209 protein-coding genes, 4 tRNA genes and 12 pseudogenes are annotated in these 196,640 nt (G+C 49.2%); 81 read left to right on the top strand and 144 right to left on the bottom strand.

Annotated features, from left to right (window positions below):
- Nucleotides 1-63 precede the first annotated feature (63 nt).
- The 3 genes and pseudogenes from purH to Q9O24_12490 all read left to right on the top strand — a co-directional run bounded on the left by purH (nt 64) and on the right by Q9O24_12490 (nt 4,728).
- Nucleotides 64-1,641 carry a bifunctional phosphoribosylaminoimidazolecarboxamide formyltransferase/IMP cyclohydrolase gene (purH, locus tag Q9O24_12500; protein MDQ7075934.1) on the top strand — a complete coding sequence of 526 codons (1,578 nt, stop codon included), beginning with the start codon at nt 64-66 and terminating at the stop codon, nt 1,639-1,641.
- 161 nt (nt 1,642-1,802) lie between these two features.
- A pseudogene (purD, locus tag Q9O24_12495) lies at nt 1,803-3,093 on the top strand (phosphoribosylamine--glycine ligase).
- 321 nt (nt 3,094-3,414) lie between these two features.
- The gene (locus Q9O24_12490; GenBank protein MDQ7075933.1) at nt 3,415-4,728 is read left to right on the top strand and encodes an SMP-30/gluconolactonase/LRE family protein; all 1,314 of its coding nucleotides are present in this window, start codon (nt 3,415-3,417) and stop codon (nt 4,726-4,728) included.
- A gap of 114 nt (nt 4,729-4,842) precedes the next feature.
- Here the strand turns inward: Q9O24_12490 and Q9O24_12485 are convergent, their stop codons facing one another.
- The 4 genes from Q9O24_12485 to trxA form a co-directional block, all read right to left on the bottom strand.
- Nucleotides 4,843-5,811, bottom strand: coding sequence for an IS30 family transposase (locus Q9O24_12485; GenBank protein MDQ7075932.1), 969 nt, complete (start codon nt 5,809-5,811; stop codon nt 4,843-4,845).
- 66 nt (nt 5,812-5,877) lie between these two features.
- Complete coding sequence (locus Q9O24_12480) at nt 5,878-6,342, bottom strand: thiamine pyrophosphate-dependent enzyme (GenBank protein MDQ7075931.1); 465 nt, start codon at nt 6,340-6,342, stop codon at nt 5,878-5,880.
- A gap of 52 nt (nt 6,343-6,394) precedes the next feature.
- The gene (gene rho, locus Q9O24_12475; protein MDQ7075930.1) at nt 6,395-7,651 is read right to left on the bottom strand and encodes a transcription termination factor Rho; all 1,257 of its coding nucleotides are present in this window, start codon (nt 7,649-7,651) and stop codon (nt 6,395-6,397) included.
- A 293-nt stretch (nt 7,652-7,944) separates the two neighbouring features.
- The gene (gene trxA / locus Q9O24_12470; protein ID MDQ7075929.1) at nt 7,945-8,271 is read right to left on the bottom strand and encodes a thioredoxin TrxA; all 327 of its coding nucleotides are present in this window, start codon (nt 8,269-8,271) and stop codon (nt 7,945-7,947) included.
- Nucleotides 8,272-8,569: 298 nt separating this feature from the next.
- Here trxA and Q9O24_12465 point away from each other — a divergent pair, with 298 nt between their 5' ends.
- On the top strand, nt 8,570-9,109 hold the full coding sequence (locus Q9O24_12465) for a DUF2889 domain-containing protein (protein MDQ7075928.1): 540 nt from the start codon (nt 8,570-8,572) through the stop codon (nt 9,107-9,109).
- A gap of 79 nt (nt 9,110-9,188) precedes the next feature.
- Nucleotides 9,189-11,346, top strand: a pseudogene (locus tag Q9O24_12460) (FAD-dependent oxidoreductase).
- Between the two features lie 78 nt (nt 11,347-11,424).
- On the opposite strand, the gene Q9O24_12455 reads toward Q9O24_12460, so the two are convergent.
- Nucleotides 11,425-12,285 carry a hypothetical protein gene (locus Q9O24_12455; GenBank protein MDQ7075927.1) on the bottom strand — a complete coding sequence of 287 codons (861 nt, stop codon included), beginning with the start codon at nt 12,283-12,285 and terminating at the stop codon, nt 11,425-11,427.
- A gap of 366 nt (nt 12,286-12,651) precedes the next feature.
- Here Q9O24_12455 and Q9O24_12450 point away from each other — a divergent pair.
- From Q9O24_12450 to folA, 6 genes and pseudogenes are all read left to right on the top strand, one after another.
- Nucleotides 12,652-13,486: pseudogene (locus tag Q9O24_12450) on the top strand (DUF2797 domain-containing protein).
- 12 nt (nt 13,487-13,498) lie between these two features.
- Entirely contained in the window at nt 13,499-14,293 is a 795-nt protein-coding gene (lgt, locus tag Q9O24_12445; GenBank protein MDQ7075926.1) for a prolipoprotein diacylglyceryl transferase, read from the top strand.
- A 9-nt stretch (nt 14,294-14,302) separates the two neighbouring features.
- The gene (locus tag Q9O24_12440; protein ID MDQ7075925.1) at nt 14,303-15,097 is read left to right on the top strand and encodes a thymidylate synthase; all 795 of its coding nucleotides are present in this window, start codon (nt 14,303-14,305) and stop codon (nt 15,095-15,097) included.
- Complete coding sequence (locus tag Q9O24_12435; protein ID MDQ7075924.1) at nt 15,094-15,309, top strand: BrnT family toxin; 216 nt, start codon at nt 15,094-15,096, stop codon at nt 15,307-15,309. The genes Q9O24_12440 and Q9O24_12435 overlap by 4 nt, the downstream gene beginning before the upstream one ends.
- A 74-nt stretch (nt 15,310-15,383) precedes the next feature.
- Entirely contained in the window at nt 15,384-15,596 is a 213-nt protein-coding gene (locus Q9O24_12430) for a hypothetical protein (protein MDQ7075923.1), read from the top strand.
- A 2-nt stretch (nt 15,597-15,598) separates the two neighbouring features.
- Nucleotides 15,599-16,087, top strand: a complete 489-nt coding sequence (folA, locus tag Q9O24_12425; protein ID MDQ7075922.1) for a type 3 dihydrofolate reductase — start codon at nt 15,599-15,601, stop codon at nt 16,085-16,087.
- Nucleotides 16,088-16,094: 7 nt separating this feature from the next.
- On the opposite strand, the gene Q9O24_12420 is transcribed toward folA, so the two are convergent.
- From Q9O24_12420 to Q9O24_12380, 9 genes are all read right to left on the bottom strand, one after another.
- Nucleotides 16,095-16,541: a DUF2914 domain-containing protein gene (locus tag Q9O24_12420; GenBank protein MDQ7075921.1), complete on the bottom strand. Its 447-nt coding sequence runs from the start codon at nt 16,539-16,541 to the stop codon at nt 16,095-16,097.
- 22 nt (nt 16,542-16,563) lie between these two features.
- Nucleotides 16,564-17,283: a c-type cytochrome gene (locus Q9O24_12415; protein ID MDQ7075920.1), complete on the bottom strand. Its 720-nt coding sequence runs from the start codon at nt 17,281-17,283 to the stop codon at nt 16,564-16,566.
- A 176-nt stretch (nt 17,284-17,459) separates the two neighbouring features.
- The gene (locus Q9O24_12410) at nt 17,460-17,660 is read right to left on the bottom strand and encodes a hypothetical protein (GenBank protein ID MDQ7075919.1); all 201 of its coding nucleotides are present in this window, start codon (nt 17,658-17,660) and stop codon (nt 17,460-17,462) included.
- Between the two features lie 202 nt (nt 17,661-17,862).
- Complete coding sequence (locus Q9O24_12405) at nt 17,863-18,597, bottom strand: c-type cytochrome (GenBank protein ID MDQ7075918.1); 735 nt, start codon at nt 18,595-18,597, stop codon at nt 17,863-17,865.
- Between the two features lie 435 nt (nt 18,598-19,032).
- Nucleotides 19,033-19,668: a response regulator transcription factor gene (locus Q9O24_12400; GenBank protein ID MDQ7075917.1), complete on the bottom strand. Its 636-nt coding sequence runs from the start codon at nt 19,666-19,668 to the stop codon at nt 19,033-19,035.
- Nucleotides 19,669-20,366: 698 nt separating this feature from the next.
- Nucleotides 20,367-20,756, bottom strand: a complete 390-nt coding sequence (locus Q9O24_12395; protein ID MDQ7075916.1) for a hypothetical protein — start codon at nt 20,754-20,756, stop codon at nt 20,367-20,369.
- Nucleotides 20,757-20,885: 129 nt separating this feature from the next.
- A complete protein-coding gene (locus tag Q9O24_12390) occupies nt 20,886-22,661 on the bottom strand; it encodes a GspE/PulE family protein (GenBank protein ID MDQ7075915.1) in 1,776 nt (591 codons plus the stop codon).
- 31 nt (nt 22,662-22,692) lie between these two features.
- Nucleotides 22,693-23,199, bottom strand: a complete 507-nt coding sequence (locus tag Q9O24_12385; protein ID MDQ7075914.1) for a TlpA disulfide reductase family protein — start codon at nt 23,197-23,199, stop codon at nt 22,693-22,695.
- A 141-nt stretch (nt 23,200-23,340) separates the two neighbouring features.
- Nucleotides 23,341-23,598 carry a hypothetical protein gene (locus Q9O24_12380; GenBank protein ID MDQ7075913.1) on the bottom strand — a complete coding sequence of 86 codons (258 nt, stop codon included), beginning with the start codon at nt 23,596-23,598 and terminating at the stop codon, nt 23,341-23,343.
- Nucleotides 23,599-23,725: 127 nt separating this feature from the next.
- On the opposite strand from Q9O24_12380, the gene arsC reads away from it, so the two are divergent.
- Both arsC and wrbA read left to right on the top strand, forming a co-directional pair.
- Nucleotides 23,726-24,085 carry an arsenate reductase (glutaredoxin) gene (arsC, locus tag Q9O24_12375; protein MDQ7075912.1) on the top strand — a complete coding sequence of 120 codons (360 nt, stop codon included), beginning with the start codon at nt 23,726-23,728 and terminating at the stop codon, nt 24,083-24,085.
- Complete coding sequence (wrbA, locus tag Q9O24_12370; protein ID MDQ7075911.1) at nt 24,085-24,678, top strand: NAD(P)H:quinone oxidoreductase; 594 nt, start codon at nt 24,085-24,087, stop codon at nt 24,676-24,678. The genes arsC and wrbA overlap by 1 nt, the downstream gene beginning before the upstream one ends.
- A gap of 68 nt (nt 24,679-24,746) precedes the next feature.
- Here wrbA and Q9O24_12365 read toward each other — a convergent pair whose 3' ends face one another.
- The 5 genes from Q9O24_12365 to Q9O24_12345 form a co-directional block, all read right to left on the bottom strand.
- Nucleotides 24,747-25,640, bottom strand: a complete 894-nt coding sequence (locus Q9O24_12365) for a GIY-YIG nuclease family protein (GenBank protein ID MDQ7075910.1) — start codon at nt 25,638-25,640, stop codon at nt 24,747-24,749.
- 45 nt (nt 25,641-25,685) lie between these two features.
- On the bottom strand, nt 25,686-26,474 hold the full coding sequence (locus tag Q9O24_12360; protein ID MDQ7075909.1) for a hypothetical protein: 789 nt from the start codon (nt 26,472-26,474) through the stop codon (nt 25,686-25,688).
- Nucleotides 26,471-26,992: a hypothetical protein gene (locus Q9O24_12355; GenBank protein MDQ7075908.1), complete on the bottom strand. Its 522-nt coding sequence runs from the start codon at nt 26,990-26,992 to the stop codon at nt 26,471-26,473. The genes Q9O24_12360 and Q9O24_12355 overlap by 4 nt, the downstream gene beginning before the upstream one ends.
- Complete coding sequence (locus Q9O24_12350) at nt 26,989-28,092, bottom strand: AI-2E family transporter (protein MDQ7075907.1); 1,104 nt, start codon at nt 28,090-28,092, stop codon at nt 26,989-26,991. Before Q9O24_12350 ends, Q9O24_12355 begins: the two co-directional genes overlap by 4 nt.
- 98 nt (nt 28,093-28,190) lie before the next feature.
- On the bottom strand, nt 28,191-29,291 hold the full coding sequence (locus tag Q9O24_12345) for a DUF2066 domain-containing protein (protein MDQ7075906.1): 1,101 nt from the start codon (nt 29,289-29,291) through the stop codon (nt 28,191-28,193).
- Nucleotides 29,292-29,409: 118 nt separating this feature from the next.
- On the opposite strand from Q9O24_12345, the gene purM reads away from it, so the two are divergent.
- The 4 genes from purM to yjgA are packed head-to-tail and all read left to right on the top strand — an operon-like array spanning nt 29,410 to nt 32,396.
- The gene (gene purM, locus Q9O24_12340) at nt 29,410-30,462 is read left to right on the top strand and encodes a phosphoribosylformylglycinamidine cyclo-ligase (GenBank protein ID MDQ7075905.1); all 1,053 of its coding nucleotides are present in this window, start codon (nt 29,410-29,412) and stop codon (nt 30,460-30,462) included.
- The gene (gene purN / locus Q9O24_12335) at nt 30,459-31,157 is read left to right on the top strand and encodes a phosphoribosylglycinamide formyltransferase (protein ID MDQ7075904.1); all 699 of its coding nucleotides are present in this window, start codon (nt 30,459-30,461) and stop codon (nt 31,155-31,157) included. The genes purM and purN overlap by 4 nt, the downstream gene beginning before the upstream one ends.
- Nucleotides 31,123-31,872 (top strand): DUF3108 domain-containing protein, encoded by a 750-nt coding sequence (locus Q9O24_12330; GenBank protein MDQ7075903.1) that lies wholly within the window; start codon nt 31,123-31,125, stop codon nt 31,870-31,872. The genes purN and Q9O24_12330 overlap by 35 nt, the downstream gene beginning before the upstream one ends.
- Nucleotides 31,872-32,396: a ribosome biogenesis factor YjgA gene (gene yjgA, locus Q9O24_12325; GenBank protein MDQ7075902.1), complete on the top strand. Its 525-nt coding sequence runs from the start codon at nt 31,872-31,874 to the stop codon at nt 32,394-32,396. The genes Q9O24_12330 and yjgA overlap by 1 nt, the downstream gene beginning before the upstream one ends.
- Nucleotides 32,397-32,547: 151 nt before the next feature.
- Here the strand turns inward: yjgA and Q9O24_12320 are convergent, their stop codons facing one another.
- Complete coding sequence (locus Q9O24_12320; GenBank protein ID MDQ7075901.1) at nt 32,548-33,927, bottom strand: MFS transporter; 1,380 nt, start codon at nt 33,925-33,927, stop codon at nt 32,548-32,550.
- Between the two features lie 110 nt (nt 33,928-34,037).
- On the opposite strand from Q9O24_12320, the pseudogene uvrA reads away from it, so the two are divergent.
- Nucleotides 34,038-36,858: pseudogene (gene uvrA / locus Q9O24_12315) on the top strand (excinuclease ABC subunit UvrA).
- Nucleotides 36,859-36,892: 34 nt separating this feature from the next.
- Nucleotides 36,893-37,237 carry a cupin domain-containing protein gene (locus Q9O24_12310; protein MDQ7075900.1) on the top strand — a complete coding sequence of 115 codons (345 nt, stop codon included), beginning with the start codon at nt 36,893-36,895 and terminating at the stop codon, nt 37,235-37,237.
- Between the two features lie 20 nt (nt 37,238-37,257).
- Here the strand turns inward: Q9O24_12310 and Q9O24_12305 are convergent, their stop codons facing one another.
- The 3 genes from Q9O24_12305 to yrfG form a co-directional block, all read right to left on the bottom strand.
- Nucleotides 37,258-37,710 carry a hypothetical protein gene (locus tag Q9O24_12305; protein MDQ7075899.1) on the bottom strand — a complete coding sequence of 151 codons (453 nt, stop codon included), beginning with the start codon at nt 37,708-37,710 and terminating at the stop codon, nt 37,258-37,260.
- A gap of 187 nt (nt 37,711-37,897) precedes the next feature.
- Complete coding sequence (locus Q9O24_12300) at nt 37,898-38,902, bottom strand: Fic family protein (protein MDQ7075898.1); 1,005 nt, start codon at nt 38,900-38,902, stop codon at nt 37,898-37,900.
- The gene (gene yrfG / locus Q9O24_12295; GenBank protein MDQ7075897.1) at nt 38,902-39,579 is read right to left on the bottom strand and encodes a GMP/IMP nucleotidase; all 678 of its coding nucleotides are present in this window, start codon (nt 39,577-39,579) and stop codon (nt 38,902-38,904) included. The genes Q9O24_12300 and yrfG overlap by 1 nt, the downstream gene beginning before the upstream one ends.
- A gap of 75 nt (nt 39,580-39,654) precedes the next feature.
- Here yrfG and Q9O24_12290 point away from each other — a divergent pair, with 75 nt between their 5' ends.
- Nucleotides 39,655-40,497 (top strand): alpha/beta hydrolase, encoded by an 843-nt coding sequence (locus tag Q9O24_12290; protein MDQ7075896.1) that lies wholly within the window; start codon nt 39,655-39,657, stop codon nt 40,495-40,497.
- Nucleotides 40,498-40,572: 75 nt separating this feature from the next.
- The gene (gene nhaA, locus Q9O24_12285) at nt 40,573-41,739 is read left to right on the top strand and encodes a Na+/H+ antiporter NhaA (protein ID MDQ7075895.1); all 1,167 of its coding nucleotides are present in this window, start codon (nt 40,573-40,575) and stop codon (nt 41,737-41,739) included.
- Between the two features lie 56 nt (nt 41,740-41,795).
- Here nhaA and Q9O24_12280 read toward each other — a convergent pair whose 3' ends face one another.
- The 15 genes from Q9O24_12280 to Q9O24_12210 all read right to left on the bottom strand — a co-directional run bounded on the left by Q9O24_12280 (nt 41,796) and on the right by Q9O24_12210 (nt 55,867).
- Nucleotides 41,796-42,185, bottom strand: a complete 390-nt coding sequence (locus Q9O24_12280; GenBank protein ID MDQ7075894.1) for a DUF302 domain-containing protein — start codon at nt 42,183-42,185, stop codon at nt 41,796-41,798.
- Between the two features lie 31 nt (nt 42,186-42,216).
- Nucleotides 42,217-42,402, bottom strand: coding sequence for an SHOCT domain-containing protein (locus Q9O24_12275; protein MDQ7075893.1), 186 nt, complete (start codon nt 42,400-42,402; stop codon nt 42,217-42,219).
- 18 nt (nt 42,403-42,420) lie between these two features.
- Nucleotides 42,421-42,846, bottom strand: a complete 426-nt coding sequence (locus tag Q9O24_12270) for a DUF4399 domain-containing protein (GenBank protein ID MDQ7075892.1) — start codon at nt 42,844-42,846, stop codon at nt 42,421-42,423.
- A 13-nt stretch (nt 42,847-42,859) separates the two neighbouring features.
- Nucleotides 42,860-43,339 carry a cytochrome c gene (locus Q9O24_12265; GenBank protein ID MDQ7075891.1) on the bottom strand — a complete coding sequence of 160 codons (480 nt, stop codon included), beginning with the start codon at nt 43,337-43,339 and terminating at the stop codon, nt 42,860-42,862.
- A 56-nt stretch (nt 43,340-43,395) separates the two neighbouring features.
- On the bottom strand, nt 43,396-44,097 hold the full coding sequence (locus tag Q9O24_12260) for a copper resistance protein B (protein MDQ7075890.1): 702 nt from the start codon (nt 44,095-44,097) through the stop codon (nt 43,396-43,398).
- A gap of 12 nt (nt 44,098-44,109) precedes the next feature.
- Nucleotides 44,110-45,990, bottom strand: a complete 1,881-nt coding sequence (locus Q9O24_12255; GenBank protein ID MDQ7075889.1) for a copper resistance system multicopper oxidase — start codon at nt 45,988-45,990, stop codon at nt 44,110-44,112.
- Between the two features lie 99 nt (nt 45,991-46,089).
- On the bottom strand, nt 46,090-46,500 hold the full coding sequence (locus Q9O24_12250; protein MDQ7075888.1) for a hypothetical protein: 411 nt from the start codon (nt 46,498-46,500) through the stop codon (nt 46,090-46,092).
- A 43-nt stretch (nt 46,501-46,543) separates the two neighbouring features.
- Nucleotides 46,544-47,833 carry a diguanylate cyclase gene (locus tag Q9O24_12245; protein ID MDQ7075887.1) on the bottom strand — a complete coding sequence of 430 codons (1,290 nt, stop codon included), beginning with the start codon at nt 47,831-47,833 and terminating at the stop codon, nt 46,544-46,546.
- Nucleotides 47,834-47,932: 99 nt separating this feature from the next.
- Nucleotides 47,933-49,618, bottom strand: coding sequence for a BatD family protein (locus Q9O24_12240; GenBank protein ID MDQ7075886.1), 1,686 nt, complete (start codon nt 49,616-49,618; stop codon nt 47,933-47,935).
- A complete protein-coding gene (locus Q9O24_12235; GenBank protein ID MDQ7075885.1) occupies nt 49,612-51,456 on the bottom strand; it encodes a VWA domain-containing protein in 1,845 nt (614 codons plus the stop codon). The genes Q9O24_12240 and Q9O24_12235 overlap by 7 nt, the downstream gene beginning before the upstream one ends.
- A complete protein-coding gene (locus Q9O24_12230) occupies nt 51,456-52,451 on the bottom strand; it encodes a VWA domain-containing protein (protein ID MDQ7075884.1) in 996 nt (331 codons plus the stop codon). The genes Q9O24_12235 and Q9O24_12230 overlap by 1 nt, the downstream gene beginning before the upstream one ends.
- Nucleotides 52,448-52,942, bottom strand: coding sequence for a DUF4381 domain-containing protein (locus Q9O24_12225; protein ID MDQ7075883.1), 495 nt, complete (start codon nt 52,940-52,942; stop codon nt 52,448-52,450). The genes Q9O24_12230 and Q9O24_12225 overlap by 4 nt, the downstream gene beginning before the upstream one ends.
- Nucleotide 52,943: 1 nt before the next feature.
- Entirely contained in the window at nt 52,944-53,870 is a 927-nt protein-coding gene (locus Q9O24_12220; GenBank protein ID MDQ7075882.1) for a DUF58 domain-containing protein, read from the bottom strand.
- 2 nt (nt 53,871-53,872) lie between these two features.
- Nucleotides 53,873-54,838, bottom strand: a complete 966-nt coding sequence (locus tag Q9O24_12215; protein MDQ7075881.1) for a MoxR family ATPase — start codon at nt 54,836-54,838, stop codon at nt 53,873-53,875.
- Nucleotides 54,839-54,997: 159 nt separating this feature from the next.
- Nucleotides 54,998-55,867, bottom strand: a complete 870-nt coding sequence (locus tag Q9O24_12210; GenBank protein MDQ7075880.1) for a delta-class carbonic anhydrase — start codon at nt 55,865-55,867, stop codon at nt 54,998-55,000.
- Nucleotides 55,868-56,149: 282 nt separating this feature from the next.
- On the opposite strand from Q9O24_12210, the gene gnd reads away from it, so the two are divergent.
- From gnd to Q9O24_12190, 4 genes are all read left to right on the top strand, one after another.
- A complete protein-coding gene (gnd, locus tag Q9O24_12205) occupies nt 56,150-57,100 on the top strand; it encodes a decarboxylating 6-phosphogluconate dehydrogenase (GenBank protein ID MDQ7075879.1) in 951 nt (316 codons plus the stop codon).
- A 2-nt stretch (nt 57,101-57,102) separates the two neighbouring features.
- Complete coding sequence (gene zwf, locus Q9O24_12200) at nt 57,103-58,584, top strand: glucose-6-phosphate dehydrogenase (GenBank protein ID MDQ7075878.1); 1,482 nt, start codon at nt 57,103-57,105, stop codon at nt 58,582-58,584.
- A 156-nt stretch (nt 58,585-58,740) separates the two neighbouring features.
- Nucleotides 58,741-59,430, top strand: coding sequence for a 6-phosphogluconolactonase (gene pgl, locus Q9O24_12195; protein MDQ7075877.1), 690 nt, complete (start codon nt 58,741-58,743; stop codon nt 59,428-59,430).
- Between the two features lie 70 nt (nt 59,431-59,500).
- On the top strand, nt 59,501-59,740 hold the full coding sequence (locus Q9O24_12190; GenBank protein MDQ7075876.1) for a hypothetical protein: 240 nt from the start codon (nt 59,501-59,503) through the stop codon (nt 59,738-59,740).
- Between the two features lie 61 nt (nt 59,741-59,801).
- On the opposite strand, the pseudogene Q9O24_12185 reads toward Q9O24_12190, so the two are convergent.
- Nucleotides 59,802-59,933, bottom strand: a pseudogene (locus tag Q9O24_12185) (GlsB/YeaQ/YmgE family stress response membrane protein).
- Between the two features lie 237 nt (nt 59,934-60,170).
- Here Q9O24_12185 and Q9O24_12180 point away from each other — a divergent pair.
- A pseudogene (locus Q9O24_12180) lies at nt 60,171-60,332 on the top strand (ISAs1 family transposase).
- A gap of 62 nt (nt 60,333-60,394) precedes the next feature.
- On the opposite strand, the gene Q9O24_12175 reads toward Q9O24_12180, so the two are convergent.
- The 3 genes and pseudogenes from Q9O24_12175 to Q9O24_12165 form a co-directional block, all read right to left on the bottom strand.
- Nucleotides 60,395-60,676, bottom strand: a complete 282-nt coding sequence (locus Q9O24_12175) for a DUF2442 domain-containing protein (GenBank protein MDQ7075875.1) — start codon at nt 60,674-60,676, stop codon at nt 60,395-60,397.
- On the bottom strand, nt 60,636-60,875 hold the full coding sequence (locus tag Q9O24_12170) for a DUF4160 domain-containing protein (GenBank protein ID MDQ7075874.1): 240 nt from the start codon (nt 60,873-60,875) through the stop codon (nt 60,636-60,638). The genes Q9O24_12175 and Q9O24_12170 overlap by 41 nt, the downstream gene beginning before the upstream one ends.
- Nucleotides 60,876-61,435: 560 nt before the next feature.
- Nucleotides 61,436-61,990 (bottom strand): annotated as a pseudogene (locus tag Q9O24_12165) (delta-class carbonic anhydrase).
- A 251-nt stretch (nt 61,991-62,241) separates the two neighbouring features.
- Here Q9O24_12165 and Q9O24_12160 point away from each other — a divergent pair.
- Nucleotides 62,242-62,757: a hypothetical protein gene (locus Q9O24_12160; GenBank protein ID MDQ7075873.1), complete on the top strand. Its 516-nt coding sequence runs from the start codon at nt 62,242-62,244 to the stop codon at nt 62,755-62,757.
- Nucleotides 62,758-62,945: 188 nt separating this feature from the next.
- Here Q9O24_12160 and Q9O24_12155 read toward each other — a convergent pair whose 3' ends face one another.
- Nucleotides 62,946-63,122 carry a type II toxin-antitoxin system VapB family antitoxin gene (locus tag Q9O24_12155; protein MDQ7075872.1) on the bottom strand — a complete coding sequence of 59 codons (177 nt, stop codon included), beginning with the start codon at nt 63,120-63,122 and terminating at the stop codon, nt 62,946-62,948.
- 279 nt (nt 63,123-63,401) lie between these two features.
- Here Q9O24_12155 and Q9O24_12150 point away from each other — a divergent pair, with 279 nt between their 5' ends.
- From Q9O24_12150 to Q9O24_12100, 11 genes and pseudogenes are all read left to right on the top strand, one after another.
- Nucleotides 63,402-63,569, top strand: coding sequence for a hypothetical protein (locus tag Q9O24_12150; GenBank protein ID MDQ7075871.1), 168 nt, complete (start codon nt 63,402-63,404; stop codon nt 63,567-63,569).
- A 402-nt stretch (nt 63,570-63,971) separates the two neighbouring features.
- The gene (locus tag Q9O24_12145) at nt 63,972-64,475 is read left to right on the top strand and encodes a hypothetical protein (GenBank protein MDQ7075870.1); all 504 of its coding nucleotides are present in this window, start codon (nt 63,972-63,974) and stop codon (nt 64,473-64,475) included.
- 233 nt (nt 64,476-64,708) lie between these two features.
- Nucleotides 64,709-65,752: a tRNA (5-methylaminomethyl-2-thiouridylate)-methyltransferase gene (locus Q9O24_12140; GenBank protein MDQ7075869.1), complete on the top strand. Its 1,044-nt coding sequence runs from the start codon at nt 64,709-64,711 to the stop codon at nt 65,750-65,752.
- A complete protein-coding gene (locus Q9O24_12135) occupies nt 65,749-65,982 on the top strand; it encodes a sulfurtransferase TusA family protein (GenBank protein MDQ7075868.1) in 234 nt (77 codons plus the stop codon). The genes Q9O24_12140 and Q9O24_12135 overlap by 4 nt, the downstream gene beginning before the upstream one ends.
- Nucleotides 65,983-65,998: 16 nt before the next feature.
- Nucleotides 65,999-67,144, top strand: coding sequence for a cation diffusion facilitator family transporter (locus tag Q9O24_12130; GenBank protein ID MDQ7075867.1), 1,146 nt, complete (start codon nt 65,999-66,001; stop codon nt 67,142-67,144).
- 174 nt (nt 67,145-67,318) lie between these two features.
- Nucleotides 67,319-68,728, top strand: a complete 1,410-nt coding sequence (gene glnA, locus Q9O24_12125; protein ID MDQ7075866.1) for a type I glutamate--ammonia ligase — start codon at nt 67,319-67,321, stop codon at nt 68,726-68,728.
- Nucleotides 68,729-68,816: 88 nt separating this feature from the next.
- A complete protein-coding gene (locus Q9O24_12120; GenBank protein ID MDQ7075865.1) occupies nt 68,817-69,338 on the top strand; it encodes a DUF4124 domain-containing protein in 522 nt (173 codons plus the stop codon).
- A 162-nt stretch (nt 69,339-69,500) separates the two neighbouring features.
- Entirely contained in the window at nt 69,501-70,589 is a 1,089-nt protein-coding gene (gene glnL, locus Q9O24_12115; GenBank protein MDQ7075864.1) for a nitrogen regulation protein NR(II), read from the top strand.
- On the top strand, nt 70,582-72,015 hold the full coding sequence (gene ntrC / locus Q9O24_12110) for a nitrogen regulation protein NR(I) (GenBank protein MDQ7075863.1): 1,434 nt from the start codon (nt 70,582-70,584) through the stop codon (nt 72,013-72,015). The genes glnL and ntrC overlap by 8 nt, the downstream gene beginning before the upstream one ends.
- A 9-nt stretch (nt 72,016-72,024) precedes the next feature.
- Nucleotides 72,025-73,255 (top strand): annotated as a pseudogene (locus Q9O24_12105) (multifunctional CCA addition/repair protein).
- A 2-nt stretch (nt 73,256-73,257) separates the two neighbouring features.
- A complete protein-coding gene (locus Q9O24_12100) occupies nt 73,258-73,797 on the top strand; it encodes a L,D-transpeptidase family protein (protein MDQ7075862.1) in 540 nt (179 codons plus the stop codon).
- A gap of 5 nt (nt 73,798-73,802) precedes the next feature.
- Here the strand turns inward: Q9O24_12100 and Q9O24_12095 are convergent, their stop codons facing one another.
- The 5 genes from Q9O24_12095 to Q9O24_12075 all read right to left on the bottom strand — a co-directional run bounded on the left by Q9O24_12095 (nt 73,803) and on the right by Q9O24_12075 (nt 77,487).
- Nucleotides 73,803-74,261, bottom strand: coding sequence for a DUF2914 domain-containing protein (locus Q9O24_12095; GenBank protein MDQ7075861.1), 459 nt, complete (start codon nt 74,259-74,261; stop codon nt 73,803-73,805).
- A gap of 139 nt (nt 74,262-74,400) precedes the next feature.
- Nucleotides 74,401-74,901, bottom strand: a complete 501-nt coding sequence (locus Q9O24_12090) for a DUF2914 domain-containing protein (GenBank protein ID MDQ7075860.1) — start codon at nt 74,899-74,901, stop codon at nt 74,401-74,403.
- Between the two features lie 129 nt (nt 74,902-75,030).
- Nucleotides 75,031-75,420, bottom strand: coding sequence for a VanZ family protein (locus Q9O24_12085; protein ID MDQ7075859.1), 390 nt, complete (start codon nt 75,418-75,420; stop codon nt 75,031-75,033).
- A 95-nt stretch (nt 75,421-75,515) separates the two neighbouring features.
- The gene (locus tag Q9O24_12080; protein ID MDQ7075858.1) at nt 75,516-76,697 is read right to left on the bottom strand and encodes an alanine--glyoxylate aminotransferase family protein; all 1,182 of its coding nucleotides are present in this window, start codon (nt 76,695-76,697) and stop codon (nt 75,516-75,518) included.
- A 109-nt stretch (nt 76,698-76,806) separates the two neighbouring features.
- A complete protein-coding gene (locus Q9O24_12075) occupies nt 76,807-77,487 on the bottom strand; it encodes a sulfite exporter TauE/SafE family protein (GenBank protein MDQ7075857.1) in 681 nt (226 codons plus the stop codon).
- Nucleotides 77,488-77,745: 258 nt separating this feature from the next.
- On the opposite strand from Q9O24_12075, the pseudogene Q9O24_12070 reads away from it, so the two are divergent.
- The 9 genes and pseudogenes from Q9O24_12070 to Q9O24_12030 all read left to right on the top strand — a co-directional run bounded on the left by Q9O24_12070 (nt 77,746) and on the right by Q9O24_12030 (nt 87,097).
- A pseudogene (locus Q9O24_12070) lies at nt 77,746-77,992 on the top strand (HU family DNA-binding protein).
- Between the two features lie 106 nt (nt 77,993-78,098).
- A complete protein-coding gene (gspC, locus tag Q9O24_12065) occupies nt 78,099-78,959 on the top strand; it encodes a type II secretion system protein GspC (protein ID MDQ7075856.1) in 861 nt (286 codons plus the stop codon).
- Between the two features lie 33 nt (nt 78,960-78,992).
- Nucleotides 78,993-80,957: a type II secretion system secretin GspD gene (gene gspD / locus Q9O24_12060; protein ID MDQ7075855.1), complete on the top strand. Its 1,965-nt coding sequence runs from the start codon at nt 78,993-78,995 to the stop codon at nt 80,955-80,957.
- Nucleotides 80,954-82,456, top strand: coding sequence for a type II secretion system ATPase GspE (gene gspE / locus Q9O24_12055; protein MDQ7075854.1), 1,503 nt, complete (start codon nt 80,954-80,956; stop codon nt 82,454-82,456). The genes gspD and gspE overlap by 4 nt, the downstream gene beginning before the upstream one ends.
- Before the next feature lie 6 nt (nt 82,457-82,462).
- Entirely contained in the window at nt 82,463-83,689 is a 1,227-nt protein-coding gene (gspF, locus tag Q9O24_12050; GenBank protein ID MDQ7075853.1) for a type II secretion system inner membrane protein GspF, read from the top strand.
- A gap of 303 nt (nt 83,690-83,992) precedes the next feature.
- Nucleotides 83,993-84,535, top strand: a complete 543-nt coding sequence (locus Q9O24_12045) for a hypothetical protein (GenBank protein MDQ7075852.1) — start codon at nt 83,993-83,995, stop codon at nt 84,533-84,535.
- Nucleotides 84,439-85,194 (top strand): transposase, encoded by a 756-nt coding sequence (locus Q9O24_12040; GenBank protein MDQ7075851.1) that lies wholly within the window; start codon nt 84,439-84,441, stop codon nt 85,192-85,194. The genes Q9O24_12045 and Q9O24_12040 overlap by 97 nt, the downstream gene beginning before the upstream one ends.
- A 27-nt stretch (nt 85,195-85,221) precedes the next feature.
- On the top strand, nt 85,222-86,730 hold the full coding sequence (locus tag Q9O24_12035) for a DUF262 domain-containing protein (protein MDQ7075850.1): 1,509 nt from the start codon (nt 85,222-85,224) through the stop codon (nt 86,728-86,730).
- A gap of 127 nt (nt 86,731-86,857) precedes the next feature.
- The gene (locus Q9O24_12030) at nt 86,858-87,097 is read left to right on the top strand and encodes a hypothetical protein (protein ID MDQ7075849.1); all 240 of its coding nucleotides are present in this window, start codon (nt 86,858-86,860) and stop codon (nt 87,095-87,097) included.
- Nucleotides 87,098-87,213: 116 nt separating this feature from the next.
- Here the strand turns inward: Q9O24_12030 and rplQ are convergent, their stop codons facing one another.
- The 47 genes from rplQ to nhaD form a co-directional block, all read right to left on the bottom strand.
- Nucleotides 87,214-87,597, bottom strand: coding sequence for a 50S ribosomal protein L17 (gene rplQ / locus Q9O24_12025; GenBank protein MDQ7075848.1), 384 nt, complete (start codon nt 87,595-87,597; stop codon nt 87,214-87,216).
- A 70-nt stretch (nt 87,598-87,667) separates the two neighbouring features.
- The gene (gene rpoA / locus Q9O24_12020; GenBank protein ID MDQ7075847.1) at nt 87,668-88,654 is read right to left on the bottom strand and encodes a DNA-directed RNA polymerase subunit alpha; all 987 of its coding nucleotides are present in this window, start codon (nt 88,652-88,654) and stop codon (nt 87,668-87,670) included.
- A gap of 15 nt (nt 88,655-88,669) precedes the next feature.
- A complete protein-coding gene (gene rpsD / locus Q9O24_12015) occupies nt 88,670-89,290 on the bottom strand; it encodes a 30S ribosomal protein S4 (protein MDQ7075846.1) in 621 nt (206 codons plus the stop codon).
- Nucleotides 89,291-89,301: 11 nt separating this feature from the next.
- Nucleotides 89,302-89,685: a 30S ribosomal protein S11 gene (gene rpsK, locus Q9O24_12010; protein ID MDQ7075845.1), complete on the bottom strand. Its 384-nt coding sequence runs from the start codon at nt 89,683-89,685 to the stop codon at nt 89,302-89,304.
- 27 nt (nt 89,686-89,712) lie between these two features.
- The gene (gene rpsM / locus Q9O24_12005) at nt 89,713-90,069 is read right to left on the bottom strand and encodes a 30S ribosomal protein S13 (protein MDQ7075844.1); all 357 of its coding nucleotides are present in this window, start codon (nt 90,067-90,069) and stop codon (nt 89,713-89,715) included.
- A gap of 81 nt (nt 90,070-90,150) precedes the next feature.
- Nucleotides 90,151-90,264 (bottom strand): 50S ribosomal protein L36, encoded by a 114-nt coding sequence (rpmJ, locus tag Q9O24_12000; protein ID MDQ7075843.1) that lies wholly within the window; start codon nt 90,262-90,264, stop codon nt 90,151-90,153.
- Between the two features lie 23 nt (nt 90,265-90,287).
- A complete protein-coding gene (gene secY, locus Q9O24_11995; protein MDQ7075842.1) occupies nt 90,288-91,637 on the bottom strand; it encodes a preprotein translocase subunit SecY in 1,350 nt (449 codons plus the stop codon).
- A gap of 3 nt (nt 91,638-91,640) precedes the next feature.
- Nucleotides 91,641-92,075: a 50S ribosomal protein L15 gene (gene rplO / locus Q9O24_11990; GenBank protein MDQ7075841.1), complete on the bottom strand. Its 435-nt coding sequence runs from the start codon at nt 92,073-92,075 to the stop codon at nt 91,641-91,643.
- 1 nt (nt 92,076) lies between these two features.
- Nucleotides 92,077-92,262, bottom strand: a complete 186-nt coding sequence (rpmD, locus tag Q9O24_11985) for a 50S ribosomal protein L30 (protein MDQ7075840.1) — start codon at nt 92,260-92,262, stop codon at nt 92,077-92,079.
- 4 nt (nt 92,263-92,266) lie between these two features.
- Nucleotides 92,267-92,785: a 30S ribosomal protein S5 gene (gene rpsE, locus Q9O24_11980; GenBank protein MDQ7075839.1), complete on the bottom strand. Its 519-nt coding sequence runs from the start codon at nt 92,783-92,785 to the stop codon at nt 92,267-92,269.
- 11 nt (nt 92,786-92,796) lie between these two features.
- A complete protein-coding gene (rplR, locus tag Q9O24_11975) occupies nt 92,797-93,150 on the bottom strand; it encodes a 50S ribosomal protein L18 (GenBank protein ID MDQ7075838.1) in 354 nt (117 codons plus the stop codon).
- Nucleotides 93,151-93,181: 31 nt separating this feature from the next.
- On the bottom strand, nt 93,182-93,715 hold the full coding sequence (gene rplF, locus Q9O24_11970) for a 50S ribosomal protein L6 (GenBank protein ID MDQ7075837.1): 534 nt from the start codon (nt 93,713-93,715) through the stop codon (nt 93,182-93,184).
- An 11-nt stretch (nt 93,716-93,726) separates the two neighbouring features.
- Entirely contained in the window at nt 93,727-94,122 is a 396-nt protein-coding gene (rpsH, locus tag Q9O24_11965; GenBank protein ID MDQ7075836.1) for a 30S ribosomal protein S8, read from the bottom strand.
- A gap of 33 nt (nt 94,123-94,155) precedes the next feature.
- Complete coding sequence (gene rpsN / locus Q9O24_11960; GenBank protein ID MDQ7075835.1) at nt 94,156-94,461, bottom strand: 30S ribosomal protein S14; 306 nt, start codon at nt 94,459-94,461, stop codon at nt 94,156-94,158.
- A 10-nt stretch (nt 94,462-94,471) separates the two neighbouring features.
- Entirely contained in the window at nt 94,472-95,011 is a 540-nt protein-coding gene (gene rplE / locus Q9O24_11955; GenBank protein ID MDQ7075834.1) for a 50S ribosomal protein L5, read from the bottom strand.
- A 10-nt stretch (nt 95,012-95,021) separates the two neighbouring features.
- On the bottom strand, nt 95,022-95,339 hold the full coding sequence (gene rplX / locus Q9O24_11950; GenBank protein ID MDQ7075833.1) for a 50S ribosomal protein L24: 318 nt from the start codon (nt 95,337-95,339) through the stop codon (nt 95,022-95,024).
- Nucleotides 95,340-95,353: 14 nt separating this feature from the next.
- On the bottom strand, nt 95,354-95,722 hold the full coding sequence (rplN, locus tag Q9O24_11945; protein ID MDQ7075832.1) for a 50S ribosomal protein L14: 369 nt from the start codon (nt 95,720-95,722) through the stop codon (nt 95,354-95,356).
- Nucleotides 95,723-95,761: 39 nt separating this feature from the next.
- On the bottom strand, nt 95,762-96,022 hold the full coding sequence (gene rpsQ, locus Q9O24_11940; protein ID MDQ7075831.1) for a 30S ribosomal protein S17: 261 nt from the start codon (nt 96,020-96,022) through the stop codon (nt 95,762-95,764).
- A complete protein-coding gene (gene rpmC, locus Q9O24_11935) occupies nt 96,019-96,222 on the bottom strand; it encodes a 50S ribosomal protein L29 (protein ID MDQ7075830.1) in 204 nt (67 codons plus the stop codon). The genes rpsQ and rpmC overlap by 4 nt, the downstream gene beginning before the upstream one ends.
- Nucleotides 96,222-96,635, bottom strand: coding sequence for a 50S ribosomal protein L16 (gene rplP / locus Q9O24_11930; GenBank protein MDQ7075829.1), 414 nt, complete (start codon nt 96,633-96,635; stop codon nt 96,222-96,224). Before rplP ends, rpmC begins: the two co-directional genes overlap by 1 nt.
- Nucleotides 96,636-96,649: 14 nt before the next feature.
- Entirely contained in the window at nt 96,650-97,336 is a 687-nt protein-coding gene (gene rpsC / locus Q9O24_11925; protein ID MDQ7075828.1) for a 30S ribosomal protein S3, read from the bottom strand.
- A gap of 17 nt (nt 97,337-97,353) precedes the next feature.
- A complete protein-coding gene (gene rplV, locus Q9O24_11920; GenBank protein MDQ7075827.1) occupies nt 97,354-97,683 on the bottom strand; it encodes a 50S ribosomal protein L22 in 330 nt (109 codons plus the stop codon).
- An 11-nt stretch (nt 97,684-97,694) separates the two neighbouring features.
- The gene (gene rpsS / locus Q9O24_11915; GenBank protein ID MDQ7075826.1) at nt 97,695-97,970 is read right to left on the bottom strand and encodes a 30S ribosomal protein S19; all 276 of its coding nucleotides are present in this window, start codon (nt 97,968-97,970) and stop codon (nt 97,695-97,697) included.
- Nucleotides 97,971-97,982: 12 nt separating this feature from the next.
- Entirely contained in the window at nt 97,983-98,810 is an 828-nt protein-coding gene (rplB, locus tag Q9O24_11910) for a 50S ribosomal protein L2 (protein ID MDQ7075825.1), read from the bottom strand.
- A gap of 6 nt (nt 98,811-98,816) precedes the next feature.
- On the bottom strand, nt 98,817-99,116 hold the full coding sequence (gene rplW / locus Q9O24_11905) for a 50S ribosomal protein L23 (GenBank protein MDQ7075824.1): 300 nt from the start codon (nt 99,114-99,116) through the stop codon (nt 98,817-98,819).
- Nucleotides 99,113-99,715 (bottom strand): 50S ribosomal protein L4, encoded by a 603-nt coding sequence (gene rplD, locus Q9O24_11900; protein ID MDQ7075823.1) that lies wholly within the window; start codon nt 99,713-99,715, stop codon nt 99,113-99,115. Before rplD ends, rplW begins: the two co-directional genes overlap by 4 nt.
- A gap of 9 nt (nt 99,716-99,724) precedes the next feature.
- Nucleotides 99,725-100,369 (bottom strand): 50S ribosomal protein L3, encoded by a 645-nt coding sequence (rplC, locus tag Q9O24_11895; protein MDQ7075822.1) that lies wholly within the window; start codon nt 100,367-100,369, stop codon nt 99,725-99,727.
- A 173-nt stretch (nt 100,370-100,542) separates the two neighbouring features.
- Nucleotides 100,543-100,860 carry a 30S ribosomal protein S10 gene (gene rpsJ, locus Q9O24_11890; GenBank protein MDQ7075821.1) on the bottom strand — a complete coding sequence of 106 codons (318 nt, stop codon included), beginning with the start codon at nt 100,858-100,860 and terminating at the stop codon, nt 100,543-100,545.
- 12 nt (nt 100,861-100,872) lie between these two features.
- The gene (gene tuf, locus Q9O24_11885) at nt 100,873-102,063 is read right to left on the bottom strand and encodes an elongation factor Tu (protein ID MDQ7075820.1); all 1,191 of its coding nucleotides are present in this window, start codon (nt 102,061-102,063) and stop codon (nt 100,873-100,875) included.
- A 36-nt stretch (nt 102,064-102,099) separates the two neighbouring features.
- Nucleotides 102,100-104,199, bottom strand: a complete 2,100-nt coding sequence (gene fusA, locus Q9O24_11880; GenBank protein MDQ7075819.1) for an elongation factor G — start codon at nt 104,197-104,199, stop codon at nt 102,100-102,102.
- A gap of 15 nt (nt 104,200-104,214) precedes the next feature.
- Complete coding sequence (gene rpsG / locus Q9O24_11875; protein MDQ7075818.1) at nt 104,215-104,685, bottom strand: 30S ribosomal protein S7; 471 nt, start codon at nt 104,683-104,685, stop codon at nt 104,215-104,217.
- Between the two features lie 12 nt (nt 104,686-104,697).
- Nucleotides 104,698-105,072, bottom strand: coding sequence for a 30S ribosomal protein S12 (rpsL, locus tag Q9O24_11870; protein MDQ7075817.1), 375 nt, complete (start codon nt 105,070-105,072; stop codon nt 104,698-104,700).
- Between the two features lie 219 nt (nt 105,073-105,291).
- Nucleotides 105,292-109,509: a DNA-directed RNA polymerase subunit beta' gene (gene rpoC / locus Q9O24_11865; protein MDQ7075816.1), complete on the bottom strand. Its 4,218-nt coding sequence runs from the start codon at nt 109,507-109,509 to the stop codon at nt 105,292-105,294.
- Nucleotides 109,510-109,542: 33 nt separating this feature from the next.
- Nucleotides 109,543-113,622: a DNA-directed RNA polymerase subunit beta gene (rpoB, locus tag Q9O24_11860; protein ID MDQ7075815.1), complete on the bottom strand. Its 4,080-nt coding sequence runs from the start codon at nt 113,620-113,622 to the stop codon at nt 109,543-109,545.
- Between the two features lie 140 nt (nt 113,623-113,762).
- Entirely contained in the window at nt 113,763-114,134 is a 372-nt protein-coding gene (rplL, locus tag Q9O24_11855) for a 50S ribosomal protein L7/L12 (protein ID MDQ7075814.1), read from the bottom strand.
- A 64-nt stretch (nt 114,135-114,198) separates the two neighbouring features.
- Nucleotides 114,199-114,723 carry a 50S ribosomal protein L10 gene (gene rplJ, locus Q9O24_11850; protein ID MDQ7075813.1) on the bottom strand — a complete coding sequence of 175 codons (525 nt, stop codon included), beginning with the start codon at nt 114,721-114,723 and terminating at the stop codon, nt 114,199-114,201.
- A gap of 212 nt (nt 114,724-114,935) precedes the next feature.
- Nucleotides 114,936-115,628: a 50S ribosomal protein L1 gene (gene rplA, locus Q9O24_11845; GenBank protein ID MDQ7075812.1), complete on the bottom strand. Its 693-nt coding sequence runs from the start codon at nt 115,626-115,628 to the stop codon at nt 114,936-114,938.
- A gap of 2 nt (nt 115,629-115,630) precedes the next feature.
- Entirely contained in the window at nt 115,631-116,059 is a 429-nt protein-coding gene (rplK, locus tag Q9O24_11840) for a 50S ribosomal protein L11 (GenBank protein MDQ7075811.1), read from the bottom strand.
- 63 nt (nt 116,060-116,122) lie between these two features.
- Nucleotides 116,123-116,659, bottom strand: coding sequence for a transcription termination/antitermination protein NusG (nusG, locus tag Q9O24_11835; protein ID MDQ7075810.1), 537 nt, complete (start codon nt 116,657-116,659; stop codon nt 116,123-116,125).
- Between the two features lies 1 nt (nt 116,660).
- Nucleotides 116,661-117,038 (bottom strand): preprotein translocase subunit SecE, encoded by a 378-nt coding sequence (gene secE, locus Q9O24_11830; protein ID MDQ7075809.1) that lies wholly within the window; start codon nt 117,036-117,038, stop codon nt 116,661-116,663.
- A gap of 46 nt (nt 117,039-117,084) precedes the next feature.
- Nucleotides 117,085-117,160 (bottom strand) — tRNA-Trp (locus Q9O24_11825).
- A gap of 50 nt (nt 117,161-117,210) precedes the next feature.
- Nucleotides 117,211-118,401, bottom strand: coding sequence for an elongation factor Tu (gene tuf / locus Q9O24_11820; protein MDQ7075808.1), 1,191 nt, complete (start codon nt 118,399-118,401; stop codon nt 117,211-117,213).
- Nucleotides 118,402-118,451: 50 nt separating this feature from the next.
- A tRNA-Thr gene (locus Q9O24_11815) sits at nt 118,452-118,527 on the bottom strand.
- Between the two features lie 52 nt (nt 118,528-118,579).
- Nucleotides 118,580-118,654, bottom strand: a tRNA-Gly gene (locus tag Q9O24_11810).
- Between the two features lie 26 nt (nt 118,655-118,680).
- Nucleotides 118,681-118,765, bottom strand: a tRNA-Tyr gene (locus Q9O24_11805).
- Nucleotides 118,766-118,884: 119 nt separating this feature from the next.
- Nucleotides 118,885-120,951 carry a polyphosphate kinase 1 gene (gene ppk1, locus Q9O24_11800; GenBank protein MDQ7075807.1) on the bottom strand — a complete coding sequence of 689 codons (2,067 nt, stop codon included), beginning with the start codon at nt 120,949-120,951 and terminating at the stop codon, nt 118,885-118,887.
- A 145-nt stretch (nt 120,952-121,096) separates the two neighbouring features.
- Complete coding sequence (nhaD, locus tag Q9O24_11795) at nt 121,097-122,506, bottom strand: sodium:proton antiporter NhaD (GenBank protein ID MDQ7075806.1); 1,410 nt, start codon at nt 122,504-122,506, stop codon at nt 121,097-121,099.
- A gap of 340 nt (nt 122,507-122,846) precedes the next feature.
- Here nhaD and Q9O24_11790 point away from each other — a divergent pair, with 340 nt between their 5' ends.
- Complete coding sequence (locus Q9O24_11790; protein MDQ7075805.1) at nt 122,847-123,737, top strand: phosphoribulokinase; 891 nt, start codon at nt 122,847-122,849, stop codon at nt 123,735-123,737.
- Between the two features lie 59 nt (nt 123,738-123,796).
- Here Q9O24_11790 and ggt read toward each other — a convergent pair whose 3' ends face one another.
- The 11 genes from ggt to Q9O24_11735 all read right to left on the bottom strand — a co-directional run bounded on the left by ggt (nt 123,797) and on the right by Q9O24_11735 (nt 134,904).
- Complete coding sequence (gene ggt / locus Q9O24_11785) at nt 123,797-125,503, bottom strand: gamma-glutamyltransferase (protein ID MDQ7075804.1); 1,707 nt, start codon at nt 125,501-125,503, stop codon at nt 123,797-123,799.
- A gap of 5 nt (nt 125,504-125,508) precedes the next feature.
- Nucleotides 125,509-125,757 (bottom strand): YfhL family 4Fe-4S dicluster ferredoxin, encoded by a 249-nt coding sequence (locus tag Q9O24_11780; protein ID MDQ7075803.1) that lies wholly within the window; start codon nt 125,755-125,757, stop codon nt 125,509-125,511.
- 50 nt (nt 125,758-125,807) lie between these two features.
- Nucleotides 125,808-126,290 (bottom strand): pantetheine-phosphate adenylyltransferase, encoded by a 483-nt coding sequence (gene coaD / locus Q9O24_11775; GenBank protein MDQ7075802.1) that lies wholly within the window; start codon nt 126,288-126,290, stop codon nt 125,808-125,810.
- Between the two features lie 66 nt (nt 126,291-126,356).
- Complete coding sequence (locus Q9O24_11770) at nt 126,357-127,163, bottom strand: UbiA family prenyltransferase (protein MDQ7075801.1); 807 nt, start codon at nt 127,161-127,163, stop codon at nt 126,357-126,359.
- 63 nt (nt 127,164-127,226) lie between these two features.
- Nucleotides 127,227-128,252 carry a hypothetical protein gene (locus tag Q9O24_11765; protein ID MDQ7075800.1) on the bottom strand — a complete coding sequence of 342 codons (1,026 nt, stop codon included), beginning with the start codon at nt 128,250-128,252 and terminating at the stop codon, nt 127,227-127,229.
- A gap of 65 nt (nt 128,253-128,317) precedes the next feature.
- On the bottom strand, nt 128,318-128,872 hold the full coding sequence (locus Q9O24_11760) for a c-type cytochrome (protein MDQ7075799.1): 555 nt from the start codon (nt 128,870-128,872) through the stop codon (nt 128,318-128,320).
- On the bottom strand, nt 128,869-129,423 hold the full coding sequence (locus Q9O24_11755; protein MDQ7075798.1) for a DUF3341 domain-containing protein: 555 nt from the start codon (nt 129,421-129,423) through the stop codon (nt 128,869-128,871). The genes Q9O24_11760 and Q9O24_11755 overlap by 4 nt, the downstream gene beginning before the upstream one ends.
- A 25-nt stretch (nt 129,424-129,448) precedes the next feature.
- On the bottom strand, nt 129,449-131,110 hold the full coding sequence (locus Q9O24_11750) for a bacteriohemerythrin (GenBank protein MDQ7075797.1): 1,662 nt from the start codon (nt 131,108-131,110) through the stop codon (nt 129,449-129,451).
- Between the two features lie 109 nt (nt 131,111-131,219).
- Nucleotides 131,220-132,056: a 4Fe-4S dicluster domain-containing protein gene (locus Q9O24_11745; GenBank protein ID MDQ7075796.1), complete on the bottom strand. Its 837-nt coding sequence runs from the start codon at nt 132,054-132,056 to the stop codon at nt 131,220-131,222.
- A gap of 2 nt (nt 132,057-132,058) precedes the next feature.
- On the bottom strand, nt 132,059-134,269 hold the full coding sequence (locus Q9O24_11740; protein MDQ7075795.1) for a molybdopterin-dependent oxidoreductase: 2,211 nt from the start codon (nt 134,267-134,269) through the stop codon (nt 132,059-132,061).
- A 44-nt stretch (nt 134,270-134,313) separates the two neighbouring features.
- The gene (locus tag Q9O24_11735; GenBank protein MDQ7075794.1) at nt 134,314-134,904 is read right to left on the bottom strand and encodes a cytochrome c3 family protein; all 591 of its coding nucleotides are present in this window, start codon (nt 134,902-134,904) and stop codon (nt 134,314-134,316) included.
- A gap of 394 nt (nt 134,905-135,298) precedes the next feature.
- Here Q9O24_11735 and Q9O24_11730 point away from each other — a divergent pair, with 394 nt between their 5' ends.
- The 5 genes from Q9O24_11730 (at nt 135,299) to Q9O24_11710 (ending at nt 139,941) form a co-directional block, all read left to right on the top strand.
- Nucleotides 135,299-135,751, top strand: a complete 453-nt coding sequence (locus tag Q9O24_11730; protein ID MDQ7075793.1) for a DUF4426 domain-containing protein — start codon at nt 135,299-135,301, stop codon at nt 135,749-135,751.
- Between the two features lie 8 nt (nt 135,752-135,759).
- Nucleotides 135,760-137,253: an FAD-linked oxidase C-terminal domain-containing protein gene (locus Q9O24_11725; GenBank protein MDQ7075792.1), complete on the top strand. Its 1,494-nt coding sequence runs from the start codon at nt 135,760-135,762 to the stop codon at nt 137,251-137,253.
- Between the two features lie 25 nt (nt 137,254-137,278).
- Nucleotides 137,279-138,343: a glycolate oxidase subunit GlcE gene (gene glcE / locus Q9O24_11720; protein MDQ7075791.1), complete on the top strand. Its 1,065-nt coding sequence runs from the start codon at nt 137,279-137,281 to the stop codon at nt 138,341-138,343.
- A 3-nt stretch (nt 138,344-138,346) separates the two neighbouring features.
- A complete protein-coding gene (gene glcF, locus Q9O24_11715) occupies nt 138,347-139,564 on the top strand; it encodes a glycolate oxidase subunit GlcF (protein MDQ7075790.1) in 1,218 nt (405 codons plus the stop codon).
- An 86-nt stretch (nt 139,565-139,650) separates the two neighbouring features.
- A complete protein-coding gene (locus Q9O24_11710) occupies nt 139,651-139,941 on the top strand; it encodes a type II toxin-antitoxin system RelB/DinJ family antitoxin (protein ID MDQ7075789.1) in 291 nt (96 codons plus the stop codon).
- Here the strand turns inward: Q9O24_11710 and Q9O24_11705 are convergent.
- Nucleotides 139,927-140,235, bottom strand: a complete 309-nt coding sequence (locus Q9O24_11705) for a hypothetical protein (GenBank protein MDQ7075788.1) — start codon at nt 140,233-140,235, stop codon at nt 139,927-139,929. The two genes, Q9O24_11710 and Q9O24_11705, sit on opposite strands and share 15 nt — an antisense overlap.
- Nucleotides 140,236-140,694: 459 nt before the next feature.
- Here Q9O24_11705 and Q9O24_11700 point away from each other — a divergent pair, with 459 nt between their 5' ends.
- Both Q9O24_11700 and Q9O24_11695 read left to right on the top strand, forming a co-directional pair.
- Nucleotides 140,695-141,858: a methyl-accepting chemotaxis protein gene (locus Q9O24_11700; GenBank protein ID MDQ7075787.1), complete on the top strand. Its 1,164-nt coding sequence runs from the start codon at nt 140,695-140,697 to the stop codon at nt 141,856-141,858.
- A 105-nt stretch (nt 141,859-141,963) separates the two neighbouring features.
- On the top strand, nt 141,964-142,770 hold the full coding sequence (locus Q9O24_11695) for a hypothetical protein (GenBank protein MDQ7075786.1): 807 nt from the start codon (nt 141,964-141,966) through the stop codon (nt 142,768-142,770).
- On the opposite strand, the gene Q9O24_11690 is transcribed toward Q9O24_11695, so the two are convergent.
- The gene (locus tag Q9O24_11690; GenBank protein ID MDQ7075785.1) at nt 142,767-143,492 is read right to left on the bottom strand and encodes an ABC transporter ATP-binding protein; all 726 of its coding nucleotides are present in this window, start codon (nt 143,490-143,492) and stop codon (nt 142,767-142,769) included. The two genes, Q9O24_11695 and Q9O24_11690, sit on opposite strands and share 4 nt — an antisense overlap.
- Before the next feature lie 108 nt (nt 143,493-143,600).
- Nucleotides 143,601-144,011, bottom strand: a complete 411-nt coding sequence (locus Q9O24_11685) for a hypothetical protein (GenBank protein ID MDQ7075784.1) — start codon at nt 144,009-144,011, stop codon at nt 143,601-143,603.
- Nucleotides 144,012-144,362: 351 nt separating this feature from the next.
- Between Q9O24_11685 and Q9O24_11680 the strand changes: the two are divergent.
- The 6 genes and pseudogenes from Q9O24_11680 (at nt 144,363) to Q9O24_11655 (ending at nt 150,176) form a co-directional block, all read left to right on the top strand.
- A pseudogene (locus Q9O24_11680) lies at nt 144,363-145,377 on the top strand (class 1 fructose-bisphosphatase).
- A gap of 98 nt (nt 145,378-145,475) precedes the next feature.
- Complete coding sequence (locus Q9O24_11675) at nt 145,476-145,808, top strand: DUF2288 domain-containing protein (protein ID MDQ7075783.1); 333 nt, start codon at nt 145,476-145,478, stop codon at nt 145,806-145,808.
- Between the two features lie 100 nt (nt 145,809-145,908).
- Entirely contained in the window at nt 145,909-147,108 is a 1,200-nt protein-coding gene (locus Q9O24_11670) for a class I SAM-dependent rRNA methyltransferase (GenBank protein MDQ7075782.1), read from the top strand.
- Between the two features lie 69 nt (nt 147,109-147,177).
- A complete protein-coding gene (locus Q9O24_11665; protein MDQ7075781.1) occupies nt 147,178-147,675 on the top strand; it encodes a DUF3015 family protein in 498 nt (165 codons plus the stop codon).
- A gap of 21 nt (nt 147,676-147,696) precedes the next feature.
- A complete protein-coding gene (locus Q9O24_11660; GenBank protein MDQ7075780.1) occupies nt 147,697-149,646 on the top strand; it encodes a DUF4105 domain-containing protein in 1,950 nt (649 codons plus the stop codon).
- A 101-nt stretch (nt 149,647-149,747) separates the two neighbouring features.
- Nucleotides 149,748-150,176 carry a group II truncated hemoglobin gene (locus Q9O24_11655; protein ID MDQ7075779.1) on the top strand — a complete coding sequence of 143 codons (429 nt, stop codon included), beginning with the start codon at nt 149,748-149,750 and terminating at the stop codon, nt 150,174-150,176.
- A 3-nt stretch (nt 150,177-150,179) separates the two neighbouring features.
- Here Q9O24_11655 and Q9O24_11650 read toward each other — a convergent pair.
- The 6 genes and pseudogenes from Q9O24_11650 to Q9O24_11625 all read right to left on the bottom strand — a co-directional run bounded on the left by Q9O24_11650 (nt 150,180) and on the right by Q9O24_11625 (nt 156,255).
- Nucleotides 150,180-152,071, bottom strand: a pseudogene (locus Q9O24_11650) (ATP-binding cassette domain-containing protein).
- Nucleotides 152,072-152,107: 36 nt separating this feature from the next.
- Complete coding sequence (locus tag Q9O24_11645; protein ID MDQ7075778.1) at nt 152,108-152,683, bottom strand: response regulator; 576 nt, start codon at nt 152,681-152,683, stop codon at nt 152,108-152,110.
- Nucleotides 152,684-152,843: 160 nt separating this feature from the next.
- On the bottom strand, nt 152,844-154,745 hold the full coding sequence (locus Q9O24_11640) for a hypothetical protein (GenBank protein MDQ7075777.1): 1,902 nt from the start codon (nt 154,743-154,745) through the stop codon (nt 152,844-152,846).
- 77 nt (nt 154,746-154,822) lie between these two features.
- Complete coding sequence (locus Q9O24_11635) at nt 154,823-155,413, bottom strand: hypothetical protein (protein ID MDQ7075776.1); 591 nt, start codon at nt 155,411-155,413, stop codon at nt 154,823-154,825.
- 205 nt (nt 155,414-155,618) lie between these two features.
- Nucleotides 155,619-155,843 (bottom strand): RND transporter, encoded by a 225-nt coding sequence (locus Q9O24_11630; GenBank protein MDQ7075775.1) that lies wholly within the window; start codon nt 155,841-155,843, stop codon nt 155,619-155,621.
- Nucleotides 155,844-155,865: 22 nt separating this feature from the next.
- Nucleotides 155,866-156,255: a hypothetical protein gene (locus Q9O24_11625; GenBank protein MDQ7075774.1), complete on the bottom strand. Its 390-nt coding sequence runs from the start codon at nt 156,253-156,255 to the stop codon at nt 155,866-155,868.
- A 140-nt stretch (nt 156,256-156,395) separates the two neighbouring features.
- On the opposite strand from Q9O24_11625, the gene rdgC reads away from it, so the two are divergent.
- Nucleotides 156,396-157,310: a recombination-associated protein RdgC gene (gene rdgC, locus Q9O24_11620; GenBank protein MDQ7075773.1), complete on the top strand. Its 915-nt coding sequence runs from the start codon at nt 156,396-156,398 to the stop codon at nt 157,308-157,310.
- Nucleotides 157,311-157,423: 113 nt separating this feature from the next.
- Here the strand turns inward: rdgC and Q9O24_11615 are convergent, their stop codons facing one another.
- A complete protein-coding gene (locus Q9O24_11615; GenBank protein MDQ7075772.1) occupies nt 157,424-158,293 on the bottom strand; it encodes an MYG1 family protein in 870 nt (289 codons plus the stop codon).
- Nucleotides 158,294-158,681: 388 nt separating this feature from the next.
- On the opposite strand from Q9O24_11615, the gene Q9O24_11610 reads away from it, so the two are divergent.
- The 5 genes from Q9O24_11610 to Q9O24_11590 all read left to right on the top strand — a co-directional run bounded on the left by Q9O24_11610 (nt 158,682) and on the right by Q9O24_11590 (nt 161,421).
- Nucleotides 158,682-158,972: a glutathione S-transferase N-terminal domain-containing protein gene (locus Q9O24_11610; GenBank protein MDQ7075771.1), complete on the top strand. Its 291-nt coding sequence runs from the start codon at nt 158,682-158,684 to the stop codon at nt 158,970-158,972.
- 63 nt (nt 158,973-159,035) lie between these two features.
- Nucleotides 159,036-159,578: a hypothetical protein gene (locus Q9O24_11605; protein MDQ7075770.1), complete on the top strand. Its 543-nt coding sequence runs from the start codon at nt 159,036-159,038 to the stop codon at nt 159,576-159,578.
- The gene (locus Q9O24_11600) at nt 159,482-160,237 is read left to right on the top strand and encodes a transposase (GenBank protein ID MDQ7075769.1); all 756 of its coding nucleotides are present in this window, start codon (nt 159,482-159,484) and stop codon (nt 160,235-160,237) included. Before Q9O24_11605 ends, Q9O24_11600 begins: the two co-directional genes overlap by 97 nt.
- Nucleotides 160,218-160,676, top strand: coding sequence for a glutathione S-transferase domain-containing protein (locus Q9O24_11595; protein MDQ7075768.1), 459 nt, complete (start codon nt 160,218-160,220; stop codon nt 160,674-160,676). The genes Q9O24_11600 and Q9O24_11595 overlap by 20 nt, the downstream gene beginning before the upstream one ends.
- A 340-nt stretch (nt 160,677-161,016) precedes the next feature.
- Nucleotides 161,017-161,421: a hypothetical protein gene (locus tag Q9O24_11590; protein MDQ7075767.1), complete on the top strand. Its 405-nt coding sequence runs from the start codon at nt 161,017-161,019 to the stop codon at nt 161,419-161,421.
- A 143-nt stretch (nt 161,422-161,564) separates the two neighbouring features.
- Here Q9O24_11590 and Q9O24_11585 read toward each other — a convergent pair whose 3' ends face one another.
- From Q9O24_11585 to Q9O24_11555, 7 genes are all read right to left on the bottom strand, one after another.
- Complete coding sequence (locus Q9O24_11585; GenBank protein MDQ7075766.1) at nt 161,565-161,786, bottom strand: hypothetical protein; 222 nt, start codon at nt 161,784-161,786, stop codon at nt 161,565-161,567.
- Nucleotides 161,787-161,811: 25 nt separating this feature from the next.
- Nucleotides 161,812-162,231, bottom strand: a complete 420-nt coding sequence (locus Q9O24_11580; protein MDQ7075765.1) for a transposase — start codon at nt 162,229-162,231, stop codon at nt 161,812-161,814.
- A 238-nt stretch (nt 162,232-162,469) separates the two neighbouring features.
- Nucleotides 162,470-163,012, bottom strand: a complete 543-nt coding sequence (locus Q9O24_11575) for a hypothetical protein (GenBank protein ID MDQ7075764.1) — start codon at nt 163,010-163,012, stop codon at nt 162,470-162,472.
- Nucleotides 163,013-163,089: 77 nt separating this feature from the next.
- Nucleotides 163,090-163,452: a transposase gene (locus Q9O24_11570; protein ID MDQ7075763.1), complete on the bottom strand. Its 363-nt coding sequence runs from the start codon at nt 163,450-163,452 to the stop codon at nt 163,090-163,092.
- A gap of 69 nt (nt 163,453-163,521) precedes the next feature.
- A complete protein-coding gene (locus Q9O24_11565; protein ID MDQ7075762.1) occupies nt 163,522-163,863 on the bottom strand; it encodes a hypothetical protein in 342 nt (113 codons plus the stop codon).
- Between the two features lie 17 nt (nt 163,864-163,880).
- Nucleotides 163,881-164,051, bottom strand: a complete 171-nt coding sequence (locus Q9O24_11560; protein MDQ7075761.1) for a hypothetical protein — start codon at nt 164,049-164,051, stop codon at nt 163,881-163,883.
- Nucleotides 164,048-164,251 carry a hypothetical protein gene (locus tag Q9O24_11555; GenBank protein ID MDQ7075760.1) on the bottom strand — a complete coding sequence of 68 codons (204 nt, stop codon included), beginning with the start codon at nt 164,249-164,251 and terminating at the stop codon, nt 164,048-164,050. The genes Q9O24_11560 and Q9O24_11555 overlap by 4 nt, the downstream gene beginning before the upstream one ends.
- Before the next feature lie 118 nt (nt 164,252-164,369).
- Between Q9O24_11555 and Q9O24_11550 the strand changes: the two are divergent.
- Nucleotides 164,370-165,401: pseudogene (locus Q9O24_11550) on the top strand (FMN-binding glutamate synthase family protein).
- Nucleotides 165,402-165,468: 67 nt separating this feature from the next.
- Here Q9O24_11550 and Q9O24_11545 read toward each other — a convergent pair.
- Both Q9O24_11545 and Q9O24_11540 read right to left on the bottom strand, forming a co-directional pair.
- Nucleotides 165,469-166,173 carry a hypothetical protein gene (locus tag Q9O24_11545; GenBank protein ID MDQ7075759.1) on the bottom strand — a complete coding sequence of 235 codons (705 nt, stop codon included), beginning with the start codon at nt 166,171-166,173 and terminating at the stop codon, nt 165,469-165,471.
- Nucleotides 166,174-166,225: 52 nt separating this feature from the next.
- A complete protein-coding gene (locus Q9O24_11540) occupies nt 166,226-166,498 on the bottom strand; it encodes a hypothetical protein (protein MDQ7075758.1) in 273 nt (90 codons plus the stop codon).
- A 217-nt stretch (nt 166,499-166,715) separates the two neighbouring features.
- Here Q9O24_11540 and Q9O24_11535 point away from each other — a divergent pair, with 217 nt between their 5' ends.
- From Q9O24_11535 to Q9O24_11520, 4 genes are all read left to right on the top strand, one after another.
- Entirely contained in the window at nt 166,716-166,925 is a 210-nt protein-coding gene (locus Q9O24_11535) for a hypothetical protein (GenBank protein ID MDQ7075757.1), read from the top strand.
- Nucleotides 166,926-167,006: 81 nt separating this feature from the next.
- Nucleotides 167,007-167,510: a hypothetical protein gene (locus tag Q9O24_11530; protein ID MDQ7075756.1), complete on the top strand. Its 504-nt coding sequence runs from the start codon at nt 167,007-167,009 to the stop codon at nt 167,508-167,510.
- A 103-nt stretch (nt 167,511-167,613) separates the two neighbouring features.
- Nucleotides 167,614-168,924: a rhodanese-like domain-containing protein gene (locus Q9O24_11525; GenBank protein ID MDQ7075755.1), complete on the top strand. Its 1,311-nt coding sequence runs from the start codon at nt 167,614-167,616 to the stop codon at nt 168,922-168,924.
- Nucleotides 168,925-168,961: 37 nt separating this feature from the next.
- Nucleotides 168,962-170,788 carry a cytochrome C gene (locus tag Q9O24_11520; protein ID MDQ7075754.1) on the top strand — a complete coding sequence of 609 codons (1,827 nt, stop codon included), beginning with the start codon at nt 168,962-168,964 and terminating at the stop codon, nt 170,786-170,788.
- A gap of 249 nt (nt 170,789-171,037) precedes the next feature.
- Here the strand turns inward: Q9O24_11520 and Q9O24_11515 are convergent, their stop codons facing one another.
- The 6 genes from Q9O24_11515 to Q9O24_11490 form a co-directional block, all read right to left on the bottom strand.
- Complete coding sequence (locus Q9O24_11515) at nt 171,038-171,259, bottom strand: FeoC-like transcriptional regulator (GenBank protein ID MDQ7075753.1); 222 nt, start codon at nt 171,257-171,259, stop codon at nt 171,038-171,040.
- Between the two features lie 10 nt (nt 171,260-171,269).
- The gene (gene feoB, locus Q9O24_11510; protein ID MDQ7075752.1) at nt 171,270-173,582 is read right to left on the bottom strand and encodes a Fe(2+) transporter permease subunit FeoB; all 2,313 of its coding nucleotides are present in this window, start codon (nt 173,580-173,582) and stop codon (nt 171,270-171,272) included.
- Complete coding sequence (locus tag Q9O24_11505) at nt 173,579-173,809, bottom strand: FeoA family protein (protein ID MDQ7075751.1); 231 nt, start codon at nt 173,807-173,809, stop codon at nt 173,579-173,581. Before Q9O24_11505 ends, feoB begins: the two co-directional genes overlap by 4 nt.
- Nucleotides 173,810-173,916: 107 nt before the next feature.
- Nucleotides 173,917-175,896: a DUF4091 domain-containing protein gene (locus tag Q9O24_11500; protein ID MDQ7075750.1), complete on the bottom strand. Its 1,980-nt coding sequence runs from the start codon at nt 175,894-175,896 to the stop codon at nt 173,917-173,919.
- 159 nt (nt 175,897-176,055) lie between these two features.
- On the bottom strand, nt 176,056-178,617 hold the full coding sequence (locus Q9O24_11495; GenBank protein MDQ7075749.1) for a response regulator: 2,562 nt from the start codon (nt 178,615-178,617) through the stop codon (nt 176,056-176,058).
- A 93-nt stretch (nt 178,618-178,710) separates the two neighbouring features.
- A complete protein-coding gene (locus Q9O24_11490) occupies nt 178,711-180,309 on the bottom strand; it encodes an ABC-F family ATPase (GenBank protein ID MDQ7075748.1) in 1,599 nt (532 codons plus the stop codon).
- A 128-nt stretch (nt 180,310-180,437) separates the two neighbouring features.
- Between Q9O24_11490 and Q9O24_11485 the strand changes: the two genes are divergently transcribed.
- Nucleotides 180,438-181,070 carry a response regulator transcription factor gene (locus Q9O24_11485; GenBank protein ID MDQ7075747.1) on the top strand — a complete coding sequence of 211 codons (633 nt, stop codon included), beginning with the start codon at nt 180,438-180,440 and terminating at the stop codon, nt 181,068-181,070.
- On the opposite strand, the gene Q9O24_11480 is transcribed toward Q9O24_11485, so the two are convergent.
- The 7 genes from Q9O24_11480 to Q9O24_11450 form a co-directional block, all read right to left on the bottom strand.
- A complete protein-coding gene (locus Q9O24_11480) occupies nt 181,067-182,212 on the bottom strand; it encodes a HAMP domain-containing sensor histidine kinase (GenBank protein ID MDQ7075746.1) in 1,146 nt (381 codons plus the stop codon). The genes Q9O24_11485 and Q9O24_11480 overlap by 4 nt on opposite strands.
- Before the next feature lie 54 nt (nt 182,213-182,266).
- Nucleotides 182,267-182,647 (bottom strand): response regulator, encoded by a 381-nt coding sequence (locus Q9O24_11475; GenBank protein ID MDQ7075745.1) that lies wholly within the window; start codon nt 182,645-182,647, stop codon nt 182,267-182,269.
- Between the two features lie 33 nt (nt 182,648-182,680).
- On the bottom strand, nt 182,681-183,169 hold the full coding sequence (locus tag Q9O24_11470; GenBank protein MDQ7075744.1) for a chemotaxis protein CheX: 489 nt from the start codon (nt 183,167-183,169) through the stop codon (nt 182,681-182,683).
- Between the two features lie 55 nt (nt 183,170-183,224).
- Nucleotides 183,225-185,132 (bottom strand): response regulator, encoded by a 1,908-nt coding sequence (locus Q9O24_11465; protein MDQ7075743.1) that lies wholly within the window; start codon nt 185,130-185,132, stop codon nt 183,225-183,227.
- Complete coding sequence (locus tag Q9O24_11460; protein MDQ7075742.1) at nt 185,133-185,537, bottom strand: response regulator; 405 nt, start codon at nt 185,535-185,537, stop codon at nt 185,133-185,135. It lies immediately after the preceding gene.
- Complete coding sequence (locus Q9O24_11455; protein MDQ7075741.1) at nt 185,537-187,255, bottom strand: ATP-binding protein; 1,719 nt, start codon at nt 187,253-187,255, stop codon at nt 185,537-185,539. Before Q9O24_11455 ends, Q9O24_11460 begins: the two co-directional genes overlap by 1 nt.
- Before the next feature lie 145 nt (nt 187,256-187,400).
- Nucleotides 187,401-187,772: a hypothetical protein gene (locus Q9O24_11450; protein MDQ7075740.1), complete on the bottom strand. Its 372-nt coding sequence runs from the start codon at nt 187,770-187,772 to the stop codon at nt 187,401-187,403.
- Between the two features lie 121 nt (nt 187,773-187,893).
- Between Q9O24_11450 and Q9O24_11445 the strand changes: the two genes are divergently transcribed.
- From Q9O24_11445 to Q9O24_11430, 4 genes are all read left to right on the top strand, one after another.
- Nucleotides 187,894-188,466: an NlpC/P60 family protein gene (locus Q9O24_11445; GenBank protein MDQ7075739.1), complete on the top strand. Its 573-nt coding sequence runs from the start codon at nt 187,894-187,896 to the stop codon at nt 188,464-188,466.
- Nucleotides 188,467-188,469: 3 nt separating this feature from the next.
- A complete protein-coding gene (locus Q9O24_11440; protein MDQ7075738.1) occupies nt 188,470-189,342 on the top strand; it encodes an LEA type 2 family protein in 873 nt (290 codons plus the stop codon).
- A 93-nt stretch (nt 189,343-189,435) separates the two neighbouring features.
- Nucleotides 189,436-189,798: a DUF2750 domain-containing protein gene (locus Q9O24_11435; GenBank protein MDQ7075737.1), complete on the top strand. Its 363-nt coding sequence runs from the start codon at nt 189,436-189,438 to the stop codon at nt 189,796-189,798.
- Nucleotides 189,799-189,842: 44 nt separating this feature from the next.
- Complete coding sequence (locus tag Q9O24_11430) at nt 189,843-190,271, top strand: peptidylprolyl isomerase (GenBank protein ID MDQ7075736.1); 429 nt, start codon at nt 189,843-189,845, stop codon at nt 190,269-190,271.
- Between the two features lie 47 nt (nt 190,272-190,318).
- Here the strand turns inward: Q9O24_11430 and Q9O24_11425 are convergent, their stop codons facing one another.
- Together Q9O24_11425 and Q9O24_11420 are read right to left on the bottom strand one after the other, a co-directional pair.
- The gene (locus Q9O24_11425) at nt 190,319-190,996 is read right to left on the bottom strand and encodes a DUF3047 domain-containing protein (GenBank protein ID MDQ7075735.1); all 678 of its coding nucleotides are present in this window, start codon (nt 190,994-190,996) and stop codon (nt 190,319-190,321) included.
- 24 nt (nt 190,997-191,020) lie between these two features.
- A complete protein-coding gene (locus Q9O24_11420) occupies nt 191,021-191,365 on the bottom strand; it encodes a TfoX/Sxy family protein (protein MDQ7075734.1) in 345 nt (114 codons plus the stop codon).
- Between the two features lie 123 nt (nt 191,366-191,488).
- Between Q9O24_11420 and Q9O24_11415 the strand changes: the two genes are divergently transcribed.
- From Q9O24_11415 to yeiP, 4 genes are read left to right on the top strand one after another with little or no spacing between them, the layout of a single operon-like run.
- Nucleotides 191,489-192,754, top strand: coding sequence for a DEAD/DEAH box helicase (locus tag Q9O24_11415; protein MDQ7075733.1), 1,266 nt, complete (start codon nt 191,489-191,491; stop codon nt 192,752-192,754).
- 43 nt (nt 192,755-192,797) lie between these two features.
- Nucleotides 192,798-193,580, top strand: coding sequence for a hypothetical protein (locus tag Q9O24_11410; protein MDQ7075732.1), 783 nt, complete (start codon nt 192,798-192,800; stop codon nt 193,578-193,580).
- A 9-nt stretch (nt 193,581-193,589) separates the two neighbouring features.
- On the top strand, nt 193,590-194,741 hold the full coding sequence (locus tag Q9O24_11405) for a putative DNA binding domain-containing protein (GenBank protein MDQ7075731.1): 1,152 nt from the start codon (nt 193,590-193,592) through the stop codon (nt 194,739-194,741).
- Between the two features lie 41 nt (nt 194,742-194,782).
- Nucleotides 194,783-195,349 (top strand): elongation factor P-like protein YeiP, encoded by a 567-nt coding sequence (gene yeiP / locus Q9O24_11400; protein ID MDQ7075730.1) that lies wholly within the window; start codon nt 194,783-194,785, stop codon nt 195,347-195,349.
- Between the two features lie 19 nt (nt 195,350-195,368).
- Here the strand turns inward: yeiP and Q9O24_11395 are convergent, their stop codons facing one another.
- From Q9O24_11395 to Q9O24_11380, 4 genes are read right to left on the bottom strand one after another with little or no spacing between them, the layout of a single operon-like run.
- The gene (locus tag Q9O24_11395) at nt 195,369-195,620 is read right to left on the bottom strand and encodes a BrnA antitoxin family protein (GenBank protein MDQ7075729.1); all 252 of its coding nucleotides are present in this window, start codon (nt 195,618-195,620) and stop codon (nt 195,369-195,371) included.
- Entirely contained in the window at nt 195,604-195,738 is a 135-nt protein-coding gene (locus Q9O24_11390; GenBank protein MDQ7075728.1) for a hypothetical protein, read from the bottom strand. The genes Q9O24_11395 and Q9O24_11390 overlap by 17 nt, the downstream gene beginning before the upstream one ends.
- Nucleotides 195,731-196,279: a YaeQ family protein gene (locus tag Q9O24_11385; GenBank protein ID MDQ7075727.1), complete on the bottom strand. Its 549-nt coding sequence runs from the start codon at nt 196,277-196,279 to the stop codon at nt 195,731-195,733. The genes Q9O24_11390 and Q9O24_11385 overlap by 8 nt, the downstream gene beginning before the upstream one ends.
- A gap of 6 nt (nt 196,280-196,285) precedes the next feature.
- Nucleotides 196,286-196,633, bottom strand: a complete 348-nt coding sequence (locus Q9O24_11380; protein ID MDQ7075726.1) for a HopJ type III effector protein — start codon at nt 196,631-196,633, stop codon at nt 196,286-196,288.
- Between the last annotated feature and the right edge of the window lie 7 nt (nt 196,634-196,640).

Genomic DNA, 196,640 nt, shown 5'->3' with positions numbered 1-196,640 from the left:
CACCGCCCCCATTTCCGCTATAATCGCGCCCCTGTTTCCGCCTCTAATTTTGGGATAAATTGCATGAGCAACTCCACAGTGCGTCCGGTTCGCCGGGCCTTGATCAGCGTCTCCGATAAATCCGGCCTACTTGAATTTGCCCAAGGGCTGCACCAGCACGGTGTGGAGCTGCTCTCCACCGGCGGCACCGCCAAACTGCTGGCGGACAACAATCTGCCCGTCACCGAAGTGGCCGACTACACCGGCTTTCCTGAAATGATGGCCGGACGGGTCAAAACCCTGCACCCCAAAGTTCACGGCGGTATTTTAGGACGGCGCGGCATCGACGACGGCATCATGAACAAACACAGCATCAAACCCATCGACATGGTGGTGGTCAACCTCTACCCCTTCCGTGAAACCGTTGCCAAAGCCGACTGCACCTTAGAAGACGCGATTGAAAACATCGACATCGGTGGCCCAGCGATGGTGCGTTCGGCGGCAAAAAACCATAACGATGTGGCCATCGTCACCGATCCTGCTGACTATTCGGTGGTACTGACCGAACTGAGCGACGACGGCCTGAGCCAAACCCGCCGCTTCAAACTGGCGGTAAAAGCCTTTGAACACACCGCCGCCTACGATGGTGCTATTGCCAATTATCTCGGCTTGATCAGCGAAGATGGCAGCAAAACCGACTTCCCGCAGAGTTTGAGCCTGCAATTCAAACAGAGCCAAACCATGCGTTACGGCGAAAACCCACACCAAAAAGCGGCGCTCTATGTGGAAGCCGAGCCAGCGGAAGCCTGTGTCGCTCACGCCACGCAACTGCAAGGCAAAGAGCTCTCCTACAACAACGTCGCCGACACCGATGCCGCACTGGAGTGCGTAAAAAGTTTCAACGAAGGCCCCGCCTGTGTGATCGTCAAACACGCCAACCCCTGCGGTGTGGCGCTGGGCAACAGCCTCTTTGAAGCCTACGACTTGGCCTTCAAAACCGACCCCACCTCCGCTTTTGGTGGCATCATCGCCTTCAATCAGGAGCTTGATGCCAAAACCGCGCAAGCCATTGTGGATCGCCAATTTGTCGAGGTGATCATCGCCCCCAGCGTCAGCGCAGAAGCCGTTGAGATCATCGCCGCGAAGAAAAACCTACGCCTGCTGGCCTGCGGAGAATGGGATCGCTGTCGCACCGACGATCTGGATTTCAAACGCATCAACGGCGGCCTACTGGTTCAAGAACGCGACCACGGCATGGTGAAAGCCCATGAACTAAACGTAGTCAGCGAACGCCAACCGAGCGAAGCCGAAATAACCGACCTGATGTTCGCATGGAAAGTGGCCAAATTTGTCAAATCCAACGCCATTGTCTACTGCAAAAATGAAATGACCATCGGCGTGGGTGCCGGTCAAATGAGCCGCGTCTACTCGGCCAAAATCGCCGGGATCAAAGCCGCCGACGAACATCTGGAAGTAGCTGGCTCTGTGATGGCCTCCGATGCTTTTTTCCCTTTCCGTGACGGCATTGATGCCGCCCATGAAGCGGGCATCACCGCCGTGATCCAACCGGGCGGTTCCATGCGTGACCAAGAGGTGATCGACGCGGCCAACGAACACGGCATGACGATGCTCTTCACCGGCATGCGTCACTTCCGTCACTAAGTTGGCATCAAGCCAGCGTGCCCAGCCACTGATCTGAGAGACGCCGTAAATACATCCCTGTAGGCTCGAATGCGGCATCCCTGCCGCATTCGCTCTCAGCTCAATAACTGGACACCCTGACACTCAGTTTTCTGCCTCTACTATTTTCTCAGGAAAAAAATATGAATGTTTTAGTCATTGGCGGCGGTGGCCGCGAACACGCGCTGGCGTGGAAGCTGGCGCAATCGCCCCAAGTCAAAACGGTGTTTGTCGCCCCAGGCAACGCCGGTACCGCCCACGAAACCAAGCTGAAAAACATCAACATCGGTGCAGAAGATCTGCCCGCTCTACTCAACTTTGCCCAACAAAACAGCATTGGCCTCACCGTCGTCGGCCCCGAAGCGCCACTGGTGGCCGGTATCGTCGATCTGTTTCAGCAACACGACCTAAAAATCTTTGGCCCCACAGCGGCAGCGGCGCAACTGGAAGGCTCCAAAGCCTTCACCAAAGACTTTCTTGCGCGTCACAACATCCCCAGCGCCGCCTATCAGGTCTTCACCGAGATCGAACCGGCCATTACCTACATTGAAAAAAATGGGCGCACCCATCGTCATCAAAGCCGATGGACTGGCCGCCGGTAAAGGGGTCATCTTAGCGCAGAGCGAAACCGAAGCCGCCGAAGCCATCCGCGACATGCTGGCAGGCAACGCCTTTGGGGAAGCCGGTCATCGAGTGGTGGTAGAAGAGTTTCTGCACGGCGAAGAGGCCAGCTTTATCTGCATGGTCAACGGCACCGACGTACTGCCAATGGCTTCCAGCCAAGACCACAAAGCCCGCGACAACGGCGATCTGGGGCCCAATACCGGCGGCATGGGCGCTTACTCACCCGCTCCCGTGGTCACAGAAGAGATGCACCAGCGCATTTTAGACCAGGTGATTCAGCCCACCGTGGAAGGCATGGCTGCTGAGGGCACTCCATACAGCGGTTTTCTCTACGCAGGCGTGATGATCGACTCCGACGGCATCCCCAAAATGCTGGAGTACAACGTCCGCTTTGGCGACCCTGAAACCCAACCGATTATGATGCGCCTACAGAGCGATCTGGCCGAACTGTGTCTGGCTGCCATCAACGGCACTTTAAGCCAGCAGACGACTCAATGGGATAAGCGCAAAGCACTGGGGGTGGTGATGGCCGCTGGCGGTTATCCTGATCACTACGCCAAAGGTGAGGTGATCTCAGGTCTGGCACACGCGGACTCTGAAAACGTCAAAGTGTTTCATGCCGGAACCGCCGAGAAAGAAGGTAACGTCGTTACCAGCGGCGGACGAGTGCTCTGCGTCACTGCGCTGGGTAACAACGTCAAACAAGCCCAAACAGCAGTCTATCAGGCTTTAGATAAAATCAATTGGTCTAAGGTCTATTTCCGTACCGACATCGGCTACCGCGCCGTGCAGCGCGAAGAGAAAAAGTAACAACCCTCATAAAAGGCAGAGTTCTTCTGCCTTTTACATTTTTTCCAAAAAAAACGGCTGAAAACCAGCAAAACAACCTAATGGATACAACTTCAGTATTCTTAAAAAACCATTAATCCTTGCTCTATTTCCTCCAATCTTCCCCGTAAAAATAGACTTATTGACCCCAGATCGCTTTTTTTGCGATCCAGATCGAGTTTTAGCACAATGGGTCTTTACCTCATATTAGATAAGGCTTACATTGATACTTAACTGACTTTTAAATTTGAGCCCTTAACAAAAAGACCAACAGGGGGTTACAGCTGTCCGAGGAGGACGACTATGAGTATATCTCACCACAAGGTAAAAATAGCCATTGGATTCTTATTGAGTTTGATGTTCAGCAACAGCCAAGCTGTGCTCATGATCACCACTTACGCTGGCACCGGTACTGGCGGTTTTTCCGGCGATCAAGCAGCAGCCGCCAACGCACAACTCAACGCCCCAACGGACGTACTGGCAGACGCTTTAGGCAACCTCTATATCAGCGAACAAAACAACAATCGCATTCGTAAAGTCGATGCCAATGGTAATATCACCACCTTTGCCGGTGATGGCACAGCCGCCTTTGGCGGCGACCAATATCAAGCAATACAAGCCAGCTTTGACCAACCTGTAGCTCTGGCACTTAGCCCCAACGGCGACACACTCTATATTGCAGACAAACAGAACAACCGTATCCGCCAAATTAATTTAATGACCAATATCATTACCACCATCGCCGGCAGCGGCGTGCGAGGTTATACAGGAGATGGTGGTTTAGCTGTGGATGCCCGCCTCTCATTGCCACAAGGTTTGGCCGTAGATACCAATGGCAATATCTACATCTCCGACAGCAGCAATCAAGTGATTCGAATGCTAGAAATCAGCAGCGGCTTGATCAGCACCATCGCTGGCAACGGGCAAACGCCACTAACAAATCCCCCTCTCAACGGTGCGGACATCGGTGATGGAGCCCCCGCCATCAGCGCCAGCCTGAACAACCCTCAAGGTTTGGCCATCGACAATGCCAACAATACGCTTTACATCGCTGACAGTTCTCACTCACGGATCCGAAAAGTCGATCTCAGTAGCGGCCTGATCAGCAGTGTTATTGGTGACAACGGCCTCGGTTTTTCCTCTGGTACCCGTTTGTCTGCCGCTACGGTAAAACAGCCCTGGGGGCTGGTATTAGCAAAAAACGGCGACCTCTTTTTCAGTGATCAAAGCGCATCAGACGTGCGAGCAATCCATTTTGAAACCCAAACCGTAACCACCATTATCAGCAATGCCGATCTCAATGGCCCACAAGGCATTAACATCGACGATAACGATGCACTTTACGTTGCCGATCGGCGCAATAACCGCATCCGCACCACCGCCAATAGCAACACACCCTTAAACACCGTCACAACTAATAATGCAGCTGGCAATACCACCAACCCCAACAATCAATCCGATGTTGACAGCGGTACCGGTGGCTCAATGGGGGGGGTGGTTTCTACTCAGTTTGACTCTGCTGCGCCTCTATCGAAACGCCTAACCATACAACCAATCTATTTAACTGTTGTAGGCGGCAAACCACAGGTGCGGTACGCCGCCCGCGTGCCGCTGTAAGCAGAAACACAAAATGGGATAATAAAATTGAGCAAAATACTGCTCCAATGAATATCACTGTCGTGTAAAAACTCATTGCCATGAGGCAGATTCAACCCCGAAGTGTATAACCGCTTAAGCTGCAATTGCAGCTCTGTGTTCCGCCATTAATTTAGCGGGTGTTTTATATCCCAGTTTTTTTCTTGGTCGATCGTTTAGATTAATTATAACGGCACTTACTTCGTTTGCCGACACTTTTTTAAAGTCCGTATTCTTTGGCCAATATTGTCGCAAAAGACCGTTCGTATTTTCGTTCAATCCTCTCTGCCAAGAACAGTAGGGATCAGCAAAATAGACTTTCGCATCTAAGGCTTCGGTCATCTGTTCGTGATAAGCAAACTCTTTTCCATTGTTCGCCGTGATCGTTAAAACAACGTCCTTAAATGGCTCCAATAAATCCAGTGTGGCTGCCGTGACGGTCTTGGCTGATTTATCATCAATTCGTTTTGATACGGTAAAACGTGTCGCTCTCTCTACAATTGTCACCAACGCTCCGCTGTGGCCTTTCCCAATAACCAGATCAATTTCCCAGTCTCCTACACGACTTTTTTCATCGACTACCGCTGGCCGTTCATCAATGCTGACGCGGTTCTTTATGTAGCCACGTCCCGCTAACTTTTTACTACGAGGTTGATAAACCTTGCCTTTACGCCGCAGATGTTTGTACAGCTCGCCCCCCTCTACTTTGTCTTTCCAAACGTGTAAGTAGATGGTTTCGTAACTGAGAGACAGGCCTCGTTCCTCCAGTAACCAACCTGAAATCTGCTCTGGACTCCACTTCTCAGAAAGTTTCTCTTCCAACAACTCGATCATCTCAGGTGTCATCTGAAGGGCTTTTCTGGCCGCTTTACGCCGCTGCTCGCTTATCTCTTGAGCCTTTTTGTAGCGGTAACCACACTGACTTCGGTTGCGCCTCAGTTCTCTGCTGATGGACGGTTGGCTGATACCCACCGCATCTGCTATCCACTGCTGTGTCATTCCGCTTTTCTTTAGCGCGTAAATCTGGCATCGTTGTTCTGTGGTCAGTTGTTTGTAGGTTCTCATCGTTGCATCTCTTGTCCGGAGAAAAAGCGGGAAGCCTACAGGCTGCTGGCCACTTTTTCTATCTCGTCAAGTTATGCACTTATTGGTTGAATCCAAGTGGTTAAGAATGCGATCATTTTCAGAATAATCCACCGGCACCTCAATCAAATGCACGCCTCCCTGAGTAAAACAGGCTTCTAATAACTCACTGAGTTCTGTCGCCGACGTAAGCCGATGGCCGTGCGCTCCGTAACTTTTGGCGTAGAGAGGAAAATCAGGGTTGCCGTAATCAAGACCAAAGTCATTAAACCCCATATTGGCTTGTTTCCACTTAATCATGCCGTAGGCGTTGTCTCGCAGCACCAGCACCAGCAGATCTAATTTAAGCCGCACGGCGGTCTCCAGCCATGTGCGGACAGAGGAGCGCTGTTGAAATTGATCAGCTCCTTTAAGAGCCGCGAGAAGGGTTTCTTGCACTATATCTTCAGCGTGATGCTGATCATGAAAATGGGTGTAAGCGTAAGCGTAGAGGGCGGAGCCGTGTTCCTCCAGCCACTCTTCAGAGATGCTGGAGGCTCCTAGCAGGAGAGGTTAAAAGACGGGTCTAACGTTTCATCGCGGCAAAAAATTCATCGTTGGTTTTGGTGTGCTGCAAACGCCCCAAGAGAAATTCCATCGCTTCGGTCTCACCCATTGGATGAAGAAATTTACGCAAAATCCACGTCTTTTGCAGTGACTCTTGATCCATCATCAGCTCTTCACGACGAGTACCGGAACGGTTCACATTGATCGCAGGAAAGACGCGCTTCTCTGCGATACGGCGATCCAGATGCAGCTCCATATTACCGGTGCCTTTAAACTCTTCGTAGATCACTTCATCCATTTTGGAGCCGGTATCAATCAGTGCGGTAGCGATAATGGTCAAGCTGCCACCCTCTTCGATGTTACGCGCCGCACCAAAAAAGCGTTTCGGACGATGCAGTGCGTTGGCATCCACACCACCGGTCAACACTTTACCCGAGGAGGGAATCACGGTGTTGTACGCCCGTGCCAGACGAGTAATAGAATCGAGCAAAATCACCACATCTTTACGATGCTCCACCAGACGTTTGGCTTTTTCGATCACCATCTCAGCCACTTGAACGTGACGGCTGGCCGGTTCATCAAAGGTACTGGAGACCACTTCACCGCGCACCATGCGCTTCATCTCCGTCACCTCTTCTGGGCGCTCGTCGATCAACAAAACGATCAGATAACTGTCGGGATGATTAGCAGCGATGCTTTGAGCGATGTTCTGCATCATCATCGTCTTACCCGCTTTCGGTGGCGAAACAATCAGGCCACGCTGACCTTTACCGATAGGGGAAGCGATGTCGATCACCCGCGCGGTGATGTCTTCGGTACTGCCGTTGCCACGTTCCATAAGAAAACGATCTGTGGCGTGCAACGGGGTCAAGTTTTCAAACAAGACTTTATTACGCGACTCTTCAGGGCGACCAAAATTGATCTGATCCACCTTCAGTAGAGCAAAATAACGCTCACCGTCTTTGGGCGGACGAATTTTACCGGTAATGCTATCGCCGGTACGCAAATTAAAGCGCCGAATCTGGCTCGGCGAGACATAAATATCATCGGGACCGGCAAGATAAGAGCTGTCCGCCGAACGCAGAAAGCCGAAGCCGTCTTGCAAAATCTCCAAAACACCGCCACCGAAAATATCCTCGCCTTTTTTAGCGCGCGCTTTGAGGATCGAGAAAACAACGTCCTGCTTACGCGAGCGGGCCATATTTTCAATGTTCATGGATTGAGCAATTTCAATCAGTTCAGATGCAGGTTTATTTTTAAGTTCGCTTAGATTCATGGAATTCATCGCACAATAATAGAGAGGAAGATCAAAATAGGAGGGGTGGCAAACGGCATCAGCCGACGCGCTGTCTGTTGTCCAGTGATGATGTTAGGGAAAACCCAATAAAATAGGTCAGGGAGACTAAAATTCGGGGAAACGTTCCGTGGAACGATAACACAGATAAAAAAACAGATCCACCCGTAAATGAAAAACAGTGTTGGAGCATCACTTCGTCCTTGAATCGCTCAATCTTAACAACCCAACAAGGCTATTAAGACAACGTTTTTTAGTAACAAAACGCCAAGCCGTCAGACGTTGCTGTCAATAAAGGCGGTCAACTGAGACTTTGATAAGGCACCCACTTTGGTCGCTTCAACAGCCCCATCTTTGAAAATCATCAAGGTTGGGATACCACGAATACCGTATTTTGGTGGCGTTGCTGGATTTTCGTCGATGTTCAGTTTGGAAATTTTCAACTTGCCTGCGTACTCGCCAACCAACTCTTCCAAGATCGGCGCAATCATCTTGCAAGGTCCACACCAGTCAGCCCAATAATCAACCAACACCGGCAGCTCCGATTTCAACACCTCAGTTTCAAAGCTGTCGTCACTCAAAGCAATGATTTCTCCACTCACAACACAAACCTCCAAAAAAAGTAAAAACCGATCACTGTCTCTGCAAAACAGAGGCAAAGACAAAAATCAAAGTGAGCCGATTATGCCACGCTTTTTCACTTAGGTCGCCCTTCATCCACAGTCAAACGACAAACGCGCCCCGAGCGTTGACGACACCCCACTCACGATTAGGAATTTTAATATAGCACACTTAAAACGATCACGTTAGAAGGCCACCTCACTTTAAGGTATGCTGATCCATCATGAAAACAGATCGCCTCAGTCTCCCCCATCAAGCACAAAGCTTGCCCTACTTCTTATGCCCCTGACTCCCGCCGCCACTCGACAAATAAAACACCAACGTCGCATCACATGCGACGGCTTTTTGCGGGAAGACGGTCTGTGGGATATTGAAGCCCACCTGACTGACTGCAAATCCTATACGTTTGCCAACCGTTATCGCGGCGAAATTCAAGCGGGAGAATTCCTGCATAATATGAGCCTGCGCCTAACCCTTGATGACAACCTCTTGATTCATAAAATAGAAGCGGTTACCGACGACGCTCCCTTTGCCAGCTGCCCTGAAGTGGAGCAGCGTTTTCAGGCTTTACAAGGTAAACGCATTATTCCAGGCTGGCGACGACAAGTACAAAAACACCTCGGCGGGGTCAAAGGCTGCACCCACTTAGTCGATCTGCTTTCGGTCGCCGCCACCATCGCTTATCAAACGGTGCAACCTAAAGCACCACAAAACAACAATCCGCCCGCCCTGCTCAACAGTTGTCACGCCTTTTCTGCCAATAGCGAAGTAGTAAAGGTGCAGTGGCCTGAGCATTACCGCGCCAAAAAGACACCCTAAAAATCCAGCGTGAACCTTCGCACGCAACGTGCATCAAAGCTCGCAATACCCGACCATCACCTTTATAAAAGGCAAAACCATGCCCGAAACATCGAAAAAATCATCCATCAAAAAAACCCTGCTGATGCTGCTGTTACTGACTTTAATCAGCGCCTTTTTCTTTTTCGACCTACAAAACGTGCTTAATTTAGAAAATTTAAAAACCCAACAACAACATTTTTCCGACTACTACCAACAACATCAAATCCTGACCCTAAGCATTTTCTTTCTGACCTACGTTGCCGTCACCGCCCTCTCTCTGCCTGTGGCCACGCCCTTAACCTTAATGGGCGGCGCACTGTTTGGCGTTGCCACCGGCAGCATTTTAATCTCCTTTGCCAGCACCTCTGGGTGCAACCTGCGCATTTTGGGTATCGCGTTTTTTGTTTCAAGACAGCATCGAAAAACGCTTCCCGACACAGGCGAAAAAAATCAATGCAGGTATTGAAAAAGAGGGTGCTTTTTACCTCTTCTCGCTGCGCCTCGTTCCACTGGTGCCCTTTTTTCTGCTCAACTTGGTCATGGGTCTAAGCAAAATGGCCAGCTGGAAATACTACCTCACCAGTCAATTGGGCATGTTACCGGCCACCATCGTCTATGTGAACGCCGGTACCCAGCTGGGGCAGATCAACAACCCTGCTGACATTCTCTCCGCCGAACTGCTGTTATCTTTTATTGCCTTGGCGCTGTTTCCCTTTATCAGCAAAACGTTGCTGAATCGCTGGAAAACCTCACGCCTGTTACGCAGCTATCCAAAACCAAAAAAATTCGACTACAACCTGATTGTCATCGGTGCTGGCGCGGCAGGTCTGGTCAGCACCTACATCGCCCGTGCGGTACGCGCCAAAGTGCTGCTGATCGAAAAAGATAAAATGGGCGGCGACTGCCTCAATACCGGTTGCGTGCCAAGCAAAGCACTGATTCGTTCAGCTAAAATGGTCTCTTACGCCAAACGGGGTGAAGAATTTGGTCTCAAGCCACACGCAACCGATTTTCAATTTAGCGAGGTAATGCAGCGCGTCCACAATATTATAAAAAAAATCGAGCCTCACGACTCCATCGAACGCTACCAAGCCCTTGGCGCTGAGATTAAACAAGGTGAGGCCAAAATCAGCTCCCCCTACACCGTCGAAGTCAACGGCAAGACCTTCAGCGCTCGTAATATTATTATTGCCACGGGCGCACGCCCCTTGGTACCCAATATTGCTGGGCTAAGTAAAGTAGATTATTTAACCTCCGACACGCTGTGGAAAATCACTGAACTGCCCAAACGACTGCTTATTTTAGGTGGCGGCCCCATCAGTTGCGAACTCAGTCAAGCCTTTGCTCGCCTCGGCTCCCAGGTCACTCAAGTGCAACGCAGCGCCCGATTGATGCGCAATGAAGACCCAGAGGTCTCCGAACTGGTGGAGCAGAAATTTAAACAAGAAGGCATTCGAGTATTAACCAACCACCAAATTCACAGCATTAGCCAAGAAAATGGCGAAAAAATCGCCTTCTGTCAACACGAGGGAAAAACGGTAAAAATTGCCTTTGATCAGATTGTAGTCGCCTACGGCAGGAGCGCCAATACCGACGGATTTGGCCTGCACGAGCTGAAGATCGAACTGGCTGACAACGGCACCATTAAGACCAACGGTTTTTTACAGACCAACATCCCGACCATTTACTGCGCGGGCGATTGTACTGGCCCCTATCAGTTCACTCACACCGCCGCTCATCAAGCGTGGTACAGCGCGGTCAACAGCCTCTTCTCGGGCATTAAACGCTTTCAGGTGGATTACCGCGTCATTCCGTGGGCGACCTTTGTTGATCCTGAAGTCGCTCGGGTAGGTCTGAATGAACAGGAGGCAAAACAGCAGAATATCGCTTATGAGGTGACTCGTTATGAACTGGACGATCTGGATCGTGCCATTGCCGACAGCGAAACGTCTGGTTTTGTCAAAGTCCTGACCTCACCCAACAGCGATAAAATCTTGGGCGTGACCATCGTTGGCACCCATGCAGGGGAATTAATCAGTGAATATGTCTTGGCGATGAAACACAATTTAGGTTTGAATAAAATCCTCGGCACCATCCATATTTATCCGACCCTCAGCGAGGCCAACAAATACGCAGCGGGAATTTGGAAAAAAAATCACGCCCCAGAAAACGTGCTAAATTGGTTGGAGAAGTTTCACGCTTGGCGTTTGGGCTAATATTCAAATTCTTCACAAAAAAAGGCGCTGCTTTTTCAAGCAGCGCCTTTTTTACAATCAATCAATATCAAAACGTAATCAATACGCCCAAGGCATAAAGCTGCCGACACCGTTCATCACCGGTGACATATTACGATTCATCTGATTCATATCTCGACTCATGGTTTTGGTGCTGTCAGACATTTCACGAGTATCTTTGCTCATGTTGCCCACTTCGCCGCTCATGGTTTTAACCTCTTGGGTCATCGCAATCACGGAATGGTTCATTTGTGCCATATTTTGGCTCATCGTAGCAACATCACCACTCATTAGCTTCACACTTTCCGCCATCGTCGCCATAGTGCTCATGGTTTTTTCCATTTTGTGCATGTCTTTGGACATGCTCAACATGGCGTTATTCATCACATAAACCGTGTAGCCCAAATAAAACAAGCCAAACACACCAATGACAATCGCTGGAATGCCGTACCATTTTGTCTTTTTCGCCGCTTGCTGATTCTGTCGATCAATTAATTTCGACTGTTGCTGATAATCTTGACGAGTATCTTCACGGGACTGATGCAACGCCTTAGCCAACTCTTCTAAAGATTGACTGCGTTTCTTCTCATGATCATCTGAAATTTTATTCAGCGTGTTAATCGAAGTGGAAACACTCTCAGCAAAATGACGCACACCTTCGTTCTGTACTTTCTGCGTCTCTTGGGACTCTTTTAGCAGCGTTTCCACTGAGCTTTTCAAACCATCAACGGTTTTTTCCAAGCCTTTCTGCTGCGACTCAAAACGAACATCACTTTGCTCTTTCACTTTGCTCAGAGATTCCGTTACGTCACGGAATAACTTCTCATTCTGGCCATCCCGTGCCTGTAGATCTTTTTGGATGACTTGGAATGTTCCTTGAATCGCTCCAAGTGCATCCGCAACCAATGTTTCACCGCCCACGCTGGCGCTGGTTTTTTTTAGACGCGACTTTTTTTAGCCGTCTGTTTTGCAACTGTACGTTTTTCCTGCTTCTTAGGTGCAGGTTTACCTTTATTATTATCACTCATAACTCACCTTATTTTTGTGTAGAACAGGGAAACAATCGCCAAGAAGTATACCAACAAACATAAGAAATTCCTGTTTTTCTAATACATCCAGAAGAGACAAACGTGAAGCGGATCAAAAAAACAGGTTTTCCTCGCACAACAAGACCGACTTCAGCACACCGTCATCATGAAATCATTCAGGCAAAACCATACTCGCTCTTCTCACTGCCCGCTTCTCAAGGTAAGATCCCCTTCCCCAAATGAAAAACAGAAAAATGCGATGAAGCGTGGTCATTTAGCAAAGATGCAGAGCAAACTCAGCTCCCCAGTCCATTACCATCTGCCCCTTGGTGAACAGACGATTGACCTCAAACCATTGATCGGTCAGAGCCTCAAGCTGCAACACAACGAGGGACTGATCAACTGCACCGCCTGTGGGCGTAAAACAAAAAAAAGCTACAGCCAAGGCCACTGCTACCCCTGCATGAAACGTCTGGCACGTTGCGATCTGTGCATCGTCAAACCGGAACGCTGCCACTACGCCCAAGGCAGCTGTCGCGAACCGCAGTGGGGCGAATCCTTCTGCCTGCAAGATCACATCGTCTACTTGGCCAACAGTTCCGGCCTTAAAGTTGGCATCACCCGTCAGACCCAGATCCCCACCCGCTGGATCGACCAAGGTGCCTCGCAAGCACTGCCGATTATGCGCGTCACACAGCGATTGCACTCCGGCCTGGTTGAGGTCATATTTAAAGAGCACATCGCGGATAAAACCGACTGGCGCAAAATGCTCAAAAACGAACGCCCCGAAGTGAATCTGATCCAGCGTCGTGACGAACTGCTCAATATTCTCGCACCCCAGCTGCAACAGTTACGCGATGAACTGCATGACCCAATTACGATCTTAGACGACGCCAAGGTGGTCGATATTAATTACCCCGTACTGGAATACCCCACCAAAGATCAAAGCGCATAACTTTGATAAAACCCCCACCGTTGAAGGCACCTTGATGGGCATCAAAGGCCAATATCTGATTTTTGATACCGGTGTACTCAACATTCGAAAATTCAGCGGTTATCATGTCACTTTGAGCCTATCCCCCACCTTACTTTAGATCGAAAAAACTATGCTAACCTTCCCCAATATCGACCCTGTCGCCCTCTCTCTCGGGCCACTCCAAATTCACTGGTATGGCCTAATGTATCTGCTTGGTTTTCTGGCCGCCTGGTGGCTTATGAAACGCCGCGCCCAAACCCATTCCGTTTGGAATGAAGAGCGCGTCGGCGACTTTATCTTCTACGGCGCACTGGGGGTGGTGCTCGGTGGGCGCATCGGTTATGTATTATTTTATAATTTTGATGCCTTTTTAAACGACCCGCTGATGCTGCTGCGCATCTGGCAAGGCGGCATGGCCTTTCATGGCGGTCTGATCGGCGTGATCATCGCCATGTGGCTCTACGGACGTAAAATCGGCCAGAGCTTTTTTCAGGTGGCCGATTTTGTCGCCCCCGCTGTCCCCATTGGTTTGGGTGCGGGGCGCATCGCCAACTTTATTAACGGCGAGCTGTGGGGACGGGTCAGTGATGTGCCGTGGGCAATGGTTTTCCCCACTGGCGGGCCGCTGCCACGTCACCCCTCACAGCTCTATCAAGCTTTTTTAGAGGGCATCGTCTTTTTCAGCGTGCTCTGGATCTACTCGAAAAAACCACGACCCACGATGGCGGTTTCTGGGCTGTTTATGCTCTTTTACGGCCTTTATCGTTTTGGCATCGAGTTTGTACGCCAACCCGATGCCCACCTTGGCTTTATCGCCTGGGGTTGGCTGACCAAAGGTCAACTGCTCAGTTTCCCGATGATTTTAATCGGCCTCGGTTTAATGCTCTGGGCGTATAAAAAACAACCTAAAACCAGCAACGCATAAGGCAGTCACATGCAGCAATACCACGACCTCATCTCCCATCTGTTCGTCAACGGCACCCAAAAAGGCGACCGCACCGGCACCGGCACCCTCTCCACCTTTGGTTATCAGATGCGTTTTGATCTGGCCGCCGGTTTTCCCCTGCTGACCACCAAAAAACTGCACCTACGCTCCATCATTCACGAACTGCTCTGGTTTCTTAGAGGCGACACCAACATCGCCTACCTAAAAGAGAACGGTGTACGCATTTGGGATGAGTGGGCCGATGAAAACGGCGATCTAGGCCCTGTTTATGGCCATCAATGGCGCAGCTGGCCGACCCCTGAGGGCGGCTGTATTGATCAAATAAGCCAAGTGATCAAACAGATAAAAAACAACCCAAACTCACGCCGTTTGATGGTCACCGCGTGGAATCCCAGCGACGTGGAGAAGATGGCTCTGCCGCCGTGTCATGCGCTGTTTCAGTTTTATGTGGCTGACGGCAGGCTCTCCTGTCAGCTCTACCAGCGCAGCGCCGATGTCTTTTTAGGTGTGCCGTTCAACATCGCCTCTTACGCGCTGCTGACCCAGATGATAGCTCAGGTTACGGGCTTAGAAGTAGGGGAGTTTGTGCATACCTTGGGGGATGCTCACCTCTACCTCAACCATCTGGAGCAGGCCGAGCTACAGATGAACCGCCCACTGCGTCCACTGCCCACCATGAAGCTCAACCCTGAAATCAACACCCTGTTTGATTTTAAATTTGCAGACTTTGAGCTGTGTGATTATGATCCCCACCCCTCCATCAAGGCTCCGATTGCGGTATGAAATTTGAGTGGGATCACAAAAAAGAGCAGGCCAACATTCAAAAACACGCCATCTCATTCGAACAAGCAGCCTATGTATTTTCTGACCCCTATGCGCTAAATCAATACGACAGCCCTCATTCAGACTCAGAGGATCGCTGGCTGCTGCTTGGCAAAGCCATGAATGAAGTTATACTGGTGGTGGTTCATACCCTAAGAGATCAAAACAGCTGAGAGTTTATTCGAATTAGCAGCGCAAGAAAAGCCACAAAGAATGAACAAATCGCATACCAAAAGAGAAGGCCATAATGAAAGACGAATACGATTTTTCAAACGCAGAACAAGGAAAATTCTATCGACCCATCGAAGAGCTAGACCTTCCTATCTACCTCGAACCAGAGGTGAAAGACTTTTTTATCAAAACATTACGCAATCAAAGATCCGCCTTTTCTCTCACTGAAATCGTAAATGCACTGCTTAAAAAAGACATAGAAATTTCCAATAAAATTACAAATTCATAAGTATGAAACTCTCCATTATCGCGGCCATGGATCGCAACCGTCTGATTGGCAATAACAATCAACTGCCTTGGCATCTGCCCGCCGATCTACAGTTTTTCAAAAAAACCACCTTGGGCAAACCGATCATTATGGGGCGTAAAACCTTCGACTCCATTGGCCGTCCTCTGCCCGGACGACGCAATATTATTATCAGCCGTAATTTAGACTACCAAGCCAACGGCTGCGACGTTGTTCACAGCATTGAAGCGGCCTTAGAATTGGTTCACGAATGTGAAGAGGCGATGTTAATTGGCGGTGCGACGCTTTATCGACACATACTGCCACTGACGCAGAAACTCTATTTAACCCAGATTGATGCCGAGCTGAACGGCGACAGTTGGTTTCCTGAATACGAAGCAGAACAGTGGCGTGAAACCAGCCGAGAGGCACATCAAGCCGATGAGAAAAACCGCTTTAATTACGCCTTCGTGATCTTAGAACGAACGCGCTGATCACAACTCAACGCTCATAAAAAAAGTACTTTCTCACTAAAACATTCTGCTGAATATCTGTCAGTTCCACTTTCCAATCGCCAATCCAACTGGGGTGCATCTGTTTATAGGTGAGTACTTGGAAACGCTTTGCATCCACATGAAACTCCTCTTCCTTGATGTGTTTGCCCATAAAATACCAGTCTAGGGTAATGTCCTGCCCCTTGTAGTTGTAAAGCTCCGCCACAAAGGCAATCTCTTTCACATCCTGATGAAAGACCATTTCATGGCTCTTTTTTCCAGTGGTGATTTCACTCTCTGCGATAAAATAGGCCTCTACGCGACGAGTTTTCTCCATAACCGAAGATGAACCTTCATAACGACTGAGGTTATCATCACCATCTTCAGCCGTATAACCGTCTGCCCAAGAGAAACCACTCCACAACAGAGCAAACCCAAAAAATAACACCCTCATACCCACGCCTCAGTGAACTTGACTAACGATTGTTAATGTTGCCCAGCGTCTCTAAAAGATAGTGGCTGGCCGAACGCTGTGCTTGCGGGGGCTTGAGGCGAGAAACATAATCCAACACCGCAAAAACATCCTCATCACTCATCCCTTTAGCAATTTTTTCCATTTTTGGATGACCATTACCTCTCTCTCCTGATCTTACCGCTTTAAACTGCCTCAACATATAACGATAATGCTGGGAACGCAGCAGAGGGTAGCTCTTCTTCGAGTTACCTTCCGCGTACTTTCCATGGCAATCAGCACAGTGTTTTTCATATATTTTACCGCCCCTTTCAGTATCTAAACCTCGCCCTAAGCCGTTATCCGGCGACATCGGTAAGGTTTGCACATAGGCGACCATATCTGCCAAAGCTTGGGGAGACTGCAACGCTTTTTCATCTAAGACCTCTTCCATCTCCGATTTTTTACGCTTACCATTGCGCATATCCAACAGTTGTTTTAATATCACCGAACGATGCTGACCGGCCACCACAGGAAACTCCCCATCAGGAGACCCCCAGCCCTCTAATTCATGACACTCAAAACAGTACTTTTCATACAAACGAAAACCATTATCGACATCAGGCTTCAGCGCCAACAACGTGACCTCATCCGCCGAACTGTTCTCCCAACCCGCGTGTACTGCTCCAACATTCAACAAAACAAAACCCGCTAACCACACTGCAAAAACACCTGCACCACGCATAACAACTCCCTTACCGTTGAATCAGCTAAAAACGGCCTAACGGCTTATTGTTCAAATATACGATCAGATTAACTTATCTTTCCTAAAGATATCTAATCTAAAATCACAAATAAGCAAACAATCAAAAAAAATGCCCCTTTTGGGGCATTCTTAATGCTTATTCATCGACGAACGGCTTAACTGCTGGCAAAGTCATCAATACACCCTTCCACAAACGCTTTCAAATTCTTACCCTGCCAACCTTCTGCACTGCCCTCAGCTTCGCAGCCTTTAATCACATCCGCATCCACTCTGTCCGCTCCTTCATATTCAACCGCCAACACCGCTCCAGAAAACCACAACAACAGCGCCACGAAACCCACCTTGGTTTTGAACATCCTATTTTACTCCATTAAACGCGAAAGTTAGAATATCAACAAGTACTAATAAATAGGCGCACATTATACCGCAACAAATGCTCAAAAAATGACCATAAAATAATCTAAAACCCCAAAAGAGTCGAAATTTTAAGATTTTTAAAAGAAACACCCATAAAAAAGCCCTATATAAAATAGGGCTTTTTTTGCTCATCCGAATGGCTTAATGAGCTTTAAACTGATCCATCACACTGGAGAAATTCCACTCCGCTGCTCGTTTACTCTTAGCTGGCTTAATCCGAGAAATATAATCCAGTACCCCGCGTGCATCTTCATCACTCAAATTTTGAATCACCGCCGTCATAGCAGGATCTGAATTACCCCGATGTCCTGCTTTAATCGCCATAAATTGTGTGAGCATATAACCATAATGCTGAGATTTCAAAAGAGGAACCACTGCCTTAGCATTCCCTTCCGCATGTTTGCCATGACAAGCCATACAGGTTTTTTTATAGATTTCTCCCCCACGCATCACATCCTCATCTTTACCCTTACCATTTTCGGTTGTCATGGGAAGGGCTGAAACGTAAGCCGCTACATCTGCAAAGTCTTGTGGCGACTGAAGCACCTTCTTTGAAAACACCTCCTCCATCATAGGCAGATTGACTCTTTTTCCATCCCTCATATCCAGCAGCTGCTTCACTAATACGGATTGATGCTGACCCGCCAACTGAGGAAAATCACCACCATAGATGGATCCCCACCCCTCCACCTCATGGCACATAACACAATTTTTTTCATACAATTTAAGCCCATTCTCCAGATTAGGCTTTAAAGCCAAAATCCGAGCACTCTCTGTACTGACTCCCTCCCAAACACCCGCTTGTAACACAGCAGATTGAAGTAATAAAACACCTAAAAATACTCTAACCATTTCTCTGAATGTCACCACGCGCATTTGATACACCTTATTATCATGAAAAATATAACACCTAAAATCCGTGGCAAAACATAACAAAAGCCTTCTTAACGTTGCATCTCTTGTCCGGAGAAAAAGCGGGAAGCCTACAGGAAGATGTAGCAACAACTTTAGAATTAGCTCCTAATCTTTGACCAGATTTACTTGACCACCACACTTTTTTTAGTGGTATGGATCACAAAATTCTACGCCGACTAAAAATAAAAAACCTCATGCTAAAGTATGAATTTTTGAACTTTTTTGTGCAGTTAAGCTGGAAAAATGGCATATTAGGATGAATTCTGGAATTTTTATGGCTTTATTGGAGGTTTTTTTTAGGTTTAGGATGTAGGGGCAGAATATTTTCTGCCCTAATATGGAGGTCTGAAAGGAGTGTGAGTACCCCGAACGGGATAAAGGGATCGGGTTTTGGCTTTAAAAGCCCAACCCCATCGTTCTAACATGAGCAATGCAGCTGCTGCGATTAGGTACCCCAACAGTACGATAAATGGCGCTGACATGGGATTTAATCGTGTGTTCACTGACGTTCATTACCGAGGCCACTTGCTGATTGGTGTGGCCTTTCACAATCAGTTTTAGTACTGACAACTGTTTTTTGGTGATGCCTAAGTGCTGGAGGATTTTTTGATCCTCTTCTGTACCTGAGCATTTTTTCAGTTGTTTGATCGGCTCTGATAAATAGCGTTCGCCTTCTAAAATCCGTTTTAGGATTTCGACCAACGTTCTGCAACCGCCGGTTTTGGAGATAAAAGCCGCTGCGCCTTGATCCCAGACCTTACGAATGATCTCGATGTTATCCGTCGCCGAGAGAATGACGACGGGGGTTTCAATATGACGTGCCTGCAAGGCTTGCAACAGGCTTAGGCCGTCCATTTTGGGCATGTTCATATCAATGAGCAGCAGATCGAAACGGCTGCCTTGATCAATGGAGTTGAGGAACACCTCAGGGTCGTAAAAGCTGGATACTTCACTGCCTTCTAAAAGGCAGTGAAAGGTGAGGCTCAATGAGTCGCTGAACATTTCATGGTCATCTGTTACACCAATTTTCATAACTGTTTTCCTTTTCAATTCCTGTGATGAGAAGCAAGCTCATCAAATATCAAAAATAATCCATCCTTTTATTCCTGACAACGGGCAGTTCCAGTCCACTGTTTTATCTCCCTATCCGTTTATCCTCTGCTCCTTGCACTTCATGCGACTCACACCACAATTTTTTTCATATAACTGATGTTACGCAGTGAGTGAGAAACCAAGAGAATCTCAGCCCACGTCATTCCCGCGAAGGCGGGAATGACGTGCGAAAAATAAACCTCCCCTAACCCAGAACCTCTCTTCCATTGAAGAGGGAAAATCAGGTCGTGTTGTTTGAGTTTTGTGGTGGATGGTCTTACCTCACCTGAATAACCTTTAGGGTCGGGACACCGGTTCTTGTTCAGTGCGTAACATCAGTCATATAATTTAAGCCCATTCACCATATTAGGCTTTAAAGCCAAAATCTGAGCACTCTCTGTACTGACTCCCTCCCAAACACCTGCTTGTAAAACAGCAGATGGAAGTAATAAAACATCTAAAGTAACTACTCAGCCATATAACTTATTGATTTTTAATAAAAAAACACACCTGTATTGGTGTGTTTTTGACCAACAAACAACATTTTTCACCATTTTTAAAAAATATTGTTTATTATCAATTTGTTACGTTGTCTAACGTGGGCTGAGTAGTTACTAACATCCTACAGATAACCCCAACTACTGCGCCACACTGGGAAAATGATATTTGGTCACTTCAACCTTTTTATCATAACTCTCCAAAGCAATAACCAAAGTCTGTTCTAAAGCTTCATCTCTATAAAAAACTCTCAAACTGTTATCCACCGCATCATCTATATGGTCATCAGCAACAGGTTGAATCTGACTGAACATCGAATCATTCTTCTGTAGAGTCGCCATCAACTCCACCTCGAAAACATCATGCCCATCAATAGCAACCCACTTTTGACTGACCACTTGATCCATACTGCCATCATAATAGGGCATTGTACTCAAAGAACGCGTTTCAGCACGCCCACTTGCTTCAGCATGCACGACACCTGCCCCCAATATCACACAAAAAAATGGTAACAACATGATTTTAAACAAAATATTTATCCTTAAATACCGTTAATAAGAGGGTGCTAATCTACTCGAACCTTTCTGACAAAAATCTTATAAGCATATATACACATTCAATATAGACTTTAATCACCAAGAATACACTTTCTCATAAAATCAGCCCAAAGCCGGAGGCGTCACCCGCAAAATCTCTTCAATCGTCGTCAAACCCTGAGCCACTTTATGCGCTCCCGCCAAACGCATCGGGTGCATTCCCTGCCGCAACGCCTGACGACGCAGTTCCGTAATGTCCACATCGGCACGCACCAACTGTTTTAGCTCGGCACTCAGTTTGAACAGCTCATAAATCCCAGAACGGCCCAAATAGCCCGTATTGCGGCACTCCAAACAGCCCACTGGCTCATACACCTCTTTCGGTGCTTTCAGCTTCCACGGAGCCACCAGACGCTGCCACTCTTTCTCCTCCAGCGGGCGGGTGGTTTTGCAGTGCGAGCAGAGCACGCGCACCAAACGCTGCGCCACCACCCCCAGCAAAGTCGAGTTAATCAAATAAGGCGGCACACCCAACTCCAACAAACGTGTGATCGCCGCTGGTGCATCGTTGGTGTGCAAGGTGGACAGCACCAGATGCCCCGTCAAAGCCGCTTGCGTGGCCATCTCGGCGGTCTCCAGATCTCGAATTTCACCGATCATAATAATATCGGGATCTTGGCGCAGCAGGGTGCGCACCCCAGCGGCAAAATCCAGCTCAATGTTGTGCTGCACCTGCATCTGGTTAAAACTCGGCTCCACCAACTCAATGGGGTCTTCAATGGTGCAAAGATTCACCTCTTGAGTGGCCAATTGACGCAAACTGGAATAAAGCGTGGTGGTTTTCCCCGAGCCAGTGGGGCCAGTGACCAACACAATGCCATTGGGTTGGTGGATCAACTTTTGCCAAATATCACTCTCTTGCTTGTTAAAGCCCAGTTCCGTGCTGTTTTTTAACAGCACATCGGGATCAAAAATTCGCATCACCAACTTTTCCCCAAAAGCCGATGGCATGGTAGAGAGGCGCAGCTCAATCTCTTTGCCTTCTGGGGTACGAGTTTTAAGCCGACCGTCTTGTGGACGGCGTTTTTCCGCCACATCCATACGCCCCAAAATTTTAATGCGGCTGGTGACCGCTGCCATCACCGCCGAGGGAATTTCATAGACCTGATGCAACATGCCATCAATACGAAAGCGCACATTGGCCTGCTCACGGCGCGGCTCCAGATGAATATCACTGGCGCGCTGTTCAAAGGCGTACTGCAACAACCAATCAACAATGTTAACCACATGTTGATCGTTGGCATCCAGAGCCGATTTCTGCCCCAGATCCATCAACTGCTCTAAATTTTGCACCCCGCCATTGGAGCTGATGTGACTGCGATCTTTGGCCGCCCCAGAAATGGAGCGCGAGAGGGTAAAAAATTCCAGCAGATAACGTTCGATGTCCCGAGGGTTGGCCACCACCAGCACAATCTGCTTGCGTAAAATGTGCTCCATCTCATGCTGCCACTCGTTTACAAACGGCTCAGCAGTGGCAAAGGTCACCTCACTGGACGTCACTTCCACCGGCAAGACATTAAAGCGCTTCGCATACGCATACGAAACCACCGCCGTCACCGCCGCCACATCAATCTTCAATGGATCAATGCGGTAATACGGCAGCGCCACTTTAAGCGCCAACCACTCGATTAAAAACTCCAAAAAGAGGGTTTTTTTTGACTCCTTGTGATTGGGCAAATTACGCTCGGCAATGGTGATTAACACCTGCTGCTTTTGATTGTCCGTCTGCCCCAAAACCGCCAGCAGGCCGACGTTATCCTCACTGAGCAGACCGTCGCTCAACAACTCATCCAAAGCCCACTGCAACGTGAGTTTGCCTTGTTTTGCTAAAGCCACCATGCCAGCACGCTCCTCACCACTTGACCAACGATTACGGTTTTTGAGTTTCGACTTTTGACTCTGTCGTCACCTTGTTTTCTTCTTCCCAGCTTTGCATAAACGAAATCAGCATCTCTTCTGAGACCATGCCCACTTGTCGTGCTACCACTTCGCCCGTCGGCGCAATCATGTAGGTGGTGGGTAAACCGGGCACCGAACCCAAGGGGGTCATGTTGCTCGGCTTCAAGGTAAAAATGGGGTAACTCATCATGTATTCATCGACAAACTCTTCCAGCACCCCCGCTTCCAACTCTTCAAAGTCGATGCCGAGCACCACTGCTTTGCCTTTCTGTTCATCATGAAAGTGAATCAGCTCAGGAATCTCTTCTCGGCAAGGCGGACACCACGTGGCCCAAAAATTAACGATCACCCACTGGCCGTGATAATCGGTTAAATTGGCTGTTTTACCGTCCATCTTGGTCAATTCCCAATCCACTGCCGATGCAGTTCCCACTCCCAACAGCAGCACCAGCGCCACCAATAAACGATTAATCTTCATATTTTTTCTCCATCATTAATGACATAACAGGCTCAACTAAAACCCCAGTCTCAGAAAGCCGTTCCATTTTGAAGTTCAATCGGACATAGAAAAAGCGCCCTACGGCGCTTAATAAACGGAGCCAGAAACCACTAAACCGAATCAAGGCATTTGAATCTGACGAGCACGAATGGCCATCATTTTTGCCTCAGCGGCCATCTGCCGAGCCAGACTATATTCACCGGCTCGCAGACGCTGCTCGGCTTTTTTCAATAACGCCTCTGCATCTTGAATCGCAGCACTCTCTGGCTCTTGCTCCAAAGCCATGCGCGCCGAATAAATCGCTTGGCGTGCGTCACTCATCTCCTGAATCGGAACTCCGGCGCACGCCGAAAGTACTCCGAGCAACAGAAACCACACTGCGCGCTTTCCCAAATTCATACGATCAAGTATTCTCTCTTCCCTTACTCATCTGCAAATGTTCGCTTGAAACTATCATCCAGCACTAGAGAAGGTCAAGCAAACCCCCACTCAAGCGAGAAAATTGATGACAAAAACCACTCAAACCACTCTTTATTACAATCCCAGCTGTTCAAAATGCCGCCAGACCCTAGAGTTATTACAAGAAAAGGGCATCGAACCTAAGGTAATCGAGTACCTAAAAACACCCCCCAGCACCGAAGAACTACAACAGATTTTAGAGCAGCTCGGTTTGGAACCACGTCAATTGATGCGCAAACACGAATCCGAGTACCTCGATAACCAACTGGATAACAGCTCACTCAGCAAAGCTCAACTCATCGCTGCGATGGTCAAATTTCCACGCCTGATCGAACGTCCCATTGTGATCAAAGAGGGCAAAGCCGCCATCGGTCGCCCACCCACTCTGATTCTGGAGATTCTCTGATGGCAGAGATTTTGGTGCTCTACTACAGCCGTGAAGGTTGCACCGCCGAAATGGCCAAATACATCGCGCGCGGCGTGGAAAGCGTCAACGGCATGGAAGCAAAACTCCGCACGGTGGCGGATGTCTCTCGGGTCTGCGATGCGGTCGCTGATACGATTCCCGATCAAGGCGCACCCTACGCCAACGAACAAGATCTGCACGACTGTGCCGGTTTGGTTCTCGGCAGCCCCACCCATTTTGGCAATATGGCCGCGCCAATGAAACAGTTTTGGGATGACAGCAGCAGTGCCTGGTTTGGCGGTGAACTGGTGGGCAAACCCGCCGCCCTGTTCACCTCCACCGCCGGTTCTCACGGCGGCCAAGAGTCCACCCTGCTCTCTATGATGTTGCCACTGCTGCACCACGGCATGTTGATTGTCGGCATCCCCTACAGCGAACCGCGTTTGATGGAAACCACCAGCGGCGGCTCTCCCTATGGAGCAACCCACACCGCCGGAGGCCAGGGAGAATTACCCCTAAGCGAAGATGAAAAAGTGCTCTGTAAAGCATTGGGAAAACGGGTAGCCGAGATCGCGGCCAAGCTGCAAAAATGATTTAGATAAACGTAGGGACGGAAAATTTTCCGCCCTATTTCCATCACTGAATATTCAATACTGGATCTTTAGGTTTCAGCCAGAAGAGCAGCTTCCCACTCTTTATAAGTTTGCCCTGTGCCCTGCACTTTCCATGCAGTAGGCCCGGCTGTAGAGCGACCATTGCACACCGCACCCGCCGCACTGGTACTCGAAAAAGCGTAATCCTGAGTAAAGACCTTATGCTTTCCCTGATCCCTCAAAATACCTTGCTCAACCAGCTTGTCGTACTGTTTCCAATAATGCGCTTTCACACTACGCCCCCCCGTATACGTCCCTTTCGCCAATGAACCTTTTTGCACAATAAAGTCACTGCCATTCAAAATGGCTGTGGCTGTTATACCTTCTTTTTTCAAAGTTAGTTCAAAAATTGGAATCTCTTTTTCAGGTTGCAGTACCGCGTTTTCCTGCGGCAAATTTGCTTTGACATTATTTCGAAACAGGTCCACTCGCAGCGCAGGCAACACCATTAACAACTGCTTAATAAACGCCTCCATATTCGCTTGTGCTGCTTCAGAAAGACCGGGCAAAGAAGGCGTTGTACCATTTTCTAATGCCATATTTGCCGCCTTAGTCGCCTGTTTTACCAAACTCGACTCCAGATATTGGACATGGGCTTTATGTAAATTATTTGCCGCAGACGTAATCAGAACGGCTTTTGTCCACCAATCTTTTTGCGCATCGTGACTCTTGATGCGGTTGGCAATGTTTTCACCCTCGCCAATGTAAGCCAATGGCTGCTCGCCCTGCTCCCCAAGCAAGATATAAACGCCCGTGTAACCACTCTCTTTTCGTTTCAAAGCCGCTGGCAATCGGGTTCTTGGTGTTACCAAAATATGTCCTGTCCAGCCAAATACTTCCGCCGTCAACATGCCTTCCGGCTGGCCATCAATAAAAAACAACTCCAGCGTGGTTGCACTCATAGTTTTAATCCATTCAAACCAAAATAATTTGGCGATACTCCATTGTTACGGCACGCTTGCCAGCGGAATCTCACTCAATAAAACAATCGGCGAAACCGTATAATCGTACTGATAAACCCCTGCTTTACTGCTCACAATTAAAGTACCGTTATCCGCAATCAAATCATAACAATTGATCTCAGCGCGCACCTCGATGGTGCTGATGTTCAACGGATCTGTCACATCCAATACTTTCAGACCGGCCACATCATCACAAACAAACAGAGTCGTGCCAGCAATGGCCAAACCCTTGGGTGACTGCATCGGATAACTGCGCGCCAAGGTCGGTAACGTAGCATCAGCAATGTCCACCACATCCAACTGATTTTGATTGCCCCAACAGCGCCCCGCACCCGCCGTGCTACGCAAGGTCACAAAGGCATAAATGCCCTGCACCACCACCGGATCGCAGGCCGTGGCGTGAGTGTAACTGCCCTTTAACTGTGGAAAAGCAGGGTCGGTGATGTCATAAATATACATTCCATTCATGGCTCCAATATAAAGCCGATTATCAACACTGAATAGAGTTTCGATGCCAAAATTGGTCTTCAACTGACTCCATGGTGTCGGCGCTGCTGGATCGGTAATATCAAACAGCTGCACCGTATTCGCCCAACCCGAGTTAGCCGTTTGGGTGATGGCGTATAACTTATTCCCGTTCAGGGAAAAACGGCTCATGGAACCCGCCTGCCCAGTAGAAGCCGCACTGCTGCTACCACCTCCTGACCCCGTACCGCCATCGCACCCCATCAACAACATCAGCAACAAACCGGCTACTATTTTTACGCTGTTCATTGACCGCTCCCATAATTAAACCCCACTACCACACCCTTACTCTCATCCACCCAGCCCAAGTACACTTGCTGCGGCACATTTTGATACGCGTCGTAAGGGAAAATAGCCTTCTGTCGTCCCACCTCCAAAATATTGGCTGGATCTCGTATATCAATCACCACCAAATCAATATAACTGTCTGCGTAGAGAAAACCGCCTTTAATCGCAATGTCCACATTACCTGGAATAGAAATAAAACCGATGTTTTGCGGTGCTGTTTTATCGATATTATCAAAAACATGCACGCCCTGATTGGGCTCATTAATAAACAAATGGTTTTGGTAACTGTAAATTTTGGCGGGTTTGAGCAATGGCTGAGCAGGTTTCACCGCCACCGAGGCTCTTAAATCTGTGTAAGAAAGGTAGATCGGTTTTGCATCCGGCACTGGCGTATAACCACAGTCAACACAGACACAGGCGTTCAACGAGAGGCCAATCCATGCCCCAAACAACAGCATTAAAACACGGTATTTATTCACTCTTTATCTCCTTGTTGCTTTCCAAGTGGTTCCATACTCGACTCCTGAATCGAGTCGTAAAACTCACTCTGGCGATACTGCTCATGAGCATGGCGCATCAACACCGCGATCACAGCTGCCACCGGCAGAGCTAACAATATTCCCACAAAACCAAACAGTTGACCACCTGCCAATACCGAAAAAATCACCATCACCGGATGCAAACCGATGCGGTCTCCCACCAACCACGGGGTTAACAAAGCCCCTTCAACCACCTGACCGACGACAAACACCAGCAACACCGGCAGCAGCGCCGCCAACTCGGGCTGCTGAAACAGCATCGCCACCGAAGCCAGCAACAGCCCCAAAATAAAACCCAGATAAGGCACAAAACTGACCAGCCCAGCGAAAGTACCGATCAACAGCGCCAACTCCACGCCCGCCAACCACAAGCCCAGCGAATAAATCAGCGCCAACGCCGCCATCACCGACAACTGACCACGCAGAAACGCACCCAACACCCGATCCGACTCCAGTGCTAATTTACGCACCGTCGGCGCTTGAGATCGAGGCAACATCTCATCCAGCCGTCCCATTAAAATATCCCAATCGCGCAACAGATAAAACGTCACCACCGGAATCAGCACCAGATTGGCCAACCACGCCAATAACAGCACCCCCGAATGAGAAAGATAGAGCAGCAAATTAGCAAACAGACCGCCGGTTTTCTGCCACTCTTCAACCGCGACCTTTTTCAGCGCCGACAGATCAAACTGCTGCGGCTCCAGACCCAAAGCAGCACTAAAACTTGGAATAAAATGCAACTGAAGATAATCAAGATAAAGTGGAAGTTTAGTAATCAAAGCCGAGATTTGCTGAGCCAAGAGCGGAATCAGCAACAGTGCCAACAGGGTTAAAATCAGAAACAGAACCACAAACACAATCACCACCGCCCACTGGCGAGAAATCCGCCGCAGCTCCAAACGATCCACCAGCGGATCACCCAGATAGGCCAACAGAGCAGCAACCAGAAACGGCAATAAAATGGGGGATAACAGATAAAACAGCAGAGCCAGAAGCACACTGGCAGCGATCAGGCGGTAGTTTTGTTGTTCGCTCATTTGCGGACACCTTTTTTGGGTTCGAACGCAAGGATTGCAGCTTTTTTTTAAACTGAAAACGCTGAGGTTGGTCCAGTTTTTTACATTCTTTCAAGCCCCTACGGCAACAACTGATAACGAAGATCCATCTTCAACGCTTCCTCAACCACCAATCCCGACTCTTGATGCGGGCTCAACAAACGCCCCAAAGAGATGCTCCGTTGCAAGTCACCGATATCGCCTTTCACTCGCAACAAATACTGATTAAAATCGGGAGTCAAGCGGCTGATGTCGGCACTCTCCACCATCGCCAAACCGTTTAGATAACGGTTCAAACGCACATAATCTTGCAAACCTTGAACACCACGCACTTCCAGCTTCAACGTTTGCACCTCCACATTTTGACTGGTGGCAAACCGTGCCGACAGCTCCTCGGCTAAGCCGTCAAAACCCTGTGCAAACACCGAGGCCAAACTGCCCACGGAACGCCACGTTTTGCTCTCACCCGCCACATCCAACAACCACTCACCACTCCATGAACCGCTGCGATTCTGACGGACGCTAGCAGAAAGAATGGCATAAGTACGATACCGCTGCGATGCCGCTTGAATGCGATCCGCAAAACCGCCACGCAGATCGCTGTAACTCAAAGCCTGCTGATCTTCCATGTCCATCAACGGCAACAGCACCGGCAGACCTCGATCCAACGCACGTTTGCGTAACAGATCAGAAACCTCAAACTTACCCATCCTGCTGTTATTACTGAGAATTTGTCGTTCACGGTTGTATTCCAAAGCAATCCAAACCAAGGTCTGTGGCCGATCTGCATCCCAAAGCGGAATCTGCAATGTGGTTAACTCTTGATTGAGACGATCCGCCACAAACTGCACCACCAAAGCGTGACTCTTTCTGGCGTTTTTTTTCAGCGCTTTTTCTACATTACTTAAAGGCCGATAATGGTATTGCTGTACCAGACGCGGCGCTTTTTTAATCAAGCCGCGTAAACCCTTACTGGCCGCCAGCCGCTGATCACCGCTGATTTTGCCAATCACCTTTTTCAGAGCCTGCCGAAAACCCTGTGATCGTTGAACAGAGCCCTGCCCCTTCACCGTCACCTCAGCACTGTACAACCCCGTGACCAACGTCGCCTGAGCCACCGTTGGCACCAACGTCAACATCATCATCACCGCAAATACCGAACGCCATTTTCTCTTATTCATAACAAAATCAAACTGCCATTACCGTAACAAAACAGGACGATGTACAATACCAGCTTTGTCTTATCCTTGCAGATCCTTAATCAACCCTAGGAGTCCGTGCCCAGCACAGCGCCATCTTATGAGCAAACCCACAAAATCCCTGAGTTATCGTGATGCGGGTGTCGATATTGACGCCGGTAATCGTCTGGTTGAACGCATCAAACCGGCTGTAGCCAGCACCCAACGTGCCGGAGTGATGGGCGGTTTTGGCGGCTTTGGCGGTCTGTTTGAGATCCCGCTGGATCGTTATCCCCAGCCCGTCTTGGTCTCCGGCACCGACGGCGTTGGCACCAAGCTGCGTCTTGCCATCGAGCTGAAAAAACACAACACCATCGGCATTGACCTGGTCGCCATGTGCGCCAACGACGTGATCGTGCAAGGAGCAGAACCTCTCTTTTTCCTAGATTATTACGCCACCGGCAAACTCGATATCGACGTTGCCACCAGCGTCGTCGAAGGCATTGCCGAAGGTTGTAAACAGGCGGGAGCCGCACTGATCGGCGGCGAAACCGCCGAGATGCCCGGCATGTACGCCAACGACGACTACGATCTGGCAGGCTTCTGTGTGGCCATTGTCAACAAAGATAAAATCATCACCGGAGAAAAAGTCAACGCTGGCGATCAACTGATCGGTTTGGCCTCCTCCGGCCCCCACTCCAACGGTTATTCGCTGATTCGCAAAGTGCTGCACGTCAGCGGCGATGATCTGAGTACGCCGTGCGGTGACACCGATCTGGCCTCCGCGCTGCTGGCACCGACCCGCATCTACGCCAAACCTCTGCTGGCGCTGTGCGCCAGTCAACCCCCTCATGCAATGGCGCACATCACCGGCGGCGGTCTGCTGGAGAACCTGCCTCGGGTGCTGCCCGATCACTGCGTTGCCAAAGTAAACGACAAAAGCTGGTCGCAACAACCGGTCTTTGCATGGCTTCAAGAGAAAGGCAACATCAGCGACGAAGAGATGTTACGCACCTTTAACTGCGGCATCGGCATGGTGCTGGTGGTGGCAGCAGAGGCACTGGAGAGCACGTTGACGCAGCTCAAAGAGGCTGGCGAAGAGGTCTGGCACATCGGTGAAATCGCCAGCAGTGAGCGCAAAAAACCCAGCGTTGAGATGGTTGCCGCTTCATGAAATCAGCGTCAACCTCGCTGCCAGTGGTAATTTTAATCTCCGGCAGCGGCTCCAATTTGCAAGTCTTCATCGACGCGCAACACGCCGGAACGCTGCCGATTGAGATCAAAGCGGTGATCAGCAACCGCCAACAGGCGTACGGTTTGCAACGGGCGCAACAAGCGGGCATTCATAACGAATGGTTGGATCACACAGCCTATTCCAGCCGTGAAGATTTTGATGCCGAACTGCAACGGCGCATTGATGTGCATCAACCGGCCTTGGTCATTTTAGCCGGTTTTATGCGCATCCTCAGCGAGCGTTTTGTCAATCACTACGCCGGACGGATGCTCAACATACACCCCTCTCTGCTGCCCAAGTTTCGTGGCTTGCACACCCACCAGCAGGCACTGAATGCAGATGAATCTGAACACGGCAGCAGCGTGCATTTTGTCACCGCCGAACTGGACGGCGGGCCGGTGGTCTTACAGGCCAGTGTGCCCGTGGAAGCCAACGACACAGCGGACAGTTTGGCACAACGAGTGTTAGTGCAAGAGCATCAAATCTACCCACTGGTGGTGATGTGGTTTGCCCAAGGGCGCTTGAGCTGCAAACCTGAACTGCGACTGGATGGCCAAGTTCTGCCCCAAGCGCTGCGTTTCAACCCAAGGATGATCGCCAATGAGACTTTACAAGATGAAACACCTCAAGCCTAAAACCTACGGTCTTGCCCTACTGCTCGCGCTCTGGATGCCTGTGGTGCTGGCACAGCCCACGCCCCCCACGCCGTTCAAAGCGCGCTACGAATTGGGCAACGACCTGATCATCGCCGCCGAAACCGAACTGAGCCTGATTCCCTTAGCCGAGCAACGCTGGCGCTATCGCAGCCACACCAAAGCCGTGGGCTTGGCGGCCATGCTCAATATCAAACCGATCAATGAACGCAGTGAGCTGGAGTGGCACAACGGTCAACTGCGCTCCCTGCATTACCAGTCGGACCAAAAAGGCCAACAGGCTGAGAGCCACTTCGATTGGCAACACCACACCTTGACCGTCAGCAGCAAAGGCACACAACACACTTCGACACTAACCGAAGGCACCTTGGATCACGCCTCTGCCTTGTTGCATCTGATGCAACGCCCTCAACCGTGGCAACGCTTCAGCCTACAGGTGAACGAAAAAGGCACCCCACGTCTGTTAACCTTCATCAATCAAGGCCACGAAACCATCCAAACCCCACACGGTTCGTATGACAGCATCAAAGTACGCCAAACACGCGATCCTGGAAAGGAAATAGGCATGATCTGGCTGGCTCCCAAACTGCACAACCTGCCCATTCGCATCGAACAACATAAAAACAACAAGCTGGTGGCACGCATGGAACTGACCGCCGTCACCTTTTTATCCACCACCGACAAGAGAGCACCCTAATGCGCACCATCGACCCCCAGTTAAACAAACCCTTTGTAGAGGAGCTGGAGCCGAGCCGCAGCCAGCTGAAACGAGACGCGCAATTTTTGCTCAAAGCGGGTAAGGAAATCGTCGCTCTCAACGACAACGATCTAAAAAAAATCCCCATGAGCGATTCGCTGGAACACGCGGTGGGCGTGGCGCGAAAAATCAACTCTTACGGTGGTATCAAACGCCAGTTTCAGTTCATTGCTAAATTGCTGAGAAATTGTGATGTGGAACCGATTTTATCTGAGCTGGAGAAGATCAAAAACCGAGGTCTGCAAGAGAATCAACGCTTTAAACAGTTGGAAACGTGGCGCGACAAACTGCTCAGTGGGGATAATCAAGCACAACAAGATTACTTAGAGCGACACCCGCAGGCGGATCGTCAGAAGCTACGCCAACTGGTGCGCAACGCCTGTAAAGAGATCGAACTCGATAAAACACCGAAAAGCAGCCGCTCGCTGTTTCGTTATTTGCGTGAAATAGATGAAGCGCAATAAAAAACTTTTCCAAACTGATCAATGTGCGCTTTTAGTTTGTCGTCATTGATACTGGCGTAGTGGGTAACATCAAAAAAATAAGGTAAGGGAGTATCTTCTTCCAGCTCAAAATGAATTTTTGAGCTGATGCGATCCGTAAGCGCCGCCCCCATCACCCCGCACACACCGCTTTCAAAGCCGTTTCATCCAACTGCGTTTTATCCACCTTCAAATAGGCGATCTGGTCTTCCACCACCACCACCGCTTCGGCCACGCCTTTCACTTGACTCAAACGCGCCGCACAGGCATCGGCGCGCTCTTCGCTGATCTCTTTGAGTTTGAGCAAATAACCACTTAGGTGTTTTGGTTTTTCCATTCGCTGCGCAATCGACCACCACAAAACAGCCATCAGCGCCGCCACCCAAAACACCCCTTGCGCGCCCCACGCTCCGTACAACGCACCGCCCGACACCCCACCAACAAAAGCACCCAAAAACTGCGAGGTGGTATACACCCCCATCGCGCTGCCCTTACGCGCAGGCGGAGCCAGCTTGGAGATCAAGGAAGGCAGCATCGCCTCCAGCACATTGAAAGCGGAGAAAAACAGGGTCAATAAAATCCCAATCTGCCAAACCGATTCGTGCATCCATCCCAACAACAACAAAGAAGTGGCAATCACTGAAATAGCGAGTAAGAAGACAAACTTCATCTGCCGCCTTTTCTCCGCAATGATCACAAAAGGCACCATCACCCCTAATGAAATCAGCAACATGGGCAAGTAAACCTGCCAATGATCGGCGGCGGGCAGACCGGTATCCGCCAGCGCCAATGGCACGGCGATAAAACAGGCGGTCAAGATCATGTGCAGAATAAAAATACCTGCATCCAGACGCAGCAACGCCTTGTTTTTCAACACCGATTTCAACTCCGCCGGAATCGGCTGCGTATCTCGATGATGCTGACTGCGATGGGGGGTGGGTACCCAGAGATAAAGCACCGCAATGCCGCCGATGGCCAACACCGCCGTCAACCAAAACAGACCCGAAATGCTCGTCCAACGCACCAATAATGGCCCCAAAACCAGCGCTACCGAAAAGGAGAGGCCGATGCTGGCACCAATAAAGGCCATCATTTTGGTGCGCTGCTCTTCACGACTCAGATCCGCAGCCAAGGCCATAATCGCCGCTGCGATGGCTCCCGAACCCTGCAACGCTCGCCCCATAATGACCCAAAAAATATCATTAGAGAGCGCCGCCAAGACGCTCCCCAAGGCAAAAATCAGCAAACCCATCGCAATCACCGGCTTACGCCCGATGCGATCCGAAAGCAAGCCAAAAGGAATCTGAAAAATCGCCTGTGTCAGGCCATAAATGCCCATTGCCAAACCCACCAGTAGAGGCGTGGCTCCCTCGAAATCCATCGCATAGAGGGCAAAGACCGGAAAGATCATAAACAGACCCAGCATCCGCAGGCCATAAATCAACGATAAAGAAGCCGCCGCCCGCTTTTCAGCCGGTAACAACCCTTCTTCTTCAACGGTGTTTTTCTTCATTTCCCCTTTGCCTACTCATATGCGAACGGCGTATATTAGCAGTTTACCGCCTCGGCTGGGTAGTCGCAGCGCAGACAACCTCACACTCTTTAAGGCTTCCCCTACATTCTATGGACATGATTCGAATTCGTGGTGCGCGCACGCATAACCTAAAAAACATAGACCTTGATCTTCCCCGAGATCAACTCATTGTCATTACTGGCTTATCGGGATCGGGTAAATCCTCCCTCGCCTTTGACACCCTGTTTGCCGAAGGGCAGCGCCGTTATGTGGAATCCCTTTCCACCTACGCACGGCAATTTTTATCGGTGATGGAAAAACCCGATCTGGATCACATCGAAGGCCTATCACCGGCCATCTCCATCGAACAGAAAACCACCTCCCACAACCCGCGCTCCACCGTTGGTACCATCACCGAAATTTACGACTACCTGCGGCTGCTTTTCGCCCGAGCCGGAACACCACGCTGCCCCAAACACCACACGCCGCTGCAATCGCAAACCATCAGCCAGATGGTGGATCAGATTTTAAATTTGCCCGAAGGCGACAAGCTGATGCTGCTCGCCCCCGTGGTACAAGGACGCAAAGGCGAACATCTGCAGCTGCTGGAAGGTTTTCGTGCTCAAGGGTTTTTGCGCGCGCGCATCGACGGTGAAATCGTCGAACTGGAGCACGCGCCCAAACTGGATCTGCGCCGCAAACACAGCATTGAACTGGTGGTGGATCGCTTTAAAGTCCGTAACGATCTGGCACTGAGACTGGCTGAATCCCTAGAGACCACGCTGCAATTGACTGACGGCATTGCCAAAATTATCTGGATGGACGAACCCGAGCGAGTCGCCCTGACCTTCAGCGCCAACTTTGCCTGCCCCGAGTGCGGTTACTCTCTAAATGAGCTGGAGCCGCGCTTGTTCTCGTTTAATAACCCCGTTGGCGCTTGCCCCACCTGCAACGGTCTGGGTGCCAAACAATTTTTTGATCCTGATCGAGTGGTCAACAACCCACATTTGAGTCTGGCAGGCGGAGCCATTCGCGGCTGGGATCGACGCAACACCTACTATTTTCAACTGATTCAATCCTTGGCCAAACGCTACTGTTTCAAAATTGACACCGCCTTTGAAGAGCTGAGCGAAGCGCAACAAAAGCTCATTCTGAACGGCAATAACGGCGAAAAAATCGAATTTCATTACGTCAATGATCGTGGTGAAAAAAGCGTGCGCCAACACAGTTTTGAAGGCATTTTGCCCAATATGGAGCGCCGTTACCGCGAAACCGAATCCAACGCCGTGCGCGAAGAGCTGAGCAAATACCTCTCTCACCAACGCTGCCCCGACTGTCACGGCACGCGCCTCAACGAAGCTGCGCGCCACGTCACTATTTTGGAGCACAACCTGCCCGAAATCAGTGCTCTGGCCATCGGCGAATGCCGTGACTTTTTTGCCCAACTCAGCCTGCCAGGCAAACAGGGACAAATTGCCGAGAAGATCGTCAAAGAGATTGAGTTACGCCTCAATTTTTTGGTCAATGTGGGGCTGAATTACCTCAATTTGCAACGCAGCGCCGACACCCTTTCCGGTGGTGAAGCCCAGCGCATCCGCCTTGCCAGCCAGATCGGAGCCGGCTTGGTCGGAGTGATGTACATTCTTGATGAACCCTCCATCGGCCTGCATCAGCGCGACAACGAACGGCTGCTCAAAACCCTGCACCACCTGCGCGATCTGGGCAATACGGTGATTGTGGTGGAACACGATGAAGAGGCGATTCGCAACGCCGACTACGTGGTGGACATCGGCCCTGGTGCCGGTCTGCACGGCGGCCACATCGTTGCCGAAGGCACCCCGGCAGAAGTAGAGAACAACCCCAATTCTCTGACGGGACGCTATTTGAGCGGGGCAGAAAAAATTGCCGTGCCAGCACAGCGCACCGCAGTGGGTGCTGAGAACCTACAGATCAAAAAAGCCAGCGGCAACAACCTGCAACAGGTCTCCATTGAGATCCCCTGCGGCCTGCTGACCTGTGTTACTGGGGTCTCTGGTTCGGGTAAATCGACTCTGATCAACGACACGCTGTACCGCTACGTGGCACGAGAGCTGAACGGTGCCAGCACCTCACCTGCAGAAGTGGAGGCCATTTTAGGCATGGAACTGATCGACAAAATCGTCGATATTGATCAAAGCCCCATCGGTCGCACGCCGCGCTCAAACCCTGCCACCTACACTGGCCTTTTCACTCCCATTAGGGAGCTGTTTGCCGGTACCGAAGAGGCGCGTTCACGGGGCTACAAACCCGGACGCTTCAGCTTTAATGTCAAAGGCGGACGCTGCGAGGCCTGTCAGGGCGACGGTCTGATCAAGGTGGCGATGCACTTTTTACCCGATATTTATGTGCCTTGCGATGTCTGTAAGGGCAAGCGTTACAACCGTGAAACCTTGGATGCCCGTTACAAAGGCAAAAACATTCATCAGGTGTTGGAGATGAACGTGGAGCAAGCGTTGGACTTTTTCCACGCCATTCCGGTGATTAAACGCAAATTACAGACCTTGATGGATGTGGGGTTGTCGTACATCACCTTGGGGCAAAACGCCACCACCCTCTCTGGCGGTGAAGCACAGCGGGTCAAGCTGTCGCGGGAGTTATCCAAACGGGATACGGGAAAAACCCTCTATATTTTGGATGAACCCACCACAGGGCTGCATTTTCATGACATCGCCCAACTGCTAAAAGTGCTGCATCGGCTGCGGGATCACGGCAATACCATTGTGGTGATTGAGCACAATTTGGATGTGATCAAAACCGCCGATTGGGTGATTGATTTAGGCCCAGAAGGTGGCAGCGGTGGCGGTCAGATTATCGCCACGCGGCACACCGGAAGAGGTGAGCGAAAATCCAGCTTCGCATACGGGTCGGTATTTGAAGCGGTTGTTGGAGTAGAACGTCATCCTTTTAACCTAAAGAACGATCTGAGATGAAAAGGGAAAACCTGTTTGCCAATATTCCAGCTCAACTACCAGAAGAGCTGTTCACTACTCTACTGGAAACAGCGAATTTCAAACTGGAGCGCATTGTTTCTCAGGGTCAGAGCACAGCAGAAGATGAGTGGTACGATCAAGATCAAGATGAATGGGTGTTACTGCTGCAAGGCAGCGCAGAATTGCAGTTTATTGAGCCGACTCAAAATGCGGCATTGAACGTCGGTGACTGGTTACACATCCCAGCACACCGGAAGCACCGAGTGTGCAGGACGGATGCTGAAGAACAGACCGTTTGGTTGGCGTTGCATTATGTAGCCCAGTCAAAAAAATATTTATGAAAATTTTAAAGCACGCCCCATCAAGGCAGTAAAAAAACTCCACTTTCATCCATATGAACAATTACTTTTTGTAATCTATCTTTAAATGCTGGGTCCATAAAACCCATTGAAAATTTTACTGAATTTTTTATCCCAATAACACTGGAACACAATGATAATGCTGGAACAAATAATAAGGACTTTATATTCTGCAAAGATTTTTTTGCATCTTCTATTTTTGTCCTTTCACTTACATCATAATTTTTCACATAAAGCATAGTAATCATACTTTTACTGGAATCATAATCCACATAAATACTATTTGAACTCAAGGATATATAATGCTTGTCATATTTAGTATATGACCGTATATCGGAAACTCTAATTCTGTCAATAATCGGAATTTTTCTTTCGATACAGCCAGCTAATGCCTCACCCTTAGACAAATTATAAGCTTCACTTAAATCTGCGTAAGATGTAAATGACAGCAACATAAAACCAAAACTCCATATAACCTTAAACACGATTTCAGCCCCTTTTTTTAAAAAAAATAATGCTACCCTACCAACAACAAATTCGCAAGATTATCCACCATCAAAAAATCAAGCAACTGCTTATCAGCGCCTCTGCTGTCCGGTCGTTTGATCCCCAACAGATACGCTAAACCCCACTCGCAAGCGGCTATCGCTTACTTGCCCAAGAAAGTCCCTTGCCCGTTAAACGATATTTTTGTGTTGGACTTTTAGGCCGATCAGGCTGTGTCATCGTTATCAAATTATTTTGTAATGCGGGAGTTAAGTAATTTTTACGAAACGTTGGTCGATGCTTTAAACCCAACTGTTTTAGCAACTCATCTGCGGTCAGGACTGAATGCTTATACAGCACCTTTAACAGCGTGTTTACTTGATCGCTTACTTGATCGGTTACTTGATCGCTAGCAGATACACAGGCTTCTAAAATTCGCTGCAACATAAACGCTATAAATGGAGCAGAATTGGTCTGTTCGGTACTCTCTTGCAAAGCAAGATAATACTCCGCTTGATGCGCGTAAACGAGGCTTTCAACAGGCAAATGGGCAAAGATCGGCTTCCATTGGCTTAATATCAGCGTTTGCCATAAACGCCCCATACGACCATTGCCATCGGCAAAGGGATGAATAAATTCAAATTCATAATGAAACACACAACTACGAATCAAAGAGTGTTCTTTGCTGTGCCTAAGCCAATGCAATAAATCCTGCATTAAACCCGCAACCCGATTGGCCGGAGGTGCCATGTGAATCACTACGTCTCCCTGCATCACTCCAACACCGGATTGGCGATAGTGGCCTGCATCGTCGATCAAACCTTGCATTAACAACTGATGAGCATTCAGCACATCATTTTGTTGATCGGCTTGCCAGTGATCGAGTTTTTCATAGGCTTGCAGTGCATTACGCACTTCTTGCACCTCTTTCGGTGGGGCAATAACGGGCTTGCCTGCTAAAACTGCGGTGATTTGTGCTTCGGTTAAGGTATTACCTTCAATAGCAAGAGAGCCTTGAATGGTTCGGATGCGGTTAATTCGGCGTAGACGTAACTTATCTTCACCGGTTTGTAGCACCGCCAATGCCCCCAACTTTTCGCTAATCTCTGCAATCAACGTAATAATGGCAGGAGTAATGCAATAAGGCGGTTGGTAGCCCATTAAGCCCACTCTTTTATTGCAGGTAAAACCGGCAGCAGATCAGCAAAACTCTCCAGCATAACAAAATCAAGCAACTGCTTATCAGCGCCTCTGCTGTCCGGTTTCTTGATCCCCAACAGATGCGCCAAGCCATACTCACGAGCGGCTCTTAACACATTCTCATTATCGTCAATTAATAACGAGCGGGCGGGATCAAAGGGTTCTTTTAACTGCATCTGCTGCCAAAATTCCGGCTGCTCTTTCGGTGTGCCGTCATCATGGGCGCTGTGCATAACATCAAAATGCCCCTCTAATTTGGTCACTTCCATCTTCAACACCAACGTACCCCGATGGGCGTTGGTGGCCAACACCACCCGTTTTCCGGCGGCGCGCAAAGCATCCAAAAACGGCACCACCGCCGGACGAATGGCAATCAAATGGTGCATCTCGCGCTTGAGCTGCACAATGTCCAGATTCAGCTCAGCACCCCAATGATCGAGGCAATACCACTGCAAACTGCCCTCAATGGCCAAATAACGCCGCATCAACTCCTCTTTTGCCCAAGCCAGCGACATACCGTTTTTTTCTGCGTACCGCTGCGGCACATGTTCCAACCAAAAATGGTTATCAAAATGCAGATCCAGCAATGTGCCATCCAGATCTAAAAAAACCGTATCAATCTCATGCCAAGGAATCATCGTTCTCTCATTGTGAATTTCAATATAGATGGTTATGGTATAGCAATACCTCTAAACAGAGAACTGCCAGCCACAATGAAAACATTATCTCTGCTGCTGCTAGCGCCACTGCTCAGCGCCTGCTCAAACAGCGCCCTGCTGGTTGCCAACACACTGGCTCGGTTTGACAGTTACAGCCTCACAGTCGATCAAAACTACGGCATTCACGCCGCCAATAAACTGGATGTTTACCAACCCAAAGAAAAAGCCAAAGGTACGATTGTTTTTTTCTACGGCGGTTGCTGGGGCGCGTGCAGCACCTTTGCTAAAGACCATTATCGTTTTGTCGCCCAAGCGTTAACCACACAGGGCTATCGTGTGGTGATTCCCGATTATCGCCACTACCCCGAGGTCGGTTTTGCAGAAATAATGTACGACAGCGCCAACGCCGTGCGCTGGGTATTGAACCAATTTCATCGGCAAGAAAAAAACCCAGTGGTTTTTCTTATGGGACACTCTGCTGGCGGCCACATTGCCGCCATGCTGACCGTCAATGAAGAATACCTTGGCAGAGAAAAACAGCAAAAAATACGCGGTTTTATTGGTCTCTCTGCACCCTACGATTTTATCTTCGACAAACCCTATCTGCCTAAAGTATTTGCTAACATGGAGTACATCAAGTCTCAACCCAGTCACTTTGTGACCGGCAACGAAGCCCCCTTGCTGCTGCTCTACGGCGATCAAGATCAAGCGGTTTATCGACGCAACATTATTAACATGGCAAAGAAAGTGAAAGAAAAAAAGGGGCAGGTTGAGACACACATCTACCCCAATATGAACCACACTGACATGCTTGCCGCCTTCTCCATCCCCTATCGCAATCGCTTTGCCGTGCTGAATGACATTGCAACTTTTTTAAAGAAGTGGAGTCATGACTGATTCATTCATGCCGCTAACGGCTAAAGCAGCTGTTTTACCAATCCATTCAAAACCCAAATTGGAAACCGTCACACCATGAAAATGCTTGATGAGTTTGTGCAAAAAGAGTCCTCCAGCGGCATTCTGTTGATGGTCGCCACCGCCTTAGCACTGTTTTTTAGCAACAGCGCCCTATCAGGGCTCTACAACGATTTTTTACACCTGCATGTGGAAATTCGCATCGGCGCATTGCAGTTGGATAAATCCCTCTACCACTGGGTTAATGACGGTCTGATGGCGATCTTTTTTCTGCTCATTGGACTGGAGGTCAAACGAGAAATTTTAGAAGGCCACCTCTCCTCCCTAAAACAGATCACTCTGCCCGCCATTGCAGCCATCGGTGGTATGGCGGTACCGGCGCTGTTTTACCTGTTACTAAACCAAAACAACCCCATTGCCATCAACGGCTGGGCGATCCCCACCGCCACCGACATTGCCTTTGCACTGGGGGTACTCTCCTTGCTCGGCAACCGTGTCCCCGTGTCACTGAAGATTTTTCTTATGGCGCTGGCCATTATTGATGATCTGGGTGCCATTGTGATTATTGCGCTGTTTTACACCACCGATTTATCAACCACCTCCTTGTGGATTGCCAGCAGCGCCATTATCACCTTAATCGCCATGAATCGTTTTGGAGTAGCCAAAAAGACCGCCTATTTTATCGTCGGTGCGGTGCTTTGGATAAGCGTATTAAAATCCGGCGTACACGCCACTTTAGCGGGTGTGGCACTGGCCTTTACCATCCCTCTAAACGCAGAAGATGAACAGCATCAAGCCATTTCTCCCCTTAAAGAGATTGAACACAGCCTGCATTTTTGGTCAGCCTTTTTCATTCTCCCCCTGTTTGCTTTTGTTAATGCAGGGGTTAATGTCACCCAAATTTCACTGGATCAGATGACTGGATCGGTACCAATGGGTATTATTTTTGGGCTGTTTCTCGGCAAGCAGATCGGCGTGTTTGGCTTCAGTTGGCTGGCGATTAAACTCAAAATTGCACAACTGCCCACCGACAGCAATTGGCTGCAACTGTATGGCGTTTCTGTTTTAACCGGCATTGGATTTACCATGAGCCTGTTTATTGTTTCACTGGCTTTTGAAGACAATAGTTTATTTCAGTACACCGATAAACTGGCTATTTTGGTGGGTTCACTCTTATCTGGAATATGGGGTTATTGGCTTTTAAGTCGAGTTAAAAAAAGATAAACAGCCAATAAAAAAGGCACGTATACGTGCCTTTTTCTCTAAATTTAACTTCACGTCTAGCTTTTCAGGCTTTGCATAACCCGTAGTAAACGCTCTTTCACCTCTTTAGCCAACACCGTCACCTCTTCACGATCCACCAGCGTTAACACCGCTTCAGGATCCATAAAAGAGACCCGTACCGTTTCATCATCACATTCTCTGATCACCACATTGCAGGGCAATAAAAGACCGATTTCTGGCTCAAAATCCAATGCTTGATTGGCCAACCCAGGATTACACGCACCTAAAATTTTATAGGGGCGTTTTTCAATATCCAGCTTTTTTTTCAAAGTAGCCTGAATATCAATTTCGGTGATAATGCCAAACCCCTCTGCTTTTAGTGCTGCAACCAAGCGCGGCTCAAACTCAGACAGTGTGCCTTTCAAATCCACAAAAAAATGGTACATTATTTATCCCTCATATAGATAATTTAAAAAATCACTGTTTTTCCAACTCTGACCGACAGCGCTGAAATTCATCCTCATCAATCTCACCTTTTGCGTAGCGCATTTTCAGCAAGTCCAGCGGAGAATCTGGCGCGCTCAAACGCGGTACACGCTGACCTAACCAAAATTTTATGGCAAAAAACAGCGCCACAATAAAAATCAACAGAAAAAACCACATCTCAAACTCCTTTTATTGTTAACGTACAACCAACCGAATTTTCTTCGAAATCAAAGCCGGATCTTGCGGTTCATGGCTCTCATCTCCCAACAACAGTTGCAAGGTATGCTCACCCGCCGGTAAATTTAACACCGCCTCTGTTTCACCTTGATCAAAATGCCGATGGTACTTATCTCGTGGAATCGCCTCATCCATATCTGGCATCTCTTTAAGGTCAATCAACAGATGGTGATGACCGGCGGTATGACGACGCTTGCCTTTAGTGCCTGCGGGCGTAATACCAAATCCCTCAATACCAAATTGAACCGTAAATGGGCTGCTGACCGTTTGACCGTCTTCTAAACCAATAAAAAACACCTTGGCTGTTTTGGGCGGTGTGTGCGCCCAGCTTAATGAACTGCCCAACAGCAGAGCCATTAAAACCACTTTGTTTAGAGCCTTCATAGTCACTGTCCTTTTAAGGTCGATTCATCATCTGCATCGGCTGGCCGCTTTGCACGTTGCGCTGTGACCACGTTTGATAAATTTTATCGCTCCAGTGCGTCTGCACCCAAGCCAAAATAGATTCAATTTGTGCATCATTTAAACGGTTAGAAAACCCAGGCATCGTTCCCCCCAAAGCAACACCGCCGTTTTTTATCGTCCGTTTTAAGGCCGCCAGAGAATGATGCCAAGTGTGTGCATCGCCATTCAACGGTGGCGGTGGGTATTTTCCATTGGCCAAAGGCTCTTTCCAATTACGTGTGCCCGAGGCATCCGATTTATGACACATCGCGCAATTGGAACGATACAAACCCGCTCCCTCCGTCACCTGTGCTTTTGTATACCAACGCTGTTCTGTCTGTTTGTTTTGCACAGCCTCTTTTTCTTCATTACCACAGGCACTTAAAAAAAGCGTCACCATTGACAGTAAAAATACCGTTGTTAATTTTCTCATTTACACAAACTCCCATTATGCCGCCCCCAAAAGAGTGGGAGCGACAGATTAAACCATTAGAACCAAGCACGCAGCCCAATGACTCCACGCACGTCATGATCGGATTCGCCTGCGGTGGTGGCAAAATGCGCACTGTCACCAAACAGACGAGTTGATTCAACGCCAATATAAGGCGCAAATTCACGTCGAATTTCATAACGCAAACGCAAGCCCATCGAGACATCAGACAAACCAGAGCCAATACCCAGAGCCGGTTCACTGCTGCTGTGCAGGTTCAGCTCCACTTCTGGGGAAACAATCAGTTTTTGGGTAAACATGTATTCGTATTCCGCCATCAAACGCAACGCCACTTGATCGCCATCGGCAACAAACAGGCTGACATCAACTTCAAACAGATACGGCGCTAAGCCCAACAAAGAAACGGCAAACCAATCCCGTCGCGGAGTCGGTTGAACATCGCCACGCCAACCGACTTGAACATCCCAAAACGGCGCAATGGCACGGCTGTACAGCAACTGTATTTCTGCTTCTGTTTCACCGTCCACTGAACTGCCTTCGGTTTTAAACCACAGCTTATTCAGATCTTTACCCAACCACGCACTGCCCGCCCACGACAACGGTGAACCGTCGCCACTTTGCAGCTCGACGTTGTTCAGCATCACTTTGCCAATCAAAGGATCATCGCCTCCCATCGCCCACAGTGGCGCAGAGAATAAAAGCGCAGGAGACAACAAAAGTACCGCCATTAATTTTTTCATCTTCATCACCCCTTAACTGACCACAACCGTACGGAACATACCCAACATGTGATAAAGCAGATGGCAGTGATACGCCCAGCCGCCTTCCGCATCCACCGTCACGCGATAACTGATGCGCGCTCCTGGCTGCACAATCACCGTGTGTTTTCGGGGCAAGTAGTTATTATCGCCGGTCTCCAAATCACTCCACAAACCGTGCAGATGCATGGGGTGATTCATCATGGTGTCATTGACAAACGTGATGCGAATGCGCTCACCCAGTTTCCACTGCAAGGGTTCCGCATCGGCAAATTTGATCCCATTAATCGACCACATGTAGCGTCCCATATTGCCAGTCAGGTGCAGTTCCAGCTCCCGTGTCACCTCTGGCTCTTTGTTTGTCGGGTATAAATTTCGCAGATCGGCGTAACTCAATACGCGCCGTCCGTTGTTTCGCAGCCCCACCCCCGGATCATCAAGACGATATTGAGGTCCATTGGCACGAGCGTCCACATGCGGGCCAAATTCAGTCTCAGCGTGTTTAATTGGTTTGTTGCTGAAATCAGAAGGGTTGGCCTTCATGGGCATTTCGTGCCCCATGGCGCTGTGATCCATGCCCTTCATCGCCCCCATGTCATGCTGGCTGTGATCCATGCCTTTCATCGCCCCCATGTCATGCTGGCTGTGATCCATCGCCGCTGAACCTGATGACATTGCACCGTGATCCATACCAGCCATGTCGTGCCCCATGGCGCTCATATCCATGCCCATATCACCGTGGCTTAAATTAGGCACCGGATCCATTGCGGGAATCGCAGCGGTTTTCGCCACATCGGGGGTCAAGGTACCGCGAGCGTAACCAGAACGAGCAATGTCCTGCGCAAACACGGTATACGCACGATCGTCTTCTGGCTCAACAATCACATCGTAGGTTTCTGCCACCCCGATGCGAAACTCATCCACCGTCACCGGCTGCACATACTGACCATCCGCCGCCACCACGGTCATTTTCAAACCTGGGATACGCAGATCAAAGAAGGTCATGGCCGAACCGTTCACAAAACGCAAACGCACCTTTTCACCTTTTTTAAACATCCCCGTCCAACCGCTGTTGGGCGCTGCGCCGTTCATCAAATAGGTGTAGGTGTAGCCGGTCACATCGGAGAGATCGCGCTGGCTCATACGCATCTCATTCCACATTTTGCGATCTCGCCAAGTGGCCACCAGCCCCTTCTCTTTAATGTCCTTCATCAAGTCGGTATGAGTACGTTCATTAAAGTTGTAATAGTGACTTAGTTTTTTCAGCTTATTGTAAATCGACTGCGGATCTTCATCGCTCCAATCGGAGAGCATCACCACATAATCACGATCGTACTCAAACGGCTCTGGCTCTTTGGGATCAATCACAATGGAGCCGTACAAACCCGTCTGCTCCTGAAACCCCGAATGGCTGTGATACCAATAGGTACCGCTCTGCTTCACCGGAAAACGGTAGGTAAAGGTCTCGCCCGCAGGAATACCAGAAAAGCCATTGGAGATCCCTGGCACACCGTCCATGCCACTGGGCAAAATCAGCCCATGCCAATGGATTGAACTGCTTTCAGCCAGATGATTGGTAACATTAAGAGTTACCGTCTCACCCTCTTTCCAGCGCAAAATAGGCGCGGGTAACGAGCCGTTGACCGTCGTAGCCATCCGCTCAGTGCCGGTAAAATTCACCGCTTGTTCGGAGATGTTCAGCTCAAAATCGGTTCCACTGAGCACCTGTGTGCCTTGTTTTTTGCTTAACGAAGCCAACAGTGAACCGGAGTTCAAAGCCAAGCCAGCGGCAGCCCCGCCCAAAGCCAAACCTTTGACAAAACGGCGACGTGATAAAGAGACATCCGCTGAGGAGGTCGATTGAGGGTATTTCATACATAAATTCCTTGCACAACAAGCAGACACAATAACGCCGCTTATTGATGTTACAAAATGAGAAAAGCCTAAGGTATTAGGCGCAACAACAAGAGAGGACTAAAGCCGAGGAGGACGATAGAGCCCCTCCAGTGCAAGGGAAGAAAAATCGTGCAGAATAAACCGAGCCGCAAGAACGGAATTATAAAGATGTACTTGAGGTTGAAACAGAGGCAACAACAGACAAGAAGCACATTGGCATGAAGGGCAATTGTGATCCGTACAATCGCCGCCGCTCATATTATGCTCTTGCATACAATCCATTGCGTTCATCATGCCTGCATCCTTGGCAGCCACATCAATACGCTGCATCTGCTCCATGCTCATCGCAGCTGAAGGCAGCTCAAACAAATTTGCAAAGGCACCCTGATGCGGCAACAGCACCAGCTGTAATACCAACACAAAACCTAAAACCTGTTTGATCCATATTTTCATGGGCGGCAATGATAATCCGATTAAGAACAAATTCAACTGTTTTCCTTCGTCTGCAATTCACAACAAAGGTTCAACCTTATCAAACTGTGACTCGCTTCAAAAAGCGACAAATTTGGTTTTTACCATTAGCTTTGGAGTGATACATCGCTTCATCAGCACAACGAATCAATGCCTCCAAACCGTCTGCATCCTCAGGATAAATCGCCACCCCAATGCTGACCGTGACCTCGGCCTGATAAGGCAATGTTTGAATCGTCTCGGTCAATCGCGCCAACAAGTTCTCTGCCAACGTCATCGCCCCCAGAGGCGGTTCAATGTTCGGCAACAAGCAGACAAATTCATCGCCACCAAAACGAGCCGCCGTATCGCTTTTACGCATGTTTTCTCGCAGACAGTGCGCCACGCTCTTGAGCAGATCATCCCCCACCCCATGACCGTAACGATCATTAACCTGTTTAAAATTATCCAAATCCAAAAACAGCACCGCCACCGAAGTCGTATTGCGTTTTGCACTCTGCAACGCTTTATGCAAACGATTATTCAACAGCTCCCGATTGGGCAGATGAGTCAAACCGTCGTACAACGCCCGCTGCATAATATCGTCGTGCTGGCGTTTACGCTCCGTAATGTCCTCAACAATGCCGAGCAATTTAGAGTCATTGCCCAGATCCAAATCCAAAATCTCCAACTTCATCCGCAGCCAACGCTCCTCGCCACTGTTACGCACAATGCGATACTCTACTTCGCATGAGCTTTTACGCCGGAAGACCCGTTCAATGGCTCGCTCTATTTTTGCTACATCCTCTTGCACCACTTGAGACAGGCCACTGGAAAAACTGATCTGGGTACATTGCGCTTGCCAGCCAAAAATCCGCCGCGCCTCACCGGAAACCGTCACCACTTTGGCCAACAGATCGAACTCCAAATAACCCAAACCGGCAATGCGTTGCGCGTGTACCAACAACTGTTTGTTGCGCAATAACTCTTGAGTCATGGCGTGAGTACGCAGCGAATATTTAACCCGCTCGTTTAACAGACGAATATTGATCGGCTTGGTAATAAAATCCGTCGCCCCCGCTTCAAAAGCCTCAGTTACCGAATCCAAATCATCCAAACTGGTCAACATCACAATCGGCAAACGTCGGTGTTTTTTACTGCCACGCAAACGAGCACAGACCTCAAAACCGTCCATTTCCGGCATCTGCACATCCAGCAAAAGCAGATCAATACGCTGCTGCTCAACGACGCGCAGAGCCGCCTGACCACAGTTTCGATCAATCACATTGTGACCGGCTTTGAACAGTGATTTACGCACCAGACGACGAGTGAAATCATCATCATCCACCAGCAAAATATTTGATTTAAGCATAATAAACCCACCTCATAACAACCCTATTAAGAGGAGGTGCTACAAAATTAAGACCATAAAACAACAAGGAATTATTTATCTGGGAAAGGGAAGACAATATTAATCGGCAGAATAGAGCGGAGATAAAGCCGCAGGCTCTTTTTTAGCCGACTTATTTTTCAACACAAAGGTTTTTAACGCCTGCTGTAATACAGCGCCATTCCAATCAGATTCAGCCTGATATAAAACCCGATTAAGATCCAAAATAGCTTCTCTCAAAGGTTTAGGAACCTGCTCGGCCACGGCGCTTAAACTGCACAACGACAACTGCGGCCACTGCAACTCAGCCCACTGTAACAACCGTATTTTACAGTTTTTCGCTTGGTTTTTTCCGGCAGCTTTGTCCACTTCTTTTAACAGCGTCTGAATTTTTGTCGTCGATTTTTTTGCCTTAACAGCGGGGGCGCGTTGACCTGATTTCAACCAACAAAAAATAAGGGTTAAAAACCAACCTAAAGCCAAAAACAGAACAAGCCCTTGCCAAAAAAGAAGTGTCTTTTTATCCGCCTGTAAACTCGATGATTGCACCAGCGCAGAGGGAGCAATCAAAGCGGTATCGGCTTCCTCAGTTTTTTCTGAAGCAGAAACAGCCCCTTTTTCAGGCAAAACCCGAATCAAACGCTCCGGCAGACGTGCCGTCTCCAACGTTTGTGTGTCACTGTTCCACCAGCGAAGCTCAATCGCAGGCAAACGATAGTCACCCGATTTTTGCGCCACCAACGCCACTTTCTGCTGACGCACGCCGGTAATGCCCGTGTCACTCTGCTGATCTTTCAAGATCGGCTGATCAGGATAGGCCCGCAACCCTGCTGGCATTATCAAGTCAAGATTAGGCAGCTGCGCTGCGGTCAGCCCTTCCGCCATAATCGCCACAGTGCGCGTCAACGACTCACCGACTCGAATGGTAGCCGGACTCTGCGGCCAACTCTCCAACAACTGCAAACGACGGCTCGGCAACCACGCCACACCCTGAACCGAGTCAGGAATGCCTTTGACCTCAACACTCAAACCATTAGAACGTTTTACAATCTGTCGTCCAGAACTGGCAAAGGGATCAAAAAAACCCCGTCGCTCCACCAAAGCACCTTGAAAGGTAATCGGCTCAATCATCATCGTTCCACTCTGCTGCGGAAAAACCGCATAACGGCGCTCAATGACTTTGTATCGCTCTCCTTGGCTGAACTGCTCAAACTCACGATCTTCGCCCAAGCGCTCAAGCACCGCATCCAGACCACTCAACTCCGGTTCACTCAACGTCGCACTGCTGAGATTAATCCGCCGCCACAATTTCACCGTCAACAACAACTGCTGCTGCAAGTAGAGCTCTTTTTTATCCGCCGTTAGCTCCACAAACACCGATCCATTAGCAGCGCCGCCCTGTTGTTGAGCTGGTTTACTGACCTCCAGCACCAGCGCCGGAGAATCATCTCGACCAAAAGCGATGGCAGGCAACATCACCAGACCGGTTTTTTTTGCCATCAGAGTCAATGTCCAACGCACCGAACGGCTGCTGCGCCCATTGATCAGAGAGATCTGCTGGCTGCGACTGTTGGAGATAATTTCAAAATTCTTCTCCAATGGCTGCCAATCCGGCTCTTCATCCAGATTGCCTTTGGCCTCCACCACCAACTGAAACGATTCGTTTAGAGGTACTTTTTTCGGCGTCAGATAGGCGCTGATTTCGGCGGCATTGGCCCAACCGATGCCAAACCACAACAGCACCGTAAGAAGATTGATTTTTACCATGACTGCTCTGTCGGTTGCCCGTCCTGTTGTCGATATTGATAGAGAAATTTACGCCGCAGCAGACCAGCCGGATCATCGGGAATGCGGCGCAACCACTGCTCATTAGCCAACTGCTGCTCCTGCTGTTCTGAAGTCAACTGCTGCTGACTGGCTTGTTGTTCTGTAGCCTCAGCCTCTTTTTCAGCAGCCTCGGCCTTTTCTAGCGACTCTGCTGACTGTTTTTCAGGCTCGGTTTGTCGATCCGATTGTTGATCGGATGTTTTCTCTTCAGCCTGCTGCTCCGACTCCTGAGACTCGGAATCACTCGGGTTTTGTGCATCAGGCTTCTGAGATTGATCCTGTTTTGACTGCGACAATTCCTGTTCGCTCTGCTGATCTTGCTGACCTCCAGAACCCTGCTGCTGATCGTTGCTCTGCTCTTGATCGCCGTCCTGCTGCTGTTTATCTTTATCTTGTTTTTGTTGCTGTTCTTGTTGCTGTTTTTTCAGCGCCGCTTTGACTTGAGCCAAATTAAACTCAGCATCCTCAAATTCAGGCTGCTTTTTCAGTGCCTCTTCATAGGCCTTCACCGCTTCGGGCAATTTTCCCAAACGCGCCAAAGCATTGCCGCGATTGTAAAATCCTTGCGCACCCTCCGAGCTCTGCCAATTTTGCAACGATTGCTCAAATTTTCCGGCTCTATAATCAGCTGCACCACGCCAATTGGGATCAGAAAACCCCTTGCCAGCCCGCTCAAATTGCCCCTGATCAAAAGCCTGTTTCGCCTGCTGCTCTTGATTAAGCCACAACTCATCCCAACTCAGAGCCGAACTGGGCGGCGCATAGGGCACTAGAAACACCAGCAACAGCAAATAACCACGCCGAAACACCAAAGCCGCCAAGGGCAAGACCAACAGCAGCAACCACGGCCCTTCCTCTTGCCACTGATCAAACTGCGCTTGACTCTCACTCATCTCTTTATGGCTGCTAATCCAGAGACTCTGTAGACGTTGCAAATCTTGGTCGCCCAAACTCAAACTCTGATAAAGACCGCCACCAGCAGCAGCAACCCGCCGCAAAACGGTTTCGTTCAAGCCTGGCAAAACAATATTGCCCTGCGCATCTTTGATAAAACCGCCTTGCGCGCGAGGAATCGGTGCGCCCTGAACCGTACCCACCGCCAAAACTGACAATCGGTGACCGCTCTTTTTCAATTCTCTTGCTGCCGTCACCGCCGCCAACGTGTCACTGTCGGTCAACAACAGCACTTGACCGTGCAAAATACCGCCTTGCTGAAACAGCTCAACGGCTTTTGCAATGGCCAACTCAGGGCGGCTGCCCTGATTGGGCATCAAATCGGGGTGCAAACTGCTCAACATCGCTTCGATGGTCAACACATCTTCCGTCAAAGGAGTCACGGTGTAGGCACTGCCCGCAAACACCACCAGCGCCGTCTGCCCTTCCTTGCGTTGGTGCAGCAAATCCAACAGTTTAAAGCGGGCTTTTTGCAGACGATTAGGCGACAAATCGGTACTCAACATGGAACGAGAGAGATCCCACAAAATCACCAAAGCCGACTGCTGACGAAACAGCGGCTGTGACAAACGCTGCCAAGCGGGGCCTGCCAACGCCAAAATCATCAACACTCCCGCCAACATCATCGCCACCAGCGGCCAAGAGGAGGCCTTGCCCATCTGGTGGGTCAACAGATGGGGCAGCAACTGCGGCTCCACCACCGCACTCCAACTGCCTGCCTGCCGTCGATGTTGCCACCACCACACCAACAAACCCGCCAAAATCGGCAACAACAGCAACCAGAAAGGCCGTAAAAAATGGAATTCCTGCCAGCGCTCCCACATCAGTTCTTGCCCTCACGCAACAACAATGGCAGCGCCAACAACAACAACAACAACAACAACAACACCGCCAACAGCAACCATGGATAGAGCGCGCTGCGCGGACGATACCGGATCGCTTCACCATCACTCGGCTCCAACTCATCCAAGAGACGATAAATCTGCTGCAACTCTTGCGTGTTCCGCGCGCGAAAATAACGCCCCTGCGTCTGTTTTGCAATGGCGCGTAGGGTCTTTTCATCCAGATCCCGCGAGGGGTTGACTCTTCGGGTACCGAACAGACTGCGCACCTCTTTCTCCGTGGCTCCCACGCCGATGGTGTAAATTTTTAACCCCTTTTCTGCGGCCAACTCGGCGGCTTTCAGCGGAGCCACTTCACCGGCGGTATTCGCCCCATCGGTGAGCAAAATCAACACTCGACGTTCACTCTCCACCCCCTGCAAACGTTTAACCGCCAAACCGATGGCGTCACCAATGGCGGTCTCTTTGCCTGCCAAACCGATGGCCGATTCATACAACAGGGTCAGCACCGTCTCTCGATCAAAGGTCAACGGCACTTGCACATAGGCCTGCGCACCAAACAAAATCAGGCCGATACGATCCCCTTCACGACGCTGAATAAACTCCCCCGCCACCCGTTTGGTGGCGGTCAAACGATCCACCCGCCGACCGCCAATCTCAAAATCATCCTCTTGCATACTGCCCGACAGATCCACCGCCAAGAGCAGATCCCGGCCGCTTTGTGGCAATAAAATCGGCTCTCCCATCCACTCCGGACGCGCAGCAGCCAGCACCAACAACAGCCACGCCAGCAGCGCCAGCCACAGCGGCCAACGCCTCTCAGCCACCACCGCTCGCCGACCGCTCGCCGCATCAAAATCAGCTAAAAAAGGCACCTTCAACGCCGCCTGTGACACCGAGACCGGCGGCAAAAAACGCCGCACCAACCACGGCAACGGCAGCACCAACAGCAACCAAGGCCACTCAAAATGAATCATGACGGCTCCTTTTTCGTCCACGGCAACACCAGCAGCCAGCATTGCACCAACTGCAACAGGCCGTGAACGTCACTCTTTGGATCAATTTGAGCGGCGTAAGGAGCCTGTAGCAGCAACCGTCCCGCACCCTGCTGAAACTCCCTGCCTCCCAAAGCCTCATCCAAAAATCGCAACCAAGCCTCACCCTGCACCCCCGCACAGGCCTCTGCTTGATACGCAGGCAGGCTCAAACAAACACGGCGCAGAAAAATCGACAACTCCGCCACCAACGGCGGCAGCAGAGCATCCGACTCAAACCGACCTCGCAAGCGCGCAAACTCCGCCAAAGCCACTCGTTTTAACGCCGCCTGCTGATAACGTCGGTAGAACCACCAACCCAAACCTGTGATCAACAGCAACAATGCCAGCAACAACCACCAGCCCAGAGCCGGAGGCCATGCACTGACGGAGTCAGCCAACACAATGTCGCGTAAATTCAATTCAGTGGGCATATCAAAGCCTTCTGGGTGCCAAACCCAGCCCCGTTTGCAGTGCAGACAACAAAGTTGCATCGGTGGCCAAAGAGAGTTGAGAGCAACCGTGACGAGCGCTCATCTTTTCCAGCAGCGTCGTCCGTTCGGTAAAGTGCTGCTGATAACTCTCCCGCAGCGCCAAGTCACCGCTGTCCAAACTCAACTCGCGCTCACCGTCACTCAAACGATACACACCGGCCTGCGGCAACTGCGACTCCAAACGGTCGTACAAATTGATCAGTACCAGATCGTTGTGGGTGGCCAGATTGGCCAGATGCTGCTGCGCCGCTTGATCCAGACCGCGAAAATCGCTGAGCAGAAAGATCAAACTGCCCGGTTTGGCCACCTGCCGCAGCCGAGACAAAGGCCGCTGCAAACTCAACTCCGCACCGCTCTCTCTCTGCTTTTGCTGCCACGAAGGGTGATCCAGCAGCCGACGAATCAGCGCCAGCACCGCCCGTTGGCCACGACTGGGGCGGCACTCGTGATGTACCTCCTCTGAAAAGAGCAGACCGCCCACCTGATCGCCGTGCGCCAAAGCGCTCCAAGCCAACAACGCCGCCGCTCGACTGGCCAGCACCGACTTAAACACCCCACGAGTGGCAAAAAACATCGGCGCGCGCAGATCCACCCAAAACAGCACGGGCCGCTCACGCTCCTCTTTGAACAGTTTGGTATGAGGCTTGCCCGTGCGCGCCGTCACTCGCCAATCGAGGCTGCGCACGTCATCGCCCGGTTGATAGAGACGCACCTCATCGAACTCCATGCCACGGCCTTTAAAGGCCGAACGATACTGCCCCGCCCGCTGTGCGCGTATCGAACCGGCTCGCAAGGGCAACGCCGCCGCTTGCCGTCGCAGCGCAATCAGATCCGCAGAGTCAATGCGCACCGCCGAAAAATCTTGCACCGTTACGGCACCGGCACTCGATTGATCAGATGTTGAATAAAGTCGTCGGGAGTGATGCCATCGGCTTCCGCTTCGTAATTGAGCAGCACCCGATGGCGAAGTACATCAAACAGCATCGACTGCACATCAAAGGGATCCACGTACTCCTGTCCGCGCAACCACGCATGGGCACGAGCGCAACGATCCAAGGCAATGGTGGCGCGCGGGCTGGCACCAAACTCGACCCAACGCGCCAAATCTTCGCCATAAGGTGCTGGATCACGGGTGGCCAAAATCAGCTGCACAATGTACTGCTCCAAAGCCTCCGACATGTGAATCTGCAACACTTCTTGGCGAGCGGCAAACAGATCCGTTTGACTCAATACGCTGCGGGGCTGTTTACTCGGCTGATCGCTGCGCGCTTCGTTGCGTGCCAAACGTAAAATAGCCGCCTCACTGTCGGCATCGGGATAACCCACTTTGACCTTCATCAAAAACCGATCCAGTTGCGCTTCGGGCAAAGGGTAGGTTCCCTCTTGTTCGATGGGGTTTTGCGTTGCCATAACCAAAAACAGTTCCGGCAGTTTGTAGGTTTGGCTGCCAACGCTGATTTGCCGTTCCGCCATCGCCTCCAACAGCGCCGCCTGCACTTTGGCGGGCGCACGGTTGATCTCATCCGCCAGCACCAAGTGATGAAACAACGGTCCTTTTTGAAAGACAAAGGTGCCGTCTTGTGGACGATAAATCTCCGTGCCGGTCAGATCCGCAGGCAGCAGATCGGGGGTGAACTGCAAACGCTGGAAGTCCGCCTCAATGCCCTCGCTGAGCAAATTAATGGCGCGAGTCTTGGCTAGCCCTGGCGCACCCTCCACCAGCAAGTGACCGTCGGCCAACAGAGCAATTAACAGACGATCCACCAACCGCTGTTGGCCGATAATGGATTCAGTAAGATGTTGTTTTAAAGTGAGAATCGAATCTTGTAGTGACATAAGTTTCTTACGGTGTGTGAGTTGAGGCTATTTTAGTACCTTTTAATATTCTGGCAAGTATAAGGTGAAACACTGGGCTTTAAAATCAAGCCACCCAAAGCGGTGCGCTGCCGCATAACACACCCCAACTTTAGGCAACCCAAATAAACCTACAAAGACCTAATGCCCTATTTTGGACAGCAGATCTGGATTGGTGACCAAATTTCTGACCCCATGAGCATGATCTTCATCAAACACGTTGCCTTTACACCACGCACCCACACTTGCAATGTTCACCTTAGCAACCCTAGGCCGAACGCTCCACGCCACCTGAAACGGAGAGCCCTTTTCATTGTAACCGGGGCCGGTGGTGGATCCAGCGTACTGAACAGGGCTTCCAGTGTTGCTGGGAATATTCATCGCTTGATGCAAGCCGTTCTTTTGTCCATGCTGAGTTAGACCCCCAAAATCAAGCGCATTTCTATCGTTTACCAGCACATACACTTGGGTCTCTACGCGCAACTGTGGGTTTTTGATCGCATCATCCAAACACGCCCCCAGTGTCGGGCCAGGTTTGACTTGAGCCGTTGAATGAACGTAATGAACCTCAATGGTATCACCCACGTTCAAAGCACCGTGCTTACTAGGACAGACCGCATACCCTACCGGTTTACGCTCTGAAGGACTCAAGCGACCTGAATATCGGTAACCGCTTTGAAAGCCATGACCATCGCCATTTCCAGCGTATTGGGTAAATTCTCCACCTTTGTGCTCGGCATTTTTATGGAAATGAATGTTGCACAAATTCATTTTTTTAGCCGGAGGGGAGTTATTAAAAACGCGTGAATTACGACCCGCAACCGCATCAATATCACGCGGTGACTGTGGACCGAAACCTTTGCCTTTGGTGTTTTCAGCCAGTTTGGTTCTCTGCTCAGCAATCACCTGATCCGAGGCCATTTGATGCTCATGATGAGCATTCTCCTTTGCATTCGCCTGCAACGGTAATAACGCGACGGTTGCTAATGCGAACATAACTCTGTTTTTCATCTGCTCTATTCCTGTGGTTGGTTATGGGTATTTATCATGCTAGCGCACACACTCAACTTAGCTGCACATGTTTAACAGAACCTGAAGCCCACCTCATCTGGTTCACTATGTGCTTGTGATTAAAATTCTTTACAGCATAACGAATAGCCCACAACAATTCTGAAAAAGAATCTCAGGATTTGAAACCGTTCACAGTAGACAGGAGGAGCTTCCCATAGGCTAAGCAGCCTGTTATGAGTAGAAAAAAAAGCGTAACTTACGCATTCATTCTTAAAACTGTATTTGCAAACACAAAAAAGTAGCCCAACAAAGGAGCAACACATGAATTTAGGTATTATCGGTCTCGGTCGTATGGGTGCCAACATGGCGCGTCGTCTGCGTTTAGGCAACATCCCACTGGCTGCCTTCAACCGCAGCAACGACGTGACCCAAAAACTCGCCGAAGAAAGCGGCGTAACCGCGATGAACTCCATTGAAGCACTGGTGCAGAGTCTAAGCGCCCCTCGTGTGGTCTGGCTGATGCTGCCTGCCGGTGAGACCACCCAAGAACACATCGACCTCATCACGCCGATGCTGGACAAAGGCGATGTGATTGTGGACGGTGCCAACTCCTGTTACAAAGACTCCATCAGCCGTGCCGCCGCCCTTGAAGGCACCGGCATCGACTACATCGACGCGGGTGTTTCTGGCGGCGTTTGGGGTTTGGCCAACGGCTACGCCATGATGGTCGGCGGTACAAAAGAGGCTTTTGCCAAAATCGAGGAGTACATCAAAGTGCTTGCCCCTGGGGCAGACAAAGGCTGGATGCATTGCGGCCCAGTGGGTTCTGGTCACTACACCAAAATGATCCACAACGGCATCGAATACGGCATGATGCAAGCCTTTGCCGAGGGCTTTTCACTGCTGAAAAACCGTGATGATTTTAATCTCGATCTGGCCAAAGTGGCCGAGATGTGGCGACACGGCAGCGTGGTACGCAGTTGGATGCTGGATCTGAGCGCCGAATTCCTCAACGAAGATCAAGATCTTGACGAGATCGCCCCCTTTGTGGCCGACTCCGGTGAAGGTCGCTGGACCGCCATCGAAGCCATCGAACAGGGCATCCCTTCGCCGGTAATGACCTTAGCCCTGATGGCACGTTTTGAATCCCAAGGCAAAGCCACCTACGGCAACAAAATGTTGTCTATGATGCGCAAAGGCTTTGGCGGTCACGCGGTAAAAAGTAAGGATTAATCATGGCCGATTTAGGTTTAAGCCCCTGCTATTTTGTCATTTTCGGTGCCACCGGCAATCTGGTTAGCATTAAGTTGCTGCCGAGCCTCTACCATCTGGAAGAGGCCGACAAGCTGCACCCCGATCTGCTCTTTATCGCCTACGCTCGGCGTGACTGGACAGGTCAGCAGTGGTCAGAGCACGCACTAGAGGCGCTGAAAAGCGCCTTAGGCGAGCAGTACAAAGCGGAGATCGCCGAACGATTGGTGGCGCGTTTTGAGTACCTCAAAGGCGACCTACACGACGCGGAAGGCTATCAAAAACTCAAAGAGGAGATCGCCAAGCCGCGCATGGGAGCCTGCGAAAACATTGTCTTCTATTTGGCCATCAAACCAGCGGATTTCTCCTCCGTCATCAAACACCTTGATGGGGTCGGCTTTAACAAAAAAAGCGGTCGCCATCGCATCGTGGTGGAAAAACCCTTCGGCGTGGATCTCGACAGCGCCCAGCAGCTCAACCGCCAACTGCATCGCTATTTTGATGAAGATCAGGTCTACCGCATCGACCACTACCTCGGCAAAGAGACGGTGCAAAATCTGCTCGTCTTCCGTTTTGCCAATACCCTCATCGAACCGCTCTGGAACCGCAACTACATCGACCATGTGCAGATCACCGTGGCGGAAGATCTCAACATCGGCAGCCGCGCCGGTTATTTTGATACCGCTGGCACCCTGCGCGACATGCTGCAAAATCACCTGATGCAGTTGTTAACCTTAGTCGCAATGGAACCACCAGCGACGATGGAAGCGGACGCGCTGCGCGATGAGAAGGTCAAAGTATTGCGCTCCATTCGCCCCATTCCACCGCGAGCGGTGAACAACTACGCCTTTCGAGCGCAGTACACCGCTGGCAGTTGCCACGGCAAAGCAGTTCCCAACTATCTGGACGAACCCGACGTGCCGCCGCACTCCACCACCGAGACGTTTGTGGCGGCCAAGTTCTACATCGACAACTGGCGCTGGAAAGGGGTGCCGTTTTATCTGCGCACCGGCAAGGCATTGGCAGAAAAAAGATCCATGATTGCGATCCGTTTTAAACATCCGCCGCAGCAGTTGTTCCGTGAAACGCCCATCGAACACATCGACCCTAATTGGATTCTGCTCTCCATTCAGCCCGAAGAGGGAATGCACATGGAGCTGCACGCCAAACAGCCCGGCTTGGGCATGGACACGCGCATTGTGCGGCTGGATGCCATGTACCGTGATAAAGATGAAATTGCCTTGGATGCCTACGCCAACCTCTTATTGGATGTGATCAAGGGGGACAAAAGCCTCTTTATTCGCTTTGATGAAGTGGAGTACGCATGGCAAGTGGTGGAGCCGATTTTGCGCCACTGGACGCAAGAGACCGAGTTTATTCACGGCTATCCGGCAGGCAGTTGGGGGCCAAACTCGGCAGAACGTCTGTTTGACAGCGAGGATCAAGCGTGGCGTAATAAGATCTAATTTTTCTCTGTTCAACCATTCCACCGTTCGTCACGCCATATAAAGGCTCGTCACTCCATAAAGGCTCGTCACTCCCGCGCAGGCGGGAGTCCATCCTTATTTCCTATGGATACCCGCCTTCGCGGGCATGACAGCGGCCAACTTTGAGCCTTTTCCATGTCACAAATTTTACGTCAACGTTTTCACCCCTCCACCGAACAACTGATCGAAAGCAGCGCCGAAACCATCGCCGTCACGGCTTACGAAGCCATCGCCCAACGAGGTGCATTCCACTTGGTGCTGGCCGGTGGCAACACACCGCAGGCAATCTACCAACAACTACGCCAGATCCAGACCGATTGGTCTAAATGGTTTATCTACTTTGGCGATGAACGCTGCCTGCCCATTGGCGATGCCGAGCGCAACGACCTGATGGCAGCACAGAGTTGGCTGCAACACGTTGCCATTCCCAAAACTCAGATTCATAACATTCCCGCTGAAAAAGGCGCAGAGCTCGCAGCCAAAGAGTACAGCGAGCTATTAAGTAACCTTGAAACCTTTGATCTGGTGTTGCTCGGACTGGGTGAAGATGGCCACACCGCCAGCCTATTTCCCGAACACGAGCTGGGCAGTGCCGCCGATGCGTCTGCCTGTCTGGCGGTCAGCAATGCCCCCAAACCCCCTTCGAATCGGGTCAGCCTCAGCGCCAAGCGTTTGAGCCAAACACGTCAGCTGATCTTTATTGTTTCGGGCAAAGGCAAACAGGATGCACTGCGGGCGTGGCAAGCAGGAGCAGCTATTCCAGCAGCAGCCATTGCACCTGAGTGTGGGGTGGATGTTTATATGGATATGGATGCAGCGGTTTGAACAGTGAGAGAAAACGGTAACCTCGCTTCGTTATCCTGTTTGCCACACACATTCAGGATGAGGAAAAAACATGATCTCTTTTATCTGCTCGGCTCTTGGCAACGTTTGCGCCCTTTATCAAAACTACCGCTTAACTCTCTCCGCTCCCGTCGCATTCGTTAATCTCAGCGCTCTTTTCTCGCTGTTGCACGGCGCTGTTACGGTTAATCAACTATCAATGATGATCGGGGCGGTCTTGTTGCTCTCATCACACATTATCGCCGATGTGATTATTCACTCCGGTATCAAACAACGCAGCAGTTCTATTTAATCCAACACATCAATTTTTATTAATGCGACAGAGGAGCAAAATATTCCACCCTCTGGAATCATCAAGATTTTTTAATCAGACCAACAATAAATAACAGTAAAGCAGAACCGGCAGTTGCTGTTATGATTGAGCCTATCAAACCTCCCGCTGAGATACCAAGCAAAGAAAACACAAAACCACCTAAGAACGCACCCCTCCTCTTTCGTTAAAAAAAGGAGGTCGAGGGAGACTGTTCAAAAAATATTTTCATCAAATGTTGGTTGAGTTTCTTACGTCGCCACGAAGCAATGGAAATCACCGAAGATTCGGAACTGTTCTTTGTCCTGTGATCTTCCAGCTTCAATAAATTGAGTGCCGTAAAGGAAGCATTAATATGCGCCTGTATCGCTTCAGCACAACGCGCCGGACAACTACCCTGACACAGGGGGGAGTTAGAAAAGGAAATGGGGCTGAAAATTTAGCGAGATTAAGGCACTTTGCATTGAACATGCTCAAGCAAGATAAAACCTCGAAACTTGGAATTAAAAATAAACGCCTTAAAGCGGGGTGGAGCAATGACTATTTGTTACAACTTATTGGCATTCAATTGTAATTTCATAGTGCAATTGCCCTGCCCGGTTCAGGCGCTTGCTGGACGGCGTGCAGCGGCGTGGCTTAAAAATTTCGACTTAATGTGCTTTTTGATTTGAGTGGAAAATTATTAGGATTTTCAATCATCTCTTCACTGACATCTACGTCAATTTCAGGCCAATAAAAATGACCTGGAGATTGCTCCTCAACATTTATAATTGATTTCACAATTTGATTTTTAAACCAAGGAAAGTCGTCATAGGATAAAAAATGCTCTTTCTCATGTGCTAAAAGCCAAATGCCATGAGTGGAAATATTTGTTACCTCAACAGTTAAAATGCTGTTCCCATGCGCTAATAAGCTCATTGTAATGTACCTCCACGAGTGATTCGATTTCTTTCAACTGTTTTCGAGAATAACTGTAATTCTTTGATAATTCAATTTCAGGTTTTAACCAAAATTTCGCTTCTCCGTCACCTGATACAACATGCACATGAATTCGCTCTTCCTCTCGGGAGAAAAAGAAAAACCTGTAACCTTTTTCTCTAAATACTGTTGGACTCATATTTTTTCCTACACATAACGATTCTACAGATAACCGGCGCTCCGTTGAAAATTTATTTTCATAAGGTTCGTCCGGTTCAGGCGCTTGATGGACTGCGCGCAGCGACGGCCAGAAAGGGGATGGACATCCGAAGAACCGATGCAGTAGGCGCGGAGCGCCTGCTGCATCTCTGCAATAAACGGCCACTGGCCGTTTATTTAGTGAACACGGCCAATTCTTAAAGTCTTTCTATCTCGTTAAAAACCAACCGCTTGCACGAAAAATAGAACAATATTGACAAAAAAAGTACGGCCACAGGCCGTTTATCAAATCTGGCAGACATTCAAATTGAGACCTTTGCGCGATAAGCCTAACCTTGAGACTTAACGCTGAAACCAACCTTTTAATCTTAATATTCTTCACTTTTGCTTAAACCCAGTGAAATCATCTAAAAACAGGGCGTTTTGTACCCTATTTCCATTTTTTAGACGCAACTCGATTGTCTCACAGACAAACCTCGCTTGATGTTGTGCGCCACGCACATCAACTCAAAGCGAGTCCGATTGCGGCTCAACCCCTCCGTGCTGAGTTAACGTGCCAAAATCAAGGGCATTTTTATCATTAACCAGCACATAAACCTGCGTTTCCACTCGCAACTGAGGGTTTTTGATCGCCTCACTCAAACATGAACCCAATGTCGGACCTGGCTTAATTTGAGCGGTTGAATGCACATAGTGAACTTCAATCGTATCACCAGCACTTAATGCACCGTGCTTGCTTGGACAAACATCATGCCCTGTTGATTTAAGTTCTGATGCGTTCAATTTACCAGAATATTCATATCCTCCTTGATAGCCATGCCCATCTCCATTGCCTGCATATTGAGCAAACTCGCCGCCCTTATGTTCCGCATTTTTATGCAAATGAATATTACACAGGTTCATCGCTGTGGAAGCCGGAGCCGGATTAAACGCCCTCGTGTTACGCCCTGCGCTTGAATCAATATCACGAGGCGATTGAGGACCGAAACCTTTGTCTTTTGTGTTCTCTGCCAGCTCTGCTCTCTGCTCAGATACAACCGTATCCGACACTGAGCCATGAGTATCATGGCCATGCCCTGCGGCATTAACGAGCATCGGTAGTAATGCCGAAGTTGCTAAACGAGGTGAATTCTCTTTTTCATTCTTTAAAATCCCTAGCTGGGTAGTGATGAATAAATTTTCTATAGTAGAAAAATTACCACTATGAATAATACGGTACTTGAACCTGTTATCAACCTACTTTCTTCCTCAGAGATTGCTACAATGCCCGCCACATCAGATTAGCCGCCCCTCGGCAGGAAGCAAACACATGTCAAAACAGTCTGGTCTCCGGTGGACTTAACTCCATGCTCGCCAGCCAAGTCATCAAGACGAGAAAAACCCCCAAGAGCAACAACGCCCTCTGGGTCGCCGAACAGGGGCGAACGGCCATGATTTCTCTACAAGCCGTTGATGCTGAGTTTGTCGGTTCGGGCAGTGATTGGCCAAAGATCCTGCAAGCACTGCATGAAATGCAGTTGGTCAGTTGGGAAGATGTCTGTCACACCGATTTTTTGTGGAATTTTGGTCGATTGATCAACAACACCGACATGCACTTGGGTAATTTGAGCCTCGGTATCAAGGGCAAAGGTTTTAAACTGCTGCCCATTTACGACATGTGTTCTATGGGCTTTGCTCCCAAAAGTGGCGCTGAACTCTCGCCCTATCGTTTTTCACCACCGGAGATTCCGGCATTGAATTTAGACAACAAAACCATCTTAAGCGTTAAAAAGACAGCTCGTGATTTTTGGCAAAGGGTTGTGGGTGATGAACGAATTTCAACCGCTTTCCGAAACTGCATTGAAATTTCAGCGGGGTATTGAATCAAGCATCAGCGGTATGTGCTTTGCGTAGTGCCTGAAGTCTTCATCAACGGTATAAATTTTGAATTTTTTACGCATGGCAACAGCACAGATCAAAAAATCTGTATGCGAACCTTGAACGCCTTTCGAGCGGCAAAGATTTGAATATTCCGCCAAAGACCAAATGCAGGTATCCACCAGCACACCTCTCATTTACAGCCTTGCTTGTAGTCATAGTCTGAATCTTGGGGCAGACGACCAAAAAACTGCATTATCTCGCGCTGCTTTCGACGCTGCACAAATTCCGTAAGAGCCTGATTTACAGTGTCTTTTTTTGTTTTTAGCCCGCCAACAATTAAAGCCTCGTCGTAACTACTCAGCCATATAACTTATTGATTTTTAATGAAAAAATATACCTTTATTGGGTGTTTTTGACCAACAAACGGCATTTTCACCATTTTGAAAAAAATCATATTGTTTATTATCAATGAGTTACGTTATCCAAGTGGGCTGAGTAGTTACGCCTCGTCAAGCAAACTTACATCAATAGAAAGGTTTGTAGCCATTATTACACCCCTGCTCACACATCTATACACAATGTAGCACACAAGAAATACTCCTCTTCCGTTGAAAAAAGGAGATTCGTTTATTGAGAGTTATTGGAAGTGGCTGGACTGCCTGAAATTGCGGAGCTGTCGGTCAATCTAAGCAATGAAATCAACAACAACCCAGCAGATCGACTCATAGCCGCCATCTCGATTCTAAACAACACGCCAATTATTGCTGAGGATCAAAACCTGAAAAGTGCAGAGATGGTCAAAACTATCTGGTAAAGCCAAAATATCATGAGTAACTGATGTTACTTTCCTACAGTTAAAGGCTCTAAAAATCACTCGAAGCCCATCGCTTTATCAAAAAATTTACATTGGTACAGATGCCTTTTACAACTGTTGTTATTGACAAACAACCATAGTATCATTCCCCACGATTTATACTGTGCTTTGCTCAAGCGAGCACTACGGTAGGGCAATTGCACTATGATCATGACCAGATAGCGACATAATGGCGTGTTTTAGCAACATTTAGCGTTTTTCTTGGTTCTAAGAAATTCAGAAGTTAGCTTTTGGATTTCAGGAAAAACTGTCGAACACCTAAATATGCTTGTATATCAGCATATTTAGGTGGGTTGTACGTAGTACAATCGCCCTAAGCACTACGGGAAGGGTAGGAAAATAATGAATAACAATTATACATTTGTAATACTAACCAGTTTGGGAATTTTATCTGGCTGTGATCAAGCTATTCAAGATATTGCCAATGCCGATCAAAATGTGACTGAAACCCCATCAATTTCAGTCATTTGTGAAGATTTACAGATAATAAACGAAGATCAATATGCCTCTTGTTCTTTTGATGTGTTGAATGAAGCCCCCCTAAAAGTAGAAGCTGAACTTGTCAGAGGTGTTGCAGTTGAAGTCTATTTTTTAACAGATGCATCATGGCAAGTATGGTACACCAGAGCAGCTCTGGGTCAGCACACGAGTGCCTCAATGCCTTTTTATCAAGAATTTAGTCAAGCACCCTTGGTTACTAATTTCGACTCTGGATGGTACCGGTTACAAGCAGGAACTTATCATTTAGTGATAGAAAATACGGATTTTGGAAATACACTTCCACCTTATAACTTTGTAAATGATCCTGCAACGGTAAAATATAAGGTTAGTATTCAATCGCAATAATTTGGTATTCAGACAGCAAAAATAAAGAATACCCCTTCCAGAAAAGAGAGAAATACTCCATAAATCTGGCAATAAGTTCCAGATGATACATCACATAAAATAACATTCTCCCTCCCGTTCTGTTTTTCATCATAGCTAAAGATAAGGATTCAGCAACACTACACGCCCACCCCAAGAGCTTGTTACAATGCCCGCCACATCAGATTAGCCGCCCCTCGGCAGGAAGCAAACATATGTCAAAACAATACAAAGCCGTCTCACTGGTCTCCGGTGGACTCGATTCCATGCTCGCCAGCCAAGTTATAATGGATCAGGGCATTCATGTGGAGGGGATCAACTTTTTCACCGGCTTCTGCGTCGAAGGCCACACCCACGCCATCCGCAAGCAAGACGATAAAAAACCCAAACGCAACAACGCCCTCTGGGTCGCCGAACAGCTCGGCATGAAGCTGCACATTATCGATGTGATCGAAGAATACAAAGACGTGCTCATCAACCCCAAATACGGCTACGGGGCCAACATGAACCCCTGCCTAGACTGCAAAATTTTCATGGTCAAAAAAGCCCATGAATGGATCAAAGAGAACGACTTCGACTTCATCATCACCGGCGAAGTGATCGGACAACGCCCCATGTCGCAGCGCAAACAGACCATGCCCATCATCGCCCACCAATCGGGAGCCGACGAACTGCTGCTGCGCCCCCTGAGCGCCAAAAATCTGCCCGAAACTTTGCCCGAACGGGAAGGTTGGGTGGACCGTGAGCAACTGTTCGATTTTTCTGGGCGCTCACGCAAACCGCAAATCGCCTTAGCCAACGAACTGGGCATCGACGACTACGCCCAACCGGCGGGCGGTTGCTGTTTTCTCACCGATGCCAGCTACTCCAACAAACTGGTGGATCTGTGGCAAAACCGCAACGACAAAAATTACGAGATGGACGACATCATGCTGCTCAAAGTTGGCCGCCACATTCGTCCCAACGCCCGCTTCAAATTGATCATCGCCCGTGAAGAGGGCGAATGCCGTTTTATGGAAGGTTATCGTAAAGAGTTTGACCACCTGCATTGCACCAGCCACACCGGCCCAATGGCCTTAATTGATGGCAAACCCAACAGCGAAGACCTCCAGCTGGCGGCGCGCATCTTGGCGCGTTTTGGCAAAGGCCGCAGCGAAGAACAGGTCGATGTGGAGCTGGGACTGAAAAACGGCGTGAAACGCCAATACAGCATCAAACCATTGGGCAGCGACGACATTCCCAAGGAGTGGTACCTGTGAGCCACATTGACCTCGATGCCCGCCGCCTGCTCTGCCCCATGCCGGTGATTCGTCTGCAAGACCAAATCAAAAATCTGCAAACGGGCGACACCGTTACCGTCATCTGCACCGATCCGGGAGTAATGAACGACATCCCCGCTTGGAGTCGCATCAACGGTCACAATGTCATCGACAGCCACGAAGAAGAATATTTGTATCAACTCACCATCCAAGTGGGTGCAACACCGTAACCACAAGGCGCTCGCCATGAACACCTACAGCGCAACCGAACGCTACCAACAGAGCCGCACCGCCACCTTAGTCGGCGTAGTGCTCAATCTGCTGCTGGCGGCAGTAAAGATCGTCGTCGGTCTGCTCGGCCACTCCTACTCGCTGGTGGCCGACGGCATTCACTCACTGGCCGACCTGATCAGTGACGGCGTGGTGCTGTTTGCCGCCAAACACGCCTCCAAGGAAGCCGATGCCGAACACCCCTACGGCCACGCTCGTTTCGAGACCATCGCCACCGTAATTCTCGGCCTATTTCTGCTCGCCGTCGCCATTGGTCTCGCTTACGATGCCGCCTTACGTCTAAGCACACCACAAACCCTCACCACTCCTGAAATCATCACCCTCTACATCGCCGCGCTCTCGGTGATCAGCAAAGAGTGGCTGTTTCGTTACACCCAAAAAGTCGCCCTGCGCATTCGCTCCAAACTGCTGGAGGCCAACGCTTGGCACCATCGCTCCGATGCCATCTCCTCCATTGTGGTGCTGATCGGCATCGGCGGCTCCCTACTCGGTTTTGCCAGCTTGGATGCCATCGCCGCCATTTTGGTCGCCCTGATGATCGCCAAAATTGGCTGGGATCTCGGTTGGCAGAGCCTGCAAGAATTGACCGATGCGGGGCTGGAACCGGAAACCTTAGATCAAATTCGCACGCTGATCACCCAAGTTGATGGGGTGCAAAGTCTGCACATGCTGCGCACGCGGCGCATGGCCGCCAACGCTCTGGCCGACGTTCACATCCAAGTGGAGTCCAAGCTGAGTGTTTCCGAAGGCCACCGCATCAGCGACGAAGTGCGTTTGCGCCTGATCGCAGAGGTGGAAGAGTTGAGTGATGTGGTGGTACACATTGATCCCGAAGACGACGAAATCGAACCCAGTTCCGCTCATCTGCCGCTGCGCTCTGACTTATTGGCCGAGCTGCAACCGCACTTTGATGCCGTGCCTACCGCGCAGCAGATCAAGCACATTCGACTGCATTATCTGCACGGTCAGATCCATTTAGAGATCGTTCTTTCTGCACTTGAGAGTTGCAATCCACCTGAGATTGAGGCTATAAAGCAGGCTGCTCAGAAAGTAATGAGCGTTGGCGCTGTGGAAATCTTCCAACAGCTTGCATCAAATTAGTGCAAAATTGCACCACCCATGAAACAAGGTAGTGCATTAGCCCTTCAAGATGAAGCCAACACCCTGATTTTAAAATTGTTTTTTTATTGGTACATTAATTGCTGAAACCTGAAAATCGGCTCTCCCCGTGACTCAGGCTCAGCCGCACACTTTCTTCCCTTTAAGGAGTACTCCATGTCTGCAAGTGAGATCTTGAAACAAATTGAACAAGATGGCGTTAAATTCGTCGATTTTCGTTTTACCGATACCCACGGCAAAGAGCAGCACGTCACTGTGCCCACTCACTGCATTGATGAAGACAGCTTAGCAAACGGCCAGATGTTTGATGGTTCTTCCATCGCCGGTTGGAAAAAAATCAACGAATCCGACATGATTCTGATGCCCGACCTCGCCACTGCCGTCATGGATCCTTTCACCGACGAGCCCACCATGAACCTGCGCTGCAACATCGTCGAGCCTGCCACTCACGAAGGCTACGAACGCGACCCTCGTTCACTGGCAAAACGCGCTGAAGCCTACCTGATCGAAACCGGCATCGCCGACACCGCTTATTTCGGTCCTGAAAATGAATTTTTCGTCTTTGACGACGTGCGTTGGGGCAGCGATCTGAGTGGCAGTTTTTGCAAAATTGATTCCGACGAAGCCAGCTGGAACACCGCGAAAAAATACGAAGACGGTAACATGGGCCATCGCCCAGGGGTGAAAGGCGGTTATTTCCCCGTGCCTCCCGTTGATTCCCTGCACGACCTGCGGGGCGCGATGTGCGACACCCTCGACGAAATGGGTCTGAAAGTGGAAGTGCATCACCACGAAGTGGCCACAGCCGGTCAATGTGAAATCGGTGTCGCTTTCAACACCTTGGTGAAAAAAGCCGACGAAGTGCAAATCCTCAAATACGTGGTACACAACGTCTCTCACGCTTACGGTAAAACCTCAACCTTTATGCCCAAACCGATTGTTGGTGACAACGGCAACGGCATGCACATCAATATGTCACTCTCCAAAGACGGCGAAAACCTCTTTGCTGGCGACCTGTATGGCAAATTGTCTGAAACCGCGTTGTACTACATCGGCGGCATCATTAAACATTCACGCGCACTGAACGCCTTTGCTAACGCGTCAACCAACTCCTACAAACGTCTGGTACCTGGTTTCGAAGCGCCTGTGTTGCTGACCTACTCGGCCTGCAACCGCTCCGGTTCCATCCGCATTCCTTACTCCGTCAGCCCCAAAGGCCGTCGCGTTGAAGTGCGTTACCCTGACTCCACCGCCAACCCTTACTTGGCTTTCTCTGCCATGCTGATGGCCGGCCTTGATGGGATCAAAAACAAAATCCATCCTGGTGATGCCACCGACGTGGATCTCTATGACCTCTCCGCTGAAGAAGAAGCCAAACTCTCTCAGGTGGCGCTCTCCTTTGATGAAGCTCTGGCTGCTCTGAACGAAGACCGTGACTTCCTCACCGCCGGTGGTGTTTTCACCGACGACATGATCGACGCTTACATCGCACTGAAAAACGAAGAAGTACAACGCCTGCGCATGTCCACCCACCCAGTGGAATTTGATATGTACTACAGCGTCTAACCTTTTCGGTTGTGCTGGATTAAAAACGCCGCCCTCGGGGGGCGTTTTTTTGTTTGCGATTCCAAAAAACAGCGTTTATTCTAAGCTCATGAAAACTCATCTCACTCTGCTGCTCTTGCTGCTCAGCTTCAACGGCCAAGCGGCTCTGTATAAATCCATTGATGCCAATGGCCAAGTCACCTACAGCGACCGACCGAGCCTGAAAACCGATAAACCCCTGCTGCTGCCAAGCCAAAACATCATGCAAAGCATCAACAGCAAAACGCCAAACGAAGCAGACAAAACAGACAAAACAGACACCAGCAGCCAAAACAAAAACTACCAAAGCCTACAGATTCTCAGCCCAAAAAATGACAGCACCCTGCGCAGCAATAACGGCGAAATCAGCCTGATCCTGCAACTCGAACCCAAACTGCAAACGCAGCATCAAATTCGAATTTTGCTTGATGGCAAAGAGGTCAAACTTAGCCACTCACTGATCACCGCCGTGCCAAATGTCTCCCGTGGCCAACACAGTCTCAGCGCCCAAGTGATTGATGCCGATCAACACATCCTTATAAGCAGCCCAGCGCACACCCTTCATCTACAGCGTCATTCCAAACTTTTCTAACGCACCTCATTAGTGCAAACGTGCTATAACTGTGCCTATCAACAATCCATAACAGCCAATCCCCAGCGCACTAAAGACATATAACACCATGTTTTAAAACATAATAAACTTATTTTTAGCTTAAAAAAATCATCTGGTTTAATTTTTGCTCTGACTCCAATCATGAACGATTACAGTACCAATCAGCTCTGCGACCCAGAGACCATGCTCGACAACATTGCCACCGCTGTGCTGGTACTAAATGAAGAGCTGGAAGTCGCCTGCCTCAACCCCGCAGCTGAAAATCTCTTCTTTATTAGCGAACGCAAAGCCGTCGGCCAACCACTACAGCACCTCATTAGCACTCCGGATACGCTGATACAACGCCTGCAAGCGGCTCTGAAAAGCGATCATCCCTACACCGACCGCAGTGTTTCCATTCAACTCGGCAATGGCCGCAAAGCAACGATCAACTACACCGCCACCCCGTACCGAGCCGACAATGGCCTCACCTATCTGCTGATGGAGCTGTCTCGTATTGATCTGCAAATTCGCATCGCCAATGAAGAGACTCTGCTGGCTCAGCAACAGGCCAGCGCCATCTTAGTGCGCGGTTTGGCTCACGAAATCAAAAACCCTCTTGGTGGCCTACGCGGTGCAGCGCAACTTTTAGAACGTGAACTGCCCAGCCGCGAACTGCGCGAATACACCCAAATCATCATTGGTGAAGCGGATCGACTGCAAAACCTGATGGATCGCATGTTGGGACCACACAAACGCCCCAACATGGAAACCATCAATATCCATGAAATTACAGAACGGGTACGCCAGTTGATGCAAGCCGATCATGAACAGTACCCCAAAATTCAGATCAAAACCGACTACGACCCCAGCATCCCCCCCCTGCTGGCCGATCGAGACCGACTCATCCAAGCGCTGCTCAACATTGGCAATAACGCCATGCAGGCCATTGGCAGAGAAACGGGCAATATCAGCATCACCACCCGCACCTTGCGCCGTTTCACCATCGGTCAAGCCTGCCATCGATTGGTAGTACAGGTGCAAATCCGTGATGACGGCCCCGGTGTGCCAGAAAAGATGCTGCCCAATATTTTTTACCCCATGATCACTGGCCGCTCCGATGGCAGCGGTTTAGGCCTCTCCATAGCTCAATCACTGGTCAATCTGCACCACGGTTTAATCGAGTGCCACAGCCAACCTGGCAACACCGTATTCAGCATTCTACTGCCCTTGGAGACAGAGCATGAGTAACGAACTAATCTGGATTATTGATGACGACCCTTCCATTCGCTGGGTTTTGGAACGCGCGCTACAACAAGCAGACATGGACGTACGCAGTTTTATCAGTGCCGACCAAGCTCTAAAAGCACTGCCCGACAGCAGCCCTAAGGCCATTATTAGCGACATTCGAATGCCCGGCATGGATGGCCTTAGCTTTCTCGACTACATGAAAAGAGAGCAACCCGACACCCCCGTTATCATCATGACCGCCCACTCCGATCTGGACAGCGCCGTCTCTTCCTACGAAGGCGGTGCATTTGAGTACCTACCCAAACCCTTTGACATTGACGAAGTAGTCACCGTCGCTCAACGCGCATGCAAAGCCAACCAGAGCCACGACAAAACAGCAACAACAGAGGATGTGCATCCCAGCGGCATCATTGGAGTTGCTCCCGCCATGCAAGAGGTCTTTCGAGCCATTGGCCGTCTCTCACGCTCCAACATCACCGTTTTAATTAACGGTGAATCGGGCAGCGGCAAAGAACTCATCGCTCACGCTCTGCACCGTCACAGCCCCCGTGCAACCCAACCTTTTATCGCCCTAAACATGGCCGCCATTCCTCATGACCTACTCGAATCAGAACTCTTTGGCCACGAAAAAGGCGCGTTTACTGGCGCACAGCAACTGCGTTTGGGGCGTTTTGAACAAGCCAACGGCGGCACCCTGTTTCTGGATGAAATTGGCGACATGCCCGCCGAATTACAGACCCGCCTGCTGCGGGTACTCTCCGATGCGCGGTTTTATCGGATTGGGGGTCACAAAGCGATCAAGGTGGATGTGCGCATTGTTGCCGCCACCCATCAAAATTTGGAGAGCTTGGTCAAAGAAGGGCGTTTTCGAGAAGATCTGTTTCACCGCCTAAATGTGATCCGTATTCATAGCCCTGCCCTGCGTGAACGGCGTGAAGACATTCCACTCTTACTGAACCACTTTCTCAACAGCGCCGCTCTCGAACTGAAAGTGGATGCCAAAATCCCGTTGCCCGAAGTAGAACAGTTTCTCTCTCAACAAGCTTGGCCTGGCAATGTACGTCAACTGGAAAACATGTGCCGCTGGCTCACCGTAATGGCAACCGGCAACGAAATTCACCTACAAGATCTGCCCAATGAACTGCAACAAGAAACAGCGCCACAGGAAAACGACACAACGCATGAACATTGGCAACACGCACTGCAACAGTGGGCGGAAAAGAGTCTCAACCAAGGCGGTGTTGATCTGCTCTCGCAAACGCTGCCCATCGTTGAGCGCATTCTGATCGAAACAACCCTGAAAAAAAACCCACGGTCACCGCCAAGAAGCAGCGCAACTGCTCGGCTGGGGACGCAACACCTTGACCCGCAAAATCAAAGAGCTGGGCATCGCTTAAAATCCCACAAAACACCGCAAAAGAGGTAGCATAAGCGGATGAAAATCTATCTGGTGGGTGGCGCAGTTCGAGATCGTCTTTTAGGCCGCAAGGTGCTGGAGCGCGACTGGCTGGTGGTGGGTTCCAGCCCCGCCGAAATGCAGCAACAGGGCTTTCGTCCTGTCGGCAAAGATTTCCCTGTTTTCCTACACCCAAAAACCCATGAAGAGTACGCCTTGGCGCGCACCGAGCGCAAAACAGGCCGAGGTTACGACGGCTTTCAGTGTTACGCCGCCGCCAGTGTCAGCTCTCGAAGAGGATCTGTTGCGCCGTGATCTGACCGTCAACGCCATCGCCGAAGATGACAAGGGCGAGTTGATCGACCCTTACGGCGGTCTGGCTGACCTGCAACAGCGCATCTTGCGCCACGTCTCACCCGCCTTTGCTGAAGATCCGGTACGCATTCTGCGCATTGCCCGTTTTTCGGCTCGTTACGCCACTTACGGCTTCACCATTGCCCCTGAGACCCTGACCCTGATGAAGCAGATGGTGACTGAGGGTGAAGTTGATGCACTGGTGGCAGAACGGGTCTGGAAAGAGATGAGCCGCGCCCTAACCGAACCAGCACCTCAGCGCTTTTTTGAGGTGCTGCGCCAATGCGGGGCACTAAAGATTTTGCTGCCCGAACTGGATCAACTGTTTGGCGTGCCACAACCGGAAAAACACCACCCCGAAATCGACACCGGCATCCACACTCTGCTGGTGCTCGAACAAGCCGCGCTCCTGACTGCCTCCGGCGAAAGCCGCTTTGCCGCCCTCTGCCACGACCTTGGCAAAGGCAACACCCCCAAGGATCTGTGGCCACGGCATCACGGCCATGAAGAGCGCGGCGTGCCGCTGATTCAAGCCCTCTGCCAACGACTGCGTGTGCCTCGTGATTACCAAGATCTGGCTATTCTCACCGCTCGCTACCACACCCACTGCCATCGTGCGTTTGAGCTAAAAAAAACCACCTTGCTCGATACCCTGATGGCGCTGGATGGACTGCGTAAGCCAGACCGCTTGCAAGACTTTTTACACGCATGTAAAGCAGATGCCCGAGGCCGAACCGGCTTTGAGCAACAAGCCTACCCACAAAGCGATTACTTTCAACAGGCTCTGGATATTATTAAAACCGTCTCGGTAAAGGAGCTGATTGCCAACGGTCTCAAAGGCGCTCAAATTGCCGATGGCTTACGGCGTAAACGCCTCAGCGCATTGCGCCAACAACTCTGCACGGAGCCAACTTAACGGTGTTAAAAACAATACTGATTATTGTGTCTGTCATCATGGTGTTCGGTTTTAGCTCGCGCTTATTCGCCGCAAAAGCAGACACATTAGCCACGCTTGATCTTTCACCTGCTGAGGTTATGGCCGATTGGGTTATTTTAAAAAAAGCGAGTCGTAAACTCTATTTAATGAAAGAGGGCAAAATACTCAAAGAATACAACGTAGGCTTAGGTGGCAATCCCAAAGGTCATAAACAGCAAGAGGGCGACAATCGCACCCCAGAGGGGCATTATATTTTGGATTGGCGCAACCCAGAGAGTCTCTACCATCTCTCACTGCACGTCTCCTATCCTAACGAAGAAGACACTCGCAGAGCAAAACAACGCGGCGTTTCCGCAGGCAGTAATATTATGATCCACGGCCAACCGAACGAACAAGGCTGGGCGGCAAAACTGGTTCAACGCAAAGATTGGACAGAGGGCTGCATCGCGGTAAAAAATGCAGAAATAGAAGAGATCTGGAAAATGGTGGGGGAGAACACCCCCATCGACATTTTACCGTAAAGACCTCAGATGGCCGCCAAATAAACAAAGGTTTTTTCTTCTAGCAGCGTCTCTGCTTGACGCACTTCAACGCGCCACTCACCTAATTTACTCGAATCCATATGCCTCTTGGACACCGCATTAAATTTACTTTTATCTACGACAAAACCCGCCTCAAAAATTAATTTTTCCTTATAAAACCAACGGTGGCTGATCTCTTTACCTTCCATACCGTCCAATTCAGTATCAAAAAAAACTATTTTTACCGAAGAAAAAAAACGCTCACTCACCCCCATTGCTTGACCATCAGCATCAACACCTGGAGTAAAGACGGCTGAAACAATCCCCACCTCTTCAGTGGTATTTTGAGCAACGACTGACTTACCTTCATAGGCATCAACATTACTCATTCCTTCTTCACCAAAACCATCAGCCCATATAAATTGAGAGAACCCCATTGCCAACGCCAAAATAGAAACACGCACACTCTTGTTCATCGCACTCATCCCTGAAAGTCATTAAAGTATCAATGCCCACAGTCTATTCAAAAAAGATGAAGGGAACCTTAAGAGTAACAATCAAGATACATTTACAAAAAGCTGGGAGAGCCTTCAGCGTACAGAGTCAAATTCCAGCCAAGTAGGTAAAAGTTTTTTCTTCTAATAAAGTGTCTTTCTGGCGTACTTCAACACGCCACTCACCGATATTATCAGGCAACATATTTTTTCTGGAGATGGCATAAAACTGTTCATTGTCTACGACAAACGTCTCTTCTGAGACCATTTTTCCATTGTAATACCAGCAGTGCTTGATCTCTTTTCCCACCATGCCATCCAATTCTGTATTAAAAAACACGGTTTTTATTGCGCTGGAAAACTGATTGCTCACACCCATAACCTGATTTTGAGTACCAAAACCTGGGGTAAAGACTGCGGAAACAACACCCGGCTCTCCATTGAATGAAACCGCCTCTTCATCGACGGAGGGCGAAATCGCACCCTCGTACAAAACAATGTCATTTTCATACGAGGGAATATATTTTATTTCATCGTAAGCAAAATCATCAGCCCATGCAGACTGCAACACACTCACCACAAAAAATAAGATTGCAAACACAGCTTTCATTCGATCTTCCTTAAAATTGGCTAACGCATCAAGTGCCGAGGAGAAGACAAGCAAGGCAAAAAATAGTCCAATTCTAAAAAAGGCAGATCACAAGCAGAACAAACAACAACGATATTATTTACAACCGGCTCACGTTTTAATCCACCAGCGTTCAAAACGCAGCAGCAACTGACCCAAAACCGTAAAACCACTCAACCAAGCCAAAATAACCCCCACGGCATTGGCCAACATATCCCACCAATCAAAATAACGCATTGGGTTCAGACCCTGCAAAAACTCCAATGACGCGCCCATGGCAATAAACAGCAACGCCAGCAGCAGACGCACGCCCTTGCCCGTGTAAAGCTGTAAAAACCAGCCCATCACCACCGCATAACCCACACCGTGCGCTACTTTATCCCCCATATGAAAACCGATCTGAATCGGTTTAGAGGTCAGCGAAAGGCCAATGATCATGGCAATCAGTGCAAAGCCCACCCACAACCACACTTGAAACCACTTCAGATCTGCTTTTTGCATCACCCGCTCCCTCACAAAATTGTCCTGCCAAAACCCAAAAACGCCCTGAGTTTACACTCAGAGCGCTGAAGAACCGCTGAAAAATCCGGTTTTTTTTAAGCAGAGAGAACCGCTTGCGCTGCCGCCAAAGCTGCCCCAGTTTTAATCTTAGCGCCCGCTGCTGACAACACCGCTTCCAAAGCACCCAAGCAGAGGAAAACGTTTTCAGCACGCGCCGAATGCCCCATCAAACCGATGCGCCACACTTTACCCGCAAACTCACCCAGACCGGCACCGATTTCCAAATTGAATTCGTTCAGCAGACGCGCCCGAACCGCCGCTTCATCAATGCCCTCAGGAATCCAAACCGAATTCAATTGAGGCAAACGATCTTCTTTGTTGACCAAGAAACCGATGCCCATCGCTTCCAGACCGTCGCGCAGCGCAGCGTGAATTTTAGCGTGTCGCGCCCAAGAGGCTTCTAAACCTTCGTCTTGCAACATCACCAAAGACTCATGTAAAGCGTAAAGAGAATTGATCGGCGCGGTGTGATGATAAGCGCGTTTCGCCCCTTCACCCCAATAACCCATGACCAAATTCAAATCCAAAAACCAACTTTGCACTTTGGTTTTGCGGCCTTTGATGGTCTCAATGGCTTTCGGGCTGAAACTCACCGGTGACAGACCAGGAGTGCAAGAGAGGCACTTTTGCGTGCCGGAGTAAATCGCATCAATGCCCCACTCATCCACTTTCAACGGTGAGCCGCCCAGAGAAGTCACCGCATCCACAATGGTCAAGCAGTCGTGTTCGTGCGCCAGACGACACAGAGTTTCGGCATCACTGCTGGCACCGGTAGAGGTTTCCGCATGAACAAAGGCCACCACTTTCGCATCAGGGTTGGCTTTCAAAGCCGCTTCTAATTTATCGGCACTGATCGCCGTGCCCCAGTCGTCCAGCACCATCACCGCCTCACCGCCGCAGCGTTCGACGTTCTCTTTCATGCGCATCCCAAACACACCGTTCTGGCAGATAATCACCTTGTCGCCAGGCTCTACCAAGTTGATAAAACAGGTTTCCATACCCGCAGAACCAGGAGCGGAAACAGGAATGGTCAATTCATTCGAGGTCTGAAAAGCGTATTGCAGCAGAGATTTAACCTCATCCATCATGCCCACAAACATAGGATCAAGATGGCCGATGGTAGGACGACTCATCGCTTCCAAAATACGCGGATGAACATCGGAAGGGCCAGGCCCCATTAAGGTACGAACAGGCGGACGAAACGAAGTGATGGACATAATGCAATTCCTTAAAAATCAATAAAACAAAAGACGCAGTATAGGTGAGTTTTATCTCGGTGCAACCGTAGGCTTTTTGGGGATAATTGTATTTTACACAGCACCGCCCTCAAAAAAATGCAAACGCACGCCACACACCCAAAAAACCAAACGCCATCACCAGCCCCCCCGCCGCCCGACGAGACCAAGGGTTCTGCACCCAGCGCCGCAGACGATGAGCAAACAGCCCCATCGCCAACAGATTAGGCAAGGTTCCCAAACCAAAGCTGAGCAACAGCAACGCCCCCTTTAGCGGCTCACCCGTCGCCAACGCCCAAATCAACACGCTGTAGACCATGCCACAGGGCAACCAGCCCCAAATGCTGCCCAGCAGCAACGCACGCTGCGGGGTCTTGACTGGCAAAAACCGCCGCCCCAACGGCTCCATCAACGCCCACACTTTAACCCCCAAGCGCTCCAAACGATTTAAACCAAACCACCAACCGGCCAAATACAGCCCCAAAACAATCATCATCAAAGCCGCCAGCAACTGCAAAACCAATTGCACCTGATGCAGATCACTGAGCTGCACCGCCAACAGACCCACTCCGCCCATCATCGCCCCAGCCACGCTGTAACTGGCAATGCGACCGAGGTTATACCCCAACAACAACGGCCACGATGCGCGCCCCGTCTGTTCTGGCAAACCAAAACTCAAGGCCGCCACAATGCCCCCGCACATGCCAACGCAATGCACACCACCCAGCAACCCCACCAAAAAAGCCGCTAAATATCCACTCTCTACCAGCATAGAAAAAAACCTTATTTTCCAAACAACATTTCAAAATGAGACCTACGCGCCACTCTGCCAAAATACATTATGTATGCTATCGTTCGCCCCCAATGGAACTCATCCATAACCCCAGCAAGAGCGTCAAGGAGATGCACAACATGGCTGTAAAAAAAGAAAGTTGCGAAAAAAAGCGCCACCAAAAAAGCCGCACCTGCAGCAGTAAAACGCCCCCCCACCAAAACCCAGATCTTAGCTCACATCGCCGAAGAGATTAATATGCCACGCCAAGATGTACAGGCGGTATTCGACTCACTCAACGGACTGATTGAAAAAAATCTGCGCCCGCGTGCCGCCGGTTATTTCAATATGCCTGGCGTTAAAGATCAAAGTGGTGAAAAAACCCGCCACCAAAGCCCGCAAAGGCATCAACCCTTTTAACGGTGAAGAGATGATGTTCAAAGCCAAACCGGCACGTAAAGTGGTCAAAGTGACTCCGCTCAAAGGTCTGAAAGACATGGTGTAAAGCGCATTAAAACGGCCAACAGCACAATCACCGCTGATGTGGCCGTTTTTTGCTATCATTCCCCCATGAAAAATTTGCTCCCTTATTCTTATACGGTCGCCATCCCATGAATCTTGCGCAGCTGCAAAGCGCCTTATTAAACCGTTTACCCTTGGTGGCCACACTGATTTTTACCGTGTTATTGGGCGTCAATGCAGCTCAGCTGAGCTGGCAATTTTTCCCCACCGCTGAAACCCATCTCAGCAGTGACAAAACCAGCGGCAATCTCAATCTTCGTCCACAAACCAAGACAAACCCCGCCAGCCAAATCACCCCTTATAATCTGTTTGGCAGCTCGGCAAAAACCGGCAGCAATAATCGAGCGGCACCACAAAGCGCCCCAGAAACACGCCTCAACATCACCCTCAAGGGCGTGTTGGCCTTTGAACCACAGGAGTTCGCCATGGCCATTATCAGTCAAAATGGTCGCGATGAGCAGGTTTTTGCCGTTGGCGACACTTTGCCTGGCAACGCCAAGCTGAAAGAGGTTTACAGCGACCGTATTATTTTACAACGCGGTAATCGGCTGGAGACCCTCAAGCTGCCAGAAAAAGGCGCGAACATTCAGTTCCAACGCCCCAACAGACCCGCCCAAGCGAGCCGCATCTTACAGGAATCCCAATCAGCTAAACAGCTGCGCGACCAGATTGTCGCCAACCCTCGGGTACTCGCACAAATGGTCAGTACCCAACCGGTGCGTCGAGGCGGCAAGCTGATCGGCTATCGACTCAAACCCAAACAAGACACCGGCACACTGGAACAATACGGTCTGATGCCGCAAGACATCATCACCCGAGTCAACGGTGTCTCGCTGAACAGCCCCAAAAACGGCCTCAAAGTACTCAGAGGTTTAATGAAGGCCAAAAACATCGATCTAATGGTGCAGCGTGGCGGTATCGAAACCCCCGTCTCCATCTCCTTAGAGTAAACACCGAAAACCACAGGATACGTTTGCATTAGCATGAGTAACAAGACCCCCTTTAAAAACCCGCACACTTGGGTAAACGCCGTGCTAATCGCACTCCTGTCCAGTCTGTTTATCGCCCCCAGCTGGGCTGGCAGCTTTAAACTCAACCTGAAAAACACCGACATCCATTCTTTGATCGCCACGGTCTCCAAAGTGACGGGCAAAAATTTTGTCGTTGACCCTCGGGTCAAAGCCAAAGTCACCGTGATCTCCTCTCACGACATGGACGGCGATGAACTCTATAAAGTGTTCCTTTCGGTGCTGCAAGTCCACGGCTACGCGGCGGTGCGCTCCGGCAAGGTGATTAAAATCGTCCCCGAGACCAACGCCAAACAAGGCCCTGTTCCACAGCTTCACCGTGGCATGGGCGGTGACGAGCTGGTCACTCAAGTAATCGCACTGGAAAACGTACCCGCTGCCCAACTGGTACCGATTCTACGCCCACTGGTACCGCAACAAGGCCACTTGGCCGCTTATCCTTCCACCAATATGCTCATCATCACCGACCGTGCAGGCAACATCAATCGCCTGACCCAGATCATCAAACGCATCGACCGCCCTGACAACGAAGAGGTGGAACTGATTCACCTGCAACACGCCTCGGCCTCCGAAGTGGTGCGCATCCTTGGCACCCTACAACAAAGCGCCAACAAAGGCGGCATTCAAAGAAAAGGCCACGCTCGGCTGGCCGCCGACGAACGCACCAACAGCGTTTTGATCAGTGGTGACAAAGCCAACCGTCTGCGCATTCGGGGGCTGATTGCCCACCTAGACACCCCACTGGAAAGCGAAGGCAATACCCGCGTCATCTACCTGCGTTACGCCAATGCCAAAGATCTGGCCGCCATTCTCAAAGGGGTCAGCGCCGGTCAAGCACGCACCGCTAGCAGCGCCGTCAAAGGCAAAACAACGGCCAGCAATGGACGCAGCGACATCGACATTCAGGCCGATGAACACACCAACTCGCTGATCATCACCGCCGCGCCCAACGAAATGCGCAGCCTGCAAGGGGTGATTCGACAACTGGACATCCGTCGCGCTCAGGTCTTGATCGAAGCGATCATCACCGAAATATCCGAAGACAAAAACCGCGAGCTGGGGATTCAACTGGCGGGCGGCAACAGCAACAACAATCAGCCCTTGGGTTTCACCAATTTCGGTGGTGACAGCAGCCTCACCGGATTGGTTGCCAGCGGCGGCACCTCTGCTGTTGGCTTGGCCGGTCTGACCTTCGGCTTTGGCAGCGCCACCGGTTCGGTGCTCGATTTTGTCGGTCTGGTGCGCGCACTGGCCTCCGATGCCAACAACAACATTCTCTCCACTCCCAGTTTAGTCACCCTCGATAACCAAGAAGCGGAGATCATCGTCGGTGAAAACGTGCCCTTTGTCACCGGCCAATACACCAGTGCCGCTGGAGCCACAGCGGGTACCACCAACCCCTTCCAGACCATCGAGCGCCAAGACATCGGCCTGACCCTCAGGGTCAAACCGCAAATCAACGAAGGCAACACAATCAAAATGGAGATCGACCAAGAGATCTCCAACGTCAAGAGCTCCTCGCAATCGAGCACCGACATCACCACCACCAAACGTTCGATCAAAACCACCGTCATGGTAGAAGACGGTCAAACCATCGTTTTAGGTGGTCTGATCAGTGACACCCTGCGGGACACCAATGAAAAAGTGCCGCTGCTGGGCGACATTCCGCTGCTCGGTCGTCTGTTTCAGTACCGCAAAACCGCCACGGTGAAACAGAACCTAATGGTCTTTATTCACCCCACCATTTTGCGTGATGCGGCCACCGAAAATCACCACACCAGCCGTAAATACAGCTTTTTACGCGCCCAGCAGTTGCAAGCGCGTGAAGAGGGTGACAGCCTGATGTCCTCTGACGTGCCTCTGCTGCCGGAGCTGGAGTTGAGTTTCACTCCAAAACGCAACAGCGCCATCGCCCCATGAGTGAAGAGAATCCCAACGACGAAACCGTAGAACCGCTGCATCTGCCCTACAGCTTTGCCAAGCGGCACGGTGTACTGATCGAAGCCAGCGAAGAGAACGTTGTCAAAGTCATTCACCGCGAGAAGTTAAACCCACTCTCGCTGCTGGAGCTGCGCCGCAAAGCAGGCCGAGCCATTCAACCTCGTGCGGTCAATAACGACGAATTTGAGCGCCTGCTGACTCAACGTTACGAAGGCGGCTCAGGCGAAGCGATGGAGATGATGGACGATCTCGACGGCGTTGATCTGGCGCATCTGGCCGACTCCCTGCCCGAGCCGGAAGATCTAATGGAGTCCGCCGACGACGCACCCATCATTCGCTTGATCAACGCCATTTTGAGCGAATCGATACGCAAAAATGCCTCTGACATTCACATCGAACCCTTTGAAAAACGCCTCGCAGTGCGTTTTCGCATCGACGGTGTCATGCAACACATGCTCGACCCACCGCGCCATCTGGCTCCGCTGCTGATTTCACGCATCAAGGTCATGGCCAAACTCGACATCGCCGAAAAACGCCTGCCGCAAGACGGTCGCATCTCGCTGCGAGTCGCCGGTCGGCCTGTGGATGTGCGCGTCTCCACTCTGCCAGGCGGTCACGGTGAGCGAGTCGTAATGCGCCTGCTGGACAAACAAGCGGGACGGCTTGATCTGGAGCATCTGGGGATGGAAAAAGCCACCCGTGATCTGCTCGACCGTCAGATTCATCTGCCCCACGGCATTTTGCTGGTTACCGGCCCGACGGGTTCGGGTAAAACCACCACGTTGTACGCCTCCTTAACTCGCCTCAACGATGCCAGTCGCACCATTTTGACCGTCGAAGATCCCATCGAATACTATCTGGATGGCATCGGCCAAACGCAAGTCAACGCCAAAGTGGAGCTGACCTTTGCTCGTGGCCTGCGCGCCATTTTACGCCAAGATCCCGACATCGTTATGGTGGGTGAAATCCGTGATCTGGAGACCGCCGAAATTGCGGTGCAAGCCAGCTTAACCGGCCATCTGGTGCTCTCCACTTTGCACACCAACAGCGCCATCGGCGCAGTCACCCGCCTGCGTGACATGGGAGTGGAGCCCTTTCTGCTCTCCTCCAGTTTGGTCGGTGTGGTCGCCCAGCGTCTGGTGCGAATGCTCTGCCCCCACTGCAAGCAGCCTCACGCCCTCAAAGGCGCAGAGTTCACCGCGCTGGGGCTGCATCCCGATGAAACGCTACCGATGGTCTACAGCGCCCCGGGCTGCCCCGAGTGCAACCACAGCGGTTATATCGGTCGTAACGGCATCTACGAGTTAATCACCCTCGACGACACCTTGCGCCGCATGATCCACGACGGTGCCAACGAGCAGGAGATGGAACGCCACGCACGTAAAAGCAGCCCCGGCATTCGAGACGACGGTCGCCGCTTGGTGCTGGCTGGAAAAACCTCAGTCGAAGAGTTGATGCGCGTCACCCACGAAGGATAAACAATCATGGCCGCATTTGATTACATCGCCTTAAATGCCAAAGGGCGAGAAGAAAAGGGCGTTTTAGAAGGTGACAACCCACGCCAAATTCGCCAGCAGTTGCGTGAAAAAGGCCTTACGCCACTGGAGGTCAAAGAGTCCAGCGGGGGCGGTAAAAGCAGTAAAACAGAGCAAAAAAGTCTGTTTACTCTGCAACGAGGCATCAGCCCTGCCGAGCTGGCACTGGTCACCCGTCAGCTCTCGACCCTGATCAATTCCGGCCTGCCACTGGAAGAGTCTCTGCGCGCAGTAGCGCAGCAGTCGGAAAAACAGCGCATCACAAGCATGATTCTCTCGATACGCTCTAAAGTGCTGGAAGGTCACACGCTGGCGGACGGTTTTGCTGAATTTCCTAAGGTCTTTCCTGAGATTTATTTGGCCACCGTAGCAGCAGGTGAGCAGTCAGGACATCTGGATGGCGTTTTAGATCGCCTTGCCGATTACACCGAGAATCGCCAAGCAACGCGGCAGAAGGTCAGCATGGCGCTGATTTATCCGATTATTTTGGTCATGATGGCCCTATTGATCGTCACCGGCCTATTGGCCTATGTGGTGCCTCAGGTGGTGCAGGTGTTTGACAGTCTCGATCAGGAATTGCCTGGCCTGACCACCGGCCTGATTGCGGTGAGTGATTTTATTCGCAGCTGGGGGATCTATGTGGCCATCATCATCACCGCCGGAGTACTGCTGTTTAAACGCCACATTCGTGATGAGGCGGCGCTGTTTCGCTTCCACAAAGTGCTGCTGAAACTGCCGATGATCGCCAAGCTGATCAAAGGTCACAACACCGGTCGTTTTGCCCGCACATTAAGCATTCTCGCCGCCAGTGGCGTGCCGGTGCTGGAGGCATTAAAAATCAGTTCGGCGGTGGTCACCAACCGTCCCATGCGTCGAGCGGTGGAAGCCGCTACCTTGCAGGTACGCGAGGGCAGCAGCCTCAGCCGTGCGCTGGAAAACAGCAAACTTTTTCCGCCAATGATGCTCAATCTGATCGCCAGCGGTGAATCCTCCGGCCAACTGGAGGCGATGCTGGAACGCGCCGCCGAACAGCAAGAACGCGAAATGGAAGGCACAATGGCCATATTCCTCGGCCTCTTTGAGCCACTGGTGATTCTGTTTATGGGCATCGCGGTGCTGATTATTGTGCTGGCGATTTTATTGCCGATCTTTGAGTTGAATCAGATGGTGGGGTAAACCCCACTATCCATTATGAAATAATAGGGATTTTTAAAATGAGCAACATACAAAACATAGATATAAGCCTACAAGAAATTGTAAAAAAAATATCGAAAGATAACTATTTAATACCAAAATTCCAAAGAGACTTTGTTTGGAAAACCAAAGACATCTTAGATCTTGGAGATTCACTCATAAGAGGATACCCCATATCATCCCTATTCAATACTTCGGACAGTTTTAGAGAGAAAAAGATAGGAACCACAGACGGATTCTGAGAAAATAGAGTTCTCAAAAAACGACAATCAAAGAAGGCCGCCCGTGGAATCCATAGTAGAATCGGTTTTACTCTCCATGTCCAGTGTTAAAAAACCACAACGTCTTTTTCTCTCAGCTCTGTTTTCCGCATTGATGGTTTTTCAAGGGAAAGCCACTTTTCGTAATTTGAGTCGTTACAGTTCGTTGCATGAAAAACGTCTGTCGCGTTGGTTTCGACGTTCATTTGATTTTGCACAATTCAACAGACGCCTACTTCAAAAAGAGCTGCCACAAAAGCACGATCAAATTGCTGCCATTGATGCCAGCTTTATGAAAAAAGTGGTCAGAAAACAGCAGGGTTGGGTTGGTTTTACAACGGCGCTTTGGGGCAAGCCATGGTGGGGTTGGAGTTGTCGTTGGTTTGCCGAATTGATCTTCAAAGTCGAACCGCTTACGCGCTGGAGGCTCGCCAAACGTTGGACTCGGAACAGAAAGAGGGTGAGAGCCGAGTGGACTGCTACGCGAAACAGGTTTGTGACCTTGCCTGTGATCTTCAAGCGCAAGGCATTCGCTACCTTACCGCAGACGCCTACTACAGCAAGGTGAAGTTTGTCGATGCGGTCTGTTCAGATGACTTACACCTGATTGGAAAGCTGCGTTCAGATGCCAACCTAAGCTGGTATTTTGAGGGCGAGTACGGTGGCAAAGGACGTCCTAAAACGTACGATGGTAAAGTCAATTTCCAAACGGAGCTGTCCCGTTTTGATGCGTGTGGCGTAATGGATAAGGGGGTATCGATTTACAGCGCCGTGGTTCACTCGTGTTGTTTCAAACGGAAAATCCGTGTGGTGCTGCTGCGATGGGAGCAGAAGACAAAAGTCCGTTCGGCTCTGCTGTTTTCTACGGATTCGGAGTTGGCTCCAGAAAAGATTGTCGAATATTACACCGCTCGTTTTCAGATTGAATTTTTGTTTCGTGAAGCTAAGCAACATACGGGTTTAATGGATTGCCAAGCGCGTTGCCCAGAGGCCATTCAAACTCATATTAATGCCTCGTTCACCGCACTGAATTTATTGAAGCTGGAAGACCGTAAGGACAAGAACAACCCTGAGCCTTCGGTGATTTCGATTGCCTCGTGGCGACGCAAGAAATTCAATCAATATTTGATGAAAATACTTTTTGACAAGTTAGGTTTGGAGAGATCTTGTCAAAAAGTCGAGGCGGTTTACCATGAGCTGAGTGAGTATGGGGCTATTCAGGTTTAAAACTGTCCGAAGTATTGCCTATTAATCATGGCTGAAAATGGGACTTTAAATGTTGGCGCTCACAGCTTATCAAAGGAAAATCCACCTGAAAAACACGAAAAAAGTAAAGACGACAATGAAATAAGGTTTTATATTCTAGACGGACAACAAAGACTAACATCAATATCAAAAATATTTTTAAACTTTGATAATAAAAACGAATACTACTTTGATCTTTTAGCAATACTAATAGAGAAATTTCCAGAAGATAATATAGAGAAAGATGAAGGGATAGTAGAAAAATGCTCAACATCAAAAGTAACAGATGTTTTTTGTAGGAATTTCTCTATATCTAAAGATAGGAGCGAAAAACCAACAAGACAAAACAACAGATTCATTTCAGGTAAAAACATAATAGAAAATAGATTCGGCTCCGTGGTTAGCAAATTCCTTCGCGTATTTAAAAATGCAGATGAGGACAGTATTGATAAATATACAGACCATTTAAATGCAGTCTTAGGATCTGTTGGAGGCTATAGCATTCCTGCAACAGTTATAGCCAGCGACTCAGAATTGGGGATTGTAATCAGGGTGTTTGAAAAAGTAAATTCAACCGGCAAAAAGCTAACTCTATTTGATTTAATTAATGCCAAATCATTTCAAATAAAAAATGAATCTTATAAAGTTGGACTATCTGATTATTTAACAAATGAAATAACGAGCCTCACATCTGGCAACACGCTACTAACATCAAGCTCAAATATATTTTTCAAATATGATGAAAACAAAAGAGGATTTGACAAGTTAGATAAAATTGTAAGGATATTTGAAATATCAGATTTATTAAAAAAGAAATCAATACCAAGCATATTTCAATCAATAATGCTAGGAAAAGACTCTTATTTTTGGTTTGAAATGTGGGACAAGCATGGAGAAAAAATGCTTGAAATAATATCTTGGATGGAAGCTGAGGGCCTACTTGAAATAGGACAAATAACATTTTTAGAGTATTCACTAGCCATATTAATAGCAAATCCAAAATCCTTTAGTTCAAACAAGTTCAAAAATGAAATAAAAAAACATGCTTTGTATCTTGCCGTCAGCGGATCAGGATTCAGCAAATCAAATCTTGATACCGTAGAAAAACTGCATTCTATATCACATCAAATAACCGACAACCATGAATCATCAAAGTATGATTACACCAGCCCAAGCAGCAACCCAAATTTAACTGCAAATCAAATATTAGAGATAACCCCATCAAGTTCAAAATTCAAAGCAATTATGAATATAATGTATGTAGAAAAATTTGACGGAAAATTCACATGTGATCTTTATGGAAATCCAATAAAAAATACAAATATAGAAAAAATGGACAATCACCATATTTTCCCAAAATCAAGGGTGAAGAATTTCACTGCAAAATGCTCATTTAATTCTATTTCCAACTTTATCCGAATCGACAGCTCAATCAATCGAGAAACGATAAAAGACAAAACTCCAAAAGAATACTTTATAAACATCACCAACCAAGAAAAAAGGGAAGTCATTTTGTGATTTAAATTTAATAAATATAAAGTCTGCATCAAAAATAACTGAAGAGTCTAGTGCAATAGAATTCATAAACGATAGAGCCGCGCTAATTGCCTCATATATAAATTCATATTTCTAAAGGAACACCCCCTTGTCCAGCACACCCATGAAAGTCGTCCCTGCTCCCAAAAGCCCCGACGCAGCGGTTTTAACCCTCAAAGCCCCCAATCTGGCGATGGCGGAACCCTTCTCTGTTATTCAAGGCCAAGGACACATCAACTACACCTGCGGAGGTTGCGGCGTAACAGTGGCGGAAAACATGCGCCTCGGCCAACTGACTAAAGTGCTGGTGAAATGTAAAAACTGCAATTCATTTAATATTGTAGGCTAGATCCCCTAGCCTAAAAAGAGGTGACTTCTTCTATCTAAACTTTCTCGCACCCACAAAAAAAAGCCCCAAAAGGGGCTTTTTTAAATCAAGAGAGCAAGCCCTCTTAAAGCAGTAAGCTAATCGCTTACCACTTCACCCGTTACCGGACGATCAAGCAGCTCAACGTAAGCCATTGGCGCTTTATCACCTTCACGGAATCCGCATTTCAGAATACGGATGTAACCACCAGGACGCTCTTTAAAACGCGGCCCAAGATCAGTGAACAATTTACCCACGGCTGCTTTGTCGCGCAGACGGGAAAAAGCCAAACGACGTTTGGAAACACTGTCTTCTTTTGCCAAAGTAATCAAAGGCTCCGCAACACCGCGCAGTTCTTTGGCTTTCGGCAGCGTGGTTTTGATCACTTCGTGTTCAAATAATGAAGCGGCCATATTACGCATCATCGCTTTACGATGACTGCTGTTACGGTTTAACTGTCTACCACTTTTGCGATGTCGCATTGTTCTCTTCCTTACACTGTTGCCAAACCATCACCAAATCAGTTTGGCAATCGGGCACTTAATTTCGCTGTTAACCTTCCAACTCAGGTGGAGGCCAGTTTTCCAAACGCATCCCTAAGGAAAGCGCATGAGAAGCCAACACATCTTTAATCTCGGTAAGAGATTTTTTACCCAAGTTGGGGGTTTTGAGCAGTTCCACCTCAGTGCGCTGAATCAGATCACCGATGTAATAAATGTTCTCAGCTTTCAAGCAATTCGCTGAACGAACCGTCAATTCCAAGTCATCCACAGGACGCAATAGAATGGGGTCAATATCAGCCCCCTTCTCTTCTTGCTGAACCTGTTCGTCTGCTTGCAGATCCACAAAGACAGAGAGCTGGCCTTGTAAGATCGACGCCGCACGACGAATGGACTCTTCTGGATCAATCGTACCATTGGTCTCAAGATCAATGATCAATTTGTCCAGATCGGTACGTTGCTCAACCCGCGCTGTATCAACGCTGTACGCCACTCGATGAACCGGACTAAAAGTCGCGTCAATTTGCAACGCACCAATGGAACGAGACTCACCGTTATCCTCTTTACGCCGCTGAGTCGCAGGCTCATAGCCGCGACCTTTGCGCGCCGTCAACGACATGCTGATCTGACCCTCTTTGGTCAAATGAGCAATCACATGATCGGGATTGATGATCTCAATGTCATGATCCAGTTTGATATCACCGGCAGTCACAACACCTGGGCCTTTTTTCTCAAGGGTCAAGGTTGCTTCATCACGAGAATGCATCACAATCGCCACCCCTTTCAGGTTGAGCAAGATGTCCATGACATCTTCCTGCACCCCTTCAATGGTGGTGTACTCGTGCAACACCCCGTCAATTACCGCTTCGGTGATCGCACAACCGGGCATTGAGGAAAGCAAAATTCGACGCAGCGCGTTACCCAAAGTATGACCGAAACCGCGTTCCAGCGGCTCCAGTGTCACTTTGGCATGCTGATCACTGATCACCGACACATCAACGATGCGCGGTTTTAAAAATTCATTTACATTGCCTGACATCAACAGACTGTCCCCTTACTTGGAGTAGAGTTCCACCACCAAAGATTCATTGATCTCGGCTGGCAAATCACTACGTTCTGGAACAGACTTAAAAACGCCTTCCATTTTTTTCGAATCGATATCGATCCACTCAGGAATACCGCGATGACTCGCCAGTTCCAAAGCATCCGCAATACGAGTCTGCTTTTTCGCTTTTTCACGCACGGTAATCGTTTGTGAAGCAGAGACCTGATAAGAGGCCACGTTCACAATCACATCATCAACCAAAATTGCTTTATGGCTGATCAGCTGACGCGATTCAGAGCGAGTGCAACCGAAGCCCATACGATAAACAACGTTATCCAGACGACATTCAAGCAACTGCAACAGATTTTCACCGGTCGAGCCTTTTTGCTGCGCTGACTTTTTGTAGTAGTTACGGAACTGACGTTCCAGAACACCGTACATGCGACGCAATTTCTGTTTTTCACGCAACTGCAATGCATAATCAGAAGGACGACCACGACGAGCAGTAGCAGGCCCTGGCAGATTTTCCAATTTACACTTAGTGTCCAGTGCACGGATACCTGATTTCAGGTAAAGATCCGTACCTTCACGACGACTCAGTTTACATGTTGGTCCAAGATATCTGGCCATAATAAAACTCCTTAGACGCGACGTCGTTTAGGTGGACGGCAACCGTTATGCGGTATCGGGGTAACATCAGTGATGCTATTAATCTTGAACCCGACATTATGCAAAGAGCGTACTGCGGAATCACGACCTGGACCTGGACCCTTAACTCGGACATCTAGGTTTTTCAAGCCATAATCTTGGGCAGCAGTGCCTGCGCGCTCTGCAGCTACCTGGGCTGCAAAGGGGGTGCTCTTACGAGAACCACGGAAACCAGATCCGCCAGCGGTTGCCCATGAAAGGGCATTGCCTTGACGATCGGTGATCATGACGATTGTATTGTTAAAAGAGGCGTGAACGTGGGCGATGCCATCGGTCACGACCTTTTTAATTTTCTTACGGGTACCAGCCTTAGCCATTAGTAATCACTCTTTAGCAAATGCGAATTACTTCTTGATCGCTCTACGCGGCCCTTTACGGGTGCGTGCGTTCGTACGGGTACGTTGTCCACGCAGAGGCAAGCCTCGACGATGACGAATACCACGATATGAACCCAAGTCCATCAAGCGTTTAATATTCATGGAAACTTCACGACGAAGATCACCTTCGACGGTAAATTTACCAACCTCGATACGCAGCTTTTCGACTTCGTCTTCTAACAGATCGCGAATTTTACGATCAGAAGCGACGCCAGCTGCACCACAAACAGCGTATGCACGGGTACGACCAATACCATAGATAGAGGTCAATGCCACCCAAGCATGCTTATTTACGGGTATGTTTATACCTGCAATGCGGGTCATAAAACAGTCTCCCTGAGACAGCGGAAAACCCGGCATCTTACGGTACCAGGCTTTCCAAATCAACACAAAATTGTAATAAGTTTAACCTTGACGTTGTTTATGCCTAGGATCTTTACAGATCACACGCACAACACCTTTACGGCGAACCACTTTACAATTACGACAAATCTTTTTAACCGAAGCACGAACTTTCATTTCAACTCCTACGCCAGCAACACTCAGCGTAAACCAGTGCCACCATAGCCTTTTAAGTTAGCCTTTTTCATCAGACTATCGTATTGATGCGTCATCAAATGTGATTGCACCTGGGCCATGAAATCCATGATCACCACAACGATGATCAACAACGAAGTACCACCAAAATAGAACGGTACATTCCAATATAAAATCAAAAACTCCGGCAGCAAACAAACCGCTGTAATGTACGTGGCACCAATCAGCGTCAAACGCGTCATAACCCCATCAATGTACTTAGCGGTCTGTTCACCGGGGCGAATGCCTGGAATAAAAGCACCCGACTTTTTCAAATTATCCGCCGTATCTCTAGAATTAAAGACCAGAGCGGTATAAAAGAAACAGAAAAATATAATCGCAGCAGCATAAAGCATTACGTACAACGGTTGTCCTGGCGAAATCCCAGCAACAATGTCTTGCAACCACTCCATACCATCATTACGTCCAACCCAATCCCCCAACGTTGCTGGGAACAGAATAATACTGGAAGCAAAAATCGGCGGAATCACTCCCGCCATATTAATCTTCAAGGGCAGATGACTGCTCTGCGCTGCATACACTTTGCGACCCTGTTGACGTTTGGCGTAATTCACCGTAATTCGGCGCTGACCACGTTCAACAAAAATTACAAAAGCGGTTACCGCTAAAGCCAAGGCAAACAAAAGAATCACAATGCCTGCGCTCAACTCACCGGTACTGGAAAGCTCTAAGGTACCACCCACCGCAGAAGGCAGACCCGCCACAATACCAGCAAAAATCAAAGTCGAAATACCGTTACCGATACCCCGTTCTGTCACCTGCTCACCCAACCACATTAAAAACATGGTACCGGTAACCAAAGTCACCGCAGCAGTGAAAACAAAACTAAAACCACCGTTATACACCAGTGGTGCTGCACCGACCTGCTGCCCTTGTAGCGCAATCGCAACCCCGATGGATTGGAAACTGGCCAGAGCCAAAGTGCCGTAACGGGTATAAGTGGTGATCTTACGTTGACCACTTTCACCCTCTTTACGCAACTGCTCCAGCGACGGCAACACATGGGTCATCAACTGCATAATAATAGAGGCAGAAATGTAAGGCATAATGCCCAGCGCAAAAATAGACATGCGCTCCAAAGCACCACCGGAAAACATATTAAACATGTCCAGAATGCTGCCACGTTGCTGTTCAAACAACGAAGCCATTACATGCGGATCAATACCTGGAATAGTAATATGTGTACCGACGCGAAAAATCACAATCGCAATCAGGACAAAAAAGAGTCGCTGACGCAATTCGCTGGATTTTCCCAACGCGCCTAATCCACCACTTGCTGCTGATGCCTTAGCCAAGAGTTAATCCTCGATTTTTCCGCCAGCCGCTTCAATCGCTTCACGCGCACCTTTGCTCGCCTGAATGCCTTGCAAGGTAAACGCCTTATCAACGCTGCCCGACAACATCACTTTTGCCTGTTTGATGTGGTTGCCAATCACATTGGCCGCTTTCAAACTGTCCAAGTTAATCACGTCACCGTCAACCAGTTGCAGTTCATTCAAACGCACTTCGGCTTTATAACGACCGCTGCGCGAGCTAAAACCGACTTTTGGCAGACGACGTTGCAAAGGCATTTGACCGCCTTCGAAACCGACTTTGTGGAAACCACCAGAGCGTGATTTTTGACCTTTATGGCCACGACCACAGGTTTTTCCATAACCGGAGCCAATACCACGACCCACACGCTTGGCATTAAATTTACTGCCAACGGCAGGTTTAATTTCATTTAATCGCATCTTAGGCTTCCTCTACTTTCAGCATGTAGGAAACTTTATGAATCATGCCGCGATTTTCAGGGGTATCATTGACATCAATGCATTGATGCATTCGCCGTAACCCCAAACCAGCAACACACGCTTTGTGTTTTTTCAGACGACCGTTGATGCTGCGCACCAAGGTAACCTTAATTTTGTTATCGGACATGGTATTAACCCTGAATTTCTTCGACCGTTTTGCCGCGTTTGGCAGCAATCTGCTCAGGTGAGGACATTTCTGTCAAACCACTCACCGTTGCACGCACAACGTTAATCGGATTTTGCGTACCGATGATTTTTGCCAGTACGTTTCTAACCCCGACCGCCTCAAAAACCGCCCGCATTGCACCACCGGCAATGATACCGGTACCCGCAGAAGCAGGTTGCATATAAACACGAGCTGCGCCGTGACGCGCAGTCATCGCGTATTGCAAAGTGCCGTCGTTCAAAGGCACACTGCGCATATTTTTACGCGCTTTTTCCATCGCTTTTTGGATCGCAGCAGGCACTTCACGTGCTTTGCCGTAGCCAAAACCGACTTTACCGTTACCGTCACCAACCACGGTCAAAGCAGTGAAGCCGAATTGACGACCACCCTTAACCACTTTTGCCACACGATTAACGCTGACCAACTTTTCCAGCATGCCATCGCTGCTGTCATTGTTGTCTCTGTTTGAATTTGGATTTGCCATACTGATTTACCTCAGAATTCTAAGCCGCTTTCGCGTGCTGCTTCTGCCAAAGCCTTCACACGACCGTGGTATCTAAACCCGGAGCGATCAAATGCCACCTTGGTAATACCAGCAGCTTTGGTTTTCTCTGCTACGGTTTTACCCACTTTTTGCGCTGCTTCAATGTTGCCAGTAGACCCGAGGCCTTCACGAACATCTGCTTGCAAGGTTGAGGCTGCTGCTAAGACGGTCGAACCGTCAGGCGCAATAACCTGTGCATAAATGTGTCGTGGTGTGCGATGCACACTCAGACGGTGAGCGCCAAGCTCACTTATCTTTGCTCTCGCTTTTTTAGAGCGGCGCAATCTGCTTGATTTTTTATCCATATCGAGACTCTACGATGTATAAGGTTAAACGCTATTTTTTCTTGGCGTCTTTCATGACAACCTGCTCGTCAATATAACGAACACCTTTGCCTTTGTAAGGCTCGGGTGGACGATACGCGCGGATGTTTGCCGCCACTTGGCCGACCACCTGCTTATTGACACCCTTCACCACGATTTCCGTCTGACTTGGAGTCTCGACAGTAATGCCATCTGGCACAGAAAAATTAACTGGGTGAGAAAAACCCAAGGTCAAATTCAGCACACTGCCTTTCGCTTGAGCACGATAACCGATGCCTTTCAGAATCAGTTTTTTCTCAAAGCCTTTACTCACGCCAGTCACCAAGTTGTGCATTAATGCACGCATGGTACCTGCCATCGCATTGGACTTTTTATCCGCACTTTTTGGGCTGCAGCTCAATATGCCATCATTGGAAGCGATTTCCACAATATTGTGGACTTCCATTTCAGCAGCACCGAGGGGGCCTTTGGCCGCGACGGTCTGACCACTGATGTTAACTTCAACACCAGTTGGAATTTGTATAGGTTGTTTAGCAACTCGGGACATTGTTCGCTACCTTAAGACACAAAGCACAAGACTTCGCCGCCATGCCCTTCTGCCCGCGCTTGACGATCACTCATCACGCCGCGAGAAGTAGAGATAATGGCAACACCCAAACCACCGAGCACTTGCGGCAACTCAGACTTCGATTTCAAAATACGAAGACCGGGACGACTTACGCGCTTGATGGTATCAATGACAGGCCTGCCATCGTAGTATTTCAAGCTGATGCTCAATGTGCTTTTTACACCGTCTTTTTCCACAGAAAAATCGGCGACATAACCTTCGTCTTTCAACACAGCGGCAACAGCCAACTTCTTGGTAGAAGATGGCATACTGACCGATGCTTTATTTCGTGCTTGCCCGTTTCGAATCCGGGTTAGCATATCAGCAATAGGATCTGACATACTCATGATAATTTACCCCTAAAACCTGTTTCGCAACCGTTACCAGCTGGCTTTAACCAGACCTGGAATGTCGCCACGCATGGCGGCTTCGCGTAATTTATTACGCCCCAGACCAAATTTACGGTAAAAACCGTGTGGCCGACCCGTAATCCGACAGCGATTACGCCCGCGAACGGGACTGGAATCACGCGGCAATGCCTGTAACTCTGCCACTGCTAACATACGTTCTTCGTAAGCAACGTTTTTATCTGCAATGGTCGCTTTGAGTGCATCACGCTTCACTTTATAACGCGCCACCAATTTGGTGCGTTTTAGTTCACGTTGAATCATAGATACTTTTGCCATGACTAACCCCTTACTGCCTAAATGGAAAACTGAAGGCTTTTAATAACGCACGAGCCTCATCATCGGTTTTCGCAGAGGTCGTAATGGCAATATCCATCCCACGCAATTTATCGATTTTATCATAATCGATTTCGGGGAAGATGATCTGTTCCTTCACACCCATGCTGTAATTACCACGACCATCGAACGATTTCGGGTTTAAACCACGGAAATCACGAATACGTGGAATAGAGATATTGATCAAACGATCAAGAAACTCATACATGCGGTTGCGCTGCAACGTTACTTTACAGCCAATCGCCATATCATCACGAATTTTAAAACCCGCGATGGATTTACGAGCATAAGTAACCACCGGTTTTTGACCGGCAATTTTGGTCATATCTGCAACCGCATGCTCAATAATTTTTTTGTCGCCAACCGCCTCACCCAAACCCATATTCAAGGTGATCTTTTCGATCCTGGGAACAGACATGGAGCTTTTTAAACCAAGCTCGTCCTGCAATTTCTGGGCAATCGTCTCTTTATAAAGTGTGTGTAACCTAGCCATCATTCTCTACCTACGCATCCACAACTTCGCCGTTGGACTTGAAATAACGGACTTTCTTTCCGTCTTCCAGAGTCTTGATACCAACACGGTCGCCTGCATTTTTTGAGGGGTTAAACAACATAACATTGGAGCTGTTCATAGAGGCTTCTTGCTCTACGATACCACCCGCAACACTACGGCCTGGGTTCGGCTTGGTGTGTTTTTTCACCATGTTCACGCCTTCAACAAACAGACGTTGATTGGCTAAAACACGCAGCACAGAACCGCGCCGACCTTTGTCTTTTCCAGTGATAACAATAACGTCATCACCTTTTTTAATTTTACGCATAACGTCGGCTCCCGTTAAAGCACTTCAGGCGCTAATGAAACGATCTTCATAAAACGTTCGCCACGAAGCTCACGAGTCACTGGACCAAAAATGCGGGTACCAATCGGCTCCAACTTGCTGTTCAACAACACAGCGGCGTTGCCATCAAAACGAATAGTCGAACCATCAGAACGACGTACGCCTTTAGCGGTACGCACTACAACGGCGTTGTAGACATCACCCTTTTTTACTTTACCGCGAGGAATAGCGTCTTTGACGCTAACCTTAATGATATCCCCAATGCGCGCGTAGCGACGGTGCGAACCGCCCAACACTTTAATGCATTGCACCTTACGCGCGCCGCTGTTATCAGCAGCATTGAGGACTGTCTGCATTTGTATCATGACATTTTCCCAATCAGAATTTAAGCATCAAAAGCCAGTTTAACTTGCCTTAACCAAAACTTTAACCAAACGCCAAGATTTGGTTTTAGACATTGGACGACACTCTTCAATAATCACCATATCACCAGTTTGACACTCATTATCAGCATCATGGACATGGAACTTGTTCGAACGCTTAATGAACTTACCGTAAACAGGATGTTTCACCGTGCGCTCGATCAGCACAACAGCGCTTTTTTCCATCTTATCGCTTACGACACGCCCGGTAAGCGTACGGTGCAATTTGCTATCAGCGCTCATTGACCCACACCTGTTGTACGTTTTTCACCAATCAGAGTTTTCACTCTGGCAATACTTTTCCGAACTTTCTGGAATTGATCGGGACGCGGCATCTGTCCGCCACCCTTCTGCATACGCAAATTAAATTGCTCACGTAACAGAGAGATCAACTCTTCTTTAAGCTCATCAGAGGACTTTGCCCGTAATTCGCTGACCTTCATTACATCACCGTCCGATTCACAAATGTGGTTTGAATTGGCAATTTAGCTGCTGCCAGACGAAACGCCTGACGTGCAATTTCCTCAGTCACCCCTTCCATCTCATAAAGAACGAAACCGGGACGAACTTTTGCCACCCAATATTCAACATTACCCTTACCTTTACCTTGGCGAACCTCGATAGGCTTTTTGGTAATGGGGGTATCGGGAAACACCCGAATCCAAATTTGACCGCCACGCTTAATGTGACGCGTCATAGCACGACGAGCCGCTTCAATTTGGCGGGCGGTGATGTTACCACGTCCAACCGCCTTAAGGCCATACTCACCGAAGCTTACTTTGTTACCAACAGTAGCCAGACCGCGATTGCGACCTTTCTGCTGTTTTCTAAATTTTGTTCGTTTTGGCTGCAACATAACTCAATAACCTCTTACTTGGCCGCAGACTTCGTTTTGCTGCTCGCCGCCCGTTTCTGCTCGAAGTCAAACACTTCACCTTTGCAGATCCAAACTTTGATACCCAACACACCGTAGGTGGTATGAGCTTCAGCAACACCGTAATCGATATCCGCCCGCAGAGTATGCAGAGGCACACGGCCGTCGTGATACCATTCGCGACGCGCAATCTCAGCGCCATTCAAACGACCAGCGACATTGATTTTCACACCTTGTGCACCAAGGCGCATGGTGTTGGTGATCACACGCTTCATCGCACGACGGAACATCACACGACGCTCCAACTGCTGTGCAACGCCTTCGGCAACCAACAACGCATCCAGCTCAGGCTTGCGAATTTCGGAGATATTGATCTTAACGTTATTAATGTTAAGCGCAGTCATGCCCGCAACATCGCGACGCAAGCGTTCGATGTCTTCGCCTTTTTTACCAATAACGATACCCGGGCGCGCGGTGTGGATGGTAACCACAATCGACGCTGCCAAACGGCTGATTTGAATGCGGCTGACCGACGCATGCGCCAGTTTCTTTTTCAGAAACGCACGCACGTCCAAATCATTATTGAGGAATTTGGCGTAATCTGCACCGCCCGCATACCATGTTGAATTCCAGTCGGCTGAGATACCGAGGCGAATTCCAATAGGATGTACTTTTTGACCCATTGCTAAATGCCTTTTTATTAATCCGCTACGGTCACGGTAATGTGACTGGTACGCTTCAGGATGCGATTCGCACGCCCCTTAGCACGTGCGCGTAAACGCTTAAAGATCGGGCCTTCATCAACAAAAACCACGGCCACTTTCAGCTCATCTACATCAGCACCTTCATTGTGCTCTGCGTTAGCGATTGCCGACTCAAGCAACTTTTTCATCAATACCGCTGCTTTTTTCGTGCTGAAAGAAAGCAACTCTAAAGCACGTTCTGCCGCCATTCCGCGCACTTGGTCTGCAACCAAACGCACTTTCTGGGGCGAAATGCGCGCATGTCTTAATTTTGCACTCACCTGCATGACGACAACCCCTATCTCTTCGACTTCTTGTCTGCGATATGCCCTTTATAGGTACGTGTCAACGCAAACTCACCGAGTTTATGTCCCACCATGTTTTCACTGATTAAAACAGGAACATGTTGGCGACCGTTGTGTACCGCGATGGTGAAACCCACCATTTCAGGCATAACCATGGAACGACGCGACCAAGTTTTAATTGGACGCTTGTTGTTTGTTTCGCGCGCTTTTTCAATTTTGCGCACCAGGTGACCGTCTACAAACGGCCCCTTTCTTAACGAACGTGGCATTTAAGACCCCTTTTATTTCCGATTACGACGACGGACAATGAGTTTATCCGTACGCTTGTTCGAACGGGTCTTATAACCCTTCGTTGGCATACCCCAAGGTGACACTGGATGACGCCCACCTGATGTACGACCTTCACCACCACCGTGCGGATGATCCACTGGGTTCATGGCAACACCACGAACCGTCGGACGAACACCCTTCCAGCGTTTAGCACCAGCTTTACCCAGCTTACGTAAACTGTGCTCACCGTTACCGACCTCACCTAAGGTGGCGCGACAATCAGACAACACTTTACGCATCTCGCCGGAACGCAAACGCAACGTCGCGTAGGTACCTTCACGAGCAATCAACTGCGCGTAAGTGCCAGCACTGCGAGCAATTTGAGCACCCTTGCCAGGTTTCATTTCGATGCAATGCACCGTTGAACCAACAGGAATATTATTCAGCGGCAAACAGTTACCGGATTTTATCGGAGCTTCACGACCAGAAACCAGTGAGTCACCGGCTTTCACGCCTTTTGGCGCGATCATGTAGCGACGTTCACCGTCTGCGTACAACAATAAAGCAATGTTCGCACTGCGGTTGGGATCGTATTCAATCCGCTCCACTTTAGCTGGAATACCATCTTTGTTGCGCTTGAAATCGATAATACGATAACGCTGTTTGTGACCACCGCCACGATGGCGGGTGGTGATACGACCGGCGTTGTTACGCCCGCCGGATTTATTTTTACCTTCAACCAGCGCGCGATGGGGTTCACCCTTATAAAGATCAGGATTAACAACCTTAACAACAAAGCGACGACCGGGAGAAGTAGGTTTGGTTTTTAACAGAGCCATGACGCGTTACCCTCCCATGCCAGCAAATTCAACATCTTGACCGTCAGCAAGGCGAACCATCGCCTTTTTCCAGCTGGGACGTGAGCCCAACCGCTGACTAAAACGTTTGTTTTTGCCTTTCACATTCATCATACGAACCGAAACGACTTTAACTTCAAACAAGTCTTCAACTGCACGTTTCACTTCGAGCTTGGTGGCATCAACAGTCACTTTAAAAGTGTGTTGATTACTGCCGTCGGCATTCATGGCACTCTTCTCAGAGACATGAGGCGCCAACAAGACGTTTAGCAGACGCTCTTGATTCATGACAACCACTCCTCAATTTGCTTCATCGCTGCAACGGTGACCACCACCTTGTCAAAACCGATCAAACTGGTCGGCTCGACTGCTGTGGCATCAACCACATGTACATGAGGCAAGTTGCGCGAGGCCAGATAGAGGTTTTCGTCCACTTCATCAGCGACAATCAACGCCTGGCTGGCATTCAATTCTTTCAACCTAGCCGCCAACATGCGAGTCTTGGGCGCTTCTAAAGAGAGGCTTTCAACCAACACCAAACGCTCTTGACGCAGCAGTTCAGAGAAAATAGAACGCATCGCACCGCGATACATTTTTTTGTTTACTTTCTGCTCATAGTTGCGCGGCTGGGCTGCAAAAGTCACCCCACCTGAACGCCACAACGGGCTACGAGAGGTACCTGCACGAGCTCGACCGGTGCCTTTTTGACGCCAGGGCTTTGCTCCGCCACCACTGACAGCAGAACGGTTTTTCTGTGCCTTGGTACCACTGCGAGCCGCAGCCAAATACGCGGTCAACACCTGATGAACCAGAGCTTCGTTATAGTCGCCACCAAAAGCCACATCACTCAGCTCAATGGTTGCACCATTTTCTATTTTGAGTTCCATTATCTCCCCTTATGCCTTGCTCTTAACAGCAGGCCGCACGATAACGTCACCGTTCTTGGAGCCAGGAACAGAACCCTTGATCAACAACAGGTTTCTTTCCGCATCAACACGAACCACTTGCAGGTTTTGAATGGTGCGACGAACACTGCCCATGTGACCTGCCATGCGTTTGCCTTTAAAGACACGACCCGGGGTTTGGTTTTGACCGATGGAACCGGGCGCACGATGCGACACAGAGTTACCGTGCGTTGCATCTTGCATTTGGAAATTGTGACGCTTCACCGCGCCCGCAAAACCTTTACCGATGGTGATACCAGAAACGTCCACCTTCTGACCGTCTGCGAACATGCTGACGTCAATTTGACCACCAAGGGTCAAATCTTCGCCTTCACCGTCAGCCAAACGGAACTCCCACAAACCTCGACCGGCTTCCACACCCGCTTTTGCGAAGTGACCTACCGCCGCCTTTGTCAGGCGCGAGACTTTACGTGAACCTACCGTCACCTGTAAGGCGCGATAGCCATCAACCTCATTACTGCGAACTTGAGTAATGCGATTGGGATCAACCTCAACCACCGTCACCGGTATCGAAACACCGTCGTCGGTAAAGAGGCGAGTCATCCCAGCTTTACGCCCGATAACACCAATTGCCATGAGTTATTCCTTCGTGCAGCACATCGATTTCGATTGACCGATGCCGTTTCACTAATTGCCAATAAACAAGACCCAGAGACAAGATAAATCCTGCTCTGGGTCAGAAAGGAGCGCGATTATAACAGTGATGTTTAAAGGGGTAAAGCCCAAACATCACTGACAACCGAAAACGCCTAGTTCAATTTGATCTGCACATCAACACCGGCAGCCAAATCAAGCTTCATAAGCGCATCAACAGTCTTGTCTGTTGGCTCCACAATGTCCATCAAACGCTTGTGAGTACGGATTTCGTACTGATCACGCGCATCTTTATTAACGTGAGGCGAGATCAAAATGGTAAAACGCTCTTTACGAGTGGGCAGAGGAATTGGCCCTTGCACTCGTGCGCCTGTGCGCTTAGCGGTTTCTAAAATTTCCTGCGCCGAACGATCCAACAGACGATGATCGAAGGCTTTCAAGGAGATGCGAATTGTTTGTGTTTCTTTGCTCATAAGGGTCACCAATTACTCAAAGATTTTGGCGACGACACCCGCGCCAACGGTACGTCCACCTTCACGAATCGCGAAGCGCAAGCCGTCTTCCATCGCAATCGGTGCGATCAAAGTAACGACCATCTTCACGTTATCACCTGGCATGACCATCTCAATCCCTTCGGGAAGATCACAGGCACCGGTGATGTCGGTGGTACGGAAATAGAACTGCGGACGGTAGCCGTCAAAAAATGGGGTGTGTCGACCGCCCTCATCTTTTGACAAAATGTACACTTCCGCTTCAAATTTGGTGTGTGGGTTGATGCTGCCTGCTTTACACAGAACTTGACCACGCTCCACGTCTTCACGCTTCACGCCACGCAGCAGCACACCGACGTTGTCGCCTGCTTCGCCACGATCCAGCAACTTACGGAACATCTCAACACCCGTACAGGTGGTTTTGACCGTATCTTTGATGCCGACAATTTCAACTTCTTCACCGACATTGACCACGCCGCGTTCGATGCGACCGGTAACCACGGTGCCACGACCGGAGATGGAGAACACATCTTCAATGGGCATCAAGAACGGCAGATCAATGGCACGCTCAGGCATTGGAATGTAGCTGTCCAGATACTCCATCAATTTAACGATGGAGGGGGTACCAATCTCGCTGTTGTCGCCTTCCAACGCTTTCAACGCAGAACCAATAACGATGGGGGTATCGTCACCTGGGAAATCATACAAATCCAACAACTCGCGGATTTCCATTTCAACCAGCTCAAGCAGCTCGTCGTCGTCAACCATGTCCGCTTTGTTCATGTAAACAACGATGTACGGTACGCCAACCTGACGCGCCAACAAGATGTGTTCGCGGGTTTGAGGCATGGGACCATCCGCAGCAGAACAAACCAGAATCGCGCCATCCATCTGCGCCGCACCGGTGATCATGTTTTTCACATAATCAGCATGGCCTGGGCAATCAACGTGAGCGTAGTGACGATTTTCGGTTTCATATTCGACGTGAGCCGTCGCGATGGTAATACCACGCTCGCGCTCTTCCGGTGCATTATCAATATCACCGTAGTCTTTGAATTCGCCACCCATCGCTTCCGCACCCACTTTTGTCAACGCAGCGGTCAGTGTGGTTTTGCCATGATCAACGTGACCGATGGTTCCCACATTCACATGCGGCTTTGTACGTTCAAACTTTTCCTTAGACACGGTTCTGCTACCTCATCAAATAACGTAAAAAATCACTCAGGACGTTCTATTAATTATCGCTGCCGCCACCTTTGAAGAGGCCACAGCATACTTTTCAAATTCCATCGAATAAGTGGCTCTTCCTTGCGTTGCTGAACGCAAATCTGTGGAATAACCAAACATCTCAGCCAAAGGCACTCCAGCCTTCACTACTTTACCGGCTGGGGCATCATCCATGCCCTGAACCAAACCACGGCGACGATTCAGATCACCCATCACATCGCCCATGTACTCTTCCGGCGTGACCACTTCAACCTTCATCATTGGCTCTAATAAAGAGGGCTTGGCCGCCAAAGCGGCTTCACGAAAAGCCATTGAAGCGGCAATCTGGAAGGCCATCTCGTTGGAGTCTACTTCATGATAAGAACCGTCATAAAGGGTCACCTTGATATCCACCATCGGATAACCGGCCAACACACCGCCTTTCATCTGATCCTGAATGCCTTTATCCACCGCCGTAACGTATTCTTTCGGCACCAAACTGTCCGCAATCGTGCTCTCAAACTGGTAACCAGAACCACGCTCTGCGGGCTGCAAACGCAAACAGACGTGAGCGTACTGCCCGCGCCCAGCCAACTCACGCTCAAATTTAGACTCTGCTTCAGCGGCCACCGCAATGCTTTCACGGTAAGAAACTTGTGGTTTACCCACATTGGCCTGCACTGCAAATTCGCGGCGCATCCGATCAACAATGATGTCCAGATGCAGCTCACCCATACCAGAGATCAAGATTTGACCTGACTCTTCATCGGTACGCACCCGAAAAGAGGGGTCTTCTTGCGCCAACTTGGCCAACGCCAGATCCATCTTCTCTTGATCCGCCAAACTGCGCGGCTCTACTGCTACGGAGATTACCGGCTCCGGAAAGATCATCTTCTCCAAAGTCAGCGGGTGCGCCTGATCACACAAGGTGTCACCGGTCACCATCTCTTTTAGCCCAACCGCCGCCGCAATGTCACCGGTACGCACCAACTTAACCTCTTCACGAGCGTTGGCGTGCATCTGCAAAATGCGCCCAACGCGCTCACGGCGACCACGACGCGGGTTGTAAACCACTTTGCCCGCCTCGAGCACGCCCGAATAAACACGGAAAAAAGTCAGGCTACCCACATAAGGATCTGTGGCAATTTTAAACGCCAAGGCTGAAAATGGCTCATCATCCCGAGGATGACGCTCCACCTCTTTTTCATCTGAGGCTTCGGCATAACCCATAATTGCGGGGACATCCAAGGGCGACGGCAGCAGCTCAATGACCGCATCCAGCACCGCTTGCACGCCTTTATTTTTAAAGGCCGAACCCGACAGCATCGGCACAATCTCATTGGCCAAGGTACGCAGACGCAGACCCAAATAGACGTCAACAGAGGAGAGATCACCCTCTTCTAAATAACGATCCATCAGCTCTTCGTTGGCTTCCGCCGCCGACTCCAACATGGTTTCACGCCACTGCTGCGCGTCATCCAGATACTCAGCAGGAATATCAGCAGACTTGTACTGCATGCCTTGAGATTCATCATCCCAATAAATGGCCTGCATTGAGACCAAATCAATCACACCGACAAAAGACTCTTCACTGCCAATAGGCAGTTGAATCACCACTGGGGTGGCACCGAGACGACTCTCAATCTGATCCACCACGCGCAGAAAATCTGCACCGGTACGATCCATCTTGTTGACAAACGCCAAACGCGGCACACGGTATTTATCCGCTTGCCGCCAGACCGTCTCAGATTGTGGTTCAACACCACCCACAGCACAAAAAACCGCTACCGCGCCATCCAAAACCCGCAGGGAACGCTCCACCTCAATGGTGAAATCCACATGCCCAGGGGTATCAATGATATTAATTCGATGCTGAGGGTACTGCTGCCCCATACCAGACCAAAAACAGGTGGTAGCCGCAGAGGTAATGGTAATACCTCGCTCTTGCTCCTGCTCCATCCAGTCCATGGTGGCAGCGCCGTCATGCACCTCACCGATCTTATGAGAAACACCGGTGTAATACAGAATTCGTTCCGTGGTAGTCGTTTTGCCCGCATCAATATGTGCCATGATGCCGACATTACGATAACGCTCAATAGGAGTTGTGCGTGCCACGGAGACTGACTCACACTACCAGCGGTAGTGTGCAAACGCCTTGTTCGCTTCAGCCATACGGTGAGTATCTTCACGTTTCTTAACCGCAGAACCGCGTTTTTCAGCCGCATCCATCAACTCACCTGCCAATTTGCGGGTCATTGATTTTTCACCGCGTTTGCGCGCAGCATCAATGATCCAACGCATGGCCAGAGCACTGCGACGCACAGGACGCACTTCAACCGGCACTTGGTAGGTAGCGCCACCGACACGACGTGACTTCACTTCTACCGCAGGACTGACGTTGGTCAGTGCTGTCTCCAGCACCTCTAACGCATCGCCTTTGCCTTTTTCAACAACCACATCCAACGCGCCGTACATAATACGTTCAGCAACGGATTTTTTACCGCTCTGCATGATCATGTTGACGAACTTGGTCAGACGCTCACTGCCGAACTTAGGATCGGGCAGTACTTGGCGTTTTGTTATCTCTCTTCTTCTGGACATCTCAATAAACCCTTATTTCTTCGGACGCTTGGTGCCGTACTTGGAACGTGCTTGACGACGACCGTCAACACCCTGGGTGTCCAAGCTACCGCGAACGGTGTGATAACGAACACCAGGCAAATCTTTCACACGACCACCGCGGATCAACACCACGTTATGCTCTTGCAAGTTATGACCTTCACCACCAATGTAGGAGGTCACTTCAAACCCGTTCGTCAAACGCACACGAGCCACTTTACGCATGGCTGAGTTTGGTTTTTTCGGGGTCGTGGTATAAACACGAGTACACACACCACGTCGTTGAGGGCAAGCCTCCAACGCAGGAACATTACTTTTAACAGTCTTGCGCTTGCGCGGGTTACGCACCAGCTGGTTAATCGTTGTCATAAAAAGCTTCTCCAACCGTTACCGTGACCGGATGAGCAGCGGTACTATCCGCAACGCAACGGTCGTATAAACAACGCCTACCGACCCGTAGAACATCGTCTGATTTATTCGACGCACAAAATAGGCAGCAGAGCTGAAAAATCAGCTCTGCTGCAAAAGAGGCGCAATTTTAGGGAGCTGTTCGCCCCCTGTCAAGCATCTGTGCTCTGTCAAGCACATTTACACCGAATCCTGCGAACCTTCCACAGGCATTAACGGCTCTTCAGTCGGTGTTACTTCCGGCTTATCTAAGCCAAAAGTCTCACTGACCGTCAATTTTTGACGTTTTTTCAGGCGCTCAGCATGATAAGCCAAACCCGTTCCAGCTGGAATCAAGCGCCCGACAATAACGTTCTCTTTCAGACCACGCAAGCTATCCTTAGCACCCCGCACAGAGGACTCTGTCAAAACACGCGTGGTCTCTTGGAAAGAGGCGGCAGAAATAAAGGACTCGGTCACCAAAGAGGCCTTGGTAATACCCAGCAAGATGTTTTCATAGGTGGCGGGCAACTTACCCTCTTTCAGTAAGGTCTCGTTGATATCCAGAACATGAGATTTTTCTAACTGCTCACCTTTCAGCATCAAGCTGTCGCCTGGGCTGGTGATTTCAATTTTACGCAGCATCTGACGCACAATCACTTCGATGTGTTTGTCATTGATGCCCACGCCTTGCAGACGATAAACGTCTTGAATCTCTTTCACCATGTAGGCAGCCAACGCTTTCACACCCAGAAGGCGCAAGATATCATGAGGATTGGGTTCGCCATCGGCGACCATCTCCCCTCGCTCCACCTGCTCACCTTCAAAGATATTGACGTTACGCCACTTAGGAATCAGCTCTTCGTAGCGCTCACCGCTCTCTTCGGTAATCACCAAACGCTGCTTGCCCTTGGTTTCCTTACCAAAACCGATGATACCGGTCTTCTCAGCCAGAATAGCAGGCTCTTTCGGCTTACGCGCTTCAAACAGATCCGCCACCCGTGGCAGACCACCGGTAATGTCACGGGTCTTAGAAGACGCTTGTGGAATACGAGCAACAACATCACCCACTTCCACCTTCGCGCCATCCGAAAGGTTAATGATCGCGCCTTGCGGCAAATAATAATGAGCAGGAATCTCACTGCCCGCGATATAGAGATCGTCGCCCTTTTCATCCAACAGCTTGACCATCGGACGCATGTCTTTGCCCATACTGCCACGTTGTTTAGGATCGGTGATCACCATCGACGACAAACCGGTAATGTCATCGGTCTGCATCTCTACGGTCACACCTTGAACAAAATCACTAAATTGGACGATACCCTCCACCTCGGTGATCACAGGGTGAGTATGGGGATCCCACGTAGCCAACACTTGACCCGCTTTTGCAGGTGAACCGTCGGCAACGGTGATCACCGCACCGTAAGGCACCTTGTAGCGCTCACGTTCACGGCCGTTATCGTCAATCAAACCAATCTCACCAGAACGAGAGACCGCCACATAGTTACCGGCTTTATTCTCCACCACTTTGATGTTATGGAAACGAACTTGGCCATCACTCTTAATATCAACGCTGTTGGCGGCCACAGAACGACTCGCAGCCCCCCCAATATGGAAGGTACGCATGGTCAACTGAGTGCCTGGCTCACCGATAGACTGTGCTGCCACGACCCCCACCGCTTCACCAATGTTAATCAAATGGCCACGCGCCAAGTCACGACCGTAACAGTTAGAGCAGACCCCGTAACGAGTCTCACAGGTCATGGCTGAGCGCACCAAAATCTCATCAATGCCCAACTCTTCCAGACGCTCAATCCACGCCTCATCTAGGAAGGTACCGGCTTCGATCAGCACTTCATCGCTGTCGGATTTATAGATGTTTTCCGCCGTCACCCGACCCAAAACACGCACCCCAAGGGCTTCAACCACATCCCCGCCTTCAATCACAGGGGTCATGGTGACCCCATTTTGGGTGCCACAATCCACTTCGGTCACCACCAGATCTTGACCCACATCCACCAGACGACGAGTCAAGTAACCGGAGTTAGCGGTTTTCAGCGCGGTATCAGCCAAGCCTTTCCGCGCACCGTGAGTGGAGATGAAGTATTGCAGGACATTTAAGCCTTCACGGAAGTTAGCTGTAATGGGCGTTTCGATGATCGAACCGTCAGGCTTGGCCATCAAACCCCGCATTCCTGCCAGTTGGCGAATCTGCGCGGCGGAGCCACGAGCACCTGAATCGGCCATCATATAAATGGAGTTAAACGAAGTCTGTTTGACCGTTTCACCATCACGATTCACCACATCTTCCGAACCCAAACGATCCATCATCGCTTGAGCCACTTGATCGTTAGCATGTGACCAGATGTCCACCACCTTGTTGTAACGCTCACCGTCGGTCACCAGACCCGAAGCGTATTGTGATTGAATCTCTTTTACTTCCACCTCAGCAGCGGCAATGATATCGACTTTGCTCTCTGGCACAATCATATCTTCGATGCCGATGGAAACACCCGCCAAAGTGGCGTATTTGAAACCGGTGTACATCAGCTGATCGGCAAAAATCACCGTCTCTTTCAGACCCACCTGACGATAACAGGCGTTGATCAAATTTGAGATCGCCTTTTTGGTCAGATCACGATCGACAATATCAAACGCCAAACCCAGCGGCAAAATCTCAGAAAGAATGGCACGGCCAATGGTTGTTTTAACGCGGCGACGGGTTCTAATCCAGTTGCCATCGTCGTCCACCGCATGATCCATAATACGCACTTCGACCTGCGCCTGAATGTGTACCGCACCGGTGCCGTAGGCACGCAGTGCTTCGGCTACATCGGCGAACATCATGCCTTCACCCTTAGCATTAATACGCTCACGGGTGATGTAATAAAGACCCAAGACAATGTCTTGCGACGGCACAATGATCGGTTCACCGTTGGCGGGCGAGAGGATGTTGTTGGTGGACATCATCAAGGCACGAGCTTCAAGCTGCGCTTCAATAGAGAGCGGCACATGCACCGCCATTTGATCGCCATCAAAATCGGCGTTGAAAGCCGCACAAACCAAAGGATGCAGCTGAATCGCTTTACCCTCAATCAATTGCGGCTCAAAGGCTTGAATACCCAACCTGTGCAAGGTCGGTGCGCGGTTGAGCATCACCGGATGTTCACGAATCACGTCTTCGAGAATATCCCAAACCTCAGCGCCCTCTTTATCCACCAATTTTTTCGCCGCTTTGATGGTGGTCGCCAAACCACGCAGCTGCAATTTGCTGAAGATAAAAGGCTTAAACAGCTCCAAAGCCATCTTTTTCGGCAAACCACACTGATGCAAGCGCAAAGTTGGCCCCACCACGATCACCGAACGACCGGAATAATCAACCCGTTTACCGAGCAAGTTCTGCCGGAAACGACCCTGCTTACCTTTGATCATGTCAGCCAACGATTTCAGCGGACGTTTGTTGCTGCCGGTAATGGCACGACCACGACGACCGTTATCGAGCAGCGCATCAACGGACTCTTGCAACATGCGTTTTTCGTTACGCACGATAATGTCCGGTGCATTCAACTCAAGCAAACGACGCAAACGGTTGTTACGATTGATCACTCGACGATACAGATCGTTCAGATCGGAGGTGGCAAAACGACCGCCATCCAATGGCACCAGTGGGCGCAGATCCGGTGGCAAAACCGGTAAAACGGTCATCACCATCCATTCAGGGTTATTACCCGAAGCCAAGAACGACTCCACCAGTTTCAAGCGTTTGGTCAAGCGTTTCAGCTTGGTTTCAGAACCTGTCGCATCGATCTCTTCACGCAGCTGACGCGCGTCGCTGTTGAGGTCAACGTGTTTGAGCAGGTCGTGTACCGCTTCGGCACCCATACGCGCATCAAAATCGTTGCCATGCTCCTCAATGGCTTCCAGATACTGCTCATCGTTGAGCAGCTGGCCGGTTTCCATCTCGGTCATGCCGGGATCAACCACCACAAAGGCTTCAAAGTAGAGAATGCGCTCCACTTCCCTCAAGGTCATATCGAGCAACAAACCAATACGAGAAGGCAGTGATTTCAAAAACCAAATGTGCGCCACAGGGCTGGCCAAATCGATGTGACCCATACGGTCACGACGCACTTTGGTCAGAGTAACTTCAACACCACACTTCTCACACACCACACCGCGATGCTTGAGACGCTTGTATTTACCACAGAGGCATTCGTAATCTTTGATCGGGCCAAAAATTTTGGCGCAGAACAGGCCATCCCGTTCCGGCTTAAAGGTTCGGTAATTGATGGTCTCGGGTTTTTTAACTTCCCCGTAAGACCATGAACGAATAATGTCCGGCGATGCCAAAGTGATGCGGATGCCATCAAAGTCATCCGACGGTCCCTGCTGTTTGAGCAAGTTCAGTAAGTCTTTCATGTTCTCTCCTACGATTCAGTCCAGTGACGAAACTCAGTCCTGTTCCAATTCGATGTTAATACCCAGCGAACGAATCTCTTTCAGCAGTACGTTGAAAGACTCCGGCATACCTGCTTCCATACGGTGATCGCCGTCCACAATGTTTTTGTACATTTTGTTACGACCATTCACATCATCGGACTTCACCGTCAACATCTCTTGCAAGGTGTAAGCAGCCCCGTACGCTTCCAGCGCCCAGACCTCCATCTCACCAAAGCGCTGACCACCGAACTGCGCTTTACCCCCCAGCGGCTGCTGAGTAACCAAGCTGTACGGCCCTGTTGAACGGGCGTGCATTTTGTCGTCCACCAAGTGATTCAATTTGATCACGTACATGTAACCCACGGTCACCTGACGATCAAACGCATCGCCAGTACGACCATCATACAAGGTCGTTTGACCCGACTCTGGTAGTTCCGCTAAGGTCAGCATTTGACGAATCTCAGACTCGGCGGCACCATCAAAGACCGGTGTTGCCATCGGCACACCTTCGCGCAGATTGCCCGCCAGCTCTTTAATCTCAGCGTCACTGAAAGAATCCAAGTCTTCGCGAGGACGATCGTCGTGGTTATAGACTTTGCCTAAGAATTCACGCAGTTCACCCATTTCACGCTGTTGATCCAGCATTTTACCGATCCGCTTGCCAATGCCTTTTGCTGCCCAACCCAAATGCGTTTCCAGAATTTGTCCGACATTCATCCGTGACGGAACACCCAGTGGGTTCAAGACGATATCAACGGGGTTGCCGTCTTCAGTGTAAGGCATGTCTTCCACCGGTTTGATCATCGAGATCACACCTTTATTACCGTGTCGACCGGCCATTTTATCGCCTGGTTGCAGACGGCGCTTAACAGCCAAGTAGACCTTGACCATCTTCAGCACACCTGGAGCGAGATCATCACCTTGGGTGATTTTCGTTTTCTGCTCTTTGTACTTCGCCTCCACCATCTCACGCTGCATCTGCAACTGCGCGGCAATCTCTTCCAGCGCGCTACTGGCAGCGTCGTCCCGCAGAGTAATGCCCAACCAAGCGGCCTGTTCAACGCTGGCCAGATACTCAGAAGTGACTTCAGCACCTTTGGCCAAATTGTTCGGCCCTTTGTCGGACACTTGACCCAGCAGAATTTTTTCTGCACGAGCGTAGATGTCGTGCTCAACGATGCGCATCTGATCTTCAAGATCCTTACGCGCTTGTTTCAATTCGTCTTTCTCAATAGAGAGTGCCCGCGCGTCTTTTTCCACCCCATCGCGGGTGAACACACGCACATCAATCACGGTACCGTCCATACCGGAAGGCACACGCAACGAGGTGTCCTTCACATCAGAGGCTTTCTCACCAAAGATGGCGCGCAGCAATTTCTCTTCTGGAATCAACTGAGTCTCACCTTTTGGGGTTACTTTACCCACCAAGATGTCACCCGGTTTCACTTCAGCACCGACAAAAACAACCCCTGTTTCATCCAGCTTGGAGAGCAGCGATTCATTTACATTGGGAATATCAGCAGTGACCTCTTCTGGCCCCAGCTTGGTATCACGCGCCACACAGCTCAGCTCTTCGATATGAATGGTGGTGAAACGGTCTTCTTGCACCACGCGCTCTGAAATCAAAATCGAATCTTCGAAGTTGTAGCCGTTCCAAGGCATAAAGGCGACGAGCATGTTCTGCCCCAGCGCCAACTCACCTAAATCGGTGGAAGGGCCATCAGCCAACACATCACCACGAGCAATCAGATCGCCTGGTTTAACCAGTGGGCGCTGATTGATGCAGGTGTTTTGATTTGAACGGGTGTATTTGGTGAAGTTATAAATATCCACCCCACCCGCCTCACCACCGGCCTCATCGTCATTGACCCGCACCACAACACGCGCAGCATCAACGGAATCCACCACACCGCCGCGTTTGGCCGCCACCGTGGCACCGGAGTCCACCGCTACTTTGCGCTCCATGCCTGTACCCACGAGCGGTTTTTGCGCCCGCAAAGTAGGCACCGCTTGGCGCTGCATGTTAGACCCCATCAAGGCACGGTTGGCATCATCGTGCTCTAGGAAAGGAATCATGGACGCTGCTACAGAGACAATCTGTTTTGGTGAAACGTCGATATACTCCACTTTATCGGGAGTCGAAAGAGCAAATTCGTTTTTATGCCGACAAGAGACCAGTTCATCGGTCAGCGCACCGCTCTCATCAATGGAAGCGTTGGCCTGAGCAATAACGTAATTGCCCTCTTCAATCGCGGACAGGTACTCAATGTCGTCAACCAACTTACCATCACGGATTTTACGGTACGGCGTTTCAAGAAAACCGTAATGATTGGTGCGAGCGTAAATAGCCAAGGAATTGATCAAACCGATGTTCGGCCCCTCCGGGGTCTCAATCGGGCAAACACGACCATAGTGAGTCGGATGCACATCACGCACCTCAAAACCGGCACGCTCACGGGTCAACCCACCCGGGCCCAGTGCTGAAATACGACGTTTGTGCGTCACTTCAGAGAGGGGGTTGTTCTGATCCATAAATTGGGACAACTGGGATGAGCCAAAGAACTCTTTCACCGCCGCCGCAACCGGTTTGGCGTTGATGATGTCTTGTGGCATCAAGCCTTCTGATTCCACCATGGAGAGGCGTTCACGCACGGCACGCTCAACGCGCACCAAACCAACGCGGAAGACGTTCTCGGCCATTTCACCGACACAGCGAATACGACGGTTACCCAAGTGATCAATGTCATCCACAATGCCGTTGCCGTTACGAATATCGATCAGGGTTTTCAACACTTCCAAAATATCTTCTTTGGACAGTGTGCCTTCGCCTTCCAGTTCTTCACGACCCACACGACGATTGAACTTCATCCGCCCAACGGCAGAGAGGTCGTAACGATCACTGGTAAAGAAAAGGTTATTAAACAGGTTTTGAGTCGCTTCTTTGGTGGGCGGCTCACCTGGGCGCATCATGCGATAAATTTCGACTTGCGCCTCCAGAGCGGTGGTGCTGCTGTCGATGGCCAAAGTGCTGGAAATATACGCACCACGATCCAAGTCATTAGTGTAAAGCACTCGACAATCTTTCACATTCGCTTCAAACAGCTTTTCCAACAGCTCCAAGGTCAGCTCATCGTTAGCATTAGCAATCACTTCACCCGTAGCGGAATCCACCACTTCGTGCGCCATCACTTTACCGACCAAATAATCCATTGGCACTTCTAGCTTAGTGACCCCCGCCTGCTCTAACTTTTTGGTGTGGCGAGCAGTAACGCGACGACCGGCCTCAACCAGCACCTCATCACCAACCTTGATATCAAACAGTGCTGTTTCACCGCGCAGCCGCTCTGGCACCAACTCCAATTCCGCAGTTTCACCGTGGAAATGGAATGTATTGGTCTCAAAGAAAATATCCAAAATTTCTTGAGTGCCGTAACCCAACGCCCGCAACAACACCGTTGCAGGCAATTTGCGGCGACGATCAATGCGAGTGTAGATGCAATCTTTGGGATCAAATTCAAAATCAAGCCAAGAACCACGGTAAGGAATCACCCGCGCAGAGAAGAGCAACTTACCCGAAGAGTGAGTTTTACCTTTATCGTGATCAAAAAAGACCCCAGGAGAGCGATGCAATTGCGAAACAATAACTCGTTCAGTACCATTGATAATAAAAGCACCGTTTTGGGTCATGAGCGGCAATTCGCCCATATAAACCTCTTGCTCCTTAATGTCCTTGACGACTTTGCTGCTGGCAGGTGCGCTTTTATCAAAAATAACCAAACGCACCAACACCCGCAGAGGAGCCGCGTAAGTCATGCCCCGTTGACGACATTCACGTTCATCAAACGCCGGACGGCCTAAGCGATAACTGACGTATTGCAGCTCCACATTGCCGGAATAACTGATAATTGGCAGCACGGAGTTGAACGCACCGTGCAAGCCCACATCCTGACGCTGCTCTGGTTTTTTATCCAATTGCAGAAAATTGCGATAGGAGTCCAACTGGGTTTGCAGCAAATAAGGCGCTTCCAACATGGAAGGACGCTTTCCAAAATCCTTGCGGATACGTTTCTTTTCTGTAAAAGAATAGGCCATCGAGATTCCTCTTCGCTCAAACTAAAGCAGCTACCGGGATAAACATAATAAAAAACAATTGCTATAAGCAGGCAAAGGCCGGCGACACAAACGTGTCGTCGGCCTTACCTCGGTCAGCAAAGACCAGTGCGATACCGTCGTTATTTGATTTCGACGCTAGCACCTGCCTCTTCCAACTGCTTCTTGACGTCTTCAGCTTCGTCTTTAGAAACAGCTTCTTTCAGAGGAGCAGGCGCACTTTCAACAACGCCTTTGGCTTCTTTCAAGCCAAGACCCGTGATTGCACGCACCGCTTTAATGACAGAGACTTTGTTAGAACCAAAGCTTGTCAAAATCACATCAAATTCAGTCTGTTCAGCGGCCTCAGCCCCTTCAGCAGCTGCCGGAGCAGCTGCAACCGCAGTCGCTGCGGTCACACCAAATTTTTCTTCCATAGCGGAAATCAAGTCAACGACTTCCATTACGGTCATGTTGGAAATAGTATCCAGAATGTCTTCTTTAGAAACGGCCATCATAGCCTCCTCAAAGTTGTAATCGTTTTACAGCGACTCTAAAAGAGTCGCCAAACCAATGCTTTTATTCGCCCTTGCTATCTTGAACTGCTGCCAAGGTACGCACCAATTTGCCAGGTACTTCGTTAAGAGTACGAGCAAATTTATCAAACGGCGCTTTCATTACTGACATCAATTGAGCAATCGCTTCGTCACGGGTCGGCAGATTCGCCAGACGACCAATATCAGAAGGATCAATCACTTGCCCGCCAACGGCGGCCAATTTGATAATCAGCTTTTTATTTTCCTTAGCATAGTCCCTCAATATCCGGGCAGCGGAACCTGGGTCTTCTACAGAGAAGGCCAGCATCAATGGACCTGTCATACCGTCACTCATGCAAGCGAACTCGGTGTCAGCCATGGCACGACGTGCCAAGGAATTTTTCACCACGCGCAAATAAACACCGCTTTCACGGGCTTTAATGCGCAGTTCAGTCAACTGACTGACGGTCAGGCCACGATACTCAGCCGCCACCGCAGAGTGAGCTGAAGATGCAACTTCAGCCACTTCGGCCACAACCGCTTTCTTTTGATCGAGAGTAAGTGCCATAACACCTCCTAACTAAGAAACAGAAACTGTTCCTCATGTTAGCCTTAGCAGATGGCAAATCGCACCACCTACCCCTAAAAACGGTTAGCCCCTGCGAATAAATTCGACAGTTCATTCACCGTTTGCGCAGGTAATTAAGCCCCGAAAGGCACCTGCGGTCTTTAACGTGAATCGGCCAGGAGCCAAATCACAACAAAGTCTGTACTGCCCGCTTAATCTAAGCTGGACTGCTCAACCACGATTCCAGTACCCATGGTGCTGGAAAGCGTCACCTTCTTCATATACACGCCTTTGGCGGAAGAAGGTTTCAATTTATTCAAATCAGCCATCAGAGCTTCTAAGTTACCGCGCAGTGCCGCAACATCAAAACCAGCTTTACCGATAGAGCAGTGAATGATGCCGTTTTTATCGGTGCGGTAACGCACTTGACCCGACTTGGCATTCTTTACCGCTGCAGCCACATCAACCGCGACCGTGCCCACCTTCGGGTTAGGCATCAGGCCACGCGGCCCCAACAACGGCCCTAATTGACCGACAACGCGCATCGCATCAGGAGAGGCGATCACCACATCAAAAGCCAAATCACCGCCCTTGAGTTGTTCAGCCAAATCTTCCATACCGACCACATCCGCACCCGCTTCGGTGGCTTTTTCAACGTTTGCGCCTTGGGTAAAGACCGCAACGCGTACGGTTTTACCTGTACCGTTGGGTAATACGGTAGAGCTACGCACGACCTGATCCGATTTACGCGGATCAACACCCAGATTAACCGCCACATCAACAGACTCGTCAAACTTGACCGTTGCCAGTTCTTTCAACAGCGCCAGCGCATCGTCAATTGCGTATTCTTTCGTTGCATCCACTTTGTCGCGGATTGCTTTCATACGTTTGCTTAATTTAGCCATGTCTAACCCTCCACATCCAAGCCCATACTGCGAGCGGTGCCCGCAATGGTGCGTACTGCCGCATCCAAAGAAGCCGACGTCATATCCGCTTCTTTTGTATTTGCAATCTCTTCCAATTGCGCACGGGTCACGGTGCCGACTTTTTTGCTGTTCGGAGTACCACTACCCGACTTAATGCCCGCTGCTTTTTTCAGCAACACAGAAGCCGGCGGGGTTTTGGTAATGAAGGTAAAACTGCGATCGCCATAAACCGTGATCACAACAGGAATCGGCAGACCCTTTTCAACACCCTGAGTTTTGGCATTAAATGCCTTACAAAACTCCATGATATTAACGCCGTGCTGCCCCAAAGCAGGGCCAACAGGAGGGCTGGGGTTCGCAGCACCCGCTGCTACTTGCAGCTTGATGTACGCTTCGACTTTTTTAGCCATAATTCACAACTCCTACGGGTGCAAGCGCCGCTAGGCTCCCCGTATCTTTTTAATAAAATTCGCTTACGATTTTTCGACTTGGCCGAATTCAAGCTCGACCGGGGTGGAGCGACCAAAAATCTGCACCGCTACCAACAGGCTGTTTTTCTCAAAATCAACCTCTTCCACCACACCATTAAAGTCGTTGAAGGGGCCGTCAATTACCCGCACCACCTCACCGGCTTCAAACAACACTTTCGGCTTCGGCTTCTCAACACCCTCTTGCACCCGCTGTAGAATATTATCCACTTCACGGTCGCTGATAGGCGCTGGTTTGTCTGCCGTACCGCCGATGAAACCCAAGACACGCGGCACATCTTTCACCAAATGCCATGTTTCATCGTTAAGCTCCATCCGAACCAGAACATAACCAGGAAAAAACTTACGCTCGGAACGACGTTTTTGACCATTACGAATCTCAACCACCTCTTCTGTGGGGATCATAATTTCATCAAAAAGATCATGCAGACCAAAACGTTCAATACGCTCTTCAAGAGAGCGCTTGACGGAATTTTCAAAACCGGAAAAGGCATGCACTACATACCAGCTCATTGATGACATATTAGCCTCCAGAGCCGGTTAGCAGCTGGTAGCCCCACGAGAGGAACATATCCAACAACCACAAAAAGAACGCCACCAAAACCACCACAACCAATACGATTAAGGTGGTTTGCACTGTTTCCTGACGCGTAGGCCAAACGACCTTATGCATCTCAGTACGGGCATCCTGCACAAACAGCCAAGCACCCCGCCCCTGAGCGGTTTGATAAACCACAGCAACAGCAGCAGCCAAGACTGCCAACAGACCTAACACACGAAACAACTGGGACTCTTCGGAGAAGTAGTAAAAACCCGTCACCCCAGCAACCAACAACGCTGCTGCAAGAAACAGTTTTACCCCATCACCTCGGGATTCCCGAACTTCGGCCTTTGCGACCATCACATAACCTTCCCATCAGGAACCGGTTTTACCCGCCACAAAAAAATGGCAGGCCAGGAGGGACTCGAACCCCCAACCTGCGGTTTTGGAGACCGCTGCTCTGCCAATTGAGCCACTGGCCTGTAACACGTGGCGGTAAGCCAAGGCTCACCGCACGAAACCGCTTAAATACTTACTCGAAAATCTTCGCGACGACACCCGCGCCAACGGTACGTCCACCTTCACGAATCGCGAAGCGCAAGCCGTCTTCCATCGCAATCGGTGCGATCAAAGTAACGACCATCTTCACGTTATCACCTGGCATGACCATCTCAATCCCTTCGGGAAGATCACAGGCACCGGTGATGTCGGTGGTACGGAAATAGAACTGCGGACGGTAGCCGTCAAAAAATGGGGTGTGTCGACCGCCCTCATCTTTTGACAAAATGTACACTTCCGCTTCAAATTTGGTGTGTGGGTTGATGCTGCCTGCTTTACACAGAACTTGACCACGCTCCACGTCTTCACGCTTCACGCCACGCAGCAGCACACCGACGTTGTCGCCTGCTTCGCCACGATCCAGCAACTTACGGAACATCTCAACACCCGTACAGGTGGTTTTGACCGTATCTTTGATGCCGACAATTTCAACTTCTTCACCGACATTGACCACGCCGCGTTCGATGCGACCGGTAACCACGGTGCCACGACCGGAGATGGAGAACACATCTTCAATGGGCATCAAGAACGGCAGATCAATGGCACGCTCAGGCATTGGAATGTAGCTGTCCAGATACTCCATCAATTTAACGATGGAGGGGGTACCAATCTCGCTGTTGTCGCCTTCCAACGCTTTCAACGCAGAACCAATAACGATGGGGGTATCGTCACCTGGGAAATCATACAAATCCAACAACTCGCGGATTTCCATTTCAACCAGCTCAAGCAGCTCGTCGTCGTCAACCATGTCCGCTTTGTTCATGTAAACAACGATGTACGGTACGCCAACCTGACGCGCCAACAAGATGTGTTCGCGGGTTTGAGGCATGGGACCATCCGCAGCAGAACAAACCAGAATCGCGCCATCCATCTGCGCCGCACCGGTGATCATGTTTTTCACATAATCAGCATGGCCAGGGCAATCAACGTGAGCGTAGTGACGATTTTCGGTTTCATATTCGACGTGAGCCGTCGCGATGGTAATACCACGCTCGCGCTCTTCCGGTGCATTATCAATATCACCGTAGTCCTTGAATTCGCCACCCATCGCTTCCGCACCCACTTTTGTCAACGCAGCGGTCAGTGTGGTTTTGCCATGATCAACGTGACCGATGGTTCCCACATTCACATGCGGCTTTGTACGTTCAAACTTTTCCTTAGACATCAGGACAACCCCACTCTATTAAAATTAACGACTACATATAAACACAAATTTGGAGCCCATAAGCAGATTCGAACTGCTGACCTCGTCCTTACCAAGGACGCGCTCTACCAACTGAGCTATATGGGCAAACTAAAAACAATCTAAAAGCTCGTCAAAAACCGAACCTCTTAATCCAATATGGAGCGGGTGATGGGGGTCGAACCCACGTCATCAGCTTGGAAGGCTGAGGTAATAGCCGTTATACGACACCCGCATACCCGAACGTATCAGATAAAAAATTGGTGGAGGGGGGAGGATTCGAACCTCCGAAGGCAGAGCCAGCAGATTTACAGTCTGCCCCCTTTGGCCGCTCGGGAACCCCTCCATTACAGAAGCGCGAATCTTACAGAGCACATACCAGAGCGTCAACCACTTCTGGGCATTTTTTTATTACTATTTCACATTATGAATACACGACATTAATAAGAAGCTCATTTTTACAGCTCAACGCGCCAATTTTTGCAGCAAAACCGCCTGCAACGCATGTGGACTTTCCCCCTCAGCAGGCACGATACGCCGATAACAACCATTCGACTGCAACAACCATGATTGGGTATTATCCTGCAAACTGCTTTCCAAACACTCCTCGATCACTCGCTGCTGCAAATTTTTTTGCAGAATCGGAAAACAGACCTCAACCCGTGAGAAAAAATTACGCTGCATCCAATCCGCACTGCCACAATACAGCTCGCTCTGGCCGTTATTTTGGAAATAGACAATGCGACTGTGCTCTAAAAACCGCCCCATAATCGAGCGCACCCGAATATTCTCTGAAAGACCAGAGACCCCAGGCCGCAGACAACAAATGCCGCGCACCAGCAACTCAATGATCACTCCCGCTTGCGAAGCACGGTAGAGCGCCTTGATGATCTGTGGCTCCACCAGAGAATTCATCTTGGCCACAATACGCGCCTCACCACCCTGCGTTGCAATGTGTGCCTCACGTTCGATTTTCTCCAACATGCCACTGTGCAACGTAAACGGCGCTTGCAATAAATGTTTTACCCCCTCCACACAGCCCGGCCCCGTCAACTGCCGAAACACCTTATGCACCTCATCTGCAAGCTCAGCATTACAACTCAACAAACCGTAATCCGTATAAACTCGTGCCGTCCCCGCATGATAGTTACCCGTACCCAAATGTACGTAAGAGACCAAACCCTGTTTTTCACGCCGCACCACCAGCACCATTTTAGCGTGGGTCTTATAGCCCACTACGCCGTACACCACCTGACAACCCGCTTCGTGCAGTTGGTCTGCCAAGTGAATATTGGCTGCTTCATCAAAACGAGCGCGCAACTCCACCACCACCGTCACTTCTTTTCCTGCCCGAGCTGCCTCCATCAACGACTCAACCAAAACCGAATCGCGACCCGTGCGATACAACGTCTGTTTGATTGCCAAAACATTGGGATCCACCGCTGCCTGGCGCAACAACTCGATCACCGGCAGAAAAGATTCATAGGGGTGATGCAATAAAATATCACCCTGTTGCAACAATTCAAACAGGTTCATATCAGTAACAAAAGATTTTGGCAGGCTGGGCGTAAAGGGCGGATATTTCAGCTCGGGATCATCCACCAAATCCAATACCTTAAGCAGGCGATTCAAATTGACCAAACCATCCACGCGATAAAGATCTTCCGCCTGCAACTCAAACTGCCCCAACAAAAACTGAGCAGTCTCTTCAGGACAATTGTCTGCTACCTCCAAACGCACCGCCTGCCCAAAGTTTCTTGAGGGCAATTCACCTTTCAAGGCGCTGAGCAAATTATCAATCTCCTCTTCGTCCACAAACAGCTCACTGTTACGGGTCACCCGAAATTGATAACACCCCGTAATGGTCATCCCGGGGAACAGCTCACCCACATGAGCATGGATCATTGAGGAAAGAAAAATAAAATCGTTTCGCCCTTCGGACAGCTCGGCAGGAAAGCGAATTAAACGCGGCAAAGAACGAGGGGCTTGCACCACCGCCACTCCACTGTCCCGACCAAAAGGATCAATACCATAAAGATTCACCACAAAATTGAGGCTTTTATTCAACAAACGTGGGAAAGGGTGCGCCGGATCCAACCCCAGGGGACTTAAGACCGGTGCAACTTCACGCTGAAAATAGCCCCTCACCCATTCGGCTTGCGCCCGACTCCAACAGGTCCGGCGCACAAAACGGATGTCTTTTTCTTCCATCGCCGGCAGCAACCCCTCATTCAGCAAGCGGTACTGATCCTGCACCAGCTCGTGAGTCAGCTCACCAATTTGACGCAGTTGCTCCTGTGCGCCAAGCCCATCAGCACCCGGTTTGGGCAAAGCCAATGCCAACTGCTGCTTCAGACCCGCCACCCGCACTTCAAAAAATTCATCCAAATTGGTGCTAGAGATACAAAGATAACGCAACCGCTCTAAAATCGGCTGTGACACATCTTCGGCCAACTCCAACACACGTCGGTTAAAGGCCAACAAACTCAACTCACGATTGAAAAACAGATTGAAACCATCAGACTCCGGCATAACCCTGCCCCTCCATCTCTATCGCAACATTAGAGTTCAAATTATACGCCCGAAATTCACAACAAAAGCCACTCATTTCACAAAAACAAAAACAAAAAAAGGCCACCCAAAGGCGGCCTTACATTACACCAATCTAACGAAATTATTACATCACGGCACCGTTGACCAAAAAGTGAACCCAGATACTGGCCGCATAACCCAAGGCAATCGCCCAACTCCATTTCAGGTGCGAAAAGAAGGTGTAAGTGCCACGCGCCTGCCCCATCAAAGCCACACCGGCAGCCGACCCTACAGACAACAAAGAGCCACCGACACCTGCGGTCAGAGTCACCAACAACCATTGCCCTTGAGACATCTCAGGATTCATCGAGAGCACCGCAAACATCACCGGAATGTTATCGATAACAGCAGACAGGACACCCACCAAGATATTGGCGGTTGTCGCCCCCAAACCGGCGTACATCAAGTTGGAGACGTTGCTCAAATAACCCAAAGTTCCCAAACCACCGACACAAAGAATCACCCCATAGAAAAACATCAAGGTATCCCACTCGGCACGCTGCAGCTGCTGAAAAATATCAAACGGTTTCTTTTGTGGACGCGCTGCAATATCAAAACTGCCTGCTGTATCACCCAAGCCCCGTGTCTCACGATGATCGCTCAATTTGAGATAATAACCGTACAGATTCAACACCCCCAAGCCGGTCATCATGCCCAGCATCGGTGGCAGGTGTAAAAAACTGTGGAAAGAGACCGCCATTGCAATGGTCAATAAAAACAGACCAATAATCACATAACCGCCTTTCTTAACCCTTGCATCATCAGCAGCCGCTGGAGGCTGCTCTTTGGGCACAACAAAAGACATGATCAAGGCCGGCACCAGCCAATTCACCAAAGCAGGCAAAAACAAAACAAAGAAACCACTGAACTCAATAATGCCCTTCTGCCACACCATCAAAGTGGTGATGTCACCAAAGGGGCTAAACGCACCACCGGCATTAGCCGCCACAACGATGTTAATGCACGCCACAGCGACAAACTTTTTATTGTCCCCCGCCACCGCCATCACCACCGCCGCCATCAACAACGCCGTGGTCAAATTATCGGCAATGGGTGAAATCATAAACGCCAACACACCGGTAATCCAAAAAATAGTATAGAGAGAGAAACCCTTTGAGATCAACCAGCCGCGCAGCGCATCAAAAACCCCGCGCTCCTCCATCGTATTGATGTAGGTCATCGCCGCCAATAGAAACATCAACAGCTCCGCGAACTCCAAAATATTGTGCCGCACCGCTTTTTCAGCCGTATGGATGTCACCGTGAGAAGCAAAAGCCAACGCCACCAAGATCCAAATCAGCCCCGCCGCCACCATCATCGGCTTGGATTTACGCAGATGAATCTGCTCTTCGGCAATCACCAAGCCGTAGGCCAAAGTGAAGATGATCACTGCCACAATACCAAACCACGTCGTGGTTAAATCCATATTGCTTGCTTCCGAAGCCCAAACGGCTGGAGTCGCAAGCAACAGCAAAATCGAGGCAAACAGCCTCATAACCAACACGCTCATACATTCACCCTTAATCAAAAATAGAGACCCAGCAGAAGCAATGCACAAAATTTTGCCAGAATCCAATGGCGGCACATAGTGCCTACATTCTCACTACAGAGCAAATCCAGCAGCAAAATGACTCGTTTTACACATTTCTGACTCAAGTGAGGTTTAACATTCTCGAATCGACACAACCCATTCGCGCAACGCCAGAAGCTAGGGTAGAATGCAGGGCTTATTTTTGGCTGAGCGAACCACCCGTGCAACGAAACCTTGCAAACGAACGGTCACCTCTTGTCCTCGAATCACATCGCTTTCTAGACTAGACCATCAGGAGATTTTTATGTCTAAAAAACATCCCATCGTGGCTGTTACCGGTTCATCCGGTGCTGGAACCTCAACCGTAAAACGTGCTTTTGAACACATCTTTACCCGCGAAAAAATCAACCCCGCCATTATTGAAGGTGACAGCTTGCATCGTTACAGCCGCGTTGACATGCGTGCTGCCATGCAAACAGCTGAAACAGAGGGCAATCTGAACTTCAGCCACTTCGGCCCTGAAGCCAACTTGTTCGATAAACTGGAAGAGACCTTTAAAAGTTACGGCAACAATGGCACTGGCCAAAAACGTTATTACCTGCACAGCGAACCTGAAGCCGCCGAGCACAACGCACGTTTGGGTGTTAATAAAGAACCAGGTGAATTCACCCCTTGGGAAGACATCGAAGCGGGCAGCGACCTGCTGTTCTACGAAGGTCTACACGGATTAGTAAAAACCGAAGCTGATGATCCTGCACAACACGTTGATTTGGGTGTTGGCGTGGTTCCGATTGTCAACTTGGAATGGATTCAAAAAATCCATCGCGACAAAGCCGAACGCGGTTACTCCGCAGAAGCCACCGTTGATACCATCCTGCGTCGGATGCCCGATTACATCAATCACATCACCCCGCAGTTCTCACGCACCGACATCAACTTCCAGCGTGTGCCCACCGTTGACACCTCAAACCCCTTTATCGCGCGTGAAATTCCCTCACCCGATGAAAGTTTTGTCATCATCCGTTTTGCCGATCCGAAAAAATTCGACATCGACTTCACCTACTTGCGCAACATGCTCGACGGCTCTTTTATGTCACGTCGCAACAGCATCGTTGTTCCTGGTGGAAAAATGGGCTTCGCTATGGAAGTCATCTTGGCTCCCATTATGGAAACCATGCTCAAAAACGCCAAGTAGCCATAAAAAAAGGCGGCCATCAAGGCCGCCTTTTTTCGCTCAAACAAACAAAACCGTCATCATCTCTGCAAAGAAATTAACTTTACTTTCGCCGCGCCAATACCCCTCGGGTCGGCAGCCGCTTCAACCTTCTGTTTCTTTTTGTCCCAAACGATCACCTGCATATTGCCATAGGATCGTTCCAGCTCCTGCAACTCATGCCCCATCCACTGCAAACCGAAAGCCTCTTCGCGACCAAAAGCCCCCTTTTCATACTGAATTTGATCGGGCAAAAATTGATGATGGAAACGTGGCAACGCCACCATCTCTTCTGCCGTCGCACCCTGCTGGAAAGCCAAACTGGACAACAACACCATGGTAATAATACGACTGCCACCGGGTGTACCTAAAATCGCCACCCGATCTTTGTACTCCAAAAACGTCGGCGACATACTGGAGAGCATACGTTTGCCTGGTGCAATAGAATTGGCCTCACCGCCCACCAAACCGTACAGGTTCGGCACCCCTGGTTTAGCAGAAAAATCATCCATCTCATCGTTCAGCAGCACCCCTGTTCCCTCTGCAACAAAACCAGAACCAAAGGGATAATTCACCGACAACGTCGCTGCCACTCGATTACCCTCACGATCCAGAATCGAATAATGAGTGGTATTGCCGCCCGACGTTGCCGGAGCCACACCGGGCAAAATTTCACTGGGAGTGGCTTTGTTTTCACGAATCGAGGCGCGCAAACCCGCTGCATACAGAGGATGAATCAGACGCGCCACCGGCACAGGAACAAAATCGGGATCACCTAAAAACTCAGCCCGATCCCGATAGGCACGGCGCATCGCCTCTACAATCAAATGTTTACGCACCACGGGGTCACGCATGTCAACATCAAACTCTTCCAGTACATTGAGAATCGTGGCCAAGGCCACACCACCAGAGGAAGGCGGTGCCGCCGAAACCAAACGCATACCGTGATACTCCGCTCGGATCGGCTCTCGCTCCACCACCGAATATTGATCCAGATCTTTCTGCTGCCAAATGCCACCGGACTGCGTAACGGATTTCAATAACCGCTGCGCCACCTCCCCTTGATAAAAACCGGCCGCACCGCGTTCAGCCATCTGCTCCAACGTCCAAGCCAGATCATTTTGAACCAAACGTGTGCCGTCTTTTGGCACCTGCCCTGAACGCAAAAAGAGCATTCTGGCATCCGTTGACGCTTGCAAAGCAGCCAGACGAAAACGCGCCATCTGCTGAAACACCTTATCCACCACAAAGCCTTTTTGCGCCAACGTAATCGCAGGGGCTAAGCTGACCGATAACGGCAAACGGCCGTATTTTTCCGACAACAGAGCCAACGCTGCGGGTACACCAGGAATCCCCGCCGCCAAAGGGCCGTTCATGGATAATTCCGCCACAACCTCACCCTTGGCATCCAGATAGAGATTGCGATCAGCCGCCAACGGCGCACGTTCACGACCATCCAACATCACATCGACGTTGTCCTCTGCACTGTGCAGCAACCAAAAACCGCCGCCACCCAAGCCAGAACCGTACGGCTCCACCACCGCCAACGCCGCCGCGACGGCAACTGCCGCATCAAACGCATTGCCACCAGATTCTAAAATCTTAATCCCAGCCGCCGTTGCCAGAGGATGTGCCGACGCCACAGCCACCTTTGGCGGCAATACCGCTTCATCCGCCACCGACCGACCCTGCAATAACAACAACAGCAAAACAAAACAACTCCATCGCCCCATTGCAAAACCGGTCATCTTGCTTACTCCCCTGTCAGCTGGTGGTACTTCAACTGCAATTCATCTTCCGTCTCTTCATGTTCGGGGTCTTTTGGGATGCAATCCACCGGACAGACCTCAACACACTGAGACTCTTCGTAGTGGCCGATGCACTCGGTACACAACGCAGGATCAATTACATAAATCTCATCGCCAGGCGAGATAGCATCATTGGGGCATTCTGGCTCACAAACGTCACAGTTAATGCATTCATCGGTGATCATCAACGACATGTCACAGTCCTCTACTTTAAAGTCATAAAAAATTTAAACATCAGCACAGTTTAACCGATGCGCTGGCGTAACGCAGCTTTCACGCACGGCGGTACAAAGTCACTCACATCCCCATCCAAAAGCGCAATCTCGCGCACCAGGCTAGAGGAAACAAAAGCGTATTCCTGCGCAGATGAAATAAACACCGTCTCGACATCAGGGTTTAACCGCCGGTTCATGCCCGACAACTGCACCTCATACTCAAAATCAGAAACCGCCCGCAACCCACGAATAATCACTGTCGCCTGCTGTTGCTGAGCAAAATCCACTAACAGTCCCGAAAAACCCAAGACGCTCACAGAAGGGCAATCCAGCAACGCCTGCTCAACAAAAGAGAGGCGCTCTTGTAAAGTAAACACCGGTTTTTTAGCGGGACTTTCAGCCACCGCCAAAACAACACGATCAAACATCTTTACCGCGCGATTCAACAGATCAATGTGACCATTCGTAATGGGATCAAACGTGCCAGGATAAACAGCAATTACATTTTTCATAGAACATTCTTGAGAGCAGAAAACACAGGCTTAGGGTGCCGCAATCCCTTTCATCACACAAGTAACTTACAACATCACACTCACTGCTCGAAAAAAAATCAAACCATCAACCAGCCCCAAATAGTAATAATAGTGATGAGCTCCAGTAGAAAAAACGACCAAAATGGCCGCCAGAAGCAACACACCTAAATCAAAAATAAACTGCAATGACGAGTGCAAATACTGAAAAGCCAAACAAACAACCAACAGCAATAAAAACAAACTCAGCCACTTAGCTCCCCTCTCGCCCAAAACCAGTGGCAGCGTCAACAAACCATCTTTGCGATCACAGGCCATATCCCGAACATCAAAAGCCAGAGTAATTGCGACCATAAATAAAAAACGATCCAAAAAAAGATAAACATACGCAACATCAGAGAACAGCTCAACACCACTGTGCAATAACACCAACCCCACACAGACCGTTGCCCAACAGTAAGCGATCAAGACAATCTTCAAACAGGGCACCATGCGCAGACAGCGTCCTCTTATCGGCCACGAATAGAGCAAAACAATCACCACCACATGACCCAAAAACAACCACTCTCTTAGTTCCAATTGAAATGCCAGCAGTGTGGATAGGCCGCCAGACAGAAAAATTGTCAGCAACAGAGCGGTTTTATTTTCCAAATACCACGCAAGAGGTTCAGAGGAGGAATCAAACAAGGATAAAAAAGAGAAACAGCGCGCAAAGTTATAGGAAAACAACGTTGCAGAAAAAACAAACAGCAACAACAGGGGGTCAACGTTAAGATTGAAAAGCAGAAAAGAGGAGGCCGCCAAAGAAGCAGCGGCAGCAGAAATAAAAAAACTGCCGTGAAACAAAAAACTCACAACTGTTTTCAGCCATCTCATTTATAAAACACCCCTGTTTTATAAAAACAACACGGACAAAACCTATTTAATCATGGCGCGACGCCTGAGACCAAGATGCATTACCACCGAACAAATCACAATAACAGCAGCGGTAACCACAACATCAAACCAATGAGTAAAAGGCATGTGGTAATACTCGCTGTCAACGGAACCCGAAATCCAAACATAACGCTCCAACCAAGTACCCGCCAAAATAGAGCATGCCACCGCCCCAATCAAAATTGGATTATGCCGAGCCGCCGTAATTGCCGCCAAGGCTGTGAAAGGAATCACAAATTTGAACACCACAAACGTCGTCCATAACACCCCCAAACCCTCATCCATACTGGAAAAACGCGCCAGCTCATCAGGCAAACGGCCATACCAAATCAACAAATATTGGGAAAAATAAAAATAAGTCCAGAGAATGGTGAAACCCAACATCAACTGTGCCATAAAATTCAGCACCCGAGCATCATACGGTTTTTTTCTTTTCCCAGAAAGATCCAGATAGATTAGAAAAAGTGCAAAGCAGGCCAGAAAACCATGAAAATTACTGACAAAATGATAAGCACCGTAAATGGCACTGTGCCAACCCGGTGTTAAAGTCATTTCAAAATCCCAAGCCACCATCGTGCCATAAAAGACATACACAAACGGAACAATAACCGCGATAAACTTCAAGTTTGCCTTATCCTTATCAGAGCTTTCACTTGAAAGAACCTTTTTTTGCATTTTACAAAAATAAACACACGTCGCAGCGACAATCAAAAAGCCAATAATTTCCCGCGCCACCAAAAATGTATAATTATGCCAGCCAGAAAGGTGCTGACTTTCAGCATCTGCCAACCAAGGAAAAGTCGACTCGCCATTAAAGAGCAGAACCAACAGCATAATAAAGGCAATGGGCAATAGAGAGTTAAACGCCGCCGCATAACCATAAACCTGATAACGCCACTGCGCATTTACCAACACCAAGATAGAGGAGAGTGTTACCCCCCCTATTGCGACGTACAAGACGATTAAAAAATTCGTCGTCAAAATGGACCAGCTACCAAAAAATTCCATGACCTATCAGCTCTTTACTTCGTTAATAAGTTACCCAACACAGCACAATACAATACAGCTCCCAACTAACGGGACACCACATCAAGCAAACCGTTGCGAATATAATTCACCACATGCCAACGCTCTTCGACGGTCAGATCGTTACTGCCACCACCGGCACCAGGCACTCCGTAAGCAGGCATAATGGCACTCCCAAACGTGATCGTACCCCACAGCCAACCTTCACTGATCTCTTGTTGCACCCGCTCATTAATCAAAGGCACCGAAAAAATCTTACGGCTCACCGGCGTATTTGCTTTGCCGTCATAACCGTGACAAGCAGAACAATAAATGTCATACAACTGCCGGCCTTTTCTGAGTGAGAGCGCATCTACTGCAACAGGATTCAGCAAGGCATCTGACTCTTCTCTATTAGCCACTGTAGTCGCTTTACCCGTAACGGCAATGGAACGCTTAGGAAAAGAACGCATCTGCAACTCACCACCTGCGCCTACAATAGCAGGCTCCTGAGGTTTAATACTGATCTGATTGCCCATATCAGTAGACCACGGCCAAGCGTAAAGCGAAGGGACATAACTATAAGCCAACAAGCTCAACAGGATCAATGGCCAGTTTTTCATGCAATTTTCTCCCACTTAACATCAACGGCAGAGTGTTCTTCAAATAAGGCCTTTAAATGACTGAGCAACAACTCATCCGTCTCCACAATCACCACCACTTCATCCACACTCGAAGCTTCGTTATAGAGCTCTTTATTTCTGTTAAACAACACCAGCATGCTGTTTTTAAACAGCCCAGACATCAACATAAAACCAAAAAAAATCGACCAAACAGCAAAAAAGATGAACATCTCATAAATCAAAACGATGTTACTAATCAAAGGAATAACCGGCTTTCCTCCCACCGGCTGCACCAAAAATCCAGCCTGCGCAGAGGCCAGAAAAATAAAACCAAAGACCATTCCAAACACCGCGCCAAAAAAAGCAAAACGGGCAATGTAAACAGGACGATTGCCTAAAACCTCATCAATTTCTGGATGTTCTATCGGAGAATTAAGGGTCACATCGTCAATACTGACACCCGCCACCCTTTCGCTGCGTATATCTTTGATTGCATCAAAGGCATAATCAAAATCCTTAAACGATGCAAGCATTCGATGATTTTTTTTCATTTTAAATCCTGTGGCCTAGTAACAATCAGGCAATGCCATGCTGGTTAAAGTGAGCAACGTATTTCATATCCGTACCCTTAAGGTGGTTAATCAACAGCGAGTTCAAAAAAGCCGGCAATTCATCAAACACCGTTTCATCACCCAATTCAATTCGGTTTTGATACTCAATCACCCGACCAACCAAGAGATTATGCTCCGCTTTATGCGCTTTATAATCAGGATAATTGCTCTTCGACATCAACTCTTCTTCATGACTGAAGTTAACCTGAACGTATTCTGCAAGCTGAGACACCATTTTTTTCAACACACCTCGGTCTTTTCGATGTGATATTGCCGCATGCATTTCATTGGTCAAGTCGACCAAATTTCTATGCTGCTTATCAAGGGAGTCAATACCAACAGAAAAACCTTTATTCCAACGGAAGGTATCTTCACGATGGTGGTACACCAGTTCCTTCACTTCATACATTGAGATGGACGGAACAATTTTGACAAAAATCAAAAACAGCATGCCAAACCAGCCAAAGCTGCCGAAGATAATCGCCCATTCAACAAAACTGCCCCACATAATGTCAAACTGATGCACCTCGTGCGGCATGGCCAACGTCGGTGCCACAATCATCCAGCGCTCGGTGAACATGCCTAGATTCAAAAGCAACGAAACCACAAACATAACCGACAGATTATTTCGTAACTTTTTCGATAAAAAGGCAAAGGGAACAATAAAACCACAGAAAATCATTGTCCAGAAAACCGGTGCATAAGGCCCTGTCGCTTTGCCAATCAAAACCTCTTTACTGTAAACGTCATGCCCATACCAGACCGAGGCAAATTCAACCAGATTGAGGTAACTCCAGATCATCGCGATACAAAATGTCAACAAACAGACTTTTTCGAGAATCGGCTTGGTCATGTACTTCTCAAACTTGAAGAAATAGCGCAACATAATGAACAAGGTGATGATTGCTGCACAGCCCGAGTAAAGAGCACCGGAAACAAAATAGGGAGGGAAACTGGTGACATGCCAGCCCGGCATGATCGAAACCGCAAAATCAGCCGAAACAATCGAGTGTACAGAAACGGCGAGTGGAATCAGAAAACAGGCCATCAAGAAATAGGTCTGCCTAAAATTTCGCCACTGCCTGTCACTGCCCGTCCAACCGGCAGAAAGAATGCCATAAAGACGTTTACGCCAACCCGTTGTATTATCTCGACAAATAGCCAAATCAGGAATCATACCAATGAACAAAAACAGCACCGAAGAACAAAGATAAGTGGTAATCGCAAAGGCATCCCAGATCAGAGGCGAGGTAAACGCAGGCCAAATACCACGGTCACTGACGTAAGGCAGCACCCAATACATATTCCAGACACGCCCCAAATGAATTACGGGGAAAATAGCCGCAGTCAAAAGAGAAAAGGTGGTCATCGCCTCAGCAAAACGATAAATCGGTTTACGCCAATCGGCACCAATCAATAACAAAATCGCCGACAATAAGGTTCCCGAATGGCTCATGCCGATCCAAAAAACAAACGTCGCAATGTACATATCCCAATAATGAGGATTATTTAAGCCCGCCACGCCCATGCCGGTATTGTATTGATAAACCTCCGCGCTGATGCCAACACAGAGCATCAATACACAGACCACCAACGTCACCCAATAAAGACGACGGGGGCGTTTCATACTGTCTAAAACATCCGCATTAATCTGAGCCCAAGCTATATCTTGGTTAATCTCTTTCTCTTGCATAACGATTTTTCTCGTTCTCTAAAGCTCTAAGGTGCTAGGAAAATTAAATATCCGTATCTCTCATACGCTCCAGATACATTACCGAAGGATCAACACCCAGCTCCTCAAAAATACGATAACCACGCTTGTTTGGATCACTTTTTTCTTGCTCAGTGACCCGACGTTTTACCTCATGCTCTTTCCAAAGCCCAGCAACCTGACTGCTCTCATCCAAGGTATCGCCAAACACAATGGCAGAGGAAGGACAGGCCTGCACACAGGCGGGGACCACTTCACCATCCATCACATCACGGTCTTCCATCTTAGCGGTGGTTTTTACCGCCTTGATACGCTGAACACAAAAAGTACATTTTTCCATCACGCCTTTATCACGCACGGTAATGTCAGGATTCAATTGATGATTTAGCGGCTCTGGCCAAGCGGTTTCAAGATAGGAAAAGTTATTAAAATAACGCACTTTAAAGGGGCAATTGGTACCGCAGTAACGGGAACCAATACAACGATTATAAACCTGTGCATTCAAGCCGTCGGGGGTATGGTACGTTGCCACCGCTGGGCAGACCGGCTCACAGGTGGCCGCCCCACACTGCTGACACATCATCGGAATAAAACTAGCCCCGTCTTCAGGATATTCGCTTTCGGGTTTATCCCAATAACGTTCAATGCGCATCCAGTGCATCGCTTGCCCCGCCTCAAATTTCTCTTTGCCCACCGTGGCCAAATTATTCTCGGCATAACAAGCCGTTGAACAGGCGTTGCAGCCTACGCATTGATCCAAATTAATCGACATCGTCCAACGATGTTCGTAATCGTGATGCCCACCCTCTTCGATGCCCTTGCGGTACTTTGACCAGTTATCAACAATATTTTTAATCGACATAACTAAACACCTTGAGGTTTGTAGGTTGGCACGGTACGGACAAATTGCCGCCCCTGCTGCGAATCAGTACCGCCCATGCGCACCAAAGTGCCCGTTGCATCCATTTTTTCCAGTTTCACCGCCGTGGCGTACATGGCCAACTCCCCTGTCACCTTTTCCTGTTTAAGATTCAATATGGTCAACGGGTTCACCCCAACCCCCTCGGCATAACGCCCATACGACGCATGACCCTGACCCAACGGCACCGCCACCACATTTTTATGCACTGACTTGGTTAGGTACGCCTTGACCTCAAAAGAACCGCTCTCAGAAGCAACCTTAATCACGTCGCCATGACCAATACCCATATCTTCAGCCGTGCTGGGGTGCAGTTCCGCCCACGAGTCCCACACCACTTTGGTGATCTGATCCGGTGACTCTTGCAACCACGGTAAATTGGCATGACGACCGTCAAACAGACCCAAGCGGGGTGAAGGCACCAGCATTAGGGGGTAGCTCTCATTCGTAACGGACATCAGTGGATCAGCGAGACGAACTTCGATACTGAAGTTTTTCTCCCCTCCTTCCATTTGAATCTGCCCTGAACTCAAGGTTTTTTGCCAAAAGGCCTGAGCACTCTGCAACGGATCAGCCACTTGCTCTTGGATACCGGCAACGGCGTTACGCAAGTAGGCATAATAATCCTTGAAAGCCGAATACTCTTCAGGTCGAATCATTTTCAACAACTCCAGCATCACATCACCCAGACCTCGGGTTTCGCTGTGCAGCGGCTCCATCAAGGGCTGCTGAAACCCGAGCACACTGCCGGAAGGCTGGTAACTGGCAACGTGCGTACCCCAATCTTCCAAATGAGAAGAAAGCGGTAAAACCACATCCGCCTGCATCGCGGTCTCATCAGGAAATTGCGCCAAAGCTACTTTCAGAGCGACGTTGTTTTTCAGGTTTTGTGCTAGATTCAAACTCTCGGGCGCATTGAAAAGTGGATTGGCTCCATGAAAAAAGACCACGTCGAGTTTTTTCTCCACAACGGCCTGAGAAAAGGCCAACAGATCGGCGGTTGAGCCATTTTTAACCTGCAACTGCGGCAGTGGAAATTCCATCGAGGGCACAATGGTCTTACCAATGTTGCCCAAAATCAGGTTCAGCAGTTGCACAGCGGCAACGGCGGCATAACCTTCCTCCTGACCTTCAACCGCAGCACCGGCCAAAACCAAACTGGGGCTGCGACGCTCCAGAGCCTTGGCAATGCGGCGCAACAGGTCGTACTCCACACCAGTGGTTTCCGCCACCTTACGAGCATCGTAACGCCCCACAAAATCGACAATCTCTTGTGGAACATCTTGCGCAATTTCCGGCTTACCGTGGTTTAACAAATAATTGGCAATACCCAACGCCAGCAGACCTTCACTGCCGGGAGGAGCCGCCACCCACAGATCCGCATTGGCACCGGTCAGCGACATTTTGCTCTCAACCTGTATCAAACTGCCGCGATTGGGCAGCGCCCGGAATTTAGAAAACTGCCCCGCAAAATGCACCGGAGAAACCCAGGTGCCAAGGAAGTCCGCCCCAAACGAGAGGATCAACTCGGCCTTATCCAAACGCAATGTTGGCGACTCATCGGCAAACATCGCTTTATTGACCGCGCTCAAGACCGCCGTATTCACCACCTCATAGGCGTAGTGATGTTTTGAGTTCAGCGCCTGCAGATGATGTTGCAACAAAACCTGCTGATGGCCACTTATCGTGCCGGTGAACCAAGCCGTTCGATCCGCCTTATCAGAAGTCGTCCCCACACGCTCACTGATCAGTTCAAAAGCCTCTTCCCAGCTGCTCGGTACCAACTGACCTTTTTTGCGCAGCAGCGGCTGCGTAATACGGTCAGGATTGTAGTGCGCCTGCAACCCCGCCTGCCCCATCTGGCAAGACTTGCCTGCATTAATAGGCGACTCTGGGTTACCCTCCAGTTTCAAAGGCCGCCCCTCACGCACCCGACCATGCACACCGCAGCCAGCGGAACACTGCAAACACATGGAGGCATACCAAACACCCAGCCCTGGCACCATATCCTCCGTGGGCAACAGGTAAGAGACAACGTGCTCTTTGCCCTCTTCCAAATTCACCATGCTGGGCGCATCACAACCAATTAAAGCGCCACTGGCTCCGGTCACACCCAGCAGCTTCATGAAATCTCTGCGACTTATTTTTGCATTCATACGTTATCTGCTTTCACCCATTAACATCAGTTCGGTTTTACAACCTACTTGTGACACGTCCAACAATCCCCAGGACCGCCGTTATTTTCATGACACTCAACACACCAACCCATGGTCAGCGGCTTGACCTTGCGCGCCGTTGTCATGCTTGCAATGTCGCCATGACAGACACCACACACTTCACCTGCTTTCTGAATCGGGAAATCAGGGTCAAAAATGAATTTTTTAAGGTGTACTTCATGAGTGAAGTGCACAAAGTCGGGCATGTCATGGACTTTCTTCCAAGGCGGCGAGATGCCCTTATCCCAAAACTGTTGCAGCTTTTGAATCTCGGGCTTGTCTGTGGCAATGATTTTATGACAACCGATGCATTTACTCGTCGGTGGGATACCCGCCACTTTGCTGCGACGGGCATAAGTATGACAGTAGAGGCAGTTGATCTTATTATCCTTTACATGGATATTATGAGGAAAATCAATTGGCTGAGACACTTCAATGCCATCATACTCACCCTCTGGCAGCACTATTTCTGCCTTATTTTCTGCCGCTCTTAACTCAATGGGCAACAGAAAACAGGCAAACAGCACGCTAAAAAGGAGGGATAAAGAACGCTTTTTAATAAGATTAAAATTCATTTTTTCATACACGCCAGGGTTATGGCCTCAAATTATCACGCGAAAAAATGCCCAATCACGACTCAATCAACATCAGCTCATGATCGGAACACCTAAGATTAGAACACCAAAACATTTAAACAACCTTAATAAACATAGCATATTTTAAAAAAACACCAATTTTTATATAAATAAGATAAAATCTAAGCTTAAAAACAAAGAGTTATAAATATAATAATATTATGATATTGGATGCATAAAACCAACCACAAAAGCCCTTCCCTTATCCAAAATTCAGCGCCAAAATAGAAACTAAGGAATTATTTAAGCCAAATCAGCGAATAAAGATTGACTCTCACGGGCAGCTTGCTTATTAATCACCTAAAACCCGATTCATCCAATGAGGAAACACCCTATGACAGCCACCCGCATCATCCAAAGCCTATCTAGCCTTTTACTTCTGTCTTTACTCAGCTTCAACAGCCACGCAGGAGGCCAGATCAATTTTGGCACCTACGTCATTCACTACAATGCCATTAACACCGAAATCTTGGATCGCACCGTGGCCAAAAGTTACGGCATCAAACGCAGCAAATATCGCGGCATGATGAACATTGCCGTGATCAAAAAAACCGCCGGTACCATCGGCGTACCGGTTAAAGCCACCATCACCGCCTACGCCCGCAACCTCAATGGCCAAATCCACCCGATGGAACTGCGCGAACTGCACGAGCAAAGCGCGATTTATTACATTGCCGAATTCACCGTACAGCAACACGAAGTACTCAATTTCGTTATCAACGTCACCCCAGAAAAAACCGGCCCCAGCATCCCCATCAACTTCAGCCAACAGTTTTTCACTGACTGATCCAGCCCATGAGCCAACTTGAATCCACCACTGCCCCCCTCAGTGACGCAGCACGAGAATCGTTTTTAAGCGCCCTCAAAATAATCCTGCCAGCAGAAGCGCTGCTGCATGAGGCGGAAGATCTGCGCCCCTACGAATGCGATGGCCTCAGCGCCTATCGCAACTTGCCGCTGGCCGTTGCATTACCTGCAACACTGGAGCAACTGCAAGAGACCCTAAAAATCTGCCACCAAATGCAGATCCCCGTGGTGGCTCGTGGCGCAGGTACCGGCCTCTCCGGCGGTGCGCTGCCACACTCACAGGGGCTGTTGCTCAGTCTGGCCAAGTTCAATCAGATCTTAGAGATTGACCAAGCCAACCTCAGCGCCCGCGTGCAGCCTGGCGTACGTAATCTGGCCATCAGCGAAGCGGTGGCGCATCTGGATCTCTACTACGCCCCTGATCCCAGCTCGCAGATCGCCTGCAGCATCGGCGGCAATGTGGCAGAGAACTCCGGTGGCGTTCACTGCCTCAAATACGGCCTCACTCTGCACAACGTCATGGAAGTGAACATCGTCACCATCGAAGGTGAACTGATCACCCTCGGTGGCGCAAGCTTGGACACCCCCGGTTACGACCTGCTCGCCACCATCGTCGGCTCCGAAGGTCTGCTCGGCATCATTGTCGAAGTGCGGGTCAAGCTGATCCCCAAACCGGCCACCATCCAAGTGTTGTTGGCCGCCTTTAACCAGCTCAACGACGCGGGCAGCGCCGTCGCTGCCATCATTGCGGCGGGCATCATTCCAGCGGGTTTGGAACTGATGGACAAACTCTCCCTGCAAGCAGCAGAGGATTTTGTCCACGCCGGTTATCCCACCAATGCCGCCGCCATTTTGCTCTGTGAGTTGGACGGCGCTGAGGCCGAAGTGGGTCAACAAGTCGAAGAGGTCAGACACCTGCTGCAAATGCACGGGGCCAACGAAGTACGACTGGCACGGGACGAACAAGAACGCCAACAGTTTTGGAAAGGCCGTAAAGCCGCCTTCCCAGCGGTGGGGCGATTGGCTCCCGACTACTACTGCATGGACGGCACCATCCCGCGCTCCCGTCTTTCAGAGGTGCTGGAAAAAATGGCTCAGCTCTCCGAGCAGTACCAACTGCCGGTGGCCAACGTCTTTCATGCCGGTGACGGCAACCTGCATCCACTGATTCTTTACGACGCCAATAACGACGGTGAACTAGAGAAAGCCGAGCAGTTTGGCGGTGATATTCTCGAACTCTGCGTGGCCGTCGGTGGCACCATCACCGGCGAGCACGGCGTGGGCATCGAGAAGATCAATCAGATGTGTGTGCAGTTCAACAACCTTGAGTTGCTGCAATTTCACGCCCTCAAAGCCGCCTTTGACCCCAGTGGCCTGCTCAATCCAGGCAAAGCCGTACCAACGTTGCACCGCTGCGCTGAGTTTGGCGCTATGCACGTTCACCACGGCGAACTGCCCTTCCCTGACCTGCCACGTTTTTAACCACCGCTTTTAATAACGGACTCTCATGCCTGATAACGACCTCAGCAGCGCCTTGCAAACGGCGCTGCAAACCGCCCAACGCGACAACACCCCGCTCAACCTCAATGGCGGTGGCAGCAAAGCCTTTTATGGCCGTTTGCGCAGCGGCCAAACACTCGACATCAACGCGCATCGCGGCGTGGTCAACTACGCTCCTGAAGAGCTGGTGATCACCGTTCGTTCTGGCACCCCGCTGGCGAGAGTCGAAGCGTTGCTGGCAGACAAACAGCAGATGCTGCCCTTTGAACCACCGCACTTTGGCACAACAGCCAGCATCGGCGGTACCGTTGCCTGCGGCCTTTCTGGGCCTGCTCGCCCCTATCGCGGTGCAGTGCGCGATCATCTGCTCGGCTGTCGAATCATCAATGGCAAAGGAGAGCAGCTCAAGTTTGGTGGCGAGGTAATGAAAAACGTCGCCGGATACGATGTCTCACGCCTGATGGTCGGCGCACAGGGCACACTTGGCCTGCTGCTGGAGGTCTCGATCAAAGTCCTGCCAATGCCCAAACAAAACCTCACCCTCTGCCTAGAGCAAAACGAAGATGAGGCTCTTCAGACCTTTTCCCGCTTAGCCAATCAGCCCCTACCCCTGAGTGCCGCCAGCCATTATCAAGGCGTCAGCTACCTGCGTCTCAGTGGCAGCGAAGCGGGCGTTGCAGCGGCCAGAGCAGCCATTGGCGGTGAAGAGTTGGACAATGCCGCCCATTTTTGGCAACAAGAGCGCGAGCAGAAACACGACTTTTTTGCCAATCCAGAACAGCCCTTATGGCGATTCTCCCTACCACCGGCCAGCGCACCGCTGGCACTGCCAGAGCAGTATCTAAGCTGGGGCGGCGCACAACGCTGGCTGCGCGGCGATCACGACGCCGCGCTGCTGCGCCAACTGGCTCAGCAGCACGGCGGTCATGCCGAGCTGTTTCGTGGTGACAGCCGTGAAGCGGACAACCTACCACCGCTGGAACCTGGCTTGCTCAAACTTCACCAGCAGGTCAAACACGCCTTTGATCCGCAGGGCATTTTAAATCCCGGTCGCCTCTACCAAAAGATCTAATTTATGCAAACTCAACTCGCCCCTTTTGCCAAAAACAGCAAGGCCGGTCGCCGCGCCGAAGAGATTCTCCGTCAGTGTGTGCATTGCGGTTTTTGCACCGCCACCTGCCCCACCTACCAACTGCTCGGCGACGAGCTGGACGGCCCTCGGGGACGCATCTATCTAATCAAGCAGTTTTTAGAAGGTCAAACGACCGGCGAAAAAACCCGCAGCCATCTGGATCGCTGTCTGCACTGCCGCAGTTGCGAGACCACCTGCCCTTCTGGGGTTGAGTACGGGCAGTTGCTGGAGATCGGCAAACAGATGCTTGATGAAACCGCCCCTCGCAGCACCTTTGAACAGTTAACTCGTAAAGGCTTAGCCTACGCCCTGAGCGATAAAAAACGCTTTTCAGCACTGCTCAAAGTGGCGGCCATCAGCAAGCCCTTTCTGCCCAAAACGCTAAAAAACAAACTGCCCAAAGCGATCAGCGAAGCGGGTAACTGGCCGAGCAAGCAGCACCCACGCACCATGCTGATCCTTGATGGTTGTGTGCAACCGAGCCTCAGCCCCAACATCAACAGCGCCACTGCGCGCATTTTAGATCGCCTCGGCATCACGCTTATTCGACTTGAACGAGATGGCTGCTGTGGTGCCGTCAATCAGCATCTGGGGCAACTTAAAAACGCTAAAATGCAGATGAAACAAAACATCGACCTCTGGTGGCCAGAAATTGAAGCGGGAGCCGAGGCGCTGGTGACCACCGCCAGTGGCTGTGGCGCGTTTATTCAACAGTACGCCGAACATTTGGCCGACGAACCGGAGTACGCTGACAAAGCGAAAAAATTGGTCGCTCTCTGCAAAGACATTGCCGAGATCGTCAACAATGAAGATCTGCAAAAAATCACACTGAAACAGTCTCAAGACAACATCAGCTATCACCCTCCCTGCACTTTGCAGCATTGGCAACAGCAACCGCAGTTGGTGGAAAAATTATTGTCGCGGCTGGGATTTAAGATCAACCCACTAAAAGATGGCCACCTCTGCTGTGGTTCAGCAGGCACCTACGCCATCACTCAACCGAAACTCTCGCAACAACTGCAAGAGCGCAAATTAGCACAGCTCACCTGCCATCCCACGGAGATGATTGTTTCGGCCAATATTGGCTGCATTAATCATTTGCAAGCAGGCTGTGATATTCCGGTGAAACATTGGGTTGAGTTATTGGATGAGGTTGTTTGAGACGGTTCTAAGCTACTCACTGGACAGACTCGTTGTACGAATGTGATACTTTGCAACACTATGTACCACATTCGCGGGTAAACCTAATGAAAACTAAAATACTCAGCACTCGTATTGACCTCGATACCAAGACCGCTTTTACGCATATATGCGATGAAGTCGGCCTGAGTCCCTCACAAGCGATAACGCTCTTTGCTAAGGCCGTCATCAATTACGGTGGCATTCCTTTCGAGTTAAAAGCCCGCCAACCCAATGAAAAAACCATCTCAGCTATGAATGAGCTTATTCAGGGTCAAGGCACCAAAGCTGACTCTATTGACACCCTTGTTGCTGAATTGAATGAAGAATTTAAAGCACCTCAACTACTGAGGAATTAGATCCTGCAATACCGCCTTCAAAAAAGCACCATCGTTATTATTACAGCTATCCTCCTCTAAACGATTCCCACTCTCTGTATCATAACCCGTCACTTCTAATGCCCCTATCTGAGTACGCTGATCTCTATACTCAGAAACTTTGAATGAACAATTAGTAGAACACGTTCCGTTCCTTGTATTACTCAAAAACTGCACATAAAACTCCCCATCAGAACCAACCCACAAACAATACTCTATGTCTCCATCTTCATTTAATTTCTGCGCTCTACCAACAAATGATTCGATTCTCTTCATTACTTAAAGCCTTTCTAGGTTAACTTAATATCTGATGTTACGCAGTGAGTGAGAAACCAAGAGAATCTCAGCCCACGTCATTCCCGCGAAGGCGGGAATCCACATGAATCTATGACAAGACCCTATGGATTCCCGCCTTCGCGGGAATGACGAGCGAAAAATAAACCTCCCCCTAACCCAGAACCTCTCTTCCATTGAAGAGGGAAAATCAGGTCGTGTTGTTTGAGTTTTGTGGTGGATGGTCTTACCTCACCTGAATAACCTTTAGGGTCGGGACACCGGTTCTTGTTCAGTGCGTAACATCAGTTAATATCAAAAAAAAACAGGTCGATCATAACGAATATTAGCTCTAATTTCTTTGACTACCCTCTCAAATCAAAAATTCCATCTCTGGTACACCTCATGCTAGCTCTATGCTTTAAGAGCGTACTCATCTAGCCTGACACAGCGAGAACGGACATGATTTTTAAGCGGTACAAGCAGAGTTATCTGGCAGCCCAAGAGACCATTCAGCAGCTGGAAACACGTTTGCAGGAAGCAGAGCAGGAGAACCAACAGCTGACATCACATCAGGCTCAACTGCAACAAAGCTGCGATGAACAACAACTGAAACTGACCGCCTGCGAAGGCATTTATCAAAACCTAGAAGCCTTCAACAGCTCCTTTTTGGAGTCGCAACAGTCCATCTCCAGCTTGGCCACCGACCTCAAACTGGGCAAACAGCAAGTCACCAACATCTCGGGGATCTCCATCACTGCCCGTCACTCCGTCGAGCGTCTGGCGGATAAAATCAACAACATGGCCATTGATACCAGCAACACCGCTGAAATCGTCGTCACCCTCAGCCAACGCGCCGAGGACATCGGCAGCATCATCAGCCTGATTCAAGACGTCTCTGATCAAACCAATTTGCTGGCGCTCAACGCCGCCATCGAAGCCGCCCGGGCGGGTGATCAAGGCCGTGGTTTCGCTGTGGTCGCCGATGAGGTGCGCACGCTGGCCAAACGCACCAACGAAGCCACCAGCGAGATCTCCACCTTAGTCGGGCAGATTCAAGAAGAAACCAGCAAAGCTCGGATCAAAATCGACAAAGTCAGCCAGCGTTCCGACACCTTCCAGAGCGAAGGTCAAAATGCGGTGGGCAACATAGGCAAGCTGATCAATATTTCGCAAAACATCGAAGGCGTGGTGGCCTCCGGTGCGCTGCGCAGTTTTATCGAGACAGTCAAACTCGACCACCTGATCTTTAAATTTGGCATCTATCGCGTCTTTATGGGCATCGCTTCAACCCATTCCCATGAGTTGACCAACCACACCGGCTGTCGTCTTGGGCGCTGGTATTACGAAGGCGATGGTGCAGAATCCTTCAGCCATCTGCCCGGTTACAAAGAGATAGAACAACCTCACCAAGAGATGCACCACTGGGGTTCAATGGCCATCGACTCATTCCATCGTAGCGAGAGTGAATCCGGTCTAAAAGCGTTGGGAGAGATGGAAAAAGCCAGCACCACACTGATCCAACAACTGGAACGAGTGGCTGCCAGTGGTGAAATGGATCCAAAACTGCTCCTACCAAAAAACAACGATGATGAATTCAACGAAGAGATAACGTCGTATGGGTAGATTTTACATCTCCCCCTAGAGGGCAGAAAACGTTCTGCCCCTACTTGACATCGGTATACGCAAAGTTATGCTGATTCACCGTACAATCATCAATGCCTGCCTTTAATGCCAACATTCATCACACTGACGTTTAGCCTATTTCTCCTCGTTCCCATTTCTTATGCAGGCCAACTGGATAAATTCGAAGAGAGCGTAGGCGGTTCCAAACCTCAGTTACCTCAAAGTCATACGACACACCCAGCAGATAGAGGTCACGACGGCGGATTATGTCGCGGCGATCATTGGAATTTTGGCTGCCTGTTCATTGATATTTTCGCCGACCTCGCCTTTCAAATGGCTCTCTACGGTGGCGCATCCAGCTTTTATCGCATTGATCCAAACTCATACGAGAGACCTTTTGAAGATGTGGAAAGCACTGAACTGGCACCGAGATCCACTGGTGAAGCTCTGATCCCTTTTCTACGGCTGGACATCAGTCACCAAGCCAGCAAAGCCAGAGTCGGCTCGGATGACTACCGACTGGAAGCCGGTTACGGCGCGCTCGCGCTGGTTTATGGCCAAAGTCATTACCAAGAACGTCAACCAACAGACACTCTAAAACTCACCCGCGTTTATGCCCTGTATCGCATGTCTTTTGGAGAGTACGTCGAGGTTGATTGGGGCATGGGATCACTCACACTGGAAGGCCATCAAACACACGATTATTTCTATGTCACCAGCCCTATTTTGATTCACCCCTCACGCATTTTTGGCTTTGAATTCAGGCCCTCTTGGGCTGAGAATTTAACCGAATATGATGTTAGTCTCTTGTTAAAAGCAAAACACCTTGGCGCAAAACTGGGCTATCGAACGTTAAGCAGCAACGGTGAAAAACTGGAAGGGCCTTACATTGGTTTGATGCTGAATTATTAACCTCCCACTCCAGCCACCGCTGCCAAAAATGCCAACCCCATATTGTCAGCCTCATACTCTGCAAGACACTGCTCAACCGAACCGCAAAACAGCAACTCACCGTGGTGCAAAATACCAACGCGATCACAGAGCTGCTCCACATCCAGTAACAAATGAGAGCTAAACAACACCGTCTGACCTCGCTGCTTCAACTCCCGCAACGACGTTTTCAGTGCCATACGCGCCAAGGGGTCTAAACCGCTCATGGGTTCATCCAACAACAGCAGCGGTTTTTGGCTCAACAGCATCAAAATCAAACCCACCTTCTGCATCGTGCCTTTGGAGAGCGTGATCACACGCTTATTCAGAAAAGCCTCATCCAAAGCAAAATGACGCAACAAAGCCGACAGCTCAATTTCACAGATCGGCTGCTGATAGAGACCCAACATGTAAAAGAGGAACTCATTCACCTTCAGATAAGAGGGGGCAGAAAAGCACTCGGGCAGATAAGCCAAATTATCCCGCGCTTGAGACTGCACGTTGCATACCCCAGAGAGGGCAATGAAACCAAAGTCACTGTGAACCAGATCCAAGATGATCTTGATCAAAGTGGTTTTGCCCGCGCCATTCAGACCCACCAGAGCGAAAATTTCACCGGATTGAAGTTGCAGGTTTAGATTACGCAGCAGCACTTGATCACCACGTGTTTTGTTGAGATTTTGAATCGTAAGAGGAGAGGTCATGCAGAAATGTTTAGCAAAAAAATGGCCTACTCCCTGTAGGCCACCCCTTTAAGAGGAAACAACGGTTTAAACTTCCTGTAAAAAACCGTGTCCCGTTTAACGCAAAACTCAATAAGCCACCGCACAACAAGGCAGAGGCTCTGCAAAACCCTGTTGCAAAAAGGCATTGGCTCTCACTTTCAAATCATAACGAGCGTAACGAACCGTGACTCGCGCCTCACTTAAAGCGGCTTTCACCGCCATCAAAGGGTTTTCACAGTATGCATCGCATGTTTCGCTGTTGTTCTGAGCATTCATTGACTGACGGTGAGCACCGACAGCAGGCAAACTCAAAGCTTGCGAAACCATCCACAAAAACAGTCCCAAAACAACGCTGGTGGCACTTAAGGTATTCATCCCCTGTGCAATCACAGCCAAAGACGAGATCCAAACCAAGGCAACAGGGGCTGCGGTTTTCATGCCTTGCTGCTGGTATGCTGCGTAAGCGGGAAGCAAAATATGTTGGATAACGTTTTTCATGATCTATTATTCTCTGCGTTGTGCTGTTGAGCCTATTTAAGCAGATCTACACCACGGGTATGGGAACCCCTTCACAAAAGCGCATCTGCTCCTGCTGAATCTTTGAACTGCATCGCAAAATGCCTCATTTTGACCAAAAAATAGAGAAAAGCTTTAGAACTGCGCGCTTTTCGATTATCTTAACCGCGAAGAAAGGGAAGTTGATGCCCCCATTAGAAAAAATGAGCGCAAAACCCCTCTCCTAAGAGAGCCTTAACCAAAATCTGCAATCCTATGGCACATAAACAGCCCAATGGCAGCAGCTTGCTCTCCTAGGCCACCAATTTTATCTATCCGAAATAAAGGAAAACCATGCATAACGGTACGTCACTTACTCAATTCATCATCGAAGAACAGCGCCACATCGAAGGCGCTACCGGTGATTTCACCTCTCTGCTCAACGACGTGGTCACCGCCTGTAAAGTAATCTCCAACATGGTCAATCAAGGTGACTTGATCGGCGTACTGGGTTCCGCAGGCAGTGAAAACGTCCAAGGTGAAACTCAAAAGAAACTCGACATCCTCACCAACGACGTTTTCATTCGATCCAACGAATGGGCCGGTCACTTAGCAGCAATGGCCTCCGAAGAGATGGAAGAGATTTACCCCATCCCTGCGGACAAACCTCGTGGCAAATACCTGCTGACCTTTGACCCTTTAGATGGCTCATCCAACACCGACGTTAACGTCTCCGTAGGCACCATTTTCTCCATTCTCAAAACCAATGAAGAAGGTGACACTCCTAGCGAAAAAGCCTTTTTACAACCAGGCACCGAACAGGTCGCTGCCGGTTACGCCCTCTACGGCCCCCTCTACCATGATGGTGCTGACCACCGGTAAAGGCGTAAACGGTTTCACCTTGGATCAGAACATCGGTGAGTTCATGTTGACCCATCCAAACATGAGCATTCCTGAAGACACCCGTGAGTTTGCCATCAACAGCTCCAACCAACGTCACTGGGAAGCCCCTGTACAACGTTACGTTGACGAGGCTCTGGCAGGAAAAACGGGCACTCGTGGTGAAGATTTCAACATGCGCTGGATCGCGTCCATGGTGGCCGAAGTGCATCGTATTTTGATCCGTGGCGGTGTGTTTTTATACCCTATGGATGAAAAAATGCGCGCCAACGAAGCCACCGGCAAACTGCGCCTGTTGTACGAAGCCAACCCCATGTCCATGATCATCGAACAAGCGGGCGGTGTCTCCAGCACCGGTCGGGAACGCATTATGGAGCTGCAACCCGAGCGCCTGCATCAACGTGTTCCGGTTATCCTGGGTTCTAAAAATGAAGTGGAACGCATCATCGGCTACCACAACGAAGACTAATTCTCTTCGTTTAGAATAAAAAAACGGCTCCTTTAGGGAGCCGTTTTTTGTTATTGTTGCCGCACATTTTTATCTTTATAAAACGAATCAATACCCTTATGTCTGAAAAAATTGCTGCTGAAAACGACACCGATGTCGAACTCAAAGAACTGCTGAATGGCCAAACGGGAAAACTGAGCTGGCAAGAGCTGCAACGCCACTTTGCCCGAGGATCAGTTATTATCGTCGCCGCCGAACTGGACATGATTCAGGTTGGCATCAAGATCATCGAAGATGACAAACAACAGGTCGAAGCGTGGTTAAACAGCGGCCAAATGACCCGCGCCACCGATGACCACGCCCGCGACTGGCAAGCAAAAGAACCCCACCCCGAATTTTGGAGTACCGTGGTTGCCCCGTGGGTGTTGGTACAGGCCTTCCTCGAACAGTAGATACAAGGGAAAATATCGAATCTACCCCTACATCATTGGTGACAATTGTTCAGATCCCGTATAATTTCCCACCCATTACTCAAACAGAACCACCACCGTTATGAGCCAACTGCCCCCACTGCGACTGAAAAAACAGGAAGAGAACCGCCTTAAAGCGGGACACCTATGGATTTTCAGCAATGAAATTGATACCAAACAGACCCCTCTAAGTGGTTTCACTGCCGGTGAAGCGGTGGAGATCCAAACCCACAAAGGCCAAGTGATTGGCAGCGGTTACATCAACCCCCACTCGCTGATCTGCGCGCGCCTGCTGAGCCGCGACCCCAAACACCCGTGGTCCGCTTCCCTGCTGGTGCATCGACTCAACGTGGCGCTCTCTCTGCGCGATCTGCGTTACCCCGATCCCTACTACCGTTTGATCTTTGGCGAAGCGGATCTGCTCCCCGGGCTGGTGGTGGATCGTTACGGCGACACCCTCGTGGTGCAGCTCACCACCGCCGGAATGGAGTTGATGAAAGCCGACGTGCTCACCGCACTGGAAAAAGTCCTGCACCCCAAGGTGATTTTGCTGCGCAACGACAGTCCGATTCGCAACTACGAAAAACTGCCCAGCTACGTTGAAACCGTCTTGGGCGAAATGCCCGAACACCTGCTGATCAAAGAGAACGGTTTGAGTTTTGAGGTGCCGTTTCAAGAAGGGCAAAAAACCGGCTGGTTCTACGATCAACGAGAAAATCGCGCCAAACTGGCACCTTACGTCAAAGGCAAACGGGTCTTGGATGTCTACAGTTACATGGGCGGCTGGGGTGTGACCGCAGCAGCCTTGGGTGCCAGCGACGTGACCTGCGTCGATTCCTCACAAACGGCGCTCGATTATGTGCATCACAACGCCGCCCTCAACGGCCAAACCGACAACGTGCAAACCCTGCAAGGCGATGCCCAAGAGGCGATGAAAGAGCTTCGCCAACAGCGGGAAAAATTCGATGTAGTGATCATCGACCCACCGGCCTTTATCAAGAAAAAGGTCGATTTCCGTCCGGGGATCAAAGGCTATCGCAAGATCAATCAGCAAGCGATGCAACTGACCGCCAAAGACGGCATCTTGGTCTCCGCCTCCTGCTCCCACCACCTGCCACGCCAAGTGCTGCAAAAAATCATGCAAGAGAGCGCCGTGCATCTGGATCGAAATCTGCAAATTTTAGAGCACGGCTATCAAGGCCCCGATCATCCCATTCACCCCGCTATTCCAGAGACGGAATATCTGAAAGTGATTTACAGTCGAGTTTTGAGTCGACATTAAAACAGATTGACAATCGTTCTGTTTATTCACAGACTCTGACACTTCAAAAAATAATAGGAAAATAAAATAATGCGCTTATCAAAAAAACTGCTTGCTGTTTTGCTGCTCAGTCTCGGTCTCTCTAACGTCAGTTTCGCCAAAGATTTAAACCCTTGGCGTGATTGCGGCATCGGTGCCATGATTTTTACCGATGTTCCCGTCGGAGCCATTATCTCCAATATCATCTGGGATTTAGGCACCACCGCATTGACCTCATCGGGCATGTCAAAAGAGATGTGTGAAGGTCAAAAAGTCGCTGCTGCAAAATTCATTACCCATACTTACGCCAACCTAGAAGAGCAAACCGTCAAGGGTGATGGCAAACATCTTCACGCCATGTTGGATATTCTCGGTTGTGATCAAAGCAGCCATACCGGCATTATTCATTCGGTACGCAACCGCTTCAGCAACACATTAAACAACACGCAATACAGCACTCAAGCAACCGTTGCTAAAGCAGAAGGCTATTACAATCTGGTCAATGCAACGATTAAACAGAACTACGCCACTCAGTGCAATCTCTCTTAAAATCCAGCAGAACCTAAACTGATGCCCCCGAAAAAGCCTACCATCGACGTAGGCTTTTTTTTCTATATACAACGACTTCTAAAGATAACTCTTTTTATTTTTACGCTGTTTTATAACTCAATCACAACCGCAAACAGCACCCCACCTCAGCTGCAAAACAAACTTATTCAACACGCCCTAAAAAATAACCTCGCCTCAGATCCATACTGGCTTGCGCTGTTACATTTCCCCAAAACCCACACACTTTTCTCTTCATTCAAAAGCGAGATCACATCCAGAAATTTCTTTCTATCCCCGCAGGGAAGCCGTGACCCAAAAGCAGAACTGATTGCAACGTTACACGCTTTTTTTGCAATACCAGAACCAAACAAACCAGCCCCTGCATGTCGATTTATTGCTCGTTACCACTGGCTAAAAAAACAGCTCGACTGGCCAAAAAAGAGCCCAATCGTTTGCCCTAAATTCGATCAATTTAAACAACAAGGCAATATAAAATCAATAAGCCTGATATTTGCAACGGGCTACTTTAGCAATCCCGCCTCTTTTTACGGTCACGTTTTACTCAAATTCAACCAACAAAAAAATGGAAAAAAACACGTTGAATTACTGGATAAAAGTCTAAATTACGGCGCGATTGTTCCTAAAGGAGAGAGCGGCCTAATTTATGTTTTAAAAGGGCTTTTTGGTGGCTACGATGCCAGCTTTTCAGACGATGTTTTTTATCGCCAAAACCACATCTACATTGAAAATGAGCTGCGCGATCTCTGGGAATACCGTCTCAACCTAACTCAAGCGCAGGTCAATCAACTGGTTTACCACGCTTGGGAGCTGCTTGGAGCGAAGTTCCAATATTATTTTTTAAACAAAAACTGCGCTTACGCTATGGCAGACCTTTTAGAGCTGGTCATTGATCAACCGCTGAAATCCAACTCACCTATCTGGGCTTTACCCATTGACCTCTTCAACCGATTAAATTCAACAACCAAAAAACATCAACCACTGGTAAAAGAGATTCGTTACATTCCATCACGACAAAGCCAGTTTCAACAACGTTATCAACACCTCTCAGAAGAGCAAAAAAGTCAGCTCACAGTGATTGCCAACGACCCTGACTTTTCTCTAACTCAACTGAACACGTTGACTGAAGCAGAGCAGATAAACATCATTGATAGCCTATTGGATTATTACGCTTTTAGACTGTTGGATAACGATGACAAAGAAGAGATTAAAAATAAAAAACAGCGCCTTTTACTGCATCGCATTCAACTCAGAGCCGTCTCAATTGCCGACACGCCGACCTTTTCAGTACAACCACCCACCTCAGCGTCACTGCCGCTGATGCTACGACTCGGCATTCAACAATCAGCCCAACAGGCAGCCAACCTAAACCTCACCACCCGCCTCTCTTATTACGATCTGCTTAATCTGGAAGCAGGCAGACTGCCCAGCACCCAACTGACCACCTTAGAGCTGGAGTTGACACTAAAAAAAGAACAACTTGTCTTTCAGAGACTCGATTTTTTTCACATTCAAAATTTAAACGTCTCTCAAAGCGGTCTGGAAAAAGACGGCGGCTGGGCTTGGAAAGCCCGCTTTTTTGCCGATAATCAAGGTAATGATTGCTCTTTCTGTCCTAAACTGAATCTGCAAATGGGGATGGGTAAAGCAACAAAATGGGGAGAACACCTCATCGTTTACGCCATGACTGACCTTACCTTCAGCACTCATCAAACCGCACAAACACGCCTGCACCTCACTCCCTATCTCGGCTTGCTCATGTCAATAAATTCACATTGGAAAAGCCAATTCATATTGCGCTCATCCTATGATGGAAATGGCAAAAGATCATCTGATAATGAGTGGCAGTGGCAAAATCGCTTTGGTAACAGCCGTGAATGGGATTTAAGGCTCGACTACGAACAACACAACAATACAAACAACATCACCACTGCCCTCAGCCTCTACTGGTAGTCAACGTGTTTGAAGCCAATACTAAAAAACTGACCAATATCAATGCAGACTTCCCATAAGCCACTTTATGATAAGCACAACTTGCAACAGGAACATCAACCATGATCCCTCAAAGCCTCTACGCACGGCTCGGTGGAGAGCCCGTTCTACAAGAATTTGTTGAGCAGCTCTACACCTTTATGCAATGTCTACTCGAAGTTCAGCCCATCCGTAACCTGCACGCCAAAGACCTCTCTCACACCCAAGAACGATTGTTTCTTTTTTTAAGCGGCATGTTAGGTGGCCCCTCGCTTTACATGGAAGCCTTTGGCCCACCCCGAATGCGGCGCAGACACCATCACCTAAGTATCGGCAACTCAGAACGAGACCAATGGCTGCTCTGCGCCGAAAAAGCCGCTAAAAAACTGCCCATATCGGTCCTTTTGCAGACCGAGCTAATGCAGGCCTTGAACGACATGGCCAACCACTTACGCAACCAAGAGATCAGCTCCACAGAGCAAAACGTCTCCTTCGGCTGCCCAGTACACTAAAACCTAATCCGCCTCCAACAGCTCCAACTCTTCGCTGATCCCCAACCACAGCTCTTCAGCCTGCTCCAAAGCCTGACTGAGACTTGCTTGTTCTGCCAAACGGGTTTTCAACTCCGCTTTGGCACTGGCCTCATAAACAGCCGGATCGGCCAACAGCACTTCCAATGCGCTGTTTTCGTCCTGTAATTTATCCAACACCTGCTCGGCTTTTTTGAGTTTATTGCGCAGCGGTTGCAACTGTTTGCGTTTTTCCGCCTGTTGCTGACGGCGGATTTTACGATCATCGGCACCTACTTTTTGGCCGCTTTGCAGCTCTGTTTGGCGCTTGCGTTGCTCCGCCAACCATTTGGGGTACTCTTCCAAAGAATCAGAAAAAGGCTCCAATTTACCCTCAGCCACCAGCCACAGCTCATCACAAACGCTGCGCAACAGGTGACGATCATGAGAGACCACAATCATCACCCCTTCGAAGCCTTGCAGCGCCAAACTCAAAGCATGACGCATCTCCAGATCCAGATGGTTGGTCGGCTCATCTAAAAGCAATAAATTAGGCCGTTGATAGACCAACAACGCCAACACCAAACGGGCTTTTTCACCACCCGAAAAAGGCGCAACGACCTGAATCGCCTGATCGCCAACAAAACCAAAACCGCCTAAATAATCGCGCAGCTCTGATTCAGAAGCCGTTCTGTCCAAGGCCTGCAGATGCTCCAAAGGCGTGTCGTTGCCGTTGAGTTGCTCCAGTTGATGCTGAGCAAAATAACCGATACGCAAGGTTTTTGCCCGTTGCAGATCACCGGAAAGCCCTTCCAGCTCACCGGCCAGCAGCTTGATCAGGGTCGATTTACCCGCCCCATTAGGACCTAAAAGACCGATGCGCGCCCTGGCAGCAGCGAGAACGAAACCTGATTCAAAATGGGTTTATCCGCGTAGCCAACGGAAACGCGATCCAGACTCAACAGAGGGTGCGGGATGTTCTGCGCCGGACGAAATTGAAAGTGGAACGGAGAATCCACATGGGCAGCACTGATCTCCTCCAGACGACCCAAGGCTTTTAAGCGACTTTGCGCCTGTTTGGCTTTGCTCGCTTTGGCACGAAAACGCTCAACAAAACTCTGCATGTGCGCCCGTTCGCGCTGTTGACGCTCAAACGAGGCCTGCTGTTGCGCCAGTTTCTCTGCGCGCAGACGTTCAAACGCGGAATAATTGCCACGGTAAAGCACCAGTTGCGCCTGCTCCAGATGCACAATGTGGCTAACCACTCGATCCAGAAAATCCCGATCATGGGAGATCAACAGCAGCGTGCCTTGATAAGCCAGCAACCACTCCTCCAGCCAGAGCACCGCATCCAAATCCAAATGATTGGTAGGTTCATCCAACAGCAGCAGATCCGAGCGGCACATCAAGGCCTGCGCCAGATTAAGCCGCATCCGCCAGCCACCCGAAAACGTGTCCACCGCCAACTGCTCTTGGGCGTTGTTAAACCCCAAACCATGCAGCAGACGCGCCGCTCGAACGGGGGCTTCGTAACCGCCAATGGCTTCCAGATGGCCGTGCAGATGCGCCAGCTTAGAACCGTCATCAACGGCTTCCGCCTTGGCAATCGCCTCTTGGGTGCGCCGCAGCTCCAGATCGCCATCCAAAACGTATTCAATCGCAGCGGTCGTTAAGGCAGGGGTCTCTTGTGCCACCGAAGCGATAACCCACTCTTTGGGCAGCCCCATCTCGCCCTCATCGAGCTGAATTTTCTGACGAATCAGAGCGAAAAGAGAGGATTTACCCACCCCATTGGCACCGATCATCCCGACCCGCTGGCCCGGATGCACGGTAAGATTGCTTTTATCGAGCAGAAGGCGCGAACCGCGCCGCAGAGAAAGATCTTTGAAAGTTAACATGGCGCGCAGTGTAACAAGCTCACAGCGGCTTAGCGATTAGCGATCTGTGGGCAGATCCACCAACTGTTTGACCTTTTCAACCAACAATTTATGATCAAAAGGTTTGCTGATCACATCGTTGGCACCGGCATCCAGCGCTTTTTGAATCTCATCATCATCTGTGGCAGCGGTCACCACCAGCACCTTCAAACGCGATAAGGTGGCTTCTTTCTTGATGTGTTGCAAGACATCAAAACCGTTCAGGCCGGGCATGCTCAGATCCAACGTCATCACCGCAGGGGTAAAAACACCCAGCATCGCACCGGCCAAAAACCCATCGCTGGCAATGGCGGTGGCAAAACCGGAATTTTTCAGCAATTTTTCAATGATGCTGGCGGTAACGGGATCGTCTTCCACCACCAAGACACGGCGACGATTGGACTGAAACGCCTCCGGCACCGGCATATCGTTGCTTTTCAGGAACTCAATAAAATCTTCCACCAAAATACGATGATCGCCTCGTCCGAGCAATTTATACGCTTTGATGTACCCACGCTCCACCCAACGGATTACCGTTCGAAAGTGGACTCCACAATATTTTGCGACTTCACCCGTCGTCAACGCTCGACGCACTTGCATTCTCCCTTAGTCGTTCCATTCAAATTGAATAAACGTATACTAAAGCCTAACCACGAAAAAGAATCTTAACAAGAGTAAGATTCTGCCCAATCTGTCATTGTATCGCAAAAGCATGTGACTATTGTAACAATTAGGACAAAAAATTGACCTTGGTCTAAAAAGCCGAATCGAATGCCAAATACGCTCGCGTACCGCCGCCCGCATCCAGACCCTCTGCCAACCCCAAGCGCAAAACAAAATCCAGACCGTAAAACAAGTTCAGATCGGCCTTCAGCTCCGCACCCAGCGTTCGATGATACTCCGGCAGATCCGCTGCCGACCACGCCGCTCCTGCCTCAGCAAATAACAGACCTGACAGTTGCTGCACGCCCACCGGCGGAACCATAATGCCCCGCTCAATGCGTCGTAATGGAAAACGCCACTCCGCACTCAGCAAACGAATCTGCTCACCCTGCAACTGCAACAGACCTTCCGCATACCCGCGTAAAGGATAACGTCGCCGATTAAAAAGGCCATCTGAGGACGACAGCGATAACAGGCTCAAATCACCTTCACCACCCAACTGAAACGGCTTTGCAGCAGAATCCGCCACGCCTTGCAGGTAACGCAACGCCAATACCTGCTGATCTCCCAAACGCAGGTATTCGCGCCAATCAAGCAAAAACGCCTCGCCCTCTTGATCACCGCCCAGAAGTGAACCACTCTCTGCTAACAGACGCACCTGACGGCCATCATTAAGACTCACCGAACGCCGCTGACGACCGCTGTTATTGAACAGCAACGCCACCCCCAACGAATTCTCGCTCTCATCAGGTTGCCACTGACGGGTTAAGCTCAACAGCGTATTCCAGCGACGCTGTACGGTTGTATGCGCACGATTCAAGACCAGTTGAAAACGCTCAACAGGCACCCGTTGCAACACACCTTGTAAATCAAATTCAAACTGCTGGCTTCGAGACAAAGCGAGCGTCAACCAATTTTCATAAGCGTACGAAAGTGAACCGTTCAAACCACCTACGCTCAGATCCGTAACCAGCTCCAAATCGTAACGATGACGATCCAAAACATCTCTGGCCGAAGTGGAAAAACCCACCTCACTGCGCTGCGCTGTGAACAACCAAGAGGGAAACCACCAGCGGGGTTTTAGGCTGTTCAATGCCGAATACGGTTTAAGCGCACCAACAGAGACCTCGCTCCACTGAGTAGGGTGGCTTGTGCCGCCCAGAGACCCCTCTGAAAAAGAGTGGTGTGCCAACGGCTGAGGTTTTGCCAATTGAAACAGGTCAAAACCCGCTGCTCCAAAAGCTGAATAATAGAGCGTACCGTTTGCCCCTTCACTGGGGCTAAACCCACCCCCTAGCAAATTCGTTAAGGTCGTCATCTCGCCGCTCGCCACGTTCAATCGACGCAGGTTGTACACCCCACCGTGCTCCGAGGAGAACAGCAGCGAACGCCCATCGGGGCTAAATTGCGGCTCCGTCTCCACCTCATCATCCGCTGTCAACGCAGACCAACGGCGGCTCTGAAAATCAAACCACTCCAGATTCCAGCCGACACCGTCACGCTGTACCGCTGCCACCAAACGACGTTCACGCGGCGACCAATCCAATGGGCCAATCACCCGATCCTCATCCTGCCACAGCAGCTCTGGGTTTTGCCCCTCGCTGTCCAGCAACAACAGACGATTCAGCTCACCTTGCAACTGCACCGCCACAATCTGTTGTCCATCGGCGCTCCAGCTGGCTTGACGATAACGTTGACAGTGAGTCAAACGACGCTCATCACCTGAAACAGGATCAATGCGATAGAGGTCAAAATAACGTGCGTACTCATCACAGATCTCCGGCTGCATCAATAAGATGCCCGCAGAGGGATGCAGATCCAGCCGTGAACCACGATTGACTCGGCGGATCATCTGATGCCCCTCCGCCACACTCCAACGCATCAACGCCGATGGTTGCACATCATTCTCACGCAGATAATAAACCTCATCACCCAACGCCCGAATCTGACGAGTCTGACCACCACCCAAGGTCAGCGGCACGCCTTTTATCACACCAGCCTGCTTAATTTTATTTATTTTCGGTTGGTAACGCCGTTGCAAATAAAGCTCAAATTCAGACCAGAGGGCGATTAAACTTTTACCAAATAATTTTTCGTCGTGGCATTGATTTTAAACGGAATAAGATTTTTGCTGTACAGATCAATCCACTTCTGCACCACCTTGGCACTGTATTTCTCTTCAATAAATTGAAAAAAATGCACCCCATAAAGATAACGGGTGGTTCCGGCTGGCCAACTGCGAATCGGCAGATTGACCTGTGACAGCGGTTTAACTCCTTGCTCCACTTCCATGCGCATCAACATGGCGTAATAACTGGACTGACCTCGGCCAACGCCTTTTTCTCTATCGGTCTCAATCCACGTCGCCAACCCCTCAGTAAACCAAGCCGGTTGCAGACGGTTGGGAAACAACAATTCATGACGACCAAACAGAGTACGCAGAAATTGAGGAGCGGCATCGACCCGATCCAGATGCAATACATGGGTGTATTCATGGATCAACAGCAATTCAAACCAGTTTTTATACTCTTCCAAACTGTTGACGCTGTCCGGCTTGGCCAGCCATAAAACCGTGCGATTGTAGGGGAAAGGATTAACGTAGCCGTTTGAGCTGTCGCTCTCATCACTGAGCACCAACGGCGTTTTTCTAGCGGCTGCCACAGAAATTGTAGCGACAATTTTTTATGTACCGCTTCAGCGATCTTGAGGGTTTTGCGTGCGCTTTTTTCATAACCAGCGGCAAAATGCAGCCGAAAATGCGCGCTCTCAAGCGTGAACCAATCCAGACGTGGATCAATGGCAAAACTGCCGCTGTTCATCAACAACAGCAACAGAGCCAATCCCCCTCTAAATGGGTTCAACATCATTAAGCCTTATTAAGAAAATAACGCGAAGTTTTTACAATCAACAACGTCGGCATCGAAGCGTGCAAAAATAGATCAAAAATATCCATCGGTTTGCTCAAACTGCCCTCAAACAACATGCGCAGTTTTTCCACCAAATGCGGTTCGGGTACAAAGGGCGCTGAACCCAAAAAAATCGTGCCGACAATTAACATTACCCAAGGCAATTTATCGATAAACTTCAACATCACAACATCTCCTCTTAACGTATTATTGATTGATTATTTCTTGCAGTGTGTTTTGCAACTGCGCCGTATCTAAGGGGTAGGTTAAGGTCGCCAACAGTGGAAAACGGCTGCTGAGTTTTTCCAATTGATGCGCCTGTTCACGATCATAAAAGACCACGATTTTTGTCTCCGGCATCCGTTGCAAAACCGCCATCAAGGATTCCAAGCTGCTGGTACGATCACGGAAATCCGACTGAAAGTTAAACTCCGCTATCACCACCGCTGGGCGATTTTTTTTCAAATAGGCAAACGCTTTACGCATACTGAACAGCTCTGTGACTTCAAAACCGACCTGTTTATAAAGCGCCACGCAGTTGGCGTAACCACCCAGCTCCACAATCGACAACAGCTTTTTTGCGCCGTTTTCAGTCACTCTGTTACCCCTTGAGCATACCCAAAAATAGGCACAAGCCTAACAGGCTTTCTCAAACAGGTCGAACCCACTTCATGAGGTGACAAGCCCTCGCAAGCTCGCCATAATAACGCCCCTTTTCACTCTTCTGGCCTACCTTTATGTGGTTTAAAAACCTGTACCTTTTTCGCCTCACCGAACCCTTTACACAGAGCGCCGTCGAGCTGCGCGAATCGTTAGAGAAACAGCGTTTTCAACCCTGTAGCCCCCAAGAACCGGAACGCTGGGGCTGGACAAATCCCGTCGGCGGTCACGATGATCTGGTGCTGGAGCAAAGCGGACGACTGATGATCGCTGCCCATAAAGAAGAGAAAATTTTGCCCGCCTCGGTGGTCAACGAGCATCTGGCCGAACGCCTCGAAAGCCTGCAAGAAAAACTGCAACGCCGCCCACGCAAGGCGGAGCGTGAAGCCCTTAAAGAAGAGGTGCTGTTTGAGCTGCGCCCACGCGCCTTTAGCCGTCGCAGTACCTTTCACGCTTACCTCAACCCTCGCAGCGGCTGGCTGATCATCAACAGCGCCAGTCAGAAAAACGCCGAAGCCCTTACCGAACTGCTGCGCAAATCCCTCGGTTCTTTGCCCATCGCCAGCCCTGTGCTGACAAATCCACCGGGCACGGTGATGACCCACTGGCTCAGCGACGACTCCCAGCCGCCTGAGTTCACCTTGGAAGAGGAGTGCGAACTGCACTCACCACAGGAAAACGGCGGCATTGTCCGCTGTCGCCAACAACCGCTTTCTGACCCTGAGATTCAAGGCCATATTCAGGCTGGTAAAACCGTAGTCAAGTTGGGTCTAAATTGGCGTGATCGCCTCTCTTTTGTCTTTGACGATGAGTTCAGCATCAAACGGCTGCGTTTTCTGGAGCTGCTGCAAGACGAACGGGATGAGATCGAAACCGACGATGATCCTTTGTTGAATTTCGAGGCGGATTTTAAATTGATGTCCAGTGAGCTGGAGAAGTTGTTAAAGGAGTTGCTGGAGGCCTTTGGTGGTGAGGCAAATTCTTTAGCTTAGTAACGAAATTACACACTGAAGAACACATCTCCCACCCCCTCTTCCATTGAAGAGGGGAGAAAAACGTCTGTTCTTCAAGATTTACAGCGAAGTTAGGACTTGGGAGATTTTCTCTACGCCTCAAGCGCCATAGAGGCCATTTTCATCGCACTCTCAAAAGACTCTGCACCCGCGATAAACAGACCGTTATGGCAGAACATCGCATCCCCAAGCCCCGTTATCTCTTGCAGCTCTTTATCGGCTAAACCCGCCCACGGTGTGGGCAACGATTTTCTATTTTCAAATGAACCCAACTCAACAGGTACGGCTTGAACTCTCCACTGTCCCGTATGAGAAGGATAAACCATGTAGAGGGCTTCTTTAGACAGTGCCTGAACCGTTCTTTTCCACGGCGTGTATTTTTCCAACACAATCACCCTTGGATCCTCGGCATGATCAATCGCTTTGGCCACAATCTCTTTTGCACTGATGCCACCGTTAGCCGAAGCAATAAAGCGGGTTAAAACCCGCGAAGCAAACTCGACCGCCTCATCAAAGCAGCTGTCAAAGTGACTCTTTTCTTGCCACGTTGGGTTAAACATACCGATGGTTTGGCTTAGGCTAATGCCTTCAGAAACACCTTCGACATGACCACAATCAATGGCATCAATCGTTGAGACCAGACCGGCATCAATGGCATTGGCCACCTTTTGATTGCCTTCACACAGCTCTAAACCGTACTTCTGCCAAATCAAACCAAACGAAGAGTAAGGAATTCCATTTTCGCGCTCACCAGCACCACCGCGCTGATGATGATCAAAACGCCCCGTCTCTGGATCATATTCACCACCGACATCAACCACAATATCCGCCTTGGCGATCCGCTCTAAATCTCGGGTGCGAACGAGCTTAAAAGAGGGGAATAGGAGCCTAAATGCAGCGATACTGAACACATCATCTGCGTGAAAATTACCGTTGTGGGTTGCTATCGTTTTGTCATTCATAGGTTCTGTGTCACCAATTGAGCTTGCGTGTGCTGGGAAAATTTAGGGCGAACATTACATGAAGAGCATCAACAACAACAGCTGATTTGTAACAACAAACGAATCTGAACGGCTGGGTTTATCAGGCAAGAGCACCTCTTTGGTTGGAAATCCCGAAAATCGCAGCACGGCGGAGATCACCTATCGACAGGTTTTGCGTCATTTACCAAAACACAGTGAAGCCAATCGTTATCTTTATGATGGCTCTGTTCAGCGATTAAATACATACTCATAAAACACCATTTATCCCATAACTATCCAATTGGTAACTACTTACCATAGTGAAGCATTGGTTATATGATAACCCCTTCCTTCACAAAACAATGTGCAACAAACCCATAGGAAAATCATGGACTCCAAATCACTGCCTGAATTAATAAGCTTCAAAGTTTGTCCATTTGTACAACGTTCAGCCATCATTTTGAACGAAAAAAACGTAGCTTATAACACAACCTATGTTGATCTGGAGGATTTGCCAGACTGGTTTCAAGAGGTCTCACCTTTAGGAAAAGTACCCGTACTCAGAGTTCAAGATACCGTCGTTTTCGAGTCGGCGGTGATCGCTGAATACCTTGAAGAGTGTTACGCCCCCAGCCTTCACCCCACAATACTTCGGACAGTTTTAGAGAGAAAAAGATAGGAACCACAGACGGATTCTGAGAAAATAGAGTTCTCAAAAAACGACAATCAAAGAAGGCCGCCCGTGGAATCCATAGTAGAATCGGTTTTACTCTCCATGTCCAGTGTTAAAAAACCACAACGTCTTTTTCTCTCAGCTCTGTTTTCCGCATTGATGGTTTTTCAAGGGAAAGCCACTTTTCGTAATTTGAGTCGTTACAGTTCGTTGCATGAAAAACGTCTGTCGCGTTGGTTTCGACGTTCATTTGATTTTGCACAATTCAACAGACGCCTACTTCAAAAAGAGCTGCCACAAAAGCACGATCAAATTGCCGCCATTGATGCCAGCTTTATGAAAAAAGTGGTCAGAAAACAGCAGGGTTGGGTTGGTTTTACAACGGCGCTTTGGGGCAAGCCATGGTGGGGTTGGAGTTGTCGTTGGTTTGCCGAATTGATCTTCAAAGTCGAACCGCTTACGCGCTGGAGGCTCGCCAAACGTTGGACTCGGAACAGAAAGAGGGTGAGAGCCGAGTGGACTGCTACGCGAAACAGGTTTGTGACCTTGCCTGTGATCTTCAAGCGCAAGGCATTCGCTACCTTACCGCAGACGCCTACTACAGCAAGGTGAAGTTTGTCGATGCGGTCTGTTCAGATGACTTACACCTGATTGGAAAGCTGCGTTCAGATGCCAACCTAAGCTGGTATTTTGAGGGCGAGTACGGTGGCAAAGGACGTCCTAAAACGTACGATGGTAAAGTCAATTTCCAAACGGAGCTGTCCCGTTTTGATGCGTGTGGCGTAATGGATAAGGGGGTATCGATTTACAGCGCCGTGGTTCACTCGTGTTGTTTCAAACGGAAAATCCGTGTGGTGCTGCTGCGATGGGAGCAGAAGACAAAAGTCCGTTCGGCTCTGCTGTTTTCTACGGATTCGGAGTTGGCTCCAGAAAAGATTGTCGAATATTACACCGCTCGTTTTCAGATTGAATTTTTGTTTCGTGAAGCCAAGCAACATACGGGTTTAATGGATTGCCAAGCGCGTTGCTCAGAGGCCATTCAAACTCATATTAATGCCTCGTTCACCGCACTGAATTTATTGAAGCTGGAAGACCGTAAGGACAAAAACAACCCTGAGCCTTCGGTGATTTCGATTGCCTCGTGGCGACGCAAGAAATTCAATCAATATTTGATGAAAATACTTTTTGACAAGTTAGGTTTGGAGAGATCTTGTCAAAAAGTCGAGGCGGTTTACCATGAGCTGAGTGAGTATGGGGCTATTCAGGTTTAAAACTGTCCGAAGTATTGACCCCAAAGAGTTACTTGAAAAAGCCAACCATCGCTCATGGACAGAATTTGCATCAGACATCACCATGAACATGTTTGCAATGCTGTATGTGAAAGATGAAAAAGAATTTTTTGAGTTAAAAAATAAGGTAGCCGAACAATTTTCTCAGGTAGAAAAAGCCATTGATGCTGATGGCCCTTATTTTTCTGGTAGGAATTTTTCGCTAGTGGATACTGCGTATGCCCCTATATTTTCTCGACTTAAATTAGTTGACCAAGTCTATGCGTTAAATCTATTAAGCAAACGATTGGCCTACTGGAGCGAGCACAGTTTAAAACGGGCATCGGTCAAAAATTCAGTCGTAGATAACTTCGACGAGCTTTTTATGGAATACACCAGAAATACCAGTGGTTATCTTAGCACTCAATTTCTTTCCCTTTAAAACAAGCATGAAAAGCAACCGGCTCCTTAGCATCGCCATACTTATATCCGGTGCCTTGGATGCACTGGCTGGCGATATCAACACACGCCCAAATCCTTGGAATTTTGGAGGGGAGATTCGTTTTCAACTGAACAATCCAAAAAACATTCCAGTTGATATCGGACGCAATAATGGCGCAACCATAACAAAATAACTTTACTCTCAAATTCGCTCTCAATTTTGGGGGAAATACACCTTTAGCAAAAAAACCGAAATTAAAGCCAGAGTATCAAATGAGTTTCGCCATTACGACAGATCAAAACCGAACACATTCAATGGCTGGGAAGCACCAGGGGAATGGGTGTTTGATGAACTGTATGTAAATATAAAGAAACCATTTGATATTAGCGTAGACTTAAAACTTGGTCGTCAATCACTGTTTTATGGGACGGGTAAAATAATTGCAGAGGGTACACCCGCTGACGGCTCACGAACCACCTACAGCAATGCGGTCACAGCCAACATATCTCCATCAAAAAACCATACAATTGATCTGTTCTATTTCAACAACCCAACAACAGATGCTCTTGCCATCAACAGCGATAATCGAAATTTGGTCGAGTGGAATGAGAGTGGCGCTGGGGTTCATGGTGCTTACTCAGATAAAAAAGATAATTTTTTTAATTATTATTACATTTACAAAGATGAGCACCGTTCAGCAACGAATGACAATAACATTAGCTTGCAATACTTCGGACAGTTTTAGAGAGAAAAAGATAGGAACCACAGGCGGATTCCGAGAAAATAGAGTTCTCAAAAAACGACAATCAAAGAAGGCCGCCCGTGGAATCCATAGTAGAATCGGTTTTACTCTCTATGTCCAGCCCTTTCAAGGTGGTAAGTTATTGATTATTCATTAGGTTTTTCTCCGCGAAGTAATTTGGCGGTAGAAACATGGGGTTGATTTGGATATTTATTACGTTTAACAGGAGGTTTTTTTATACCTCGCCTCGATTTTCTAAATTTTAATAAATTGATTTTCTCAGTAAGCTTAAGAAAAACATCAACGAATTGAGTCAGACTCATATTTTTAAAAACGCCCCATTCTTCATCGGGTAACGCGATCATCATTCCATCATCAATACTTCGGACAGTTTTAAACCTGAATAGCCCCATACTCACTCAGCTCATGGTAAACCGCCTCGACTTTTTGACAAGATCTCTCCAAACCTAACTTGTCAAAAAGTATTTTCATCAAATATTGATTGAATTTCTTGCGTCGCCACGAGGCAATCGAAATCACCGAAGGCTCAGGGTTGTTTTTGTCCTTACGGTCTTCCAGCTTCAATAAATTCAGTGCGGTGAACGAGGCATTAATATGAGTTTGAATGGCCTCTGAGCAACGCGCTTGGCAATCCATTAAACCCGTATGTTGCTTGGCTTCACGAAACAAAAATTCAATCTGAAAACGAGCGGTGTAATATTCGACAATCTTTTCTGGAGCCAACTCCGAATCCGTAGAAAACAGCAGAGCCGAACGGACTTTTGTCTTCTGCTCCCATCGCAGCAGCACCACACGGATTTTCCGTTTGAAACAACACGAGTGAACCACGGCGCTGTAAATCGATACCCCTTATCCATTACGCCACACGCATCAAAACGGGACAGCTCCGTTTGGAAATTGACTTTACCATCGTACGTTTTAGGACGTCCTTTGCCACCGTACTCGCCCTCAAAATACCAGCTTAGGTTGGCATCTGAACGCAGCTTTCCAATCAGGTGTAAGTCATCTGAACAGACCGCATCGACAAACTTCACCTTGCTGTAGTAGGCGTCTGCGGTAAGGTAGCGAATGCCTTGCGCTTGAAGATCACAGGCAAGGTCACAAACCTGTTTCGCGTAGCAGTCCACTCGGCTCTCACCCTCTTTCTGTTCCGAGTCCAACGTTTGGCGAGCCTCCAGCGCGTAAGCGGTTCGACTTTGAAGATCAATTCGGCAAACCAACGACAACTCCAACCCCACCATGGCTTGCCCCAAAGCGCCGTTGTAAAACCAACCCAACCCTGCTGTTTTCTGACCACTTTTTTCATAAAGCTGGCATCAATGGCGGCAATTTGATCGTGCTTTTGTGGCAGCTCTTTTTGAAGTAGGCGTCTGTTGAATTGTGCAAAATCAAATGAACGTCGAAACCAACGCGACAGACGTTTTTCATGCAACGAACTGTAACGACTCAAATTACGAAAAGTGGCTTTCCCTTGAAAAACCATCAATGCGGAAAACAGAGCTGAGAGAAAAAGACGTTGTGGTTTTTTAACACTGGACATGGAGAGTAAAACCGATTCTACTATGGATTCCACGGGCGGCCTTCTTTGATTGTCGTTTTTTGAGAACTCTATTTTCTCAGAATCCGCCTGTGGTTCCTATCTTTTTCTCTCTAAAACTGTCCGAAGTATTGATCATATGTTCGGGCAATATTCCCTGCTAAATAATAACCAGAAAGCTCATCTTTTATGGTCTTTTCTCCATGCTGAACCCGCAAAGCAGCTTTCACAACAGCCAATACATTATAAGCAACCAGCGCAACACAAAAACTAAACAGAGCCGCTTTCGGATACCCCAGTGTATTCACTTCTGAATGTAGGTGCGCTTCCAGCTCTTGAAACATGGTTTCTATGTTCCATCGCTTGCGATACAGCTCAGCAATACATTGGGCGTTGGCTGATGTTTTCGTCAAATTGGTTAAAATAACGATTTCCTGCTCACCATCTCGTGTTTCACGCTTTAATTTAAGTCGAATTCGACGATAAGTTCTTTTTCACCAAGATCATCCAGCATCGTGATCGACTGTTCATACAACGTTCCGGTATCACATTTTCCTGCTTTTTTCTGAGCCAGACGTTTCCCATGTTAGCCCTTTGTGCTCTCTACAGACGAAATAACCGCTCTTATCTGCCATCCCCAAAAGAAAAGCACGAACACAGAAATTTCTGTCCATAATCCACACATCTGATGCTTCAACCGTGGTCAATACCTGTCCCAATAAAGCGCGTTCTTGCGCATGCCCATCTTCACAAGGAAAGACATCAATGGCCATCTCCAGCATGGGATCGTAAACAACAAGGGATTTTCCATGAAGCGCACCTGCTTTGGTCTCTCTCAAAACTTCCAGTCGGTGCTCTGTTGCTTCAATGCAGTTGCCATCCAACATTTTGACCCGATATCCAGCTAACAAGGCTGCTCTTGCTCCGTCCAGAGCAGCAATGATCTCGGTTTTTCTCTTGCCGTTTCGCGCACCAACGCTGCCGAGGTCTCGGTGCTGATGCCATTCAACTTGTTGTAAAGTGAGGTGATTGATACACCAACCTCGTCAGATTCTTCTTTATAGGCTGCATTCACAGAGGGAAGGTCTTGAAAATGACCAAGTTCATCAAGTCAAATACGGTGGAGAAAAGCAATGTTCTTGTGTATTGCTCAACGGCTGTACGCTCAAAGATTGAATTCAGTTTTTCAGGACAAAGCACACGTTCTAAAAGAGCTTGAACCATGACAGGAACAGGGCTTTTATCCATAAAACGCTGAAAAACTTTACTGAACATAATGGACTCTTTACAGAATGTAATTTTGGAATAGATTATTCATCAAATACAAACGAATGGCCAGAAAATATGCCTTTTTCGATCAGTTTTCTCTATAATTAGCCACCTTGAAAGGGCTGGGCCAGAGGCTAAAAAACCTCTAAAACTAAATATACCCCTATTTGTTTCAGACATGAGTTTTGGGGCCTTATCTGAAGAAGCTAAAATTGCACTAGCAACAGGAGCCAATCTTGCCGGAACCGGTATTTGTTCTGGTGAAGGTGGCATGTTGCCTGAAGAACAAGAGGCCAATGAGCGTTATTTTTATGAATACGCCAGCGCGGGTTTTGGTTATAAAGAAGAGTTATTAAAAAAAGTCCAAGCGTTTCATTTTAAAGGTGGGCAAGGTGCAAAAACCGGCACCGGCGGCCATCTTCCGGGTAATAAAAACCAAGGAAAAATATCACAAGTACGAAACATAACAGAAGGCCAACCGGCTATTTCTCCGCCAACCTTTAAAGATCTTTCATCTGCCGCTGACTTTAAACGCTTTGCTGATAGAGTGAGAGAAGTAACCGGAGGTATTCCTATTGGCTTTAAATTAAGTGCCAACCACATTGAAAAAGACATCCAATTTGCATTGGATGCCAGTGCGGACTACATCATATTGGATGGGCGTGGTGGTGGTACAGGCGCTGCACCTGAAATATTCAGAGACCACATCAGTGTTCCCACCATTCCGGCTTTAGCACGCGCACGCGCTTACCTTGATAAACAGGGCGCAAGTGGTCGCGTAACACTCATTATTACCGGTGGATTACGGGTTCCAATGGACTTTGTAAAGGCGCTTGCTCTTGGTGCCGATGGCATTGCTGTATCAAACAGCGCCATGCAAGCCATCGGCTGCGTTGCAGCAAGAATGTGCAATACCAACAACTGCCCCACAGGCATCGCAACGCAAAAAGCAGAGTTACGGAAACGGCTGAACATTGAAAAATCATCAAAACAGCTGCATAATTTTTTCAATGCTTCTGTGGAGTTAATGCAAGTGATGGCACGCGCATGTGGCCATCATGATTTCAGCCAATTCAATAAAAATGACTTGGCAACATGGCACCGTGAAATGGCATCACTTTCGGGGATTAAGTACTCTGGCTTTACTGAGTTATAGAGAAACTTTCAAGAGGGGTGGCATCACTTCTCTTGAATTTCACCTACACTGCTTTTAAATTCAAGCCCTAATGCACTGGCAATTTAGCCCGCAACGCATCCCGATCAAACCACCACTGACCTTCCACAATCACATCAAGAATCTGCGCCAATTTCGGCAGAAAATCCTGAGGCTCTTTGAGTTGCAATTTCTCCACCCAGACATCCATACCGAGCTGATTCTGGATGCCGCTGTGACGCTCCGCCACCCTCGCCACTAAGTTTCGGGTTAAAAAGATGTTGCTGTCATGCTCTTCATCTTTGCTGCGCAAATCAGAAAGATAGTGCGCCGTCATCGCTGCCACCGCCGCACCATCAGAGTCATTCGGGGTTTCATCCACAATGTGCTCCAACAAGGTATAACTCACCTGCGGATCAACGGGGTAAGTGACCGCCAACCAAACACCGTGTGCCAACGCCGCAATGGACGCAGGCTGTTGCGCTTGATACAACACATCACAGGCTTCCACCGCATCCTGCCAGCTCTCAGCGGCCATAAAGAGATCAAACCCTTCTTTTGCCAAGCGCCAAGCGTGCTCGTGCTCCGTCAATCCCAGATGAGACTCCGCCACATCCAACAACGCCCGACCGCGCTCCACTGAATCGCAGTTCGCAGCCAAATTGATTAAGGCCTTTTGACGCTCTTTCAAAGTCGCTTTCAGCTCATCTTGATCACCCACCATACCGATGGCTGGCGCATCCACAGAAACGCCTTGTTTGTTCTCATTGCTCATGGTTAACACTCCAAATTAAAATCAGTGAGAAGGTTTTACCGCAGAATGGCCATCAGATAAAGGGGGCATTGGTGATGGGTAAGCGCACCACAACCGAACTCCCCACCCCCAACTCGCTCTTAATCTGTAACTCTCCCCCGTGCGCCTCAACAATCAGCTGCTGGATAAATTGCGCTTGCACCGCTTTCAACTTAGAAACTTGAGTTTCATTCAGATCAAGCTTACCTGTGACCCGCTTTAGGATAAATTCAGCACGCTTTTCAGGGCTAAAACCGTGTTTACCAAAACCACATTTCTCACCTGCAAAAGCAGTAAAACTGCCCAAAGTGACCAAATCAATAACAGACGCTAATAGAATTTAGCTGCGTTTAGACATTGTTTTCTCTCTTGTTCGAAGGGACGCTTGAAGCATACAAAACTGACCTGTAACAAAGGTCTCAGAGGTGTAACGTAATGAAGAAAAGACCTATCTGCAAGCACATAATTTGACTAAATAACCAGATTAACCTATAAAAAGTAGTGAACTTGAAGGAGTATTCACCATGCACATTCGAACCACCACAGATCCCATCACCTCACGCGAAGTTACCGACCCCGAACATCACCCTTGCGTCTACGACGGCGATGGCATCAATGGTCTGGAAATTTATTTCGAGAACGAAAAAAACAAACAGGTCTATTTGGCAATGGAATTAGAAAATAAAAAAATCCTGATGGGTAACGATACAGACGATTACATTGCCGAGGGTTAAAATCGCTGTTTTTACACCCCTTTAGTCTCTTACAGGGAGGTGAGCCAAAGGGTCTTGTGACCCCAAAAAGGGAGATTCACCATGTTACGCAGACTCTATTTTTTATTTCCTGATGAAAAACAAGCTCAACCCGTAGTCAAACAACTGGTTGAACTGAACATTCCCAAACGACGCATTCATGCCATCGCTCACAACATCGAACTCAACTCACTGCCACAAGCAACACAACGACAACAACACGACAGCGCCTTTCAGATTGAACAAGCCTTATGGGCCTCAAATCTCATTCTATTTGGCCTCGCTTTCGTGGTTTTCGTCACCGCTCTGGTCTCCAGCTCTTTTGTCGGTGCAGTGAGTGCTTTATCTGTCATGGCACTGACCTTTGTTGCTGGTGAAAAATTCGTCGTTCATCTACCCAACGTGCACCTAACAGAGTTCAGCGATGCACTCGCTCACGGCGAAATCCTGTTAATGATTGATGTGCCAAAACAGCGGGTTGCTGAGATTGAAACGCTGGTGCATCAGCATTATCCGGTTGCTGTGGTTGGAGGGGTTAGTTGGTCGGCAGATGCCTTTGGCTTATGAATTAAAAAAGTAACAGGGCAATGCCTCACTGCATTTCCCTTTTTCATCACACCTATGAATGCTGTAGGCTAGGCTCTCTCCACTGACCGCAGCGAGACCGCTTATGCAACAGCTCACTCACTTTCTAATCGCCCTAACTCTGCTCAGCAGTGGCTTGCTCCACGCCTCAGAATCGACTGTTCCAACCCTCAAAGAGGTCAAACGGCAGGTGGACAACCTCTCCACCAGCGAGTTGAAACAACGGCTGGAGAAACAACCCGACACCTATCTGATCGACGTGCGTACGAGCGGTGAAGTGCAAACCGTTAACGAAATGATCGCGGCGAAAAACAACCTCAATATTCCACGCGGCTGGCTGGAGCTGCGCATTGCCGCCGCCATCCCCGATAAAAACAGATCCATCGTGGTTTATTGCGGCACGGGTCAACGCAGCCCTTTTGCCGCTGACACCCTGAAAAAAATGGGTTATCAGAATGTAAAAAACTACGCCGAAGGCTTTGTTGATTGGCAAGCAGCTGAACTGCCGGTAACCCTGCTCAACCCCGCGCCTGACTCCCTGCTGTTTCGCCGCCCACAAAAAGTCATCGACGGTGTTTATTCCGCCATCGGAGCCACCGCGCCCGGCGGTTACAACAACTCCGGCCACAATAACAATCTGTCCTTTATCATCAGCGACGACGGTGTCTTAGTGGTCAACGCCGGAGACAACTACTTGCTGGCCAAATCCCTGCACGAAGAGATCAAAAAACTCACCGATCAGCCGGTGAAATACGTCGTACTGGAAAACGGTCAAGGCCACGCCATGCTCGGTTCTAACTACTGGCAAGAACAAGGTGTTCCAATCATCGCTCATACCGACACCTTAACCGAAATAAAAACCTACGGCGAAGAGACCCTCGATCAGATGCGCAGTCGCAGCCGCGACAAAGCCTTTGGCACTGAGTTGGTGATGCCCGATCAACATTTTGGCACCAAAAGGGTGATCCAACTGGGCAATGAAACCATCGAACTGCTCAACCTCGGCCCCGCTCACAGCCCTGGCGATACGATGGTTTGGCTGCCCAAACGCAGCCTGATCATCACCGGAGACATGGCCTTTCATCAACGACTGCTGCCGGTGTTTGAACACACCGATACCGGCGAATGGATCAAAACGTGGGATAAATTTGCTGCCCTGAAGGCCAAGTACGTCATTCCCGGTCACGGTATGCCCACCAACATGGACGAGGTAACAAAATACACCCGCGACTATTTATTCTACATGCGCAGCAAAATTACTGAGATCATCGACAACGACGGCAGCTTGCAAGACGCTTACGCCATTGATCAATCTGCCTACTCCCATCTGCCCACCTTTGATATACTCGCAAAACAGAACGCAGGGCGTATTTTTCGAGCAATGGAATTTGAGTAAATAATTCACTCAAACCCGCTCATTCAGGAGCAGCAGCATGATTAAACGATTTCGGCTTATCCTCATCCCACTGGCACTGTTCATCGTTTATCTGCTGCTGCCCTCAAACACCGTTCAACTCAGCGCCCCCAGCTCAGCGCCGCTGATTAAAGCCGTACCGAACAACTGGGCAGAACATCAAGCCGCTAATAAACAAGCCATCGCCACACACCTCAAAAAACACCAAGAAGATTATTTTGCTTTTGCTCATTTTGCCGTCAGCCAAACCGATGGCATTCCCTATCTAATCCTCAAGCTGCTGCCCAAAGTCGCACCCGAATTTTGGGGCGAAGGGGATAACTTTCTCAGCGTCATCGGTCTTTACCAAGACCCGCGCATGGGCAACTACCCCATGCCCAGTGGCATCGGCATCAGCGGCCTTGGACGGGCAGAACCACTGAGCAACATCGACTACGCCTCGTTTACCTGTGGTGGCTGCCACATTGGTCGAGTGCGGTTGGAAAACGGCGATCTTCGCTATCTGGACGGCGGCATCAACAGCGAATTTAACGTCATTCTCTATCGCTACAAAATCGTACAAACACTGAATAAACTCTACGCTGGCGAAAAAGATAAAGAAAAACAGCAACAGCGCGTCATCAGCGCACTGCTAACCACCCTTGCCGACAGCGCGCAAAACAACCCACACTATTTTTATAACAACTATCAACACGCCGACACACACTTCGATGCCGCCTATGAAAAAGCCCAAATCGAGCTGTTCCGCGACAACGCCAAACAGCACATCACGGCCTTTATACAACAGCAAGAAAACGCCTACGACGGCTGGAAACTGATCGTTGAACGCAATTACAGCGGCATCGAAACACGGGCAAAACTCGGTTACGCCGGAATGGAAGACGCCATCAGTTTTAACTCTGTCAACGCCTATCAAGGTCTGAAAGCAGCGTGGTACAGCGCCCCTTTTGCCCCGCTGGCACTGCCCAATGTAGCGGGCATCACCGACATTATGGCGGTTTGGGATCAGCAGAGCCGCGACCCACTGGGTTGGGATGAAGATGAAACGCTGCTGATTAACGGCGGTGGACAGTGGAACGGCCACATTCCGATGCTCTTTTATAAAAACCTCGCCGCCCAAGTGACCTTAGGTTTTAACGACGTCGATCTGCGCGTTTCAGCTCACTCTGAACGCCTGTTGCTGAACCTACCCGCACCCGCTTACCCCTTTGAGGTCGATGTCAAACTGGCCAAACAGGGACAAATTCTGTTTGCGCAAAACTGCGCCGCCTGTCATCAAGACAACAATGGCCACGTTTATCAACAGATGGGCACTCATTTAGGCCGAGCCAAAATCGCAGGCAGCATCACCACCCTTGGCGCGCAGAGCAGCTTCACCGGCAATTGTGGCCCCAACACTGAAATCACCCTCTCCGGCAAATTAGTTAAACCCTGCGCCGAATACAAAGGCATCTCTCTCAAGGGCAAAAGCAATCAATCCATGAGCAACCCCAAACAGCACGACGGTTACAACGCTCTGCCACTGGTGGGCATCTGGGCGCAAGCGCCTTACTTGCATAACGGTTCAGTGCCAACCCTCTACCATTTATTGCTGCCCAGCAGCCGCCCTGATCAGTTTATTAAAAGCCGCCTTGATTACGATCAAGAGAACGTCGGGTTTGCTTGGGATCCTTCACAAACAGGCAAAAAAGGAGAGGGTTATCTCTACGATACGGCAGCATCAGACATTATTGGCCATCAGGGGCATGATCAAGATATCCGCCTCGATGGCCAAACGTTTAAACTCGATTGGGAAGATGACAGAGCAGGACTGAATGCCCTGCTGGAATATTTGAAAACGTTGTAGTCGTACTGTTCCAGCACTCGTCCGACGTTGTTGCTTATGGCGGTTACTGATCTCAGTGCATCGTGAAGTTTTTGTGTTCGGTGGTTCTGGCTGTTCCGTCTACGGCCACGGTACGCTGGTAATTTTTCAATATCGACTTGGGTAGTCTGGGTGGTACTTTTGGAGTGTGTTTAAAGGCTTACATTTGGCGCAATGCGCTTCGCGTATTGACGCCCTACCAGATGCGCCTGTGTGCCTTACCGTATTTGTTTAACTGCGCCAAGCGTAGATCTCTAAGGTAGCGGGGTCACACTGACAACAGCCACCGCCACACGCCGTACCAGCGGGCAATTTTTCCACTTTTCCCTTGCTTTGCCAGCGTTGCAACATGCCCCGAATCGCATCGGGATCCGCATTAAAGTGCAAGGCAATGTCCCGTAACGCAACCTTAGAATGGCTCTGAAGATAGGTTCTCAATTCACTCAAAATCACAATTTTTCTCCTAAGCTACAACCACTTTATTCTGTTGACGATCAGCGTAATAACGCAGACTCAAAAAGACCCCCACGATCAACGCCAACATCGCCGCCACCCACCACAACGAACTCTCTGGGTGCTGCGGCAAGGTGGCCAACTGATAAAACAGAGTGGCACTGACGTAAGCCAAAAGGGTGCTCCAAGAGACGGCAAACAGCGTCCAAAGAGCGTTGGTCTCACGCATAATTGCCGAAGTGGCCGCCACACAGGGGAAATACATCAGGATAAAGATCAAGTAAGCAAAAGCACCAATGGCACCGTCAAAGCGGCTCGCCATCGCACCAAAGGTGGCCATATCCACATCCTGTTCCGCTGCCGCTGCGACCTGATCTTCTTTCACCAGCGCCAAACCCAGTGGATCGGTGAGCAATTGGGTCAACGAGGAAAAATTCTCCGGTACCGTTGCCAATGCAGATCCAATTCCGCCCCAAAAATCAAACGCCTCAGGCTCGGTGGCCATTTCGGCAGGCTCACTGCCCATCTGTGAATAGAGCGCATTCAACGACCCTACCACCACCTCTTTGGCCATCACACCGGTAAAAATACCCACCGTGGCAGGCCAGTTGTCTTCGTGAATGCCAAAGGGTTCAAACACCGGAGTGACCGCTCGACTCATGGCGCTCAAAACCGAGTTTTCGCTGTCTTGATTGCCAAAAGAACCGTCGGTACCGATGGAGTTCAGAAAGTTAATTAGCAACACCATCAAGACAATCAACTTACCTGCATCACGCAAAAAGCCGTGCAGCCGATGCCACGTGCGCATCAAAATGCCCTTCACCGTTGGCAGATGGTAGCTGGGCAACTCGATGATCAGCGGCTCAGACTCGCCCGGCAACAGGGTGTATTTCAACAGCACGGCGGTCAAAATAGCCGCTGCAATGCCAATCAAATAGAGCAGCAAAACAATCACCTGACCGCCATCGGCAAAAAAGGCCGCCGCAAACAGGGCGTACACCGACAAACGCGCCCCACAAGACATAAACGGACTCATCATCACCGTCATCACCCGTTCACGGGGATCTTCCAGCGTGCGGGCGCTCATAATCGCCGGAACATTGCAGCCAAAACCAACGATCAACGGTACAAAGGCTTTGCCAGGCAGACCCAAGCGCCCCATAAAACGATCCATAATAAACGCGACCCGTGACATGTAACCGGAGTCTTCTAAAAAGGCCAGTGCCAGATAGAGAAAACCGATAATGGGGATAAAGGTCGCCACTACTTGGATGCCACCACCAACGCCATCGGCCAGCAACACCCGCAGCCAATCAGGGCTGCCCATCGCACTTAACAGCGTGCCAAAACCATCAACAAAAATGGTCTGCGCCAGTTGATCAAACACGTCAATAAACGCCCCACCAATGTTGATGGTGAAGGTGAACATCAAGTACATCACAAAAATAAACAGCGGCACCGACAAATAACGGTTTAAGACCCACGAATCAATGCGATCCGAGATCAAGCTCTTCACTTCGCCCTGCTGTTGAGTAACGATGCCGGTGAGATGATGCGCCAAACTGTAACGGGCATCGGCGATCAAAATATCCAGATCTTCTGCCGAAGCAGTTTCAATTCCCGCCACTTCGTGCTGGGCAAAATGGACAATATCCGCAGGAATGCCGTCATCAATACCCAAATCACCGCTCAAGACACTGACGGCCAAATAACGATAACAGACCGGAAAACGGATCTCTGCCTGCTGCAACTGAGCGCAGATCTGATCCAACACACCGCTTATGGGCTGGTGGTAATCCACCTCAAGAGTTGGCTGCTTGCTCGCCTTCAAGGCGTTAAGCAGACCTGTTTTTAAAGGCTCAACGCCCTCCGAGCGACTCGCCACCAGCGGAATCACCGAACAACCCAATAGGTTTTCCAGCGCCGCCAGATCAATTTTACGCCCCCGATCCTCGGCCACATCCATCATGTTCAGCGCCACCACCATCGGCAACCCCAATTCCAGCAGTTGGGTGGTCAGATAGAGGTGGCGCTCCAGATTGGACGCATCCAACACATTGAGGATCAGATCGGCGTTGCCCGCCATAAGATAATTGCGTGAAACCGTGACATCGGTGGAGTTGCCACCACTGTCAAGAGAATAAAGGCCGGGAAGATCCACCAATTCAATGTGGGTCTGATCGACTTCAAAGCTGCCTTGTTTACTCTCAACCGTGACACCAGGGAAGTTACCAACGTGTTGATTGGCTCCGGTCAGCGCATTAAAAAGGGTGGATTTACCGCAGTTAGGGTTGCCGGTAACGGCAACAGTGAAACCGTTCATGCCAGAGATTCAACCAAAATTTGCGCCGCAATGGCACCACCAAGAGCAATACGATCGGAACCACGCGCCACCACCAAACCACCACCCCGTCGTTGCAACGTGGTGACTTCGGCTCCAGGAAAGAGACCCAGAGCAATCAGACGCTGTTTCAAACCCCGCTCCGTTTGGTAACCGGTGATCCGACTTAAAGTACGCTCTGCAACGGTGGCTAACGTTTGAGGCTGCATAATAATTCCTGTCAATGACAATATATGCCAAATGTTAATAGGAATGATTCTCGATTGCAACCACGTTGAGTCAATCAACAACCCTAAAGCATGACGAAGGTCAAACTTCAGGGTTTTTTAGCCAACATGAGATGAATTAATTCACGCCGCGCCCGCTCCCACAAGGCACCTTGCTGTGACCAACTGATCGCCTCACCCTCTTCGCTTTCAAACAGCGCCTTGGGTATCATTTTCTGCACCAGCCGCTTAACCTGCGTACCGTACCCCTTTGCCGTTGCCATTTTCAATAGCTCATAATCCTGCACCCCACGACGCCAGTTTTTCAAGCGAATGGAAGCCACCGGTCCGGCAAAACCACGATCACTGGTAGGGAACAGTTTATCCTCACCTGGATAAAGCAGGCTGCCGTCTCCATTGCCAACATTTTCAGCAGAACCGCCAAACAGACCACTGGTGTAGGTCAAAGGATCATTCCAGAGATCCGTGGCACGATTGGCACGTTTTTGATGCCAGTAGGCGATGTCCCAGAAATACCACGAGTCCAGACCAAATTTATGCGCAGCCCAGCCCCACGTACGCATCGCCACAGCGTAATCATCAATCAGTGCCGTGCCTGTAGCCGGAGCGTAACCGTTATACACACCCACCTGAGCACCGGCTTTTTGCCGATCCAGAATGGACTGTTGATCGTAACCGCTTAAGGCCGAGGGCATTGACCAAACATCAATGTATTCCGGATTTTTGCGCCGCAACAAAGCGTTGTTGATTTTTTCAGTCAAAAACGTTTTGATCCGTGGTCGAACTTCATGCGCCCATGCCGCATGTGCAATGACTTTTGGGTAATCCTCTTCGCTGGGTTCATCCATAATCGAATAGACCGCCGCCGACCAAGGCAATTTATGTTCTTTAAACCAGCGCTGCCAAGATTTTATATCCCCTTGCAGCGTCGCTTTGCTTGTTGTATTCAGCTGAGTAAACAGCATTTTTGTGCCGACCCCTTCTCCTGGCCCTTCATAACCCTGATCGGCTCTGAAAATTGTGCCACTGAGCATATCGGCCACCGCTTGATCTGCCCGCCGAACCGGCTTGTCCACCACCAGATCCAAACGATGCCGATGCAACATCTGCTGATAGCGTTTGAGCAATTGAGCGTATTCAGGCGTACCCGATTTCACCCCATGACGACGACGAATCTGACGGGAATCAGCCAAATAAGCCAAGGTTTGCAACGAGAATTTACGCGGCAACTCCAACTCCGCTACATACAATCGCACAGGCACTTGGTAACGCTCACCTGAACTGGGCGTCAGTACCGACAGCCAACCGTAATAACTGCCTGCCGGTGTGCCACGCGGCACATAAATATCCACCCAATAGGGTTGAATTCGACCCGCCGCAAGGTCTAAGGGTTTAAAGGCATCCGCTACTGAAACGGGGGTTAAAATATCCGCCCAATGCCCCATCGGTAACATATGTTGGCGCTGCTCATCAAAATAGAGACCTCTCGATGACTCCTTAACGCGCAAAAACTCCTCACGGAAGACCTCAATACGCCGCCCAACGCTGTTGCTTATGTCTGCCTCATCCCCTCCAGGCAGGTAAAAATCATTGTTAATTTTATGCCCATCTTGATGGCTCAATTCACTCATAGAAACGTGTAAGTCGTGCTGCCCAGAACCACCGGCCTCCAACACCAGCTGAAAAGCCACCACCTCATCCCGCACCGCAACCAGATCCACATAACAGCCATTCCAGACCACACCGTCCTGCCTTGATACCCCATCACTTAAGGTTGAAGAAAGACGCTCACCGTCATTCACCGCCCAGATGGCTTTCAAACCAGTAGGCAATAACCCCTTTGGTTTCAAGCCCGCTTTCAATGCTAACGAATCCGTACACTCCACCAGCGGTTTATTGGCCGCCTGTTTTTTCTGTTGAGTTCGAAATTCCATCTCTTTTTTCAACAGCTCTGACACCGCTCGACCTTCTAGCTTATTCTCTTCGATGTAATTCAAGGTCAACTGCAAAGCCAAAGCCAGCGGTGCCACAAACAACAACACTAGCCCTATTTTTTTTAACACGTTCATTATTTCTCCGTCACAATGAAGTCAGCCAATGGCACTGGCCAGAATCGACCTTAAGCTTAGTCCAAGCATCCCACAGCAAGCGGATATTGACATTAAAATGCGACAACTTAGAGAACAACAGAGACCAGAGGCGAACGCCACTGGAAAAAACAGATAAAATCAGGATTTTAAGCGGCTTTTTGGCAAAAAGTGCAACAACGTATCACGCACCTTACCGTACAAAAACGGTTTGCTCACATGACCGTCCATGCCCGCCTGAAAACAGCGATCTTGATCTTCTTTCATCGCGTTAGCGGTCAAAGCAATGATCGGCACATGATCGTTTACGCCTTCCGTAGCACGAATTTGCTGAGTCGCTTCACAGCCATCCAGTTTTGGCAACTGCATGTCCATAAAGACCAGGTCAAATTCAGCCTGCTGAAAGTGCTCTACCGCCGCCTCACCGTCACCGGCCCACACCACCTGACAGCCCAAGGTTTTCAACATTTTAGTGGCCACTTTACGGTTCACCTCATCGTCTTCGACCAACAACACCCGAGCACCCAGACTCACCGCTTCAAAGCTGTGGGCGCTCATTTCACCCGTTTCATGAAAATCAAGAGTGTGACCATCAGTCAACAAGAAGGGCAATTCAAACCAAAAACAACTGCCCTTGGACAACTGACTCTCAACACCAATATCGCCCTCCATTAGAGCAACCAAATCACGACAAATGGAAAGCCCTAAACCGCTGCCTTGGGTACAGACCGAAGCCTGCTCCGCCTGCACATACGGCTCAAAAATAGTCTCGATCTGCGCCGCATCAAGACCCGGCCCACGGTCTTGAACCTCAAACCGCACCAAAACCGATTGCGCCTGCCACGAGACCACGGTGACCCTCAGCAACACCTCACCTTGCTGGCTAAACTTAACCGCGTTGCCGATCAAATTCAGCAGCAGTTGAGTCAAGCGTCCTGCATCGCCACGCAAAAACTTAGGCAACTCGACACTGATCGACTGCCGCAAACGCAAGCCTTTTTGTGCTGCCAAGACCCCCATTTTCATCTGCACACCCGAAAGCAGTTGGGACAGCTCGAAATCCAAAGACTCAAGGCGTAACTCACCCGCCTCGATTTTAGAGTGATCTAAAATATCGTTGATTACCTTCAACAAATGATCCGCTGATTTTTGAATGCTCAAGACATAATCGCGCTGCTCATGATCCAACGGGGTTGCCAGCAGAAGCTCGCCCATCCCCATCACCCCGTTCATCGGTGTGCGGATCTCATGGCTGCTGGCCGCCAAAAAGTTAGACTTATTCCGGCTGGCTCGCTCTGCTTCCCATTTCGCCTGTCGTAACTTCTGCTGATTATCCTTCAACATCGCCTCGTTATCGTGCAAACGTGCGCCCATCAACACCAACAGCTCCGCCGTCTCAGACAACTCTTGCACCGGTAAATCAGGCACCGATTGCTGATAATTTCCGCGTCCAATCTGTTGGATCAAAAGATGAATTTTTCTTAATGGCGTTGCAATAAAACGACTCATACGTTCAGCGCGTTGATACAATAAAATGAAGAAGAACAAGTAAAACAGCACCAAAGCCAACACCATCCACCACACCACCGCCACCAACTCATCACGCAGACGATCCGCTGAGGCATAAATGTGTTTCTGTTCCGCTAGCAGCAACAACTTCCAATCAACCCCTGGCACCGTCGCCCAACTCATCAGATGAACGTCATTGTGCATGGTTAACATCTCAAACCCAGCGGCCTGCTGATTTACTACCCCCAAAGCGCTCGGCAAATTACGCTGCTGATAGAGGTTAAGCTCCTCCTGATCACGGAGGATCTCATCAGTAAACCAAAGTTCCATGCCCCGCTCGGGCATACTGATCACATGCCCCTCACGATCCAATAACAGCGCATACCCCTGCCACGGTACTTCCAGATCCAACACCTCTTTGGCAATTTTAGTCACCGTGATGTCTTGCCCCACCACCCCTTCTAAAAAATCACCGCGATAGACCGGAGCCAAATTAGACACCATCCAACCCAACCCCGCCGGATCAAGATAGAGATCGGTCCAAACAATCTTGCGTTCTGGGTTGTTCTTGGCATCGGCCTCGTAATAAAAATTAAGCGAGGTCACTTCTAATTTGGGGGGGAACTGAGACAACACATCAAAAAAAGGATAAATACGCGCCATCGAATCAAAGGTAGTAAAATAAACCTGTTCAACCAGAGGCGAATGCCTCTGCATCGAACTCAATAAACCATCCAACCGAGCACTGCGCAAGGCTTTATCCTGCTCCACCTCACCAATGGGGTGAAAGCCACTGTAATAGAACGTCGCCCCGCCGAGGTTTTTATCCAGATAATAAATACCATTGTCCGCAAAGCGATAATGGCTTTTCACCTCTTGAGAAAATTCATTTTCCAACAGGGGTTTTGAGAGCGCGGTTAAGGTGGCCTCAGCCAAGATGGCGCTGTTGGACTCAACAGGCTGTAACTGCTTATGGATAAATTTTGACTCTCGAAGCGCCAACAATTTCAGCTCTTCGTGTGCCAACTGCTGCAACGCAGCCACATTTTCATCTCGTGAAAAACCGGTACTGAGCAAGTAAACCGCCACCAAACCGACCTCCACTAACAACAGTGGGATCAAAGAAGCCCGCAGATAGGAGCGCCAAATCCAACGTAATAACGGCTCTTTTTTCACAGGCTCTTTAATCGGCACAACGGTGACTCCCTAAACTCAAAATACAACCCGTTACCACAGACGCACACTCTTCTTCCCTCCTTGGAAGAAAAACCAAAGACGCAATGCGATCTAAGCCGTCAAACCTTGACTGCGCAGATACTCTTCGTAACTGCCCTGATAATCCACCACACCCTCTGCGGTCATTTCAATCACCCTCGTCGCCAAAGAAGAGACAAATTCACGATCATGACTAACAAAAATCAAGGTGCCTTCGTAATTTTCCAGCGCGTAATTAAGCGACTCAATGGACTCCATATCCAAATGGTTGGTGGGTTCATCCATAATCAAGACATTGCTTTTCAACATAGAGAGCTTACCAAATAACAACCTTCCCTGCTCACCACCAGAAACCACCTTGACGGATTTTTTAATGTCTTCCGCCGAAAACAACATGCGCCCCAAAGCCCCGCGCAACACCTGCTCGTCGTCGCCCTCTTGTCGCCACTGCAACATCCAGTCATACAAATTCACATCGTCAGCAAAATCATCAGCGTGGTCTTGGGCAAAATAACCGATGTCCGCCGCTTCAGCCCATTTAATCTTGCCTGACTGCTGCGCCATCTGACCCGCCAAGGTTTTAACCAAGGTGGTTTTACCGATGCCATTGGGGCCAATGACCGCAATGCGTTCACCTGCTTCGACCATCAAGTTCAGATCTTTAAACAACGGCGCTTCGCCGTCATAACCTTGGCTTACGCCTTCCATCTGTAACGCCAGACGATGCAGTTTTTTCTCCTGCTCAAAACGGATAAAGGGGTTTTGCCGACTGGACGGTTTGACCTCAGTCAATTTAATCTTTTCCATCTGCTTGGCACGAGAGGTGGCCTGCCGCGCCTTAGACGCATTCGCCGAGAAACGCGACACAAAGGATTGCAACTGGGCAATTTGAACTTTTTTCTTGGCGTTATCCGACAACAGACGCTCACGCGCTTGAGTCGCTGCGGCCATGTACTCATCATAGTTACCTGGATAGACCTGCAACGCACCGTAATCCAAATCCGCCATGTGAGTACAGACCGAGTTCAAAAAATGGCGATCATGAGAGATGATGATCATGGTACTGGAGCGGTCGTTAATTACCCCCTCCAACCAGCGGATGGTATTGATGTCCAGATGGTTGGTCGGCTCATCAAGCAACAAAATATCGGGATCAGAAAACAGCGCCTGCGCCAACAACACCCGCAGTTTCCAACCAGGAGCCACTGCGCTCATCAGGCCAAAATGCTGCTCAGACGGAATCCCCAGCCCCAGCAATAATTCACCGGCACGGGCTTCGGCAGAGTAGCCGTCCATTTCAGCAAACTCCACCTCCAGATCCGCCACCCGCATCCCATCTTCTTCGGTCATATCGGGGTTGGCGTAAATCGCATCACGCTCGGCTTTGACCTTCCACAGCTCAGCGTGACCCATGATCACCGTATCCACCACCGTGCTCTTTTCAAAGGCAAACTGATCCTGCCCCAACTTACCCAAGCGTTCATCCGTATCCATACTGACGCTGCCCGCCGTTGACTCCAGATCGCCGCCGAGGATCTTCATAAAGGTGGATTTGCCACATCCGTTGGCACCAATCAAGCCGTAACGATTGCCGTCACCAAACTTCGAAGAGACGTTTTCAAACAAGGGCTTAGCCCCAAACTGCATGGTAAGATTTGCTGTAGAGATCACTGTAAAATATCCGAAAAAAGCCAAAGGGGGCGATTATACCTAGGTTATGCGGCAAGTGGAGAGTAATAGCGCTGAAAAGCACTGTTTTATGCTAAAGTCTGCGCCCCTGTCACTGTTATACCTTCCGCATGAAAACACTACTGATTGATGACCATATTCTCTTCGCCACCGCATTACAGCAACTGCTACGCCACGGCTGTGGCTTAAAAAAGGTTGAGCACACCGACGATGCTTTAGAGGCACTTGAAATCATTAAAGCCGATCCGAAAATCGGTTTGGTACTGGTTGATATGAACATGCCGGTGGTGGATGGCATTGACTTCCTGCGCGCACTTGAACACCACCATGTCGATGTTCTAACCGGCATGATCACCGCCAATGAAGACCCCAAGCTGCTGCGAGAAGCCTTGCGCGCCGGAGCTAAAGGCATTATCCCGAAACATTCAACCCTCGAAGAGATGAAACAGGCCATCAGCCAAATCACCCGAGGCGAGTGTTATCTACCGGATTATCTTCGCATTAAGATCGACCGACTTAAATTAAACAAAGCAGCCAGTCTTGCTCCGACACTCTCAAAACAACAGCAACAAATACTCGCGCTACTTCACAAGGGACACCCAGAGCAACGCATGGCGACTCTACTGAACATCAACCTGACCGCAGTGCGCAACCGTATTGCCTCATTGTTTCAAACTCTGGGAGTCAGCACCCGCAGCGAATGCCTCTCTCATGCTCAACATCAAGGCTTGCTAGAAAACTAAGCAATGGGCAGCAGGACAATAAACGTCGCGCCCTCACCCGCAATGCTTTCGACCCGAATCTGGCCGTTATGAGCGTCAACAATCTTCTTCACAATTGCCAACCCCAAACCGGTACTCGACTCTCCAGCCGTAGGTTTAGCTGCCAGTGTTTGAAACATCACAAAAAGCTTGCCTTGCTCATCAAGCGAAATCCCCGGCCCATGATCCTTAATACGCAACTCAACGCTGCTATTTGGTACCGCGTGATACTGTAAAAAAACCTCAACCAATGATCCGGTAGGTGAAAACTTAATCGCGTTACTGATCAAATTATCCAACAGTTGTGAAATACGCTGCTTATCCACATTAACCCGTGACAACGCAGCATTTTCTTTCACCTCCAGCTGCAATGAGATCTGTTTCTGCTTAGCCATCGTTGCTCTAAACACATCCAAACGAGACACACAGAGCTGGGTAAAATCCAAAGGTGCTCGCTCAAGCGCCAACTTGCCTAATTCAATCGCCGAAACATCCAAAATATCATTCAGCAAATCCAATGTACTGTGGCTCAACTCCTGAATTTTTTCAGATGACATCTGTTTTACCTCGGCATCCATACCGTCCAGCAACAACAACTCACTAAAACCAGCGATGGCTGAAATGGGGTTGCGTAAATCATGCGCCGCAATGCCCAACAATTGATTTTTTTCTTTATTTAAATTCTCCAATTCACGGTTTTTTAAAGCCAGCTCCGCATGTGCTTCAGCCAAACGATTCTGGGTCGCTTTAAGCGCTGAAACCTCCACCGCGATCGAATATTTCACCGTGCGTCCATCTGGCCAAAACAGCGTTTTTTCTTGCAGCTGGTACCACAAATCATCCAAGGGATTAAAGTGTTCGAAGATCAACGTCTCCTGCTTTGGTTTTCCCTGCACATCAATTAATTCTCGCATCCGACAAAAAAAGCAGGGAGAGTCCTCCCCATAAATTGCCTCATAACACTTTTGCCCTGACGCAGCTCCCGTTCTATCCCGCATGGATCGATTGACATAAACCAAACTGTAATCCGTTGTATCCATTGCATAAATAGCAAATGGAATCAGATCAAATAGAGTTTCAAACAAAACCCCTTCGTTCTGCGGCGCAAGCGACGGAATAACCATAATTTTCTCCACAGAAAAACAGCATATTATTGAATATTTTTTGCAAAAAAATAACTAGGACGACCCATAACGCTCAAAAACCTTCTGGATCATTTCACTTAATTTATCTTCACCCACCGGTTTTAACACATAACCCTTTGCTCCAGAATCAATAGCATCAATCACCATCTGCTCTTGCCCATGAGAAGTCACCATAATGATCAGAGCTTTTGGTGAGTGCTGTAAAATACATTGCGTGGCTTCAATACCATCCATATCAGGCATGGTAATGTCCATCGTCACCAACTCCGGCTGCAAGACGTTATACTGATCAATAGCATCCCTGCCTGTACGAGCGGTGCCCGCAATGGTATGGCCAATATCCTCCAACATTTTGCACAACTTTTTCAGGGTAATGGGTGAATCATCAACAACTAAAACACGCAACGAATTCATTTCGTCTCCATAAAATCAATATTGATTAAAAATTTATTTTGGCCAAACACAATAAATTGAGACCAGCCCTGAGGCGGTAAGTAAATCTGCCGACTTAACCGTTGCATTGCGATGTCGAACCAAATTTTTTGCATCCGTTAAGGTCAAAGGTGGCGTTACAGTATTACGTTTACCTTTTTTAGAGATGGTACTCAAAACATTGCCAATCACAATATTTAACAAATCTCCAGAAGTCTCATCCATCATCAACTCTTTTTCGTCATCCTCGATCGTCAACTCGGCAGTATACGCTTCATAGACATGCTGAATTAATAACTTATCAAAACTGAATAAGATAAACATTTGCACTTGGCCTTTAACACCCAGCAACGAGGTCAAATAGCGCAATTCAATGCGGTTATGATCACCTAAATGATACTCAGTTTGAGACACCTCAACAGCCAATTCATCTTTAAGAAAATCATCTAAACGGCCAGCAATTGCCTTCAAAAAACCCGCCGCATCAAGCTGTTCTTCACTCATGCCACCCCCTTAATCGCTGCAAACCACTTCGTTTTAATCTCTGATTCAAGACAACCTATTGATCAATAGGCAAAGTAAATTGAAAACTCGTACCACACCCTTTTTTACTCTTTACTTGAATGCTTCCTCCCAAACGCTCCAATTTATCTTGCACCGCCGAAAGACCAACACCACGACCCGAATAGTTGTCTACGTCTTCGGTCGTACTGAAATCATCGGTAAAAATGAGCTGAAAAATTTCAGCATCTGACTTTTCACTTACCGACTGCTGATCCAAAACACCTTTATCCAATGCAAATTGACGTAACAAATCTGCATCCATACCACGACCATCATCGCCAATCTCAACCACCAACGCACCTTTCTTGCGTAAAACATGACAAGTTAACTGACCTCTTTCCAGCTTCCCTCTCTCAATCCGCTCTTCTGGAGATTCTATGCCATGCACCATCGCATTACGAAACACATGCACCAACGTTTTAACCAGTGGATTAAAGCGCGTGGCATCAATTAAAATCAAATCTCCCTCTATATAAAAAGGCTCGATCTCCTTATTCAAACGCGCCGCCAATTGCATCATCGCTTTTGGGTAACCGCTTAACAAAGAGCGAAAATCCACATGGCACACAGTACGTACTCTGTGTAACAAAGCCAAAAAAGCCTGCTCATCTGCCAGAATTTTACTTTGTGCCAGTTCTTCCACCATTAACTGCAATTCAATAATGCGCGACTCAGGAATATTAATCAGTCTATCTTCATGACAGAAACCTTGTCCTAATACCTGTTCAATTTCAGCAAGATCATGCATCAAGGCGATTTTAAGATCACTAAAGCCTTCGATCTGTTCCGCAACAAGATCACCTTGAAGCTGATTCAACTCTGTTTCAACTCGATGTAAAACCATCGGCAAAGTTGGAAACCCAAACTGTAAAAAAAGCCCTTTGAAGGTATGCACATCACGGTACAGCTGAACCACATCCACCGCAGCAAGCGAGCACTGCTCTAAAAAACAGTGGAATTCACGCATAATCTGCTGCACATCATTAATCTCTTTTAAAACCGTAACAATAAACTTAAACCGCTCTTGATTGGCATTGATCTTCTCTTGCAAGCGTTTCTTTTGCGTGATATCTGATAGAATCAGCATCAGTTGATCTTTTTCCATCGGTCGATATTCAGCAGAAAAAATAAAATTCTGCAACTGATATTCTCTGGGCAACAGCTCTAAAATCAACTCCCGACGCATTGGGTCTTCAGACTTGAAAAAACGCTGTAGATTTTTTTTCAATAGAACCTGTTGTTCTTCGGAACGGGAGTACAGCAGCTCATAAACAAACTGACCCGCCATCTCCTCTACCGAAAAAAATTGGTAACACCTTGAGCTACACTCACCTTGAATTTTCAGGTCACTAAAAAAGGATAAAAACCCCTGCCCCGAACTGTCTAACAACTGACGTACTTGGCCACTTTTTTTACTTAACTCATGGGTGCGTTGTTTCACCACAGATTCAAGGTTTTCATTCAGGAGTTTTAATCGAGCGTTGCTCTGCTCCAACTCAAACTCCTGTTGATAACTGTGAATCGCACTCTTAATGGTCAATAATAGGTCGTCATTCTGCCACGGCTTTTCAAGAAAACGGTACAAATTTGCTTGATTAATGGCATTAGTAACGCCCTGTAAATCGCTCTGTCCAGTCAACATAATGGTGACCGCTTTGGGGCAACGCTGATGAATTTTTTTCAGCACTTCATCGCCCTTCATGCCAGGCATAATATAGTCACTGATCACCGCTTCCAGCTCCACTCCCTCGGCGGCTAACTCATCGACAATTTCCAACGCCTCCTCGCCACTCTCGGCAACCTCAATAATCAGGCCTTTCTCCAACGACGATTTGAGCAAGCTGCGCAATGTAAGCAAAACGGTTTCATCATCATCAATACAAAGAACGGCCCGCTTGCTCACCTACCTCACTCCCAAACCGCTATTGATGCTGCCAATCAAATCGTCAATATCCCAAGGTTTGATAATAAAACTGTCCAGACCACCATTTTCCCAAGCCTGTTCCACCGCCACTGGATCCGCCTGTCCTGACAGCATGATTTTCACTACTGAAGGAAAACGACTTTTTGCTTCACGCAAAAATACATCGCCTTTCATACCTGGCATCAGCCAATCGGAGATCACCACCAACGGCTGATACCCCTCACCTCGCATCTCATCTAAAATTTCCAACCCCTCTTCCGCACTTTCTGCCACCTCAATCAGGTATTGGTTACCAAAGGCGGTTTTTAACTGCGTTTTTAACGCATCCAACACCATGCGCTCATCATCCACACAGAGCAAAACACCTTTCTCTTCTTTTCCCATCACGCGTTACTCTCCATCGGCAAGTAAACTCGAAATTCGCTGCCCTCACCCTCAATTGAATCAACCTGAATCTCACCGCCGTGTTTTTCTATAATTTTAGTCACAATATCCAACCCCAAACCACTGCCCTCTCCGCTGGCTTTAGTGGTGAAAAAGGGCTGATAGATACGCCCCATCAATGCCTCAGGGATACCACAACCATTATCCGCAATCGAAACCACTGCAAAACCATCCACTTTTTTCAAAGCAATCCTTAATACCCCCTTATAGTCCATCGCCTGCAACGCATTGTGAATCAAGTTGGTCCAAACCTGAGCCAACTCATCGGGATAACAGGCCACGGGTTCTAATTGCTCATAATCACATTGTAACTCAACACCTTGTTTAATCTGATTATTATAAATGGTCAAAACCATTTCCAACCCCGCTTTCAAATCGGACTCGATCTTCTTACCACCCTGATCAAAACGGGCAAAGGATTTCAGAGCAAAAACAATCTTGGTCACCCTCTCCACTGCCAAATTAATGTTGTGCGTATTGCTAGCGATACTGGAAAGATTATAAATTGTATTTAAGATGAGCTGCGCATTTTTATGCTGAAATAGGGGCAAATAAGGCTCAGGTTCAGCATAAACCCCCAACTGCACCAAGGTCTCAGCCGCATCCCGCGTATCTTGCAAACCCGCCTCAGCCAACCGCCTCATTAAGGCTCTAATGAGCTTGCGCTCTTCTCTGGTGGTCAATAAGGCACGATCTTGCACTCGCTGCTTCAATAAGCCAAAAAACAGCTGCTCTTCAACATTGGAGAGCAACTGCAAAACCTGTGGCAGTTGCAAAAGGACACCTTCCATTGCATCACTGATGTTGCGACCACTGGATTTCACTGCCCCCAAGGGCGAGTTAATCTCATGTGCAACCCCAGCGACCAACTGCCCTAACGCAGCCATTTTTTCATTTTGAATTAACTGTGCCTGAGCTGTCTTTAATTCCAATATGGCTTGCTGCAAACCATCATTGGCATTCTCTAACTCAACAGCCTGCGCCAATAGGCTACTAGATAGTTTACGAATATGAGTAAACGTCAGAACAATAATAACCAAAGCAATAATAAAAACAATTACAGCCAAGAGCAAGGTAAAATAATTTGCTTTCGAGAGTGCCAGTGCCGCATCATCTGCTGCGACACCGATCATCTTTCTCTCATACGATCTCAAGCTTTCAACATTCTTATCAAACTCATAATACATCTCACTTAATTCACTGACAAGAAACTCACGCGCTTCTTCCAACTGATCGTTTTGAGTTAAACCTACAACATAATCCTGTTTGACTAAAATCTGTTTAACCAAGTTTACCTGCTCCTCCATCAACTTTGTTTCAACATCATCCAGGACCAAAGAGCGTATGGCAATACGCACTTTACCTACCTCAAAACCCCACTTGTGATACAGCATTTGATATTCATCACGCACAAAGGGATCATCAGACAGCAATTGATTAACAACCGAAGTACGTCGATTATAGGAGACCCATAGCATATCAGTAGAAAGCTGAAGCTTTAAATTCCTATTTCCCACCATTTCATCTAATTTACCCTCTACATTTTTAATCTGCCAGTAGTTATGCCCTTGCAACGTCGCTAACAACAACATTAAAATTGCAAATGAAAGTGACATCCAAATAAAAATAACTCGATTCTGCTTGCTGATACTTCCCATACTGATACCTCTTTATAAAATAAAACATCTAACTACTCAAAATCACAGACCTGTTTAGCGTAGTAGTTCATTCGGCTCTCACCCTCTTTTTTCCGAGTCCAACGTTTGACGAGCATCCAGCGCGTAAGCGGTTCGACTTTGAAGATCAATTCAGCAAATCAACGACAACTCCAACCCCATCATGACTTGACCCAAAGCGCCGTTGTAAAACCACCCCAACCCTGCTATTTTCTGATCGCTTTTTTTTCATAAAGCTGGCATCAATGGCCGCAATTTGATCGTGCTTTTGTGGCAGTTCTTTTTGAAGCAAACGTCTGTTGAATTGAGCAAAATCAAAGGAACGTCGAAACCAGAGCGACAGACGTTTTTCATGCAACGAACTGTAACGACTCAAATTACGAAAAGTGGCTTTTCCATGGAAAACCATCAATGCGGAAAATAGAGCCGAGAGAAAAAAACATTGTGGTTTTTTAACGCTGGACATGGAGAGTAAAACCGACTCTACTACAGATTCCACGGGTGGTCTTCTTTGATTGTCGTTTTTTGAGAACTCTATTGTCTCACAACCCGCCTTTGGTTCCTATTTTTTTGACCTAAAACTATCCGAAGTATTGATCCTAGGCTCAAGGACTAAACCGATGCAAGCCAGCACTGTCATACTCTTTCTGTTCATCAGCCTAATCAGCACCGCGTGCTACAGCCCTGAGCCGAAACCACTGCCCACAGAAGCAAAAAAAACCAACCCACCCAACAGCACCTCACTGAGAAACCTAAAAAAAGAGAACAACTTAGAGCGACAGCTCAAACGTGAGGAGCGCCGCGCCCATCGCAGCGGCCGTTCGATACTGCGTACCGCTCGTCAAATGAGCTTGATCAACAAAGAAATTTTACCCGGTGGCTGCTGGGATTACATCGACACCGTCTACGACCGAGCCGGTTTCAAACGGCACCAACGGCAAACGGTCTTCAAGAGCAAAAAACGCGGCCCCTTTGCCAGCCAAGACAAAATCAAAGCAGGCGATTGGCTCTATTTTATCAATCACGGCTATCGCAACGTCGAACACAGCGCGATTTTCATCTCTTGGCTGGACTACAAGCAGAAAAAAGCTATGATGCTCAGTTACGCAGGGGAGAGAAGAAAAGTCCCTGCTCGTTACAAAGAATACGATCTGCGTAGCGTCTACCAAATCATTCGACCCAAAGAGAAATAATGTATGAGCAATCTAAAGGTAGCCACAGTTGTTCTGTTTGGCTTTATCAGCAGCCTCTTCCTCAGCGGCTGTAGCCAACCGGCACTCAAGCAGATATTGGAAAACCAGCGCCCCAAAGTCAGCATCGCCAGCACCCGCATCAGCTCCCTCGACTTTGACAACCTAACCCTTAACTTTGGCATCAAAATCGACAACCCCAACCCGATCCCCATCAGCTTGGCCGGTCTCGATTACGACCTCAAACTGGCAGGAAAATCCTTTATCAAAGGCCAAAAAGATCAACCCATCCAAGTGGCCGCCTCCGGCATCAGCGAGATTGAACTGCCGATCACTGTCGGTTTTAAACAACTGATGAACATTTTCAAAGAGTTCAAAAACAAAGACAGTGCCGCTTACGACCTCGATCTCGGTCTGTTGGTCGATGTGCCTATCATTGGCCAATACCGTCACCCGCTCAAAACCAGCGGCAACATTCCGATCCCCAAAACACCGTCGGTCAAACTGGCCAATATGTCACTGGGCGAAATGAGCTTTAGTGGTGCCAATGTGGGCGTTCAATTGGAAATCGACAACCCCAACGCCTTTTCTCTGGCGCTGGATAAACTCGACTACACCCTCAAGGTCAACGGTGCTCAGTGGTTCAAAGGGGTGCAAAACAACGTCGGCAACATCAAAGCCAACGGCAAAAGCGTGATCAATTTGCCGCTCTCGCTGAACTTTATGGACCTTGGCAGCGGCCTGTTCTCCGTACTCAGCGGTGGCAAAGCGCTCAACTACGACATCCAAGGCACCTTGGGAGCCACCAGCGACAACGCTCTGATCGGTGCTTTCCAACTGCCAATCAATCAACAAGGCGCGGTTAACCTCTCCCGTTAACCCCTCCCCCTCGACTCCCCATAATGGGGGGTTTGAGCTAAGCGCTTCGCTTCAGTACACTTGCCCCCCCTGTCTCCCTTATGAATGCCCACCATGAACAAAAACCGCGATCAACTTCACCTCAATTACCAAGTGTTTGTCCAACAAGCTCGTCAATACGCCCAAGTCTGGGGGCTGGAAAACGACGAAGGCTGGGTCATCTGCGACTCCAGTGAGTTTGAAGAGACCGAAGTGATGCCCTTTTGGTCGAGTAAAAAACTCGCCAAACAGCACTGTGTCGGCGAGTGGTCAGGCTACCAAGCCAGCGAAATTGACCTCGACGAGTTTATAGACCGCTGGCTCAAGGGCATGATCGACGACAACGTCATGGTCGGCCCTAATTGGAACGAAGAGCTGGAAGGGTTGGAAATTGACCCACTGGACATCGCCAAAAAATTACTCGACATTCACGACTGAATCACTTTATTTCAACCCAAAAATCAACTGACTAGGAACACAGCATGAGCGCAGCAAAAAACGGCGATACCGTACAAATCCACTACACCGGCACCCTCGACGACGGCAAACAGTTCGACAGTTCCGAAGGCCGTGAACCGTTAGAATTTATTTTAGGTTCTGGTGGCGTTATTCCTGGTTTTGATGATGCGGTCACCGGCATGAACGTCGGTGACAAAAAAACCGTGCGCATCGAACCTGATCGCGCCTACGGCCCACGCCAAGACGACATGCAGCAAGAAGTACCCAAAGACATGCTGCCCGACGACATGCCGCTCGAAGTCGGTATGCCTTTACAAGCGCAAGGTCCTGACGGCCAAACCATTAATATGAGTGTGGTGGAAATTCGTGACGAGACCATCATCGTCGATGCCAATCACCCTCTGGCCGGTCAAGCCTTGACCTTCGCCATCGAGCTGGTGGCGCGCGCTTAAAGCGAAATTAAAACGCAATCCTAGGGCTGCCGTGCAACGCGCGGCTCCTACGGTGTGGCCGAAAAATAAACATCACCGTAATACGTCGTGGCCTGCTGACCTGCGTTGTCGCTGTCGGTCATCACCGCCACCGCATCAATATAACGCACTTCTTTGCCCAACAGTTTTTTCAGATCAGCGCGTACATTGCGTCGATAATATCGCCACTGGCCAACGTGTTTCTCTCCCGACTCCACCGCCAACATCACCGCATTTGAGGTAAATGGATTTGGCCATGACTCCCCCACCGCAGCCGAAGAAGACCAAACGTAATTCAACGCTCGTGTGTTCCAAAAGAAAAGGCCGCCATCCACCACGATGTAAAGCCGAGCGACAAAATCATCCCCCCTCTTCTGTCGCTCATCCAGATTAGAAAACACACCTTCGGTTTTCCATGACCAGTTCAGCCACGGCTGTTTTTCAAGGTCAATGCGCTGTTTAAAAAACAGACCCGAAGCTGCACCATTGCTGTTTGCCCTCAGTACCGTCCGAGGCGGCGAAACGGTTTTGTCCAACACCAAATCATATTGGGTTTCACCAGAAAAAATTTTAGGCTGCCAGTGCTCTAATGCAGAGTTTGAAAATTCACCAATGACAAAATCAGACTCTGAAGGAACTGGTTTTTCAGCCTGGGCGGATGAAAAAAACAGCAGCGAAATAAGACAACACAGCGTCCCTCTACCCATAATCACAACTCCAAAAAAATAAATTCACTGTTTCACTTTTCTCTTCGGCCTTTTTCTATTTTTTGCCACCCCAAACGCCACAGCAGCCCACTGAGCGGCTTGCTCCTTATCATCATAAATCTCTTCGGGTGCCAAAAAATAGGACATATTGACCTGCTTATCGTTTTTTTGATACTGAAAGGCTGACAGACCCTTTTCCTCAAATTTGTGCCGTGTGCTCTGATCTACTTTCAAATAGAGCTGATCATCGGCCACCAAAGCAAACATAATGCCCTGATGATAAACCCCATACCCACCAAACATCTTGCGCACCGTAATTTCACCAAATGTTTCAAACACTTCGTCTAAAAACTCAACGAACTGACTCATGAACACCCACCTCCCAATTCTCAAATCGAACGCTGGCATGGCTCTAAAGTACAAAATCGGGTAAGCTGCACCGCCGCCAAACAGCGGCCCCAATCCCTAACGCAGTAACGAGAGACCACCCCTATGAGCTTCGCCTCCCTTGGCCTATCCGCCCCCATCCTTGATGCCGTGGCAGAACAAGGTTACGACACCCCCTCACCCATTCAGAGCCAAGCCATACCTGAGGTGATTAAGGGCAATGACGTTATGGCCGCAGCTCAGACGGGCACCGGCAAAACCGCCGGTTTCACTCTGCCGATCTTAGAACGTCTCTCACAGGGGCAACTGGCGAAAGCCAACCACGCTCGCGCCCTGATCTTAACACCCACCCGTGAGCTAGCCGCACAGATTGGCGAAAGCGTGCTCACCTACGGCAAAAACCTACCGCTGCGCTCCACGGTGGTGTTTGGTGGGGTGAAGATCAACCCACAAATGATGAAACTGCGTAGAGGGGTCGATATTTTGGTCGCCACGCCTGGTCGCCTACTGGATCTTTACAATCAAAAAGCGGTGCGCTTTGATCAATTGGAAGTACTCGTATTAGACGAAGCGGATCGCATGTTGGATATGGGTTTTATCCACGACATCCGTAAAATCCTCGCCCTGCTGCCTAAGCAGCGCCAAAACCTGCTCTTCTCCGCCACCTTCTCCAGCTCGATCCGCACCTTGGCAAAAAGCGTGGTCAACAACCCTGTGGAGATCTCCGTCACGCCACGCAACGCAGCGGCACCGACGGTCACGCAATGGATTTGCCCTGTAGATAAAAGCAAAAAATCCGCTCTGCTGGCTCACTTGATTACAGAGAACCAGTGGCAGCAGGTACTGGTATTCAGCCGCACCAAACACGGCGCGAATCGGCTGGTGCGTTTTTTAGAAGGCAAAAAGATCTCCGCCGCTGCGATTCATGGCAATAAAAGCCAGAGTGCGCGCACCAAAGCATTGGCCAATTTTAAGGCCGGTTCGGTGAGCATTTTGGTCGCCACTGACATCGCTGCTCGCGGCATCGACATTGATCAGCTGCCCCATGTGATCAACTTTGATCTGCCCAATGTGCCGGAAGATTATGTGCATCGCATTGGCCGTACCGGACGAGCCGGTTCTACCGGTGAAGCAATATCACTGGTATCGAATGATGAGTTTAAACAGCTGGTGGACATTGAGCGCGTAACCAAAAAGCTGCTGGAAAGAAAAGTGGTCGAAGGTTATGAGCCGGTTAATACTCTGCCACCGTCTTCACTCAACCAACGCCCCATTCGGGATAAAAAACCGAAAAAGCCCAAGCGGGATCATCGTGATGGTCAGCGTTCAGGCGAGAATTCTCGGGGGCATCGTCCGGTAAGAAAGCGGTAGAATGGTGCATGAACTCACCGCAAATTTCATGAGACAAAACAGCATGTTTGGATTTTTAAAACCACACCCCCTGCTGGATGAAACCAGCATAACGTGGCTGTTTGATGTGCAACTCTGGTGTCTGCAAAATTTTGATGCCGAGGTGTTTTACACCGAAACGCAATTAGTCACCCCCAGCAACGAACATTTTCCTGGGCGCGAAAGCAGTCTGCATGGCATGGCCAGCCTGATTTTTGAGCAAGTCAAACAGCACGCTGGTCTGCAACACTGGCCTTGTCGGCTGCAAGAGCAGTCGAGCTGTTCACTGGAGCAACCACCAAAATTGAGTCTGCAAGGCGCACTGCGTGGCACACAGGGCCTATTACAAACCGCCGTGCCCGAGTCACAACAACTGCCGATTCAATACGCTGGCTCACAGCTCAACAACCCTGAGGTGTTAATCGCCAGCCTAACCCAACAACTGGCCTTTTATCTGGCCGGTTTTGCCAAACAAAAACCACCGGCAGGCGATGAAAACTGGCCACAGCTGATCGAATTAATCGGGCTGTTTATGGGTTTCGGCGTGATGTTTTGCAACACCGCCAACACCACCCGCAGTAAAAGCTGCGGCAGTTGCTCCGGCCCCAGTGCCGAACGTGATCGCGCTCTGTCACAAGATGATCTAACCTACTCCTTAGCCCTTTTTTGCCACTTAAAACAGATCCCTAACAAGGCCGTGTTACCTCATTTGAATAAACATCTGCGTGGTTATTACAAACGCGCCTTAAAAGACGTGCAGCAACGGACACAGCAACTACAACCTTTGCAGCAGATGCAGGCGTTATAAGGGGACAATATGGAAGCTGAAGAACTGTTAAACATCATCGCCCGAGATGAAGACAGCAGGCATCAATTTAAGGCCAATGTCAGCAATGAAATCTCGTTGGCGCAAGAGATGATTGCCTTTAGCAACACCTTAGGCGGCATGTTGATTATTGGCGCTGATGATGATGGCTCACTTACTGGTTTGAATCGTGAAGATATGGGCAGGCTCAGTAATCTGGTCTCCAATGCCGCATCACAACAGGTCAAACCGGCCATTAACCCCATCACCGAAAACATTGCACTCGGCGATAATTTACTCATGGTCGTACATATTTCTCCCGGCCTGTCCAAGCCCTACATGGATAAAAATGGGGTTATCTGGGTAAAAAGCGGTGCTGATAAACGCAAAGCCACTGCCCGAGAAGAGATCCAGCGCATGTACCAAAGCGCAGGTTTACTGCACGGTGATGAAATTTTAGTGCCCAGCCTAACCTATCGAGATTTAGACGAACGAGTCTTTGCCAATTTTTATGAAAAGCAGTACGAAGAGACGCTGCAAGAACAAGATCTGCCACTAAACCAACTGCTGGACAATTTAAACTTGAGCCAAGAGGGGACGCTAAACCTCTCTGGTACACTGCTGTTTGCCAAAAAACCCTCTTTACGCCTGCCGAATTTTATTATCAAATGTGTTACCTACCCCTGCCAAGAAATTGATGTCGATAATTACATTGACAGCCAAGATATGACGGGGATATTAAAATATATTTTCGAAGATACACTGAGTTTTATTTTAAGAAACATAAAACGTGAACAAAAAGGACAAAATGTCAATTCGCTGGGTATTTTAGCTGTACCAAAAATTGTTTTTGAGGAGTTGATTTGCAACGCTCTTATTCATCGAGATTATTTTATTGATGCACCAATTAAAGTGTTTGTCTTTATAAATCGTATTGAAATTATCAGCCCAGGACACCTGCCCAACAACCTCAGCATCGAAAATATTAAACGTGGCAATTCTAATATAAGAAACCCTATTCTAGCTTCATTTGCCACCAAAATACTGCCCTACCGTGGCCTTGGCAGCGGTATTATCAGAGCCTTGAAAGCCTATCAACACATTGAGTTTATTGATGACCGAGAAGCCAACCTGTTCAAAGCCATCGTAAAACTGAATCCATAAAAACCATAATTTACCCCCCTTGTTTCAGGAGAAAAGCAGCAATGCCAAAAGCAGGTGATCTAAAAAAAGGCATGGTCGTGGAGATCAACGGTGTACCCCATGCGGTCAAACAGTTGGAAGCCAAAAGCCCCTCTTCTCGTGGTGCATCGACACTGTATAAAGTCCGTTTTACCAATCTCAAAACAGGTCAAAAACGGGATGAGTCTTATAAAAGCGATGAGATGCTCAAGGATGCCGATTGCCAGCGGCTGAACGTGCAGTATTCCTACCTTGACGGTGAACACTACACCTTTATGAATATGGACGATTTCAGCCAACACAGCCTCAGCGCGGCTGATCTTGAAGGCCAAATTGAATACCTAAGCGTGGGTTTAGAAGGCATTGTGGCGCTGATTATGGACGGCGCTATTTTAGCCATCGAACTGCCGCCCAGCGTGGTAATGGAGATCATCGAAACCGACCCGAGCATCAAAGGCGCATCGGCCACAGGGCGTACCAAACCGGCTAAAATGAGCAGCGGCTTGGAAATTCAGGTACCTGAATATCTGGAAGCGGGCGCGCAGATTAAAATCAATACGGCCACCGGTGGGTTTATTTCTAGGGCTTAAAACCGTTTACACCGAACCATCAACGCGATTGATGGCTCTCCATATAACGCCTCAATAACGTATTAATCCGTGTTTGATACCCTTGCCCTTGTGATTTAAACCAAAGCAACACGTCGCTGTCCAATCTCAACGTCACGGGCTTCTTTTTGGGTGTTGTTATTTCTGCATGGCGAAAAAAAGCATCATCCAACTCTGCAATGTCACTGGTATCAATGGCCTTATCATCCATATCTGCCAATTTTTCCCAATCAGTTTTAGAGACTTTTTTCATAACGACGCACCTCATTTTTGGTTGCTTTACGAGCGGAGATAAGACGAATTACATCTCCGCAGCGTTCGGTATACACCACAACACCCACCAAGACTTTCATCCAATAAAGATCAATCATCCACCGCTTGCCAAACCTGCGGTACCACCTCCACCGTCACCTCACCGTTACCCAACCAAATCGTTCCATCTTGAATGGTGCATTGCAGCGGCATGTTTTTATCCGCCAACCGCGCCAGTTCGGCCACCGTTTCCGCTGCAATGTTCACCACCTTGAGGTTATTTAATTTCGCCGCTTTGCTCTGCATCGGCTTCCACCAAATCTCCGCGCTGCTGCCGCTGTAACAATACAAAGTCACTTGATCAGCCAGCCCCGCCGCTTTACGCAAACGTTTTTCATCGGGTTGCCCCAACTCAATCCACTCGGCAATGCCGCCGTGCAAATGACGATTCCACAGATCCGGCTCCTCGGTGCTGCTCAAACCCTTGGTAAACGACAGTTGCTCATCGGCGTGCAGAGCAAAGACCAAAATCCGCAACATCATCCGTTGCAGCGTTTCCGATGGATGCTGCGCCACCGTCAAAGCGTAATCGCCATAACAGTTGCGATCCATATCCGCCACTTGCAGATCCACTTTATAAACCGTCGCTTTCAATGCCATGCGTTTTTACCCCTGTTGTTTGGCGCGTAACGCCATCGTTTGGAAACGGATCCCCTGCCAACCGTCACGGATAAAATTGCGAATGTTGTGATGATCCTTGCCCGCTGGGTTTTGCACCACATCCAGACGGTAATAATCCCCAAAACAGTGCAGCAGCGATTCAGCAGGCAGATCATGCAGCAGGCCAAAAGCGAAAATTTTACAAGAACCCTCATTGCTGCCTGCCGCATTCAGCACCCTATCCGCGCCCAAACCGTTACTGAACTCCGCTGGCGTGTAGTCGTAATGCTGCTCGATCAACTGCATGGTCTGAGCAAATTGAACCCGCTCGGGTTGACCCTGTAATAACGCCATAAATTTT

It is taken from the genome of Gammaproteobacteria bacterium (assembly GCA_030949385.1).
Lineage (GTDB): Bacteria > Pseudomonadota > Gammaproteobacteria > JAUZRS01 > JAUZRS01 > JAUZRS01.
The sequence above is the reverse complement of the archived record's forward strand: the minus strand, read 5'-3'. Positions and strand labels throughout refer to the sequence as shown.

What these genes read in the sequence shown, in the direction of transcription:
- purH (MDQ7075934.1), top strand. Translation starts at nt 64, where the DNA reads ATGAGCAACTCCACAGTGCGTCCGGTTCGCCGGGCCTTGATCAGCGTC.
- Q9O24_12490 (MDQ7075933.1), top strand. Translation starts at nt 3,415, where the DNA reads ATGAGTATATCTCACCACAAGGTAAAAATAGCCATTGGATTCTTATTG.
- Q9O24_12485 (MDQ7075932.1), bottom strand. Translation starts at nt 5,811, where the DNA reads ATGAGAACCTACAAACAACTGACCACAGAACAACGATGCCAGATTTAC.
- rho (MDQ7075930.1), bottom strand. Translation starts at nt 7,651, where the DNA reads ATGAATCTAAGCGAACTTAAAAATAAACCTGCATCTGAACTGATTGAA.
- Q9O24_12465 (MDQ7075928.1), top strand. Translation starts at nt 8,570, where the DNA reads ATGCCCCTGACTCCCGCCGCCACTCGACAAATAAAACACCAACGTCGC.
- lgt (MDQ7075926.1), top strand. Translation starts at nt 13,499, where the DNA reads ATGCTAACCTTCCCCAATATCGACCCTGTCGCCCTCTCTCTCGGGCCA.
- Q9O24_12440 (MDQ7075925.1), top strand. Translation starts at nt 14,303, where the DNA reads ATGCAGCAATACCACGACCTCATCTCCCATCTGTTCGTCAACGGCACC.
- Q9O24_12435 (MDQ7075924.1), top strand. Translation starts at nt 15,094, where the DNA reads ATGAAATTTGAGTGGGATCACAAAAAAGAGCAGGCCAACATTCAAAAA.
- Q9O24_12430 (MDQ7075923.1), top strand. Translation starts at nt 15,384, where the DNA reads ATGAAAGACGAATACGATTTTTCAAACGCAGAACAAGGAAAATTCTAT.
- folA (MDQ7075922.1), top strand. Translation starts at nt 15,599, where the DNA reads ATGAAACTCTCCATTATCGCGGCCATGGATCGCAACCGTCTGATTGGC.
- Q9O24_12420 (MDQ7075921.1), bottom strand. Translation starts at nt 16,541, where the DNA reads ATGAGGGTGTTATTTTTTGGGTTTGCTCTGTTGTGGAGTGGTTTCTCT.
- Q9O24_12415 (MDQ7075920.1), bottom strand. Translation starts at nt 17,283, where the DNA reads ATGCGTGGTGCAGGTGTTTTTGCAGTGTGGTTAGCGGGTTTTGTTTTG.
- Q9O24_12410 (MDQ7075919.1), bottom strand. Translation starts at nt 17,660, where the DNA reads ATGTTCAAAACCAAGGTGGGTTTCGTGGCGCTGTTGTTGTGGTTTTCT.
- Q9O24_12405 (MDQ7075918.1), bottom strand. Translation starts at nt 18,597, where the DNA reads ATGCGCGTGGTGACATTCAGAGAAATGGTTAGAGTATTTTTAGGTGTT.
- Q9O24_12400 (MDQ7075917.1), bottom strand. Translation starts at nt 19,668, where the DNA reads ATGAAAATTGGTGTAACAGATGACCATGAAATGTTCAGCGACTCATTG.
- Q9O24_12390 (MDQ7075915.1), bottom strand. Translation starts at nt 22,661, where the DNA reads ATGGTGGCTTTAGCAAAACAAGGCAAACTCACGTTGCAGTGGGCTTTG.
- Q9O24_12385 (MDQ7075914.1), bottom strand. Translation starts at nt 23,199, where the DNA reads ATGAAGATTAATCGTTTATTGGTGGCGCTGGTGCTGCTGTTGGGAGTG.
- arsC (MDQ7075912.1), top strand. Translation starts at nt 23,726, where the DNA reads ATGACAAAAACCACTCAAACCACTCTTTATTACAATCCCAGCTGTTCA.
- wrbA (MDQ7075911.1), top strand. Translation starts at nt 24,085, where the DNA reads ATGGCAGAGATTTTGGTGCTCTACTACAGCCGTGAAGGTTGCACCGCC.
- Q9O24_12365 (MDQ7075910.1), bottom strand. Translation starts at nt 25,640, where the DNA reads ATGAGTGCAACCACGCTGGAGTTGTTTTTTATTGATGGCCAGCCGGAA.
- Q9O24_12360 (MDQ7075909.1), bottom strand. Translation starts at nt 26,474, where the DNA reads ATGAACAGCGTAAAAATAGTAGCCGGTTTGTTGCTGATGTTGTTGATG.
- Q9O24_12350 (MDQ7075907.1), bottom strand. Translation starts at nt 28,092, where the DNA reads ATGAGCGAACAACAAAACTACCGCCTGATCGCTGCCAGTGTGCTTCTG.
- Q9O24_12345 (MDQ7075906.1), bottom strand. Translation starts at nt 29,291, where the DNA reads ATGAATAAGAGAAAATGGCGTTCGGTATTTGCGGTGATGATGATGTTG.
- purM (MDQ7075905.1), top strand. Translation starts at nt 29,410, where the DNA reads ATGAGCAAACCCACAAAATCCCTGAGTTATCGTGATGCGGGTGTCGAT.
- purN (MDQ7075904.1), top strand. Translation starts at nt 30,459, where the DNA reads ATGAAATCAGCGTCAACCTCGCTGCCAGTGGTAATTTTAATCTCCGGC.
- Q9O24_12330 (MDQ7075903.1), top strand. Translation starts at nt 31,123, where the DNA reads ATGAGACTTTACAAGATGAAACACCTCAAGCCTAAAACCTACGGTCTT.
- yjgA (MDQ7075902.1), top strand. Translation starts at nt 31,872, where the DNA reads ATGCGCACCATCGACCCCCAGTTAAACAAACCCTTTGTAGAGGAGCTG.
- Q9O24_12320 (MDQ7075901.1), bottom strand. Translation starts at nt 33,927, where the DNA reads ATGAAGAAAAACACCGTTGAAGAAGAAGGGTTGTTACCGGCTGAAAAG.
- Q9O24_12310 (MDQ7075900.1), top strand. Translation starts at nt 36,893, where the DNA reads ATGAAAAGGGAAAACCTGTTTGCCAATATTCCAGCTCAACTACCAGAA.
- Q9O24_12305 (MDQ7075899.1), bottom strand. Translation starts at nt 37,710, where the DNA reads ATGTTGCTGTCATTTACATCTTACGCAGATTTAAGTGAAGCTTATAAT.
- Q9O24_12300 (MDQ7075898.1), bottom strand. Translation starts at nt 38,902, where the DNA reads ATGGGCTACCAACCGCCTTATTGCATTACTCCTGCCATTATTACGTTG.
- yrfG (MDQ7075897.1), bottom strand. Translation starts at nt 39,579, where the DNA reads ATGATTCCTTGGCATGAGATTGATACGGTTTTTTTAGATCTGGATGGC.
- Q9O24_12290 (MDQ7075896.1), top strand. Translation starts at nt 39,655, where the DNA reads ATGAAAACATTATCTCTGCTGCTGCTAGCGCCACTGCTCAGCGCCTGC.
- nhaA (MDQ7075895.1), top strand. Translation starts at nt 40,573, where the DNA reads ATGAAAATGCTTGATGAGTTTGTGCAAAAAGAGTCCTCCAGCGGCATT.
- Q9O24_12280 (MDQ7075894.1), bottom strand. Translation starts at nt 42,185, where the DNA reads ATGTACCATTTTTTTGTGGATTTGAAAGGCACACTGTCTGAGTTTGAG.
- Q9O24_12275 (MDQ7075893.1), bottom strand. Translation starts at nt 42,402, where the DNA reads ATGTGGTTTTTTCTGTTGATTTTTATTGTGGCGCTGTTTTTTGCCATA.
- Q9O24_12270 (MDQ7075892.1), bottom strand. Translation starts at nt 42,846, where the DNA reads ATGAAGGCTCTAAACAAAGTGGTTTTAATGGCTCTGCTGTTGGGCAGT.
- Q9O24_12265 (MDQ7075891.1), bottom strand. Translation starts at nt 43,339, where the DNA reads ATGAGAAAATTAACAACGGTATTTTTACTGTCAATGGTGACGCTTTTT.
- Q9O24_12260 (MDQ7075890.1), bottom strand. Translation starts at nt 44,097, where the DNA reads ATGAAAAAATTAATGGCGGTACTTTTGTTGTCTCCTGCGCTTTTATTC.
- Q9O24_12255 (MDQ7075889.1), bottom strand. Translation starts at nt 45,990, where the DNA reads ATGAAATACCCTCAATCGACCTCCTCAGCGGATGTCTCTTTATCACGT.
- Q9O24_12245 (MDQ7075887.1), bottom strand. Translation starts at nt 47,833, where the DNA reads ATGCTTAAATCAAATATTTTGCTGGTGGATGATGATGATTTCACTCGT.
- Q9O24_12240 (MDQ7075886.1), bottom strand. Translation starts at nt 49,618, where the DNA reads ATGGTAAAAATCAATCTTCTTACGGTGCTGTTGTGGTTTGGCATCGGT.
- Q9O24_12235 (MDQ7075885.1), bottom strand. Translation starts at nt 51,456, where the DNA reads ATGTGGGAGCGCTGGCAGGAATTCCATTTTTTACGGCCTTTCTGGTTG.
- Q9O24_12230 (MDQ7075884.1), bottom strand. Translation starts at nt 52,451, where the DNA reads ATGATTCATTTTGAGTGGCCTTGGTTGCTGTTGGTGCTGCCGTTGCCG.
- Q9O24_12225 (MDQ7075883.1), bottom strand. Translation starts at nt 52,942, where the DNA reads ATGCCCACTGAATTGAATTTACGCGACATTGTGTTGGCTGACTCCGTC.
- Q9O24_12215 (MDQ7075881.1), bottom strand. Translation starts at nt 54,838, where the DNA reads ATGTCACTACAAGATTCGATTCTCACTTTAAAACAACATCTTACTGAA.
- Q9O24_12210 (MDQ7075880.1), bottom strand. Translation starts at nt 55,867, where the DNA reads ATGAAAAACAGAGTTATGTTCGCATTAGCAACCGTCGCGTTATTACCG.
- zwf (MDQ7075878.1), top strand. Translation starts at nt 57,103, where the DNA reads ATGGCCGATTTAGGTTTAAGCCCCTGCTATTTTGTCATTTTCGGTGCC.
- pgl (MDQ7075877.1), top strand. Translation starts at nt 58,741, where the DNA reads ATGTCACAAATTTTACGTCAACGTTTTCACCCCTCCACCGAACAACTG.
- Q9O24_12190 (MDQ7075876.1), top strand. Translation starts at nt 59,501, where the DNA reads ATGATCTCTTTTATCTGCTCGGCTCTTGGCAACGTTTGCGCCCTTTAT.
- Q9O24_12175 (MDQ7075875.1), bottom strand. Translation starts at nt 60,676, where the DNA reads ATGAGCTTATTAGCGCATGGGAACAGCATTTTAACTGTTGAGGTAACA.
- Q9O24_12170 (MDQ7075874.1), bottom strand. Translation starts at nt 60,875, where the DNA reads ATGAGTCCAACAGTATTTAGAGAAAAAGGTTACAGGTTTTTCTTTTTC.
- Q9O24_12160 (MDQ7075873.1), top strand. Translation starts at nt 62,242, where the DNA reads ATGCTCGCCAGCCAAGTCATCAAGACGAGAAAAACCCCCAAGAGCAAC.
- Q9O24_12145 (MDQ7075870.1), top strand. Translation starts at nt 63,972, where the DNA reads ATGAATAACAATTATACATTTGTAATACTAACCAGTTTGGGAATTTTA.
- Q9O24_12140 (MDQ7075869.1), top strand. Translation starts at nt 64,709, where the DNA reads ATGTCAAAACAATACAAAGCCGTCTCACTGGTCTCCGGTGGACTCGAT.
- Q9O24_12130 (MDQ7075867.1), top strand. Translation starts at nt 65,999, where the DNA reads ATGAACACCTACAGCGCAACCGAACGCTACCAACAGAGCCGCACCGCC.
- glnA (MDQ7075866.1), top strand. Translation starts at nt 67,319, where the DNA reads ATGTCTGCAAGTGAGATCTTGAAACAAATTGAACAAGATGGCGTTAAA.
- Q9O24_12120 (MDQ7075865.1), top strand. Translation starts at nt 68,817, where the DNA reads ATGAAAACTCATCTCACTCTGCTGCTCTTGCTGCTCAGCTTCAACGGC.
- glnL (MDQ7075864.1), top strand. Translation starts at nt 69,501, where the DNA reads ATGAACGATTACAGTACCAATCAGCTCTGCGACCCAGAGACCATGCTC.
- ntrC (MDQ7075863.1), top strand. Translation starts at nt 70,582, where the DNA reads ATGAGTAACGAACTAATCTGGATTATTGATGACGACCCTTCCATTCGC.
- Q9O24_12090 (MDQ7075860.1), bottom strand. Translation starts at nt 74,901, where the DNA reads ATGAAAGCTGTGTTTGCAATCTTATTTTTTGTGGTGAGTGTGTTGCAG.
- Q9O24_12085 (MDQ7075859.1), bottom strand. Translation starts at nt 75,420, where the DNA reads ATGCAAAAAGCAGATCTGAAGTGGTTTCAAGTGTGGTTGTGGGTGGGC.
- Q9O24_12080 (MDQ7075858.1), bottom strand. Translation starts at nt 76,697, where the DNA reads ATGTCCATCACTTCGTTTCGTCCGCCTGTTCGTACCTTAATGGGGCCT.
- Q9O24_12075 (MDQ7075857.1), bottom strand. Translation starts at nt 77,487, where the DNA reads ATGCTGGTAGAGAGTGGATATTTAGCGGCTTTTTTGGTGGGGTTGCTG.
- gspC (MDQ7075856.1), top strand. Translation starts at nt 78,099, where the DNA reads ATGAATCTTGCGCAGCTGCAAAGCGCCTTATTAAACCGTTTACCCTTG.
- gspD (MDQ7075855.1), top strand. Translation starts at nt 78,993, where the DNA reads ATGAGTAACAAGACCCCCTTTAAAAACCCGCACACTTGGGTAAACGCC.
- gspE (MDQ7075854.1), top strand. Translation starts at nt 80,954, where the DNA reads ATGAGTGAAGAGAATCCCAACGACGAAACCGTAGAACCGCTGCATCTG.
- gspF (MDQ7075853.1), top strand. Translation starts at nt 82,463, where the DNA reads ATGGCCGCATTTGATTACATCGCCTTAAATGCCAAAGGGCGAGAAGAA.
- Q9O24_12035 (MDQ7075850.1), top strand. Translation starts at nt 85,222, where the DNA reads ATGGCTGAAAATGGGACTTTAAATGTTGGCGCTCACAGCTTATCAAAG.
- rplQ (MDQ7075848.1), bottom strand. Translation starts at nt 87,597, where the DNA reads ATGCGACATCGCAAAAGTGGTAGACAGTTAAACCGTAACAGCAGTCAT.
- rpoA (MDQ7075847.1), bottom strand. Translation starts at nt 88,654, where the DNA reads ATGTCAGGCAATGTAAATGAATTTTTAAAACCGCGCATCGTTGATGTG.
- rpsD (MDQ7075846.1), bottom strand. Translation starts at nt 89,290, where the DNA reads ATGGCCAGATATCTTGGACCAACATGTAAACTGAGTCGTCGTGAAGGT.
- rpsK (MDQ7075845.1), bottom strand. Translation starts at nt 89,685, where the DNA reads ATGGCTAAGGCTGGTACCCGTAAGAAAATTAAAAAGGTCGTGACCGAT.
- rpsM (MDQ7075844.1), bottom strand. Translation starts at nt 90,069, where the DNA reads ATGACCCGCATTGCAGGTATAAACATACCCGTAAATAAGCATGCTTGG.
- rpmJ (MDQ7075843.1), bottom strand. Translation starts at nt 90,264, where the DNA reads ATGAAAGTTCGTGCTTCGGTTAAAAAGATTTGTCGTAATTGTAAAGTG.
- rplO (MDQ7075841.1), bottom strand. Translation starts at nt 92,075, where the DNA reads ATGCGATTAAATGAAATTAAACCTGCCGTTGGCAGTAAATTTAATGCC.
- rpmD (MDQ7075840.1), bottom strand. Translation starts at nt 92,262, where the DNA reads ATGTCCGATAACAAAATTAAGGTTACCTTGGTGCGCAGCATCAACGGT.
- rpsE (MDQ7075839.1), bottom strand. Translation starts at nt 92,785, where the DNA reads ATGGCAAATCCAAATTCAAACAGAGACAACAATGACAGCAGCGATGGC.
- rplR (MDQ7075838.1), bottom strand. Translation starts at nt 93,150, where the DNA reads ATGGATAAAAAATCAAGCAGATTGCGCCGCTCTAAAAAAGCGAGAGCA.
- rplF (MDQ7075837.1), bottom strand. Translation starts at nt 93,715, where the DNA reads ATGTCCCGAGTTGCTAAACAACCTATACAAATTCCAACTGGTGTTGAA.
- rpsH (MDQ7075836.1), bottom strand. Translation starts at nt 94,122, where the DNA reads ATGAGTATGTCAGATCCTATTGCTGATATGCTAACCCGGATTCGAAAC.
- rpsN (MDQ7075835.1), bottom strand. Translation starts at nt 94,461, where the DNA reads ATGGCAAAAGTATCTATGATTCAACGTGAACTAAAACGCACCAAATTG.
- rplE (MDQ7075834.1), bottom strand. Translation starts at nt 95,011, where the DNA reads ATGGCTAGGTTACACACACTTTATAAAGAGACGATTGCCCAGAAATTG.
- rplX (MDQ7075833.1), bottom strand. Translation starts at nt 95,339, where the DNA reads ATGCGTAAAATTAAAAAAGGTGATGACGTTATTGTTATCACTGGAAAA.
- rplN (MDQ7075832.1), bottom strand. Translation starts at nt 95,722, where the DNA reads ATGATACAAATGCAGACAGTCCTCAATGCTGCTGATAACAGCGGCGCG.
- rpsQ (MDQ7075831.1), bottom strand. Translation starts at nt 96,022, where the DNA reads ATGAGCGCTGATAGCAAATTGCACCGTACGCTTACCGGGCGTGTCGTA.
- rpmC (MDQ7075830.1), bottom strand. Translation starts at nt 96,222, where the DNA reads ATGAAGGTCAGCGAATTACGGGCAAAGTCCTCTGATGAGCTTAAAGAA.
- rplP (MDQ7075829.1), bottom strand. Translation starts at nt 96,635, where the DNA reads ATGTTGCAGCCAAAACGAACAAAATTTAGAAAACAGCAGAAAGGTCGC.
- rpsC (MDQ7075828.1), bottom strand. Translation starts at nt 97,336, where the DNA reads ATGGGTCAAAAAGTACATCCTATTGGAATTCGCCTCGGTATCTCAGCC.
- rplV (MDQ7075827.1), bottom strand. Translation starts at nt 97,683, where the DNA reads ATGCAGGTGAGTGCAAAATTAAGACATGCGCGCATTTCGCCCCAGAAA.
- rpsS (MDQ7075826.1), bottom strand. Translation starts at nt 97,970, where the DNA reads ATGCCACGTTCGTTAAGAAAGGGGCCGTTTGTAGACGGTCACCTGGTG.
- rplB (MDQ7075825.1), bottom strand. Translation starts at nt 98,810, where the DNA reads ATGGCTCTGTTAAAAACCAAACCTACTTCTCCCGGTCGTCGCTTTGTT.
- rplW (MDQ7075824.1), bottom strand. Translation starts at nt 99,116, where the DNA reads ATGAATCAAGAGCGTCTGCTAAACGTCTTGTTGGCGCCTCATGTCTCT.
- rplD (MDQ7075823.1), bottom strand. Translation starts at nt 99,715, where the DNA reads ATGGAACTCAAAATAGAAAATGGTGCAACCATTGAGCTGAGTGATGTG.
- rplC (MDQ7075822.1), bottom strand. Translation starts at nt 100,369, where the DNA reads ATGGCAATTGGTGTTATCGGGCGTAAAGCTGGGATGACTCGCCTCTTT.
- rpsJ (MDQ7075821.1), bottom strand. Translation starts at nt 100,860, where the DNA reads ATGAGCAAAGAAACACAAACAATTCGCATCTCCTTGAAAGCCTTCGAT.
- rpsG (MDQ7075818.1), bottom strand. Translation starts at nt 104,685, where the DNA reads ATGTCCAGAAGAAGAGAGATAACAAAACGCCAAGTACTGCCCGATCCT.
- rpsL (MDQ7075817.1), bottom strand. Translation starts at nt 105,072, where the DNA reads ATGACAACGATTAACCAGCTGGTGCGTAACCCGCGCAAGCGCAAGACT.
- rpoC (MDQ7075816.1), bottom strand. Translation starts at nt 109,509, where the DNA reads ATGAAAGACTTACTGAACTTGCTCAAACAGCAGGGACCGTCGGATGAC.
- rpoB (MDQ7075815.1), bottom strand. Translation starts at nt 113,622, where the DNA reads ATGGCCTATTCTTTTACAGAAAAGAAACGTATCCGCAAGGATTTTGGA.
- rplL (MDQ7075814.1), bottom strand. Translation starts at nt 114,134, where the DNA reads ATGGCCGTTTCTAAAGAAGACATTCTGGATACTATTTCCAACATGACC.
- rplJ (MDQ7075813.1), bottom strand. Translation starts at nt 114,723, where the DNA reads ATGGCACTTACTCTCGATCAAAAGAAAGCGGTTGTGGCCGAAGTGGCT.
- rplA (MDQ7075812.1), bottom strand. Translation starts at nt 115,628, where the DNA reads ATGGCTAAATTAAGCAAACGTATGAAAGCAATCCGCGACAAAGTGGAT.
- rplK (MDQ7075811.1), bottom strand. Translation starts at nt 116,059, where the DNA reads ATGGCTAAAAAAGTCGAAGCGTACATCAAGCTGCAAGTAGCAGCGGGT.
- nusG (MDQ7075810.1), bottom strand. Translation starts at nt 116,659, where the DNA reads ATGTCATCAATGAGCTGGTATGTAGTGCATGCCTTTTCCGGTTTTGAA.
- secE (MDQ7075809.1), bottom strand. Translation starts at nt 117,038, where the DNA reads ATGGTCGCAAAGGCCGAAGTTCGGGAATCCCGAGGTGATGGGGTAAAA.
- tuf (MDQ7075808.1), bottom strand. Translation starts at nt 118,401, where the DNA reads ATGTCTAAGGAAAAGTTTGAACGTACAAAGCCGCATGTGAATGTGGGA.
- ppk1 (MDQ7075807.1), bottom strand. Translation starts at nt 120,951, where the DNA reads ATGCCGGAGTCTGATGGTTTCAATCTGTTTTTCAATCGTGAGTTGAGT.
- nhaD (MDQ7075806.1), bottom strand. Translation starts at nt 122,506, where the DNA reads ATGAGGCTGTTTGCCTCGATTTTGCTGTTGCTTGCGACTCCAGCCGTT.
- Q9O24_11790 (MDQ7075805.1), top strand. Translation starts at nt 122,847, where the DNA reads ATGTCTAAAAAACATCCCATCGTGGCTGTTACCGGTTCATCCGGTGCT.
- ggt (MDQ7075804.1), bottom strand. Translation starts at nt 125,503, where the DNA reads ATGACCGGTTTTGCAATGGGGCGATGGAGTTGTTTTGTTTTGCTGTTG.
- Q9O24_11780 (MDQ7075803.1), bottom strand. Translation starts at nt 125,757, where the DNA reads ATGTCGTTGATGATCACCGATGAATGCATTAACTGTGACGTTTGTGAG.
- coaD (MDQ7075802.1), bottom strand. Translation starts at nt 126,290, where the DNA reads ATGAAAAATGTAATTGCTGTTTATCCTGGCACGTTTGATCCCATTACG.
- Q9O24_11765 (MDQ7075800.1), bottom strand. Translation starts at nt 128,252, where the DNA reads ATGGAATTTTTTGGTAGCTGGTCCATTTTGACGACGAATTTTTTAATC.
- Q9O24_11760 (MDQ7075799.1), bottom strand. Translation starts at nt 128,872, where the DNA reads ATGAAAAACTGGCCATTGATCCTGTTGAGCTTGTTGGCTTATAGTTAT.
- Q9O24_11755 (MDQ7075798.1), bottom strand. Translation starts at nt 129,423, where the DNA reads ATGAAAAAAAATCATCGAATGCTTGCATCGTTTAAGGATTTTGATTAT.
- Q9O24_11750 (MDQ7075797.1), bottom strand. Translation starts at nt 131,110, where the DNA reads ATGAAACGCCCCCGTCGTCTTTATTGGGTGACGTTGGTGGTCTGTGTA.
- Q9O24_11745 (MDQ7075796.1), bottom strand. Translation starts at nt 132,056, where the DNA reads ATGTCGATTAAAAATATTGTTGATAACTGGTCAAAGTACCGCAAGGGC.
- Q9O24_11740 (MDQ7075795.1), bottom strand. Translation starts at nt 134,269, where the DNA reads ATGAATGCAAAAATAAGTCGCAGAGATTTCATGAAGCTGCTGGGTGTG.
- Q9O24_11735 (MDQ7075794.1), bottom strand. Translation starts at nt 134,904, where the DNA reads ATGAATTTTAATCTTATTAAAAAGCGTTCTTTATCCCTCCTTTTTAGC.
- Q9O24_11730 (MDQ7075793.1), top strand. Translation starts at nt 135,299, where the DNA reads ATGACAGCCACCCGCATCATCCAAAGCCTATCTAGCCTTTTACTTCTG.
- Q9O24_11725 (MDQ7075792.1), top strand. Translation starts at nt 135,760, where the DNA reads ATGAGCCAACTTGAATCCACCACTGCCCCCCTCAGTGACGCAGCACGA.
- glcE (MDQ7075791.1), top strand. Translation starts at nt 137,279, where the DNA reads ATGCCTGATAACGACCTCAGCAGCGCCTTGCAAACGGCGCTGCAAACC.
- glcF (MDQ7075790.1), top strand. Translation starts at nt 138,347, where the DNA reads ATGCAAACTCAACTCGCCCCTTTTGCCAAAAACAGCAAGGCCGGTCGC.
- Q9O24_11710 (MDQ7075789.1), top strand. Translation starts at nt 139,651, where the DNA reads ATGAAAACTAAAATACTCAGCACTCGTATTGACCTCGATACCAAGACC.
- Q9O24_11705 (MDQ7075788.1), bottom strand. Translation starts at nt 140,235, where the DNA reads ATGAAGAGAATCGAATCATTTGTTGGTAGAGCGCAGAAATTAAATGAA.
- Q9O24_11700 (MDQ7075787.1), top strand. Translation starts at nt 140,695, where the DNA reads ATGATTTTTAAGCGGTACAAGCAGAGTTATCTGGCAGCCCAAGAGACC.
- Q9O24_11695 (MDQ7075786.1), top strand. Translation starts at nt 141,964, where the DNA reads ATGCCAACATTCATCACACTGACGTTTAGCCTATTTCTCCTCGTTCCC.
- Q9O24_11690 (MDQ7075785.1), bottom strand. Translation starts at nt 143,492, where the DNA reads ATGACCTCTCCTCTTACGATTCAAAATCTCAACAAAACACGTGGTGAT.
- Q9O24_11685 (MDQ7075784.1), bottom strand. Translation starts at nt 144,011, where the DNA reads ATGAAAAACGTTATCCAACATATTTTGCTTCCCGCTTACGCAGCATAC.
- Q9O24_11675 (MDQ7075783.1), top strand. Translation starts at nt 145,476, where the DNA reads ATGTCTGAAAAAATTGCTGCTGAAAACGACACCGATGTCGAACTCAAA.
- Q9O24_11670 (MDQ7075782.1), top strand. Translation starts at nt 145,909, where the DNA reads ATGAGCCAACTGCCCCCACTGCGACTGAAAAAACAGGAAGAGAACCGC.
- Q9O24_11665 (MDQ7075781.1), top strand. Translation starts at nt 147,178, where the DNA reads ATGCGCTTATCAAAAAAACTGCTTGCTGTTTTGCTGCTCAGTCTCGGT.
- Q9O24_11660 (MDQ7075780.1), top strand. Translation starts at nt 147,697, where the DNA reads ATGCCCCCGAAAAAGCCTACCATCGACGTAGGCTTTTTTTTCTATATA.
- Q9O24_11655 (MDQ7075779.1), top strand. Translation starts at nt 149,748, where the DNA reads ATGATCCCTCAAAGCCTCTACGCACGGCTCGGTGGAGAGCCCGTTCTA.
- Q9O24_11630 (MDQ7075775.1), bottom strand. Translation starts at nt 155,843, where the DNA reads ATGTTGAAGTTTATCGATAAATTGCCTTGGGTAATGTTAATTGTCGGC.
- rdgC (MDQ7075773.1), top strand. Translation starts at nt 156,396, where the DNA reads ATGTGGTTTAAAAACCTGTACCTTTTTCGCCTCACCGAACCCTTTACA.
- Q9O24_11615 (MDQ7075772.1), bottom strand. Translation starts at nt 158,293, where the DNA reads ATGAATGACAAAACGATAGCAACCCACAACGGTAATTTTCACGCAGAT.
- Q9O24_11610 (MDQ7075771.1), top strand. Translation starts at nt 158,682, where the DNA reads ATGGACTCCAAATCACTGCCTGAATTAATAAGCTTCAAAGTTTGTCCA.
- Q9O24_11595 (MDQ7075768.1), top strand. Translation starts at nt 160,218, where the DNA reads ATGGGGCTATTCAGGTTTAAAACTGTCCGAAGTATTGACCCCAAAGAG.
- Q9O24_11585 (MDQ7075766.1), bottom strand. Translation starts at nt 161,786, where the DNA reads ATGATGATCGCGTTACCCGATGAAGAATGGGGCGTTTTTAAAAATATG.
- Q9O24_11565 (MDQ7075762.1), bottom strand. Translation starts at nt 163,863, where the DNA reads ATGTTGGATGGCAACTGCATTGAAGCAACAGAGCACCGACTGGAAGTT.
- Q9O24_11555 (MDQ7075760.1), bottom strand. Translation starts at nt 164,251, where the DNA reads ATGTTCAGTAAAGTTTTTCAGCGTTTTATGGATAAAAGCCCTGTTCCT.
- Q9O24_11545 (MDQ7075759.1), bottom strand. Translation starts at nt 166,173, where the DNA reads ATGAGCAATGAGAACAAACAAGGCGTTTCTGTGGATGCGCCAGCCATC.
- Q9O24_11535 (MDQ7075757.1), top strand. Translation starts at nt 166,716, where the DNA reads ATGCACATTCGAACCACCACAGATCCCATCACCTCACGCGAAGTTACC.
- Q9O24_11530 (MDQ7075756.1), top strand. Translation starts at nt 167,007, where the DNA reads ATGTTACGCAGACTCTATTTTTTATTTCCTGATGAAAAACAAGCTCAA.
- Q9O24_11525 (MDQ7075755.1), top strand. Translation starts at nt 167,614, where the DNA reads ATGCAACAGCTCACTCACTTTCTAATCGCCCTAACTCTGCTCAGCAGT.
- Q9O24_11520 (MDQ7075754.1), top strand. Translation starts at nt 168,962, where the DNA reads ATGATTAAACGATTTCGGCTTATCCTCATCCCACTGGCACTGTTCATC.
- feoB (MDQ7075752.1), bottom strand. Translation starts at nt 173,582, where the DNA reads ATGAACGGTTTCACTGTTGCCGTTACCGGCAACCCTAACTGCGGTAAA.
- Q9O24_11505 (MDQ7075751.1), bottom strand. Translation starts at nt 173,809, where the DNA reads ATGCAGCCTCAAACGTTAGCCACCGTTGCAGAGCGTACTTTAAGTCGG.
- Q9O24_11500 (MDQ7075750.1), bottom strand. Translation starts at nt 175,896, where the DNA reads ATGAACGTGTTAAAAAAAATAGGGCTAGTGTTGTTGTTTGTGGCACCG.
- Q9O24_11485 (MDQ7075747.1), top strand. Translation starts at nt 180,438, where the DNA reads ATGAAAACACTACTGATTGATGACCATATTCTCTTCGCCACCGCATTA.
- Q9O24_11480 (MDQ7075746.1), bottom strand. Translation starts at nt 182,212, where the DNA reads ATGGTTATTCCGTCGCTTGCGCCGCAGAACGAAGGGGTTTTGTTTGAA.
- Q9O24_11475 (MDQ7075745.1), bottom strand. Translation starts at nt 182,647, where the DNA reads ATGAATTCGTTGCGTGTTTTAGTTGTTGATGATTCACCCATTACCCTG.
- Q9O24_11470 (MDQ7075744.1), bottom strand. Translation starts at nt 183,169, where the DNA reads ATGAGTGAAGAACAGCTTGATGCGGCGGGTTTTTTGAAGGCAATTGCT.
- Q9O24_11460 (MDQ7075742.1), bottom strand. Translation starts at nt 185,537, where the DNA reads ATGGGAAAAGAAGAGAAAGGTGTTTTGCTCTGTGTGGATGATGAGCGC.
- Q9O24_11455 (MDQ7075741.1), bottom strand. Translation starts at nt 187,255, where the DNA reads ATGGGAAGTATCAGCAAGCAGAATCGAGTTATTTTTATTTGGATGTCA.
- Q9O24_11445 (MDQ7075739.1), top strand. Translation starts at nt 187,894, where the DNA reads ATGCAAGCCAGCACTGTCATACTCTTTCTGTTCATCAGCCTAATCAGC.
- Q9O24_11440 (MDQ7075738.1), top strand. Translation starts at nt 188,470, where the DNA reads ATGAGCAATCTAAAGGTAGCCACAGTTGTTCTGTTTGGCTTTATCAGC.
- Q9O24_11435 (MDQ7075737.1), top strand. Translation starts at nt 189,436, where the DNA reads ATGAACAAAAACCGCGATCAACTTCACCTCAATTACCAAGTGTTTGTC.
- Q9O24_11430 (MDQ7075736.1), top strand. Translation starts at nt 189,843, where the DNA reads ATGAGCGCAGCAAAAAACGGCGATACCGTACAAATCCACTACACCGGC.
- Q9O24_11425 (MDQ7075735.1), bottom strand. Translation starts at nt 190,996, where the DNA reads ATGGGTAGAGGGACGCTGTGTTGTCTTATTTCGCTGCTGTTTTTTTCA.
- Q9O24_11420 (MDQ7075734.1), bottom strand. Translation starts at nt 191,365, where the DNA reads ATGAGTCAGTTCGTTGAGTTTTTAGACGAAGTGTTTGAAACATTTGGT.
- Q9O24_11415 (MDQ7075733.1), top strand. Translation starts at nt 191,489, where the DNA reads ATGAGCTTCGCCTCCCTTGGCCTATCCGCCCCCATCCTTGATGCCGTG.
- Q9O24_11410 (MDQ7075732.1), top strand. Translation starts at nt 192,798, where the DNA reads ATGTTTGGATTTTTAAAACCACACCCCCTGCTGGATGAAACCAGCATA.
- Q9O24_11405 (MDQ7075731.1), top strand. Translation starts at nt 193,590, where the DNA reads ATGGAAGCTGAAGAACTGTTAAACATCATCGCCCGAGATGAAGACAGC.
- yeiP (MDQ7075730.1), top strand. Translation starts at nt 194,783, where the DNA reads ATGCCAAAAGCAGGTGATCTAAAAAAAGGCATGGTCGTGGAGATCAAC.
- Q9O24_11395 (MDQ7075729.1), bottom strand. Translation starts at nt 195,620, where the DNA reads ATGAAAAAAGTCTCTAAAACTGATTGGGAAAAATTGGCAGATATGGAT.
- Q9O24_11390 (MDQ7075728.1), bottom strand. Translation starts at nt 195,738, where the DNA reads ATGATTGATCTTTATTGGATGAAAGTCTTGGTGGGTGTTGTGGTGTAT.
- Q9O24_11385 (MDQ7075727.1), bottom strand. Translation starts at nt 196,279, where the DNA reads ATGGCATTGAAAGCGACGGTTTATAAAGTGGATCTGCAAGTGGCGGAT.
- Q9O24_11380 (MDQ7075726.1), bottom strand. Translation starts at nt 196,633, where the DNA reads ATGGCGTTATTACAGGGTCAACCCGAGCGGGTTCAATTTGCTCAGACC.